The 225509-nt window shown below is 66.0% G+C and carries 206 protein-coding genes, 2 pseudogenes and 1 other annotated feature (2 of these 209 only partly in view); of the genes and pseudogenes, 108 read left to right on the top strand and 100 right to left on the bottom strand.

Annotation, left to right across the window (positions count from 1 at the left end):
• From AB4099_RS12370 to AB4099_RS12360, 3 genes are all read right to left on the bottom strand, one after another.
• Positions 1-414: the start of a dihydrodipicolinate synthase family protein gene (locus AB4099_RS12370; protein WP_441478301.1), read on the bottom strand. Its footprint begins 549 nt before the window's first position; 414 of the gene's 963 nt are visible here — the first part of the coding sequence; it begins with the start codon at positions 412-414; the stop codon falls past the left edge of the window.
• A gap of 123 nt (positions 415-537) precedes the next feature.
• A complete protein-coding gene (locus tag AB4099_RS12365) occupies positions 538-1245 on the bottom strand; it encodes a GntR family transcriptional regulator (RefSeq protein WP_441478300.1) in 708 nt (235 codons plus the stop codon).
• A gap of 193 nt (positions 1246-1438) precedes the next feature.
• Positions 1439-2209, bottom strand: coding sequence for an alpha/beta hydrolase (locus AB4099_RS12360; RefSeq protein ID WP_441478299.1), 771 nt, complete (start codon positions 2207-2209; stop codon positions 1439-1441).
• Positions 2210-2356: 147 nt separating this feature from the next.
• Here AB4099_RS12360 and AB4099_RS12355 point away from each other — a divergent pair, with 147 nt between their 5' ends.
• Positions 2357-2833 carry a MarR family winged helix-turn-helix transcriptional regulator gene (locus AB4099_RS12355; RefSeq protein WP_441478298.1) on the top strand — a complete coding sequence of 159 codons (477 nt, stop codon included), beginning with the start codon at positions 2357-2359 and terminating at the stop codon, positions 2831-2833.
• Positions 2834-3025: 192 nt separating this feature from the next.
• On the opposite strand, the gene AB4099_RS12350 is transcribed toward AB4099_RS12355, so the two are convergent.
• Positions 3026-3448: a MarR family winged helix-turn-helix transcriptional regulator gene (locus AB4099_RS12350; protein ID WP_441478462.1), complete on the bottom strand. Its 423-nt coding sequence runs from the start codon at positions 3446-3448 to the stop codon at positions 3026-3028.
• Between the two features lie 57 nt (positions 3449-3505).
• Here AB4099_RS12350 and AB4099_RS12345 point away from each other — a divergent pair.
• The 3 genes and pseudogenes from AB4099_RS12345 to AB4099_RS12335 form a co-directional block, all read left to right on the top strand.
• Positions 3506-3970 (top strand): annotated as a pseudogene (locus tag AB4099_RS12345) (FAD-dependent monooxygenase); the annotation flags it as partial.
• A 253-nt stretch (positions 3971-4223) separates the two neighbouring features.
• A complete protein-coding gene (locus AB4099_RS12340) occupies positions 4224-4640 on the top strand; it encodes an FAD-dependent oxidoreductase (protein ID WP_441478297.1) in 417 nt (138 codons plus the stop codon).
• Positions 4641-4770: 130 nt separating this feature from the next.
• Complete coding sequence (locus tag AB4099_RS12335) at positions 4771-5409, top strand: alpha/beta hydrolase family protein (RefSeq protein ID WP_441478296.1); 639 nt, start codon at positions 4771-4773, stop codon at positions 5407-5409.
• 54 nt (positions 5410-5463) lie between these two features.
• Here the strand turns inward: AB4099_RS12335 and AB4099_RS12330 are convergent, their stop codons facing one another.
• The 4 genes from AB4099_RS12330 to AB4099_RS12315 all read right to left on the bottom strand — a co-directional run bounded on the left by AB4099_RS12330 (position 5464) and on the right by AB4099_RS12315 (position 8193).
• Entirely contained in the window at positions 5464-5685 is a 222-nt protein-coding gene (locus tag AB4099_RS12330; protein WP_113516437.1) for a hypothetical protein, read from the bottom strand.
• 420 nt (positions 5686-6105) lie between these two features.
• Entirely contained in the window at positions 6106-6636 is a 531-nt protein-coding gene (locus AB4099_RS12325; protein WP_441478295.1) for a hypothetical protein, read from the bottom strand.
• 163 nt (positions 6637-6799) lie between these two features.
• Positions 6800-7471 carry a LuxR C-terminal-related transcriptional regulator gene (locus AB4099_RS12320; RefSeq protein ID WP_113516435.1) on the bottom strand — a complete coding sequence of 224 codons (672 nt, stop codon included), beginning with the start codon at positions 7469-7471 and terminating at the stop codon, positions 6800-6802.
• Positions 7472-7869: 398 nt separating this feature from the next.
• Complete coding sequence (locus AB4099_RS12315; RefSeq protein WP_162768226.1) at positions 7870-8193, bottom strand: hypothetical protein; 324 nt, start codon at positions 8191-8193, stop codon at positions 7870-7872.
• A 1-nt stretch (position 8194) separates the two neighbouring features.
• On the opposite strand from AB4099_RS12315, the gene AB4099_RS12310 reads away from it, so the two are divergent.
• The 8 genes and pseudogenes from AB4099_RS12310 to AB4099_RS12275 all read left to right on the top strand — a co-directional run bounded on the left by AB4099_RS12310 (position 8195) and on the right by AB4099_RS12275 (position 17006).
• Positions 8195-9376 (top strand): ABC transporter substrate-binding protein, encoded by a 1182-nt coding sequence (locus AB4099_RS12310; protein WP_162768225.1) that lies wholly within the window; start codon positions 8195-8197, stop codon positions 9374-9376.
• Between the two features lie 11 nt (positions 9377-9387).
• The gene (locus tag AB4099_RS12305) at positions 9388-10461 is read left to right on the top strand and encodes a FecCD family ABC transporter permease (protein WP_441478461.1); all 1074 of its coding nucleotides are present in this window, start codon (positions 9388-9390) and stop codon (positions 10459-10461) included.
• Entirely contained in the window at positions 10458-11252 is a 795-nt protein-coding gene (locus tag AB4099_RS12300; protein ID WP_113516431.1) for an ABC transporter ATP-binding protein, read from the top strand. The genes AB4099_RS12305 and AB4099_RS12300 overlap by 4 nt, the downstream gene beginning before the upstream one ends.
• 840 nt (positions 11253-12092) lie before the next feature.
• Positions 12093-12506 (top strand): annotated as a pseudogene (locus tag AB4099_RS12295) (cell wall hydrolase); the annotation flags it as partial.
• A gap of 88 nt (positions 12507-12594) precedes the next feature.
• A complete protein-coding gene (gene panB / locus AB4099_RS12290) occupies positions 12595-13410 on the top strand; it encodes a 3-methyl-2-oxobutanoate hydroxymethyltransferase (protein WP_113516429.1) in 816 nt (271 codons plus the stop codon).
• A 349-nt stretch (positions 13411-13759) separates the two neighbouring features.
• Positions 13760-14734, top strand: coding sequence for a GAF domain-containing protein (locus tag AB4099_RS12285; RefSeq protein WP_113516428.1), 975 nt, complete (start codon positions 13760-13762; stop codon positions 14732-14734).
• A 157-nt stretch (positions 14735-14891) separates the two neighbouring features.
• Positions 14892-16409, top strand: coding sequence for an aldehyde dehydrogenase (gene adh / locus AB4099_RS12280; RefSeq protein WP_441478294.1), 1518 nt, complete (start codon positions 14892-14894; stop codon positions 16407-16409).
• 189 nt (positions 16410-16598) lie between these two features.
• A complete protein-coding gene (locus AB4099_RS12275) occupies positions 16599-17006 on the top strand; it encodes a DUF779 domain-containing protein (RefSeq protein ID WP_113516426.1) in 408 nt (135 codons plus the stop codon).
• A 19-nt stretch (positions 17007-17025) separates the two neighbouring features.
• Here the strand turns inward: AB4099_RS12275 and AB4099_RS12270 are convergent, their stop codons facing one another.
• Positions 17026-17817 (bottom strand): class I SAM-dependent methyltransferase, encoded by a 792-nt coding sequence (locus AB4099_RS12270; protein ID WP_441478293.1) that lies wholly within the window; start codon positions 17815-17817, stop codon positions 17026-17028.
• Positions 17818-18048: 231 nt separating this feature from the next.
• Here AB4099_RS12270 and AB4099_RS12265 point away from each other — a divergent pair, with 231 nt between their 5' ends.
• Complete coding sequence (locus AB4099_RS12265) at positions 18049-18939, top strand: LysR substrate-binding domain-containing protein (RefSeq protein ID WP_441478292.1); 891 nt, start codon at positions 18049-18051, stop codon at positions 18937-18939.
• Positions 18940-18976: 37 nt separating this feature from the next.
• On the opposite strand, the gene AB4099_RS12260 is transcribed toward AB4099_RS12265, so the two are convergent.
• Genes AB4099_RS12260 through msrB form a run of 4 tightly spaced genes read right to left on the bottom strand, consistent with a single transcriptional unit; the run spans position 18977 to position 22520 of the window.
• Complete coding sequence (locus tag AB4099_RS12260) at positions 18977-19390, bottom strand: NUDIX hydrolase (protein ID WP_441478291.1); 414 nt, start codon at positions 19388-19390, stop codon at positions 18977-18979.
• Between the two features lie 35 nt (positions 19391-19425).
• Positions 19426-20178, bottom strand: a complete 753-nt coding sequence (gene msrA / locus AB4099_RS12255) for a peptide-methionine (S)-S-oxide reductase MsrA (protein WP_441478290.1) — start codon at positions 20176-20178, stop codon at positions 19426-19428.
• 15 nt (positions 20179-20193) lie between these two features.
• On the bottom strand, positions 20194-22026 hold the full coding sequence (locus AB4099_RS12250; RefSeq protein ID WP_441478289.1) for a cytochrome c biogenesis protein DipZ: 1833 nt from the start codon (positions 22024-22026) through the stop codon (positions 20194-20196).
• Positions 22027-22037: 11 nt separating this feature from the next.
• Positions 22038-22520, bottom strand: coding sequence for a peptide-methionine (R)-S-oxide reductase MsrB (gene msrB / locus AB4099_RS12245; protein ID WP_441478460.1), 483 nt, complete (start codon positions 22518-22520; stop codon positions 22038-22040).
• 297 nt (positions 22521-22817) lie between these two features.
• On the opposite strand from msrB, the gene AB4099_RS12240 reads away from it, so the two are divergent.
• Entirely contained in the window at positions 22818-23240 is a 423-nt protein-coding gene (locus tag AB4099_RS12240) for a type II toxin-antitoxin system RelE/ParE family toxin (protein WP_441478288.1), read from the top strand.
• Positions 23240-23542: a HigA family addiction module antitoxin gene (locus tag AB4099_RS12235; RefSeq protein WP_113516420.1), complete on the top strand. Its 303-nt coding sequence runs from the start codon at positions 23240-23242 to the stop codon at positions 23540-23542. The genes AB4099_RS12240 and AB4099_RS12235 overlap by 1 nt, the downstream gene beginning before the upstream one ends.
• On the opposite strand, the gene AB4099_RS12230 is transcribed toward AB4099_RS12235, so the two are convergent.
• Positions 23511-24449 carry a LysR family transcriptional regulator gene (locus AB4099_RS12230; protein WP_113516419.1) on the bottom strand — a complete coding sequence of 313 codons (939 nt, stop codon included), beginning with the start codon at positions 24447-24449 and terminating at the stop codon, positions 23511-23513. The genes AB4099_RS12235 and AB4099_RS12230 overlap by 32 nt on opposite strands.
• 103 nt (positions 24450-24552) lie before the next feature.
• Between AB4099_RS12230 and AB4099_RS12225 the strand changes: the two genes are divergently transcribed.
• A complete protein-coding gene (locus AB4099_RS12225) occupies positions 24553-25968 on the top strand; it encodes an aldehyde dehydrogenase family protein (protein WP_441478287.1) in 1416 nt (471 codons plus the stop codon).
• A gap of 63 nt (positions 25969-26031) precedes the next feature.
• Here AB4099_RS12225 and AB4099_RS12220 read toward each other — a convergent pair whose 3' ends face one another.
• Together AB4099_RS12220 and AB4099_RS12215 are read right to left on the bottom strand one after the other, a co-directional pair.
• Complete coding sequence (locus AB4099_RS12220; protein ID WP_441478286.1) at positions 26032-26934, bottom strand: SDR family oxidoreductase; 903 nt, start codon at positions 26932-26934, stop codon at positions 26032-26034.
• Positions 26935-27000: 66 nt separating this feature from the next.
• Positions 27001-27741 (bottom strand): SDR family oxidoreductase, encoded by a 741-nt coding sequence (locus tag AB4099_RS12215; protein WP_441478285.1) that lies wholly within the window; start codon positions 27739-27741, stop codon positions 27001-27003.
• A 113-nt stretch (positions 27742-27854) separates the two neighbouring features.
• Here AB4099_RS12215 and AB4099_RS12210 point away from each other — a divergent pair, with 113 nt between their 5' ends.
• Positions 27855-28748, top strand: coding sequence for a LysR family transcriptional regulator (locus AB4099_RS12210; protein ID WP_441478284.1), 894 nt, complete (start codon positions 27855-27857; stop codon positions 28746-28748).
• Between the two features lie 184 nt (positions 28749-28932).
• Here the strand turns inward: AB4099_RS12210 and AB4099_RS12205 are convergent, their stop codons facing one another.
• A complete protein-coding gene (locus AB4099_RS12205) occupies positions 28933-29130 on the bottom strand; it encodes a hypothetical protein (protein WP_162768224.1) in 198 nt (65 codons plus the stop codon).
• A 242-nt stretch (positions 29131-29372) separates the two neighbouring features.
• Between AB4099_RS12205 and AB4099_RS12200 the strand changes: the two genes are divergently transcribed.
• Both AB4099_RS12200 and AB4099_RS12195 read left to right on the top strand, forming a co-directional pair.
• A complete protein-coding gene (locus AB4099_RS12200; protein ID WP_441478283.1) occupies positions 29373-29897 on the top strand; it encodes a hypothetical protein in 525 nt (174 codons plus the stop codon).
• Positions 29898-30016: 119 nt separating this feature from the next.
• Positions 30017-30820, top strand: a complete 804-nt coding sequence (locus tag AB4099_RS12195) for a lipid II flippase Amj family protein (RefSeq protein ID WP_441478282.1) — start codon at positions 30017-30019, stop codon at positions 30818-30820.
• A 170-nt stretch (positions 30821-30990) separates the two neighbouring features.
• On the opposite strand, the gene AB4099_RS12190 is transcribed toward AB4099_RS12195, so the two are convergent.
• The 4 genes from AB4099_RS12190 to AB4099_RS12175 form a co-directional block, all read right to left on the bottom strand.
• Positions 30991-32613, bottom strand: coding sequence for an ABC-F family ATP-binding cassette domain-containing protein (locus AB4099_RS12190; RefSeq protein WP_441478281.1), 1623 nt, complete (start codon positions 32611-32613; stop codon positions 30991-30993).
• A 150-nt stretch (positions 32614-32763) separates the two neighbouring features.
• Positions 32764-32967 (bottom strand): hypothetical protein, encoded by a 204-nt coding sequence (locus AB4099_RS12185; RefSeq protein WP_441478280.1) that lies wholly within the window; start codon positions 32965-32967, stop codon positions 32764-32766.
• A 317-nt stretch (positions 32968-33284) separates the two neighbouring features.
• Positions 33285-34484 carry a mandelate racemase/muconate lactonizing enzyme family protein gene (locus tag AB4099_RS12180; RefSeq protein ID WP_441478279.1) on the bottom strand — a complete coding sequence of 400 codons (1200 nt, stop codon included), beginning with the start codon at positions 34482-34484 and terminating at the stop codon, positions 33285-33287.
• Complete coding sequence (locus AB4099_RS12175) at positions 34481-35227, bottom strand: GntR family transcriptional regulator (protein ID WP_113516408.1); 747 nt, start codon at positions 35225-35227, stop codon at positions 34481-34483. Before AB4099_RS12175 ends, AB4099_RS12180 begins: the two co-directional genes overlap by 4 nt.
• An 84-nt stretch (positions 35228-35311) precedes the next feature.
• On the opposite strand from AB4099_RS12175, the gene AB4099_RS12170 reads away from it, so the two are divergent.
• The 6 genes from AB4099_RS12170 (at position 35312) to AB4099_RS12145 (ending at position 42562) form a co-directional block, all read left to right on the top strand.
• Positions 35312-36349 (top strand): succinylglutamate desuccinylase/aspartoacylase family protein, encoded by a 1038-nt coding sequence (locus AB4099_RS12170; RefSeq protein WP_113516407.1) that lies wholly within the window; start codon positions 35312-35314, stop codon positions 36347-36349.
• A 32-nt stretch (positions 36350-36381) separates the two neighbouring features.
• Complete coding sequence (locus AB4099_RS12165) at positions 36382-37920, top strand: ABC transporter substrate-binding protein (RefSeq protein ID WP_113516406.1); 1539 nt, start codon at positions 36382-36384, stop codon at positions 37918-37920.
• A 91-nt stretch (positions 37921-38011) separates the two neighbouring features.
• Positions 38012-38956 carry an ABC transporter permease gene (locus tag AB4099_RS12160; protein ID WP_441478278.1) on the top strand — a complete coding sequence of 315 codons (945 nt, stop codon included), beginning with the start codon at positions 38012-38014 and terminating at the stop codon, positions 38954-38956.
• A gap of 2 nt (positions 38957-38958) precedes the next feature.
• Positions 38959-39822 (top strand): ABC transporter permease, encoded by an 864-nt coding sequence (locus AB4099_RS12155; RefSeq protein ID WP_441478277.1) that lies wholly within the window; start codon positions 38959-38961, stop codon positions 39820-39822.
• A 62-nt stretch (positions 39823-39884) separates the two neighbouring features.
• The gene (locus AB4099_RS12150; protein ID WP_441478276.1) at positions 39885-41372 is read left to right on the top strand and encodes a M81 family metallopeptidase; all 1488 of its coding nucleotides are present in this window, start codon (positions 39885-39887) and stop codon (positions 41370-41372) included.
• Between the two features lie 11 nt (positions 41373-41383).
• The gene (locus AB4099_RS12145) at positions 41384-42562 is read left to right on the top strand and encodes a mandelate racemase/muconate lactonizing enzyme family protein (protein ID WP_441478275.1); all 1179 of its coding nucleotides are present in this window, start codon (positions 41384-41386) and stop codon (positions 42560-42562) included.
• 216 nt (positions 42563-42778) lie between these two features.
• On the opposite strand, the gene AB4099_RS12140 is transcribed toward AB4099_RS12145, so the two are convergent.
• The gene (locus AB4099_RS12140; protein WP_113516402.1) at positions 42779-43321 is read right to left on the bottom strand and encodes a GNAT family N-acetyltransferase; all 543 of its coding nucleotides are present in this window, start codon (positions 43319-43321) and stop codon (positions 42779-42781) included.
• A gap of 509 nt (positions 43322-43830) precedes the next feature.
• Here AB4099_RS12140 and AB4099_RS12135 point away from each other — a divergent pair.
• The 9 genes from AB4099_RS12135 (at position 43831) to hpaR (ending at position 52399) form a co-directional block, all read left to right on the top strand.
• Positions 43831-44700 (top strand): fumarylacetoacetate hydrolase family protein, encoded by an 870-nt coding sequence (locus tag AB4099_RS12135; protein WP_113516401.1) that lies wholly within the window; start codon positions 43831-43833, stop codon positions 44698-44700.
• 3 nt (positions 44701-44703) lie between these two features.
• Entirely contained in the window at positions 44704-45507 is an 804-nt protein-coding gene (gene hpaH, locus AB4099_RS12130) for a 2-oxo-hept-4-ene-1,7-dioate hydratase (protein WP_441478274.1), read from the top strand.
• Positions 45508-45886: 379 nt separating this feature from the next.
• Positions 45887-46924, top strand: coding sequence for an amino acid ABC transporter substrate-binding protein (locus tag AB4099_RS12125; protein ID WP_113516399.1), 1038 nt, complete (start codon positions 45887-45889; stop codon positions 46922-46924).
• A 68-nt stretch (positions 46925-46992) separates the two neighbouring features.
• Positions 46993-48177, top strand: coding sequence for an amino acid ABC transporter permease (locus AB4099_RS12120; RefSeq protein WP_441478273.1), 1185 nt, complete (start codon positions 46993-46995; stop codon positions 48175-48177).
• Complete coding sequence (locus tag AB4099_RS12115; RefSeq protein WP_441478272.1) at positions 48174-49286, top strand: amino acid ABC transporter permease; 1113 nt, start codon at positions 48174-48176, stop codon at positions 49284-49286. The genes AB4099_RS12120 and AB4099_RS12115 overlap by 4 nt, the downstream gene beginning before the upstream one ends.
• A gap of 20 nt (positions 49287-49306) precedes the next feature.
• Positions 49307-50044 (top strand): amino acid ABC transporter ATP-binding protein, encoded by a 738-nt coding sequence (locus tag AB4099_RS12110; protein ID WP_441478271.1) that lies wholly within the window; start codon positions 49307-49309, stop codon positions 50042-50044.
• A 47-nt stretch (positions 50045-50091) separates the two neighbouring features.
• Positions 50092-51252 (top strand): pyridoxal-phosphate-dependent aminotransferase family protein, encoded by a 1161-nt coding sequence (locus AB4099_RS12105; protein WP_441478270.1) that lies wholly within the window; start codon positions 50092-50094, stop codon positions 51250-51252.
• 20 nt (positions 51253-51272) lie between these two features.
• Positions 51273-51686: a 5-carboxymethyl-2-hydroxymuconate Delta-isomerase gene (locus AB4099_RS12100; protein WP_113516395.1), complete on the top strand. Its 414-nt coding sequence runs from the start codon at positions 51273-51275 to the stop codon at positions 51684-51686.
• A 173-nt stretch (positions 51687-51859) separates the two neighbouring features.
• The gene (hpaR, locus tag AB4099_RS12095) at positions 51860-52399 is read left to right on the top strand and encodes a homoprotocatechuate degradation operon regulator HpaR (protein ID WP_113516481.1); all 540 of its coding nucleotides are present in this window, start codon (positions 51860-51862) and stop codon (positions 52397-52399) included.
• A gap of 30 nt (positions 52400-52429) precedes the next feature.
• Here the strand turns inward: hpaR and AB4099_RS12090 are convergent, their stop codons facing one another.
• From AB4099_RS12090 to pdxR, 3 genes are all read right to left on the bottom strand, one after another.
• A complete protein-coding gene (locus AB4099_RS12090; protein ID WP_441478269.1) occupies positions 52430-53401 on the bottom strand; it encodes an aminoglycoside phosphotransferase family protein in 972 nt (323 codons plus the stop codon).
• A gap of 91 nt (positions 53402-53492) precedes the next feature.
• A complete protein-coding gene (locus AB4099_RS12085; protein ID WP_441478268.1) occupies positions 53493-54287 on the bottom strand; it encodes a 2-keto-4-pentenoate hydratase in 795 nt (264 codons plus the stop codon).
• 184 nt (positions 54288-54471) lie between these two features.
• Positions 54472-56034, bottom strand: coding sequence for a MocR-like pyridoxine biosynthesis transcription factor PdxR (gene pdxR, locus AB4099_RS12080; protein WP_441478267.1), 1563 nt, complete (start codon positions 56032-56034; stop codon positions 54472-54474).
• 142 nt (positions 56035-56176) lie between these two features.
• Between pdxR and AB4099_RS12075 the strand changes: the two genes are divergently transcribed.
• From AB4099_RS12075 to AB4099_RS12050, 6 genes are all read left to right on the top strand, one after another.
• A complete protein-coding gene (locus tag AB4099_RS12075; protein WP_113516391.1) occupies positions 56177-56953 on the top strand; it encodes an ABC transporter ATP-binding protein in 777 nt (258 codons plus the stop codon).
• 11 nt (positions 56954-56964) lie between these two features.
• Positions 56965-57762, top strand: coding sequence for a transporter substrate-binding domain-containing protein (locus AB4099_RS12070; RefSeq protein ID WP_113516390.1), 798 nt, complete (start codon positions 56965-56967; stop codon positions 57760-57762).
• A gap of 88 nt (positions 57763-57850) precedes the next feature.
• The gene (locus AB4099_RS12065) at positions 57851-58549 is read left to right on the top strand and encodes an ABC transporter permease (RefSeq protein ID WP_113516389.1); all 699 of its coding nucleotides are present in this window, start codon (positions 57851-57853) and stop codon (positions 58547-58549) included.
• Positions 58550-58551: 2 nt separating this feature from the next.
• Complete coding sequence (locus AB4099_RS12060; RefSeq protein WP_113516388.1) at positions 58552-59280, top strand: ABC transporter permease; 729 nt, start codon at positions 58552-58554, stop codon at positions 59278-59280.
• Positions 59270-60073, top strand: a complete 804-nt coding sequence (locus tag AB4099_RS12055; protein WP_441478266.1) for an inositol monophosphatase family protein — start codon at positions 59270-59272, stop codon at positions 60071-60073. Before AB4099_RS12060 ends, AB4099_RS12055 begins: the two co-directional genes overlap by 11 nt.
• A 96-nt stretch (positions 60074-60169) precedes the next feature.
• The gene (locus tag AB4099_RS12050) at positions 60170-61015 is read left to right on the top strand and encodes an inositol monophosphatase family protein (RefSeq protein ID WP_441478265.1); all 846 of its coding nucleotides are present in this window, start codon (positions 60170-60172) and stop codon (positions 61013-61015) included.
• 25 nt (positions 61016-61040) lie between these two features.
• Here the strand turns inward: AB4099_RS12050 and AB4099_RS12045 are convergent, their stop codons facing one another.
• The 3 genes from AB4099_RS12045 to AB4099_RS12035 all read right to left on the bottom strand — a co-directional run bounded on the left by AB4099_RS12045 (position 61041) and on the right by AB4099_RS12035 (position 65823).
• A complete protein-coding gene (locus tag AB4099_RS12045; protein WP_441478264.1) occupies positions 61041-61880 on the bottom strand; it encodes a porin family protein in 840 nt (279 codons plus the stop codon).
• Between the two features lie 119 nt (positions 61881-61999).
• A complete protein-coding gene (locus tag AB4099_RS12040) occupies positions 62000-63130 on the bottom strand; it encodes a linear amide C-N hydrolase (protein ID WP_441478263.1) in 1131 nt (376 codons plus the stop codon).
• 38 nt (positions 63131-63168) lie between these two features.
• Positions 63169-65823, bottom strand: a complete 2655-nt coding sequence (locus tag AB4099_RS12035; RefSeq protein WP_441478262.1) for an autotransporter family protein — start codon at positions 65821-65823, stop codon at positions 63169-63171.
• A gap of 425 nt (positions 65824-66248) precedes the next feature.
• Here AB4099_RS12035 and AB4099_RS12030 point away from each other — a divergent pair, with 425 nt between their 5' ends.
• Entirely contained in the window at positions 66249-67319 is a 1071-nt protein-coding gene (locus AB4099_RS12030) for a helix-turn-helix domain-containing protein (protein WP_441478261.1), read from the top strand.
• A 4-nt stretch (positions 67320-67323) separates the two neighbouring features.
• On the opposite strand, the gene AB4099_RS12025 is transcribed toward AB4099_RS12030, so the two are convergent.
• Together AB4099_RS12025 and AB4099_RS12020 are read right to left on the bottom strand one after the other, a co-directional pair.
• Complete coding sequence (locus AB4099_RS12025) at positions 67324-69675, bottom strand: xanthine dehydrogenase family protein molybdopterin-binding subunit (RefSeq protein WP_441478260.1); 2352 nt, start codon at positions 69673-69675, stop codon at positions 67324-67326.
• Between the two features lie 568 nt (positions 69676-70243).
• The gene (locus AB4099_RS12020) at positions 70244-70432 is read right to left on the bottom strand and encodes a hypothetical protein (protein WP_113516372.1); all 189 of its coding nucleotides are present in this window, start codon (positions 70430-70432) and stop codon (positions 70244-70246) included.
• A gap of 1183 nt (positions 70433-71615) precedes the next feature.
• Between AB4099_RS12020 and AB4099_RS12015 the strand changes: the two genes are divergently transcribed.
• On the top strand, positions 71616-72278 hold the full coding sequence (locus tag AB4099_RS12015) for a phosphoribosyltransferase (protein WP_441478259.1): 663 nt from the start codon (positions 71616-71618) through the stop codon (positions 72276-72278).
• A 144-nt stretch (positions 72279-72422) separates the two neighbouring features.
• Here AB4099_RS12015 and AB4099_RS12010 read toward each other — a convergent pair whose 3' ends face one another.
• Positions 72423-72749: a hypothetical protein gene (locus tag AB4099_RS12010; RefSeq protein ID WP_441478258.1), complete on the bottom strand. Its 327-nt coding sequence runs from the start codon at positions 72747-72749 to the stop codon at positions 72423-72425.
• 162 nt (positions 72750-72911) lie between these two features.
• Here AB4099_RS12010 and AB4099_RS12005 point away from each other — a divergent pair, with 162 nt between their 5' ends.
• Positions 72912-74927: a heavy metal translocating P-type ATPase gene (locus tag AB4099_RS12005; protein WP_441478257.1), complete on the top strand. Its 2016-nt coding sequence runs from the start codon at positions 72912-72914 to the stop codon at positions 74925-74927.
• Between the two features lie 42 nt (positions 74928-74969).
• Here the strand turns inward: AB4099_RS12005 and AB4099_RS12000 are convergent, their stop codons facing one another.
• The 3 genes from AB4099_RS12000 to AB4099_RS11990 are packed head-to-tail and all read right to left on the bottom strand — an operon-like array spanning position 74970 to position 76575.
• Positions 74970-75665 (bottom strand): VIT1/CCC1 transporter family protein, encoded by a 696-nt coding sequence (locus AB4099_RS12000; RefSeq protein ID WP_113516367.1) that lies wholly within the window; start codon positions 75663-75665, stop codon positions 74970-74972.
• A 30-nt stretch (positions 75666-75695) separates the two neighbouring features.
• Complete coding sequence (locus AB4099_RS11995; RefSeq protein WP_162768219.1) at positions 75696-76247, bottom strand: cytochrome b; 552 nt, start codon at positions 76245-76247, stop codon at positions 75696-75698.
• 52 nt (positions 76248-76299) lie between these two features.
• Positions 76300-76575 (bottom strand): PepSY domain-containing protein, encoded by a 276-nt coding sequence (locus tag AB4099_RS11990; RefSeq protein WP_113516479.1) that lies wholly within the window; start codon positions 76573-76575, stop codon positions 76300-76302.
• Between the two features lie 149 nt (positions 76576-76724).
• On the opposite strand from AB4099_RS11990, the gene AB4099_RS11985 reads away from it, so the two are divergent.
• Together AB4099_RS11985 and AB4099_RS11980 are read left to right on the top strand one after the other, a co-directional pair.
• The gene (locus AB4099_RS11985) at positions 76725-77414 is read left to right on the top strand and encodes a response regulator (protein WP_113516365.1); all 690 of its coding nucleotides are present in this window, start codon (positions 76725-76727) and stop codon (positions 77412-77414) included.
• Positions 77411-78769 carry a sensor histidine kinase gene (locus tag AB4099_RS11980; protein WP_113516364.1) on the top strand — a complete coding sequence of 453 codons (1359 nt, stop codon included), beginning with the start codon at positions 77411-77413 and terminating at the stop codon, positions 78767-78769. Before AB4099_RS11985 ends, AB4099_RS11980 begins: the two co-directional genes overlap by 4 nt.
• A 143-nt stretch (positions 78770-78912) precedes the next feature.
• On the opposite strand, the gene soxR is transcribed toward AB4099_RS11980, so the two are convergent.
• Complete coding sequence (gene soxR / locus AB4099_RS11975) at positions 78913-79380, bottom strand: redox-sensitive transcriptional activator SoxR (RefSeq protein WP_441478256.1); 468 nt, start codon at positions 79378-79380, stop codon at positions 78913-78915.
• Positions 79381-79447: 67 nt separating this feature from the next.
• Here soxR and AB4099_RS11970 point away from each other — a divergent pair, with 67 nt between their 5' ends.
• Both AB4099_RS11970 and AB4099_RS11965 read left to right on the top strand, forming a co-directional pair.
• Complete coding sequence (locus AB4099_RS11970; protein WP_113516362.1) at positions 79448-80980, top strand: MFS transporter; 1533 nt, start codon at positions 79448-79450, stop codon at positions 80978-80980.
• A gap of 378 nt (positions 80981-81358) precedes the next feature.
• On the top strand, positions 81359-81721 hold the full coding sequence (locus tag AB4099_RS11965) for a hypothetical protein (protein WP_113516361.1): 363 nt from the start codon (positions 81359-81361) through the stop codon (positions 81719-81721).
• 201 nt (positions 81722-81922) lie between these two features.
• Here AB4099_RS11965 and AB4099_RS11960 read toward each other — a convergent pair whose 3' ends face one another.
• Genes AB4099_RS11960 through AB4099_RS11950 form a run of 3 tightly spaced genes read right to left on the bottom strand, consistent with a single transcriptional unit; the run spans position 81923 to position 85453 of the window.
• A complete protein-coding gene (locus AB4099_RS11960; RefSeq protein WP_441478255.1) occupies positions 81923-83029 on the bottom strand; it encodes an aldo/keto reductase in 1107 nt (368 codons plus the stop codon).
• A complete protein-coding gene (locus AB4099_RS11955; protein WP_113516359.1) occupies positions 83026-84432 on the bottom strand; it encodes an amidase in 1407 nt (468 codons plus the stop codon). Before AB4099_RS11955 ends, AB4099_RS11960 begins: the two co-directional genes overlap by 4 nt.
• Positions 84422-85453 carry a LacI family DNA-binding transcriptional regulator gene (locus AB4099_RS11950; RefSeq protein WP_113516358.1) on the bottom strand — a complete coding sequence of 344 codons (1032 nt, stop codon included), beginning with the start codon at positions 85451-85453 and terminating at the stop codon, positions 84422-84424. Before AB4099_RS11950 ends, AB4099_RS11955 begins: the two co-directional genes overlap by 11 nt.
• 208 nt (positions 85454-85661) lie before the next feature.
• Between AB4099_RS11950 and AB4099_RS11945 the strand changes: the two genes are divergently transcribed.
• The 4 genes from AB4099_RS11945 to AB4099_RS11930 all read left to right on the top strand — a co-directional run bounded on the left by AB4099_RS11945 (position 85662) and on the right by AB4099_RS11930 (position 93216).
• Positions 85662-86603 (top strand): ABC transporter permease, encoded by a 942-nt coding sequence (locus AB4099_RS11945; RefSeq protein WP_441478254.1) that lies wholly within the window; start codon positions 85662-85664, stop codon positions 86601-86603.
• Positions 86604-86616: 13 nt separating this feature from the next.
• Positions 86617-87507, top strand: coding sequence for an ABC transporter permease (locus AB4099_RS11940; protein WP_441478253.1), 891 nt, complete (start codon positions 86617-86619; stop codon positions 87505-87507).
• Between the two features lie 108 nt (positions 87508-87615).
• The gene (locus tag AB4099_RS11935) at positions 87616-89178 is read left to right on the top strand and encodes an ABC transporter substrate-binding protein (protein ID WP_441478252.1); all 1563 of its coding nucleotides are present in this window, start codon (positions 87616-87618) and stop codon (positions 89176-89178) included.
• 249 nt (positions 89179-89427) lie between these two features.
• On the top strand, positions 89428-93216 hold the full coding sequence (locus AB4099_RS11930; protein ID WP_441478251.1) for a DUF2339 domain-containing protein: 3789 nt from the start codon (positions 89428-89430) through the stop codon (positions 93214-93216).
• Positions 93217-93300: 84 nt separating this feature from the next.
• On the opposite strand, the gene AB4099_RS11925 is transcribed toward AB4099_RS11930, so the two are convergent.
• From AB4099_RS11925 to AB4099_RS11915, 3 genes are read right to left on the bottom strand one after another with little or no spacing between them, the layout of a single operon-like run.
• Positions 93301-94809 (bottom strand): tripartite tricarboxylate transporter permease, encoded by a 1509-nt coding sequence (locus AB4099_RS11925; protein ID WP_113516354.1) that lies wholly within the window; start codon positions 94807-94809, stop codon positions 93301-93303.
• A complete protein-coding gene (locus AB4099_RS11920) occupies positions 94809-95315 on the bottom strand; it encodes a tripartite tricarboxylate transporter TctB family protein (RefSeq protein ID WP_441478250.1) in 507 nt (168 codons plus the stop codon). The genes AB4099_RS11925 and AB4099_RS11920 overlap by 1 nt, the downstream gene beginning before the upstream one ends.
• Positions 95312-96262, bottom strand: a complete 951-nt coding sequence (locus AB4099_RS11915; protein ID WP_441478249.1) for a Bug family tripartite tricarboxylate transporter substrate binding protein — start codon at positions 96260-96262, stop codon at positions 95312-95314. The genes AB4099_RS11920 and AB4099_RS11915 overlap by 4 nt, the downstream gene beginning before the upstream one ends.
• A gap of 103 nt (positions 96263-96365) precedes the next feature.
• Between AB4099_RS11915 and acnA the strand changes: the two genes are divergently transcribed.
• From acnA to AB4099_RS11895, 4 genes are read left to right on the top strand one after another with little or no spacing between them, the layout of a single operon-like run.
• Positions 96366-99038 carry an aconitate hydratase AcnA gene (acnA, locus tag AB4099_RS11910; RefSeq protein ID WP_441478248.1) on the top strand — a complete coding sequence of 891 codons (2673 nt, stop codon included), beginning with the start codon at positions 96366-96368 and terminating at the stop codon, positions 99036-99038.
• Entirely contained in the window at positions 99035-100183 is a 1149-nt protein-coding gene (locus AB4099_RS11905; RefSeq protein WP_441478247.1) for a 2-methylaconitate cis-trans isomerase PrpF family protein, read from the top strand. The genes acnA and AB4099_RS11905 overlap by 4 nt, the downstream gene beginning before the upstream one ends.
• Positions 100184-100211: 28 nt before the next feature.
• On the top strand, positions 100212-101129 hold the full coding sequence (locus tag AB4099_RS11900; protein WP_441478246.1) for a GntR family transcriptional regulator: 918 nt from the start codon (positions 100212-100214) through the stop codon (positions 101127-101129).
• Positions 101126-101821: a transporter substrate-binding domain-containing protein gene (locus AB4099_RS11895; protein ID WP_441478245.1), complete on the top strand. Its 696-nt coding sequence runs from the start codon at positions 101126-101128 to the stop codon at positions 101819-101821. The genes AB4099_RS11900 and AB4099_RS11895 overlap by 4 nt, the downstream gene beginning before the upstream one ends.
• 44 nt (positions 101822-101865) lie before the next feature.
• Here the strand turns inward: AB4099_RS11895 and AB4099_RS11890 are convergent, their stop codons facing one another.
• The 5 genes from AB4099_RS11890 to AB4099_RS11870 are packed head-to-tail and all read right to left on the bottom strand — an operon-like array spanning position 101866 to position 107025.
• Entirely contained in the window at positions 101866-102783 is a 918-nt protein-coding gene (locus AB4099_RS11890; protein WP_441478244.1) for a dihydrodipicolinate synthase family protein, read from the bottom strand.
• A 24-nt stretch (positions 102784-102807) separates the two neighbouring features.
• Positions 102808-103710, bottom strand: coding sequence for an ABC transporter permease (locus AB4099_RS11885; RefSeq protein WP_441478243.1), 903 nt, complete (start codon positions 103708-103710; stop codon positions 102808-102810).
• Complete coding sequence (locus AB4099_RS11880; protein WP_441478242.1) at positions 103710-104669, bottom strand: ABC transporter permease; 960 nt, start codon at positions 104667-104669, stop codon at positions 103710-103712. The genes AB4099_RS11885 and AB4099_RS11880 overlap by 1 nt, the downstream gene beginning before the upstream one ends.
• Before the next feature lie 55 nt (positions 104670-104724).
• Complete coding sequence (locus AB4099_RS11875; protein WP_441478459.1) at positions 104725-106299, bottom strand: ABC transporter substrate-binding protein; 1575 nt, start codon at positions 106297-106299, stop codon at positions 104725-104727.
• A 15-nt stretch (positions 106300-106314) separates the two neighbouring features.
• Positions 106315-107025: a FadR/GntR family transcriptional regulator gene (locus AB4099_RS11870; protein WP_441478241.1), complete on the bottom strand. Its 711-nt coding sequence runs from the start codon at positions 107023-107025 to the stop codon at positions 106315-106317.
• A gap of 134 nt (positions 107026-107159) precedes the next feature.
• Here AB4099_RS11870 and AB4099_RS11865 point away from each other — a divergent pair, with 134 nt between their 5' ends.
• Both AB4099_RS11865 and AB4099_RS11860 read left to right on the top strand, forming a co-directional pair.
• On the top strand, positions 107160-108113 hold the full coding sequence (locus AB4099_RS11865) for a dihydrodipicolinate synthase family protein (RefSeq protein ID WP_441478240.1): 954 nt from the start codon (positions 107160-107162) through the stop codon (positions 108111-108113).
• Positions 108114-108154: 41 nt separating this feature from the next.
• Complete coding sequence (locus AB4099_RS11860; RefSeq protein WP_441478239.1) at positions 108155-109354, top strand: mandelate racemase/muconate lactonizing enzyme family protein; 1200 nt, start codon at positions 108155-108157, stop codon at positions 109352-109354.
• A gap of 128 nt (positions 109355-109482) precedes the next feature.
• Here AB4099_RS11860 and AB4099_RS11855 read toward each other — a convergent pair whose 3' ends face one another.
• From AB4099_RS11855 to AB4099_RS11830, 6 genes are all read right to left on the bottom strand, one after another.
• Positions 109483-110214: an amino acid ABC transporter ATP-binding protein gene (locus AB4099_RS11855; RefSeq protein WP_441478238.1), complete on the bottom strand. Its 732-nt coding sequence runs from the start codon at positions 110212-110214 to the stop codon at positions 109483-109485.
• Entirely contained in the window at positions 110195-110848 is a 654-nt protein-coding gene (locus AB4099_RS11850) for an amino acid ABC transporter permease (protein ID WP_441478237.1), read from the bottom strand. The genes AB4099_RS11855 and AB4099_RS11850 overlap by 20 nt, the downstream gene beginning before the upstream one ends.
• The gene (locus tag AB4099_RS11845; RefSeq protein ID WP_441478236.1) at positions 110848-111543 is read right to left on the bottom strand and encodes an amino acid ABC transporter permease; all 696 of its coding nucleotides are present in this window, start codon (positions 111541-111543) and stop codon (positions 110848-110850) included. The genes AB4099_RS11850 and AB4099_RS11845 overlap by 1 nt, the downstream gene beginning before the upstream one ends.
• A gap of 69 nt (positions 111544-111612) precedes the next feature.
• Positions 111613-112416 carry a transporter substrate-binding domain-containing protein gene (locus AB4099_RS11840; RefSeq protein ID WP_441478235.1) on the bottom strand — a complete coding sequence of 268 codons (804 nt, stop codon included), beginning with the start codon at positions 112414-112416 and terminating at the stop codon, positions 111613-111615.
• Between the two features lie 84 nt (positions 112417-112500).
• Complete coding sequence (locus tag AB4099_RS11835; RefSeq protein ID WP_441478234.1) at positions 112501-113487, bottom strand: 2-hydroxyacid dehydrogenase; 987 nt, start codon at positions 113485-113487, stop codon at positions 112501-112503.
• 23 nt (positions 113488-113510) lie between these two features.
• Positions 113511-114272 carry a GntR family transcriptional regulator gene (locus tag AB4099_RS11830; protein WP_441478233.1) on the bottom strand — a complete coding sequence of 254 codons (762 nt, stop codon included), beginning with the start codon at positions 114270-114272 and terminating at the stop codon, positions 113511-113513.
• A 205-nt stretch (positions 114273-114477) separates the two neighbouring features.
• On the opposite strand from AB4099_RS11830, the gene AB4099_RS11825 reads away from it, so the two are divergent.
• A complete protein-coding gene (locus tag AB4099_RS11825) occupies positions 114478-115677 on the top strand; it encodes a mandelate racemase/muconate lactonizing enzyme family protein (RefSeq protein WP_441478232.1) in 1200 nt (399 codons plus the stop codon).
• 11 nt (positions 115678-115688) lie between these two features.
• Complete coding sequence (locus tag AB4099_RS11820; RefSeq protein WP_441478231.1) at positions 115689-116456, top strand: SDR family oxidoreductase; 768 nt, start codon at positions 115689-115691, stop codon at positions 116454-116456.
• 27 nt (positions 116457-116483) lie between these two features.
• On the opposite strand, the gene AB4099_RS11815 is transcribed toward AB4099_RS11820, so the two are convergent.
• From AB4099_RS11815 to pcaD, 7 genes are all read right to left on the bottom strand, one after another.
• On the bottom strand, positions 116484-117320 hold the full coding sequence (locus AB4099_RS11815; RefSeq protein ID WP_441478230.1) for a 3-oxoadipate:acetyl-CoA acetyltransferase: 837 nt from the start codon (positions 117318-117320) through the stop codon (positions 116484-116486).
• Between the two features lie 8 nt (positions 117321-117328).
• On the bottom strand, positions 117329-118132 hold the full coding sequence (gene benD / locus AB4099_RS11810) for a benzoate diol dehydrogenase BenD (protein WP_441478229.1): 804 nt from the start codon (positions 118130-118132) through the stop codon (positions 117329-117331).
• 163 nt (positions 118133-118295) lie between these two features.
• On the bottom strand, positions 118296-119225 hold the full coding sequence (locus AB4099_RS11805; RefSeq protein ID WP_113516330.1) for a dioxygenase family protein: 930 nt from the start codon (positions 119223-119225) through the stop codon (positions 118296-118298).
• Positions 119226-119279: 54 nt separating this feature from the next.
• Positions 119280-119570: a muconolactone Delta-isomerase gene (gene catC / locus AB4099_RS11800; RefSeq protein ID WP_113516329.1), complete on the bottom strand. Its 291-nt coding sequence runs from the start codon at positions 119568-119570 to the stop codon at positions 119280-119282.
• Between the two features lie 4 nt (positions 119571-119574).
• Complete coding sequence (locus AB4099_RS11795; protein ID WP_441478228.1) at positions 119575-120747, bottom strand: muconate/chloromuconate family cycloisomerase; 1173 nt, start codon at positions 120745-120747, stop codon at positions 119575-119577.
• Positions 120748-120970: 223 nt separating this feature from the next.
• Positions 120971-122338 (bottom strand): MFS transporter, encoded by a 1368-nt coding sequence (locus AB4099_RS11790; RefSeq protein WP_441478227.1) that lies wholly within the window; start codon positions 122336-122338, stop codon positions 120971-120973.
• Between the two features lie 9 nt (positions 122339-122347).
• On the bottom strand, positions 122348-123187 hold the full coding sequence (pcaD, locus tag AB4099_RS11785) for a 3-oxoadipate enol-lactonase (protein ID WP_441478226.1): 840 nt from the start codon (positions 123185-123187) through the stop codon (positions 122348-122350).
• Between the two features lie 284 nt (positions 123188-123471).
• Between pcaD and AB4099_RS11780 the strand changes: the two genes are divergently transcribed.
• Positions 123472-124443 (top strand): LysR family transcriptional regulator, encoded by a 972-nt coding sequence (locus tag AB4099_RS11780; protein WP_441478225.1) that lies wholly within the window; start codon positions 123472-123474, stop codon positions 124441-124443.
• A gap of 165 nt (positions 124444-124608) precedes the next feature.
• Here the strand turns inward: AB4099_RS11780 and AB4099_RS11775 are convergent, their stop codons facing one another.
• Together AB4099_RS11775 and AB4099_RS11770 are read right to left on the bottom strand one after the other, a co-directional pair.
• Complete coding sequence (locus tag AB4099_RS11775) at positions 124609-125271, bottom strand: hydrolase (RefSeq protein WP_441478224.1); 663 nt, start codon at positions 125269-125271, stop codon at positions 124609-124611.
• Between the two features lie 278 nt (positions 125272-125549).
• Positions 125550-125906, bottom strand: a complete 357-nt coding sequence (locus tag AB4099_RS11770) for a hypothetical protein (RefSeq protein WP_441478223.1) — start codon at positions 125904-125906, stop codon at positions 125550-125552.
• 354 nt (positions 125907-126260) lie between these two features.
• On the opposite strand from AB4099_RS11770, the gene AB4099_RS11765 reads away from it, so the two are divergent.
• Together AB4099_RS11765 and AB4099_RS11760 are read left to right on the top strand one after the other, a co-directional pair.
• Positions 126261-126749: an MgtC/SapB family protein gene (locus tag AB4099_RS11765; protein WP_441478222.1), complete on the top strand. Its 489-nt coding sequence runs from the start codon at positions 126261-126263 to the stop codon at positions 126747-126749.
• A gap of 90 nt (positions 126750-126839) precedes the next feature.
• Positions 126840-127772, top strand: coding sequence for a LysR family transcriptional regulator (locus AB4099_RS11760; protein ID WP_441478221.1), 933 nt, complete (start codon positions 126840-126842; stop codon positions 127770-127772).
• A 15-nt stretch (positions 127773-127787) separates the two neighbouring features.
• On the opposite strand, the gene AB4099_RS11755 is transcribed toward AB4099_RS11760, so the two are convergent.
• The 10 genes from AB4099_RS11755 to AB4099_RS11710 form a co-directional block, all read right to left on the bottom strand.
• Entirely contained in the window at positions 127788-128192 is a 405-nt protein-coding gene (locus AB4099_RS11755; protein WP_441478220.1) for an OsmC family protein, read from the bottom strand.
• A 79-nt stretch (positions 128193-128271) separates the two neighbouring features.
• Entirely contained in the window at positions 128272-129225 is a 954-nt protein-coding gene (locus tag AB4099_RS11750) for a quinone oxidoreductase family protein (RefSeq protein ID WP_441478219.1), read from the bottom strand.
• Positions 129226-129435: 210 nt separating this feature from the next.
• Positions 129436-129906, bottom strand: coding sequence for an ester cyclase (locus AB4099_RS11745; RefSeq protein ID WP_441478218.1), 471 nt, complete (start codon positions 129904-129906; stop codon positions 129436-129438).
• A gap of 259 nt (positions 129907-130165) precedes the next feature.
• A complete protein-coding gene (locus tag AB4099_RS11740; protein WP_441478217.1) occupies positions 130166-130936 on the bottom strand; it encodes an SDR family oxidoreductase in 771 nt (256 codons plus the stop codon).
• 58 nt (positions 130937-130994) lie between these two features.
• Positions 130995-131432, bottom strand: coding sequence for an ester cyclase (locus tag AB4099_RS11735; protein WP_113516321.1), 438 nt, complete (start codon positions 131430-131432; stop codon positions 130995-130997).
• A 146-nt stretch (positions 131433-131578) separates the two neighbouring features.
• Positions 131579-132352 (bottom strand): SDR family NAD(P)-dependent oxidoreductase, encoded by a 774-nt coding sequence (locus AB4099_RS11730; RefSeq protein WP_441478216.1) that lies wholly within the window; start codon positions 132350-132352, stop codon positions 131579-131581.
• Positions 132353-132483: 131 nt separating this feature from the next.
• Positions 132484-133083, bottom strand: a complete 600-nt coding sequence (wrbA, locus tag AB4099_RS11725; protein ID WP_441478215.1) for an NAD(P)H:quinone oxidoreductase — start codon at positions 133081-133083, stop codon at positions 132484-132486.
• Between the two features lie 218 nt (positions 133084-133301).
• Complete coding sequence (locus AB4099_RS11720; protein ID WP_113516318.1) at positions 133302-134063, bottom strand: SDR family NAD(P)-dependent oxidoreductase; 762 nt, start codon at positions 134061-134063, stop codon at positions 133302-133304.
• A 273-nt stretch (positions 134064-134336) separates the two neighbouring features.
• Positions 134337-135233: a helix-turn-helix domain-containing protein gene (locus tag AB4099_RS11715; RefSeq protein ID WP_441478214.1), complete on the bottom strand. Its 897-nt coding sequence runs from the start codon at positions 135231-135233 to the stop codon at positions 134337-134339.
• A 119-nt stretch (positions 135234-135352) separates the two neighbouring features.
• Entirely contained in the window at positions 135353-135955 is a 603-nt protein-coding gene (locus AB4099_RS11710) for a TetR/AcrR family transcriptional regulator (RefSeq protein WP_441478213.1), read from the bottom strand.
• Between the two features lie 316 nt (positions 135956-136271).
• On the opposite strand from AB4099_RS11710, the gene AB4099_RS11705 reads away from it, so the two are divergent.
• The 7 genes from AB4099_RS11705 (at position 136272) to AB4099_RS11675 (ending at position 143980) form a co-directional block, all read left to right on the top strand.
• A complete protein-coding gene (locus AB4099_RS11705) occupies positions 136272-137342 on the top strand; it encodes a LacI family DNA-binding transcriptional regulator (protein ID WP_441478212.1) in 1071 nt (356 codons plus the stop codon).
• A 69-nt stretch (positions 137343-137411) separates the two neighbouring features.
• Positions 137412-138707 (top strand): ABC transporter substrate-binding protein, encoded by a 1296-nt coding sequence (locus AB4099_RS11700; protein WP_441478211.1) that lies wholly within the window; start codon positions 137412-137414, stop codon positions 138705-138707.
• 38 nt (positions 138708-138745) lie between these two features.
• A complete protein-coding gene (locus AB4099_RS11695) occupies positions 138746-139678 on the top strand; it encodes a carbohydrate ABC transporter permease (RefSeq protein ID WP_441478210.1) in 933 nt (310 codons plus the stop codon).
• On the top strand, positions 139675-140532 hold the full coding sequence (locus AB4099_RS11690; RefSeq protein WP_441478209.1) for a carbohydrate ABC transporter permease: 858 nt from the start codon (positions 139675-139677) through the stop codon (positions 140530-140532). Before AB4099_RS11695 ends, AB4099_RS11690 begins: the two co-directional genes overlap by 4 nt.
• A 35-nt stretch (positions 140533-140567) precedes the next feature.
• Positions 140568-141878 (top strand): alpha-glucosidase/alpha-galactosidase, encoded by a 1311-nt coding sequence (gene melA / locus AB4099_RS11685; protein ID WP_441478208.1) that lies wholly within the window; start codon positions 140568-140570, stop codon positions 141876-141878.
• A gap of 71 nt (positions 141879-141949) precedes the next feature.
• Positions 141950-143044, top strand: coding sequence for an ABC transporter ATP-binding protein (locus tag AB4099_RS11680; RefSeq protein ID WP_441478207.1), 1095 nt, complete (start codon positions 141950-141952; stop codon positions 143042-143044).
• A 9-nt stretch (positions 143045-143053) separates the two neighbouring features.
• Complete coding sequence (locus tag AB4099_RS11675; RefSeq protein WP_441478206.1) at positions 143054-143980, top strand: Gfo/Idh/MocA family protein; 927 nt, start codon at positions 143054-143056, stop codon at positions 143978-143980.
• A gap of 33 nt (positions 143981-144013) precedes the next feature.
• Here the strand turns inward: AB4099_RS11675 and AB4099_RS11670 are convergent, their stop codons facing one another.
• Both AB4099_RS11670 and AB4099_RS11665 read right to left on the bottom strand, forming a co-directional pair.
• Positions 144014-144883, bottom strand: coding sequence for a sugar phosphate isomerase/epimerase family protein (locus AB4099_RS11670; RefSeq protein ID WP_441478205.1), 870 nt, complete (start codon positions 144881-144883; stop codon positions 144014-144016).
• A 16-nt stretch (positions 144884-144899) separates the two neighbouring features.
• The gene (locus AB4099_RS11665) at positions 144900-145625 is read right to left on the bottom strand and encodes a GntR family transcriptional regulator (protein ID WP_441478204.1); all 726 of its coding nucleotides are present in this window, start codon (positions 145623-145625) and stop codon (positions 144900-144902) included.
• Positions 145626-145906: 281 nt separating this feature from the next.
• Between AB4099_RS11665 and AB4099_RS11660 the strand changes: the two genes are divergently transcribed.
• From AB4099_RS11660 to AB4099_RS11645, 4 genes are read left to right on the top strand one after another with little or no spacing between them, the layout of a single operon-like run.
• Positions 145907-146800, top strand: a complete 894-nt coding sequence (locus tag AB4099_RS11660) for a dioxygenase family protein (protein ID WP_441478203.1) — start codon at positions 145907-145909, stop codon at positions 146798-146800.
• A gap of 37 nt (positions 146801-146837) precedes the next feature.
• Positions 146838-147620 carry a 2-oxo-hept-4-ene-1,7-dioate hydratase gene (gene hpaH / locus AB4099_RS11655; RefSeq protein WP_441478202.1) on the top strand — a complete coding sequence of 261 codons (783 nt, stop codon included), beginning with the start codon at positions 146838-146840 and terminating at the stop codon, positions 147618-147620.
• A gap of 7 nt (positions 147621-147627) precedes the next feature.
• Positions 147628-148392 (top strand): 4-hydroxy-2-oxoheptanedioate aldolase, encoded by a 765-nt coding sequence (gene hpaI / locus AB4099_RS11650; protein WP_441478201.1) that lies wholly within the window; start codon positions 147628-147630, stop codon positions 148390-148392.
• A gap of 38 nt (positions 148393-148430) precedes the next feature.
• Positions 148431-149186, top strand: a complete 756-nt coding sequence (locus AB4099_RS11645; RefSeq protein ID WP_441478200.1) for a transporter substrate-binding domain-containing protein — start codon at positions 148431-148433, stop codon at positions 149184-149186.
• A gap of 176 nt (positions 149187-149362) precedes the next feature.
• Here AB4099_RS11645 and AB4099_RS11640 read toward each other — a convergent pair whose 3' ends face one another.
• Positions 149363-149893, bottom strand: a complete 531-nt coding sequence (locus AB4099_RS11640; RefSeq protein WP_441478199.1) for a hypothetical protein — start codon at positions 149891-149893, stop codon at positions 149363-149365.
• A 438-nt stretch (positions 149894-150331) separates the two neighbouring features.
• On the opposite strand from AB4099_RS11640, the gene metG reads away from it, so the two are divergent.
• A complete protein-coding gene (gene metG / locus AB4099_RS11635; RefSeq protein WP_441478198.1) occupies positions 150332-152014 on the top strand; it encodes a methionine--tRNA ligase in 1683 nt (560 codons plus the stop codon).
• A 209-nt stretch (positions 152015-152223) separates the two neighbouring features.
• On the opposite strand, the gene AB4099_RS11630 is transcribed toward metG, so the two are convergent.
• Positions 152224-153564, bottom strand: a complete 1341-nt coding sequence (locus tag AB4099_RS11630) for a hemolysin family protein (RefSeq protein WP_441478197.1) — start codon at positions 153562-153564, stop codon at positions 152224-152226.
• Between the two features lie 212 nt (positions 153565-153776).
• Here AB4099_RS11630 and AB4099_RS11625 point away from each other — a divergent pair, with 212 nt between their 5' ends.
• Positions 153777-155093: a 2OG-Fe(II) oxygenase gene (locus AB4099_RS11625; protein WP_441478196.1), complete on the top strand. Its 1317-nt coding sequence runs from the start codon at positions 153777-153779 to the stop codon at positions 155091-155093.
• Between the two features lie 80 nt (positions 155094-155173).
• Positions 155174-156499 carry an O-antigen ligase family protein gene (locus AB4099_RS11620; RefSeq protein WP_441478195.1) on the top strand — a complete coding sequence of 442 codons (1326 nt, stop codon included), beginning with the start codon at positions 155174-155176 and terminating at the stop codon, positions 156497-156499.
• 18 nt (positions 156500-156517) lie between these two features.
• Here the strand turns inward: AB4099_RS11620 and AB4099_RS11615 are convergent, their stop codons facing one another.
• Positions 156518-157690 (bottom strand): acyltransferase family protein, encoded by a 1173-nt coding sequence (locus AB4099_RS11615; RefSeq protein ID WP_441478194.1) that lies wholly within the window; start codon positions 157688-157690, stop codon positions 156518-156520.
• Positions 157691-157904: 214 nt separating this feature from the next.
• Positions 157905-157960: a sequence feature (sul1 is cis-regulatory element that is thought to sense ions involved in sulfur or methionine metabolism; They are found in Alphaproteobacteria), on the top strand.
• 105 nt (positions 157961-158065) lie between these two features.
• On the opposite strand from AB4099_RS11615, the gene AB4099_RS11610 reads away from it, so the two are divergent.
• The gene (locus tag AB4099_RS11610) at positions 158066-159541 is read left to right on the top strand and encodes a SulP family inorganic anion transporter (protein ID WP_441478193.1); all 1476 of its coding nucleotides are present in this window, start codon (positions 158066-158068) and stop codon (positions 159539-159541) included.
• Positions 159542-159639: 98 nt separating this feature from the next.
• Here the strand turns inward: AB4099_RS11610 and arsH are convergent, their stop codons facing one another.
• From arsH to AB4099_RS11580, 6 genes are all read right to left on the bottom strand, one after another.
• Positions 159640-160338, bottom strand: a complete 699-nt coding sequence (gene arsH, locus AB4099_RS11605) for an arsenical resistance protein ArsH (protein ID WP_441478192.1) — start codon at positions 160336-160338, stop codon at positions 159640-159642.
• Positions 160335-161387, bottom strand: coding sequence for an ACR3 family arsenite efflux transporter (gene arsB, locus AB4099_RS11600; RefSeq protein ID WP_441478191.1), 1053 nt, complete (start codon positions 161385-161387; stop codon positions 160335-160337). Before arsB ends, arsH begins: the two co-directional genes overlap by 4 nt.
• A gap of 188 nt (positions 161388-161575) precedes the next feature.
• A complete protein-coding gene (gene arsC, locus AB4099_RS11595; RefSeq protein WP_441478190.1) occupies positions 161576-162031 on the bottom strand; it encodes an arsenate reductase (glutaredoxin) in 456 nt (151 codons plus the stop codon).
• A complete protein-coding gene (locus tag AB4099_RS11590; RefSeq protein WP_441478189.1) occupies positions 162009-162380 on the bottom strand; it encodes an ArsR/SmtB family transcription factor in 372 nt (123 codons plus the stop codon). The genes arsC and AB4099_RS11590 overlap by 23 nt, the downstream gene beginning before the upstream one ends.
• A gap of 187 nt (positions 162381-162567) precedes the next feature.
• On the bottom strand, positions 162568-163017 hold the full coding sequence (locus AB4099_RS11585; RefSeq protein WP_441478188.1) for a helix-turn-helix domain-containing protein: 450 nt from the start codon (positions 163015-163017) through the stop codon (positions 162568-162570).
• A gap of 322 nt (positions 163018-163339) precedes the next feature.
• Positions 163340-164281, bottom strand: a complete 942-nt coding sequence (locus AB4099_RS11580) for an N-carbamoyl-D-amino-acid hydrolase (RefSeq protein ID WP_441478187.1) — start codon at positions 164279-164281, stop codon at positions 163340-163342.
• 116 nt (positions 164282-164397) lie between these two features.
• Here AB4099_RS11580 and AB4099_RS11575 point away from each other — a divergent pair, with 116 nt between their 5' ends.
• From AB4099_RS11575 to AB4099_RS11555, 5 genes are all read left to right on the top strand, one after another.
• Positions 164398-165309 carry a LysR family transcriptional regulator gene (locus AB4099_RS11575; protein WP_441478186.1) on the top strand — a complete coding sequence of 304 codons (912 nt, stop codon included), beginning with the start codon at positions 164398-164400 and terminating at the stop codon, positions 165307-165309.
• Positions 165310-165445: 136 nt separating this feature from the next.
• Positions 165446-166450 (top strand): ABC transporter substrate-binding protein, encoded by a 1005-nt coding sequence (locus AB4099_RS11570; RefSeq protein ID WP_441478185.1) that lies wholly within the window; start codon positions 165446-165448, stop codon positions 166448-166450.
• Between the two features lie 37 nt (positions 166451-166487).
• Positions 166488-167267, top strand: coding sequence for an ABC transporter ATP-binding protein (locus tag AB4099_RS11565; protein ID WP_113516288.1), 780 nt, complete (start codon positions 166488-166490; stop codon positions 167265-167267).
• Positions 167254-168042, top strand: a complete 789-nt coding sequence (locus tag AB4099_RS11560; RefSeq protein ID WP_441478184.1) for an ABC transporter permease — start codon at positions 167254-167256, stop codon at positions 168040-168042. The genes AB4099_RS11565 and AB4099_RS11560 overlap by 14 nt, the downstream gene beginning before the upstream one ends.
• Before the next feature lie 28 nt (positions 168043-168070).
• A complete protein-coding gene (locus AB4099_RS11555) occupies positions 168071-169579 on the top strand; it encodes an amidohydrolase family protein (RefSeq protein WP_441478183.1) in 1509 nt (502 codons plus the stop codon).
• A gap of 100 nt (positions 169580-169679) precedes the next feature.
• Here AB4099_RS11555 and AB4099_RS11550 read toward each other — a convergent pair whose 3' ends face one another.
• The gene (locus AB4099_RS11550; protein ID WP_441478182.1) at positions 169680-170087 is read right to left on the bottom strand and encodes a hypothetical protein; all 408 of its coding nucleotides are present in this window, start codon (positions 170085-170087) and stop codon (positions 169680-169682) included.
• 390 nt (positions 170088-170477) lie between these two features.
• Here AB4099_RS11550 and AB4099_RS11545 point away from each other — a divergent pair, with 390 nt between their 5' ends.
• Complete coding sequence (locus AB4099_RS11545; RefSeq protein WP_441478181.1) at positions 170478-171101, top strand: class I SAM-dependent methyltransferase; 624 nt, start codon at positions 170478-170480, stop codon at positions 171099-171101.
• 315 nt (positions 171102-171416) lie between these two features.
• Positions 171417-172421, top strand: a complete 1005-nt coding sequence (locus AB4099_RS11540; protein WP_441478180.1) for a SphA family protein — start codon at positions 171417-171419, stop codon at positions 172419-172421.
• 139 nt (positions 172422-172560) lie between these two features.
• On the opposite strand, the gene AB4099_RS11535 is transcribed toward AB4099_RS11540, so the two are convergent.
• From AB4099_RS11535 to AB4099_RS11520, 4 genes are all read right to left on the bottom strand, one after another.
• Positions 172561-174075, bottom strand: coding sequence for an arylsulfatase (locus tag AB4099_RS11535; RefSeq protein WP_441478179.1), 1515 nt, complete (start codon positions 174073-174075; stop codon positions 172561-172563).
• Positions 174076-174145: 70 nt separating this feature from the next.
• Entirely contained in the window at positions 174146-175660 is a 1515-nt protein-coding gene (locus AB4099_RS11530) for a DUF1254 domain-containing protein (protein WP_441478178.1), read from the bottom strand.
• A 15-nt stretch (positions 175661-175675) separates the two neighbouring features.
• Entirely contained in the window at positions 175676-177100 is a 1425-nt protein-coding gene (locus tag AB4099_RS11525) for a DUF1254 domain-containing protein (protein WP_441478177.1), read from the bottom strand.
• Positions 177101-177659: 559 nt separating this feature from the next.
• On the bottom strand, positions 177660-178553 hold the full coding sequence (locus AB4099_RS11520; protein WP_441478176.1) for a LysR family transcriptional regulator: 894 nt from the start codon (positions 178551-178553) through the stop codon (positions 177660-177662).
• A 125-nt stretch (positions 178554-178678) separates the two neighbouring features.
• Here AB4099_RS11520 and AB4099_RS11515 point away from each other — a divergent pair, with 125 nt between their 5' ends.
• From AB4099_RS11515 to AB4099_RS11495, 5 genes are all read left to right on the top strand, one after another.
• Complete coding sequence (locus AB4099_RS11515; protein ID WP_441478175.1) at positions 178679-179095, top strand: (R)-mandelonitrile lyase; 417 nt, start codon at positions 178679-178681, stop codon at positions 179093-179095.
• A gap of 67 nt (positions 179096-179162) precedes the next feature.
• Positions 179163-180230 (top strand): NAD(P)-dependent alcohol dehydrogenase, encoded by a 1068-nt coding sequence (locus AB4099_RS11510; protein WP_441478174.1) that lies wholly within the window; start codon positions 179163-179165, stop codon positions 180228-180230.
• A gap of 100 nt (positions 180231-180330) precedes the next feature.
• Complete coding sequence (locus AB4099_RS11505; protein ID WP_441478173.1) at positions 180331-181029, top strand: RibD family protein; 699 nt, start codon at positions 180331-180333, stop codon at positions 181027-181029.
• A gap of 408 nt (positions 181030-181437) precedes the next feature.
• Positions 181438-182682 (top strand): DUF4344 domain-containing metallopeptidase, encoded by a 1245-nt coding sequence (locus AB4099_RS11500; protein WP_441478172.1) that lies wholly within the window; start codon positions 181438-181440, stop codon positions 182680-182682.
• A 574-nt stretch (positions 182683-183256) separates the two neighbouring features.
• Positions 183257-184015, top strand: a complete 759-nt coding sequence (locus tag AB4099_RS11495; RefSeq protein ID WP_441478171.1) for a LuxR C-terminal-related transcriptional regulator — start codon at positions 183257-183259, stop codon at positions 184013-184015.
• 75 nt (positions 184016-184090) lie between these two features.
• Here AB4099_RS11495 and AB4099_RS11490 read toward each other — a convergent pair whose 3' ends face one another.
• Both AB4099_RS11490 and AB4099_RS11485 read right to left on the bottom strand, forming a co-directional pair.
• A complete protein-coding gene (locus AB4099_RS11490) occupies positions 184091-185359 on the bottom strand; it encodes a multidrug effflux MFS transporter (protein WP_441478170.1) in 1269 nt (422 codons plus the stop codon).
• 32 nt (positions 185360-185391) lie between these two features.
• Positions 185392-186381, bottom strand: a complete 990-nt coding sequence (locus AB4099_RS11485) for an aldo/keto reductase (protein ID WP_441478169.1) — start codon at positions 186379-186381, stop codon at positions 185392-185394.
• A 334-nt stretch (positions 186382-186715) separates the two neighbouring features.
• Between AB4099_RS11485 and AB4099_RS11480 the strand changes: the two genes are divergently transcribed.
• The gene (locus AB4099_RS11480) at positions 186716-187048 is read left to right on the top strand and encodes a hypothetical protein (RefSeq protein WP_441478168.1); all 333 of its coding nucleotides are present in this window, start codon (positions 186716-186718) and stop codon (positions 187046-187048) included.
• 149 nt (positions 187049-187197) lie between these two features.
• On the opposite strand, the gene AB4099_RS11475 is transcribed toward AB4099_RS11480, so the two are convergent.
• The gene (locus AB4099_RS11475; RefSeq protein WP_441478167.1) at positions 187198-187674 is read right to left on the bottom strand and encodes a CYTH domain-containing protein; all 477 of its coding nucleotides are present in this window, start codon (positions 187672-187674) and stop codon (positions 187198-187200) included.
• A 546-nt stretch (positions 187675-188220) separates the two neighbouring features.
• On the opposite strand from AB4099_RS11475, the gene AB4099_RS11470 reads away from it, so the two are divergent.
• The 8 genes from AB4099_RS11470 (at position 188221) to AB4099_RS11435 (ending at position 196869) form a co-directional block, all read left to right on the top strand.
• Positions 188221-189264, top strand: a complete 1044-nt coding sequence (locus tag AB4099_RS11470; RefSeq protein ID WP_441478166.1) for a PhnD/SsuA/transferrin family substrate-binding protein — start codon at positions 188221-188223, stop codon at positions 189262-189264.
• An 8-nt stretch (positions 189265-189272) separates the two neighbouring features.
• Complete coding sequence (locus AB4099_RS11465) at positions 189273-190157, top strand: ABC transporter permease (RefSeq protein ID WP_441478165.1); 885 nt, start codon at positions 189273-189275, stop codon at positions 190155-190157.
• Positions 190154-190897: an ABC transporter ATP-binding protein gene (locus tag AB4099_RS11460; protein WP_113516268.1), complete on the top strand. Its 744-nt coding sequence runs from the start codon at positions 190154-190156 to the stop codon at positions 190895-190897. Before AB4099_RS11465 ends, AB4099_RS11460 begins: the two co-directional genes overlap by 4 nt.
• A 24-nt stretch (positions 190898-190921) precedes the next feature.
• A complete protein-coding gene (locus tag AB4099_RS11455; RefSeq protein ID WP_441478164.1) occupies positions 190922-192271 on the top strand; it encodes an LLM class flavin-dependent oxidoreductase in 1350 nt (449 codons plus the stop codon).
• 278 nt (positions 192272-192549) lie between these two features.
• Positions 192550-193824 (top strand): M20/M25/M40 family metallo-hydrolase, encoded by a 1275-nt coding sequence (locus tag AB4099_RS11450; RefSeq protein ID WP_441478163.1) that lies wholly within the window; start codon positions 192550-192552, stop codon positions 193822-193824.
• A 214-nt stretch (positions 193825-194038) separates the two neighbouring features.
• Positions 194039-194920 carry an amino acid ABC transporter permease gene (locus AB4099_RS11445; protein WP_441478162.1) on the top strand — a complete coding sequence of 294 codons (882 nt, stop codon included), beginning with the start codon at positions 194039-194041 and terminating at the stop codon, positions 194918-194920.
• A complete protein-coding gene (locus tag AB4099_RS11440; protein ID WP_441478161.1) occupies positions 194917-195696 on the top strand; it encodes an amino acid ABC transporter ATP-binding protein in 780 nt (259 codons plus the stop codon). Before AB4099_RS11445 ends, AB4099_RS11440 begins: the two co-directional genes overlap by 4 nt.
• Before the next feature lie 342 nt (positions 195697-196038).
• Positions 196039-196869: an ABC transporter substrate-binding protein gene (locus tag AB4099_RS11435; protein WP_113516264.1), complete on the top strand. Its 831-nt coding sequence runs from the start codon at positions 196039-196041 to the stop codon at positions 196867-196869.
• A gap of 35 nt (positions 196870-196904) precedes the next feature.
• On the opposite strand, the gene AB4099_RS11430 is transcribed toward AB4099_RS11435, so the two are convergent.
• Together AB4099_RS11430 and AB4099_RS11425 are read right to left on the bottom strand one after the other, a co-directional pair.
• Positions 196905-197870, bottom strand: coding sequence for a LysR family transcriptional regulator (locus tag AB4099_RS11430; protein WP_113516263.1), 966 nt, complete (start codon positions 197868-197870; stop codon positions 196905-196907).
• 148 nt (positions 197871-198018) lie between these two features.
• On the bottom strand, positions 198019-198735 hold the full coding sequence (locus AB4099_RS11425; RefSeq protein WP_441478160.1) for a carbonic anhydrase: 717 nt from the start codon (positions 198733-198735) through the stop codon (positions 198019-198021).
• Between the two features lie 420 nt (positions 198736-199155).
• Between AB4099_RS11425 and AB4099_RS11420 the strand changes: the two genes are divergently transcribed.
• The 3 genes from AB4099_RS11420 (at position 199156) to AB4099_RS11410 (ending at position 202679) form a co-directional block, all read left to right on the top strand.
• Positions 199156-200943, top strand: coding sequence for a peptide ABC transporter substrate-binding protein (locus AB4099_RS11420; RefSeq protein ID WP_441478159.1), 1788 nt, complete (start codon positions 199156-199158; stop codon positions 200941-200943).
• A 294-nt stretch (positions 200944-201237) separates the two neighbouring features.
• Positions 201238-201855 carry a GyrI-like domain-containing protein gene (locus tag AB4099_RS11415; protein ID WP_441478158.1) on the top strand — a complete coding sequence of 206 codons (618 nt, stop codon included), beginning with the start codon at positions 201238-201240 and terminating at the stop codon, positions 201853-201855.
• Positions 201856-202004: 149 nt separating this feature from the next.
• A complete protein-coding gene (locus tag AB4099_RS11410; RefSeq protein ID WP_441478157.1) occupies positions 202005-202679 on the top strand; it encodes a phosphoribosylanthranilate isomerase in 675 nt (224 codons plus the stop codon).
• A 46-nt stretch (positions 202680-202725) separates the two neighbouring features.
• Here the strand turns inward: AB4099_RS11410 and AB4099_RS11405 are convergent, their stop codons facing one another.
• On the bottom strand, positions 202726-206286 hold the full coding sequence (locus AB4099_RS11405; protein ID WP_441478156.1) for an autotransporter domain-containing protein: 3561 nt from the start codon (positions 206284-206286) through the stop codon (positions 202726-202728).
• 189 nt (positions 206287-206475) lie between these two features.
• On the opposite strand from AB4099_RS11405, the gene AB4099_RS11400 reads away from it, so the two are divergent.
• The gene (locus tag AB4099_RS11400) at positions 206476-210459 is read left to right on the top strand and encodes an AAA family ATPase (protein WP_441478155.1); all 3984 of its coding nucleotides are present in this window, start codon (positions 206476-206478) and stop codon (positions 210457-210459) included.
• A gap of 101 nt (positions 210460-210560) precedes the next feature.
• Here the strand turns inward: AB4099_RS11400 and AB4099_RS11395 are convergent, their stop codons facing one another.
• The 4 genes from AB4099_RS11395 to AB4099_RS11380 all read right to left on the bottom strand — a co-directional run bounded on the left by AB4099_RS11395 (position 210561) and on the right by AB4099_RS11380 (position 216673).
• Positions 210561-211844: an NAD(P)/FAD-dependent oxidoreductase gene (locus AB4099_RS11395; RefSeq protein WP_441478154.1), complete on the bottom strand. Its 1284-nt coding sequence runs from the start codon at positions 211842-211844 to the stop codon at positions 210561-210563.
• A gap of 83 nt (positions 211845-211927) precedes the next feature.
• Positions 211928-212743, bottom strand: coding sequence for an NAD-dependent epimerase/dehydratase family protein (locus tag AB4099_RS11390; RefSeq protein WP_441478153.1), 816 nt, complete (start codon positions 212741-212743; stop codon positions 211928-211930).
• A 91-nt stretch (positions 212744-212834) separates the two neighbouring features.
• On the bottom strand, positions 212835-214556 hold the full coding sequence (locus AB4099_RS11385) for a hydantoinase B/oxoprolinase family protein (protein ID WP_441478458.1): 1722 nt from the start codon (positions 214554-214556) through the stop codon (positions 212835-212837).
• Positions 214553-216673: a hydantoinase/oxoprolinase family protein gene (locus AB4099_RS11380; RefSeq protein WP_441478152.1), complete on the bottom strand. Its 2121-nt coding sequence runs from the start codon at positions 216671-216673 to the stop codon at positions 214553-214555. Before AB4099_RS11380 ends, AB4099_RS11385 begins: the two co-directional genes overlap by 4 nt.
• A gap of 165 nt (positions 216674-216838) precedes the next feature.
• Here AB4099_RS11380 and AB4099_RS11375 point away from each other — a divergent pair, with 165 nt between their 5' ends.
• The gene (locus AB4099_RS11375; protein ID WP_441478151.1) at positions 216839-217738 is read left to right on the top strand and encodes a LysR family transcriptional regulator; all 900 of its coding nucleotides are present in this window, start codon (positions 216839-216841) and stop codon (positions 217736-217738) included.
• A 34-nt stretch (positions 217739-217772) separates the two neighbouring features.
• Here the strand turns inward: AB4099_RS11375 and AB4099_RS11370 are convergent, their stop codons facing one another.
• A complete protein-coding gene (locus AB4099_RS11370) occupies positions 217773-218411 on the bottom strand; it encodes a LysE/ArgO family amino acid transporter (RefSeq protein WP_441478150.1) in 639 nt (212 codons plus the stop codon).
• 68 nt (positions 218412-218479) lie between these two features.
• On the opposite strand from AB4099_RS11370, the gene AB4099_RS11365 reads away from it, so the two are divergent.
• A complete protein-coding gene (locus AB4099_RS11365) occupies positions 218480-219421 on the top strand; it encodes a LysR family transcriptional regulator ArgP (RefSeq protein WP_441478149.1) in 942 nt (313 codons plus the stop codon).
• 22 nt (positions 219422-219443) lie between these two features.
• Here AB4099_RS11365 and AB4099_RS11360 read toward each other — a convergent pair whose 3' ends face one another.
• Positions 219444-220082, bottom strand: a complete 639-nt coding sequence (locus AB4099_RS11360) for a TetR/AcrR family transcriptional regulator (protein WP_113517914.1) — start codon at positions 220080-220082, stop codon at positions 219444-219446.
• 55 nt (positions 220083-220137) lie between these two features.
• Entirely contained in the window at positions 220138-221628 is a 1491-nt protein-coding gene (locus tag AB4099_RS11355; protein WP_441478148.1) for an AMP-binding protein, read from the bottom strand.
• Positions 221629-221830: 202 nt separating this feature from the next.
• On the opposite strand from AB4099_RS11355, the gene AB4099_RS11350 reads away from it, so the two are divergent.
• From AB4099_RS11350 to AB4099_RS11335, 4 genes are all read left to right on the top strand, one after another.
• Entirely contained in the window at positions 221831-223090 is a 1260-nt protein-coding gene (locus tag AB4099_RS11350) for an ABC transporter substrate-binding protein (protein WP_441478147.1), read from the top strand.
• 102 nt (positions 223091-223192) lie between these two features.
• The gene (locus tag AB4099_RS11345; protein WP_113517917.1) at positions 223193-224095 is read left to right on the top strand and encodes a branched-chain amino acid ABC transporter permease; all 903 of its coding nucleotides are present in this window, start codon (positions 223193-223195) and stop codon (positions 224093-224095) included.
• A 1-nt stretch (position 224096) separates the two neighbouring features.
• Entirely contained in the window at positions 224097-225095 is a 999-nt protein-coding gene (locus AB4099_RS11340) for a branched-chain amino acid ABC transporter permease (RefSeq protein WP_113517918.1), read from the top strand.
• Positions 225092-225509 carry the 5' portion of an SDR family NAD(P)-dependent oxidoreductase gene (locus AB4099_RS11335; RefSeq protein ID WP_441478146.1) on the top strand. It continues 371 nt past the right edge of the window, so only the first 418 of its 789 coding nucleotides appear in the window; the start codon lies at positions 225092-225094; the stop codon falls past the right edge of the window. Before AB4099_RS11340 ends, AB4099_RS11335 begins: the two co-directional genes overlap by 4 nt.

Genomic DNA, 225509 nt, shown 5'->3' with positions numbered 1-225509 from the left:
GCTGTTATAGATCACTGCCGGCAGATCCGGAGCAGCCGAGAGGATCGCCTTGAAATGCGCCTTCTGGGCGAGAAGGACGGTGCCGCGGGAGAGGACGCGCGGGATCACCATCAGGCCCTGGGCGCCGACCTTCTGCGCATGGGCCGCGTGAGCCACCGCTGAGGCGGTGTTGACCGCACCGGTGCCGACGATCACCGGAATGCCCGCCTTCACCAGGCGCTCGACGCCTTCCATGCGCTGGGCGTCGGTGAGCAGCGGCCAGTCGCCCATCGAGCCGCAATAGACCACCGCCGACATGCCTTCAGCGATCAGCTCCTTGCCCTTGCGGACCAGGGCATCGAAGTCGGGGGTCCGATCCGCCTTGCATGGGGTCATCAGCGCGGGGATCACACCGGAGAAAATCTTGGCCTTCATGTCGATCTCCTTCTGGCTTGCCGAATGGTGGAGTTCGCAGCGCCGCAAGGGCGACGACGCTCGTCTCTGCGTCCTGATATATCTGTTTGCATATTATTTGTCGACAAGAATTAGGCGAGCTTCCTAAAGGGCAATCTCCAGGCGCTCGTCGCCGACCATAAGCTTCTGGATCTGCTGGACGATCTGATCGGCATGGGCCTTGCCGAGGCGCTCGGCAGCGACGACGTCCCGGGCGACGATGGCGGCGATCATCGCTTCATGCTCCTCGACGAAACGCTGCGGCAGCCGGTCCTCGTAGGACTGGTAATAGAGCCTGAGGAAGCGCCGCCCTTCATCGAGCAGGCGGCTGAACAGGCTGTTGAAATACGGGTTGCGGCCGGCCTCGGCGATCGCGGAATGAAACGCCGCATTCGTCGCGATCATGGCGAGCGCGTCCTGCGCCTGCACGGCGGCGGCGAATTCCTTCTGCCGGGCGCGGATCGTGACCAGATCCTGCGGGCGATGATGCTGGGCCGCGAGCTGCGTCGTCACCCGGTACATCAGCACGAGGGCGTCGAAGAAGGGCGACATGTTGAGGAAATCGAGGTTCGACACCATCGTCGAGCGGTTGGGCAGCGTATCGATCAGCCCTTCGCCCGCGAGCCGCACCAGGGCCTCGCGAATGGGCGTGCGCGACATCTTGAACCGCTCGGCGAGCTGGACTTCGTCGATCGGGCTGCCCGGCGGCAGCACCAGGTCGAGGATCTCGTCCCGCAGCAGATCATAGACGACCTTGACGCCCGAGCCGCGCTTGCGCTCGGGAGCGGCGGCAGATTGCTTCGTCGTCTTCATCGGCAGATCCTCTTGTCGACAAGAAGGATACTGGCGGCGCCATGGCGGATCAATCGCTTCGAAGGGCCGTTGTCGCACGCGACGGAGCGCATCTCCCTGCGCAGGGCCAAAGCGCGATGGGCGGGCCCGCTCTGGGCCCGCCCTGCGTGTCGTTGGCGATGGGGACGGATCCGCGCGACCGTCCAGCCCCCCGTCACTGCGCCGCAGCGGCCTTTTCGATGATCTCGGCGACGGCAGCGGGCTTCGAGACATAGACGGCATGGCTGCCCTTGGTCTCGACGACGGTGGATCCGGCGCGCGTGGCCATCTGGCGCTGGGCGGGCGGCGGGATCATGTGGTCGTCGCTGGCGACGAGGTAGAAGCTCGGCTTGACCTTCCAGGCCGGATGGGTGACCGCGCCGGCGAGCGCCGCGACGCCCCAGGGCACCTGCGAGTCCGCCATCAGGGCGGCGGTGTCGGCATCGACATCGGCGGCGAAGGAGGCCGCGAACTTGGCCTTGTCGAGAGCGAGGAAGCCGTCGACGGGCGGCAGGATCGGCGGGACGGCAGCGCCGGGAGGCGGGTTGGCGATCAGCGAAGAGACCGACTCGCCCTGATCCGGCGCGAAGGCGGCGATGTAGACCACGGCCTTGACCTTCGGATCGGTGCCGGCTTCGCTGACGACGACACCGCCATAGGAATGGCCGACCAGGATGACCGGGCCATCCTGCTGGGCGATCGCCCGCTTGGTGAAGGCAACATCATCGGCCAGCGAGGTTGTAGGGTTCTGGACGATAGTGACGCTGTAACCCTTCTTCCGAAGGAGGTTGTAGACGCCCTGCCAGCCCGAGCCGTCGACGAAGCCACCATGGACGAGGACGACGTTCTTCACGGCAGGGGCGGCCTCGGCATTGGTGCCGGCGACGATGGCGGAGAGGGCAACAGTAGCGGAGAGGGCGGCGGCAGCGATCAGGGACTTGGTCATGATGGTGGCTCCTTCCTGTTTCTGCGATAATCATTATCGCGATATGTAATTCAATACAAAGGTCGCCCGACCTTGTAAAGCGATTTCTTTATCGCGATATTGTTTTTCGAGATGCGGGCCTGGAAGGCCTGCCGCTGGAGGATACCGATGACCGATGCCCCGACGCTGCCGCTCGACGGCCAGCTCTGCTTTTCGATCTATTCCGCCTCGCTGGCGATCCAGCGCGTCTACAAGCCGATGCTGGACGCGCTCGGCGTGACCTATACGCAATATCTCGTGCTCAGCGCGCTCTGGGAGCGGGACGGGCTGACGATCGGGGCGATCGGCGAGCGCCTCGCGCTCGAGCCGAGCACGATCACGCCGGCGGTCAAGCGGCTCGAGGCGGCCGGCTTTCTCGCCCGTCGCCGCAGCACCATCGACGAGCGCCTGGTCGAGGTCCATCTCACGGAGAAGGGCAGGAGCCTGCATCCGAAGACGGGCTGCCTGACCGATGCGCTCCTGCGCCATTCCGGTTTTGCCGTGCCCGAGATGATCGAGCTCAACAGCCGCGTCCAGGCCCTGCGCCAGGGCATGCGCGACGCGACCGGGGGCGGCCAGGCAGACGGGGCGGGCGGCGCGGAATGACCGTGCGACCGCGGGGCGGTTTCCCGAACGATCTGCTGAGGCCGAAGCCGTGATCGATGGCGGATGAGATCAGCGATTCACGAGCAGGGTGGAGATGAAATTCGCCGCAATCCGGGTGAGGCCGTCCGCGGTTGGCTGACCCGAGCAGGCTGACGGGCCGGGGCACCACTGGCGCAGGCTCGTGGACTGGCGCTATCGCTCCATCGCCTCGAGATTCCCGAGCACGCGCCGGAGCAAGGTCACGAGCGTCTCTACGTCTTCCGCAGAGAGGCCGCGCGTCATCTCTTCATTGCTCTGCTGGAGGATCGCCCGTCCCGCCGGCAGGCGCTCCCGTGCCTCCCGCGTCAGGGAGATCAGGCTGCTGCGGCGATCGGCCGGATCGGGCTCCCGGCGGATGATGCCGTCGCGCTCCATGCGGGCGAGAAGCTGCGCCATCGTCGGCTGTTCGACCTTTGCCCAGCGCGCGAGCTCCGTTTGCGATCGGCCGTCTCCGTCCTTCAGGGCGGCCAGCACCGGAAGCTGCGCGGTGGCGAACCCGATCTTACCCAGGCGAACATCACCGATCCGGGCCAGACTGCGCGCGATCCGGCTGAAATAGTGGCCGGGATAGGCCATCGGGTCCCAGTCCTTGGATGTCATTGCATAGGTTCCTATGTTATTGTATAGGTTCCTATGTATATCGAGGATCATGTCATGACAACCAACCCGAAAATCGCGATCATCGGCGGCGGGCCCGGCGGGTTGATGCTCGCCCGGCTCCTCCTGTTGCGGGGGCTCGAGCCAGCGGTCTTTGAACGGGATCGCCATGCCACTGACCGGCCGCAAGGTGGTTCGCTCGATCTCCATGCCGAGACCGGGCAGCAGGCTATCTCCCTGGCTGGGCTCGAAGCCGAGTTCCGCGCCGTGGCGCGGCCCGAGGATCAGGGCGACCGGCTCTATGACCCGAACGGCGTGTTGTTGTTCGACCGCGACGGCGCCGGCGACAATCGGCCGGAGGTCGACCGCACCGCCTTGCGCCAGATCCTGCTCGGCTCGCTTGCGCCCAGGACGGTGCGTTGGGCGAGCAAGGTCGAGGCGGTGACACCGACCGCGGCGGGTGGGTTTGATGTCGCCGTCGACGGAAGCTCCGAACGCTTCGATATCGTCATCGGTGCGGACGGCGCATGGTCGCGCGTCCGCCCTCTGCTCTCGGACGCCCGGCCGCTTTACGAGGGGGTAACGCTGGTCGAGTTCGGTTTCGATGCCGAACGCCATTCGGGCGTCGATGGGGTGGTCGGCAGCGGTAAGATGTTCGCGGTCGGCGACAATCGGGTGTTGATCGCGCAGCGCAACGGGCATCGCCAAATTCGCTGCGGGCTTGCGTCTTCCCGAAGCGGAGGCGCACGATTGGATGTCGCTCGGCGACGATCGCATCCGGGCAATGCTGCGCGATCGTTTCGCAGGTTGGGCGCCGTCTCTCGTCCATCTCATCGACAGTGGCGACCTTATCGCCGTCCGCCCGCTCTATGCGTTGCCGATCGATCATTCCTGGCAAGGTCGGGTGGGTCTGACCTTGCTTGGTGACGCAGCCCATCTGATGTCGCCCTTCGGCGGCGAGGGCGTGAATCTGGCGCTCGCCGATGCCGTCGACGTCGCAGACGCGCTGACGAGTGGGGATGGATGGGGCGCGGTTACCACTTACGAAGCCGCGATGATGCGGCGGGCAAAACCTGCCGCCGAAGGTGCGGCCGAAGGACTGGCTGGTGCGGTGTCGGCCGAGGGCGTCGCGACCGTTCTGGAGCACTATCGCCAGCGGGTCGAAGCCTGACATGCTCCTGGCGGACTTGACGCCGCGAGTAGGCGACGCTGTTGATAGCGGCAGCTTCCGCCTAATCTTAGTCGACCTGAAGGTTGGCCAGCGGCGAGAAGCCGGCAATTCCGGCAAGGCGAAGGCGGCGATGGTGGCATTTCTGATGGATGGCCCGGAAGAGGCGAGGGCAACGATCCTCCTGGCACATGGTGCCGGGGCGCCCATGGATTCCGCTTCGATGACGGCCAATGCCGGCGCTCTGGCTGCGGCCGGTCTTCGCGTGGCCCGGTTCGAGTTCGGCTACATGGCGGATCGCCGGACATCGGCCAGTCGAAAGCCACCGCCACGCGCCGAGACCCTGATCTCGGAATATGCCGCCGCCATCGGCGCGCTCGACTGCACGGGGCCTCTCATCATCGGCGGCAAATCGATGGGTGGACGTGTCGCCAGCATGATGGCTGACGAGTGGCACGCATTGGGCCGGATCGCCGGCCTGCTCTGCCTTGGCTATCCCTTCCACCCGATCGGTAAGCCCGAGCAGCTGCGGACGGCGCATCTCGCGACCATGAAGACGCCGACGCTGATCGCGCAGGGGACGAGGGACCTGTTCGGCACGCGCGAGGAGGTCTCGGCTTACACACTCTCCAGCGCCATCGAGATTCTCTGGCTCGAAGATGGCGACCACGACCTGAAGCCGCGCAAGGCGGTCTCGGGCTTTTCCGTCGACGACCATCTGAAGACCCTGTCGAGCAGGGTCGCCGCCTGGGCGGATCGTCTCACGGCCTAGAGGCGCAGCCGGCGCCGCATGGGGAGGAGAGGGGCGCGGCGATGGGGGGCGGCCTCACGTGCCGTCCGGCCCGCCGCATTTGAGTTCCCAGGTCAGAATCGCGAGAGCCAGGTTCTCAAGCTCGACCTCGGCCATCGGGTGACGGGCGGCGGCGTGGAGATCGCGCGCCCTGGCGCAGGCGCGGATATAGTCCGCCTCCGAGCTCAGTACCACGCTGCGCCGGGCCGGGTAGCCTGGCGCGCGGTTGCGCCGGCGGTCGGGTCGCTCTTCACGCATGCATGACCATGCTGATTCGTGAGACGATACTGCTCATGCCTTAGAGTGAGGCCCGTTCACGCCAATCGCAACCCCGAGACCGCGATTGAGAACGAGAGGGTCGGAAGAAGCGGGTAGCCCTTAGATCATCTGACCGGATATCGTATCCGGTCAGATGATCTAACCATTTGTACTTGCATCGCTTTCCGGAAAAGCCGCAATCCACTTTTCGGGCCGATGCTTTAGTCCAACGGCACTCCGATTCGAGGGCGCAGGTCAGCCAGGGCGCGCGTCCCCGCCAGGCATCATCTCTCCGGAGCGAGCAAAGGTTCTGTCCATCGGCCGGCCCGTGGGCTGATGCGCGCATCATTCGCAATCGGGCCGGAACTGCCCCCTTACGCCCGCGCTCATCCCATGATGCCGGTTCCGATCAGCCTCCACCTATTGACGCAGGAGGATGATCTCGGAGGTCTGCAGGATCGGGCCGCCGGGCGTGAGGTTGTCCGCGACGGTAATCCGCAGGATGCCGCGGCCGTCATTCTGGATGACCATCGCGGCCTGCGTGTCGCCATTGACCGGTCGCGGCCATTCGATCCTGAGGTTCAAGGCGTCGCCGCTGCGCGTGCCGCTGAGCCGGGCGGGGCCGATCCGGGCGCCGGTATAGGTGCCGCGATAGATGCCGGAGCGCGGATCATAGGTGACATCAATCGCGACCGGCCGCACGAAGATCAGATAGGCGCGACAACTGCCTTGCGCGCTGATCCGGTTCTCGGTGAGGCGCCCGATGACCGAGCAGGTCACGTGCCGCGGCTGGCTGCCGCCGTCGCGCTGGACCTTGCCGGAACCGGACCAGTCGCCCCGGAAGCGTTCGAGAAAGTCGGACTCGGCAGCGCGGGCGGAAGTGCAGGCGAGCGCGGCAAGGATACAGCACAGGCAGGCCGCTGCGATCCGGCACTGCATGGACCTGCCCATGTCCCGATGCCGCGGGAGTATCCAGGAAACCTGCTGGACCGGAGTGCCCGGCCTAAGAGTGTCCACGGCCGCCAGCCTCCCGGGCTCCCGCTGCCTTAAGCCCGGCTACTGTCTTGAGCCCAGCAACTGCGGCTCTCTCAAGGGGGCCGGCAGGACCGGTCGTTCACGGGCGCCTGATCACGGCAGGGGTGTTCGTCCCAGCAGCCAGCTTTTGTGCAGCAAGCACCACCTCCAGGCGATTGCGCGCGTTCAGCTTGGCCATCAGGTTGGTCATGTAGCCCTTGACGGTCTTGGCGCTGAGCGAAAGCTCGCGAGCGATTTCGTTGTTCATCTTCCCGAGCAGCAGCAGATTGACGATCTGCTGCTCGCGGACGCTGAGCCTGTTGTTGATCGCCTTCTGCCTTTCGAGGGTCTTTTCCTTCAACGCACAGATCAGCTTGGTCGCGAAGGCGGGCGTGACATAGACATCGCCCCGCTGTGCCGCCTGAAGAGCCTGGAAGAGGTCTTCTCCGGGGCTGCCTTTCAGGACATAGCCCTTGGCCCCGGCATCCAGGGCCCTGATCGCATCCTCCGTGCTGGCCGAGGCCGTGAACACCACGATCTTCGTCTCGGGAGCGATCTTCAAGGCGTCCGCAATCGCCTGGAAGACATCTCCGGTCATGCTGAGATCGACGATCATTTCATCAGGGCGATGCGTCCTGGCGATCGACACGATGTGATCTGCGACATTTCCCGTCGCAGCGAGCATGAAACCGCCCCAGCGTTTCAGCAGAGCGGCGATCCCCTCCATCAGCATCGGGTGATCATCGACGATCGCAATCGAAAGGTCCGGCATAGCTGACCTCTGTATTTTACCTCCCCAGGCCGAGTCCGATGGTTGCGTAGTCAACGCTTTTTGTAAATCCTCTCAAAATGAGAACAATCTCGATCCAATCTGGTCGACAAACCTGTCTTACTAAACCTTAGGTGGATGAATTCCGTTTTCTGCGCCTCCGGTTGTGGTTGGCGACAGGCGGGAGGGCATTCTGGCGCCTTCGCGGCGGTCGTCCGGACCGGCTGAGACCATCGGTAGCAATCTCGTTCAGCGCAGTCGTCAGGACTGTCCATCCCCGTCAGGTCTGGCGCCGGCCCATCTCGCCAGGCGCCTAGTTTGTAAATCTACTAATTATAGATTTGAGTATTTCTAAATTATTGAAGTATCGTGACAAATCGCCGCGCGGTCTGTACTGGTCGCTATTCTGCACGAGGACAGAAGCGGTGGATCTTCTGAACGCGCGATCGATCAATGATAATATCCGGCGTGACTGGATGCGCCCGCCGGCCAAGTCCGATGTATTGCGGAATCACGAGATCTTCTTGGCCATCGGGGCTGCGCATCTCGGCGCGCGCGATAGCCAGCGATTGCTTGAACCGATCCGCACGAGAGCCGTCTTCCTGGAGCGTGAGCAGATGAAGGGCGGTCAGGCGGGGGGAGGCCGCCGGTTGAACACTGGCGGCTGGGCCAGGACCGCTGCGCCATCCCCATGCGCAAACGCCAATCGATAGAGCGAGGATCATGATGGACAGGCATTCACAATCCGTGCCGGGCTGGTTTGCCCGGCTGACCCGGCGCGTGGCGCTCATGGCCGCCCTGGCCCTGCTTGCCGCACCGGGCATCCGCAGCGCACAGGCTGCCGACACCATGATCGAGGTGACGGACCTTGCCGGCCGCACCGTCAAGGTCAAGAAGGGCGTGCAACGGGCCATCCTCGGCGAGGGCCGGCTATTCTCTGCGACGGTCGTGCTGATGGGCAAGGACAAGCCCTTCGCGCAGCTCGCCGCCATCGGCGACGACCTGCCGAAATTCGACCCCGATACCTGGAACCGCTATCTGGCGGATGTTCCTGCCGCCAAGTCGATGACTTTGGTAAGCGCGCTCGCCTCGAGCGATTTCAGCGTGGAGAAGGCGATCACGCTCGATGCGGACCTCGTCATCCTGTCGCTCGGCTTCCTGGACAAGGCGATGCAGTCCGGCGTCGTCGACAACCTGGCCAAGGCCGGCATCCCGACGATCTTCATCGATTTCCGCGAGCGCCCGACGCAGAACACCGTGCCGAGCATGCTCCTGCTCGGCCGGGTCTTCGACCGCATGGACGCGGCCAATAGCTTCATCGACTATTACTCGCAGCAGTTGCGGCGGGTTTACAACGTCACGACGCGGCTGAAGCAGGATCAGCGGCCGCTGGTCTTCGCCGAGCAGGCTGCCGGCCTCAACCCGTCCGCCTGCTGCCAGTCCTTCGGCAATTTCAACTTCGGTGAGTTCGTCTCCGAAGCCGGCGGCATGAACTGGGGATCGAAATATTTTTCCGGTGCCGGCGGCATGGTCAATCCGGAGAAGATCATCGTCGATGATCCGCAATTCCTGCTGATGACCGGCGCCAACTGGTCGAACAGCAACCCCGGCAATATCGCCGTCTGGCTCGGCTACGAAACCCGGCCTGAACGCGCCGCCGCACAGCTCAAGGGCCTCGTCGCCCGGACCGGATTTCCGGGGCTGACGGCCGTGAAGAACAGGAAGGTGATGGCGATCTATCACCAGTTCTACCAGAGCCCCTATCATTTCGTGGCCATCCAGGCGCTCGCCAGGTGGCTGCACCCCAACGAGTTCAAGGATCTCGACGCCTGGGCGACCTTCCAGGAGCTGCATGACCGCTTTCTGCCGATCAAGCTGACCGGCAAGTTCTGGATCGAGATGAACTGACCGCCATGGCCCTGTCCGATACACCGGCTTTCGAGCCGCCTGCCGATACGGCCAGCGAGCGCTATCGGCGGCGGGTGCTGCGCAAGCTCCTGCTCGCTGTCGGGGCGCTTGCGCTGCTCACGCTGGCGCTCGTGGTCGATGTCTCGGTGGGTCCCGGCAATTTCCCCTTGATGGATGTGGCGCGCGTCATCCTCGAACCGGGATCGATGGGCCCGAAGCTCGACGTGATCGTCTGGGATGTGCGCCTGCCCGTCGCGGTGATGGCCATTCTCATCGGTGCCATGCTGGGCACTGCCGGGGCGCAGATGCAGACCATCCTCGGCAATCCTCTCGCCGATCCGTTCACGCTCGGCATCTCGTCGGCGGCGAGCTTCGGCGCGGCGCTTGCGATTGCGACCGGCGTCTCGCTCGTGCCCTTCGCGGGGGCCTTTCTGGTGACGGCGAACGCCTTCCTGTTCGCGCTCGCGACCTCGGCGATCCTGTTCCTGTTCACGCGGCTGCGCGGCGTCACCGTCGAGACCTTCGTGCTCGTCGGCATCGCGTTGTTCTTCACCTTCAACGCGCTTCTCGCCTTCATCCAGTTCCACTCCTCCGAAACGCAGCTGCAGCAGATCATCTTCTGGATGATGGGCAGCCTGTCGCGCGCCACCTGGACGAAGCTCGGGATCTGCGCCGGCCTGCTTGGGGTCATCCTGCCGTTCTGCCTGCATCGCAGCTGGATGCTGACCGCGCTCACCATGGGCGACGAGCGCGCGGCCGCACTTGGCGTGCGCGTCGCGCGGCTGCGCCTGGAAATGCTGGTCTGCATCTCGCTGCTGGCCTCGACCGCCGTCGCCTTCGTCGGCGCGATCGGCTTCATCGGCCTGGTGGGGCCGCATATCGCACGGCTGCTGGTCGGCGAGGATCAGCGCTATTTCGTACCGGTCGCGGCGATTGCCGGCGGCCTCATCCTGTCCGTCGCGTCCACGCTGTCGAAGGGCATTACCCCGGGGATCATCTATCCCATCGGCATCATCACCGCCCTCGTCGGCGTGCCGTTCTTCCTCAGCCTCGTGATGTCGATCCGCCGGGAGCGCTGGCAATGAGCCTCTCGATCGAGTCGATCGGTTTCGCTTATCGCGGCCGCGGCGACGTCTTCGACGGGCTCAGCGCTCTTGGGCTCGAACGTGGCACCGTCACCGCCGTGGTCGGCCCCAACGGGGTCGGGAAGTCCACGCTGTTTCGCCTCGTCGCCGGGCTGCTGCGCCCGCGCGCCGGCACCATGCGGCTCGACGGGGCCGACCTTGCCGGAATGTCATCGCGACAGCGGCATGATGCGATCTTCTTCCTGTCGCAGCATGTCGCGATGCGCGCCGCGCTCTGCGTCTTCGATTATGTGCTGCTCGCCCGGAAAGCCCATGGTGGTCGCGCCACGCGCGAGGATCTGCGGGCGGTGGAGGAGGCGCTCGGGACGCTGCATATCGACCATCTCTCGGAGGTTCCGGTATCGGACCTTTCGGGCGGCCAGCAGCAGCTCGTCTCCGTGGCCCAGGCCCTGGTGCGCGCGCCCAGCGTGCTCCTGCTCGACGAGCCGACAAGCGCGCTCGACCTGCGCCGGCAGTTGCAGGTGACCAATGTCATCCGCGAGACGACGCGGCGGCGCGGCCAGGTCACGCTCGTCGCATTGCACGACCTGGCGCTGGCCAGCCGCTGCGCGGATCGCTTCCTGCTGATCGACCGCAAGACCGTCGTCGCCGATGGCCGCCCCAGGGATGTCCTCTCGCATCCGGCGGCGTCGGATGTGTATGGCGTCGACATCACGCTGGAACAGGGCGCGACCGGCAATCTCCTGGTCGACACCATGCTGCGCGCCGGCACCGAGCGGATCACGGCCTGAGAGGCCAGGGGGTCCGCTGCGACCGGCCAACGCCCGCTCGAATGGGCGTTTGGGGCCGTGGTGGGGCGCCAACAAGGCACGGGCTGCCGAATCAGGCCACAAAGATGCCGAACTCCGTGTCCATATGGCGCGCTGAATGATGGTTAATGCAATCTTAATTTCGGAGCGAATAGATCTTTGGTTGAAAGTAATGAGAGGCTGACGTCACGGCAACAAATGTCGGAGATATCCGATCTGCGTCGTCGAGGGCGATCGGTCACGAACGTAAAACTTCGCATGGCTGCGGACTATGTGCGTGCGAGCGCAGCCTCTTCTTTGTTGCATCCGATGCAGGCTTGCGAGGGTGCGGCGCATATTGCCGATCGCGATGTGCTCATCCTGTCCGGCGTCACGCTGCGGCACTGCGCCCAGCCGCCCTCATCATCGCAAAGTCCGTAGCGCCAGCTCACCCCCGATAGTCAAACCGCCTTGTCGCCTTCGGCGCGTGGAGACACTGCACTGCGCAGAGCCTTCGCGATGCTTCAGGCCGGGCGCAATCAAAACGAGTTCCCTTCCGCCGCCGCCCCCGTGACAGCCATGATGTGCTCGTCCCCGGTCAGGCCGGCGCGCCCAATCCCAGCAAACACAACAAGCCACAAGGGCCGCTGATCCTGCCGACGATGGATCCGGGCCGCGAACGCACGGCTTGACCCTTACCCCCGGAGTATATCCATGAAGCGCATCGCCCCACTGGCGTTGCTTTCGCTTGCGGCCTTTGTCGAGCCGCCCGCCACGACCATGGCGACCACGCAGCTCATCCTCACCGGCGTGCCCGTCGTCATCGACGGCGACACGCTGGCGAGCGAGCAGCGCTGCCTCGCCGAGGCGATCTATTTCGAGGCACGCTCCGAAGCGGAAGACGGGCGCGTCGCCGTCGCCCAGGTGGTGCTCAACCGGGTCAAGAGTGGGTATTATCCGGGTTCCGTCTGTGGCGTCGTCTATCAGAACCGCCACCGCAGGCTCGCCTGCCAGTTCACCTTCGCCTGCGAGGGCAAGTCGCTGCGCATCAAGGAGCCCGAGCAATGGCAGGTGGCCCTGCGCATCGCGCGGGAGGTTTACGAGGGCCGGACCTATCTGGTGGAGGTCGGCGATTCCACGCATTATCACGCCGATTATGTCCAGCCCTCCTGGGCGAAGAGGCTGAAGAAGATGGATGTGATCGGCCGCCACATCTTCTACAGCCGAGGCACGACCGGACTGGCCCATTCCGGGTGACCCGGGGCTGAGGCGGGCGACCGCTTCGCAATTGCGAGCGCGGCCCGTATAGCTTGCGCGGCGATCAGTCTCGCCGGGAGTCATGCCTATGGCCTATCTGTCCGATGCCCGCGCCCTCACGCTGGCCGATTTCGCCCGGATGAAAGCGGCGGGTGAGAAGGTCGCGATGATGACCTGCTACGATTCGAGCTTCGCCAGCCTGCTCGAGAACTGCGGGGTCGAGATCCTGCTCATCGGCGATTCCATGGGGAATGTGCTGCAGGGGCACTCCACGACGCTGCCGGTGACCATGGAGCAAATGGCCTATCACACGGCTTGCGTGGCGCGCGGCGCCAGGCGTGCCTTCATCATGGCTGACATGCCGTTCGGGTCGTATCAGGAAGGTCCTGCGCAAGCCATGCACAATGCAGCCAAGCTGATGGCTGCCGGCGCTCATATGGTGAAGCTCGAAGGCTCGGACTATGTCGTCGAGACCGTTCGCTATCTCGTCGAGCGCGGCGTCCCGGTCTGTGGCCATCTCGGGCTGACGCCGCAATCCGTGCATCAGCTCGGCGGTTACAGGGTCCAGGGCAAAACGGCGGATGCGGCGAGCAAGCTGAAAGCGGATTCTGCCGCGCTGGAGCAGGCGGGCGCGCGCTTCCTCGTGCTGGAAATGGTGCCGTCGACACTGGCCGAAGAGATTGGCGCAGCCAGCCACGACATGCTGACGATCGGGATCGGCGCCGGTGTCCATTGCGATGGCCAGGTGCTCGTCCTCCACGACGCGATCGGCGTCTATCCCGGCAAGAGGCCACGCTTCTCCAAGGACTTCATGGTCGGCGCGGGCTCGATCCAGGAGGCGGTCCAGGCCTATGTCGCCGCGGTGAAGAGCCAGGAATTTCCAGGTCCGGAGCACAGTTACTGAACGCCGCCACGGGCAGGTGCGATCTGTCGGAGGTGGCTCGCGGCCACAGGGCCGGGTTACGTCAAAGCGGCTCTGATCAGATTTTTCATTATATCAATTGGAATATAGCGATGGCCATCCTCAAGGGATGCGCGCCGATGACAATTCGGGCGCATCTCGGCAGGGCGCTCTCTTGCATCGTCCGATGCCGATTCCATCGGAAGGCCCCGCTTTCCCGGCAATCGCCGATCTGACTGTTGACACCGGCGCCTGAACGGCTGGAACATGCCGAAAATCGCACGGATGCCGATGGCGAAATTGCCCTCGGCTCGGACTGAATATGCGAAACGGGTGGAAATGGATGCCGAGCATGGTCGAGACTGCGCGAGGCCTGCACGCTGATCGGATATATTCGACATTGAATAACGCGGCGGCCGTGGCGCAATCCGCCGTGGCGGCGTCCTGGTCGCGGTCCGTCGTCAAATACGGCCTTGATCCCAATCACGCCCGGCCGCCCTGGCGGCTCAGCCAGCATGAATTCGATGCTGCCTTCGAGCGCCTGGATCCTCTGATCCGAGTGGCACAATCGACCCTGGATCGGCTCTTTCAGTCCGTCGGCGATGCCGGCTGCTGCGTGCTGTTCACCGATCGCGAGGGCGTGCCTCTCGATCGACGAGGCGTGCCCGGCGACGACGTCGATTTCCGCAATATCGGGCTCTGGACCGGAATGGTCTGGAGCGAGGCCAGCGAAGGCACCAACGGCGTCGGGACCTGCCTTGCCGAAGGGCGCCCGCTGACGATCCACCGCGACCAGCATTTCCTGACGCGCAATATCGGCCTGAGCTGCAGCGTCGCCCCGATCTGGGACGCGCAGGGGCGGCTGATCGCGACGCTGGATGTCTCGACCTGTCGCGCCGACCTGACGCCGGCCATGCTGAAGCTTGTCGCCAGCGCGACGGTCGAGGCGGCACACCGGATCGAGGCTCATCATTTCCGGATGGCCTTTCCCAGGGCGCGTATCGTCGTCGCCCAGGACCGCTTCGGTGGCGGCGGAGGTCTGCTGGCCGTCGACAAGGAGGATCTCGTCATCGGGGCGAGCCGGGCCGCGCGGCTGGCCTATGGACTGACGGACGAGCGCTTGGCGCACCCGTTTCCCGCCGATGATCTGCTGGCCGGAGACGAGGCGAGGCCCGCAGAGGAACTGAGCGCCGCCGAACGCGGCGTCGTGCAGCGGGCTCTGGCGCGGGCCAATGGCAATGTCTCGGCGGCGGCGCGCATGCTCGGTGTCAGCCGCGCGACGATGCACCGGAAGCTGACACGGCTCGGCCTCGAACGCGGCCGCTGACGGCGGCGTGGCCGAGCATGCAATCTCTTCCGAAACCTGTCGCAAAGCTGAGACAGTCGGGCGCCTGAAAGCGTCGCACGCCTCCTGACAACGCCAAGCATTGCGGTCGATCCTGCCCTTCAGGGCGCGGCCTCACAGCGCTGCGATGGAGGAAGAGATGAACAAGCCCGAATTCAACCGTACATCCGCGACGCCGTTCAAGGCGCGCTATGGCAATTTCATCAACGGCAAATGGGCCGAGCCCAAGTCAGGGCGCTATTTCGAGAACACCTCTCCGGTGAATGGCCGGCTGCTCTGCGAGGTCGCGCGCTCCGACGCTGAGGACGTCGAGGCGGCGCTCGACGCCGCCCATGCCGCCAAGGACGCCTGGGGCCGCACCAGCGCCGCCGAGCGGGCGCTGCTCCTGAACAAGATCGCCGACGTGATGGAGGACAATCTCGCGCTCCTCGCGCTGGCCGAGACCTGGGACAACGGCAAGCCGATCCGGGAGACGACCGCTGCCGACATGCCGCTGGCGATCGACCATTTCCGTTATTTCGCCGGCGCGGTACGCGCGCAGGAAGGCGGCATCTCCGAAATCGACCATGATACGGTCGCCTATCACTTCCACGAGCCGCTCGGCGTCGTCGGCCAGATCATTCCCTGGAACTTCCCGATCCTGATGGCCGTCTGGAAGCTGGCACCGGCGCTCGCCGCCGGCAATTGCGTCGTGCTGAAGCCGGCCGAACAGACGCCCGCCTCGATCCTCGTCCTCGCCGAGCTGATCGCCGACATCCTGCCGCCGGGCGTCCTGAACATCGTCAACGGCTTCGGCCTGGAGGCCGGCAAGCCGCTCGCCTCGAGCAACCGCATCGCCAAGATCGCCTTCACCGGCGAGACCACGACCGGCCGGCTGATCATGCAATATGCCAGCCATAACCTGATCCCGGTGACGCTGGAGCTCGGCGGCAAGTCGCCGAACATCTTCTTCAAGGATGTGACGCTCGAGGATGACGATTTCTTCGACAAGGCGATCGAAGGCTTCGTCATGTTCGCGCTCAATCAGGGCGAAGTCTGCACCTGTCCGAGCCGCGCCCTGATCCATGAGAGCATCTATGACCGCTTCATGGAAAAGGCGCTGAAGCGCGTCGCGGCGATCAAGCAGGGCGACCCGCTGGATGCCGCGACGATGATCGGTGCGCAGGCCTCCTCCGAGCAGCTCGAGAAGATCCTGAGCTATTTCGACATCGGCCGGCAGGAGGGCGCCGAGGTGCTGATCGGCGGGGCGCGAAACGAGCTGCCGGGCGATCTGGCGGGCGGCTATTACGTCAAGCCGACCGTCCTCAAGGGACACAACAAGATGCGGGTCTTCCAGGAGGAGATCTTTGGGCCGGTCGTCTCCGTCACGACATTCAAGGACGACGAAGAGGCGCTCTCGATCGCCAATGATACACTCTATGGCCTCGGTGCCGGCATCTGGACCCGTGACGGCAACCGCGCCTACCGCTTCGGCCGCGCGATCCAGGCGGGCCGGGTCTGGACCAATTGCTACCACGCCTATCCCGCGCATGCGGCCTTCGGCGGCTACAAGCAGTCCGGCATCGGTCGCGAGAACCACAAGATGATGCTCGACCATTACCAGCAGACCAAGAACATGCTGGTGAGCTATTCCCCGAAGAAGCTCGGTTTCTTCTGAAGAAGCTGACTTCTCCCTGAAGACGCTGGCTTCTTCAGGCGCTTGCCCGCCCCTCCACGGGCATAGGCCCGGCACGCCCGCAGCTAAGACGTTGTTGGCGTGCCGGGATATCCCGTAGGCCGCATTGCCCGGTGTTGAGCATCGGGGAGCGGCACATCTTTGTCGTCCCACGCCACGGGGAGTTCCGGCATGAGCGAGCAAGTCATCGAGCAGGTCGATATTGTCGAGCAGGTCATGGCCACGCCGGCCGCCCTCAGCCTGATCGCGCGGCTGCAGGCCGAGCACGGAGCCATTCTGTTTCACCAGTCGGGAGGCTGCTGCGATGGCTCCTCGCCGATGTGCTATCCGCAGGGCGACTTCATGGTCTCGGACCACGACGTGAAGCTGGGCGAGGTTGGCGGCGCTCCGGTCTATATCAGCGGCGCGCAATTCGCCCTCTGGCGCCATACCCAGCTGATCATCGACGTCGTCCCCGGGCGGGGCGGGATGTTCTCGCTGGAGAACGGCACGGAGCAGCGCTTCCTCACGCGCTCGCGCGCCTTTTCCGGCGAGGAGATGTGCCGGCTCGACGGCGGAAAAATCAGCTCCGCCGGCTGAGCTACAGGTCCGTCCGGTCTCAAGGCGCGGCGGTGATCAGCCGCAAGGAGCCATCGAAAGCCGCTTGCCGGCGCAATGCCCCGTGACGCCTGTCCCAGCTGCCGTCTTCGAGCGCGCGCTGGAGATGCGCGACATAGTCCGCGCGGACCGGCTCGCCGACGAAGCTCCAGGCCGAATTCGCAGCGCGGGCGCCGGCTTCGAGCAGGCGTTCCGGGCGCCCATAATAGGCCTCGTTGAAGCCGTCCCGGCAGTCGAAGGGAATGGCGACCGGGTCGACATGCGTCTGGCCGCCGAGCACTGTGCGGATGCGGCCAAGTGCGGGGTAGCGGCGGGCCTCGGTGGCGAGAACCTCGGGCGCGTAATCGTTCAGCCAGAAGCGTTGCACCAGATCGGGATCGCAGCTCAGGATGATGACCCGTCCGCGCGTCACGCGCCGCATCTCGGCAAGCCCGGCCTCCAGGTTCTTCCATTGATGGATGGAGAAGGTCGTCATGCTGGCGTCGAAATGCCCGTCGGGGAAGGGCAGCGCCTCGGCGACCGCATCGACGGCAAGGGCGAGATCGGAGGGGCGCTGGGCGCGCATCGAGGCCGAGGGCTCGACGGCCGTGACGTCGCGATCCCGCGGTTCGTAGGAGCCCGCGCCGGCCCCGACATTCAGCACGGACCGCGCGGTGCCGAGGGCCTGCTCGATCTGGGCGGCAATTGCCGGCTCGGGCTGCCGATAGGCGGTATAGCCGGCGCCGATGACGCCGTAATTCGCGTCCCCGGCGCTCCCATCCGCTTGTCGTGGATTCACTGAACCGATCGTCATCAGGATCTCCCTGTTGCGTCAAAAGGGCTGGCCGACGCGTGCAGGTTTGCATCACGCGGCGCGCGCTCCGTTCGTTTAATGCACGGCCGGAGGCCGTTCTCGGCTGGCCGGCAAAAGGGCCGGATCAGCTCAGAATTGGCCAACTATCAAGGCTTTCCTAGAGATGATCGGCTCACCATGCTATCGAGTTAAAATCCGATCATGGTGAGCTGAACTCACGGATGGCCTGTCATGCCGCGCAAGCTTCCGCCGCTTTCCGCCCTCAGGGCCTTTGAGGCGACGGCGCGTCTCGGCTCGGTGACGCGTGCGGGCGAGGAGCTCGGCCGGACCCATGGCGCGGTCAGCCGCCAGCTTCGCAGCCTGCAGGATCATGCGGGTATGGAGCTTTTCGAGAAGGCCGGGACCGGCCTGCGGCTGAACGAGCGCGGCGAGGCCTTGCGGCAGGTCGTCGCCGGATCGCTCGATGCGCTCGAGCAGGGCTGGCTGCGCGTGCTGGAGGAGGCGCGTGGGCCGAGCGTGCATGTGGCCTGCAGCGCCACCTTCGCCATGCGCTGGCTCGTGCCGCATCTGCAGGGCTTCTATCGTCGCCATCCCGAGATCCGGCTCCGTCTCTCGATGACCTCCGCCCAGGAGATCAGGCACCAGGGTGCCGATCTGGTGCTGGTCTGGGATCGCCGCTCCTATCCCGCGCGCGACCGGGAGCGCGCGATCCGCCTGACCGATATCGCCTTCGGCCCCGTCTGCGCTCCCGGGCATGCGATCACGCGGGATGGCGAGCGCCTGGTCTGCTCGACCCGGATTGCCCATGAGCATAGCGCCAGCGCCTGGGAGACCTGGCAGGTCAATACGGGCCTGACGGCGACCCACGAGGCGGAGATCTTCTTTCCGCACACGCATCTCTGCATCGAGGCCGCGCTGGCGGGCCTGGGCGTGGCGCTGGTCGAGCAGCGCATGGTCAGGGACGACCTTGCGGCCGGCAGGCTGGTCGCGCCTTGCGGGTTCGTTCCGTTCGCCGATGGCCTGGCCGCCATCCCCGCCAGGGATCATGGCGTTTCACCGGCTACACGCGCCTTCCTCGCCTGGATCGTCGAAGAATTCGCCGCCGAAGCTGCCGCTCCCTGAGCCTTCGCCTGTCGCCGAGATCGCGGGAGACGGCGCGTCAGGAACCGGCGCGTGCCCGATGGAGCGGGAGGATGGCATCGCGCGTCAGCGGGGCGAGTTCGGGATGGGGCGCGCGAGCCGGATCGAACCGGATCAGTTCTGCGATCTCCGCGGCGGGGGCGAGCGTCCGCTCGGTCGACAGGCTGAACAGCTCCGCTTCCACCGTGAAGCCCTGCTCATGTGCTGCGGGTGCCGCGAAACGGCCGAGATAACGCGGCGACGAGGGCGCGACGACCAGACCGAGTTCCTCGTGCAGCTCCCGGACCAGCGCCGCCAGCGGCGTCTCGTCGGGCTGGATCTTGCCTCCGGGCTGCATGAAGGCGCTGGTGCCGCGCTTGCGCACGAGGATCAGCCGGACCTGTTGGTCGGTGAGCAGGGCGGCCGCGATCCTGATCGTCGGCGGGGCGCTCAAAGGCATCTGTCCGGCAGGTCGATTGGTCAGTTCCTTCAGTTGGAGAGACCGGTCCTGGCGACGAGCGCCGGGTCGGGGCGATAGAGCGCGGGATACAGGCGCTTCAGGCTTTCGATCTTCGGCAGGTCGTTGATCACGATATAGGGGTGGCTCGGGTTCTTCGTCAGGAAATCCTGGTGATAGGCCTCGGCTGGGTAGAAGGGCCGGTCCGGCTCGATCTTGGTCACGATCGCCGCGTTAAAGGCCTTCGCCTGGTTGAGCTGCGCAATATAGGCCTTGGCGATCCTGGCCTGGTCTGCATTGGCCGGGAAGATCGCCGAGCGGTACTGGGTGCCGATATCGGGGCCCTGGCGGTTGAGCTCGGTCGGATCATGCGCCGCCGAGAAATAGATCTGCAGAATGCGCGCATAGCTGATCTTGCGCGGATCATAGGTGATCTGGACCGCTTCGGCATGGCCCGTGCGCCCCGAGCCGACCTGCTCGTAGCGGGCGGTCGCCTTCTCGCCGCCGGCATAGCCGGAGACCGCGTTGCTGACGCCGTCGACATGTTGAAAGACGCCCTGTACGCCCCAGAAGCAGCCGCCGGCCAGGACTGCGACTTCGGACGTGGCCTGCGGGGCCGGTTCAGCAGCCGACAGGGCAGGGATCGCGCGGGGTGCGTTCTCGGCGGCCGATGGCGAAATCCTCAAGCCGAGACCGACGAGCCCGATCAGCGCGAGCGCGGCGAGGGCCGGCCGGCCATAGCGCGCGACGGGCGATCCGGCGGTCTTGTCGAGTGGGTGTTTCATGTCCGATCTCCCTGTTCAGCCGAAGGTGAAGGCATAGGCCTGTACGCCCGGGTCGAGAAAGCGGATCTCGAACAGGCGATCGCCGACCTCGCCCTTCTGGCGTATGAGCTGGTAGAGCCGCTGCTCGTTCACAATCCCCTGGCCGTCGGCATCGCTGTCCATACCGTGATCGCCGCCGGGCGGGGCGCCGTCGATGGTGACGCGAAAGCGCACCGGCTTGCCATCCGCTCCCGGACCGAGAACGAGATGCAGATCGCGCGCATGGAAGCGGAAGGCGATGCTGCCATCCTTGTCGTCCAACGCGGCGTGTTCGGCACCGATCGTCCAATTGCCTGAGAGCCCCCATTCATTGAGCCGGGGCTGGCCCAATGCGTAGGCTTGGCGCTTGTCCTGGACGATGCCGCCCGGCGAGACGAAATTCTCTGCGCGTTCATAGCCCAGATAGGTTTCCGGCGAGCGCACATTGCCGAGATCGGAGGCAGCTTCCGCGCCCATGGCCTTGACCGTGACGAGTTCTGTCGGCGCCCCCTTCTGGCCCGCCTCGGCCAGAAGCGTCTGGATCACCCGTTCGGAGGCGTCATAGTCGCCCTCGCCGAACTGATGGTGGCGGACCCGGCCCTGCGCGTCGATGAAGTAATGGGCGGGCCAATAGCGGTTCTTGAAGGCGCGCCAGATCGCAAAATCATTGTCAATCGCGACGGGGTAGCCGATCTGAAGATCGTTCACCGCCTTCTTGACGTTGCCGATGGCCTTCTCGAAGGCGAATTCCGGCGTATGCACGCCGATTACGACGAGACCCTGATCCTTGTACTTCTCGGCCCAGGCGCGGATATAGGGGATTGTCCGCAGGCAGTTGATGCAGGAATAGGTCCAGAAATCGATCAGGACGACCTTGCCCTGGAGCTGCTCAGCGGTCAGTGGCGGCGAGTTCAACCATTCGACCGCCCCCGCCAGCGTCGGCATGGTGCCCTCGACGGGCAGTTCGTCGCTCGCCTGCGCAGGCTTGCCCTGCATCATCATGGCGTTGCCGCCCGTCATGGCCGGGTTTGCGGCCATCATGGCTGGATTGGCTCCCGTCATCGCCGGAGCGGCCTGCATGGCCACCGGGGACTGCCCGGGCGCCTCCGTTTCCGGCCGGAGCCGGTCGATCAATCCCTGCTCGAGCGTCGCCGTGCTCGCCAGCGAGACGCGTGTGAGGAAGCCGGTGTCGAGCCCGAGCGCGATCGCCGCGACCGCAACCAGAACGGCAACACCCATGCCCCGGCGGAGCCACTCGCCGGCGCCGAGCGAGCGCTTCATGGCGGAAAAGACCCGGCCGCCGACCAGAAGCGCCAGCGCGAGCGAGGTTGCAGCTCCGGCGGCATAGGAGAGCAGCAAAAGCGAAGTACCGGCATTCGCCCCTTGCAGGGCTGCGCCCGTCAGGATCAGTCCGAGAACCGGCCCGGCGCAGGGCGCCCAGAGCAGGCCGGTGGCGACACCAAGCAGCAGTGAAGCCCCGACCGCGCCCTTGCCCTGTTCCGCCTGTTCCGAGAGGCGGCCGCCGAGCGCGACCAGCGGGCGCGTCGCCCAGTCCGAGAGGGAGGGGAACAGCAGCGCGAGCCCGAACAGGGCGAGCAGGCCGATCGCGATCAGCCGGCCATATTGGTTGGCCTCGACGGCCCAGCTGCCGCCGACGGCCGCCAGCGTCGCGATGCCGGCGAAGCTCGCTGCCATGCCGACGAGCATCGGCAGCCCGCTGCGCAGGAAGGGCTGGCCCGCACGGGCGAAGACGAAGGGCAGGACCGGCAGGATGCACGGGCTGACGATCGTCAGCACACCGCCGAGATAGGCGAGCAGGAACAGGGTCATCGCTGCCGCTTTCAGGCCGCCGCAGGCTTGAAGGTCATGGAAACGCCGTTCATGCAGTAGCGCAGGCCGGTCGGCCTCGGACCATCGTTGAAGACATGGCCCTGGTGGCCGCCGCAGCGGCTGCAATGCACGCTCGTGCGCTGCATCCCGAGCGTGTTGTCCGTCTCGGTGCCGACCGCCTTGTCCAGAGGCGCCCAGAAGCTCGGCCAGCCGGTGCCGCTGTCATATTTCGTGGTCGAGGAAAACAGCGGCTGGTCGCAGCCGGCGCAGGCGAAGTCGCCCCGGCGCTTCTCGTTCAGCAGCGGGCTCGTATAGGGGCGCTCCGTGCCGCTCTGCCGCAGGACGGCATATTGCTCGGGCTTGAGCAGGCGGCGCCATTCGGCGTCGGTATGGGTGACCGGGAAGGTCACTTCGGAGCGCGCGATGAGCGCCAGCAAGGGCGATGATGCCGCCGCAAGGCCTGCGCTTCTCAGCAGGATATGTCGTCTCGTCATCATGGCGCCGGTCTCCCGCTCCGGGATGATTCCAGATTCCCGGAACAAGCTAGCGACGAGGTCGCTATTCTTCCATGGGCATAGCGCTCACCGCGCGACCATGTGATCGATCCGTGATGTCGCAATCCCATTCAGGCTCGTTGTGAGGAAGGGGCGATGACGGGGTCCGTGACCGGGCTGGCGTTGTATCCACGAGGGCGCAACGCGGTGGCCGCCACACGCATTGCGAGAGGCGTCGCGCCGCCAGACACCACGGTAGACAGTCCCGGCCCGCGGCTGCCAACGGGACGGACGCGGTTGGACCAGATCGGCGCCACGTCAATCGCACCCGGGCGAAGCTTCCGGCGCAGGGCAATGCAAGCCAGCCGCGGCTTGTGCTTTGGATGTAAAGCGACACTTGACGCGCGACGGCTGCGGGCCTACATCGTCGATGTGGACATCGAGAGCATCAGGCATAAGGCGCTCTGGACGTTCGCGGAGACAGGCAGAGCCAAGGGCTTGCCTGGCAATCTCGTCGGGCGACTCCGGAATATGCTGGCCTATCTGGCCGTGATCGAGTCAGTCGAAGAGCTGAACATCCCGCCCAATTTCGGCGCTCACCTTCTGACTGGCGATCGCTCTGGCGTTTGGTCGCTCACGGTCACGAAGAACTGGCGCATGACCTTTCGTGTCAACGAGGCCGGCGCAATCGAGGATATCGATCTGGAGGATTATCACTGATGGTCATCAAGCTTCACCCGAGCTTCGCCGTCCATCCTGGGGCGTGGCTCAAGACCGAGTTCGTCCTGCCGCATGGGCTGAGCGTAACCGTCACCGCGGAGAAGTTGGGCGTGACCCGTCAGGCCATGAGCAATCTTCTGAACGGCAAGGCCGGCTTGTCGGCCGAGATGGCGATCCGCTTCGAGAAGGCGTTCGGCGTCCGCGCCGATACGATGCTGCGGATGCAGGCGGCGCATGATCTCGCCGAGGCCAGGGCCCATGAAGACGACATCAAGGTGCAACGGATCGCTGTGGCTGCCTGAGACCGGAGGGGCGGCTCCTTTCATTCGTTTCACGGATCAGAGCGATCAGCGCGCGCAGGCCGGCCGGGACGTGCCGGCGGCCGGGATAGTAGAGACAGAGGCCGGGAAAGGGCGGGCTCCAGTCCTCCAGCACCGGGATCAACGCCCCTGAGGCGATATGCGGTGCGACCGACCATTCGCTGAGATAGGCAAGACCGGTCCCGGCGAGCGTCGCCTCCAGCATCAGGGTCATTTCGTCGAGGGTGAGTGATCCCGGCACATCGATCTCGACCTGCTCGCCGCGCTGCTCGAATTCCCAGTGATAGATCGCGCCGCTCGCCATCCGCGCGCGAATGCATCGGTGCTGGAGCAGGTCGCCCGGCACGGCAGGCCTGGTGCGCCCCTGGAAATAGCCGGGCGATCCCACCACGACCTGTCGCAAGGCGGGGCCGATCGGAACCGCGATCATGTCCTGCGGGACGGTCTCCGCCAGCCGGATACCGGCGTCGAAACCCTGTCCGACGATGTCGACCAGGCGTCCTTCGGTGACGAGAACGACGTTCATGTCCGGGTAGCGCCTGAGATATTCGAGGATCAGCGGCGTCAGGATCATTCGTGCCGCGCCGGCCGATGTGTTGATCCTCAGCGTGCCGGCCGGGGTTTGCCGATGGCTGTTGATGCCCTCGATCGCGCCGCTGATCTCGGCGAGCGCCGGAGCGATCCGGGCGATGAACTGCTCGCCGGCATCGGTCATCGCAACGCTTCGCGTCGTTCGGTTGAACAGCCTTACGCCCAGTCGCGCCTCCAGCGCAGCCACAGCATGGCTCAGCGCCGAGGAGGACATGCCGAGTTCGGTTGCGGCTGCCCGGAAGCTGCCGAGCCGCGCAACGGCGGCGATCGCGTCGTATTCGCCGAGGCCTGTCTTCATTGTCCCGAATTCTGCATCACTTCATGCCGCTTTATCCTGATTATCCAATCGATCCTAGCGGCCTATCTCGGCTTCATCAAACCCGAGGCACCGGAGGCCAGCCATGAAGACCATCGACAAAATCTATATCGACGGGGCGTTCGTCACACCGCACGGAACCGAACTCTTCGACCTCCACAACCCGGCGACCGGCCGCGTGATCGGCCAGGTCCGCCTCGGCGACGAGATCGACACCCGCACCGCGGTCGCAGCCGCCAAGCGCGCCTTTCCCGCGTTTTCACGGAGCTCGAGGCAGGAGCGCATCGCCTTGCTCAATCGGTTGGCCGACGCGATGCAAGCGCGCAGTGCCGAGCTGACCGAGGCCGTGATCGAGGAATATGGGGCGCCCATATCCCGGGCGGAGTGGATGTCGGACTATGCGGTCGGCGGCTTCCGGCTCGCGGCGCAGACGCTGGAAACTTATGAGTTCACCCGCCGGATCGGCTCGGCGAAGGTGACGATGGAGCCGCTCGGCGTCGTCGGGCTGATCACGCCCTGGAACGCCAATGCCGGCTTCATCTGCAACAAGCTCGCCATGGTGATCGCCTCGGGCTCGACCGCCGTGATCAAGCCGAGCGAGATGAGTGCGATCCAGACCCAGATCGTGACCGAGGCCCTGCACGAGGCCGGTGTTCCCGCCGGTGTGTTCAACATCGTCACCGGTCGCGGCGAGGTCGTTGGGGCCGAGATCAGCGCACATCGCGATATCGCCAAGGTCTCCTTCACGGGATCGACCGCGACCGGCCGCGCAATCCTGCGTGCCGGAGCCGAAACGATGAAGCGCGTGACGCTCGAACTCGGCGGGAAGTCCCCGATGGTCATTCTCGACGATGCCGATTTCGCTGAAGCCGTGCCCTTCGCGTTGATGGCCGGCTTCATGAACAGCGGCCAGGCCTGCATCGCCGGCACCCGCATCCTGGTGCCACGGGCGAGGCTCGCGGAGTTCGAGGCGGCGATCAAGGCGGCCGTCGGCGCTGTCAGGTCGGGCGCCCCGCGCGATCCGGAGACGACGATCGGTCCGATGGTCAGCCAACGGCAATGGGACCGCGTCCAGTCCTATATTCGCAAGGGAAGCGAGGAAGGGGCAACGCTCCTGATCGGAGGCGAAGGACGGCCCGAAGGGACGAACGATGGCTGGTTCGTGCGGCCGACGGTCTTCACCGATGTCCATAACGACATGACCATCGCGCGCGACGAGATTTTTGGGCCGGTCCTGTCGATCATCCCCTATGAAACAGAGGCTGACGCGATCGCGATCGCAAACGACACCGACTATGGCCTCCATGCCTATGTCGCCGGCTCCGATCCCGCTCGCGCGCAGGCCGTGGCAGACCAATTGGTCGCCGGGCGCGTCGTCATCAACGGCGCTCCGATGGAGCCGCTGGCACCGTTCGGCGGCTTCAAGCAATCCGGTATCGGGCGTGAGAACGGCGTGTTCGGGCTCGAGGCCTATCTCGAACCCAAGGCGGTGATGGGCTGATCGGGGCAGATCACGAGCCGGGGCCCGGCTGAACGGCGGGCCCCGGCCTACACCCGAACCGGTTCAGGCGTTGATCGCGGGATGGAGCAGGTTTTCCAGGCCGATATTGCGGTAGATCTCGCGGCGCATGCGGTCGGCGACGCCGTTGACGATCTCCGCGCCGTCTTGCAACGGGTCGACATGGACGCGGAACGGGCGTTTTCCGAAAGGCGCATCGACGACACGGACGATCGCGCGGGCCACCTCGGCGGGATCGGCATCGGCTGGTTCGAGACTGGCGAGGCCCTGGAGCGCCTTGTCTGCGATGCCCGCATAGGGGCCGGCCGCATATTCCGCCGCGCGCGCCTCGTCCGCGGGTCTGCCGGAATGGGCGAAATGGTTGGTGCCCCGGGTGAAGGCGCCCGGCACCATGATAGTGGTCTCGATGCCAAAGAGCGCGAGTTCGGTGGAATAGGAGACGGCCAGCGCATCCATCGCCGCCTTGGCGGCGAAATAGGGCGCCAGGAATGGTGGCGTGCCGCCACGTGTCGAGCTCGAGCCGACCCAGACCAGCAGGCCCTTGCCCTGGGCTCTCAGCCGGGGAAGCGCCGCACGGTTGACGCGCTGGGCGCCAAGCACGTTGACGTCATATTGCTGGATGAACTGGTCGGGGGGGAAGGCCTCTGCCGGTCCGAAAACCATGTGGCCGGCATTGTGGACGATGACGTCGAGCCGGCCGGCCTCACTGATGATGCGGGCGACGCCCGCCTCAGCGGAATTGTCCGACTGAACGTCGAGTTCGACCGTGCGCAGATCGGCTCCTTCCGCGCTCGCCCATTGCGCCGCAGCCGCGACCTGCGGCGCGTTTCGTCCTTCCGTCTCGCGCATCGAGGCGTAGACGCTGTGGCCGGCCTGGGCCAGGGCCTTGGCGGTCATCAGGCCAAAGCCCGAGGAGGCGCCGGTGACGAGGATGGTTTGCCTGGACATGACGATGGTCCCTTGCTGGGCGTGAGATGAGGCAGAGTGGTTTCGGACTCTCCCTGGCGGGCGGGATCAGATGATCCCGCCATTGGCTCGCAGCGTCTGGCCGTTGATCCAGGCGCCGTCCGGCCCCACGAGGAAGGCGACGGCATCCGCGATGTCCCTGGGCTGACCGAGGCGTTCGAGCGGGGCGAGCTTCGCGAGGCGCTCGATGACCTCCGGCGGCTTGCCATCGAGGAAGAGTTTCGTCGCGGTCGGGCCGGGCGCGATCGCGTTGACGGTGATGTTGCGGCCGCGCAGCTCCTTGGCGAGGATGCTGGTCATCGCCTCGACTGCGGCCTTGGTTGCGGCATAGACGCCGTAGCCCGGTTGCAGCAGGCCAACGACGCTGGACGAGAAATTCACGATCCGGCCGCCATCGCGCAGCCGCCGTGCCGCTTCGCGCAGGGTGTTGAAGGTGCCCTTCAGATTGACCGCGATCTGGCGCTCGAACAGGGCGTCGTCGCTGTCGGCGATGTTCGCCAGGCTCATGATGCCGGCATTGTTGATCAGCACATCGACGCCGCCGAAGGCGGTCTCGGTGCTGTCGAACATGCGCCGGACCGCCTCGACATTGGCGATATCGGCCTGGGCGGTGACGGCGCGGCCCCCCGCGGCCTCGACCCGGGCGACGAGCGCCTCGGCTGAGGCGGCATTGCCGGCATAGTTCACCACCACGGTGAAGCCGTCCTTGGCGAGACGCTTGGCAACCGCGGCGCCGATGCCGCCTGAGGCGCCCGTCACGATCGCGACCTTGCTGCTCGTATTCGTCATGATCTCTCTCCTTGGTTCTCCGCTGATGCGCGGCGGCTGTGAGGAGAGAATGGACGTTCCATTGCGCGAGATAATCGGCCATTATTCGGCATCACTGTTCGAGTAGGCGAATAATGGACCGCTTCGATGCCATGCGGGTCTTCACCCGGATCGTGGAGCGTCGAAGCTTCACGCAGGCCGCCGCGGATCTCGGCCTGCCGCGCTCATCGGTCACCGATGCGGTCAAGGGGCTGGAGGCGAGGCTGGGCGTGCGCCTGCTGCAGCGGACGACGCGGCAGGTCAGCCCGACGCTCGACGGTGAGGCCTATTACCGGCGCTGCCTGGCGCTGATCGCCGATCTCGAGGATGCGGAAGGCGCCTTTGCCGGTGCCAAGCCGAGCGGCCTGGTGCGCATCGATGTCCACGGCACCCAGGCCCGCCATTTTCTGCTGCCGGGGCTCGGCCGTTTCCTCGAGGCCTATCCCGGCATCCGACTGCATATCGGCGAGGCGCACCAGGCTCTCGACCTCGTCCGGGAAGGGTTCGACTGCATCCTGCGGGCGGGACCGCTTGCCGACAGCCCCCTGATCCGGCGCAAGCTCGCGGAGCTCGGCCGCGGCACCTTCGCAAGCCCCTCCTATCTCGAACGCTTCGGCGAGCCGCGGACGCCGGACGATCTGCAGAGCCATCGCATCATCGGCTTGTTTGCTCCCGACGCGGCGAGCATCAGTCCGCTTGTTTTCACCGAGCGCGGCCGGGAACGGCAGGTCACGCCGCCTTCCGTGGTGACCGTGACCGGCCCCGAGACGAATGTCGCCTGCGCCTGCCTCGGACTCGGGATCATCCAGGTCCCGCGCTACCGCGTCGCGCCCGAACTGGCCAGCGGCGCGCTCGTCGAGATCCTGGCGGACTATCCTCCGACCCCGCTGCCCGTCCATGTCCTCTATCCGCACACGCGCCAGCTTTCGCCGCGCGTGCGCGTCGTCATCGACTGGATGGCGGAACAGTTCCGAGCCCGCACCGTCTAGGGCGGGGAGGCCGCTTGTCGGTATGGTGACAAGGACGTGGCGCGCCCGAATGGGAGCCTATGACACTCAAACAGCGGCATCGGCTGCCACCGCCGAAACGCAGGCACCTGGCGCTGCCCCGTTCATGGCGGTGGGGCGCTCCTGTGCGTTGGGCCCGGCGGCCGCAGTGGGGCTCAGAAGCGTTTCAGGCCCTGTGCCGAAGCGTGCGCAACTGGCGCTCGAGAAGCATCAGCCGGATGCCGTGCTGCTTCTGAATGCGGCACATGTCTTCGAGGATGGCCAGCAATTGTGCCATATTGACACTGGCTGGAGCTGGCTCGGGCTCAAGGCCAAGCCGCTGAAACAGGGAGGGATTTTCGACCAGGCGAGGCATGTCCGGCATGGTGTGATCCTCATTTCTGGTGCCCATGGGGCTGTCTTCACGGCATTGAACTGTTCCATTCCGGGAACACCTCACGCCCGCACCACATACCCAGCAAGAACGCCGCCAGACATGGCTGGGCCCGTCGCGCGAACCTTCGGCTCAGGACGGCGTTTCGATTGCACGGGGCGAAGGCGCCTGCCGGGAACCGGCCGGGCGCAATCCTGGTTCAGCCCAGGGCGCATCAAGCGAGGACGGATCTGATGACACGCACGATCATCCGCTCATTCGACGACCAAGCCGATGCCGAGACTGCCATCACGAGACTTGAGGCAGCAGGCCTGCCGCCAGATGACATCAGCATCATTCGCTCCCCCGGCGCGACCATCGGGAATGATGCCTCCCGGGGAGCCGAGCTCGGCGGCGCGGTCGGCGCGGGCGCGGGCCTTCTGGCCGGGGTGGCAGCGCTCCCCCTGCCTGGCGTCGGGCCGGTTCTGGCGGCCGGGTGGCTGCTCGGCACCTTGGCCGTCGGCACCACGGCCGGCGCCGCAGCCGGAAGCCTGATCGGGGCGCTGACCGGCGCCGGACTGAGCGAGGACGAGGCCCATTTCTACGCAGAGACGCTCCGGCGCGGCAGCACGGTGGTCTCTGTCCGCAGCTCCGATTCCCATGCCGCGGTCATCGAGAAGATCCTGGATGGAGCCGGTCCGATCGATGCGAAGGCGCGCCGCGGCGACTATGAGCGGGCAGGCTGGAGCCGCTTCGACGAAACGACCTCGCCTCCGTGACGCTGCCTGGAGGCGGTCACCTCTGAAGAGAGGAGGCAACGCTCAGGGCCATGGCTGAGCCTCGGCCGCCATGATAGCGCTGGGCCCGGGGGGACCACGGGCGCGCTGGGGAGGGAACCATGGATTTTCAGTTGGCGCTCATCATTGGGCTGACCTTCGTGATCCACCTGGTCGGCACGCTGGCTTATGCCTTCAGGATTGCGGGCATCCGCACCGGCCACATCGCCATTGCGTTCTCCCTCTTCAACGTTCTCGTCCTGATATCGCGGACTTCAAACTCATTTCAGGGGCCATTCCTGGCCAAACGCGTCGAGAACGCCATCAACAGTCCTGTACTCCACGATCTTCATTTCGATTTCGCGCTGATCATCGCCAGTGCCTCGGCCGCCACCTTGATCGGTGGCCTGCTGATCCCGACCTTTCAACGCTACTCGACGATCGCGGTGTCGAGCTTCAAACGAAATCGTTCGATGCCGCGCCTGTTGGCCCGTTCACTGACGCTGCGCGGCGTTTCCCTCATCGGGGCATCGGCCAAGATCCCCAGCTACCGGAATCTCTATCTTCTCAAGCTCCCGACCGATGTCCCCGTGTCGGTCATCCTGATGAATTTCGCAGCCAGTGCGCTTTGGACCGTTGGCGTGCTTGCGGCGATCTATGCCGGAACGATCGACCCGGACTTGCGCGTGACTGCGAGCACGCTGTCCTCGGTGATCAACGGCGTCGCGACGATCATGATGTTCATCCTGATCGATCCCTATCTTGCGGCCCTTACGGACGACACCGTCAGCGGAGCCTCGGATGATGGCTTCTTCCGAAAGGTCGTGGTCTGGATGATTGCCGGGCGTTTGGCGGGAACCATCGCGGCTCAGGCCATTCTGGTCCCTGCAGCGCAGTTGATCGTCTGGGTCGCCAAGGCAATCTAGCGCCCGTTGCGTGAGCTCCAACAGTGGGGTGCCAAGCTGACTGATCGAGCGCCGCCCGCCGACCCTCGCCAGCAGCGGCGGCCTGACGGCTGCATCGTCGATCATGCGAGACAGGCTTCGCTGCCCGCGGCGACGATCGCCTCCTCGCTCATGCTCCGATGCGGCGCCGGTCACCTTGCTTCCAATCGATACGACAGGGCGGTCGCGCGCCCCAACGGCAGTTCCAGCCGCCGGGAGATCTGCGACGCCTCCAGGAAAGCCTCATCGTGGCTGACGACGACGAGCGCGCCGTCATAGGCGCGCAGTCCGGCCTCGACGGCTTCGATGGAGCCGATATCGAGATGGTTCGTCGGCTCGTCGAGCAGGAGCAGCGGAGGAGGGGTCTTTCCACCGAGAACGCAGGCGAGGCCGGCACGCAGCAACTGTCCACCGCTGAGGGACGAGACGCGCTGAAGCGCGGCATCGGCCCTGAACATGAAGCGGGCGAGCGCGGCCCGGCAGGCATTCTCGTCGGCCTGCGGATTGATCCGTCGGAAATTATCCCTGATCGAGACTGCCGGATCGAGCAGGCTGACGCGCTGGTCCAGCATGGCGAAACCGGCCAGGACGCGCACGCTTCCCGCGAAGGGCCGCAGGTCTCCGGCGATCAGCGCAAGCAGAGTCGTCTTTCCCGAACCATTGGGGCCGGTGACGGCCAGGCGCTCCGGGCCGGTCACCATCAGGGAGAGATCGCGGAGAATCGGCCGCTCCCGCTGATGGCCCGCGGTGACGCGATCGATCGTCAGCACAGTCCTGTTGGGCGGCAGCCCAGTCGAGGGAAGCACCACGGAGAGCGGCTGCAGGATCTCGATCTGCTCGCGCGCGGTCGCGGCCGCCTCCAGGGCCTGCGCGCGCCTCGCCTCGGTGAGGCGGGCCCTCTCCCCGCCGCTGTCTTCGCTGCGATCCTTCAGCAGGCCCAGAGCGATCCGTGGCATGCCGCCCTTCGCCCCCGTTCTGCGGCCGGCCCCGTCCTTGCGGGCCTTGCGCTCGGCTGTCGCCTGAGCCTTGCGGGCCAGTTCGGCAACATGTTTGTCGGCGTCTGCTAGATCGTGCCGTGCGGCTGCGAGCTCGAGCGCCTTGCGCTCGCGATAGGCGCTCCAATTCCCGCCATAGCGCGTCGCGCCGAGCGAGGTCAGCTCGACGATGGCGTCCATCGTCTCCAGCAGTTCGCGATCATGGCTCACGACGATGGCACCAGAGCGCCAGTTGGCGAGGAGATCGATCACGGCGCTGCGGCCTTCCCGGTCGAGATTGTTCGTGGGTTCGTCCAGCAGGAGGACATCGGGTTCCGCGAAGATGAGCGCAGCGAGGCTGGCCCGCGTGCGCTGCCCGCCGGAAAGCGCGGTCAGGCGCGTGTCCGGTTGCGCATCGAGCCCGACCTGAGCAAGAGCCGCAGACAGGCGCGCTTCAAGCGTCCAGTCTGCCTCGCCCAGTTCGTCGATGCCAGCGTCCCCGGCCGCGGCACGGTGCAAGAGCGCCAGCGCCTCAGTCGCTCCAAACAGCTCTGCGACCGTTTCGTCCGGGGCGATCTGGACGGCCTGGCGCAGAACGCCGAGCGTCCCGCTCACCGAAACGCGCCCGGACTGGGGGGAGAGTTCGCCGGAGATCAACCGGAGAAGCGAGGTCTTTCCGATGCCGTTGCGGCCGACAAGACCAACGCGTTCCGGGCCGAAACTCAGGTCGAGGTCAGGGAGGAGGAAGCGGCCGTCAGGCGCCGACAGCGTCAGATGGGACAGGATGATGGAGGCAGGCATGAATACGGATCTCCCCAGGGGCAAGGCGGACTGGCTTTGCGGTCGGGGTGAAATCCATTGCTGAGACATCCTGTGGGAACTGATAACCAGCGTCATCTAGCTCCGTGATCCTTCCGGATCAAGCTTCGCGCCTTCTGACAAAGCGGCCGCTCAGCCATTGAAGACCAGCTGACGCGCGAGCCAGATGATCACCGCCGCAACATAGAGCCGGGTGAACAGCTCTATGGCCCCGCCGAGATAGGGTGTTGTCTGCAGAGCGGACTTGAAGTCGGGGAAGAGCAGGTAGAGCGCCCAAAGGCCGCAATAGGCGAGGTGGCGAGGAGTACGGTCTGCCCGGTTCGCGACTTCGGCCACATGGCGAATCTCTCAAGGGTCGCATCCAGACTAGCGCGCCATGAAGCGGGAGGCGCGAACTCCGAGTGGCTACCTGGAATCTCCATTGCGAACGCAGGGGGAGGCCGCATGAGCCGCGCTTTTGGCGCAGGTCGCCGCGTTGCAGGAGCGGGCCGGGGGGGGGGCTGTCAGCTAAATGTCAGCTTGCTGGGCGTAAGCTGATCTGAGCGCGGCACATCTTCAGCCCCCCAGCTCTTGTGTCGCGCTCGCATCGGCCCCGCCGTTTCACATGATCCGGCGGGGCTTCGCATGTTGAGGGCCTTGCCCCAAGGCCTGGCTCAGGCGAAGAGCAGCTCCGGGTTCGGCGTGTAGCGGGCGAGCTTGTCCTGGTCGATCGTGACGCCGAGGCCCGGCCGGTCGGGGATCGTCAGCCAGCCTTCGCCGTCGAGCACGAAGGGCTCGGCGAGGATGCCGTCGACATAGGGGCTGCCGCCGATGAACTCGACCAGATCCGCGCTCGGGAAAGCCGCCGCCATCTGCAGGTCCGCTGCGAGGCCGAGCGCCGTATTCCAGCCGTGGCCGATATATTTCACGCCGAAATCATCGGCCATCCAGGCGATGCGGCGCTGCTCCGAGAGGCCGCCGACTTTGGTGACGTCGGGCTGCACGATATCGACGGCGCCGCGCGCCAGCCAGGGCAGGAAGGCCTGCCGCCGCGTCAGCACCTCGCAGCCGGCGATCGGCACCGGCGAACACAGCCGCAGTTCGCGATATTCCTCGATCGCGTCGGGGCGCACCGGCTCCTCGAACCAGCCGACATCGAAATCCGCCAGCATTTCCGCAGTGCGCTTGGCCCATTTGAAGCCATGCGGCCAGAGCGCATCGCTCGCGCCGGCATCGACGAAGAGTTTTGCCTTGTCGCCGGCGGCCTCCCGCGCCGCCCGCACGATCGCTTCGTCGAGCCTAGTGTCCAGCGCCCGGCCGAACGGACCCCAGCCGATCTTGAAGGCGGTGAAGCCCTTGTCGCGATAGGTCGCGATCACCTCGCGCATCAGCGCCGGCTCCTCCATCAGCAGCGAGCAATAGGGCTGGACGCGGCGACGGTAACTGCCGCCGAGCAGCCGCCCCACGCTGAGCCCGGTCGCCTGGCCGAGAATGTCCCAGAGCGCGATGTCGATGCCGCTGATCGTATGGGTGAGCGTGCCGCCGCGGCCCATCCAGAACGTGTTCTGGTGCAGCCGCTCGCTGAGATGATCGGGGGAGAGCGCATCCTCGCCAAGGAAGAGCGGCTCCAGCACCTTGAGCCCGGCCTGCACCAGGCGCCCATCCGTGAACGAGCTGCCATAGCCGATCAGCCCCTGGTCGGTATGGACCGCGATCAGCGCATGGATCGAGTCGTCCGGCCGAATCTCCGCCGACCAGCCGCCCTTGGGGCTCTCGCCGAAGAGCGGCGCGGCCTCGATCCGAGTGATCTTGAAGGGGGGCAGGCTGGCGGGGCGCGGGGTCGTCCTGGCTGGGCTCATCTCGGAAACAGTCACGCTTCGTCCCTTTCTGCGCGGCGGCGGGCAATGATGGCTTCGTAGTCCATGGCCTGGTTCATCACGGTGATGTGCTCGTCCAGCGCGGCGCGGATCGCCGCGATGTCGCCGGCCTCGAACACCACGAGGAGATCCTGGTGCTCCTCGACGACGCCGAGCATCGGCTTGCCGAAGGTCGCCAGTCCGAAAATGATGGTGAATTGCCGCGACAGCGTCTCCCAGAGATCAAGCGTCACGCTGTTGCCGCCGAGTTCGCAGAGCGCCCGGTGGAACAGCGTGTCGGCTGCGGCGACGCCATAGGCATCGTGGCGGGCCGCCATCAGCTCCATTTCCGCAACCGCCTTGCGCAGCGGGTCGAGATGATGGCCGCGATTGCGTCCGGCCGCGGTCGCCCGCCCCATGGCGCTGGCTTCGAGCGCGATGCGGGTTTCGATGAGATCGGCAACGCGGTCATTCGTCACCGGACGCAGCCGGATGCCCTTGTAGGGCTCGTTGACGACGACGCCCTGGCTCTCGAGCAGCCGCAGCGCCTCGCGCACGGGCACGCGGCTGACACCGAGCTTGCGGGCGAGTTCGGCCTCGACGATCCGGTCCCCGGGCAGGATCAGGCCGGCGGCTGCGCCGGCGATGATGGCCTCGATCGCCTGGTCGACCAGGGTCTGCGGCTGCAGCGGCAGCCAGCCCGTGCCGCGCGATACCGGCTTCGGTGGCTCCGCCTTCGCATTGGTTTTCGTCTGCTGCATCCTGCCTCGCCCGGTGGCGGCCTCACTTGACTAATCGTAGAATCGTATACGATCATACGATCACAAGAGCAAGGAGGGGTAGGGATGGTCACCGTTGCCGAGAGCCGCATTCGCTGCGAAATCGATCTCGATGCGCCAGGCCGCCAGGCCGGCTACCTGAAGGCGCCGCTCTCGCGAAACACCTCCGGCTGGGGCACGGTCGAGATCCCGATCATCTCCGTGCGCAACGGCACTGGGCCGACCGTGCTGTTTACAGGCGGCGTCCATGGCGACGAGTATGAGGGTCCGATCGCCATCTCCCGGCTCGCGCGCAGCCTGGATGCGGCCTCGATCCAGGGACGCGTCATCATGATACCGGCGTTGAACATCCCGGCGGTAATGAACGACACGCGGCTGTCGCCGGTCGATAACCGCGACATGAACCGCTGCTTTCCCGGCAATCCGCGCGGGACCTTCTCGGAGATGCTGGCGCATTTCGTCGATGCGGTGCTGCTGCCCCATGTCGACATCTCCGTCGACCTTCACACGGCCGGCCATTCCGGCGATTCAGCCTTGTCGACCAACATGCATTACGTCGCCGATGCCGGGCTCCGGGAGCGCACCATGGCGGCGGCCGCGGCCTTCGGCGCGCCCTATAATGTCGTGTTCTGGGGCGTCGACGAGGGCGCGACGCTGACATCCTCGGTCGAACGCCGGGGCATTCTCTCGCTTGGAACCGAGCTCGGCGGTTGGGGGCGCGTCAATGTCGAGGGCGTGCGCATCGCCGACCGTGCGCTGCTCAACATTCTCAAGCATTTCAAACTGATGGAGGGCAGCCCGGATACGCGCCAGCGCGATGGTGCGGCGGGCACCCGCCACATGATGGTCCGCAACTCCGCCGGATACAGCTTTGCGCCGTCGGGCGGCCTGTTCGAGCCGAAGAATGTCGTCGGCGATATCTGCCGGGCCGGCGAACTCGCCGGGCTGCTGCATTTCGTCGAGGATGTCGACCGGCCACCGATCGAAATTCGCTACCAACTCGACGGCGTCCTGTGGATGTCGGCCGGTCCGGGCCGCGTCCAGCGCGGCGACGCCGTGGCCGTGGTGATGGAGGATTACGACGAGACCCGCGCTGCCCAGTGACGTCCTGAATAATCAAAGAGGGGAGATCAGGCATGAAAAAGCACAGCATTCTCGGCCAGGCGCTTGCAGCAACCATGCTCCTGTCGATGCAGGCCGGAGCCTCCGCCCAGCAGAAGGGCGGGGACGTCGTCATCGGCATCAGCCAGGCGCCGCCTTCGCTCGATGCGCAGATCACCTCGGCGCAGGCCTCGCGCAATGTCACCCTGCATATCTTCGAGACGCTCTATGCCCGCGACGAGAACGCCAAGCCGGTGCCGGAACTGGCCGAAGGCGTCACCATCTCGCCCGACGGCAAGACCTATGTCTTCCCGATCCGCAAGGGCGTGAAGTTCCATAACGGCAAGGAGCTCGACGCCAATGACGTCGTCGCCTCGCTCGAGCGCTACCGCAAGATCGGCGCCTCGCTGGCGCTGGTCTCGGCGATCGACAGCATCAAGGCGACAGGCCCGCATGAAGTCACCATCACGCTGAAACAGGTGCAGGCGACATTCCTCGACAACCTGTCCTCGCCGCGGGCGCCGCTGGCGATCTATCCGGCGAGCGAAGCGGCGAAAGAGGCCGGCAAGATCGAGATCATCGGCACCGGCCCCTATAAATTCGTCGAGTACAAGCCCGACAGCCACGTGAAGCTCGCCCGCTTCGACGGCTATGTGCCCAATCCCAACGGTACGGGCCGCGATGGTTTTGCCGGCAAGAAGGAGGCCTTTCTCGACACCGTGACCTTCCGCTTCATGCCGGAGGGCGGCGCCCGCACCGCTGCGCTCGAATCCGGTCAGATCCAGTTCAACGAGACGGCGGATGGGCCGACCGCCAAGCGCCTGGGCAGCGATCCGCGCTTCGCGATCCACAAGGTGGTGCCCTTCGGCCTGCAGGTGATCAAGTTCAACCATGCCGAGGCGCCGGGCAACGACAAGAATTTCCGGCTCGCCGTCCAGGCTGCGTTGAACATGGACGACATCATGAGCATCGCCTATTCCGACATCAACCAGATCGATCCGAGCTGGCTCTATCCCGGCGCGCCTTTCTACAGCACGGCCGGCAGCGCCAAGTACAACAAGGCCGATCTGGCGGAGGCCAAGGCGCTCCTGGCGAAGTCGTCCTACAAGGGCGGCAAGACCACCTTCATCGTCGATAACCTGCGGGCCAATGTCGACACCGCCACCGTGCTGCAGGAACGGCTGAAGGAGATCGGCATCAATGTCGATATCTCGATCGCTGACTGGCCGACGGTCTCGAAGATCGGCTTCACCCCGCAGGGCTGGACCTTCTGGACCCATGGCTTTGGCATCGAGCCCTTCGAGGGGCCGGCTTCCGTCATGGCGCCCTGGGTCAACGGCCTCTCGCAGCAGGCCAAGGACCCCGTCATCGACGAGCTGGCGGCAGCGCTCGGCAGCGAGATGGACGAGGCGAAGCGCAAGGCGCTGTTCGACCGCTTCCAGACCCATATGTATGACAATGCGGTGGCCATGAAGGCCGGCAATTACGGCGTCTTCCAGATCAGCACCGCCAAGCTGAAGAACTTCAAGCCCTACCGCATCCCGCGCATGTGGGGCGTCTGGCTCGAGCGCTGAGGCCGCCTGCGGGCGCGTCAGGCAGCGCGCCCGATCGGCCGCCCGCCGCTGGCGGGCTGCGCGACTGCGCTTTCTCCTAGCGGAACAACTGATGGCAAGCTTTATGATCCGGCGGATCGCCAGCGCGATCCTGGTGCTCGCGCTGGTCTCGCTGATGTCCTTCGCCCTGATCTGGCTGGTTCCGGGCGATACCGCCGCGGCCTTCCTCGACGCCTCGGCGACGCCCGAGCAGGTCGCGGCGCTGCGCACGGCGCTCGGGCTGGACAAGGCGCTGCCGCTGCAGATGGCGGAATGGTACGGGCGCGTCCTCAGCGGTGATCTCGGGCAATCCGTGCTGCTGAACCGCTCGGTCGCCGGCGCCTTGCTGGAGCGGCTGCCCGTGACGCTCTCGCTTGCCAGTTTTGCGCTCGCCATCGCCATCGCGCTCGGCGTGCCCGCCGGTGTCGCGGCCGCCGTCTTCCATAATCGCTGGCCGGACCAACTCTTCATGACGACGGCGCTGCTCGGCCTTTCCGTCCCCGATTTCTGGCTCGGACTGGTGATGGTGCTGGTCTTCGCCGTCTCGCTCGGCTGGCTGCCAAGCGGCGGCTTCACCGCCTTCGGCAGCGACCCGCTGGGCTGGCTCAAGACGGTGATCCTGCCGGCCTTCACACTGGGGCTTGTGCAGGTCGGCTTCATCGCCCGCATGGCGCGCGCCTCGATGCTGGAAACGCTGAACCAGGATTTCGTCCGCACGGCCAACGCCAAGGGCCTGTCGCGCGTCTACATCGTGCTGCGCCACGGCCTGCCCAACGCCATGATCCCGATCCTGACCGTGATCGGCATCGTCGCCGGCGCGCTGCTCGGCGGCACCGTCATCATCGAGCAGGTCTTCTCGATTCCCGGCATCGGCCGGCTGATCGTCGGCGCCATCGCCTCCCGCGACTTTCCCGTGCTCCAGGGCGGCCTGCTCTTCCTGGCGGTGGTCTATCTCCTGATCAATCTGATCGTCGATCTCCTCTACGCAGTCGTCGACCCGCGGGTGAGGCTGTCCTGACCATGACGATCGCCTTTCACAAACCGGCCCTGAGCCCGCGGCAGGCAAGCCTTCGCCGGCTCGCCCGCAGCCGCTCCTTCCAGATCGGGGCCGCGATCGTGCTCGCCATCGTCCTGGTCGCGCTGCTGGCCGATCTGCTCGCGCCCTTCGATCCGTTGCGCAGCAACGCCCGCATGCGCCTGACGCCGCCCAACGCCACCCACTGGTTCGGCACCGACCATTTCGGCCGCGACATCCTCTCCCGCGTCATAGTCGGGGCCCGCATCTCGCTCAGCATCGGTGCGGCGACCGTCATTCTCACCGGCCTCTTCGGCACTGTCATCGGCGCGATCGCGGGTTTCTTCCCGCGCTTCGACAACCCGATCATGCGGCTGATGGATGCGCTGATGGCGTTCCCCTCGATCGTGCTCGCCATGGTGGTCAGTGCCGTGCTAGGCGCGTCGCTGACCAATGTCGTGATCGCCCTGTCGATCGCCACGATGCCACACACCGCCCGCATCGTCCGCGCTTCGGTGCTGGTTGCGCGCGAGCTCGACTATGTCGAGGCCGCCCGCTCGCTGGGAGCGGGCGAATTGTCGATCCTGTTCCGGCATGTGCTGGTCAACGCCATGGGGCCGCTGATCGTCCGGCTGACCTATGTCTTCGCCGTCGCCATTCTCGCCGAGGCCGCGCTTTCCTTCGTCGGCGCCGGGCCGCCGCCGCCCGCGCCTTCCTTCGGCGCGATCATCGCCCAGGGCCGCGATTTCATGCGCGAGGCGCCGTGGATCACGATCTTCCCGGGGCTTGCGATCGTCCTGTCCGTGCTCGGCCTCAACCTGCTCGGCGACGGCCTGCGCGACGCGCTCGATCCCCGCTCCACCATGTAGCCGCCGCCATCCCGAAGGCGGGCGCGGAGAGCCGCGCCCGAGCGATAAACCGGAGACCAGACGTGAAACGCATCCTCATCGCCGAATGCAAGCAGGAGATCTCGTCGTTCAATCCGCTTCCGTCGGGCTACGGCAATTTCCACATCAGGCGGGGTGACACCCTCTATGAGCAGCGCGGCACCAACCAGGAGATCGGTGGCGCGCTCGCCGTGTTCGAAGGGCGCGGTGATATCAGTGTGGTGCCGACGATCAGCGCGCGGGCCGGCAGCGCCGGTCTGCTCTCCGCCGACGGCTGGAAGCGCCTGTCACAGGAATTCCTCGACGCCGTCTTCGCGCGCCTCGACGGGATCGACGGCATCTATGTCTGCCTGCACGGCGCAATGGCGGCCGAGGGCGAGCTCGATCCTGAGGGCTACCTGCTCGAGGCGCTGCGCAAGCGCGTCGGGCCGGACATGCCGATCGTCATCTCGCTCGACCTGCATGGCATCCTGACCGATCGCATGCTGCGGCAGGTCAATGGGTTCGCGATCTATTGGACCTATCCGCATGTCGATTTCGCCGATACCGGACGCCGCGCCGCCGCCTTGCTGCTGCGCCTGATGGAAGGTGGAATTCGTCCGGTCGCCGCACGCGTCGTCATGCCGACACTGGTCCGGGGCGACGAACTCATCACCAAGACCGGTTGCTATGGCGATCTCCTGCGCGACTGCCGTCGCCTCGAGGAGGAGGGCCGGGCGTTGGCTGCCGGCATCATGATCGGCAACCCCTTCACCGATGTGCCGGAGCTGTGCTCGCAGGTCCTCGTCCTGACCGATGGCGACCAAGCCACGGCCGAACGCGAAGCGCTGCGCCTCGCCGAGGAATTCTGGCCGCAGCGCTTCCGGATGCAGGGCAAGCTCATCGGGCTCGAGCGCGCCATCGCCCAGTCCCTGACGATGGCCGGGCCGCTGATCTTCACCGACGCGGCCGACGCCACCTCCTCGGGCGCGTCCGGCGACAGCAACGCCATCTTCGCGGCTTTGCATGCTGCCGGTTATGGCGGCAGGGTTCTGGCCCCGCTGGTCGATGCCGCTGCGGCTGCAGCCGCGCACAAGGCCGGCGTCGGCGCGACGATCAAAGTCGCGCTCGGCGGCAGCATCGACCCGGCCCGCTTCACGCCGATGCAGGTCGAAGCCAAGGTCAAGCTGCTCTCGGATGGCGAGGCGCTGCTCGAAACCATGAAGGCGCCGCTTGCGGCCGGTCCGACCGCGGTGCTGACCTTCGGCCCGTTCACGATCGTGGTCATGACCCATTCGGTCAGCCTGTTCGACCGGGCGATGTATTACGCCAATGGCCTGAACCCGCAGGATTTCAACCTGGTCGTGGTTAAGTCGCCCCATACCGAGCACCACATGTTCGAGCAATGGTGCGAGCATAATTTCAACATCGATGCGCCCGGCGCGACCTCGGCCAATCTCAAGAGTCTCGGGCACACCATTTGCGCCCGGCCGATGTATCCGCTCGAGGCCGATGCGGCCTTCGCGCCGAACCCCGTCATCTACACGCTGTGAAGGACAAACCCGTGCCGACGATCGATGCAGTCGATTTCTTCTACCTGTCCATGCCCGTGGTGACGGACGAGGCCGATGGCAGCCAGGACGCCCTGCTGGTGCGGGTGGCTGCCGGCGGGCAGATCGGATGGGGCGAATGCGAGGCAGCCCCGCTGCCCTCGATCGCAGCCTTCATCTGCCCGATGTCGCATGGCGTCTGCCGCCCCGTCGCCGATTCCGTGCTCGGCAAGCCGCTCGAAAGCCCGGCCGATATCGCGCAGATCTCGGCCGACGTCGCCTATAACTCCATGGACCTGCTGCAGGCGCCCCATACCCTTTCCGGTGTCGAAATGGCGTTGTGGGATGTGCTCGGCAAGCTGCGCGGCGAGCCGGTCTGGCGCCTGCTCGGCTATGAGCGCAGCCATGCCAAGACGCCTTATGCCTCGGTGCTGTTCGGCGAAACCCCGCAGGAGACGCTGGCGCGCGCCCGCGATGCGAGGGCGCGCAACTTCCGCGCCGCCAAGTTCGGCTGGGGGCCGATCGGGCGGGGCAGCGTTGCCGCGGATGCCGAGCACTTCGTCGCCGCGCGCGAAGGGCTTGGCTCGGACGGCATCCTGCTCGTCGATACCGGCCAGATCTTCATTGAGGATGTCGAGCGCGCCGCCGCACGGCTGCCCGCGCTGGAGAAGGCAGGCGCGCTCTGGTTCGAGGAACCGTTCCAGGCGAGCGCCGTCGACGCCTATGCGGCCCTGGCGAAGCGCAGTTCGACCGTGCGCCTGGCGGGCGGGGAGGGCGCGCATAACGTCCATATGGCGAAGCAACTGATCGATCATGGCGGCGTCGGCTATATCCAGATCGATTGCGGCCGGATCGGCGGCGTCGGCCCCTCCAAGGAGGTGGCGGATTACGCGGTCGCCAAGGGCGTGACCTTCGTCAATCACAGCTTCACCTCGCATCTGGCGCTCTCGGCCTCGATCCAGCCCTATGCCGGCCTGAAGGACCACGTCATCTGCGAATATCCGGCCATGCCGAAACCCGTTGCGCTCGCCTTCACCCGCAACCACCTGGAAAGGGACGGGAACGGCGATATCAGCGTGCCCGACGCGCCCGGATTGGGCCTGGAGATCGACGAGGACGGCATCCGCCAGTACCTGCAGGATGTCGAGATCAAGGTGAACGGCAAAGTGCTCTACGCGACGCCGCAGATCTGAGGCGGTGTGGGGAACAATCGGGCAGTTCCCCCTCTGCCGTGTGGCCGGTCTCGCGCAGGTCCGTGGCGCCCGGTCCGCATCGAGGCAGTCATGGGATTTCCCGACCCTATGGCTGTCGTCCAGTGTTCTCGTTTTCAACGGCAGCGTATCGGAGCAAGGCTGACCGGGGCAGTGCAGAGCCCCGGCAGCCAAGATGGGCAGAGAGCGGTCCTTCGCTCACTCAGGCGCCACGGAGGCGGGCAGGACGTAGCGGCGCTGCAGGATTGTCTCGCCTCTTGAGCGGGAGGTTCGCTGAACGATGTCCAACGGGCGAAAGCCGAGTTTGAGAAGCACCTGCCCGGACGCTGCGTTGTCGACGGCATGTCCGGAGAGGAGCTGTGACAGGCCAACTGTTCGAAATGCGAAATTCACGACGGCTTGCGCCGCTTCCGATGCATAGCCTCGCCCCCAACTGGCCTGCTCGAACCAATAGCCAAGTTCGCCCTCGCCTTGAGATATCTCGTCGACGTCGATGACTCCGATGGCTCTGCCCTGGAACTCGACTGCAAAACGATACGCTTCGCCTGCTGCCCATTCGCGCGGATGGTCGGCGAACCAGAGCGCGATGTCTGCTCGATCGGGCGGAAAGGACGCCATTCGCAACATGCGCGTCACCTCCCAGTCCGACTGTATTTCAAAGGCGCGATTAGCATCCGCTGCGCTCGTTGGGCGCAGAACCAGGCGATCCGTTGTCAAATGATGCGGAGGGATGCGAGCCATGTTCGACCGCCAGCTGATGATTGTGGGCACGACTAGGGCTTGAGGATAAGCCAGCCGCGATTGGCCGCAATGGGGCGACGATGGGCACTGCCCACCGCCCCGCCGACGCCCCCATGTGGGAAAGAGGCCGATTTCCGGGGCCGGCCCCACGTAATGCCGACCTGATCGCTGCAACCTCGTGTGGGGCAGGGCGGAGGGAGGGGGACAAGGCCAGATCGCCTCTTGATCCGTCATGCTTATCTAATTAACATGATAATCAATGATCTCTCCACGCTCCTGGGCTCCGATGGTGGCAATCGTTCCTATTCCCTCGCAGGCCTCGCCCGCCGGCAGCCTCCCGCACATCGCTCCACGGCGCGCGTCGCGACCATAAACCCCCGCATCCTGCCTGGCGGTGTGGTCCTGCGCCGTTGCTGAAGCCAGCCCGCCGCGTCGCCATCCCCCTGGCAATCAACTCTCGAAGACGTCGATCTCGGCCAAAGGCACGAGGCGACAGAAGGACCGGATTCATGCTTGCCCCCAGATTCGTCAGCTTCTCCGCTGAAAACCGCGCCGGATACGGCCTGGCCGTGGAAGGGGGCGTCATTGACCTCTCCAGCCGCTTCTCGGGGCAGTGGCCGAGCCTGAAGGAAGTGGTTGCTGAGGGCGCCTTCGCGCGGCTCGTCGAGGCGGCGGCCGGGCTTTCTCCGGATCTGCCGTTCCAGGCGATCCGTTATGAGCTTCCGATTGCCGCGCCCGAAAAGATCATCTGCGTCGGCGTCAATTTTCCCGACCGCAACGCCGAATACAAGGATGGCCAGGCCGCTCCGGCCAATCCCTCCCTGTTCCCGCGCTTTCCCCGCTCCTTCACCGGTCATGACCAGCCGCTGATCCGCCCGCCTGAAAGCATGCAGCTCGATTATGAGGGCGAGATCGTCATTGTCATCGGCAAGGCGGGGCGCCGGATTGCCGAACGTGACGCGCTGAATCACGTTGCGGCCCTGTCGCTTTGCAATGAAGGCACCATCCGGGATTGGGTTCGGCACGCCAAGTTCAACGTCACGCAGGGCAAGAATTTCGACCGCTCGGGCTCGATCGGGCCATGGCTGGTTCCCTTCAGCGATGAGGCCCAGATCGCCGATATCGCGCTGACGACCCGCGTCAACGGCGAGCTGCGCCAGGAGGACCGGACCAGTCGGATGGTCTTCTCCTTCCGCCGGATCATCAGCTACATCTCGACCTTTACCACGCTCGTGCCGGGCGACATCCTCGTCACCGGCACCCCGACCGGGGCAGGGGCTCGCCTGGAGCCGCCGGTCTGGCTGAAGCCCGGTGACGTCGTCGAGGTCGAGGCCGAGGGGATCGGCCTGCTCCGCAACACCATCGCCGACGAGGCCTGACCGATGCTGACCGCCAATGAAATCGCCGCTGCGGCGTTGAGCCTCGACGAGGCCGAACGGACGCGCCGCCAGACCGGACTGATGTCGCTCCGGCACCCCCAGATGACGATGGACGACGCCTATTCCATCCAGGGAGCCTGGGTGAAGCACAAGATCGCCGCTGGCCGAAAGGTGATTGGCTGGAAGATCGGCCTGACCTCGAAGGCGATGCAATACGCGCTGAATATCGACATCCCGGATTCCGGTGTGCTGTTCGACGACATGATGTTCGCCGATGGCGACAGCGTGCCGAAGGACCGCTTCATCCAGCCGCGGATCGAGGCCGAGATCGCGTTCGTGATGAAGGCGCCGTTGAAGGGCCCCAATATCGGGATCTTCGACGTGCTCAACGCCACTGACTACATCACTCCGGCGCTCGAGATCCTCGACACCCGCATTCTGCGCGTCGACCCGCAGAGCGGGAAGGCCCGTACCATCGTCGACACGATCGCCGATAATGCCGCGAATGCCGGCATCGTCGTCGGCGGCCGCGCCATGCGGCCGGATCAGGTCGATCTGCGCTGGGTCGGCGCGATCGTCTCGCGCAACGGCCAGGTCGAGGAGACCGGTCTCGGAGCCGGCGTGCTGAACCATCCTGCCCGAGGCGTCGCCTGGCTTGCGAACCGGCTCGCCGCCTATGGCGACCATATCGAGGCCGGCCAGATCGTCCTGGCGGGCTCCTTCATCCGCCCGGTGGAAGCACGGCACGGCGACACCATCACCGGCGATTACGGCCCTCTCGGCAGCGTCAGCTGCTTCTTCGAATAGGCGCCCCCGGCGGCAGCCGGCTGGCATCGAGGCAGGGCAGGCGACGCCGGCCAGGGCCTGCCGCGGCGCGGTGTCGCGCCGGCACTGGGTTGCCGCCTTCGGTTCTAGCGGTGGAATATCGAAGGGTGCGCTGTGCCGCATGCGTTCGGCAGGGGAGCGGTCGGCTCCCCATGCAGTTCCCGTCATCGCGGAAGCTGCGCTGAACCTCCCTCAAGTCGCTGGCATGAAAGATGAAATCGAGTCGGTGATGCGGGTTCTCCGATCAGTCGACTCGATATGATTAACTTGATAATTAACTTGTTATGTGACATCGGGGCCGGGTTTGCGGAGTGGCCCTGATCGCGATGACCGCTCCGTAGGAATTGCTGGGAGAATTGGAATGCTCGGATATCTGCGTAACAAATGGACCTTGGCTGCAGGCTGCGTGCTGGCTGCCGTGACGGTGGCTTCTGCCGAGAATGGCGACACGCAGAAGTCGATCAAGGCACGCGGGCTGCTCAATTGCGGCGTGTCCAGCGGCGTGCAGACCGGCATGAGCACGCTCGACAGCGCCGCGAAATGGAACGGTTTCGAGGTCGATTTCTGCCGTGCCGTCGCCGCCGCCGTGCTCGGCGATGCCGAGAAGATCAAGTTCGTGCCGCTCGAGATCAAGACGGCTTTCGCGACGCTCCAGTCCGGCGGCATCGATCTGCTGGCGCGCACCGCCACGCACACCTTTGTCCGCGATATCGAGCTGAACGTCGCCTGGCCCGGCGCCTATCTCTATGACAGCCAGGGCTTCCTGGCGAAGAAGTCGCTTGGCGTCAAAAGCGCCAAGGAATTGGATGGCGCCTCGATCTGCGTCTCCGCCGGCTCCAATTACGAGCTGAACCTCGCCGATTATTTCCGCAAGAACGGCCTGAAATTCACCCCGGTCGCCGCCAATTCGCGCGACCAGAACGAGAAGAACCTCGAGACCGGGCGCTGCGACGTCTATGCGAATGTTCTGAGCGCCCTGGCCGGAGCCGTGTCGAAGCTCGGAAAGCCGGATGACTGGGTCGTCCTGCCCGAACTGATCTCGATGGAGCCGATCGGTCCCGTCGTGCGCAAGGACGACAGCCGCTTCCGCGATATCGTCGGCTGGACGCTCAACGCGCTCATCGCCGCCGAGGAGCTGGAGATCACCCAGGCCAATGTCGAGAAGCTGAAGGCGAGCTCGACCTCGCCGGAGGTCCAGCGTCTGCTCGGCGTGACCGGTGATTTCGGCGTCAAGCTCGGGCTGGGCAATGACTGGGCGCTCAACGCGATCAAGGCCGTCGGCAATTACGGCGAGATGTTCGAGCGCAATCTCGGTAACAAGAGCCCGATCAAGCTTGAGCGCGGCCTCAACAACCTTTGGAACAACAAGGGCCTGATGTCGTCGCCGCTGCTCCGCTGAGCGAAAGGCACGAGGCCGGCGCCAGCCGCCGGCCTCGATCCCCCGTCCACAAGCAGGCTAGCCGGATAATGACCACCATTCCTGCCGTCCGATCATCTCAGCGTATTGCGTTGCCGGGACGCCGCCGCGTCATGGGCTGGGTCTTCCAGGCGCTGCTCGTGGTCGCGCTGGCCTGGGTGGCCCATGTCGCCATCGGAAACCTCTACGACAATCTCGCGGCCCGCGGGCTCAAGCTCGGCTTCGACTTCCTCTGGCAGGAAGCGGGCTTCGAGATCGCGTTCCACCTGGTCCCCTATACGTCGAGCGACAATTACTGGCGGGTCTTCCTGGTCGGCATCACCAACACGCTGCTGGTGACGGCGGTTGCCATCGTGTTCTCGACGATCCTGGGCTTCACGATCGGCATTGCGCAGCTCTCGGGCAACTGGGCCGTGTCGCGCGCCGCGCGCATCTATGTCGAGATCGTCCGCAACCTGCCGCAGCTGCTGCATATCCTGATCTGGTACAATGTCGCGCTCCGCGCCTTGCCGGCCCCGCGTGTCGCCGTCGGTATCGGCGACATGGTCTATCTCTCGAACCGCGGCGTTTTCCTGCCGGCACTGACGAGCGATCGCCCGGGACTCCTGGTCATCGCCATCCTCATCGCTGTTATTGCCGCGCTCGCCCTGTTCCGCAGCCTGACCTCCTATGCCGAGCGCACGGGGCGCGCGGTGAACGCCTGGCTGCCGTCGCTGGCCGTCCTCGTGCTCCTGCCGGTCCTCGCTGTTGTGCTGACAGGCACGCAGGTCTCGGTTTCCCTGCCGCAGCTGAAAGGATTCAACTTCATCGGTGGCTGGGCCCTGGTGCCGGAGCTGACGGCACTCGTCTTCGCCATGGCGATCTACAATGCCGCCTTCATCGGCGAGCTGGTGCGCGCCAGCATCGAGGCCGTGAGCAAGGGCCAGCGCGAAGCAGCGGCTGCGCTTGGCTTCGGCTGGTGGTGGACGCTGCGCCTCATCGTGATCCCGCAGGCGGTGCGCGTCCTGCTGCCGCCCCTGTCGAACCAGTATCTCAACATCCTCAAGGGCTCCTCGCTCGCGGTTGCGATCGGCTATCCCGACCTGGTCGGCGTCTTCACCGGCATCAGCATCAACCAGACCGGCCGCGCCATCGAGATCGTCGGCATGACCATGGCCGTCTATCTCGCGATCAGCCTGCTGATCGGCGCGCTGATCAACCTGTTCAACCACATGACCAGGATCGTCGAACGGTGACCGAAGCCGCCCTCATCTCCGATACACCGCGCCGCCCGACCGCCATGGCCAGCGCGCCTGCCCGGATCGCGCTCTGGCTTCGCCGGCGCATCTTCGCCTCCTGGCGCGACGCGTTGCTGTCGCTCGTGGTCGTCCTCATCCTCGGGGCGATCGCCTGGACCATCCTGCCCTGGGCGCTGTTCAAGGCGACCTGGAGCGCTGCGAGCCGGGCCGATTGCGCGCCGGGCGGTGCCTGCTGGGGCTTCGTTGCCGCCAAGGCCTCGCAGTTGATCTACGGCTTCTATCCGCCGGCGGAACGCTGGCGCCCGGATACCGTCTTTGCCCTGCTGATCGCCGGCCTGACCTGGCTGATGGTGCCCCGCATTCCCGGCAAGGGCTATGCCGGCCTGTTCATGATGGTGGTCCTGCCGGTCGTCACCTTCGTCCTGCTGCATGGCGGGGTCGCCGGCTTGCCAGTGGTGCCCAGCGACAAATGGGGCGGGCTCCTGCTCACGCTGATCCTTGCCGTCTCGGGCATCAGCTTCTCTTTGCCCTTCGGCGCGCTCTTCGCGCTCGGGCGGCGCAGCCGGATGCCGCTGGTCCGCTGGCTCTGCATCGGCTTCATCGAATTCTGCCGCGGCGTTCCCTTCATCACGGTGCTGTTCATGGCCATCGTGATGCTGCCCTTCTTCCTGCCTTCGGGCATGAAGCCCGATCCGCTCGCGCTCGCCGTGGTCGGCATCATCTTCTACGAGGCCGCCTACATGGCCGAGGTGGTGCGCGGGGGCCTGCAGGCGCTGCCCAAGGGGCAGTACGAGGCGGCCATGGCGCTCGGCTTCGGCTACTGGCGCACGATGCTCTACATCATCCTGCCCCAGGCGATCCGGAAGGTCGTGCCCGGCATCGTCAATACCACCATCTCGCTGCTCAAGAACACGACGCTCGTGATGGTCGTCGGACTGTTCGACCTGCTCAACATCGTCTCCGCCGGCGTTGCGGACCCGCTCTGGGTCGGCTCGCAGGCCGAGGGTTACTTCGTCGTCGGGCTGGTCTTCTGGCTCATGAGCTTCGGGCTGTCCTGCTACAGCCGCGCCATCGAGGGCGGCTTCGCACGGGCCGACCGGGCCTGATCGCATCGGATATCGCAATCATGGAAAATCCCATCATCCGGCTCGAGAACGTCGATAAATGGTTCTCGCAGTTCCATGTCCTGCGCGGCATCGATTTTGCGGTGAAGCAGGGCGAACGCATCGTGGTCTGCGGCCCGTCGGGCTCGGGCAAGTCGACGATGATCCGCTGCATCAATGGCCTCGAACACTATGAAGGCGGCAGGATCACCGTCGGCGGCGAGCTCGTGTCTCAGGGCGACGACAATATCGAGAAGATCCGGCAGCGCGTCGGCATGGTCTTCCAGTCGTTCAACCTGTTCCCGCATCTGTCGATCCTCGACAACCTGACGCTCGGCCCGATCAAGCTCAGGCGCCTGCCACGCGCGGCGGCAGAGGCCCAGGCCATGGAGCTGCTCGAACGCGTCCATATCGGCCATCAGGCCCGCAAGTTCCCGAACCAGCTCTCGGGCGGCCAGCAGCAGCGCGTCGCCATCGCCAGGGCGCTCGCCATGGAGCCGGACGTCATGCTCTTCGACGAGCCGACCTCGGCGCTCGACCCCGAGATGGTCAAGGAGGTTCTGGATGTGATGATCGAGCTCGCCGGCACCGGCATGACGATGATCTGCGTCACCCATGAAATGGGTTTCGCGCGCGCCGTCGCCGATCGCGTCGTCTTCATGGACAACGGCGCTATCGCCGAGGTCGGGACGCCGGACGCCTTCTTCTCCGCGCCGCGAACCGAGCGCGCCCGCCAGTTCATCCAGCAGGTCATTCACTAACCGGCCGGCCCAGCCGCAGCCATCATTCCAGTCCGGAGCCTGATCCCGTGAGCACGACGCCTTCTGCCGCCTATCCCTATCGCCTCCGCATTCCCGGGCCGATCTCGATCCCCGAGCGCGTGCGCAGTGCCACCGCGCTGCCGATCGTCAACCATCGCGGCGCTCAGATGCGCGTCGTGCTGGGCGAGATCCAGAGCCTGATCAAGCCGCTCTTCGGCACGCAGGCGCCGGTCCTGGTCTTCGGCAGCTCCGGAACCGGCGTGATGGAGGCGAGCCTCGTCAATATTCTCGCTCCCGGCGAGAAAGTGCTGGCTCTGGTCCACGGCCAGTTCAGCGAGCGCTATGCGCAGATCGCGCGGGCGCTTGGTGCAGAGGTCGACGTGATCGAGAGTGAATGGGGGCATGCGCCGACCCCGGCGCGGGTCGCAGCCGAGCTCGACAAAGCCGATTATCGTGCCGTGATCGCAGTCCATAACGAGAGCTCGACCGGCGCGGTGACCGATCTTGCCGGCATCGGCGCGCTCCTGCGCGAGCGCGAGACGCTGTTCCTGGTCGACTCGATCAGCGGGCTCGGCGGCATGGAACTGCGGCAGGACGAGTGGGGCGTCGACATCGTCGTCACCGGCTCGCAGAAGGCGTTGATGTGCCCGCCCGGCCTCGGTCTCGCCAGCGTCAGCGACAAGGCCCGCAAGGTCATCGAGCGGGCCGATCGCTGCCCGCGCTTCTACTGGGACATGCGCAAGGCGCTCGCCGTCGTCGACAACCAGGAGACCGCCTTCACCTGTCCGGTCTCGCTGCTCTTCGGCCTGCACGAGGCGCTGAAGATGATTCACGAGGAGGGACTGCCGGAGGTCTTCGCGCGGCACGCGCGGCTGTCGAGCGCGCTCCGCGCCGGCTGCGTCGCGCTCGGTCTGCCGGCTTTCGGCGATCCTGCCGTGGCCTCCCAGACCGTTGTCGTCGCGTCGGTGCCCGAGCCCCTGACGGGCGGGGCGATCGTCAAGCATCTCAACGAGACCTACAACACGATGATCGCCGGCGCGCGCAACAGGCTGAGCGGCAAGGTCATCCGCATCGGCACGATGGGCCAGATCAGCGAAGCCGACATCCTGACCGACCTGCATTATCTCGAACGCACGCTTGTTGCGCTCGGTCACCCCGTCCCCTCAGTCGGTGCCGGCATCACTGCCGCCGCTGCCGCCCTCCGCTAATCCAGCAACGGATCGTCCCCATGCCTCATATCTGGGTCGAGTATTCGACCAATCTCGAAGCCAGCGTCGACGTGCCCGTGCTGCTGAAGACCGTGCAGGATGCCCTGATCGGCGACGGTAGCATCTTCCCCTTCGCCGGGGCACGCACCCGCGGCGTGCCCGTCGCGAACCATCTCATCGTGGACGGTCACCCCGACAATGCCTTCGTGCATGTGCTGCTGCGGATCGCTGCCGGGCGCTCCGAGGCCGACCGGAAGACGGCGGGCAGCCGGGTGTTCGAGGCGGTCAAAGCGCTGCTCGCCCCGGTCAGCGCATCGCGGCCCCTCGGCATTTCCGTGCAGATGGAAGAGGCCGACGAGACGGTCAATTTCAAGACGAGCAATTACCGCGAGTATTTGAAGCAGCGCGGTATTCCAGAGAAGATCTCGGCCTGAAACAGGCGACGAGAGCATGCTGCGAAAAAGTGGCAACGGTTTCTCGCACCAAGCATGCTCCAAACTATGAGAGTCGATCACGCTGCGTTTGGACGATTTCGTCCAAACGCAGCGTGATCTAGGCCGGTCTGCCGATGGGGTTGACCGGGCCATTCCTGGCAGTGGGAGGATTGATGAGCGACGCGACGCCCGCCGAGGGCCTGGACCTGCCTGCCGAGACCGGGCAGCCGGCAGCGCGCGTGCGCCTGCGCCATTTCTCGAAATCCCTGCCGATGTCCCTTCTGCGGGCACGGGAAGCGGTGATGCGCCATTTCCGTGCCAGCCTTCGGCATTTCGGCATGACGGAGCAACAGTGGCGCGTTCTGCGCGCCCTGACGGCCGTGAACACGATCGAGGTCACGGCGCTAGCGGAGGACACGTTCCTGCTGCCCCCCAGTCTTTCGCGCATCCTGAAGGACCTCGACGAGCGCGGGCTCATCCTGCGCCGTACCTCGCAGGCCGATCTGCGCCGTGGGCTCGTCTCGATTTCGCCGCTGGGTCTTGAGTTGATCGAGCGGGCCGGCGTCGAGTCCGAGGCGATCTATCGCGAGATCACGGGACGTTACGGCAGCGAGCGTCTTGCCGAATTGCAAAGCCTGCTTCGGCAGCTCGAAGATTGCCTGGACGGCCTGGACAGCGGCGGATCCCACGGCGCAACCCGCCGACCGGGATAAGGCCGGGGACTCCCGATCCCCGCAGCGGCGTCAGCCTCCGAGCGGCGGACCGGAATGCGGCCGACGGGGACGCTCGTTTGAGGGGTTCGTCCCTTTGCCGTTGAACTGTCGGTGGTCCGCCAATACGCGCTCGATCACCTGCCATGATTTCCCCGCATCGCGTTGGTTCCGATTATGGCCGGCAACCGTGATCAGCGCTTTCCACAGGGCCCAGCCTCGGGCGCGGGCCCAGGTGTCGTCGTCGAGAGAAAGCGCGGCGCGGAACATGTCGCGGCTCGCTCCGGAGAACTCCGTCCACGCAATCGCGAGGTCGCAGGCCGGGTCGCCGACGGCAGAGCTCCCGAAATCGATCACGGCAGCGAGCGTGCCGTTCCTGATGAGCAGGTTGCCAAGGGCGATATCGCCATGGACCCAGACAGGCGGGCCGCGCCACTGCGAACTGAGTGCGGTTGCCCAGACGCTCTCAGCCGCAGCGATATCGCGGGTGCACCCAAGCGCTGAAAGCGCGGCCCGGGTCTCGGCATCGTAGACCGCCAGGCTGCCGCCGCGATGAAAATTATGCTGCCCTGCCACCGGCCCGCCAGTGGCGTCGATGCGCTGAAGGGCGACGAGAAAGCCGGCAAGCGCATGGGCGAACTGGGGCAGATCGGCAATCCGGTTGGTCGCGGCTGGCTCGCCGCCAAGCCAGCGATAGACGGACCACGACCACGGATAGGCCTCCGCCGGTGCGCCCAGGGCAAGCGGCACGGGGATCGGCAATGGCAGGTGAGGCGCCAGCTTTGGCAACCAGCGGTGCTCCTTCTCGACCTGAGGCGCATAGGCAGCCCCACTCGGCAGGCGAACCGACATCTCATCACCCAGGCGAAAGGTCCGATTGTCCCAGCCGCCCGGCTCGATCGGCTCAATGGGGAGGTCAGCCCATGCGGGGAATTGCGCGGCGATCAATCGTCGAACAAGTCCCGCATCGATGGGGATACAGAGCTTATGGTCCTGCTGCGCCATGGCTCTTGCTTACCGTCTGCACCAGGGGCTTTCCAGTCCGCCGCGACGGTACAAATGCCTGCAAGGAGAGGGGGGCGGGAGCAAACCTGTTTCAGCCGGGCTTGCCGGCTTCGACGGTGAGTTCGACGGCTCCGATGCCTTCCAGTTCGAAACTGTAGGTTTCCGTCTCGGTCGGGAAGCGGGTGGTGACCAGGCTGCCGGTCATGACGACATCGCCGGCACGCAGGCTCCGGCCCTTCGCTGCGAGCGCGTTGGCAAGCCAGGCCAGCGGCGAGAAGGGGTGGCCGAGCACGTCCCGTCCGTGGCCGCGGTCGATCTCGACGCCATTGCGGTGAACCACGCCGCTGACCGCATCCAGCGCGGGCCATGCACTGCGGAACTCGGAGAGGACGATGCCGCCGTTCCAGGAATTGTCGGCGACGAGCGAGAGCACGTCGAGCTCGGCATAGTCGGCGGCGCGGTCATCGACGATCTCGATTGCGGCTGAGACGCCGCCGACATGGGCCGCGATCGTTTCGGGCGTGAAAGCGGGACTGCCGACGGGAAGATCGTTTGCCAGGCGCACGGCGATCTCGAATTCGAGACCGATCCGCCCATAGCCGGAGATTGCGACCTTCGCGCCGGAGTGGTGCAGCCGGTCGGCGAGGACGACCCCGGCGATCGGCTGGTCGATGCCGCACATCCTCTGCATGCGCTGCGAGGTCAGGCCGATCTTGTAGCCGATGCCTTCGCCGAAGCGGGTCTGCAGCAGCGAGACATAGCGATCCTGCACCCTGTAGGCGTCGTCCAGCGAAGCGATGCCGTTCGCCGCGGCGAAGGGGCGGAAGCGCACCTGTTCCTCGTGCTCGCGCATCAAGCGCTGCGCCAATCCATTCTCATCGATCATCTCGTTCTCCCCCCAGGCCGGTGGTTCTTCGAGCCCCGGCGTCAGATTCCCAGTTCTTCGCCACGGCCCTGCTAGATCACGCTGCGTTTGGACGAATTCGTCCAAACGCAGAAAACGTGATCGACTCTAATAGCTTAGAGCATGCTTGGTGCGAAAAACCGTTGCCACTTTTTCGCAGCATGCTCTAGGCCGCAGCCACGATCTCGGCAAAGCGCCGCACCGCCGGTGATATGCGCTCGGGCGCGGTATTGCCGAAGCCGAAGATGAAGCCCGTCGCATCCTGGCTCTGCAGCCGGTAGCGGGAGAGGGCCGGCACATCGATGCCGCGCTGCCGGGCCGCATCGGTGATCGCGCGATCGTCAAGCGGGCCGCGCGCATGCGCGGTCAGATGCAGCCCCGCCGTCACCTCGGGAATGACCAGCCGATCGCCAAGCGTCTCGCGCAGGGCTCCGACGAGGATGGCGGCCCGCTCGCGATACAGAAGCCGCATCCGCCTGACATGCCGGGCCAGCACGCCCCGGCCCATGATATCGGCCACCATCTGCTGCAGCGGCGGCGGCAGATAGCAGGAGAAGACCAGCTTGGCCCGGTAGAACAGCTCGACCAGATCGGGGGGCAGGACCAGATAGGTCAGGCCAAGCGACGGGGAGAAGATCCGGTTGATGTTGCCGATGAAGATGACGCGCTGATCGGTATCGAGCGACAGCAGGGAAGCCAGGGGCTGGCGGTTGATGCCGATCGGGCTGCTGTAATCATATTCGATCACCCAGGCATCTCTGGCGCGGGCCCAGGCCAGCAGCGAAAGCCGGCGTGCCATCGGCATCGTCGAGCCATAGGGAAACTGATTGGTCGGCGAGGCGATCACCATCCGGGCGGTCTCAGTCTCCGCGCTGAATCGATCGACGCAGAGCCCGTCATGATCCACCGGATGCGGCAGGACGCGGGCACCATTCGCCACAAGCGCCGCAACGCGGGTGGGATAGCCGGGATCCTCGACGATGACGCCGTCGCCGGGGTCGAGCAGAAGCTGCGCGAGAAGGATGAAGGCCTGCGTCGTGCTGGCGACGACGGCAATCTGCTCGGCCGCGCAGGGCACGCCCTCGTATTCGCCGAGATATTTCGCGATCTGCTGGCGCAGGGCCGGCAGGCCGAGGCGCTCGCTGAAGCTGAACTGGGGCCAGGGCTCCGAACCCCAGTATTCGGCGGTGCTGCGCCTGATGTCGCTGAACGGCAATTCGTCGAGCGCCGGGAGCAGGGGGCTGAGATCGTAGCCGAGTTCACGTTCGCTCGGGAGCGGCAGGCCCATCAGTGCGCTGCCGCGCCGGGCCAGGATGCGCGGCAGCCGCGGCGGCCCGGCCGGGGTTGGGGCGTCCAGGCGGCGGTGCAGATCCTCCGGCAGGTCGGTCTCGATATAGGTGCCCGCGCCGGTGCGGCCATGCGCATAGCCCTCGTTCTTCAGGCGCGCATAGGCGAGCACGATCGTCGAGCGGGAGACATCGAGCTCGTCCGAGAGTTTTCGCTGCGGCGGTAGGCGTGCGCCGCGGGGGATTGCGCCAGCCACGACCATCGCGCGCAGCTGTCCCGCAATCTGGTCGTAGAGCGGTTCCGGCCCGTCCCGTTCCAGCGCGATGGCATTCCAGAAGGGATAGTTGAAGGCCGAATTCATGTCCTGCTGCACCCTTCGCGAGGCCGAAAGCGTGCGCGTCGCCACCTCACCCTTCACCGGATCGAATTGAGCCGCCCGCATGCGGCAGGGTCAAGCGCCTCCTCGCAATTGGTCTGCGCCATTTGGAAAAATTGGTACTTGAGACGGCCAGGAGCGGCCGATACCGTCCCTGTCAATCGAGGTCGGACAGAGCCGATCCAGCAGTGAAACAGGGGAGGATCACGTGTCTCGACCGGAGGCGAAGACCGTCCTCACCGCGGACGTCATCCACAAGAGCTATGGCGACTTTCCCGTTCTCAAGGGCGTCAGCCTCGCGGCCCGCGAACGGGACGTGATCTGCATGATCGGCGCCAGCGGTTCGGGCAAGAGCACCTTCCTGCGCTGCATCAACCTGCTGGAAACGCCGGAATCCGGCACGATTTCCTTCGAGGGCGAGGAGATCAAGCTCCAGCGCAGCGGAGACCGCCCGCCGGTCCTGAACGCCAGGCAGATCAGCCGGATCCGCAGCCGGATGGGCATGGTGTTCCAGAGCTTCAACCTGTGGAGCCACCTGACCGTGCTTGAGAATGTCACCATCGCGCCGATCAAGGTTCTGGGCGTTGCGAAGGCCGAGGCGATCGAACGTGCCGAGGCCCTGCTGGCGAAGGTCGGGCTGTTCGACAAGCGCTATCACTACCCCGCCCATATTTCCGGCGGCCAGCAGCAGCGCTGCGCCATCGCCCGCGCCCTGGCGATGGAGCCCAAGCTGCTGCTCTTCGACGAGCCGACCTCGGCGCTCGACCCCGAGCTCGTCGGCGAGGTGCTGCGCGTCATGCGCGTTCTCGCGGAAGAGGGGCGGACCATGATCGTCGTGACCCATGAAATGGCGTTCGCCCGCGAGGTCTCGAACGAGGTGCTCTTCCTTCACGAGGGCAAGATCGAAGAGCGCAACAGCCCGGATCAGATCTTCGGCAACCCGACGTCGGAACGGTGCAGGCGCTTTCTGCAGCGCGTTCTTTGAGGAGAAGAACCATGAGAAAGACCGCTCTCGCCCTCCTGTCGGGCGCAGCGCTGCTGCTGGCCGGGTCCGCCTTCGCCCGCGAGGTGAAGATCGGCACCGACTGCACCAATCCACCCTTCAACTACCGCACCGCCAGCGGCGAACTGGCAGGTTTTGACGTCGATATCGCCCGTGAGATCGGCAAGCGCGAAGGTTTCGACCTCAAATTCGTCTGCCAGTCGCTCGATGGCGCGCTCCCGGCGCTGACAGCGCGCAAGTTCGATCTCATCCTGGCGAGCCTTTCGATCACCGAGGCGCGCCAGAAGAGCATCGATTTCAGCATTCCCTACCGCTCGTCGACCGGCCGGTTCGTCGGCCCGAAATCGTCCACGCTGGCGCCGGTCACCGCCGAGGGGCAGCCCAATCCCAAAGCCCTCGACGGCAAGGTCGTGGGTCTGATCCGCTCGAGCACCTATGACCGCTATTTCACCGAACTGTTCCCCGGCGTGCAGATCTCGCGCTACGAGAACTACGAGACCCTGCTCCTAGATCTAGTCTCCGGCCGCGTCGACCTGATCATGGCCGGGCCGATCAAGATGGAGGGCTTCTTCGAGGACGCCCAGGGCAAAAATTTCAAGTATATCGGCCCCGAACTCGAGAACATCAAGTATTTCGGGCCCGGTGTCGGCGTCGGCCTGCGCAAGAACGAGCCTGAATTGCTCGACAAGGTCAACAATGCGCTGAAGGGCATGTTCGCCGACGGCACCTTCAAGGCGATCAACCAGAAATACTGGAAGTTCACGGTGCTCCCCAGCGTCTGGACCCAATGACCTCCTCCGGGCGGCGCCCGCCGTCGCCCGGCACCGCCCGCGCGGCTGATAGGGCCCCGCGCGACCTCAGCCCCGACAGGACCGATCCATGACGGCAGACCTCTTCCAGGGCTGGGGAACGCAGCTCTTCTGGGGCACGATGGTTACGCTCCAGGTTGCGTTCCTGTCGCTGCTGGCGGGCCTCGCGATCGGCTTGGCGGTTGCGCTCGCCAAGCTCTCCTCGTCGCGGTTCCTGCGCGCGGCGGGTGATTTCTACACGACCTGCGTGCGCGGGACGCCCGAACTGCTCATCATCCTGCTGGTCTATTTCGGCAGCACGGTTGCGCTCTCGGCGATGCTGCGCTGGATCGCGGGACCGGAAGTCTATGTCGAGATCCCGGCGATGGCAGCCGGCGTGTTCGCGCTCAGCCTCGTCTTCGGTGCTTACGCGGCCGAGATCTTCCGGGGCGCCTTTCTCGCCATCCCGCCGGGGCAGATCGAAGCGGCGAAGGCCTTCGGAATGTCGCCGCTGACGCTGTTCGTCCATATCCGGATGCCGCTGATGTGGCGCTATGCCCTGCCGAGCCTCGGCAATATCTGGATCTCGCTGATCAAGAACACCTCGCTGATCTCGGTCGTCGGCCTCGAGGAGCTGATGCGTGTCAGCTATCTCGCCACCTCGGTGACGCGCAGCCCGTTCCATTTCTACCTGCTCGCGGCGGTCATCTATCTCACGCTGACCATCATCAATTCCCTCATCATCGAATGGCTCGAGACCCGCGCGAACCGCGGCGTGCGGAGGGTTTGATCGTGGATATCTCGCTCATGATCGAGAGCATCCCGCGCCTGCTCGAAGGCGCGGTCGTCACCCTGCAGCTCCTGCTGCTGACCGAGATCATCGGCTTCGTCTTCGCCCTGCCGCTCGGCATTCTCTACGCGAATGGCAGCAGGGGCGTGCGGGCGCCGATCTACTGCTTCGTCTATTTCTTTCGCGGCACGCCGCTGCTCGTCCAGATCTTCATCGTCTACTACGGGCTCGCGCAGTTCGAGTTCGTGCGTGAAAGCTTTCTCTGGCCGTATCTGCGCAAGCCCTTCATCTGCGCCCTGCTGGCCTGTGCCCTGCATTCCGCCGCCTATACCGCCAATATCCTGCGCGGGGCGATCCAGGCCGTGCCGGCCGGCGAGATCGAGGCGGCGCGCGCCTGCGGCATGTCGGCCTTCCAGGTCCAGCGGCTGATCGTGCTGCCGATTGCGCTGCGGCTGATGCTGCCGGCCTATAGCAACCAGGCCATTGGCATGCTCAAGGGCACGTCGCTCGCCAGCACGATCACGCTGATGGAACTGACCGGCGTGGCCAATACCATCGTGGCCGATACGTTCTCGCCCTATGAGATCTTCATCATGGCTGCGCTGATCTATCTCTCGATCACGCTCGTCATCACGCGTTGCTTCAAATTCGCCGAATACAGCCTCAGCAAACACCAACGCCCGCTCAAGAGCAGCGCAGCGATCCCCGGACAGGTCAGACATGCCGACTAGCGACATCAGGAATTTCATCGCCTTCGCCCAGGACCTGGTCGAGGCGAGCGGCGAGATCATCCGAGAGGCGGCAAGGCACAACAACGCCTTCATCTCCAAGGGCGACGACAGCCCGGTCACCGAGATCGACCGGCGCGCCGAGACCGAGATCCGCCGCCGCATCGAAGCGGCCTATCCCGGCCACGGCATCCTGGGCGAGGAGTTCGGTTCGCAGGGAATGGACGAGGACTATGTCTGGGTCATCGACCCGATCGACGGGACCAAGGCCTTCGTTGCCGGTATCCCGGTCTTCGGCACGCTCATCGCGCTGACCCATCGTGGCGTCCCGATCCTCGGCGTCATCGACCAGCCGATGACGCGGGAGCGCTGGATCGGAGCGGAGGGCTTTCCGACGACGCTCAACGGTGCGCGCGTCACGACCTCGGGTCGACGCGTTCTGTCGGAAGCGGTGATGTCGACGAGCAATATCGAGCTCTATGACGAGGGCAGCCTGCCGACATTCAAGGCCCTGCGCTCCTCCGTCCATTGGTGCGTCTATGGCGGCAGTTGCTATTCCTACGGGCGGCTGGCCTCCGGGGCGATCGACATCGCCATCGACCGCTTCGAGAACCCGCATGACTATCTCGCGCATGTCGCCGTCATCACCCATGCCGGCGGCGTCATGACGGATTGGCACGGCGCGCCGCTGACGATCCGCTCAGGCGGGCATTGCCTGGCCGCGGCAAACCCCACTCTCCACGCTGCCGCGCTGGGCAGGATCGCGCCCTCGCACCGAACCCTGCCGGCCGCCTGACGCGGCGAGCGATGCCGCATTCCAAACCGGTGTTCGGCCAGGCCTCACGCAGCCGCGCCGGGCGCAGCACTCACAATCCCCAGTCGAGACTTCGCCATGCATGACCGCACGTGTTCCAGGAGCCATATTGTCGCGTGCATGAAGGAGGCTGCCCGGATCGGCGGCGCTTCGCTGGCCGGGAATTTTGCCCGCCTCGCTGCCCTGCCGATCTTGGAGAAGGGGCCCTCGGATTTCGTCTCCGCCGCGGATATCGAATCCGAGCGGCTCATCATCGCGCATCTCGGGGACACGCTGCCCGATATCGCGGTGCTCGGCGAAGAGAGCGGCGCATCCCCAGGCGCCAGCGACGGTCGCAGGATCGTCATCGACCCCCTCGACGGCACCAATAATTTCCTGCACGGCATCCCGCAGTTTTCCGTGTCGCTCGCCCTGATGGAGGGCGACGAGGTGACGGCGGGGGTTACCTATCATCCGCTCAGCCACGACATGTTCTGGGCCGCGAAAGGCGAGGGCGCCTTTCTCGGCGACCAGCGCCTCACGGGCTCGAAGCGAAGCTCGCTCGCTCATGCCGTCGTCGGCACCTGTTTCCCCTATCATGGCAAGGGCGACACGGAGAAAGCCGCCCGTGAGATGGCGGCCATCATGCCGCAGGTTTCAGGGATCAGGAGCCCGGGCTCCGCTGCCCTCGAGATCGCCTATGTCGCGGAAGGGCGCTTCGACGGGTTCTGGACCTCGGGAGCCAAGCTCGATCTCTGGGACCTCGCTGCCGGCGTGATCATCGCCCGCGAAGCCGGCTGCATCGCAACCGAAATCGATGGCGAGGGCGACCCGCTGCATTGCCGAAGCCTCGTCGTCGCCCCACGCCAGTTTCACAGCCTGTTCATCGATATCTTCCGGACCGCTTCTGCCTCGAACGCTGCATGCCAGGCCCGCTCGCGATAGCGCGCTTGGTGCGCTCCTTGCGGGCTCAGAACTCGATCGACGCGCCAATGATCGGCCCGTGCTGGGTGACCTTCCACTGGAAGCCGCCGTCCCGGTAGTCCTGGTGCAGGACGCGATAGCCGGCGCGAACCATCGTCTTGTAACCCACGAGCGTGGTGCGGTAGCCGAGAAGCGCCTGGCCGTTGAGGCTTAGCCGCGAGCCGGCGCCGAAGCCGCCGACATCGCCTTCCATGAAGAGATTCCAGCGGTCGGTCAGATCGAGATTCACTCGCGCGCCCACGAACGGGTCGAGCCAGCTCTCGCTGTCGGAGACATGCAGCCCGGCGACCCGGATCCGGCCCGTCAGGCGCGTCCAGCGGGCGCCTGCCGTCGGCTCAAGGGCAAAGACGCGGGGTGTGCCGAACACCGTGTTGCCGCCAAGCTCGGACTGATAGACGCGATAGAAGACGCCGGCGCTGACCAGATAGGACTTCATGCCGGTGCCGATACTGAACGAGGCGATCTTCTCGTCGCTGGAGACATCGACATACTCGCCATTGACATAGGCGCCGAAGGCGCCGCGGCGGATTTCGAGATTGCCCATCAGCCCGAGGTCGAGATTCGTCAGGGTGTCGCGGAACGGAACGTCGACATGCCGGTGAATGCCGAGCACGGCAGCGTCGCCGTTCAGCGAGGCCGCCCAGAGATAGGGGCTGAGGGTGACCGACCAGTCGCTCTGGGCGAGGGGGGCGCCTGCCTGCGCAGTGTGGACGGGGGTGAGATCGGCTGCCGCAGCAGGCGCCGCTGCCGCGAACAGGGCCGCCGCGCCGATCATGGCTCTGGCCCGGCGGGAGCGATGCCGCTTGCCGAATGTCGTTGACGTCATGGTGCTATGGCCCCCCGGCCGTGGCGATATCGATGAGATGCGGATGAAGGCTGTATGCCCCGGCAACGCCGCCGGGCGACCATGGCCGCCGGCGCCTGCCCGGGCGCGATCAGCCCTGATCAGGGTTTGGCGAAGGGCAGGGCCGGAGGCGTCATTGCCGGCTCCAGCGCCGCACTGACGATCGTCTTCGCGTCGAGGTCGAAGCTCTTCAGGTCGATGCCGCGCAGGACCGGGTCCTCATAGGTCTTGACGTAGTAGACCCGGTTCACGAGGTCGGCCACCGTTGACCACTGCGTGTATTCCAGCGGCTCCTTGGGCTTGTCTCCCTGGCCCTGGTCTTCCAGTCTGATCCAGCCCTTCGGGATATCGAAATTATTGACGATATGCTCCGCCAGCCGGACGCTTTCCGGGCCGCTCGGCTTGCGTTCGACGGACAGCGTATAGCCGAGCGCCCGCAGGAAGCGCGATGGCGGCGTCGGATCTCCGGGAATGCCGAGCATGCCCGAGCCCTGGCCGAGCGGTGCGAAAGACTGCCCGCCGACCTTGAGCGGCGGCGCGTTGACCGGCGACAGCTTCACATAATTCCTGAGATTGGTGAGGTGCCAGTCGAAGGATGGCGCGTTGGTCATCACGCCGAGCGGGTTGTCATAGACCTTGAGCACGCCGTCGACCGGCTCGACCACCAGCGAGGCGCCGGATGCGTCATGTAAGGTGTAATGCACCGGCGGCGCTATCTTCATCGCGTCCTGCACGACATGGATGACGGCGATGTCCTTGATCGCCGCCTTGACCTCGGCAACGGTGGCGAAATTGGTCAGCGCCCAGGTCAGCACGTCCCAGGGAGCAAGCGACTTTGCGGGATCCGTCTTGGCGGGGTCGGCATAGCCGGCAAAATCCGGGAAATAGAGAATGCCGCCGGAAAGGCCTTTCTCGTTCATGCCGTCGACCAGGGCGGAGACGCCGAGCGCATTGAGCCCGACGGCCGCATATTTGCCGGTCCAGCTGATGGCCGGTTTTCCACCCGGGCCGGTCGAGGCCAGCTTGTAGTTGCGCGGGATCACCATCGCGCGCGACTCGAGCTGGAAGGCGAACTCCATGGTGCGGCCATAGACGGCGCCGTCATCGGTCGTCCGGATCAGGAAACTCGTGCAGGCGAGCACGGATTGGGGTGTCGCCAGCATCGCAGCGACCAGCGAGGCGATAGCGGCGCGCTTGACGTGGCGCCATGGGGACGATGCTCGAAGACGCATGGGTCCTCCTCTCGGGTTCGTTGGGTTCAGGAGAGGGCTCACCAGCTCATGCGGAAGCCGGCGCGTCCGCTGAGCTCGTAGCTGTCGGCGAACTGGGCGAGGCTCGTCCTGACCGAGGCCTCGCCATAGAGCGAGTAGCGGCCCCAATCGTATTTGGCGCCGAGGCCGAGCCCGCCCCAGAGCCGCTCCTCGGCGCTGCTGAAGCGCGCGCCGGAGACGCTGGCCGTGGTGCCGTCGAGGAATTCGTAGGAGAGATTGGCGATGCCGTAGAGCGTGGTGCTGACGAGCTGGCCGGCGCTGTCGCGCCAGCTGTTGCGGTAGTCCGCGGCGAGCCCGAGACGGCCCTTCAGGCTGTCGCCGTCACCCAGCGAGACGCGGGCGCCGAACGGGTCGGTGAAACTGTCGGCAGTGACCCTGGAATAGGTCAGCTGGGCCTGCGGGATCAGCGACCAGGCGCCGTTCAGCGCGATCCGCTGGCCGAGCTCCAGGCCGAAGGCATAGCCGAACCCGCCGGTGCCGTCGGCGAGCCGGCGCCCGAGCGTCGTCGAGCTGAGGTCGCTGTCGAACCAGCTCGCCTGGGCCTGGGCGTCGGCATAGAGCCCGCTCTGGCCATACCAGGTCAGCGTGCCGCCAAAGCCGGTGCCGCTGGTCGCGATCTTGCCGCGGCCGAAGACCGAGGCGATATCGGCCGTGGCCCCGCCGTGATGCGCGGTCAGGCCGCCGACCAGCGTGCCGGCGCCGTTGGCCAGAAGCTGTCCTTCGAGCCCGGCCTGGAGCCGCCAGCTGTCGATCTCGTAGGAGGTGCCGCTGGTCGAGAGCCTGGGCGTGATCCGGCTATGGGCGCCCTCGATCCGGGCCCAGATCGCCTGGCTCTCGGGCGTGCCTGCCGGGGCTGTACCGTCGCTGTGCATGCGGTCGCCGACGCGCTGGCGCAGCGTCGGCAGGCTGTTCAGGCTTTGCAGCACCTGGCCATAGGACTCGTAGACCGGCACGCCGGGCTGCAGGATCGGCACGGTGCGCGCCGGGCTGCCAACTGGCGCCGCCGCGGCTGCCGGCGGGACATAGGCCGAGCGCAGATACCAATCGCCGTCATTCGGCGTGCTGACGCCGTTCTGCTGCAGCGTATAGGCATAGGCGCCGGCGATCAGGGCCGGCTGACCCTGGAAGGCATAATCGCCATTGGCCAGGGTGAAGCTGCCATTCGAGGCGCCGCCGACATCGACGATTCTGATGCCCTCGACGGTCGGGGCGCCGCTGCCGCCCTGGTTCAGCACGGTGACCCGCGTCGTGCCCGCGCTGCTGCCGGTGATGACCAGCCTGTCGGCGGGCGAGGCATCGCCGCCGAGCACCGTCTCGATCTCGAGCCGGCCGCCATTGCCGACATAGTTGCCGTTGATCGTCAGCGTGCCGATCGAGTTGCCCGGCGCGATGGTCCCACCGGCCGCGTTGGTCGTGGAGCCGACCGTGCCGATGCCCTGCAGCCGGCCGCCCTGCGCCGCGAGCGTGCCGCCGAGGACACCATTCACCGAGAGCGCGCCGGCCTGGACCGTCGTCACGCCGCTGAAGGTCGAGTTGTCGCCATTCAGGCGCGTCGTGCCCGGGCCGCTCTGGTTGATGGTGCCATTGCCGGTGAATGGCAGCTCGAAGACGTAGTTGCTGTTGTTGTGGTTGAAGTTCAGAGCGCCCGTGCCGCCGGCGAAGGCGATGGAGGCGACATCGAGCGTGCCGGCGGCCACAGCCGGTCCGCCGACCGCACCGCCGATATTGATCGTCCCACCCTTGTTGATGGTTAGGACGCGTGAAGGCGCGACTGCGACAAAGCCAAAGGTGCCGCCCTCGGCAACGGTGATGATGCCGGTTCCGTTGGTGCCGAAGGTCAGCGCGTTGACGCGATGCTCCGAACCGGCGCCCGAGATCAGGATATTGGCGGTCTTTCCGCTGAGATGGCCGATCGACATGTTGCCGTTCTGCATCACGCCGCCATCGAGGATCGTGAGCGAGACATCCCCGAAATAACCGACTGTGCTTTGCCAGCGTGACCCGGCGCCGGAGATCAGGATCGTGGCGCTTCCCGAGCCGGGGCCGGAAATGCCGGCGCCCATGGCAATCTGCCCGCCATGGATGATCGCGCCGCCGTCGAGGATATTGTAGGTGGCGTTGCCATGGAGCGAGCTGATGGCGGATTGGGTTCTGAACTCCGACCCCGCGCCGATGATGTTCACCGTCGCCTGTGTGCCCGCCACGTTCGCGACGCCGATGTTTCCGGTGGTGTTCTGGAATATGCCACCCTTTTTAACCGTCATCGTGACGCCGGCCACCGAACCGATGACGCCGGCGGTGTTCGCCGTCGTGAGCCTCGATCCGGGCCCGCTGATGGTCAGGCCGGCATTGGCGCCGGTCAGGGACAGCGCGCCGCTGTTCGTGACCGTGCCGCCGTCACGGATGTGCAGCGTGCCTCCGGAAATTGTCGTGCCCGCATAGCTGCTCGTGCCCGTCAGGGTCAGCGTGCCGTCGCCCGCCTTGACGACGCCGCCGCCCCCGGTGATGGCGCCCGCCTGCGTTGCGCTTGCTCCCGCGCCCACGGTCAGTGTCGAGGGAGCCGTGACGCCAGTGCCGCGCACCTCTCCATCGGCATAGGTGTAGCTCTGGGCCTGCACCTGCGCCGACGCCAGGCAGGCGATCGCGAGCGACAACGCCGAGACGCCTGTGCTGAGCGTACGAGACCTGGATGAAGGCGGGCGTCTCGTCGAAAGACGGGTCGAATCGATAGGCATAGGCCACTCCAGAACCGGAGGCCTCATCCCCCGGAGCGCGCTGCGATATGAGAGGCCATGCCGTAAGGTGCCGAAGGCGGCGCACGCAGCCGAAAAGGCTGCGCAACATGCCCCCCAGCAGTGCCGCCGCGCTGCCAGGATCGCATATTCGCGAGCACCCGCCTGTAGCGCCGTGTCTCATTTGTGATGACGCTGCGTCTCAATCGTCCCGCCGTCGCCCGTCCTGGGACGGCCTATGTCCCTGCGTCGGCGGCATTGGTCCCACCAGGCAAATCACCCTAGGAGTGATGGGCAGGTTCCGAACGTGCGGGGCAAGTTCCGATCTTGGCGGGGGAGAGCGAGCGATGCGGCAGGCCCGGGGGGCGACTGCTCCGGTGGCGGCGGAAGAGCTCGTCCTGTCGACCGACATGGTCGAGCCTGACCTGCGCAGCGATCTCTGGCGCGAGATCTCCCGCCCGTTCTTCGAGACGACGGCGCATCCAGACGATCGCGGAGCTGTGCTCGAGGGCTCGATCCGCTCGCGGGCGCTTGGCGCGCTGCTGATCGGTCCGACCAGCTTCAACCAGCAGCAATATAGCCGGGACCGGCGCAGCATCCTGCAAGGCGGACTGGATCAGTATTTCGTCCAGCTCTTCGTCGCCGGCACGCTCGATGCCGATTGCGAGGGGGAGGCGATATCGGTCGGCCCCGGCGATATCTGCGTGTTTGACCTCGCCCGGACCTTCAGGAGCAGAGTCCGGACCGGCTCCACGCTGTCGCTGGTCCTGCCGCGGGAGCGGGTCGACCGGGTGGCGGGCGGCCGCAACCTGCATGGCCTGGTGCTCAGGACCGGAGATCCGATCACGCGCCTCCTGAGCGACTTCATCGTCAGCCTGTCCCATGTCTCGCCCGCGATGAGCGACGACGACCTGCGGGCGATCGAGGAGTCGGCGATCTTCCTCATCGCCTCGGGCCTCGCGCGTCACGCGCCGGGGATCGCTCTACAGGATCCCGCGCTCGGAAACGTCCTGCGTCAGCGCATGCTGGCCTTCATCGATGCCAATCTCTCGGACCCCGGCCTCAGCCCGGCCGTGCTGACCTCTCGCTTCCGGGTTTCGCGCGCTCATCTCTACCGGATGTTCTCCGGCGATGGCGGTGTCGCCACGGTTATCCGCGAGAGGCGGCTGGACGCGTCGTTTCGGGAGCTGGCCAGCCCCGCCGGACCATCACGCTCGATCACGCAGATCGCGCATGAGCAGGGCTTCTCCAACAGCGCCCAGTTTCACCGTGCCTTTCGGGCGCGCTTCGGAATGGCCCCGGGTGAAGCCCGTGACGCAGCAGCTGCACGCCCCTTCGCCGATCAGCGCCTCCAGCATGTGCAGGTTCATTTCGATAAATATGCGCAGCAGCTCGGGGCGGGCCTCCTGCCGAAATAATCTCTCACTTCCCCTGGTGAATCATCCGCCAGATCGCCTGTGGGGTTGCCGGCATGTCGACATGCCGCACGCCATAGGGCGAGAGCGCATCGACGAGCGCGTTCATCACCGAGGGCAGCGAGCCCGCGCATCCGGCCTCGCCGCAGCCCTTCGCGCCGACGGGATTGGTCGCGGTCGGGCTGCCCTGGCTGGCGAATGAGAAGAAGGGCAGGTCGGCTGCGCGCGGCATCGCGTAGTCCATATAGGACCCTGTCATGAGCTGGCCGGCCTCGTCATAGGCCGTCATCTCGTAGAGCGCCTGGCCGATGCCCTGCGCGACGCCGCCATGCAGCTGCCCGGCCACGATCAACGGGTTCACGATCGTGCCGAAATCATTGACCATGACATAGCTGACCACCGCGACCTCTCCGGTCTCAGGATCGATCTCGACCTCGGCGACGTGACAGCCATTGGGATAGGCCGATGGCGCCGCCTTGAAGACATGGTCGACATCCAGGCTCTGGGGCAGATCCTTGGGCAGGCCGGCTGTTGTCCGCACCCGTTCCGCGAGCTCCATGACGCCGATCGCGCGGTCGGTCCCGGCGATCGTGAACTGGCCACGGCCGAATTCGATATCGGCGACGCCGGCTTCCAGAAAATGGGCGGCCAGGAGCTTGCCCTTCTCGATGACGCGATCGCCCGCCTCCATGATGGCCGAGCCGCTCGCCATGATCGACTTGGAGCCGCCGGTGCCGCCGCCCGCGATCAGCCGATCGCTGTCGCCCTGGACGAGGCGGATCTTGTCGAAGGGCACGCCGAGCTTGCTCGTCAGCACCTGGGCGAAGGGTGTCCAGTGGCCCTGTCCGTAATCGAGCGTGCCGGTGACGATGGTCACGCTGCCGTCCGCCTCGAAATGCAGACCGCCCATTTCGTTGGTCGGAGGCGCGGTGACTTCGAGGTAACAGCCGATGCCGCGGCCGCGGAGCTTGCCGGCCTTGCGGCTCTGGCGCTGCCGCGCCCTATACCCCTTCCAGTCGGCCGCCTTGAGCGCCTCCGCGAATAGGGCGGGGAAATCGCCGCTGTCATAGAGCGTCCCGACCGGCGTCGCCCAGGGCAGCTGCTGCGGAGCGACCAGGTTGCGCCGCCGCAGGACGGTCTTGTCGATCCCCATTTCCACGGCGGCAGCATCGATCAACCGCTCCATGAAGTAATTGCCTTCGGGCCGGCCGGCGCCGCGATAGGCGCCGATCGGCGCCGTGTTGGTGACGACGCATTTGGTCTGCACCTCGACGAGCGGCGTGCGGTACATGCCGATGCTGTTCTTGCCGATATTCGTCGTCGCCATCATCGGCCCGACAGGCGAGAGATAGCCACCCATGTTGCCGATGCCGCTGAAGCGCGTCGCCAGGAACCGGCCGCGCGCATCGAGCGCCAGCTCGGCCTCGAAGACCATGTCGCGGCCATGATAGTCCGAGACGAAACTCTCGGAGCGCTGATCGGTCCATTTGACCGGCTTCTTCAGGAGGCGGGCCGCATGCAGCAGCACGACATATTCGGGGAAGACCGAGGATTTCATCCCGAAGGAGCCGCCGACATGCCCCGTGATCAGCCGCATCCGCTCCGCCGGCACGCCCATCGCCGCGGCCAGGTTGTTGCGCATCCCGAACGCGCCCTGGCTCGGCGCATGCAGCGTGTAGCGCTTGGTCTTGCGGTCAAAAGTTCCGACCGCCGCACGCGGCTCGATCGGGTTCACGACGATGCGGCTGTTGACGATGCGCAGCTTCGTGACATGGGCGGCGCTGGCAAAGGCCGCGGCGACCTTGTCGGCATCGCCGAAATGATAGTCGAGCACCACATTGCCGGGCACGTCGTCATAGAGCTGCGGGGCATCCGGCTTGAGCGCATCCTCGCCGGCCGTGACCGCGGGCAGGATCTCGATATCGAGCAGCACGGCCTCGGCGGCATCGCGCGCCTGAACGGCGGTGCGGGCCACGACCATCGCGATGGGGTCGCCGACGAAGCGGACCTTGTCGGCCGCCAAGGCGTTGCGGGCGGGCTTCCTGATCGGGCTGCCGTCCCGATTGGGATGCTCGACAACGCATTTCAGCAAGCCGTAGCCTTGGCCCGCGAGATCCTCACCCCGATAGATCGCGACGACGCCCTTCATCGCTTCGGCCTGCGAGACATCGATGCCGCGGATGACGCCATGCGCGTGCGGGCTGCGGACGAAGGCGGCGTAGAGCTGCCCCTCCAGCGAGACATCATCGGTATAGCGCCCCTCGCCACGCACGAGGGCGGGATCCTCGTTGCGCGGGACGGGCTGGCCGACCTCGAATTGCATCGTCGAAAGCTCCGCTGAGGGCGTGTGCATATTCATCAGGAGATACCATGAGTGACGTGCGAGCCAACCGGCAGGCGACGCCTGTAGACTGACCGAAAACGGCCGCGCCCGCCCTGCAGATGTCGCATAGGCGCTATCCCCAGGCGGCGCAGGCCGCAACGTCAGCCGGTCGGAGGCAGGTTCCGGTTCTGGGCGCGGTCCGGATGATGCGGTTGGCTCGGCGAAGGCAGGCGCCCGGATCAGTTCACAGCGATGCCTGCGGCCGTGGAAACGTCCGAGCCATTCCTGCCGCTCAATGATGGTCGTCGTGCCTGTTGGCGACTTCTGATGAAGGCTCAGCCAAATATATACCAAACTGCGAAGATCATCCCCGCGACATAGCCCGCGAAGTACAGAACTCCTTCGACGAGTCGGCGTCGCCAAGGCGGCATTGTCGCGCGCCGCTCTCGGTTGCGGATGTTGGCTTGTTTCATCCGCTCCCACTGTCCCATCGTTCCCCCGCTCAGATCTCCTCGTCAGGTGCGGTTGGGTCCAGGTTGCACCTTGATGCGAAGAGAGACCTCGACAGACCCGCGTTTCCGGGTTTTCGGTCTGGAATACTGCGCTACCCCATCGCCTCGCGCCGCTTCAACAGTGCGTTGAGCCGGTCCTGTTGTTCGTTGATCCGGTTCGCGATGGCCTCTTCCGCGCCCGATCCCGAGGTCGCGGTGGCTTGCTCCATCAGATCCGCGATATTCCGTCGGGCGATCGCAATCTGGTCGTCGAGATCCTGCTTGGACGCGTTCTCAGGCATTGGCTGAACCTCCGGCCCTCTGCATGCCTCGCTGTCGGGTCCCGGGCCGCTGGAACCCTGCTCGCGGCGCCGACGTTAGCTGATTGTGGTCCTCCGTGTGAGGCGAAATCGCGCTGGAGGAATCCGATGAGTGCAAACCCCATGCGAGCGTTCCTTTTCGGGACGGCACTATTCGCCTTGCTGTGCGCCGCCGCCCAGGCCCAGCCGGCACCATCTCCTTCGATGACCGGGCCGGAACACAAGGAGGGAACCGGGACCGGCTCGGGATCCTCCGGGATGGCGCCGCAGCAGGGCACCGGCAGCGGCGCGACACAGCATGCGCCGGGTGCCAATCGCCCCGAGCCGAACGGGCCGCCCTCTGCTGCCGACAGCCAGCAGAACCGCGATTATGGACGGGATACGAGCCCGGCCGGCCAGCCGATGCACCAAAGCAACCCCACCGGGGGGACCACGAAGCCCAACTGATGACCGCGCAATCCAGGCGGATGAGCGATCGGACGAGGCTACACACGAGCCGGGGCCAGGTCATTGCCCGCTCCGCCTCGCTCATCCCCAGCAACTGAGCTTGCCGACGGCCCCGCGGGAAAACGCCTTGTCATGCGCAAAGAGCATCGGCCTTCATCACGGCCAAGAGGGCGATCCGAGCCGCCCGCAACCTAACGTCGCTTCTTGCCGTTGGAGATCAGCGACCCGAGGCTGTTGCAGACCTTCCGGACCTGCGAGCAATCTCGATAGCTGACGGGGTATGGCGATCTGACGGGTCGATTTGTGCAGTAAGTGCGGGGCACAAACATGCGCCCCTCATATCGTCGCACAGTCTCGCAGCTTCTTTGGTATTGCGTTCTGTATTCGATCCGCTGATTCAGCACACATTGCCGCTACATTGTGCAAGATGCCTGCGCGGAATCCGCGAAAAGCAACGGAAATACAACCGTCAGGCTAAATATTGCTGCAGTGCAAATATAAAATCGTCTAAGCATCACGGTCCCCCCAGACGCGGAATTATTTATAGCCAGAGCCATCGCATAGGCAAGCTCAGAGAAAGATCGTTTTCTTGAATGGGGCGACGAAGATATTCGAGATTTCAAAGGCAAGGGGGGAGCCAAGAATACTCGATTGCCCCTTGGGTCCACCATATCGACTGGACTGATGCGCGACGCGTTCGATTGAAGGGAGAGTTCCGATGCGCTTCTCGAGCCGAACCGATGCCGGGCGCAGGCTGGCTTCGCCGCTCCTGCATTATCGCGGACAGCATCCTGTCGTACTGGCGCTGCCCCGCGGGGGCGTGCCGGTCGCAGCCGAGATCGCGCAGGCCCTGGCAGCGCCGCTCGACCTCATTCTCGTTCGCAAGATCGGCCTTCCCTGGCAGCCGGAGCTCGCCCTTGGTGCCGTGGTGGAGGGCGGGGAGCCGATCATGGTGCGCAACGAGGCGATCATCAGGCGTGCGGCCATCGGGGCGGACGAGCTCCAGCGCATCTGCGGTCGCGAACTCGCCGAGATCGACCGCAGGAGGGCTCGCTATCTCGGCGCGCGCGCCCGTGCGCTGCTCACCGGCCGGACCGTGATCGTCGTCGACGACGGCATCGCGACCGGAGCAACAATGAGGGCCGCGCTGAGGGCCATACGCCAGCGCGGGCCTGGAAGGCTCGTTCTGGCCGTTCCCGTCGCCCCTGCGGACGTCGTCGCGGAGCTGCGCTCCGAGGTCGACGATCTCGTTTGTCTCGACAGTCCGGAGCCTTTCGTCGCGATCAGCAGCTTCTACCGGGAGTTCGGGCAAGTCTCCGATGAAGAGGTCGTTTCGATCCTGGCGCGCTTTCCGGCCGGCGAACGGCACGCTGGCCGCTGATCCGCCATCTCGGTCCGTTTGCTTGATCAAGGCTGCGTGCTGCTGGTTGATCCAGCGATGAAGCCGCAGCAGGTGTTTCAATGAACCAATCGTTCAATCGGAGTCGTCCCGATCGATCGGCTGCGCAATCACGGCCACCTTGGGTCAACTGATGCCTGGCGGACACCGGCGCCATATCTGGGGGCTGGCCGAACCGATCGTCACCCGCACCTGGGTCTCGTCCTGAAGCACCATATCGACGGGCGCGCCGGCATCCGCCTCTCCGGCAGGCATGGTGAAGCTGAACCTGTGCCGCGTGTAGGCCCCCGACAGGGTCAGGCCCTTGGTGGTCGTCACGGAGGGGCCTTCGATGGCGAAGCGTAGCCCATGTCCGGAACACCAGGCGCCATCGATCGCATCGGCGAGGGCGGGGTTCATCGCCCCAACCGTCACGGCCGCGGCGGCTGCCAAAGCCAAGCAAACCCGATGCATGGGCGCTTCCTCCGTGATGACCGGGCGCTGAAGAGGATCGGTGCGCCCCAGGCGGCGCCACAATGAGGGAAGGTCGGGTCAAAGTGAAGGCAGATTGTAGTTGGAATAATTCTAAACTAGACGGGGCATTCCTCACATCGACCCGATCGGGATGATTCCGCCATGACGACCATCACCGGTTCCGCGCCGCTCTGTCCTGCCAGCGCGCAGCCCTGCACCTGCTTCCGCCCGTTCGAGCGCTCCTGCCCGGCGAGCGCGGCCGAGCAGGCCAGGCGCATTCCGGGCTGGTTTGGCGGCCGCGTGCCGCGCGCGCTGACCCTGTTCGGTCACGACCTCGAGACCATCGAAGTTCTGCGGATCGCCGTTGTCGCCCTCTCGGCGGTGCTGGTCTGGTTTCAGGTCGTTCGTCCCGTGGCAGGCTGGGATCTCGTCGGCGTCGGCGGCTTGCTGTTCGGAGCCTGGCCGATCGTCCGCGAGGCGATCGAGAACATCAAAGAGCGGCGAATGACCATGGAACTCTCCATGTCGATCGCCATTGTGGCGGCCGCCGCGATCTCTGAATTCTTCACCGCGCTGGTCGTCACCTTCTTCGTGCTCGTGGCCGAGGAGCTGGAGCATCTGACGGTCGACCGTGGGCGGGCTGCGATCGCCGACCTGATCGACGTGATGCCGCATGAGGCGACCGTGCGCCGCGACGGCGTGATCTCGGTCATTCCCATCGACAGCATCGTGATCGGCGACCGCGTCCTGGTTGCGCCCGGCGAGAATATTCCCGTCGACGGGGTCGTCAGGTCGGGCCTGTCCTATGTCGATCAGGCGCGGATCACCGGCGAGTCGATGCCGATCAAGCGCGGGGAAGGCGATGCCGTCTTCGCGGGCTCGATCAACCAGTTCGGCGCGCTCGACATCCAGGTCGACCGTGTCGGACGCGATACCAGCTTCGGGCGCATCATCGACGCGATCGAGAATGCGGAACAGTCCCGCGCGCCGGTCCAGCGCCTCGCCGACCAGCTCGCCGGCTATCTCGTCTACTTCTCCTTCGCAGCGGCGATCGTCACCTACCTGCTCACCGGAAATATCCGCGACACGATCTCGGTCATCATCGTCGCCGGCGCCTGCGGCGTCGCAGCCGGCACGCCCCTGGCGGTGCTGGGCGGCATCGGCCGCGCCGCGCGCAACGGCGCGATCATCAAGGGCGGCATGCACCTTGAGACGCTTGGGCGCATCGACACGATCGTGCTCGACAAGACGGGGACGCTGACCTTCGGCGAGCCGCGGGTTCTGGAGATCCATCCGGCGCGCGGCCGCAACGAACAGGAGCTGCTGAGGCTGGCGGCGTCTGCCGAACTGCGCTCCGAACATCCGCTGGCCAAGGCGATCGTCGCGGAGGCACGGGCGCGCGAGATCGCGGTGCCGGAGCCCGATCGCTTCGACTATACGCTCGGGCGCGGCGTCACGGCGCAGCTCGGCGAGGATCGTATCCTGATCGGCAGCGTCAAGCTGCTGCAGGCTGATGGGATCGAGCTTCCCCCGGACCGGGCCGGCAACGCCGTCTCGTCCGAAATCTGCGTCGCGGTCAACGGCCTCTATGCGGGTTCCTTCGCAGTCGCCGACGAGGTCAGGCCGGAGGCGGCCGCTGCCATTCGCGCCCTGCATGCCTTGAAGATCCGCACCATCCTGCTGACCGGCGACAATGCCCGGGTTGCCAACAGCGTTGGCGCCAGTCTGGGCATCGACACGGTCGAGGCCGGCATGCTGCCCGAGCAGAAGCTGGAGCGCGTGCGGGCCCTGGTCGCCTCCGGTGCCAAGGTCGCCATGCTGGGCGACGGCATCAACGACGCGCCGGCGCTGACGGCTGCAAGCGTGGGCATCGCGATGGGGTCCGGGACCGACGTCGCCAAGGAGAGCGCGGATATCGTGCTGCTGGCCAACGACCTGGAGCGCCTGGTCGAGACGGTTCGCATCGCCCAGCGCACGCGCGGCGTCATCTGGCAGAACTTTTCAGGCACGATCGCGGTGGATGCCCTCGGCATCGCCATGGCGGCCTTCGGCTTCCTGAATCCGTTGCTGGCCGCGTTCATCCACGTCTCGTCCGAGCTGATCTTCATCTCGAACTCCGCGCGGCTGCTGCCGGCCGGCGAAAAGCGGGTGAAGGCAGCAGCCGGGAGAGAGTCATAGGTAACAGACCGGCGCCAGCCGCGGATCCTGTGGGGCAGGAGCCTAGACCTGATGTCCGACGAGCGCGCCGATCGCCCAGGTCGCGGCCATCGCGATGGCGCCCCAGAATGTCACGCGCAGGGTCGGCTTGACGATGCCGGCTCCGCCGACAACGGCGCCGATCGAGCCGAGCAGGGCAAGGCAGACGAGCGAACCGCCCGAGACCGCCCAGCCGATCGATCCCGCGGGCACGACGAGGGCGAGCAGCAAGGGGACGGCCGCGCCAGCCGCAAAGGTGACGGCCGAGGTCAGGGCCGCCTGGACAGGCCGCGCGATCATGTGCCCGGCGAGGCCAAGCTCGTCGCGTGAATGCGCTTCGAAGGCATCTTTCGCGGTCATCTGCTCCGCGACCCGGCGGGCAAGCGTCGGTTCGACGCCGCGCTCCACGTAGATCTGCGTCAGTTCGGCCAGTTCCGCCTCGGGCTGTTCGGCGAGTTCGCGGCTCTCGCGCGCCATGTCCGCCTTCTCGGTGTCGGACTGGGAGCTGACGGAAACATATTCACCGGCCGCCATCGACATGGCGCCGGCGACGAGCCCGGCCACGCCCGCGACCAGCACCTCGTCGGCGCTCTTGGCCGCCGCCGCGACGCCCACGACGAGGCTTGCCGTCGAGATGATGCCGTCATTGGCACCGAGCACGGCGGCGCGAAGCCAGCCGATCCGCTCGACAAGATGATTTTCGCGGTGGCGCGGATACATGGCGTCGATCCCTGCGGTTGGCCGGGCCGCTCAGTCGAAGCGCGAACCGCGGGGCGTGACCAGGGGCAGCATACGCGAGAGCGTTGCATCCTTCAGGACGAGGTGATGGGCAATCGCGGCCAGCGCATGGACGCCGGCCAGCACCATGAAGAGATGGGCGGCCACGACATGCGCGTCCTTGACGGTCTTTGCCAGAGCGGTGTCGAGCGCGACCGGCGAAGGAATGGTGGCGAGCCAGAAGAAGTCGACGGGACGGCCCCTGATCCAGGCCGCGAAGAGTCCGATCAGGGGAATCGCCAGCATCGCCGCGTAGAGGCCGAGATGCGCGATCTTCGCAGCCAGCTCCACCATCGGCGCGGCCGGTAGCGCCTCGGGCGCGGGCGTCATGCTGCGCCAGCCGATGCGCACGACCGTCAATGCGATCACGAGAAGACCAAGCGACATATGCAGCGTGAGCAGCCAGGCGCGGTCGCCCTTCGGGAATTCGTCGCGTACGAGCCCTATCCCATAGGCGGCGATGACGGCGAGCGCGATGGCCCAGTGAAGGCTGATGGTGAACCTGTCATATCGGCGTGTCGGCATGATGAAGTCCTCATGGCGGGAGCTGAGAGCTGGGGCGGGGCCTGACGGCTGGTCAGTCGTCGTCGTCATCCCGCGCGAGACGTTCGAGCGTTGCGGGGTCGAATTTCGCCTTGACGCGGTGCCCGGCGTCATCGGCCGCACGGACCTTGTAACAGCCATGGTCTGTCTTGATCCGCATGATGGTCCAGCCTTCGGCACGGAGCTTTTCGACCAGTGCCTCGCGCGGCTTCCACTCCGTCATCGGAGCAAGGCAGCGCTGGCCGGCGAATGCGGGGGGCGCCACGCCTACAAGGAGTGCAAGTGCGGCGGCTGGCAGGGTGCGGTTCATGAAACCTGTCCTCCACAGGGTGCGGCGATGGCCCCTTCCATCACGCCAAGCTGACACCCACCTGAACGGCGGATGCGATTGCGTTCAGCCCGCTGTCAGCTTTGTGCCATAGACGGGCGAATGGTCCCCCGGAGGCTGCGGAACCCGGCATGCGTGTGCTTCTCGTCGAGGACGATCCGATCCTGGGTCCAGCGGTGCGCGACCAGGTTGCCGCCGACGGACATGGCGTGGATTGGGCAAGCCGGATTGCGGATGCCAGGGAGTTCATCCGGCTTGCGAGCTACGACCTGATCCTGCTCGACCTGATGCTGCCGGATGGCCGAGGGCTCGACCTGCTGCGCGCCAGACGGCAGGCCGGCGATGCGACCCCGGTGATCGTCCTGACCGCACGCGACCAGGTCTCGGACCGGATCGCGGGGTTGAACGCCGGGGCCGACGATTATCTCGTCAAGCCGTTCGATCTGGCGGAGCTTTCCGCACGCCTGAGCGCCGTGGCGCGCCGCTACGGCGGCAATCCCAATCCCCTGCTGCGGGTCGGAGATCTGACGCTCGATCTTGCGGCGCGCACCATCACCAGGGATGGCCGCAGCATCGCCCTGACCGCGCGCGAATGGGCCCTGTTCGACGCCTTCATCCAGCGCCCGGCCATGCTTTGCTCCAAGGCGCTGCTCGAAGAGCGGCTCTACGCCTTCGATTCCGAGGTCGAGAGCAACACGATCGAGGTCTATGTCGGGCGCCTGCGCAAGAAGCTCGGCGCCCATGTGATCGAGACCGTGCGCGGCATGGGCTATCGTCTTGGTGCCACACCCGCGGCGGGATCGGGCAAGGCGAGGCCATGACGATATTCGCGCTGCCGCCCAGGGGCAGCCTGCAGCGCCGGCTAGCCTTGTCCCTGACCGGCGGCGTCATGGCGCTGTGGCTGCTGGCAACGCTGGGCGCGGGCTTGCTCCTGCGCCATGAGATCGACGAGGTCTTCGACAGTGCCTTGCAGGAGGTGGTCCAGCGCGTGCTGCCGCTGGCCTATACCGAGGTTCTCAATCGCGATGCGGATGCAGAACCCGGGCCCCAGCAGATCGCATCGGTCGGCGCACATCGCGAATACATCACCTATGTCGTGCGCGATGCGGCTGGGCGCAGCCTGCTCCAGTCGCATGACGCAGACCCGGCGCAATTTCCCCCAAACCCCGCGCATGGCTTCAGCGACGGGCCGAGTTCGCGGCTCTACACGGAGGTCGCCGTCAGCGGCACATTGATCGTCACGGCCGCCGAGCGACCGGGCCATCGCCAGAATGCGGTGCGCGACGCCATCAAGGTGCTCGCCTGGCCGCTGCTGCTGCTCTTGCCGCTCGGCATCGCCGGAACCTGGGCGCTGGTCGCCTTCACCCTACGGCCGGTCGTGGCCTTCAGGCACGAGATCGAGGCGCGCGGCGATGCTCATCTGGCGCCGGTCGCCATTGCGGCGCTGCCCTCTGAAATCGCGCCGGTGGCAGAGGCTGTGAATGCGCTGATGGTGCGGATGCGGCGGGCGCTGGATGCCGAGCGCAGCTTCACCGCCAACAGCGCGCATGAATTGCGCACGCCGGTCGCTGCCGCCCTCGCGCAGACCCAGCGCCTCAGGGCCGAGCTTCCCGAGGGGCCGGCCCGCGCCCGTACCAGGGAAATCGAGACGGCGCTGCAACGGCTGGCGCGCCTGACCGAGAAGCTGCTTCAGCTCGCCAAGGCGGAAGGCGCCGGTTTGCTGTCCGGCGCGCCGGAGGACCTCGTGCCGGTTCTCGCCATCGTCCTGCATGATCTCGAGGCCCAGGGCAGGATCGAGCTCTCGCTGCCGGCTGGGGAGCGGTTCGTCTCGACGCTGGACATCGACGCCTTTGCGATCCTCGCGCGCAACCTGATCGAGAATGCACTGAAACATGGCGCTCGCACCGGGCCGGTACGGGTGACCTTGACGCAGGACGGGCGCTTCAGCGTGACCAGCCACGGGCCGGTGCTGTCGCAGGAAGTCCTCGCCGGCATGACGCACCGCTTCGCGCGCGGCACGACCATGGCCGATGGCTCCGGGCTCGGCCTCTCGATCGTGCAGACGATCATGCGGGGTGTCGGCGGCGAGGTCATCTTCTGCTCGCCCGCCCCGGGGCAGGCGGATGGCCTCGAGGTCCGGGTGCAGCTCCCCGGTCTGAAGCCGACCGCCGGGTGAGTGCCATTCGTTCCCGTCGCCAGGGCGCGGCCCGGGCGGTGCGGAGCGGCAACCTCGGTTGCGGTCTCTTGGGGGCAAGCCGTCTTGGGCGCTTTCTGCCGGGGAGAAGCATCCGTGGAGGCGTCGCCTCGCTTCCGGGAGCTTCAACGACCGCCCGCCTGTCCTACCCAGTAGCGCGGACCGGGGCCTAGCCGCGAGGCCCGGTCCGCGGGGTTCGTCATGCGGCAGCTCTCGAGCGAGAGGCAGCCGCAGGAGATGCAGCTGGACAGCCCCTGTTTCAGCCGTTCGAGCTCGGCAATGCGCGCATCGATGCGCCGCTGCCAGCTTTCGGAAAGGCGCGACCAATCCGCTCCGCCTGGAACATGGTCGGTCGGCAGTTTGGCGAGTTCCTCGCCGATCTCGTCGAGGGACAGCCCGACGCGTTGCGCAAACACGATGAAGGCGACGCGGCGCAGCACCGAACGGTGAAAGCGCCTGTGGCCTGATCCCGCCCGCTCCGAGACGATCAGCTTGCGCTCCTCGTAATAGCGCAGGGCGGAGGAGGCGACGCCGCTGCGTCGCGACACCTGGTTGATCGTCAGCATCGCGGCAGGTGGGCGAAGGGCTTGCATTTCGGGCCTTTACTTCAAGCTCACTTGAACTTTTACAAGCATGGCGACACAGCCGCAAGGAGCCCTGATGAGCACTGTCGCAAACGCCGCCCCATCGCGGGACCTGCCCGAACGCGCGCGTCTGCGCGACTGGCTCGGCCTCGCCGTCCTTTCCCTTCCCACCCTCCTGCTTTCCGTCGACATGACCGTGCTGCATCTGGCGGTGCCGCATCTGACGCGCGAGCTGCTGCCCGGCGCGACCGCGCTTTTATGGATCATCGATATCTACGGCTTCATGATCGCAGGCGGGCTCGTGGTGATGGGCACGCTCGGCGACCGGATCGGCCGGCGCCGGCTGTTGCTGCTGGGCGCAGCCGCATTCGGGGCCGCCTCCGTCCTGGCCGCTTTTGCGCAAAGCCCGGCCATGCTGATCGGCGCCCGCGCCATGCTGGGGCTTTCCGCGGCCGCGCTGATGCCCTCGACGCTCGCGCTTCTCACCACCATGTTCCGCGTGGAGGCGCAGCGCGCCTTCGCCATTGCGGTCTGGAGCGCGATGTTCGTCGGCGGAACCGCGATCGGCCCCTTGCTCGGTGGAGCCCTGCTCGAGCATTTCTGGTGGGGAGCGGTCTTCCTGATCAATCTCCCGGTGATGCTGCTCCTCCTGATCGCCGGGCCATTCCTGCTGCCGGAAAGCCGCAACGACGCGGCCGGGCGGCTTGAGATCGTCAGCGCGGCCCTGTTCCTGCCCGCGATCCTGGCGGGGATTCTTGCGATCAAGCAGTTCGCAGCAGCGGGGCCTGACGCAACGGCCCTGATCGCAGTCGCCATCTCGGCAGGGTTGGGGTTGCTCTTCATCCGCCGCCAGCGCCGGCTGCCGGATCCGATGCTGGATCTCAGGCTGTTCGCCAGTCGTCGGGTCGGAATCGGGCTCCTGACCCAGTTTGGCGCGATCTTCGCCGTCGCCGCGCCGTTCTTTCTCGCCACGCAATATCTGCAGATCATCGCCGGCCTGTCGCCGCTCGCGGCGGGGCTCGCCCTGCTGCCGCCGAGCCTGGCGGGGATCGCAGCGTCGCTCCTTGCCCCTGCCATCGCGCGCCGGGCAAGGCCGGACCGGACCATCGCCGGCCAGATGCTGGTCGCCGCGACCGGCTTCCTCATCCTGGCTATGGTGACGCCGGAGACGAATCCTGCGCTGCTGCTTGCCGGGCTCGGGCTGACCTCGGTCGGGGTCGGCGGGGCGATGCCCTTGCTCGTCACCCTGATCCTGAGTGCGGCGCCTGATTCCCGCTCGGGAGAAGCCTCCGCCTTGTCGGGAATGAGTGGCGAACTCGGCATGGCGATGGGGCTTGCCGTGATCGGAAGCCTCGCCGCAGGTCTCTATCGCCTGGAAATGGCCGGGCTTGTTCCAGTCGGTGCGCCGCCTGGAACGGCGCAGTCCTTCGGCCTGACCGCAGCCTATGCTTTGACGCTTGAACAGGGCCTTGCCGGCCGGTTCATGGACGCTGCCCGCAGTGCCTTTGTCGCGGGGCTGAACGGCGCTGGCGCCTTCGGTGTGGGGCTGGCCCTGCTGCTTTGTGCAGGCGCAGCATGGGCGTTTCGGCCCTCGCAGGCGGCAGGCTAAGCCAATGGCCGCCCGCCGCCGATCTCTCTGTAACGTCCTTGTTTCGGTCTAGCTCCAGAAACCTTCCTGATAGGCGCGGGGCGAGAAAACCGTCTCGTCCTGCTGCTCCTCGTGGTCCTCTTGGGGCTCGCGTTCTGTCTCGACTACGCAGTCGGAACCGTGCCTGTCCAGCATCGAATCTCTCCTTTCAGATTGTGAGGGAGGGTGCTTAGGCAGTCCCTATATGACTATTTATGCTGCAACGCACAAGACGAAGGCGATGCGCCCCGCATGCGCCCAGCGCGGGAACAAATCAGTTACAACCGTGTTGCTATGATTCCCCCGCAACGCGGAGTTGTTGTGTTTTGCCGCGACGCGGCCTTGAAGATTGGATCCGAGATGAACCGAAAGACCTTCCTTGCGAGCGTGCTGGGTGCGATCGCGATCGCAGGTGCAGCCGTTGCTTCTCCTACGCCCGCCAGTGCCGAAGCTTTACCCGCTGGCCTGGCCGCCGGCCTCGACCGGCAGCCAGCCGAATACAGCATGACCGCCGCCAAGGAGCGCCGGCTGATGATGATGCAGGAAGCCAACCGCCAGCAGCGCTATGGTCGCGGCGGCTATGGCCACCGTCCTGGCTACGGCCCACGTCCCGGTTACGGACCGCGTCCTGGCTATGGACCTCGCCCTGGGTATGGCCCGCGCCCCGGCTACGGCCCGCGCCCTGGTTACGGCCCGCGTCCCGGATATTACGAACGCTGGTGATCCAAAGCCTGTCCGGACACGCCCGTCCCGGGCAGGCCTGATCATTCTCCAGGGGGAATATCCCTGTCCGCCTTGCCGATCGTGGCCCGCCGTTTCGAAGGGAATGGCGGGCCTTTTGTATTTGGAACCGCTTCGTCGTGTTCACGCTCTGCCTGCTCGAATGGTGGAGCGCGGCCGCCGCGTCTGAGGATCGTGATCGCCTCACTCCCGACGGGAGTTCACCAAGGGAGCGGCGATTGCGCTGGCGGAAGGCGCTGGGCCCGAGCGTTCCGGGGTCGGTGCCCCGGCGGGCAGCAGGCCCTGGGCCTTGAGGTCGCGCCAGAGCGCCGATGGCACGGGCGCAAGCAGCGAGGCGACGTTCCGGCTGATCTCGCCCGGCGTCACTGCGCCCAGCACGATGCTGGCGACCGCCGGGTGGGCGGCGCAGAAGGCGAGAGCGGCCTGCGGCAGGGCGACGTCATGCGCCCGGCAGATCTCCTCGATGCGGGCGACCCGCGCCAGGATGTCCGGCGGCGCGGCGCGGTAATCGTAATAGGCGCCGGGGCGGGCGCCGGTGGCGAGAATGCCGGAATTGAAGACGCCGGCGAGCAGGACGGCGATATTCCTGCGCAGGGCGAGCGGCAGAAAGCTGTCGAGCGCGCCCTGTTCGAGCAGCGTGTAGCGCCCGGCCAGCATCATCACGTCGAAATCGCCAGCATGGGCAAAGCGTTCGCACATCTGCGCCTCATTGACGCCGATGCCGATGGCCTTGACCGCGCCCGAGCTCCGCAAGCGGTCGAGTGCACGATAGGCGCCGTTCATCGCCTCGGAAAAGCGCTGCTCGGCCTCTGCGCCATGGGTCCAGACATCGATATCGTGGATCAGCAGGATGTCGATCCGGTCGGTGCCGAGGCGCAGGAGCGACTGCTCGAAGGAGCGCATGGCGCCATCATAGGAATAGTCGATCACTGCCCGGTGCGGCAGTCCGCCCAGATAGCCGGAACCGTCTTGCGGCGGCAGCGTCGGATCCATCCAGCGCCCGACCTTGCTCGACAGGATGACGCTGTCGCGCGGGACGTCGCGCAGGGCGGCGCCGATGCGGTGCTCCGAGAGGCCGCGACCGTAGAGCGGCGCCGTATCGATGAGATCGATCCCGGCAGCGAGGGCCGCGTGCACGGTCGCCCGGGCCGTGCTCTCGTCGAGGCGCTGGTAGAGATCGCCCAAGGGCGCTCCACCAAAGCCGAGCAGGCTCGGCGCGAGAGTGCCGACGGCGCGCCGGGGCAGGGCGGCGGGCAAGGGCGCGGGTACTTGGCCCTCCGTCGCGCTCATCGCGGATCGATCGGCGCCCGGGGCAAGGCGAGCTCGCGCTCGATCCAGGCGCCGAGGCGAAACAGCTCGGCCTCGCGTCCGCCATGCGCCAGAATCTGGACGCCGATCGGCAGGCCGTCCTTGGAGAAGCCAATCGGGATCGACAACGCGGGCAAACCGGTCAGCGACCAGATCGCGGTGATCGAGATCCAGTCGAGATAGTCCTGCATTGGCTGGCCCTCGATCTCGCTGAGGAACAGCGTCTCGATCGGGAAGGGCATGGCCTGGGTGGCCGGGCAGATCAGAAAATCATGCTGATCGAGGAAGGCCACGGCCTTGCGGTAGAGGTCGGAGCGGCTGCGGTTGGCGGCTGCGATCGCGCGGCCGGACTGGTCGCGCCCGCGCAGGATATCCTCCATCACCGGCGCGGGGAATCTGGCGCGGTGTGCGTCGACCAGCGGCTCCCAGGTCGCAAAGAAGCTCTCGCCGCGCAGCACCCGAAAGGTTTCCATGGCACCCGTCACGTCGGGGGCGCCATGATGGACGGCGATACCGGCCCGCACCAGCACCTGAGCCAGGCTCGCGATCGCCTGCCGGATCGGCGCCGCGACCGGAAGCGCGCCGAGATCGGCGGAGATGGCGAGGCGCTGCGGCCGGGTCGGCTTCCGCGCGGCCTCGAGGAAGGGCGGCTGCTGCGAGGGGGCGGTCAGGAAATCCCCGGGGTCGAAGCCGGTCATCGCATCGAAGAAGAGGGCGAGGTCGGCGACGTTGCGGGCCATCGGTCCTTCGACGAAGATCGTGTCGAACGGGTCTGCCAGATGTTTTCGGGGCACGCGGCCAGGCGTCGGCCGCAATCCCGCGACATTGCAGAAGGCGGCCGGGATGCGCAGGCTGCCGCCATAATCATTGCCATGGGCGAGCCAGGCCTCGCCCGTCGCGAGCGCGACGGCCGCACCCCCCGAGGAGCCGCCGCAGGTGAGGCGGGTGTCGTAGGGATTGCGGGTGGAGCCGTGCACGCTGTTGGTCGTCTGGGCGCCGCCAAGCTCCGACAGGTTGGATTTGCCGAGCACGATCGCGCCGTTGCGCTCCATCAGCGCGACCGTGCGGTCGGAGCTTGCCGAGATACGGTCCTTGAAGATCGCGGTGCCGCCGGTGTTACGGATGCCTGCGACGTCGTTGTTGTCCTTGACGACGATCGGGATGCCGCCGAGCACCGACACATGCCCGGCGCGCCGGGCGTCGTCGGCGGCCTGCGCCTGTTCCAAAGCGCGATCGAGACAGAGCGTCGGCACCGCATTGACGGCAGGCTCGACCGCCGCGAGCCGCGCGGCGGCGGCGTGCACGAGATCGACGGAGGTCACCATGCCATCGGCCAGCAGGTCGCGGACGGCAAGCGCGTCGAGATGGATCAGATCAGTCGACATGGAGGGTCCTGGATGAGGCGGGGCTGCTGCAGGAACGGCGAACGACCAGGCGTGGTGCCATCACCGTCATGGTTCCGGGGCCGAGGCGGGTTCCGGCGATGCGCTCGGCAAGCAGCGCCAGCGCCGCTTCGCCCATGGCGCGGACGGGCTGCGCGATCGCGGTCAGGCGCGGCGAGACGGCATCCGCCCAGGGCAGGTCGTCGATGCCGACGAGCGAGATGTCCTCGGGGCAGGCAAGGCCGCGATCGGCCAGCGCCCTGACGGCGCCGATCGTCATCAGATTGTTGGTGGCGAAGATCGCGGTCGGCGGCTCCGGCAGGGCCAGCAGCGCGAGCGCGGCGTCATAGGCCGGCTGCTCCTGGAAATCGGCTTCGCGCACCAGCGTCGGGTCGAAGCGCAGGCCGGCCGAGAGCAGGGCTTCGCGATAGCCCTGCATGCGATCTGACGCGGTGCGCAGCGCGTCCGGGCCGTTGATCAGGCCGATGCGCCGGTGGCCGCAGGCGATGAGATGGCCCGTGGCCTCGAACGCGGCGCGATGGTTGTCGAGGACGACGCAATCATAGCCGAGACCGTCCATGGCGCGGTCGACCAGCACGACCGGAACCTCGAGCTGGGCGAGCAGGGAGGCCCGGTTCATCGAGGCTGTGCCGGTCGGCGCCAGGATCAAGCCGTCGATCCGCTGCGACCGCAGCATCTTGAGATGCGCTTCCTCGCGCTCGCTGCGTTCGCTCGAATTGCACAGCAGCACGAGATAGCCGCTGGCGGCCGCGGCATCCTCGACCGCCTCGAACAGATCCGAGAAGAACGGGTTGGTGATGTCGCCGACGACGAGGCCGAGCAGGCCGCTCGATCGCTTGCGCAGCGAACGGGCTCCCGCATGCGGGGCATAACTCAGTTTCTCGACTGCGGCGCGCACCCGGGTCAGCAATTCGGGGCTGACGCGGTCCGCGCTGTTCAGCGCGTTGGAGACGGTCGCAACCGAGACATTCGCCAGTCGCGCCACGTCCCGTATCGTCGCCATGCAGCCTCCTGTAAAACGGTTCAATTCATGATTCAGTCTTGCGAAGGGTCTAGCGATTAGCAAGAAATAATGTCGGGATATAGGAACTTGATGGATATAAAAATCTGTGAGAGCCTTGTTTGAAACGTTTTACAAAAGAACGTGATGGAGGGAGCGAGATCGTGACGATGCCCTGTCCCGCTGCGGCGCTGCGCGCGGTGTCCCGCGCATGATTCCCTACATTCTGCGCCGGCTGGTCTCGACGATTCCGGTCCTCGCCTTCGTGGCGCTGTTCGTCTTCCTGCTGCTGCGGCTCACGCCGGGCGATCCTGCCGTCCTGATCGCCGGCGATCAGGCGACGACGGCGCAGATCGAGACGATTCGCGAGCAGCTCGGCCTGAATCGCCCGCTGGTCGAGCAGCTCGTGAGCTGGGTCGGCCAGCTGGCGCGCGGCGATCTCGGGCGCTCGGTCTTCTCCGACATGGAGGTGACGCGGCTGATCGGGCTCCGCGTCGAGCCGACGGCGATGCTGGCGCTGGTCGCGCTGGTGATGGCGCTGGCGATCGCGCTGCCGCTCGGCACGATCGCGGCGGTCAAGGCGGGCAGCGCCGTCGACAGGGCGGTGATGGCCTTCGCCATGCTCGGCTTTTCCTCGCCGGTCTTCGTCGTCGCCTTCCTGCTCGTCTATGTCTTCGCGCTGACGCTCGGCTGGTTTCCGACCCAGGGCTATGTTCCGCTCTCCCAGGGGCTGCTGCCCTGCCTCAACAGCCTTGTCCTGCCAGGCCTGGCGCTCGCCATGCTCTATGCGTCGCTGCTGGCCCGCATCACGCGCGCGAGCCTGCTGGAGGTGCTGTCCGAGGACTATGTCCGTACCGCGCATGCCAAGGGCGTCCGTCCCCAGCGCGTCGTCCTGCGCCATGCGTTGAAGAATGCCGCGATCCCGATCGTGACGGTGGTCGGCGTCGGCATTGCCGCCCTGCTCGGCGGGGTCGTGGTCACCGAGACCGTGTTCAACATCCCCGGCCTCGGCCGGCTCACGACCGACGCGATCCTGCGCCGCGACTATCCGGTCGTGCAGGGCCTGATCCTCGTGTTCTCGGTCATCTACGTCGTCGTCAATCTCCTGGTCGATCTCAGCTACGTGCTGTTCGACCCGCGCATTCGCTACTGAGGGTCGCATGGCAATGACCGAGACCCGAGCGGGCGTCGTCGAAGCGAGGATGGGCGTTTCGTCCCACGCGGGGGCGACATGGCGCTTCCTGCGCGCCAATCCCGTGATTCTCGGCGGGCTCGCCGTGATCCTGCTGTTCACGGCGGTCGCGCTGATCGCGCCGCTCGTCCTCGTCGATCCCGCGAGACTCAATCCGATCCAGCGGCTCAGGCCGCCGGGGCTCGATCATCTGTTCGGCACCGATCAGGTCGGCCGTTCGACCTTCTCCCGCACGCTGAACGGCACGGCGATCTCCTTGACGGTCGGCGCGCTCGTCACCGCGGTGACCGTCATCTTCGGCCTGCTGATCGGGCTCGTCGCCGGTTTCATGCGCCGGCTCGACGGCGTCGTCATGCGCATCATGGACGGCATCATGGCGATTCCTGGCATCCTGCTCGCCATCGCGCTGATGTCGCTGTTCGGTTCCAGCGTGAAGAACGTGGTCATCGCGATCAGCGTCGCGGAGATCCCGCGGATGGCGCGGATCGTGCGCTCCTCGGTACTGGTGATCCGTGAGCAGACCTATGTCGAGGCGGCGATCACCAACGGAGCGCCCGTGCCGCGCATCCTCTTGCTGCATGTCCTGCCGAATGCCGCGGCTCCCGTGATCATCCAGGCGACCTATGTCTTCGCCTCGGCGATGATCGTCGAATCCATCCTCTCGTTCCTGGGCGCCGGCACGCCGCCGACGATCCCGAGCTGGGGCAACATGCTGGCCGAGGCCCGGCCCTTCATGCAGCGCGCGCCCTGGATGATCGCCTTTCCCGGCGTCGCGCTGGCGCTCCTGGTGCTGACCGTCAACGTGCTGGGTGATGCGCTGCGCGACGCGATCGACCCGCGCCTGGTGCGCAAGCTGAAGGCCTGACCGCAAGGGCTGCGAAGGGCTGCCGAAACACCGCCGCGCTCACGCGGCCAAGGAGACACCGCCGGGTCAAGGCGGGCCGAACGGACCGAGGATTTCAGGGAGGGATTGATGACGCGTTTGACGAGACGGATGACGATGGCGGCCGCAGCCATGGCGATGACCATGGCCAGCCTGCCGGCGCTGGCGCAGAGCGTGCTGAAGGTGCGGCCCTTCGGCGATCTGCGCACGCTCGATCCGATGACGACCTCGGACTACATGGTCCGCAACCATGGCTACATGGTCTACGACATGCTGTTCGCGCAGGATTCGAGCGGGGCGATCAAGCCCCAGATGGTCGCGAGCTACAGCACCGCGCCGGACGGCCTGACCTGGACTTTTGTGTTGCGCGACGGGTTGACGTTCCACGACAACCAGCCGGTGACCGCGGCCGATGTCGTCGCCTCACTGAAGCGCTGGGGCGAGAAGGACGGTCTCGGCCAGCAGCTCATGGCCCATACCGCCTCGCTGACGGCAACCGACCCGAAAACCGTGACGCTGGTCTTGAAGGACCGCTGGGGCCTGGTGCTCGACGCGCTCGGCAAGCCGAGCTCGATGCTGCCGGTCATCATGCCGGCCCGCATCGCCGCGACGCCGTCGAACCAGAACATCACCGATGCGGTCGGTTCCGGCCCCTTCATGCTGGTCAAGGAGGAATGGTCGCCCGGCGCCAAGATCGTCTACGCCAAGGCGCCGATGTACCAGCCGCGCCAGGAGGCCGCGGACGGGCTCGCCGGCGGCAAGCAGGCCAAGGTCGACCGCGTGGAATGGCTGATCATGCCGGACGCGCAGACGGCGCTGAACGCGCTGCAGGCCGGAGAGATCGATATCTTCGAGGAGCTGCCGCCGGACATGATCGGCATTGCCAGGAAGAACCCGAAGATCGCGATCGCGAAGCTTTCGGCGCTTCAGGGCGTGTTTCGCATGAACCAGTCGCAGCCTCCCTTCAACAACCAGAAGCTGCGCCAGGCGATATTGCGCTTGGTCGATCAGGAGCAGACCCTGCGGGCCTATGTCGACGACAAGGCGCTCTTCACCAATTGCCCGTCCTTCTACATGTGCGACTCGCCCTATTTCACCAAATCCGGCTGGCCTTCGCCCGATGCCGCCGCAGCCAAGAAGCTGGTGAGCGAGAGCGGCTACAAGGGCGAGAAGATCGTCCTGCTCGATGCGACCGAGACCGCGCTCAGCCCGCACACGCTGGTCGTGGCGCAAATGATGCGCGATATCGGCCTCAACGTCGATTATCAGGCGATGGACTGGGGCACGCTGTCGAGCCGGCGCACCAGCAAGAACCCGGTCGAGCAGGGGGGGTGGTCGGCCTTCCTCTCCGGCCCGGCCGCACCCGACATGTCCGAGCCGCTCGGCCATCTCGCGCTGCGCTCGAACTGCGACAAGGCCTGGTTCGGCTGGCCCTGCGACGACGAGATCGAAAAGCTGCGCGCCAGCTTCACCACGGCGCCCGATATCGAGGGCCGCAAGACGATCGCGCGGCAAGTACAGGAACGCGCGCTCGAAACCGTGCCCTACGTCTCTGTCGGCCAGTTCTGGCTGGTGCGCGGGCATCAGGCCAACTTGGCGGGCCTCCTGACCCCGGGCGTGCCGGTCTATTGGAATGTCGCCAAATCGCGCTGATGTTGCGCTTAAGCCCCGCGGGGCGTCTGAAACCGAGCGAGCGTCCGGCACGTCCGGGCGCTCGTTGCGCGAGGAGGCCACCGCCCGGATATTGAGACCCTGCATATGCGGCTCGGATCGGGCGCGACGCGTGTGGGCTCTCTTGCCCATCTTTCCAGCCGGATCTGGGCACTGTCCCACGCGATTAGACAATTCCCGGCCCGGTGCCCTAAGTGTCGGGGGCGAACGACTTTAGGTTGAGGGCCTGCCTTGGAAGCTTTGGTGATACTCGGCTTTGCCGTCATTGGCTTCCTCATCGCCATTCCCTGGGCCGCCTTCTCCTCCCTCTCGCGCGCCAATCGCGCGCTGGCCCTGGTTGCGAAGCAGCAGGAGGAGATCGACCAGCTCCGGCTTGCCCTCTCCACGCTCCGCGAAGCCCGCGGCGAACCCGGTCAGGCGGAGGCTGAAGCAGAGGCCGAGGACGGAGGCGTCGCGGCGGAATGGCTGCATCGCGAGCTTGCCCCGGCGGAAGATCCAGCCCTCGCGGCCGAGGCCGCGCTGCAGACGACACTGCAGACCCCGGCGGAACCCATCGCCGCCGCCCCGCTTCCTGCCGACGCACGCGCAGCCGAAGCGGTGGCGCTGGAGCAGGCTGTCGCGACAATGGAGCTGGCGCGGGGCGCGGAGGCCGAGGCCCCGCCATCGCTCGATAGCGTTGCAACGCCTGAACCTGTGCCAGCCGCGCCCCGCCGCGATCTCGAGGAGGCCATCGGCTCGCGCTGGGCCGTCTGGGTCGGCGGCATCGCACTCGCCTTCGGCGGGCTCTTCCTCGTCCGCTATTCCATCGAGGCCGGCGTTTTCGGCCCCGGCATGCGGCTGCTGATGGGCGCAGCCTTCTCCCTCATGGCAGCCGTGGCCAGCGAATATCTCAGGCGGAGCGATCGGCTCGCCGATCTCGGCGAGCGGCCGGGCGCGCTCGGTCGGCTCGGCGGGGCCAATATTCCCGCGGTTCTCGCCGGCGTCAGCGTGCTTAGCGGCTTCGGCGTCGTCTACGCCGCCCATGCGATCCACGGCTTCATCGGGCCGGGCCTGGCTTTCACGCTGATGGGGCTGATCGGGCTCGCAGCACTCGCCGCATCCCTGCTGCATGGCCCGGTGCTTGGCCTGTTCGGCCTGGTCGGCTCCTATGCGACGCCGCTGCTGGTCGCGAGCACCGCGCCGAGTTTTCCGGCGCTCTCCGTGTTCCTCGCCCTCGTCACGGCTGTCGCCTTTCTCCTGCACGCCAGGCAGCCGAGCCGCGTGGTGACGCTCGGCGCCATCGCCGGCCATGGCATCTGGACTGCCCTGATCGGGCTGTCTGGGGAGAGCCCGACATGGTCATCCCTTCTGCTTATCGTCGGAGCGGTGCTGGCGCTTGTCTTGCTGAAGGAATGGCCGAAGCTGAGGGGCGGAACAGCCAGAAGCGCCTGGCCGGTCGCCGGCTTCGACGGCATCGGCCTTGCCGCGATCGCGACGCCGCTGGTCCTGTCCGGGGTGCTGTGGACGGCCCAAGGCGGGCCCGGCATGCTGCATCTCGCCATCCTGACGACCGTGCTGGTCGCCATCCTTTCTGCTGTCCGGCACGGCGATCTTGCCCCGCTGGCGCCGCTCGCCGCGGCCGCCGCCGCCGGCATGGTGCTGCTCTGGCCGAGCGTGCAGGGTGCCTTCGGGCTCTCGCCGGATCTCGTCTTCGACATCGTCCGCCTGAGCATCACCGGCAATGCCGGGCCGGGCATTCGGTGGAGCGCGGCGCTGCTTGCCCTGATCATCGGCGGCTTGCCCCTCTCGGCCTTGCTCCTGCGCAAGGGCGCCGGGGCCGGCGGCTTCATTATCCGCGGCTGCCTCGGCTTCGCCTCCGCGCTCGGGCCGCTCTGCCTGCTGCTGGCGACGGCGCTCCGCAGCAACGGTTTCGAGCGCTCGACCGGCTTTGCGGCGCTCTCGCTTCTGCTCGCTGCCGCCCTGTTTGCCGCGTCCGAAATGCTGCTGCCGGTCGAGCGCCGCAGCACGCGCTCGCGGACAAACCCGCTGGCGTTGATCGGCTCGGCCGCCTACGCCGCCGGCGGCGCGATCGCGCTTGGCCTCGCCGTCGCCTTTGCCCTGCGCGAGACCTGGCTCGTCGTCGGGCTTGCCGTCGCGGCGGCCGGCGTCGCGATCATCGCCAGCCTGCGGCCGATCCCGCTTCTGCGCAGCATGTCCGCCGCCCTGGCGACGGCCGCGCTCGCGCGCCTGGTCTGGCAGCCGATCGTCTCCGACATGGGTTCCTGGCCGCTCGTCAACTGGGTCATCCCGGCCTATGCGGGGCCAGCCCTGTGCTTTGCCATCGGCGCGCTGGCGCTGCGCGGCAAGCTGGACCGGCCGCGCAGCGTTCATGAGGCCCTGGCGGCCTTCTTCGGCGCGGCCTTCATCCTGCTCGAGATCCGGCAGTTCTTTGCCGGCCCCCAGCTTGTCCCGGATATCAGGCTGATCGCCGGCCATTATTCCGGCCTGCCGCGAAACCGCCTGTTCGAGGAGGCTGTCGCCCATGTCGTGGCGCTCGGCCTGATCGGCGCTGGCCTGCAAACCCTGGCGCGCCGCCTGGGCGGACGCGTCTTCGGGCCGGCGGCTGATATCACGGCGGCCCTCCTGCTTCTGCTCAGCCTCGCCGGGCTCTGCGGCCTGCTCAACCCGCTCTTCGATGGCACGGCGGTGCTCGGGCCACCGATCTTCAACCGGCTTCTGTTCTATGTGCTCGCCGGGGGCGCGCTCGGCCTGCTCGGCTTCCGGCTCGATCGCGGAGAGGCGCGCTCGCGCATCGGCGAATGCCTGACCGCCTGCGCGGCGGTGCTGGTCTCGCTTGGCGCCGTCCTGATCGTCCGGCAGGGTTTTGCCGGCCCGGAGCTGGCGCCGCGCTCGGTCGAGACGGTCGGCTTCATCGAGGCGGTCATCGTGACGATCACGCTGCTCGCCCTGGCAGCAGCCGCGCGCATCTGGCACGAGGTGGCGCAGAACCGCGTCACCCGTTGGGTCCTGCGCGTGCTCGCTTTCGCTGCGATCGGCTGGGCTGCTCTGGCGCTCGGCATCGTCCGCAATCCGCTGCTCGATCAGAGCGGGGTCTCCGGTCCCGTCATCTTCAACCGCATCCTCTGGGGCTATGGCGCGGTTGTGCTCGCCTTTGCCGGCGCAGCCTTCTGGTTGCGCGATGCGCGGCCCGCGATCAGCCGGGCCTTCGCCAGGACGGCATGGGCGGGCACGGCGCTTGGCGCCTTCCTGCTGCTGCGGCACGGCTTCCATGGTCCGCTGCTGGTCTCGGACGAGCCGGTCACGCTGGCCGAGGCCGGATGCTACGCCGCAATCGGTTTCATCATGGCCATTGCGGCAATGATCGCCGGCACGGTCACGATCCAGGGGCGCGCTGTGCCCTTGCGCCCGGAGAGCGCGGCGATCGCCTCCTGCGCCGTCTTCGCGGTTCTTTCGGGCGTCGTCGCCAATCCGCTGCTGAGCGAGGTCCCGCTGGCGGGCCTGTTCATCCTCGACAATGCGCTGGTCGGCTATCTCATGCCCGCGCTGCTGGCTTTCGCTGCGGCGCGCTGGACGCGCGAATTCGTTCCAGCCGCGCTGCCGCGGCGGATTTTTGGCGGCACCGCGATCATCGGTGCGCTCGCCTATGTGCTGATCGAGGTCCGGCGCTGGTTCGTCGGCCCCGATCTCCTGGCCGATGGCGTCGGCGCGACCGAGCTCTACGCCTATTCGGCCGCGATCCTGCTCTATGGCGTCGCGCTGCTGGCGCTCGGCTTCCGCCTGCAATCGAAGGATCTGCGCCTGGCCTCGCTCGCGGTCGTCACCATTGCGATCTGCAAGGCCTTCCTGGTCGACATGTCCGGGCTGGAAGGGCTGTTGCGGGCGCTCTCCTTCATCGGCCTTGGCGCGAGCCTCGTCGGCATCGGGCTGGCCTATCAGCGCCTGCTGCAGCGGGAAAATGCGCAGCAGGGCGCGGCAATCCGGGAGAGCGCGGCTGCGACCGAAGCATCGGCGAGCGGCTGATCCTGTCGTCGCTCACAAGAAAGGGAGCCGTGATCTCGTCACGGCTCCCTTGAAGCCTCCGGATGGGAGTGCCTGATCGGGGGATCAGGCGACCTTGACGAGATCAGCTTGCGAACGCTGCCGCCAGAACCGCAGGAGCGGGAAGAGAAGCAGCGCTAGCGCCAGGCTGAGAAGGATTGCGGCAACCGGCGACGAAACCAGGACCAGCGGGTCACCTTGTCCAATCGCCAGAGCGCGGCGCAACTGGAGTTCCGCCATCGGTCCCAGGATCAGGCCGATCAGCGCCGGTGCGATCGGCACGGAGCAGCAGCGGAAGCCGTAGCCGACAAGGCCGAGCAGGCCGAGGATCAGGAGATCGACCCAGGACTGCGACAACCCCCAGACCCCGACCAGCGAGAAGATCAGGATCCCCGCATAGAGATGGGGTTTGGGGATGGCGAGCAGCTTCACCCAAACCCGCGCCATCGGCAGGTTGAGAACCAGCAGCATGATATTGCCGATATAGAGCGAGGCGATCACGCCCCAGACCAGCTCCGGATTGCTGGTGAACAGGGTCGGGCCCGGCGTCAGGCCGTAGTTCTGAAAGGCGGCGAGCATGACGGCTGCGGTCGCCGACGTTGGCAGGCCGAGCGTGAGCAGCGGCACCATGACACCGGCGACGGCCGCGTTATTGGCCGCTTCCGGCCCGGCGACACCTTCGATGGCGCCATGTCCGAACTCTTCGGGATTCTCGGAAAGACGCCGCTCCAGTGTGTAGGAGAGAAGCGTCGGGATTTCCGATCCTCCCGCCGGCATGACGCCGATCGGAAAGCCGATGGCCGCCCCGCGCAGCCAGGGTTTCCAGGATCGTCTCCAGTCCTCTCGGGTCATCGCGATCCGGCCCTTGACCTCGATCAGCTTCTGGGGCTCCCGGCTGAGACGGCTTGCGACGAAGAGGATCTCGCCGACGGCAAACATCGCGACGAGCACGATGGTGATGCCGACGCCATCGGCCAGTTCGGGAACACTGAGTGTCAGGCGGGGCAGGCCCGACTGGAAATCGGTGCCGATGACCGCGAGGAAAAGCCCGAAGAAGAGCGAGACCAGCCCGCGCAGGATCGAGGTGCCGAGCACGACCGAGACGGAGGTGAAGGCGAGCACGGCGAGGGCAAAATACTCCGCAGGCCCGAAGACGAAGGCAATCTCGGAGATCGCCGGTGCAGCGACCGTCAGCAGCATCGTGCCGATGGTTCCGGCCACGAAGGAACCGATCGCGGCGGTTGCCAGCGCGGCCGCGCCGCGGCCGTTCTTGGCCATCTTGTTGCCTTCCAGCGCCGTGATCATCGAGCCGGATTCGCCGGGCGTGTTGATCAGGATCGACGTGGTCGAGCCGCCATACATGGCGCCATAGAACACGCCTGCGAAAATGATGAAGGCGGCTGTCGGCGACAGCGTCACCGTCACGGGCAGCAGAAGCGTGATGGTCAAGGCCGGGCCGATGCCGGGCAGGACCCCGATCGCGGTTCCGAGCGCGCAGCCGACAAGCGCCCAAAGCAGGTTCATCGGCTGCGCGGCGACGGCAAAGCCATGGATCAGCGCATCGAGAACGGACATCACAGCCCTCCGAGCGGAAGGAAGCCGCCGAGCTGAACGCCGAGCTTGGTGAAGGCGAACCAGGTGACGCTTGATACGGCGAGACCGATCGCCAGGTCTGGGAGCGGCCGTCGCGAGCCATAGGCTCGGGTGATGAAGGCGTAGGCGATGGCGCCGGCGAGCGGGAACCCCACATAGCCTATGAGGCCAACGGGGAGAAAGACCCCGGCAGCGGCGGTCAGGAAACCGGCCCACGACATCGGTCGCGTCAGGTCTGCGCCCTCGGTTTCCTCGGCTTCGAACCGGGCGCCCCGCGCCACCTGATACCCCATTGCGCCCCCCAGTGCCGTCAGCACGAGTCCAACCGCGAGGACGAAGAAGCCAGGACCGATGCCGGCATAGGCCTGGGTCAGGGGCAGGCGCGCGGCGTCAGCGAGCACCGCGAGGCCAAGACCTGCCACGGCGAGGGGAAGGCCCCAGCGCAGCAATCGCTGCGCTGGGGCCGTCGAACCCGTCGACGTCTTCACTTCGCCACTCCCAGCTCTTCGAGGATCGGCCTGATGCGGGCGTTTTCCTCCGCGATGAAGGCGCCAAACCCGCTGCCCCCGAGGAAGGCGCTCTGTAGGCCGCTCTTGGCGAGTTCCGCCTTCCATTCCGCCTGGGCGGTCATGCGCTCCAGCCGTTCGACCCAGTTCTGCCGCGCCGTCGCCGACATGCCGGGAGCGCCGACGATGCCGCGCCAGTTGCCCATGGCGACATCGACGCCCGATTCCTTCAGGGTGGGTGCCTCGACCTCCGGCAGGCGTTCCGGCGAAGTGACGGCGATGATCCGGACGCGGCCGGCATCGGCAAGGCCCTTCAGCTCGGACGCTCCCGAAACCAGGACGGCGATCTTGCCGCCGGCGAGCTGGGTGACGGCCTCCGCGCCTCCGCCATAGGCGATATAGTTGATCCGTGCGGGAGCAACCCCGGCGCTCCTGGCGATCATGCCCGCAATGATATGGTCGACCCCGCCGGCAGAGCCACCGCCGAACGAGACGGCTCCCGGATTGGCCTTCAGAGCATCCGTCAGGTCCTTGACGGTCTTGAATGGCGAACTCGTCGGGACGGCGAGCCCGTTATATTCAAAGGTCAGTCGCGCGATCGGCGTCGTGTCGGTGATCGGCAGGGATCCCTTGGTCGCCATGATCGAGCCGAGCAGGATCACGCCCATGCCCATCAGGGCATTGTCCTGTCCCTTGCTCGTCCGGATGAACTCACCCAGCCCCAGGGTGCCGCCGGCGCCGGGCTTGTTGGTGAAGACCGCCCCATCCTTGAACAGCCCCGCCTTGTCGAGCATGCCGAGCGCGAGACGGGTCGTGGTGTCATAGCCGCCGCCGGCCCCTGCCGGGACCATGACCTTGGCCGGCTCGGCGAGCGCCGCCCCGGAAACGCTAACCGCCATAGCGATCGAGATGAATGTTCTGCGCAGCATGGTGTCCTCCCCGTGGTGATCAAGATTGTATTTTGGATATCCGTAACTCTTGTTTTTTAGATAATCAAGATATAATCAAAGCCGACATGCAAGGGAGGATCGTATGCCCGTGGACGCCAGGATCGTTGCGCTGAGCAGCGGCTCGCAGAGGCTGAATTATGTTCCGATCGCCGGGGCGGAAGGCATCGATCGCTTGCCGTTCTCGCTGCGGATCGTGCTGGAAAACCTGCTGCGGCAGCAGGTCGTCGAGGGACGCGACACCAGCGCCCAGGTCGACGCTTTGCTGAGGCGTGAGACCGGGGCTGCGCTGAACTTCAAGCCGACCCGGATCTTCGGTCAGGACATCCTGGCCAAGGTCATGCTGGTCGACATGGCCGCATTGCGCGATGCCCTGGCCGCGGCCGGGCGTGATCCCCGTCGCGTCAATCCGGCCGTTCCGGTCGACATCGTCGTCGACCACTCGCTTCAGGTCGATTATTTCGGCACGCGCGACGCCCCGCGGCTGAATCTCGACATGGAGTACCGCCGCAACGCGGAACGCTTCGCCTTCCTGCGCTGGTGCTCGGAGAGCTTCGACCGTGTCCGCGTGGTGCCGCCCGGCAAGGGCATCATGCACCAGCTCCATCTCGAGAAAATCGGTCAGGTCGTCTGGACGGAGGCGTTCGAGGGGGGCGTACTGGCCTCACCGGACACCTGCGTCGGCACCGATAGCCATACCCCGATGATCAACGGCCTCGGCATTCTCGGCTGGGGCGTCGGCGGGATCGAGGCCGAGGCCGTGATGCTGGGCAAGGGGGTCGTGATCGCCTTGCCGCGCGTGATCGGCGTTGAGGTCACGGGGCGCCTGCGCGACGGTGTCATGCCGACCGATCTCGTCCTGACGATCACCGAGCGCCTGCGCCAGGTCGGCGTCGTCGGAGAATTCGTGGAGTTCTTCGGCCCGGGCGTGGCGGCACTGTCGGTCGCCGACCGCGGAACCATCGCCAACATGGCGCCCGAATATGGCGCGACCGCCGTCTATTTCCCGATCGATCGGCGTTCGATCGAGTATCTCGCGATGACGGCCCGCCCGGCCGAGCATATCGCTTTGATCGAAGCCTATGCGCGCGCCCAAAAACTCTGGCGCGACGAGGCGACGCCCGCCCCGAGCTACGACCTCGTCGTCGATATCGATCTGGCCGAGATCGAGCCCTCCATGGCGGGACCGAAGAATCCGGAGGATCGCTTCGACCTCTCGGCGGCCGCGACCGCCTTCGCCGGACATTGCCGGGAGATCGCGGGGCACAGTCCCTCCGCCGAGCGCTTTCCGGTGTCGGGGACGGAGTTTGGGATCAGGGATGGCGACGTCGCCATTGCCGCGATCACCAGCTGCACGAACACCTCGAACCCCGTCGGCATGATCGCGGCCGGCCTCGTCGCCCGCAATGCCGTGCGCAGGGGGCTGACGTCAAAACCCTGGGTCAAGACCTCGCTTGCTCCCGGCAGCCATGTCGTCGCCGAAATCCTCGAACGCTGCGGTCTTCAGCGTGATTTCGACGCTCTCGGCTTCCAGGTCGTCGGCTTCGGCTGCACCACCTGCAATGGCGGTTCGGGCCCGCTTTCCCCTGCCATTGCCGATGCGATCGAGAAGGGCGGGGTGCTGGCGACCGCGGTCCTCTCCGGCAACCGCAACTTCCAGGGCCGGATCCACCCCAATGTCCGGGCGGCCTATCTCGCTTCACCGGCGCTCGTCGTCGCCTATGCGATCGCGGGATCGCTGACCATCGATCTCACCAGTGAGCCTCTCGGCACCGGTTCAAACGGCGAACCGGTCTTCCTTGCCGATATCTGGCCGAGCTCCGCCGAGATCGCTGCGCTGGTCGAGCGCGGCTATACGCCTGATGTGTTCGCGGAAAAATATCTCGACCTGTTCGATGGCGGCGAGCCCTGGGCCCGTCTGGCGACACGGCCATCGGCGCTGTTCGACTGGCAGGCCGACAGCACCTATGTGCGCCGGCCACCCTATTTCGAGGGGCTGAGTGCGGAGCCGTCGCGGCAGTTCGACATTTCCGGTGCGCGCCCGCTTGCGATCCTCGGTGACTCCATCACGACCGACGACATCTCGCCGTCCGGCGCCATCAGCCTTGGCACGCCGTCTGCGGATTTTCTGATCGCGCATGGCGTGAAGAAGGCCGATTTCAACAATTACACGACCAGGCGCGCGAACCATGACGTCGCGGTGCGGGCGACCTTCGCCAATATCCGCCTGCGCAACCGTATCGTTCCCGGAGTGGAGGGCGGCTTCACCCGGCTGATGCCCGAGGGCGAGCAGATGCGGATATTCGAGGCCGCACAGGACTATCTCAGGCGCGGCACGCCGCTCGTCGTCATCGCCGGGAAGAACTATGGCTGCGGCTCCTCGCGCGACTGGGCGGCGAAGGGCGTGGCCCTGCTTGGCGTCAAGGCGGTGATCGCCGAGGGGTTCGAACGCATCCACCGGACCAATCTCGTCGGCATGGGCGTGCTGCCGCTGCAGTTCCAGAACGGGATATCCGCGGAAACGCTTGGGCTCGACGGCACCGAGACTTTCGATATCGCAGGGCTCAACGGCGATTTCGCCGTCCGCGCTACCGTCACCTGCCGCATCACGCGCCAAACCGGCGAAACGCTCGATTGTCCCCTGACGATCCGGCTCGATACGCCGGAGGATATCGCCTATTGGCGCCATGGCGGCATTCTGCCCTTCGTCTGGCGTGACTATATGGGCGCCGACCTGCCGATCGCGAGGACCGCATGAGCCAGCATTTCATTCCCGCCGTGTTCTATCGGGGCGGAACCAGCAAGGGCGTCTTCTTCCGCGCGAGCGAGCTCCCCGCCGATCGAGACCAGTGCAGCGCGATCCTGCTCGCGGCGCTCGGCAGCCCGGACCCTTACGGCCGCCAGCTCGACGGGATGGGCGGCGGGATCTCCTCACTGTCGAAAGCGGTGATCATCGGCCCGTCCACGCATCCCGATGCCGATGTCGACTACACCTTCATTCAGATCGCGGTCGACGAACCGGTTGCCGACTGGAGCAATAATTGCGGCAACCTCTCCTCTGCCGTCGGGCATTTCGCGGTCGACGAGGGCCTTGTGCCGGCCTCCGACGGCGAGGTGCTGGTCCGCATCCACCAGACCAACACGAAAAAGCTGATCCACTCCCGCTTCCAGGTTCGCAGCGGGAAGGCCGAAACCGTGGGAGATTATGTCATTGCCGGCGTTGCCAGCGGGGCCTCGCGGATAAGGCTCGACTTCCTGGAGCCGGCCGGTGCGGTCACGGGAAAGCTCCTGCCGAGCGGGCGCGTTCTTGATCATGCCGACCTTGGCAGCGAGGGCCGTTTCGAGCTGTCGATCGTCGATGCCACCTCGCTGATCGTCTATGTCGACGCCGCGGCTCTTGGGTTCGACGGATCGGAGACGCCCGAGGAGATCGAGGCGCAGCCGGGCGTCATGGCCATTCTCGAAAAGCTGCGCCGCTATGCTGGCGTCATGATCGGACTGGGACCGACGCCTGATAGCATAGGGCTCCAGACGCCCCGCATCGCGATGGTGGCCGCGCCCAAGCCCTTCACCGGACTTGATGGCCAGCGTCATGGCGAGAATGCCTTTGACATCGCCACGCGCATGATCTCGATGCAGCGGGCGCACCGGGCCATTCCCGGAACCGGCGGCCTCAACCTCGGCGTGGCGACGCAGATTGAAGGAACCCTGCCCAACCGCTTGTCGCGCCCGGCCAACGCGGCAGGCGAGGTGAGGGTTGCCAATCCGTCCGGGCTGGTGTCGGTAGGTGCGGTTGTCCGGCATGCCGGCGATGGCTGGATGGCAGAGAGCGCTGTCCTGTTCCGCACGGCGCGCCGGCTGATGCAGGGCGAAATCGCGGTGCCCTTGTCGCTTGCCAGGTGAACGGCCAAGTGAATCGCAGGGGAATTGAATGACGGCTGCGCCGACGTCCCTCCAGATCAAGCTCGCCAACCAGATCCTGTCGCATGCGCGGCTGTCGGGCTGGCAGAGCGGCCATCACCTGACCGAGGATTCGCTGCTGCCGGTGCTGGGCGCCTCGCGTACGCCGATCCGCGCCGCGATGGCGCATCTGGCCGAGGCCGGCGTGCTGGAGAAGCGCCCGAACAAGGGGTTCTTTCTCAAGGACACGTCGGCAACGGCGGAGACCCAGCCGGCGACGGAGGGCGAGGATGACGACGCCGGCGTCTACCTCGCCATCGCCATGGACCGCTTGAACCAGGTTCTTCCCGACACGGTGAGCGAGAACGAGCTGATCCGCCGCTACGATCTCTCGCGGGCACGGTTGCGCAACGTGCTGGCGCGGATCGCGTCCGAGGGCTGGATCGAGCGCCGGCAAGGCCGGGGCTGGGCCTTCCAGCCCCTGATCGACACGATCGACGCCTATCGCGAGAACTACCGTTTCCGGCAGATGATGGAACCGACCGCCATGCGCTCCGAGGAGTTCGCGCCGGATCTGCCCCGCCTCGTCGCGCTGGCCGAGCAGCAGCGTTTCGTGCGCGACAGCGGCTATGGCAGCCTGAGCCAGGTCGAGCTGTTCGAGATCAATTCCACCTTCCACGAAACGCTGGCGGCGATGTCCGGCAATCGCTTCTTCGTGCAGACGCTGACGCGCCTCAACCATCTGCGCCGCCTGATCGAATATGGTCGCCCGCTCGATCGCGAGCGCGTGCGCCGTGTCTGCGACGAACATCTCGCGATCATTGCCCCACTGATGTCGGGCGACAAGGCGGCCGCTGCGACCGAGCTTGAACGACATCTCTCCGGAGCCGCGGAGGAAAAGGCGGTCGTCGGCGATCCCCCTTCGTCTGCGAATGGTCGTGCGAGATGAACCTGGCCAATACTCTCGCGCCGGGTGGCAAGCTGCGCGCCGCGATCAATCTCGGCAATCCCGTGCTGGCGCAGCGTTCGCCCGGCAGCGGCGAACTCGGTGGCATCAGCGTTACCTTGGCGCGGGAACTGGCCGGAACGCTCGGTATCGAACTCGCACTCCAGCCCTACGACTCGGCCGCTCGTGTCGTCGAAGCCTGCCAGGGCGGAGCCTGGGATATCGCCTTTCTGGCGATCGATCCGCAGCGCGCAACGCAGATTGCCTTCAGCGATCCCTATATCGTCATCGAGGGCGTTTTCGTCGTAAAGCGGGACGCTCCCTGGCAGCGCCCGAGCGAGCTCGATCGGCCCGGACATCGCATCGCGGTCGGCCGCGGCGCAGCCTACGATCTCCATCTCAGCCGGATGCTGCGCCACGCGGAGTTGATCGGCGTCCCGACCTCTGCCGAGGCCCTGCCGCATTTCGTGGAAGCAGGGCTGGACGCCGGCGCTGGCATCCGCCAGCCATCGCAGGTTTTCGTCGCGTCCCATCCGGGGCTTCGCCTCATCGATGAGCCCTTCATGGAGATCCGCCAGGCGATGGCGGTTCCGATCGCGCGGGCGAGCGTTGTGCCGGCGTTGTCGCGGTTCCTGCGCGTTGCGATCGAGCGCCCCGCGATCAAGGACGCGCTCGCGAGCCTTGCGACATCATAAGGCAGGCGCAGGCTCGCGATCGGAATAGCCCGGTCATCCCCGGCTCAACCGAGAAGCCCGGTCTCGCGGAGGATGGCCTTGATCGCTGCCGCTTCCTCGGCGTTGAGGGAGCGTTGCGGGCGGGCCATCGTGTTGGTGTCGATGATGCCGAGAAGCTGCATCGCCGTCTTGAACGCGCCGACGCCGGCCGAGCCGGCGCTGGTCCGGCCGAGCGAGATCCAGACCATCTCGAACAGCCGGCAGAGCCGTTCCTGCTCCTTGCGGGCCTCGTTCCATTTGCCTTCTCGAGCCAGCCGCCAGAGTTTGACGTAGCCCTTGGGGTCGACATTGGCGAGGCCGGGGACCACGCCCTGCGCGCCCATCAGCGCGGCGTTGTCGACAACGATTTCGGAGCCCGTCATCGCGAAGAAATCCGGCATGTCGGCGAGGTCCTGCCGGACGAAACGGAAATTGCCGTCGTCGCCGCTGGAATCCTTCAGGCCGGCCACGGTGCCTTCGCGGGCGAGCGTGACGGTCGTCTGGCGCTCCAGCTTGATATGGACGCAGACGGGGATGTCATAGGCGATCACCGGGCAGTCGACCGCCTCGCGCACATAGCGGAAATGGTCGATCGTCTCGGCCTGGTTGGTGCGGGTGTAGAACGGGGCGGTCACGACCAGCGCATCGGCGCCGGCCGATTGCGCCGCCTTTGCGTGCTGGATGACGCGGTCGGTCGTCGGGTCGATCACTCCGGCAAAGATCGGCACGCGGCCGTTATTGATCTTGACGGCATGCTCGATGATCCTGCGGCGTTCGTCATCGCCGTGGAAGACGACCTCGCTGGTCGATCCGAGCACGAAGAGCCCGTCGACGCCACCTTCGAGCAGATGCTCGATGACCCTGGTGAAGGAGGGGTAATCGACCCGAAAATCCTGTGTCAGCGGGGTGACGACCGGGGGAACCACACCGTGGAAACGTGCCATGGACCGAAGCTTTCTCTGCGTTGATCAGGTGATGTCGGCGCGCGGATCGAAGGCGTCGCGAAGTCCGTCTCCGATGAAATTGATGGCGAGCACGGTGGCGACCAGCGCGGCGCCCGCGGGCATCCATTGCCAGGGGTGCAGCTCCAGCACGACGGTCGAGCGGGCGGCCCTGAGCATGTTGCCCCAGCTCGCTTCGGGCGGGACGATGCCCATGCCGAGAAAGGAGAGGCCCGCTTCGAGCAGGATCGCGTTGGCCACCTGCACGGTGGCGTAGACCACGAGGATATCGAGCGAGTTCGGCAGGGCATGGCGCCATAGCAGGTGCCCGAGACCGGCGCCGAAGCCGCGGGAGGCGACGACGAAATCGCGTTCGCGCAGCTCGAGCAGGCGCGCCCGCACCATGCGCGACAGCACCGGCCAGGAGAGGAGCGAGATCACGAAGATCGTCGGCAGAATTCCCGTGCCGGTGATCGAGGCGAGCACCAGCAGCAGGATGACCGGCGGCAGCGTCATCGCGAGATCGACAAGGCGCATGATCATGCCGTCGAGGGCCCGCCCGCCAAAAGCGGCGACCGCGCCGACGACAAAACCGACGCAAAGCGAGATCGCGACCGAGACCGAGGCGATCAGCAGCGAGATCCGCCCACCCTGCAGCAGCCGGGCCAGCGTATCGCGGCCGACGCCGTCGGTGCCGAGCCAATGAGCCGCCGTCGGCCCGGAATTCAGCGCCCGCAGATCGATGCTGTTGGGCGCATGGCGCCACCAGAGCGGGTAGGTCAGCACGGCAAGCAGGACGGGCGCCAGGATGAGCAGTCCCGCGATCGCCGCGCGATTGCGAAGGAAGCGCCCGAGCGCGCGTCGCAGCGGGCTCCGGCTCCGGCTTCGCAGGGCGGCCGCACGCGCGGCGATCGGCGCATCCGCGTTCATCATCTCACCTGGATGCGCGGATCGACCACCGCATAGGCGAGGTCGGTCAGAAGGTTGACCAGGATGACGCCGGCGCCGATCAGCAGCGTCGCGCCCATGATCACGGGGTAGTCGCGGGTCTCGACGGCCTTGACCATCAGGAGCCCCATGCCCGGCCAGTCGAAGACGCTTTCGATGAATATCGCGCCGCCGATGGCGATGCCGATGGTCGAGCCGATCAGGGTGATGACGGGCAGGATGGCGTTGCGCAAGGCATGCCGGACGATGACCGCAAATTCGCCGACGCCCTTGGCCCGGGCCGTGCGCAGATAATCCTGGTTCAGCACCTCGATCATCGAGGAGCGCATGTAGCGCATGAACAGCGCGGAATAGACGACCGCCAGCAGCGAGGCGGGCAGGATGAGATGGGCCAGCAGGTCGGAAAGCGAGAAGGGCGCGCCCGGCGTCAGCATCCCGCCCGAGGGAGCCCAGCGCAGCACCACCGCAAAGGCATAGAGGCCGAGCAGGGCGTTGAGGAAGGCCGGCGTCGAGATCGTGACGAAGGCGACCAGGGCGAGCCCGATATCGATGGCGGAGTTGCGCTTGACCGCCCCAATGACGCCGGCCGCGATGCCCAGCACGATCGCCATGGCAAGGCCGGTCAGCATCAGCAGCAGGGTCGGCCCGGTGCGCTCGACCAGCAGCGGCAGCACACGCACGCCCGCCCTGTCGATGGAGTAGCCGAGATCGCCGGCGAGCGCCGCACTGAGCCAGGCGAGATATTGTACGGGCCAGGACCGGTCGAGGCCCAGCCGCTGGCGCAGCGCGTCCATCTCGGTCTGGCTCAGCGGCGCCAGCGGATTGAGATAGGCGTCGACCGGGTCGCCGGGGGCCAGGCGCAGCAGCACGAAGACCAGGATGCTGAGCGCGATCAGCATCATCAGGCCGGCGGCGAGCCGTTTCAGATAGAAGCCAAGCATGGGTCTGTCCGTCGTCGAAGGGACGAGGGAGGGCCTTTTCGGCCCTCCCGCCGGCTCAGGGCGCGATCGACCATTTCTCCGGCGTGGCCGCGAACGGCCCGCCTCCCGGCGCCGGCGTCCAGACGAAATCCTTGAGCTTGACCGAGGCGACGCCATAGCGATTGGCGACCCACATCGTGCCCCAGGGCAGGGTCTTGTTCATCACGGCGCAGACGTCCTGGTATTTCGTCGTCGCCTTGGCCTGGTCGGTCTCGGCGACGGCTGCGTTCAGCGCGGCATTGAGCTCGGGGATCTTGATCTGCAGGAAGTTCTGGCCGACGGGCGGGATCTGGCTCTCGTTCAGCCCGAGATTAAGCGTTCCGGGATCGGGGCCATTCTGCAAGCCGGCATAGACCAGCGGGAAATCGGCCGGGTTCGAAGTCCGGGACATGGCGATGGCGTTATAGCCGGCGGGATCCAGGGCGCGCGGCACGACATTGATGCCGACCTGGGCGAGCATGGACTGGACGGCGGCCATGACGTTGGCGGTCAGCGGGTTGTTGTAATAGGTCAGCCAGGTGATCGGCTTCGTGCCGTTGATCTTGTCCCAGCCCGCCTCCTTGAGCAGCTGGGTCGCCTTGGCCGGGTCGTAGGCATAGGCGTCGAGCCCCTTGGGGATCAGGCTGCCTTCGACATAGCCGCAATCAGCCTTCTTGGCGGCGCCCTTGTAGAGGCTGTCGATGATTGCGTTGCGGTCGATCGCGTGCATCACCGCCTGGCGCACGCGGATGTCGTTCCAGAGCGGCACCTGGTTGTTGAAGCCGATATAGTTGGCGACATAGGAGGCGCCTTCGATGACCGTGAAATCCTTGCTGCCCTTGAAGGTCGGGACGTCGTCGGACTCGATATAGGTGAACTGGATCTCGCCGGCCCGCAGCGCCGAGATCGCCGCGGCCGCATTGGCGAAGTAGCGGTTGATCAGGCGGTCGACCTTGGGCTTGCCGCCACGATAGCTCTCATGGGCGGCGAGCTCGACGAAGCGGTCGGTCTCGTAGCGCACGAATTTGAACGGGCCGGTGCCGATCGGCTTCGTCGACCAGAGCGCGTTCTTCGCCATGTCCTCCGGGGCGATCGCCGAAAGCGCATGCGCCGGCAGGATCATCATCTTGGTCAGGCTGACGATCAGCGCGTTGTCGGGCCTGGAGAGCCTGACGACGACGGTGCGCGGGTCCTTGACCTCGACGCTGTCGATGGCCGCCAGGCGCGCAGACAGCAGGCTCGCGGTCTTCGGGTTCTTGTTGAGCGCGATGGTGAACTTGACGTCGTCGGCGGTGAAGGCCTGGCCGTCATGCCAGGTCTCCTGCGCCAGCTTGAACGTGTAGCTCAGCTTGTCGTCGCTGATCTCCCAGCTCGTCGCCAAGGCCGGCACCAGCTTGGTCAGGCCGGCATCATAGGTCACCAGCGGCTCGAAATAGGTGCTCAGCCAAGTGTAGCCGGCCGGCGCCGTCATCGGGTTGAAATTGCCCTGCAGGCCACCGGGGCCGACATCGAAGCCGCCGGTGATCGTCTTCATCTGGGCGAAAGCCGGCGTCATCATCGTGCCGGCCAGCAACGCGGCGCCGATTAGCGCCCTACGATACGTCCTCATGATCATCGTAACCTCCCATCAGCTCGCCGCCTTGTTGGCTGCGATTATTTTTGAGATGCCGTGATAGTGGTGGTCGAGGCGCTCGCGCGCCGTCTCGGCGTCGCGTGTCGCGACGGCCTCGACGATCTCGTGGTGATCGCGCCAGGTTGCGACCGGATCGCGATTTTCGAGATTGATGAAATCCGAGGCTTTGACGAAGGCCTGCCAGAAAATGTCGAGCAGCTTCAGCAGCAGCTGGTTGTTCTGGCAACGGAACAAGGTGCGGTGGAAGCGCCGGTCCTCCTCGAGGAAGCTCTCGCCGGCATCGACCCTGGCCTTCATCTGCGCGGTGAGGGCGCGCAGCTCGGCGATGTCGTCGGCGCCGATCACCTGCACCGTCCTGCCGATCAGCGCGCCTTCCAGCGCGCGACGAATGGTCAGGAGCTCCTCGAAATCATCGAGCCTGCCGCGCAGGCCGAAGGCGAGGTTGTCGAGCAGCGGGGCGAAGGAGAAGTCGCTGACGAAGATGCCGATGCCGCGCCTGGTCTCGACGATGCCGACCGATTCCAGGGCCTTGACCGCCTCGCGCACCGAGTTGCGGCTGACGCCGAGCTGCTGGGCGAGGTCATTCTCCGGCGGAAGCTGGCTGCCCGGCGGCAGGCCGCTCTCGTCGATATAGGTCTTGACGCTTTCCAGCACGCAGACGTGCAGCGATTGCGGCTTTACCAGCGGCCTGATCGTCCGGGTCACGGCCTTCGACCTCATCCTGTGGCACCGGCCGTGCGCCACGCCCGAGAGCGCCGGCGGCTTCCGTCCGATTGTTGAACGATATCTACTTGTAGGATATCCGTGAAGTCAACAAGGCGGCGTGAGGGGAAACGACGATGGCCGGAAAGCTCGACCGGGCGGGCAGGTGGGGCGCGCTGCGCGGCAATTGGGCGACCTTGCTGCTGCCGATCGAGCCCGACGGGCGGATCGATCTGTCGCGGCTGGCCGACGAGATCGACGTGCTGATCGCCGCCCGGGTCGACGGCATCTATTCGAATGGCACGGCCGGGGAATGCCACAACCAGACCGAGGCCGAATTCGACGCGATCCAGCGCGTCCTGGCCGAGCGCTGCAGCCGCGCGAAAATGCCCTTCGTGATTGGCGCCTGCCAGCCCGATCCGAGCGTGGCGCTTGACCGGCTGAGCCGCGCCGTCGCGCATGCGCCGGACGGCATTCAGGTGATCCTGCCGGATTGGTGGCCGGTCAGCGATGCCGAAGCCGTGGACTTCCTGCAGATGGCGGCCGAGATGGCCAGCGACATCCCGCTCGTGCTCTACAACCCGCCGCATGCGAAGCGGGTCCTGTCGCCGGCCACGCTTGCGGCCGTGCTGAAGCAGGTGCCGCAGGTCGTCGGCATCAAGCTCGCCGATGGCAACGCGGACTGGTACGCCGAGGCGCAGGCGCATCTGGAGGATTGGGCGCTTTACCTGCCCGGCCACCATCTTGCGACCGGTGTCCAGGCCGGCGTCGCCGCCGGGGCCTTCTCCAATGTCGCCTGCCTCAGCCCGCGCGGTGCGCAAGATTGGACCGAGATGATGCTGAGCGATATCGGCGCGGCCTGCGAGATCGAGCAGCGCATCTGCGCCTTCATGGACGAGCATATCCTGCCGTTCCGGCGCGACCATGGCTATTCCAACGCCGCGCTCGACAAGCTGCTCGCCGCCATCGGCAATTGGGCGCCCGTCGGCCCGCGCCTGCGCCGGCCCTATCGCTGGATCGATGCGGCCGAGGCGGAGCGGCTGAGGCAGATCGCCCGGCACATGATGCCCGAGATCATGGACGCGTCCTGAACCCAACCATGCCCTGACCGGCAACGAAGCGAGGGAGTGCCATGCCTAGGATTACCGGGGTTCGCTGCGTCCTGCTGAGTTCGCCCTATGCCGATGCCGATGAGCGCGAGATCAGGGTCTGTTTCCCGAACGGGCCGAAGCGCACGATCGGCATGGTCGAGGTGACGCTGGACAATGGCGTGACCGGCCTCGGCGAAGGCTATATCGCCGTGTTCGCGCCGCTGGTCTTCCAGGCGATCGTCGATCTCTGCACGCCGCTGATGCTGGGCAAGGATGGCTTCGACATTCCGCGCCGGGTCAGGGACCTGCGCTCGCTCTGCGATTACTGGTCGCTCCAGGGCGCGGCGCGCCATGTCATCAGCGCGTTCGAGACCGCCTTGCAGGACGCGAGGGGCAAGAGCCTCGGCCTGCCCGTCCATGAACTGCTCGGCGGCGCCCAATGCGATGCCATCCCAATCTATGGCAGCGGCGGCTGCTGTGACGCGAGGCCCCAGTTCATCCGAGAGCTTGACGCCCTCGGTACTAAGGGCATCCGGATCTACAAGATCCGCTCGCTCAAGGCCGACATCTGGCGGACCATCTGGGTGCTGAAGGAGGCGGCCAGGCGGGGCATCCGGGTCGGCGTCGACATGTGCCAGAACCTGGCCGATCCGCCGCAGCCGGTGGACGATGTCGTTGCCTTCGTCGAGGCGGTGCATGCCGGGACGGCTGAGCGCATGCTGTTCCTCGAAGAGGCCGTCGGCCCCGACAGCCCCGAGGCCTTTCGCGAGCTGCGCCGGCGCATCGACGTTCCCGTCTGCGGCGGCGAGATCATCACGACGCCGAAGGAGATGATCGAGCGCATGCGCGCCGGCTCCTATGCCTTCGTCCAGCCCGATGCCTCGGTGATCGGCGGTATCAGCGCGGTGATGGAGATTTTTGCCGCCGCAGATGAACTCCCGATCGATGTGGTCGTGCACGCCTGGGGCGGAGCAGCTGCGATCATGGCGAATTACCACGCGGCCTTTGCCGGCGGCGGCAAGCTGGTGGAATTCCCCATGCTCGATTTCCCGCTCGGCCGGGAGATGATCGGCGATCAGGGCCGGATCAAGGATGGTCGGCTCCTGCTCCCCACCGCGCCCGGCCTCGGCCTGACGCTGACGCCGGAGATCGAGGCGCGCTATCCCTTCGACGAGAACGCCGTCTATAGCTGCGTCCTGAAGGAGTGGGGCCCACCACCGGACGAGGACTGGAAAGACTGAGGCGCGGCGGGTGGGTTCGCTTGATGCTAGGCGTCATCTCCCAGGCCCATCTGCGGCAAGCAGGCTTTTCCTCCGGCAGCGACCAGGTCCGGCCATGGCCCCTTCCGCAAGCTGTGGGGCCAAGGCCGTCAATGCGCGCCCGCGCTGACGAAGTTGCGCAGCTCCGGCGTCTGCGGGTTGGAGAAGAGCTCCCGTGACGGCCCGCTCTCCCAGATCTTGCCCTGATGCATGAAGATCGTCGTGCTGGCGACGTTGCGGGCGAAGTTCATCTCGTGGGTGACGAGCAGCATGGTCATGCCGCCCTTGGCGAGCTTTTCCATCACCAGCAGAACCTCGCCGGTCAGTTCCGGATCGAGCGCGGAGGTCACCTCGTCGAACAGCATCACCTTCGGCCGCATCGCAAGCGAACGGGCGATGGCGACACGCTGCTGCTGCCCCCCGGAGAGATTGTCGGGATAGCTGTCGAATTTCTCGGACAGGCCGACTTGCGTGAGCACCTCGCGCGCCAGCGTCTCGGCCTGGGCCTGGGGCACATTCTGCGTGATCCGCGGCGAGAGCATGATGTTCTGGGAGACGGTCAGGTGCGGGAACAGGTTGTAGCTCTGGAAGACGATGCCGACATCCTTGCGCAATTCGCGCAAGTGTTTTGGATCCTGGTCGACGACATGTCCGGCGACCTCGATGCGGCCGGACTGGATCGCCTCCAGCCCGTTGATACAGCGCAGCAGCGTGCTCTTGCCCGAGCCGGAGCGGCCGATCAGGGCGACGACCTGCCCGGATTCGACGTTGAGGGAGACGCCCCTGAGAACCTCGAGGTTGCCGAAGCGCTTATGGACGTCGTCAATGAGAACGGCTGGCATTCATCACCTGTTCGAGATGGCGGCTGAGCCGGGACAAGGGGAAGCAGATCGCGAAATAGATCAGCGCGACCAGCGTGAAGATCTGGAAAGGCTGGAAGGTCGCGTTGTTGACGAGCTGGCCGGCGCGCGAGAGTTCGACGAAGCCGACGACCGAGACGATCGAGGTGTTCTTCACGAGCTGGACGAGAAAGCCGACGGTGGGCGGCAGCGAGATGCGGATCGCCTGCGGCAGGATGATGTAGCGGAATTGCTGGCCGCGCGTCAGCGCCAGCGAGGCCGAGGCCTCCCATTGCTGGAAGGGGACGGACTGGATCGAGCCGCGCCAGATCTCGGCCAGATAGGCCGAGACATAGATCGAGAGCGAGGCAGCAGCCGCCAGGAAGGGCGGCAGTTCCACGCCCATCGCCGAGAGCCCGTAATAGCTCATGAACAGAACCATCAGCACCGGGATCGACTGGATGACCAGGATGTAGCCGGCGGCGAAGCGGCGCAGCGCGGCGACCTGCGAGAGCCGCATGATCGCGAAGACGCCGCCGATCAGCCCGCCGAGGATGAAGGCGACGCTGGTCAGCACCAGCGTCCAGCCGGCGGCGCGCAGGATGAAAAGCGCTTCGGGGAGGCCGAATGTTGTCATCAGGCTGCCTCCGCCTTGGCATCGACGCGGGCGAGCCCGGAGACCGGCGCGAAGAGCCGCTGGCCGAGCCAGAGCAGGAAGACCTTCAGGCTCAGCGCCAGGAGCAGGTAGATCACGGTGACGATGATGTAGGTCTCGAAACTGCGGAAGGTCCGCTGCTCGATGATGGCCGCGGCGCCCGAGAGTTCCTGCACCGAGATGAAGGAGCAGATGCTCGATGCCAGCATCATCAGCACGAACTGGCTCGACAGCGCCGGCCAGACCCGGGCGAAGGCCGGTTGCAGCACGACGTACTGGAAGACCTGGCGCTTGCTGAGCGCGAGCGAAAGGCCGGCCTCGAGCTGCGATTTGTGAATGGAGTCGACGCCGGCGCGGATGATCTCCGTCGCATAGGCGGCAAGGTTGAGTGTCATGGCCAAGAGGGCGGCCTGGGTGCCCGACATGCGGATGCCGACCAGCGGCAGGCCGAAGAAGATCATGAAGAGCTGCACCAGGAACGGTGTGTTGCGCATCAGCTCGACATAGCAATCGACGGCAATGCCGGCCCAGCGGCCCGCCAGTGTGCGCAGCGCGACAAGCAGCACCGCGAAGATCAGGCCCAGCACGATCGCGCTGGCAGACAGGCCGATCGTCAGCATGATCCCGTCAAGGATGATGTCGGTTTCGGCGAGGACGGATTCGAACTGGAGCGACATGATCCCTCGTCAGTCTGGCGCGAGGCCCCGCCGCGCAGGATCTGCGCAGCGGGAACGATGCGAAACGGATCAGAAGGTTGGCAACTGCGGCAGAGGACCGCCGACCCACTTCTCGGAGATCGCGTTCAGTTCGCCGTTCTGCTTGATGTAGTAGATCATGTTGTTGAGCCACTGCTTCAACTCATAAGCGTCCTTACGGACGGTCATCGAGTTCGGTTGCATGCCGAAGACGAACTTGAGCTCGGTGTCGGTTTCGCCACGCGCCTTGATCGCGGCGTTCGCCTGGGCGTCGGGGCCGGCGATGGCCTCGACCTGTCCGGAGAACAGCGCCTGCATCGTGGTCGCGTCATCCTCGAAGCGCAGAATCGTGAGGTTGAGTTCCTTCTCGCGATTGGTGAATTCCCGCTCGACGCTGGAGCCGCGGTTGACGCCGACCTTGCGGCCCTTGAGATCGGCCCAGTCTTTGATGGGCGTGCCCTTCTTGGCGTAGATCCCTGTCTGGAAGGCGCTGTAGGGGATGGTGAACATCACCGCTTTGGCGCGTTCCGGTGTCGGCGCCAGCGTCGCGACGAGGAAGTCGACCTTGCCGGCCTCGAGCGCGGGAATGCGGGCCGGCGGCGTCAGCTGGACGATCTCGACGGGCAGTCCCAGATATTTGCCGATCAGGGCGGTGACATCGGCATCATAGCCGATCGCGTTGCCTTGCGAGTCGACGGAGCCATAGGGCGGCGCGCCGATCAGCACGCCGACGCGGACCTTGCCGCGCTTGATGATATCCGTGACCGACTGGGCCGACGCATGACCGGCCGCGAGCGTGCCGGCGCCGAGCGCGAGCAGCATCCCGATCATTCTGAGATTCTTGAACAGGCTCATGGTGCGTTTCCTTGTTGCGATCTGCTTCGTTGGCGACCGGCTTCGATGCGTCCGGTTCGTTGAGAGGTGAGCAGGCGTGGTCGTTCAGGCAGTCTGGCGCGCCTCCCGTACGAGATTGACGAGGGGTTCCCCGGCGAAGCTGCGCTTGATGTTATCGGCGATGGTCTGCTGGCGGCGCCGGATCGTCCCGCTCGTCCAGCCCGACATATGCGGGGTCATCACGATATTCGGCAGCTCGTGAAAAGGCAGCTCGGAGGGCAGCGGATTGGCAGAGGCCGGGCCCGGGTACCGATACCAGGTGTCGATCACCGCCCCGCCGATGCGCTTGCCCTTCAGGGCCTCGAACAGCGCCGTCTCGTCGATCGTCGGGCCGCGCCCGACATTGAAGATCAGCGCGTCGCGGCGCATCGCCGCGAAGGCGGCGGTGCCGACGAGGCCATTCGTTTCCGGCGTCAGCGGCACGGAGACCACGATGGCGTCCGCCGAGCCCCAGAATTCCTCCAGCCGATCGAGCGTGAAGGCGCGATCGACGAGATCGGAGACCGGGACAGCGCTGCGATTGGCGACATGGACCTTCATCTCGAAGGCCTTGGCGCGCCGCGCGATCGCCTTGCCGATATGGCCGAAGCCGAGCAGGCCGATCGTCTTGCCGGCGATCTCGCCATGGATGCGCGCAGGCGAGCCCGCCCAATACGCCCAATCGCCGCGGCGCAGCTTCGCGTCGGCATCCGCCAGAGGGATATGCCGGGCCAGCAGCGCGCTCATGACATATTCCGCGATCGCCTGCTCGTGGCCGAAGCAGTTGCAGACATTGGCGGGAGCCGGCAGCAAGGCCAGATCGACCGCGTCATAGCCGGCGCCAGGCACGTGGAAGAGCTTGAGCCCTGACGGGATCGGCAGGCTGGCATCGAACTTCACGCCGATGATGACATCCGCCTGCGCATAGGCCTGCTGGTCGGCGCCGATGCCGAGCCCGTCCGGCAGGATGCGAATATCGGCTCCCGGGCTGACGAGTTCGGCAAAGCCGGAGCTGAAGGAGGCGGCGTTCTCGCCATGAAAGATGATGCGCATGGGGTCCACTGGCCTGTTGCGTTTCAGGCGCCGAGCAGGGGCTCGACGCTGCAATCGAGTAAAGAAGGGTCGATGCGGGCCTCCATCTCGTCGAACATGCTGTCGACGAACTCGATCAGCGCGTCGGAAGCCGCGACCGCGCGTTCGGCATGGCGGGTCGCGATCGCATTCAGCACGGCGAGATGGTGGTCGATCGTGCCGTCGAGCGTGGTCTTCTCGGCCATGTAGCTGTGGTAGATGAAGCCGATGCGCCGGAAGATGGTGTGCAGCGGGCGCAGCGTATGTTCGAGGAACGGCTCGCCGGCGGCGGCCAGCACCATCTGGTCGATCCTGCGATCGAGCGCATTGAACTCGGCGAGCGTCAGCCCGTCGCGCTTCTCTCGGAGCAGGCGTTCCATGTGCAGCATCTGGTTGCGATGCGAGGGGCCGGCGCGTTCTGCCGCGAGCCGGATAACGAAGCGCTCGATGTCGCGGCGCAGATGCAGCAGCACGCGTTCACGAGCGAGGTCGATCGGCGCGATCTGCAGGCCATGGCGCGGGCGGATGATGATCAGCGTGTCGGCGGCGAGACGGTTGACGGCATGATGCACCGGGGTGCGGCCGAAACCGGTCAGGTCCTGCAGGTCCTGCATGGCGAGGAATCGGCCGGGCGCCAGCTCGCATTTGACGAGCAATTCCTCGATCCGGTGATAGGCGAGTTCGAAGAGATTGATGCGATTGCGCCGCGGCGGCGCGCTCGTCTCACCCTCTGCGACCAGCCGCGGGCGGCTTGGGCGCTTGGCCATGTCCCGTCTCCTCAGTCGTGGAACTCGTTGAACGGATCCATCTTGGCGTCGACCATAAACATGTTGTGATATTTTACAAGCGCTCCTATGGTCGCCTCGTTTCGAGGGGGCGAGGCCGTCATCGGGCTCGTCTGTTTCGCACTCAACCAAGGCGTTCCCCGGCTGCAAACCCGGTGAAGAACGCCAGCCGCCAGGGAGGCAGGCCGTGAAGATCACCGCCATCGAGACATTGCGGACCGAGGAATTCGCCAATGTCCTGTGGGTTCGCGTGCATACCGATGCGGGCATCATCGGTCTCGGCGAGACCTTCTATGGGGCAGGGGCCGTCGAGGCGCATCTGCACGACACGCTCGCCATGCGGCTGCTCGGAAAGAACCCGCTGCATATCGAGGCGCTGCACAGGGAGATGACGAACCTGCCGATGGCGCAGGCCTCGACCGGCGTCGAGTCGCGCGCGACCTCGGCGGTCGATATCGCGTTGTGGGATGTCTTCGGAAAGGTTTGCGGCCAGCCGGTGCACCAGATGCTCGGCGGCCTCTGCCGTGACAAGCAGCGCATCTACAATACCTGCGCGGGCTACAAATATGTCCGCTCGCAGAACATCAAGCCGGTCTCGACCTGGAATCTGGGGGATGCATCAGGTCCCTATGAGGACCTCGACGGCTTCATGAACCGTGCCGATGCCGTCGCCGAGAGCCTGCTCGAAAGCGGCATCACGGCCATGAAGATCTGGCCCTTCGACCCGCCAGCGATCGAAAATCAGGGGCTTTTCATCAGCCCCGACCAGATGCGGAAGGCGATCGAGCCGTTTGAGAAGATCCGCAAGGCGGTCGGCGACAAGATCGAGATCATGGTCGAGTTCCATTCGCTCTGGAACCTGCCGACCGCGATCAAGATCGCCCGTGCGCTCGAACCCTACAGCCCGACCTGGTACGAGGATCCGATCCGGATGAACTCGCCGCAGGCGCTGGCCGAATTCGCCCGTTCGACCACGGTTTCGGTCTGCGCCAGCGAGACGCTGGGCTCGCGTTTCCCCTACAAGGACATGCTCGACCACGACGCCATGCACATTGTCATGGCCGACCTGTGCTGGACCGGGGGGCTGACCGAAGGGCGCAAGATCGCCGCCATGGCGGAGACCTATCACCGCCCCTTCGCCCCGCATGACTGCATCGGCCCGGTCGGCTTCATCGCCGCGATCCATGCCTCCTTCAGCCAGCCCAACACGCTGATCCAGGAATCGGTGCGGGCTTTCTATACCGGCTGGTACAAGGAACTCGTCGACACCATGCCGGTGATCAAGGACGGTTATGTCCTGCCGATGGAAGGGCCGGGGCTCGGCGTCGAACTCCTGCCCGCCGTCTTCGAGCGCGCGGACCTCACCGTTCGCCGTTCCAGCCTGTAAGGTCGCTGCCCATGACCAACCCTCTTTTCGACCTCACCGGCAAGACCGCGCTGGTGACAGGCTCTTCGCGTGGGCTTGGCCGCGCCATGGCGGAAGGGCTGGCCGTTGCAGGTGCCCGCATCCTGATCAACGGCACGGACCCCGAGCGCGTCGCACAGGCCGTTGCGGAGTTCCGGGCGGCGGGCCACCAGGCGGATGCGGCGCCATTCGACGTGACCAATGAGCCCGAGATCCTGCGGGCCTTCGAGGGCTTCGATGCCGCAGGCATCGCAGTCGATATCCTCGTCAACAATGCCGGCATCCAGTTCCGCAAGCCGATGGTCGAGCTGGCCACTGCGGACTGGCAGCGCGTCATCGACACCAACCTGACCTCGGCCTTCATGATCGGGCGCGAGGCGGCCAAGCGCATGATCGCGCGCGGTCATGGCAAGGTCGTCAATATCGGGTCTCTGACGAGCGAACTCGCCCGCGCGACGGTCGCGCCCTATACGGTTGCCAAGGGCGGCATCAAGATGCTGACGCGGGCCATGGCGGCCGAATGGGCCGAGCATGGCATCCAGGCTAATGCGATCGGCCCAGGCTACATGATCACCGACATGAACCAGGCCCTGATCGAGAACCCGAGCTTTGACGCCTGGGTCAAGGGCCGCACGCCGGCCAGGCGTTGGGGCAAGCCGGAGGAGCTTGTCGGGGCTGCCGTGTTTCTGTCCTCATCGGCATCGGACTACGTCAACGGCCAGATCATCTATGTCGATGGTGGGATGTCCTCGGTTCTGTGATTGACTCCAAGCGTCTGCCCCGCCGCTTCAATCCGGTGCCAGGTTCAGCGCAGCGCGCGCCTCGGCGGGCGTGGCCGGTCGGCGGCCGTGGCGGCCGATCAGTTCGACAGCCAGTGTGACCAGCTCGGCATTGCCGCTCGCGAGCCGGTCCTTGCTGATGCGGATATTGTCCTCCAGCCCGGTGCGGACCGCGTCCGCGCCGCGGGCGAGCGCCCAGTCCATTACGCGCATCTGGTCGCGCCCGATGCCGGCGGCCGTCCAGGTCGCGCCGGGAATGAGCCGCCTGGTCTCGGTGAGCAGGATGTCGAGCAACACCTCGTCGGCCGGCATCGCATTCCTGACGCCCATCACGAACTGGATATGCGGGCGCGGTCCGATCCGCCCCTCCGCGATCAGGCGGCGCGCGGCGTGGATATGCGAGAGGTCGAAGATCTCGATCTCGGGCGCGATCCGATGCTCCTGCATCCGCGCCGCGAGATCGTTCACCAGGCTCGTCGGGTTCTCGTAGACGATCGTCGGAAAGTTCACCGAGCCGGTCGAAAGCGAGGCCATGTCCGGGCGATGCACGAGGCTCAGGCCGCGCGCCGCCGGGTCGCGTCCGCGGCCGCCGGTCGAGAACTGAATGATCATGCCCGGGCAGGCCTGGCGAATGCCCTGCTGCACCTCAGCGAAGCGCTTCGGATCGGAGGAGGGGCTCTCGTCGTCATGGCGGACATGGATATGGACGAGACTGGCGCCCGCCTCGAAGGCGGCGCGGGTCGAGGCGATCTGCTCGGCCGGCAGCACGGGCAGGTTCGGGTTGTCCTTCTTGCGCGACACGGAGCCGGTGATGGCGACCGCCACCACGACGGGGCGCGTGGTCATGGCGTCTGTCATCCCTGGTCACCGCCGCCGGCCGGGAGCACGGTTCCGTTGATATAGGACGCATCGTCCGAGGCCAGGAACAGGATGGCGGCGGCGATCTCGCCGAGCTGCCCGTAACGGCCGAGATGCGAGGCGCTGAGCGTCTGGTCGACGACCTGCTGCATCCACTGCTTGTCCGCCTCGGTCGGCACGTCGGTTCCCCGCGGAATCCGGCGGGGCGGCGCATCGACGCCACCTGACGCCACGGCGTTGACGCGGATATTCGTGCCCGCGAGTTCGAAGGCGAGCGAGGCGGTCAGCGCGTTCACGCCGCCCTTGGCCGCGGAATAGGGAATGCGGTTGATGCCCTTGGTCGCGACCGAGGAGACATTGACGATCGTGCCGCGGCCCTGTTCCAGCATGTAAGGCAGCACGGTGCGGCAGCCCCACAGCGTCGGAAACAGCGAACGGCTGATCTCCGCGGCGATCTGGCGTTCGTCGAATTCCTGAAAGGGCCGCATCCAGATCGCGCCGCCGACATTGGTCACCAGCACGTCGATGGCGCCAAAACTCTCCTTCGCCCGCGCCATCACCCGCTCATTCCCGGCGAAGGTCTCGAGATCCTCCTCCAGCGCGATGACGCGCCCTGGCCCGTAGGCCGAGGCGATCTCGTGGGCGACCTCCTGGACGATGGCCGAGCGGTCGACGATCGTCAGTTTCGCCCCTTCGGCGGCCGCATCCAGCGCTACCTGCTTGCCGACGCCCTGCGCCGCGCCGGTGACGACGAGGCTGCGGCCTTCGAACCGGCGGCCGCGCGTGGATGGCTGGGACATGGTCGATCTCCGGGGACAATGCTGCCGTGAAGGCGAAGGGCTTGGCGGTGACGGGCCGCTTCCGGCGAGGCGGGCGGAGAGAGCCCGCCGCGCCGCTTGGCGGTCCCCGTCGCGCTCGGCGACGGGGCGTAGTGGGCGGGAGCGAGCCCGCGAGCGGAAGGCCTCAGCCGGCCGTGACGTGGGCGCGGCTGACCTGCGTCTGCGGCACGCCCTCGCGCTCCTTCGTCAGCACGATGTCGAAGGTCGTGCGGGCGAACGGGCGGTTCAGCCCGGCATTGCGGATCGCGTCTGCGTCGACGACGCGGTCCAGCGTGACGACGAGCTCGTCGCGGGTGCCGAAGGCGAAGTCCGTGTAGAGGTATTTGTCGCCGGCGAAGTTGAACTGCGTCGTCAGCTGGCGGTGGCCCGGCGCCGAAATGAAGTAGTGGACATGGGCCGGGCGTTCTGCATGCCGGCCGAGCGCAGTCATCAGCTGGCGCGTTGCGCTTTCCGGCGGGCAGCCATAGCCGTTCGGCACGATCGTGCGGGCGCGATAGCGGCCCTGCTCATCGGTTTCGATGCGACGGCGCAGGTTGTAGGGCGCCTGCTCGCCATCGATGAAGGAATATCCGCCCTTCGAATTGGCGTGCCAGAGGTCGACGATCGCACCGGCGATCGGCTTGCCGTCCTCGTCCGTGACCTGGCCTTCGATGATGAAGATCTCGCCCGGGTCGGTGCCGTCATCCATGCGGGCTTCGCCCTTGGAGAGCGGCGCGCCGGGCACATAGAGCGGTCCTTCGATGGTCCGCATCGTGCCGCCCGTCAGGCCCGCAAGCCGTTCGGCCTCGTCGAGCCGCAGGTCGAGGAAATGCTCGAGAACGGTGCCGGGGACGAGCAGGCCGAGTTCGTCATTCTTTGCGGCCCGGCCGATGAAGGCGACGGCCGCCCAGAACTCGTCCATCGAGACGTCGCACTCGTCGATCACCTGCATGATCCGGTAGAGCAGCTGGGCCGTGACGGCCTTGGTGCGCGGATCGCCCTTGTCATTGTCCATTCCGGCCGCGCGCGCGGCGAGATCCTTCTTGTCCTCGTCGGAGATCAGGTTGGTGGGCATGGCGGTTCCTCGTGTTTTGGTGATTGGCGGCCATTCCAGGGCCGCAGCCGACTTTCAGCGGTCGTCGTCATGCACGGACGACGGGTGGCGGCACAGCGCCGTGACCTTCACGTCCATGTAGGGGAAAAGGGGCAGCTCCGAGAGAATGTCGTGCAGCGCCTGCGGGCTCTCGACATCGAAGATGCTGGTGTTGGCATAGCGCCCGGCATGACGCCAGAGATGGCGCCAGAGCCCGGCCCGCTGCAATTCCTGCGCGCGTGCGCGCTCGCTCGCCTTCAGCGCGGTCGCCGTCTCGACCGGCAGGTCGGGCGGAATCCTGACATCCATTTCAACCTGGAACAGCATGATATCAGACTCCCATCTGGGCCTGTGGCAGCACATGGACCGAGCGCTCGGCGCGGTCGCGCCGGAAGCGTGCCAATTGTGCTTCGGACACCGTTACGCCGAGCCCCGGCGCCGTCGGCACGGTGAGGCCGAAATCGGCATAATCGAGTGGTGTTTCCAGGATTTCCTCGGTCAACAGCAACGGGCCGAACAGCTCCGTGCCCCATTCCAGCTTGCCGATGGTCGAGAAGAGATGAGCCGATGCCGCGGTGCCGATGCCGCCTTCGAGCATCGTTCCGCCATAGAGCCCGATGCCGGCTGCCTCCGCGATCGCGGCCACCTTGGCCGCGGCAAAGAGCCCGCCGGATTGTTCGATCTTCAGCGCGAACACGTCGGCGCCTGCCTGAGCGGCAATGGCGAAGGCGGTTTCCGGGCCGTTCAGGGCCTCGTCCGCCATGATCGCGACCGGGGTCTCGCGGGCCAGCCGGGCGAGCGCGCCGAGATTGCGGAAGGCGACGGGTTGTTCGATGAGCTCGACGCCGGCAGCCTCCAGCGCCGGCAGCATGGCCGACGCCGTCGCCTCCGACCAGGCCTGGTTGATGTCGACCCGCACCGAGGCGCGGTCGCCGAGCGCGCGCTTGATCGCGGCGACATGGGAAACATTGGCGGCGGGGTCGCCCTTGCCGATCTTCAGCTTGAAGATGTTGTGGCGGCGGCGCGCCAGCATCTCCTCGGCTTCCGCGATATCGCGGCCGGTGTCGCCGCTGGCCAGGGTCCAGGCGACGGGCAGGCGGTCATGCTGACGGCCGCCGAGCAGTTCGGAGATCGGCAGGCCGACACGCTGGCCGAGCGCATCGAGCAGGGCCGTCTCGACCGCGCATTTGGCGAAATGATTGCCCTGGACCGACATGGCGATGGTCGCCATCGTCCGGGCGATGCGGTTCGGGTCGCTGGCGAGCAGGATCGGCGCGAGATAGGTGTCGATCGCGAGCTTCATGCCCTCCGGGCTCTCGGGACCATAGGCCAGCCCGCCGATCGTGGTGCCTTCGCCGATCCCGACCAGGCCGTCGGACATGTGCAGCCGCACGATCATCAGGGTCTGGCGATGCATCGTCGTCATCGCCAGCTGGTGCGGGCGGATGGTCGGCAGATCGACCAGAATCGTCTCGACCTGTTTAATCCGCGGACCTTCAGACACGTTTCGCTCCCTTATTCAGTGAGGCAAAGGCTAGGACGCGCATTCCCGGGGGAACAGGATCGATTGGGTGTATTTTGATACCCGAAGGGTATGGAGCCCGGTGTGGGCATGATCAGTGGGGCGGCTCGCATCAGCCACGAAAAAGGGACGCGGCCAGCCTCTCGGCGGTCGCGTCCCTGGTTGTTCTCGCGGCTTGCCTAGGCCTTGCGTAGCCGCATGAGGCTCACCGGGGCGCCGGGACGGCGGACACCGGCGGGCTCGAGGCTGCGACGCCGGCTGCGGGCCGAACCGTCAGCGTCGCCAGGGCCGCGATCACCAGCGGAATCGCAAGCGTCATGAAGTAGCCGGACGGACCCACACCGGTCAGGAGCGTGCCGCCGATCGCAGAGCCGATGATCGCCCCCGAACGACCGACGCCGATACCCCAGCCCGTGGCCGTTGCGCGCAGCTGCGTCGGGTAGGTGTTCGAGATCAGGTAGTTCAGCACGAGCTGCTGGCCGCCGATGCCGAAGCCGGCAAGGGCGATGAGGGAGAAGACCAGCGGCCAGCGATCGCCCGCGAAGCCGAGCCCGAGCGCAACCGCGATCCCGACGGCGAACATGCCGATCAGAAGCTTTCGCGGATCGACCTTCGGCAGGAAGGAGGACAGCGGCAGGGCCATGAGGATGAAGGCGGCGTTGACCACGACGGTGCCATAGGCGGCCTGGGCCTTTTCCAGGCCGAGCGTGGTGAGCGCGGTCGGCAGCCAGAGCAGCAGCAGGAACCAGGCGATCCAGTTGAACAGGTAGATGGCGGAGATCGCGATGGTGACGCCGCGATAGCCCGGCTCGAACAGGCCGGCGATGGAGCCGCCATGCACGACCTTGCCGGCGCTGACGAGGCGGACCTGGTCGGGGATCGGCTGGCCGGTCATCTGCCGGAGCAGGCGGCGGGCCTCGTCCTGCTTGTCGTTCTGCTTGCGCGAGACGAGATAGGCGGGCGATTCCGGCAGGAGGAAATAGGTGATGACCATGAGGCCAAGCGGCAGGAGGCCGCCGACCAGGAAGATCCCGCGCCAACCCAGGATCGGCAGCCAGCTCGCTGCGATCAGGCCGCCGAGCATAGCGCCGGCCGGCAGGCCGAGCAGCACCCCGGTGATCATCGTGCCGCGCCGCGAGGCGGGGCTGTATTCACCCGCCAGGGCCAGAAGCGAGGGCGTCGCTCCGCCCATGCCGAGGCCGATCAGGAAGCGCAGCACGATGATCTGCGTCGGCGAGGTGGCATAGGCGCCCATCAGGGAGAACACCCCGAACAGGAAGATGGCGATCAGGATCGCCTTGCGCCGGCCATAGCGGTCTCCGAAGCTGCCGAGGCCGATTGCGCCGAGCGTCATGCCGATGGTGCTGGCAGTGATGACCCAGGTCAGGTCGGCGGCCTTCATGCCGAAATCCTGCGCGATCGCAGGACCGATGAAGGCGATCGACTGGGTGTCGAAGCCGTCGAGCAGGGCGATGACGAAGCAGAGCGCAACGACGGCCCATCGGCGGCCGGTCATCGCGCCTGCGTCGATGATGTCCTTGATGTCTTGTGTCGCGGTGGGTGGACTGGACATGGGCGCTCCTCAGATTTGTGATTCTTGTGGGTATGAACGGGAGAGATCGCGCCGCAGCTCGGCTGCGACGCGTTCGGCCTGCTCGATGGCGAGCAGATGAGCTGCGGGCGAGAGCAGGACGAGGCGCGAGCCGGCGATGCCCGTGTGCAGGGCCTCGGCCATCTCGACCGGCGTCGCGGGATCCTCGCGGCCGGCGATCACGGTCGTCGGAGCATTCACATGGTGCAGCAGCGGGCGCAGATCCATCCGGCCGATCGCCTCACAGCAGGCTGCGTAGCCGTCCCGGTCGATGGTGGCGAACTCCTCCGCGACAGCATCGGTGGCGCTGCCATGGGCGTCGCGAAAGCCCGGCGTGAACCATCGCTGCATCGTGGCCGTGAGGATCGCCCGCGTGCCGTCGCGCCGCACCAGCCCGGCACGCTCCTCCCAGGCCTCGCGCGTCGGCATATAGGCCGTCGTCGCCATCAGGGTGAGACCGGCAAGACGTGTCGGGTGCCGCGCGGCAAAAGCCTGGCCGATCATCCCGCCAAGCGAGAGGCCGGCGACATGGGCGCGGGGCAGGTCGAGATGGTCGAGCAGGGCGGCGAGATCATCGGCAAGATCGGCGATCTCGAAGGGGGAGCGTCCGTGGCTCGAGCCGCCATGGCCGCGCGTGTCGTAGCGCACGCAGCGATAATCGGCGGAGAGTTCGCCAGCGATGGCGTCCCACATCCGGTGCGTGGTGCCGAGCGAATTGGAGAAGACGAGCGCCGGCGCAGAGCCGGGTCCGGTGACGGTATAGAACAGGCGCACGCCCGGCGTGGTTTCGAGATAGGGCATGATCAGGCTCGCGCGCTGTGGTCGCGACACCGGAACAGGTCCGGCGGCGCGCTTCTCGGACGCCGCACTGGCGCGGGCCGCAACGGTTCGATCTCAGACATGGCTCTCCGGCGGCTCTGACGGCCAGCTCAGGTCCGCGGCGGAGTCATTCTTCCGCGCGAACGCTTCTTCCCTGCTTGTCAGGCTAGGCAGGCAGGGTGCAGGTGGACAGGATCGTTTTGGTGTAAATTAATACCCGTACGGTATGGAAGCCCGCTTCCGTGCCGATGCGACGTGGAAGCGGGGCACCTGCCCAGGAGCGTGGGACAACCGTCATGACGGCGGTCTCCGGGATGCAGCCGCTTGCATCGATCGGAGAGCGGGAGGAGCGGGCAGCGATGGATCTGCGTCATCTGCGCTATTTCACGACCGTGGCAGCGGAGGGGTCGTTCAGCCGCGCCGCCGAGAAGCTCCATATCGCCCAGCCGCCGCTGAGCCGGCAGATCCAGCAGCTGGAGGAGGAGCTTGGCGTGCGCCTGCTCGATCGCGGCCGGCCGATCACGATGACCGAGGCCGGGCGCTATCTCTTCGAGCAGGGACTGCAGGTTCTGCAGCGCGTCGAGGAGATGAGCGCCATGACGACGCGCATCGGCAAGCGCCTGGTGCTGCAGTTCAATATCGGCTTCGTCGCCTCCACGCTCTACGACACGCTACCCCAGCTGATCCGCGACTTTCGCATCCTGGCGCCGGATGTGGAGGTCCAGCTCCTCGAGATGACGACGCTGGAGCAGATTTCCGCGTTGAAGGATGGCCGCATCGATGTCGGCTTCGGGCGCCTGCGCTTCGATGACGACATGTTGGTGCGCAAGGTGCTGCGCGAGGAGGGATTATGCGTGGCGCTCGGCGGAGCCCATGCGCTGCTGGCCCGCGGCGGGACGCCGACATTGGCCGATCTCGAGGCGGAGCCGCTGATCCTGTATCCGAAGGCACCGCGGCCGAGCTATGCCGATCAGGTCTTGTCCTTCTACCGCGAAGCCGGAATCAGGCCGCGCATCGGCATGGAGGTCCGGGACGTTCAGACCGCGCTCGGCCTGGTCGCCTCGGGCGTTGGGATTTGCGTCGTTCCGGCCTCGGTCCGGCGCTTCGGCCGCGACGATGTCCAGTTCCTCGATCTCGACGAGAAATTCACCAGCCCCATCATCGTCAGCTATCGCCGGAACGACACCTCCGTCCTGCTGCAGCAGATCATCGGCCTGGCGGGGCGAGGCGCGCCAGGATGGCAGGTCGACGGTCTCCATGATCCGTGACGGCCGCTTCGGCCAGCAGCATGGCGGCGGTTTCAGCGAGTCGGCAGGATCAACTCCGTTTTTCCTTGACCCGACCGGTTCGTGCGACGAGCGGCACGTGGGGCGCTCGTCGCTGACTATCGCCGAGGCGGTGCAGCCGGACCCTGTCGGCTCCGCTTGTCGCGTCTAGACGCCGGCGCCGGCCCTTCCGGCAAGCAGCTGCAACTCCCAGGCCAGGTTTGTCGCCGTGGCGCCACCGTGCTCGAGCATGATCTCCTGCATGCCCGCAACCGTAGCCTCCCGGGCCCAGTCGCGCTGCAACTCCGCGGCGAAGACGCCTGACGTCAATGGGATCGCGCCGGCCTGAATCATGCGTTGGACGCCCATTTCATGGGCCTCGACAGTGGTGCCGCCTGACGCGTCGGTAACGAAGTACACGTCATAACCGTCGCCAAGCGCGTGAATCACGGGGAAGGCGAGGCAGATCTCGGTCCAGAGCGCGGCCATCACGATCTTCTTGCGCCCGGAGCGCTTGACCCAATCGACGCAACGCTGGTCTTCCCAGGTGTTGATCGTGGTGCGATCGATCGGCTTCTGCTCGGGGAATACGTCCTGAAGCGGCTTGATCAGATATCCACCCCGATCCTGCACGACCGTGCTCAGCAGTGTCGGGACCTGGAACAGTTTCGCGGCTTTCGCGAGCGACACGACGTTGTTGATCATCAAGGCGGGGTCGATGCTCTTGACGCCGCTGACCTGGAAGGGCTGGTGATCGATCAGGACCAGAACACAGTTGTCAGGCGTGATCATCGCCTCCAACCCAACCTTGCCCGGCTTGGAATTCGTCATTCTCTCAATCCTCATGAGTCGGTGAGGCGCGAAATTCGCGCGACGATATACTTGAGTGAATTGTGATTTCCGGCGTTTGTATTTTTGATTTTACCGTCTATCGATGCGGATACTTGTTTATATATTCGTTTCGAGAAAGTCGGATAATATCGAAGCTTGTGTTCGATGAGATCGGCAAGCGTGGCGTGGTAAGCCAAGCCAACTGCCCCTGGACAGCGCTGGGATTGCCCGTATTCGCGCTGGCGGCGCGCATACAGCCACAAGGTGAGCGCGCAGGCTCAACCTCGTCGTTGCCACCGTGCCCGCAGCCTGGCCCACAGGTTCATGGTAGCGTGGACAAAGCGCGCCATGGGTTTGCGCAAGGGCGCAATATCCGCCGCGATCAGCAGCAGGCCGAGCGGCAGCATCCAGAGCCCAAGCACGGGCAAGATCGAGAAGATGCCGCCGACGATGAGGAGGAGGCCCGCGGGGAGCCGGGCCCAGCGCGAGGCGGGATGCCGCAACCAGCGCAGCAGGGAGGCAAAACCCTGCGGAACCTCCCGCTCGATGCGTCTGAAGGCCAGTCGAAGCTCATGCTTTCCGTCGTTCATCATTTCCCCGGTCCAAAGGCGGTCGGATAACGCATGGCGGAACAACATGTTCGCCGCAGGGCCGAGCCCGGTTTGCAGCCCGGCATTCCCCGCGGATCGTCTCCCGTTGGTCTTCGTCGCGCCGACACGGGAACAGGCTGTCCGGGGAGGCGTTGCGGAAGGGGTGGGCAACGATGGAGGCTGCCATGCGAGACGGTTTTGGAAATCCCCTGAGTCCCGAGCAAGAAGCGGACATCAGGGCACGCAATTCGGGTCAGGCGGATGGCGACGGCCCTTTCTCGCCTTCTCCAGTGCCGCCGAATTCGGGTGGGCGGACAGGTGCTGATGCGGTCGCCGATACGCGCGACGTGACGCCCGTGTGTTATCGCGACCTTGATCCGGCTGGCCGGGAATAGCCCCTTGGAGCTGTTTTCGTGGACTGAGGTCGACCTGATCTTCAGGTTGTTGGCCGGGACCGCCGCAGGCATAGCCGTCGGCTGGGAGCGCACGCTCAAGCAGAGCAGTGCGGGCATTCGCACATTCGGTCTGGTCGGACTTGGAACGGCGGCGGCCGCTGGAATCTTCGGGGAACCGGATCAGGCCGATGCGGCAAGTCGGGTCGTCCAGGGTGTTCTGACCGGAATCGGATTTCTGGGCGCCGGGGTGATTGTCCTTCGCGATCGGGAAATGACCCCAAGGGGGCTCACCACGGCAGCGGCCATCTGGGTGACGGCCGCTCTCGGCTGCGCTGCCGGCCTCGGCGACTGGAAGATCGTCGTGACCGCAACCGGCCTCGCGCTGCTGCTGCTTGCGATCAATCATTCGATCGAGCGTTGGGCCGGGCGGCGGGCCGGGGGAAACGCGGCGAGAGCTGCGCAAATGGAGGCACGGGCGCGCGACGAGGACTAGGAGGCGCCCTCATGGACGGTTTCGGCCGGCCGCCACTGGCCCTGCGGCAGGTGTCGCCTATCATGGGCGGGATCGCTCATGGGATTCGGCATGATTGGACCTGGTACGCCGACGCTGGACCAGTTGAAGGTGTTCCTGACGGTTGTCGATGTCGGCAGCTTCGTCGGGGCGGCGCGCACGCTCGGACGTGCAACCTCGGTCATCAGCTACACCATCTCCAATCTCGAGGCGCAGCTGGGTTTTCCGCTGTTCGACCGGGATTCGACCCGCAAACCGATGCTGACGGAAGCGGGGCGGACGGTTCTGGCGGAAGCGCGTGCCGTGACCAATGGCGTGAACCGGCTGCGGGCCAAGGCCCAGGGCCTGCTGCAGGGCATCGAGGCGGGGGTGACCATGGCCCTCGACATGATGTTGCCCGCCTCGCGTGTCCTGGACGCGCTCAAGAGTTTTCGCGATGCCTATCCCACGGTGCCGCTGCATATCCGCTTCGAAGGGCTCGGGGCGGTCACGCAGCTCGTCCTCGACGGTACGGTGGCGATCGGGGTGCGCGGTCCTCCCGATATCGAGATCGACGGGCTGGAGCGGCTGGGAATAGGGAGTGTGCCGCTCGTGCCTGTCGCAGCGCCGGACCACCCCCTGGCGCTCGCCAGTCGCAATCACGTCGGCGCCAGCCGTGAGCATGTCCAGATCGTGCTCACCGATCGTTCGGAGCGGAGCCAGGGGCAGGAACTCGGCGTCATGGCGACGCATACCTGGCGGGTGACGGATCTCTCCGCCAAATACATGCTGCTGCTGGAAGGCATTGGATGGGGCGCGATGCCGGTGCCGATGGTCCGTGACGATCTGAAGGCCGGCCGCCTCGTGAAGCTGGACCTGCCCGACTTCAAGGGCGGCGCCTATCGGTTCTTCGCCATTCACCGCTCGAATACGCCGCCGGGGCCTGCTGGTTCGTTCCTGATCCAGCGCTTCGCCAGCCAGGTGCCTAACTGGAAGCCGGGCGACGCGGATGTCGAAGCCCTGTGAGGCGGGGCCCCGGTCTCAGGTAAATACAGTCTTGATCGCGGCGCCGGAGCGCAGGGTCAGGGTGACCGGTGTCTGCTCGGCAATGATCGCCAGTTGCGCCTTCTGGCGACCATCCAGGCCCTCGATCGAGACCGTCCTCTCGATCTGCAGCCCCTTGTCGCTGCCTGTCATGCGCAGGACGATCTGCATGGTATCGATGGGCCATCGCCGACGGGCCGCATGCATCTGAAGGGTGATGAAGGTGCAGGCGCCGAGGCCGGCGAGCACAAGGTCATAAGGGGCCGGGCCGGCTCCGCTCTCGCCGGGAGACCACCTCTCCCCGGCAGGGATCAGATGGCCTCCGGCATGGACGAGGACGCCGTGGCTCGTGCCCTTCGGCGGAGCGGTGACCTTGACGATACCGACTGTGAGAAGATCCATCGCGGATGCGCCGGGTGATGGCGGCCGCGGAGGCCGCCAGGGCGGGCAGGATCACGCTCGTGAGCCTGCGCGGTCGCGTTCACGGAACCAGGATCGGAAAGCCCTCGCGGCGGCGGGCCGCAATGTCCTCATGGGCCCGGGCCGCCTCGGCCAGCGGATAGCGCGCGATCTCGATCGCTCCGAAGACGTGCTTGCGCACCAAATCGAAAAGCTCGGCGCTGGCGTCGGCCAGGACCGTGCCGGTGACGGATTGGGCTGCGCTGCCGCCGGCGACCCGGACGCCGCGCGCTGCGAGCTCGGCCTGGTTGATGTCCGGCGGACCGGAGGCTGCGCCGATCGTGATGATCGTGCCGCCGTCGCGCACCGATGCGGTGGAGGCCTCGAATGTCGCGCGCCCGACGAATTCGTAGACGACATCGACGCCGTTGGGGGCGATCGCCCCGATTTTCGCAGCGAGCTCCGGATCGTCGGACGCGAGCGCATGATCGACGGCGCCGCTGATCCCGGCGAGTTTCGTGGCTGAGCCCGTGCCGATCACGGTTGCGCCGATGTGCCGTGCCCAATGCCCAAGCAGCGAGCCGACGCCGCTGGTGGCTCCCTGGATCAGGACGGTCTCCCCGGGCTTGAGCGAGTGGAGCGCGTGCACGCCCATCCAGGCGGTGAGACCCTTGGTCATGATCGCGGCGGCCGTTTCGCTCGAAATATCGTCGGGCAGGCGCACGAGCACGCCCGCATCGACCAGCCGGAGCTCGGCATAGCTGCCGGGCGCGAAGAGATAGCCGACGCGATCCCCCGGCGACAGGCCCGCCACGCCGGGGCCGACGGCCTCGACGATGCCGGCACCCTGGACGCCTGCGACGGCCGGAACCGGCATCGGGAAGCTGCCGCTCCGAAATGCGGTATCGATGAAGTTGACGCCGATCGCCTCGTGGCGAAGGCGAACCTGGCCGGGGCCGGGGGCGCCGACCGGTTCGTCCTCCACCTGAAGGACGGAGGGCGGGCCATGGCGATGGAATTTGACCACTTTGGTCATGGGAGTTCTCCAGTTCGATGCGAGTGGGATTGCCGGGATCAAGGGGCCGAAGCATCGGCCCGAAGAGTGGATTGCGGATTTAGGGAAGGCCCATGCAAACGCGGAAGGTCTAAAGCATCGGCCCGAAAAGTGGATTGCAGTTTTCGGGAAAGCCGATGCAATCACAGATGGTTAGATCATCGGGCTGGATACGATATCCGGTCCGATGATCTAGCGTTCGAACGCGCCCAGTTCGCGCAGGCCCGTCATCCAGTCTTCGGTATGCCAGGTGCGGACGATCTTGCCGTCCTCGAACTCATGGATGTCGACGACCTGGATGCTCATGCGCCTGTCACGCGCCGCAATGCCGGCAAAGTCGCGCTTCTGCGTGCCGCTCATCGTGGCGCGCACGACGACCTTGTTGCCTTCCTGGATGACGTCGTGGACCACGAGATTCAGGTCGGGGAATGCGCCCGTGAGCTGAGTGAGCAGCATCTTGGCCGCCGCCGGACCCGGGGGCAGGCCGGGCGGGGAGGGAATGTCGACCCAGCTCGGGGCCAGGATCTTGTCGAGAAGCGCCGGGTCCTTCTGCGTGAACGCATCATACCAGGCATGGACATCCGTGCGGTACGTGCCTGGGTCACTCGCGCCCGCTGGCGACGCGAGGAGCGCGGCTATCGTCAAGGCCAGAAAACGTTTCATGGTATTGGCCAATCATCGCTTGTTGGTGGGAGTTTGTAGCTTATAATTCTTTCGGTCTGTCGAAGTGTGCTTCGATATTGTTCTTAAGGGGCATCGCCTTACGCAAGGGGACAATCTCACCGAAACCCGATTGAGGCTAGACGAATACTTTCGACGAGTACGTTCGAAGCGCTCGAACGCTCCGGGCCACAGCTGCCTGAAGAACACCAGTCGGCCCGGGTGAAATCGTTGGTCGCCCGGCCGGCAGGGCTGCGGAGGGTCAGATGACGGCCAGCAGGCCGCCATCGACCAGAAGCGTGTGGCCCGTCACGTAGCTCGACAGGTCAGACCCGAGATAGGCAACGGCGTCACCGATTTCCGAGGGCTTGCCCAGGCGTCGCAACGGCGTGCGCTGGCGAAACCCCTCGGAGGCTTCGGCGATTCCCGGGCTGGTGCGCAGGAGTTCGGTATCGATGGTTCCCGGCGCGACCGCATTCACCCGTATCCCATCGGGTCCGAGAGCATCGGCCAGCGCCTTGGCCATCAGGACGACACCGCCCTTGCTGGTGGAATAGGCCACCGTGATGCCGGCGCCGGCGACGCCGCCCATGCTTGCCATCAGGACGATGCTGCCTGACTTCCGCTTCGCCTTCATCTGGCGCGCGGCCGCCTGGGCGCCGAAGAGAACGCCGTCGAGATTGACCGACATCAGCCGGCGATAATCGTCTTCCGGCACATTCGCGCCATCGGTCTTCAGCGTGATGCCGGCATTGGCGACCATGATGTCGACGCCACCGAACGCCTCGGCCGCCTCGATCAGGGCGTCGTTCTCGGCGCGCTTGCTGACATCGGTGCGCACGAAGCGGGAGGCGACGCCCAGAGACGCGATCACGCTGGCCGTGGGCTCTCCGCCTTCGCGTGGCGTCTCGGTGACGTCCGAGACGATCACCGCTCGCGCCCCGTGTTCGGCGGCCCGGATCGCGATCGCGCGCCCGATGCCGCTGGAGGCGCCGGTGACGACGACGACCTTGTCGTTGAGGATCGTGCTCATGAATTCTCTCCTCAGGGAGATTGGGGGGCACGGCGGAGCCGGCCCCGGAGGGCGGGCATCAGGCTGTCGGAGCGGGCAGGGCGCCCAGTTGTTCGAGGACCTTGTAGAGATTGGCGACGCCCCAATGCTCGACGATCTGGCCGTTGCGGACGCGCATCGCATCGACCGTTTCGAACGAGATCCTGCGGCCCGTCGGCGCCACGCCGAGGAACGGGCCCTGATGGGTGCCGTGATAGGTCTTGTAGGTGGTGACGAGGTCGCCGGAGGCGGTCTGCCAGTGGATTTCGGCATGAAAATCCGGGAAGGCTGCGCGCAGCACATGGTAGAGCCGCCTGGCGCCGGCACGGTCGGGCGTGCCGCCCGGCTGCGGGGTATGGTCGACGAAATCCTGGGCAAAGAGCTGCTCGAACAGCTCGAAATTGCCACCGCCCTGCACCTCCTCGGTGTTGCGGCGGACGACGGCGATGGCGGCTTGGCTGATAGCGTTATCGGACATTGGAAGTCTCCAGGTCGGAAGGGGGTGAGAGCGCGCTCGGAGCGACTAAAGCATCGGCCCGAAAAGTGGATTGCGGTTTTCGGGAAAGCCTATGCAATAACAAAGGGTTAGATCATCGGACTGGATACGATTTCCTGTCTGATGATCTAGGGCTCGAAGCCGCCAATGGTCATGCCGCCGTCGACAACGATCATCTGGCCGAAGACGTAACTCGCCTGCGACGAGCTCAGCCAAACCGCCGCCGCGGCGATTTCCTTGGGGTGGGCCCCGCGTTTGGCGGGAATGGCCTTCCTGGCCAGTTCTGCGAAGGCCGGGTTCTGGGCGCTGTTGGCGGCGACCATCGGCGTCTCCGTCCATCCCGGCGCCAGGGCGTTGATCCGGATATTATGGGAGGCGTTCTCCATGGCGGCGACACGGGTCAGGCCGTGAACGCCATGTTTGGAGGCCGCATAGGCGCTCATGCCGCCAGGGCCGGTCAGCGCCGCGACCGAGGCCGTATTGACGATCGTGCCGCTCCCGGCCGGCTTCATCAGCCTCAGCTCGTATTTCATGGCGAGGAAGATGCTGCGCAGGTTGACGCGCAGCACCCGGTCGAAATCCTCTGTCGGATAATCCTCCAGAAGATGGGTGCTGCCGGTGATGCCGGCATTGTTGAAGGCGGCGTCGAGGCGCCCTGCCTCCGTCGCAATGCGGGCAAGGAGGTCCGCGACCGCGGTCTCGTCGGCGACATCCAGATGGGCGCTCCGGACCGCGCCGCCGGTGCTGGCGACAAGATCGGCGGTTGCGGCCAGGCCCTTGGCGTTCAGGTCGGCGGCATAGACAAGCGCACCGCGTTCGGCGAAGGACCGCACCGCTTCCTGGCCAATCCCAGAGCCCGCACCGGTGACGAGCACGATCTTTCCATCGAATTCATCGGACATGACAGGGCCCTCGATCACGCGGTTCGCGTGCCGTTGAAAAAGGCGTTGGATTGGGGAGGAGAGGCGCGGCCGGCCCGTGGAGCCCGCCGCGCCGGCGGATCAGCCGAAGATCTTGTCAGCCCAAGAACTTGTTACCCAAAGATCTTGGCGGCGGTCCGGGCGACGAGTTCGCCCTGGTGGCGCGCGCCGGCGAGATCGATCTCGCATGGTGTGCGCGAGCCGTCGCCGCCGGCCACGGTCGTGGCGCCATAGGGCGCGCCGCCGACGATCTCGGCCATGCTCATCTGGCCCTGATGGCTATAGGGCAGGCCGACGATGATCATGCCCAAATGCAGCAGGTTGGTGATGATCGAGAAGAGCGTCGTCTCCTGGCCGCCATGCTGCGTCGCCGACGAACTGAAGGCGCCACCGACCTTGCCGTTCAGCGCGCCGCGCATCCAGAGGCCGCCAGTCTGGTCGAGAAAGGCCGCCATCTGCGAGGTCATCCGGCCATAGCGGGTCCCGGTGCCGACGATGATCGCGTCGTAATGCTCGAGTTCGGCGACGGTCGCCACCGGCGCGGCCTGGTCGAGCTTGAAATGCGCGCTCTTGGCGACCGCTTCGGGAACCGTCTCCGGGACGCGCTTGACGTCCACCTGGGCACCGGCGGCGCGTGCGCCTTCGGCGACGGCATAGGCCAAGGCTTCCACATGGCCGTAAGAGGAATAATACAGGACTAGAACTTTGGGCACGAGATGAACTCCTTTGCGTCGGCACCGTCGTTCTCGGCGTCACGACCCTAATCTGGTGCAGCTCTCGCCCTGGAAACAGCCGAATAAAATGGACGATTAGGTTCGATGTTTTCGAACGTTGCCTGACTTCGCCGAGCGGGCGGCATGTCGGCTCGGTGGTTGGCTTGCCAGAGGCGGGCAGCCGGGGTGCCCGGCTGCCCGCGTGAGACGCGCAGCGATCAGCCGATCGGCACGCTCATTCCGCCATCGGCCATCACCACGGAGCCGACGATGAAGCTCGCGCGCTCGGAGGCCAGGAAGGCGACGATCTCGGCGATTTCCACCGGATCGGCCGCACGTCCGATCGGAGCCTTCCTGCCGTGCTCGGCGAGGAATTCGCGTCCATCATCCCTGAAATGGTTCAGCAGGTTGGTGACGACGTCGCCGACACCGATCGCATTCACCCGGATGCCGTGCTCGATCGCTTCGAGCGCCTGAGTCCGGGTCAGCTGCGCCAGGGCCCCCTTGGAGGCGGTGTAGGCGGCAATGCCGGGAAACGCGAAATAGGAGGCATAGGAGGCGATGTTCACGATCGAACCCGACCGGTTCGGCATCATCGCCTTGGCTGCTTCCCTGGAATGCAGGAAGGCGCCGGTGACGTTCGTCTCCATCTGCCAGTTCCAGTCTTCGCGGCTCATGTCGACGAGGTTCTTGTAGAGGATGCGGCCGGCATTGTTGACCAGGATGTCGAGCCTGCCGAAGCTGCCGAGCGCGAGGGCGACCGCCTTCTCGGCCGTGCCTTCGGCGGTGATGTCGGCGACCAGGGTGACGAGCCCGTCACGCGCCAGTTCCGTCACGGCGGGATCGATATCCTCGGCCACCACCTTCGCGCCACGTGCATGGAGCAGTTCGGCAATGGCGCGGCCGATGCCGCTTGCTGCACCCGTCACCAGGGCGACCTTGCCCTCAACCTCGTTCACCTCAGTTGCGATGGTGGTCATGAGACCTCTCCTTGCGGGATCGGGGTGAAATCGACCAATTCGCTGGTCCCGCTGCGCGTTTGGTCGCCGTCGTTCCGACGTGGGACCGGTATGTCACCGGCCGGACGCATCATCTCTCGGGCCCTTGCCCGGCCTGTCGGAGTCTTGCGCAAATCATCCGGGCGGCGGCTGGCGGCCTGAGGCGTCGGCCCGAGAATTGGATTGCGGTTTTCGGGAAGGCCGATCCAAACGCAGAAAGCTTGCCGGGCCGGATAGGAGATCCGATCCGGTGATTTAAGCTCCGCGATATGCGCCTGGAGAGACGCCCGTTTCCTTGCGGAAAACCTGCGAGAAATGGCTCGGGCTGGAATAGCCGATGTCCATGCCGATGGAGATGATCGACCGGCGCGTCTCGCGCAGCAGCTGCCGTGCCAGCGCGATGCGCAGCCGGATGAAATACTGGGATGGCGCGAAACCGGTCGAGCGCTTGAACTGCCTGCTGAAATGCGCCTCGCTCATCTCGGCTGCCTGCGCATAGCGCGCAAGGCTGAACTCCTCCGCGAGGCTCGCCTGCATCAGCCCGGTGACCCGCCGCAGGCGAAGGGCCGGGATGGCGCCGCGGCGATGGGCCGACTGGCGCGAGGCCTCGCGATAGCTGCGGACGAGATGCAGGGCGAGTGCCTGTGCCAGGCTCCCGATCAGCAGGGGGCTGGCCTCGTGCGAGCCTGTCAGCTCGCGCTGCAACGCCCTGATCAGGGCCTCCAGGCCTGGATCGCGCGCGCCCGAGGTCTCGCGAAGGAGAGGGCGCTCCGGCATGCCGAACAGGTCCTGCGCCGCACGCTCGAGCAAGGGCAGGCCCAGATAGAGATGCATGACGAGGAAGGGCGTCTCGGACCGGGACCGCCAGCGCAGCTCGTAGGGTTCGTCGGAATCGGTCAGGAAGAAATCGTCTTCGCTCACGTCGCTGGCCGTCCACTCGCCGCCGATGCTCCGCTCCTCGACCGTCGCCGCGCCCGAAAGAACCCAGACGATCAGTGGTTCGGCCACTGCGGGAACGATGAAGCCGTCCTGGACGGTTTCGCGCGCGAAAATCTGAACGATGACATCCCGGGGAGCGCGGGCGGATCGGCCGGCGATCAACTGGCCCCGGATATGTGTCTCCAGCATCTCCGCCGAAGTTTTCTCGGACACCCCAGCAGAAGGTCCCTGGGGCTGTTCCGGCGAGCGTTGTCCCTGCATGTGCCGGGGCCTGAGGCTGCCTGCCGCCCGATCGCCATCGGGAGGGGATCGGGCGGCCCCGTTCACAGCCTTCATGCGCTAAGACCGTCAAACACGGTCTCGAGCAGCGCATCGATGAAGTCGTCGGTGATGTCGGAGCCGATATAGGGAATGAGCAGGCGGTGATAGATCGGCCCGTAGAGCAGATCGAGTACGATGTCCGGATTCAGGCCGGGCCTCAATTCGCCCTGGGCGATTGCCTCGCGGACGATGTCGCGGGCGATCTCCCGGCGTGGCTCGACCCAGCGTAGCCTCATCGCTTCGAGCAGGCGTGAATCGACCTGCGCCCGCCCGAGCAGCGAACGCACGATCCTGCCTTGCTGGCCGTTATAGGCGCGCACGAGCAGTTTCATCGACAGGCCGAAGCTCTCGCGCGCGGTCGCGCGCTTCTGGATCGGCGCCGCCCTGGTCACCTCGCTGAGAAATGCATCCATGACGATGGCGGCGACGTTCGGCCAGCGGCGGTAGATCGTGGTCTTGGCGACGCCTGTGCGCGCGGCGATGCCTTCGATCGTCAGCGCGTCGAACCCGAGTTCCTCGCCGAGTTCGAGCGCGACCTGAAGGAGGGTCGCGGTGGCGTCCCCGCGGCGGGATCCGGTGGGTTTGGCGGCCGCCGCCGCGGATCTGGTGTCCATCATCTCGGTCCGGTTGTGTCTGCGCCGCAGCGCTGCGTGCAGTCGGGATCGCCCAAGCTTGACGACAATACGCTACGTAGCGTAGCGTTGCAATCAGAAAGCCGGCGTCACCGGCAATGCCGCCAAGTTGGGCCGCCCTCGCACTGGCGGCGAAGTCCTTTGGAAACACGGATGCATCTGCTCTCCGCGATGCGGGGCCTTCGGAGAGGGGAGCCTGGCCTTCGTTACGCCCCGAGCTGCCTCCGGACTTCGTTGACACGCATTTCGTGAAACGCTAATTCTCAACCTAATACGTATTAGATTCCAGGAGAGAGCGTTGCCGCGCGAGCCGCATCTATCGAAGCGTCCGGGAGTCGCGACCAGCACGGATGTCGCGAAACGTGCGGGGGTTTCGCAGGCGACGGTTTCCCTGGTGCTCAATGGCGCAAGTGGGCGCGTCGGTCTCTCCGAGGCCACGCAGCAGCGTGTGCGCGAGGCGGCTGCCGATCTCGGCTACACCCCGAACTCCGTCGCGCGGAACCTGCGGCAGCGGCGCACCAACACGCTCACCTTCATCACCCCCGATATCGGCAACCCCTATTCGGCCGAGGTGATCGGCGCCGTGCAGCAGGTGGCGCAGGAGCGCGGCTATCTGCTCGACGTGCTTGTTGCGGAAGACGAGGCCGCCAAGCTCAGGGCCATCGCACGCCTGCGCGGGGGCGTCTCGGACGGCGTCATCACCTCGGCGCCCACACGGGCGATCTGGGATGCGTTGAAGGAACTGGCACGACACGGCGTCCCCTGCGTCGCGCTGCAGGATCAGGGCGATGGTATGGAAATCACCTCCGTCGGCGTCGACCTCGAGGGCGGGGGCTACATGGCAACGCGCCATCTGCTCGCCTGCGGCTATCGGCGGATCGGCCATATTTCGGGCCAGCAGCGGCATCCCTTGCGCGAGCGGGAGCGCGTGCATGGCTATCGTCGGGCGCTTCTTGAGGCCGGTCTGCCGCTGCGTCCGGATTGGGAAATCGAAGTCGCGAACTCTCCGGAAGGCGGCGTGAAGGCGGTGGAGCTTTTGCTCGCCTTGCCGCAGCCGCGGCCAGAGGCGCTTTTCGTGTTCAACGACCAGATGGCGATCGGCGTGCTGCACGGCTTGCGCCGTCACGGCCTGCGCGTGCCCGAAGACATAGCGGTGGTCGGCTTCGACGGCATCGCGCTCGCGGCTTTCACCGTTCCGGCGCTGACGACGGTGGAGCACCGCCGGCTCGAGCTTGGCCAGCAGGCGGCGACAAGCCTGATCGATCAGCTCGAGGGCGGGGAAAGCCCCGTTCGGTACACGCAGCTTCCGGTCCAGCTCGTGATCCGGGAATCCTGCGGCGGCCTGAAGGGTGGTGGCCTGCCAGCCTAGAGCCCGCGACCAGCAACACCAAAAAACCAAGCCGCGAAAAGCGGTGATGATCCAGGGAAGGAAACAGGGATGACGAACGTCAACGGAACAGGCACGGCCTTCTCCCGGCGGCACATTCTGGGCGCCGGGCTCGCTCTCTCGGCCGCGTCGGTGAAGCCGCTGCGGGCTCAGGCACCGGTGAGCCTGAATTTCGCGGTCTGGGGCAACCGGGCAGAGGAGGACGCCTTTCGGCGGCTGATCGCCGGCTACACCGCGCAGAACCCGCATGTCTCGATCCGGCTGGAACTCAGCGGATCCTCCGGGCAATTGTACCAGCAGGTCGATACGCGCCTGGCTGGCCGACAGGCGCCGGACCTGGTCCGCATCCAGTACCAGCAGGTCGGCCGCTATGCGAAGGCTGGCGCCATCGTCGATCTGAGCGGGCATCTCGACGGCGGCCTGGCCGCGCAATTCGCCCCCGCGTTGTGGAAGGCGGTCACCTATCGTGACAAGGCCTTCGCCATTCCCCACCACACCGACACGCTCGCGGTCTATTGCAACATGGAGATGTTCCGGCGGGCCGGGATCGAGCTGCCGCGGCGGCTCGAGGACAGCTGGCGCTGGGAGGAGTTCATCCGGATCGCGCGGACGTTGAAGGACAAGGCCGGAGCGCCCTTCGGCTTCGCCTGCGCCTGGCAGAACACCGCCGCCTATCGCTTTCTGCCCTTCCTCTATCAGAACGGCGGCAAACTGCTCGACGAGCAACTGCTCCAGCCGCAGCTCTCGTCGAAGGAGGGCCTCGAGGCGATTGCATGGGCCCAGTCCTGGTTCACCGAAAAGCTCGTCCCGCCCACGACCTCGATCAAGACCAACGAGCAGACGCAGAACCTCTTCGCCAACCGAACGATCGGCATGCTGGTGCATGGCGACTGGCAGATTCCGTTCCTGCAGGACGCGATGAAGCAGGCGGAATGGCAGGTGACCTATATGCCGCGCAGCGTCAGCATGGCCTCCGATCTCGGCGGCAATTGCCTCGCGGTGACGCGCGACAGCAAGAACCGTGACGTCGCCATCGACTTCCTGCGCTATGCCACCAACGAGGCCAATATGCGCGATTTCTGCGTCGCCGCGGGCTTCCTGCCGGTTCGGCGCAGCCTCATGGATACGAAGCTGGAATACCCGCTCCGTCCCGACGCGATGCAGGTCTTCGTCGAGCAGTCCCGGACGATCCCGGACCATCTGGCCGCGACGGTGACGCTGCCGGATTTCAGCCGCATCAATACGAAGCTCGGCGAGCAGCTCGACCTCGCCTTCACCTCGGGCCAGTCGCCAAAGGACACCGCCGAGAACATCGAGGGCACCATCCGCAGCGTCCTCAAGGGGTGACGTCCGTGTCGCCTTCCCTCCCGTCTGCGAGGTGATCCATGTCCGACAGCGCAGTCATGGCCAGCTCCGTGCGCCCCGCCACCGCGGCGCGTACGCGCCGCTCCTTCCGGCGACCCTGGATGCTGCCCTATCTCCTGATCACGCCCAATCTGCTTCTGTTCAGCGCCTTCAGTTTCTTCCCGCTGCTCTACGCCTTCTACATCAGCTTCCATGACTGGAGCCTGATCGGCGAGGTCACCTATGCCGGCCTGGCCAATTATCGCAGGCTCGTGGCCGACACGCAGTTCTGGCACGCGCTGTTGAATACCGCGGTCTATGCCGTGGCGTCGGTGCCCACCACCATGGCAGGCGGGCTGCTGCTCGCGGTTGCGCTGAACCGACGGATGCCGGGGCGGGTCTTCCTGCGCAGCGTCTATTTTCTTCCGGTCGTGGTGTCGGCCGTCGCCACCGGCATCATCGCCGCCTGGATGTTCAACGAGCATTACGGCGTCATCAACTCCCTGATCGTGCGCCTCGGCGGCGACCGGATCCCCTGGCTGTCCTCGCCGGCCTGGGCGCTGCCGTCACTGGTGATTGCGACGTTCTGGGTGAGGGTCGGCTTCTGCATGGTGGTCTATCTCGCCGCGCTGCAATCGATCCCGACGCTCTATTACGAAGCGGCGACCATGGACGGCGCCTCCCCCTCTCGCCAGTTCTGGAAGATCACGCTGCCCCTGCTGCGACCAGCCACCTTCCTGTTGCTGATCCTCAACGTGATCCACTCCTTCCAGGTCTTCGACCTGATCTATGTGATGACCGGTGGTGGCCCGGGTTTCTCGACGACGATGCTGGTCCAATACATCTATCAGTCCGCCTTCATGACGTCGGAGATGGGCTATGCCAGCGCGATCGGCGTCGTGCTCTACGCCATCGTCCTGGGCTTCACGATCATTCAGTGGCGGGTCAGCCGCCAATCGGAGAACGTGCTATGAGCGGCGTCACCTTCGAGGCGGGCGCCAGGCGCCCCGGCGCTCGCCGAACCGGCAACGTGCTGATCTGGATCGCTGTCGTGCTCGGCGCGCTGGCGATGATCTTTCCGCTCTACTGGATGTTCGCGACCGCGATCCGGCCCCGTTCCGAGGTCTTCCAGCCTGTGGTCAGCCTGATTCCCCAGGTGCTGACGCTGGAGAATTTCAGGAATATCGCGCAGCGCCATCCATTCCTGACCTGGGTGATGAATTCGACCTTCATCGCCGTGATCGCCGTGGTGATCACCGTGTCCGCGAATCTGCTCTGCGGCTATGTCTTCGCCAAGTTCCGCTTCCCCGGACGCGACATCCTGTTCTTCGCGATCCTGGGCGCGCTGATGATCCCGATCCAGGTGATCCTGGTGCCGGAATTCCTCGTGACCTCCTGGCTGGGGCTGCTGAATTCGCCCTGGGGCGTCATCCTGCCACGTGCGGCCGAAGCCTTCGGTGTCTTCATGGTGCGCCAGTTCATGGTCAGCATTCCCGACGAGCTGATCGAGGCCGCCCGACTCGACGGTGCCAGCGAGATGCGGATCTTCCTGCGCATCGTGCTGCCGCTCTCCAAGCCGATCATCGCCGTGCTGGTGATCTTCACCTTCATGTGGCGCTGGAACGACTTCGCCTGGCCACTCGTCGTCCTGACCGACCAGGAACTCTTCACCCTGCCGCTCGGCCTGAACCTGCTGCGCGGCGAGGCCAATCCGGACTGGGGCGGCGTCATGGCGCTGGCCCTGATCTCCCTTCTGCCGATGCTGCTCATCTTCCTGATCTTCCAGCGCTATCTGGTTCAGGGGATCGCCAGCACAGGCCTCAAGTGAGCCCTTTCCCGCCCTCTACCCAAGAGAGATATGACATGACCAAGATCGCCATGATCGGTGCCGGCAGCGTCGTCTTCGTCAAGAATCTGCTCACCGACATCCTCAGCCTTCCCGCGCTGAAGCAATGCGAGATCGCATTGTACGACATCGATGCCGAGCGCCTCGAAACGGCGGGAATGATGGCGCGCTGGACGTCCAGCCAGTTCGATGCCGGGGCGACCGTGACCGAGCACGCCAACCGCCGGCGCTGCCTGGAGGGCGCGGATTTCGTGATCAACATGGTGCAGATCGGTATGCACGAGGCGACGCTGCTCGATTTCGAGATTCCGAGCCGCTACGGCCTGAAGCAGACCATCGCTGATACCGTCGGCATTGGCGGCATCTTCCGCGGGTTGCGGACCATTCCCTTCATGGTGGACCTGGTCGGGGACATGCGGGCGGTCTGCCCCGACGCCCTGCTGATGAACTATACCAACCCGATGAGCATCCTGACCTGGGCGGTCTACAGGGCCTTCCCCGAGCAGCAGGTGGTGGGGTTGTGCCACAACGTCCAGCACACGGCGCGCGATCTTGCTTCCTATCTCGGGGTCGATCGCTCCCGCTTGAGCTATGACTGCGCCGGCATCAACCACATGACCTGGTTCCTGCGGCTCGAAATCGACGGCAAGGATGCCTATCCGCAGCTGCGGCGCGCCGCCCGCAATCCGGAGATTTTTGCGCAGGACAAGATCCGTTTCGCGCTGCTGGAGCATCTCGGGCGCTTTGTCAGCGAATCCAGCGAGCATACGGCGGAGTACACGCCCTATTTCCTGCGCCGTGAGGACCAGATCGCGGAATTCGATGTGCCGGTCGACGAGTATATTCGCCGCAGCGAGCGCAACCTGCGGCGCTATGCCGAAACGCGGCAAAAGCTGCTGGCCGGCGAGAGCTTCCCGCTCGAGCGCAGTGACGAATACGGCGCCTCGATCATCAACGGCATGGTGACGAACGAGCCGCAGCTCATCTACGGCAATGTCCGCAACACCGGGCTGATCGAGAACCTTCCGCAGGATTGCTGCGTCGAGGTGCCGGTGATCGTCGACCGCAACGGCCTGCGCGCCTGCCATGCCGGCACGCTGCCGCCGGAACTCGCCGCCCATTGCGCGCCGCATGTCTTCGTCCAGGACCTCACCGTGCGCGCTGCCCTGGAAGGCGACCGGGACGCGGTCTACCGCGCCGCGGTGCTGGACCGCCATGCCGCGAGCGTCCTCTCGCTGCGCGAGATCCGCGCCATGGTGGACGATCTGATCGCGGCACATGGGCCCGCCATGCCGGCTGGCATCCGTTCGGCGGCGCTGGCCGCCTGAGCGGCCCCAGGCAGGGCAGGCGGCCTGCCTGCCCGCAACCACAAGAACGATAAGGCGGCAAGGAGGGAACGATGAGTTGGCTGACCTTGGAGCATGTCCATAAGCGCTTCGGCGATCACCCGGTGATCCAGGATGTGAACCTCTCCGTGACCAACGGCGAATTCGTGGTCTTCGTCGGTCCGTCCGGCTGCGGGAAATCCACCTTGCTGCGGATGATCGCCGGGCTCGAGGACATCAGCGACGGCACCTTGCGCATCGACGACGAGGTGATGAACGAGGTGCCGGCGGCACAACGGGGCATCGCCATGGTGTTCCAATCCTATGCGCTCTACCCGCATATGAATGTCTACAAGAACATGGCCTTCGCGCTCGAGACGGCGCGGATGACCAAGGCCGAGATCGATATGCGCGTCGCCCGCGCGGCGGCGATCCTGCAGCTGGATCATTTGCTCGATCGCAAGCCCAAGGAGCTCTCGGGCGGGCAGCGCCAGCGCGTCGCCATCGGCCGCGCCATCGTGCGCGAACCCAAGATCTTCCTGTTCGACGAGCCGCTCTCCAATCTCGACGCGGAGCTGCGCGTGCAGATGCGGGTGGAAATCGCCAAGCTGCACCAGCAGCTCGGCAACACGATGATCTATGTCACGCATGACCAGGTCGAAGCCATGACGATGGCCGACAAGATCGTGGTGCTGCGCGCAGGAAAGGTCGAGCAGATCGGATCGCCGCTGGAGCTCTACAACAACCCCGTCAATCGCTTTGTCGCCGGTTTCATCGGCAGCCCGAAGATGAATCTCCTGCAAGCCAGGATGTTGCCGGCGACCGGAGGAGAAGCACGCGTGGCCCTGGCCGAGACGGTGTTGCCCCTGCCGCATCTGTCCGGCCAGGACGGCGCCGATTGCAGCCTCGGCGTACGGCCCGAGCACCTGCGGCTCGGCGGTTCCGGCACGCGGATCGGTGAGGCGCAGGTCCAGCTCGTGGAACAGCTCGGCGGCTCCTCGCTGATCTACGGCGTCCTCTCCGACGGCCAGCCGATCACCGTCCAGGTCGAGGGGCAGCAGAAGCCGAAGCCCGGCGAGCGGGTGCCGCTGCATGTCGATATTGCCCTGGCGCATCTGTTCCGGCCCGACGGTGCGCGCGTGACCGCGCAAACCGTCGCGCACAGCTGAGGCGGCCGCATGTCGAAAATTCGCCTCGGACTTGTCGGGCTCGGTACGATCGCGCGCAGCCAACATCTCGGCGCGATCGCGGCAGCACCCGGTTTCGAGCTGGTCGCGGCGGCGAGCCGGCAGGGCACGCTGCCCGGCTTGCCCGTCTTCACCTCGCTCGGCGCCATGCTCGCATCCGGTGTGGCGCTTGATGCCATTGCCCTCTGCACGCCGCCTCAGGGCCGGCATGCACTGGCGGAGGAGGCGCTCGAAGCCGGCATGCATGTCCTGCTTGAGAAGCCGCCGGGTGCGAGCGTCAGCGAACTTCGCCCTCTCGTCGCCAAGGCGGAACGGAGCAGCCGGACGCTGTTCGCCACCTGGCATTCGCGTTTCGCGCCCGCTGTCGCGCCGGCGCGCGCCTTTCTCGCGCGACACCGGCCGCGCTCGGTCGAGATCATCTGGAAGGAGGACGTGCGGGTCTGGCATCCCGGGCAGGACTGGATCTTCGAGCCGGGCGGGCTTGGCGTCTTCGACCCCGGCATCAATGCGCTGTCGATCCTGACCGCGATCATGCCCGAGCCGGTCTTCGTGACCCGCGCCTCGCTATCCGTCCCGGCGAACCGCCAGGCGCCGATCGCCGCCGAACTCGATCTCGCGGATGCTTCGGGGTTGCCGATCCACGCAGAATTCGACTTCCGCCAGGCGGGCGAGCAGAGCTGGGACATCCATGTCGAGACCGAGGCCGGCCGTCTGACGCTCGCCTCGGGCGGCCGGACGCTGAGCCATGATGGCCGCATCCTCGTCGACGAGCCGGAGCGGGAATATGCCGAAATCTACCGGCGTTTCGCAGCGCTGATCGCGGAAGGCCGCAGCGATGTCGATCTCGCGCCGCTGACCCTGGTCGGCGACGCATTCATGCTGGGGCGGCGTTTGACCGTCGAGCCCTTCGAGGGATGACCTTCCCCAGGGCGCGATCTGATCATACGCAACTCACTCGCGTCGAGCTTGGCGCGCTGAAGGCGCCCGCGGGGGAGTCGGCTTGGCGAGCGCATGCGCAGCCAGCACCTGCATTGCAGCCTCGAACACCGCCTTCGCGTGATCCGGAGGCGGCAGCCCTTGGTTGGGCACCTCGACAGAGAGCGTCACGTCGGCGGGCAGTTCCGCCAGGAGGTCCTGCAAGGGCAGGGAGGCCTCGCCTGGAAGCCTGCGTCCCGCTCGCGCCTCCCTGATGATCTCGTCGAATGTCGTCGGGCGTTCGGCGACCGCGTCGCAGAGCTGCGCACTCCTGATGAAATGCGACGGGATCGTTCTCAGGTCGATCGGGAGACCGCCGCCTCGCGAAAGATGAAGGGCATCGACCAGGATCCCGCCATTTGGCCTGTCGGCCTCGCCCACGATCGCCGCGGCGTCCTGAATTCTGGCGACACGACGCCATGGCATGTTCTCGATGTCGACGCCCATGCCGAGGCCTGCCGCCACGTCGCACAGAGAGGCGAAGCTGGCGACGAGCCGCCTATGGTCGGGATCGTCGCCGCAGACGCTCAGGCGCCTGGCGCCGAGTTCCGCCGCGCTTTCCAGCATCGGGATCAGCGCGTCCGCTGCGAAATTCGCGTCGATGACGACGAATTCGATATCGTAGACGCGCAGGCCGGTCTGGGTCAGCAGGGACCGTATCGACCGCATCTGGGCACTGCCGGGGCGGATCTCGTAGAAGGGCGCGCCAGGAAAGGCCGGATGCAGACGAAGCCCGACCGCGGAGAAACCGACTTTCGCCGCGAGTGCAACGAAGTCGAGCGGCGGCACATCGATCGTCGTGAAATGCGCGATTCCAAGGGGCGGCTGACCTGATGGCGATGTCACGGGGCGTTCCATCGGTTCAAGGCTGCAACTGGCCGGCAAGGCTGTTGTGGAGGTTGGACCCGGTGCGCTGGATATGCTCGCGCAGCTTGGCGCAGGCATAGTCGGCGTCGCGGGCGACTGCGCCCTGGGCGATCTCGCTGTGCTCGGCGGCGACGTTGCGATCCCCGCCCTGGGCCATCAGGAAGATCCGGCGATAGCGGTCGTTCAGGTTGTGCAGCATGATGCAGGCGTTCAGCAGCAGCGGCATCCCGCAACCCGCGAGGAGCATCATGTGGAAGTCGCGATGCGCGTGCTCCCAGGCTTCCAGCGTTGCCGGCTCACTGGCGATCCGCTCTGTCCGGTTGAGGCGGTGAAGGGCGCGCATCACGTCGCTTTCCCAGGCCAGGTCGCCTCTCACGATGGCTGAGGAGAGCGCCAGGCTCTCGAATTCGACGCGCAGTTTCGTGATTTCGGCCAGGTTGGACAGCGAGACCGGCGCGACAGTGTATCCGCGGTTGTCGTGCAGTTCGACGAGCCCCACCGCGATCAGGCGGGCAAGCGCTTCGCGAAGGGGACTGAGCGAGACGTCGAGCTGCCGACGGACTGTATCGAGATTGATCTTGGCGCCGGGCGCCAGTTCCCCGGACAGGATCGCCTCGCGGAGGCGATTCACCAGAAGCGACGCCTTGGTGTTCTTTGCCGTCGCTGCGGCGCCCTTCGACGAGAACTCGGCGGGGGGCAGGTCGTCGACAGTGATGTTCATCGTCCCCTCCCTTGAGCCCGTCGGCGCGAGAGCCGAGGTGGTATGATAATCGATTATATCTGTCAACGGAGCGGTGGTCGTACGCCGCGAATAGATGGGCTGTTTCTTCAGGTGTGGTGCGCATTATCTCATAGGTGACCTTGTTTCTATCGATTTATGGGTATTACTGCGCGTGGAGGGCCTCGCTCAGCGCGGGTGAAGCCGGTGCATCGCGCTCTTCATGGGGTTCCTGATTGACAGATAATCGATTTTACCGGAATGGAGATCGCAGGGAGGACGCCATGATCATCGAGAGCCACCAGGATGTGACCCGCGATGCGCTGGCCGTGATGCAGCGCACGAAAGACCCGCGCCAGCGCGAGATCCTGACCTCGCTGGTCAGCCATCTCCACGCCTTTGTCCGTGATGTGCGGCTGAGCGAAGCGGAGTTCCGCGAGGCGACCGCGATCCTCAACGAGATCGGCAAGCTGGCCAGCGACAGCCATAACGAGATGGTGCTCATGGCGGGCTCGCTGGGTGTCTCGTCGCTCGTCTGCCTGCTCAACAACGGCGATGGCGGCAATACCGAAACGTCGCAGTCGCTGTTGGGGCCATTCTGGCGCTTGAATGCTCCCCAGGTCGAAAATGGCGGTACGATCATCCGCTCTGACACACCGGGCGATCCGCTGCTCGTCACCGCACGTGTCCTGGACCAGCGCGGTGCTCCGATAGTCGGCGCCGAGGTCGATGTCTGGCATGCGTCGCCCGTCGGGCTCTACGAGAACCAGGATCCCGAGCAGGCCGAGATGAACCTGCGCGGCAAATTCACCACCGACAGCGAAGGGCGCTTCTGGTTCTCGACGGTGAAGATGGTGGGCTACCCCATCCCCACCGACGGCGTGGTCGGCCGGCTGCTCGCCGTGCAGGACCGGCATCCCTATCGTCCGGCGCATCTGCATGCGCTGATCGTCAAACCCGGCTTCAAGGTGCTGATCTCGCAGGTCTACGATCCACGCGACCCGCATATCGATTCAGATGTGCAGTTTGGCGTCACCAGGGCTCTTGTCGGCGACTTCATCCGCCATGACGAACCCCACCCATCCGACGCCACGGTGCCGGTGCCCTGGTATTCGCTCGACTACACCTACGTCATGGAGCCCGGCGAGACCGTGCTGCCGCGCCCGCCGATCAAGTGACCCGTTCGCGCGGCCGGCGCCGCCAAGGAGTGTTCCGATGCTGACCGATACCGAACGCCAACAGGCGGCCGACGCCTTGCTCCAGGCGGAGCGCACGCTGAAGCCGATCCCGCAGCTCAGCAGGACCTATCCCGCGATCGAACTCGAGGACGCCTATCGCATCCAGGGTCTCTGGGCCGACGCGCGGATCGCCGGCGGCGCGAGAATGGTCGGCCACAAGATCGGCCTGACCTCGCGCGCCATGCAGATGGCCTCGAAGATCAGCGAGCCGGACTATGGCTGCATCCTTGACGATGCGCTCTTCAACGATGGCGCCCAGATCAAGGCGAACCTCTTCATCAAACCGAGGCTGGAAGTCGAACTCGCCTTCATCATGGGCGAGGATCTCGAAGGACCGGGAAAGCGCATCTATGACGTGATGCGCGCGACGGAAATGGTCGTGCCGGCGCTCGAAATCATCGATTACCGCACGGACGTTCCGCGCGCGATCACCGATACGATTGCCGATAACGCCGCCTTCGGCGCGATCGTGGTCGGCGGCCGGCCGGTCCGCCCGATGGATGTCGACATCCGCTGGGTCGGCGCGACGCTGTCGAAGAACGGCATCATCGAGGAATCCGGGGTCTCGGCGGCCATCATGGGCCATCCGGCTGCCGGCATCGCCTGGCTGGTCAACAAGCTCCATGTCGTCGGCGCGGGGCTGAAGAAAGGGCAGATCGTCCTCGCCGGTTCCTTCACGCGGCCAGTCGACATCGCAGCCGGAGACGTCATACAGGTCGATTACGGCCCGCTCGGCGCCATCGGCGTCTCTTTCACCTAAGGTTGCCATGGAATTGCCGCCCAACACTTTCAAGCGCGCCCTGAACGAGGGCCGCCATCAGCTCGGCCTCTGGTGCAGCCTGCCTGGCGCTTATGCGGCCGAGGCGGTCGCCGGCTCCGGCTTCGACTGGCTGCTGTTCGACACCGAGCACTCGCCCGGCGACCCGCTGACCGTACTGGCCCAGTTGCAGGCGGTGGCTCCCTATCCGGTCTCGGCAGTGGTCCGACCCGCGAGCAACGATGCAGTGCTGATCAAGCGGTTCCTCGACTTCGGCGCCCAGACCTTGCTGATCCCCTATGTCCAGAATGCGGAGGAGGCGAAGGCGGCGGTCGCGGCGATGCGTTATCCGCCAGCCGGCATCCGCGGCGTCTCCGGAGTGACCAGGGCAACACGGTTCGGGCGTGTCGCGAACTACGGCAAGCGGGCAGAGGAGGAACTCTGCCTCCTGGTCCAGATCGAAACCCAGGAGGCACTCGACAATCTCGAGGCGATCGCGTCCGTCGATGGCGTCGATGGCGTGTTCATCGGCCCCGCCGATCTCGCCGCCAGCCTCGGCCATGTCGGCGAGCCCGGACATCCAAGCGTCACTGCGCTCATCGAGAAGGCGATCGGTCGCATCCGCGCCTGCGGCAAGCCCGCCGGCATCCTGACGCCCGACACCGCATTCGCCGCGCGCTGCATCGAGCTCGGCACGCTGTTCACGGCGGTCGGCGTCGATGCGGCCATGCTGGTCAAGGCGACGGACGCCCTGGCAAGGCAGTTCAGTTCGTGACGGCTGGTCAGGGTGCGGTGGAGAGTTCGGAGGCGAAGATGCGACTGCTGGACCGTGTCGGCCCACCTCCGGAGGGCCTGATCGAGCTTCTCGCGCCGAGCGGGACCCTGCGGGCAGCAATCAATCTGTCGAACTTCCTGCTGGTCTCCGGCCGGACGCCCGAGGGCGGGCCGGTTGGGGTGGCACCAGACATGGCGCGTGCCCTTGCCGATCTCCTGGGCGTGGGGCTGTGCTACGTCACCTATGAATCGCCAGGCCTGATTGCCGATGCCGCCGATCGCGATGAATGGGACATCGCCCTGATCGGGGTTGAGCCGCAGCGCGCCGAATTCATCAGTTTCACTCCCGCCTATACCGAGATCGAGGCGAGCTACCTCGTTCCCGAAGGTTCGCCACTGCAGCATATCGGCGATGTGGATGCGCCGGGCCGGCGCATCGCCGTCACCGACCGGACGGCCTACGGGCTCTGGCTCGACCGCAACATCGCGCAGGCAACGCTGGTGCGCACGAAGACCATCGCCGATGCGGCCTCGGTCTTCCGCGAGGGCAAACTCGATGCCCTTGCTGGCCTCCTCCCGAGGCTCGTGACGGACCAGAAGGCGATCCCGGGCTCACGCATCCTGCCAGGCCGCTACATGGCCGTGCAGCAGGCCGTGGGAACACCGACCAAAAACGCCGTTGCGATCGACTATATCAAGCGCTTCGTGGCGATCGCGATCTCGTCCGGCTTCGTTGCCGGCTTGATCGACAAGCACGGGGTCGAGGGTCTCACGGTCGCCCGGGATCAGGGCTGATCCGCGAGGGGAGCGCTCCGTGACGGCTGAGCCCGTTGCATCGGTCCGCACGGCGCCCGACAGGCTGCCGCCCCCTGGATCATAGGACCGGATATGTATCCGGTCCTATGATCTAACCATCTGTGATTGCATTGGCTTTGCGCCGAAAACCGCAATCCACTTTTCGGGCCGATGCTTTAGCGCAAGGCGAAGTGCCGCATGATCTGTTCGGCTGCGCTTTCCGGCACGGTCGTCTCCGTATCGATCGCGAGGCAGTTCTCCCGTGGGACCGGGGCTATGGCGTAGCGCGACAGGAAATCGGAGCGGCCCTGGACGGAAGTCGTCTTGCGTCGTTGCACCCTGTCGGCATTGCCGACACGCTGTGCGGCCTCTCGTTCCGAGCAATGCAGGAACACGGGAAAGACGGAGCCGCCATTCCGGACCACATCGTCTTCCAGCTGATCGAAGAACGGACGGTCCTCCAGCTCGGAATAGCAGAGGGTGACGATCAGACAGGAAATGTCGTTCTCGATCGCGGCCCGCAGGATCGATCCGCGGACCGTGTCCACCAGCTCCCAGAAGCCGGGAGCGTCAAAGTCGAAAATGGTTCGCGCGGCGTCGATGGCGGCATGATTATCCAGCAGTCGCGCCGGCATCGCCGCAAGCAAGGCCTTGGCGACCGTCAGCTTGCCGCTTGCCGGTGCCCCGTGAAGAAAGATCAGCTTCATGGCGGCCATGCTATGGCGGATCGGGGCGACAGCACATTGGCAATTCGGCTCGCCGCCCAATCCCGTCATCGACATGGCGCGGTGTCCTATCGAAGAATGGCCGACCTGCTTGCTGTCCCGGCGGCAATTCCATGAAGCCGACGAAGACCGGCTGCGTCCGCATGGTGCTATGCGGCCTCGGGCTGGACTGCGGCCTTGATTTTCCCGCCGATTGCTGGCACCCGTCAGGCAGTTCAGACGCGGATTCACAGATGTTCCTTCCCGCCCACGCCACGCGAATGCGCAGGCCCGACCAGCAGGAGATTGGCCGGAGGGGGTGAGCGCGTGCGTATCGCCGCGCGAGTGAGCGTCGGACCCAAGCCCTCCGGATCTGCGGAGGGCTTTTTTGTTTCATCAGGTCTCGGCGCGTCACCCGTGGAATGACCCCAGGAGGGCATCATGGCGAACGCACTCATCACAAGCGCACTTCCCTATATCAACGGCATCAAGCATCTCGGCAATCTGGCGGGCTCGCTGCTCCCGGCCGACATCCACGCCCGTTACAGACGGCAGATCGGCGATCAGGTTCTCTTCATCTGCGCGACCGACGAGCATGGAACCCCGGCGGAGCTGGCGGCGGCCGAAGCCAAAACCGACGTCGCAGCCTATTGCCGCGCACAACATGAGATCCAGGCCGGGATCTATCGTCAGCTCGACCTGTCGTTCGATCATTTCGGCCGCTCGTCCTCGCCACGCAACCACGCGCTGACCCAGCATTTCTTCCGGTGTCTGGAGCAGAACGGCTTCATCGAGGAGCGGGTGCTCGAGCAGGTCTATTCGCCCGCGGACAGGCGTTTCCTCCCAGACCGCTACATCGTCGGAACCTGCCCGCATTGCCACTTCGAAGCCGCGCGCGGCGACCAATGCGAAAGCTGCACCCGTCCGCTCGACCCCATCGATCTGATCGCCCCGCGCTCGGCCCTCTCGGGGAGCACCGCTCTCGAGGTCAGGCCGAGCCGGCACCTCTTCCTGCGCCAGTCGGCCCTGGTCGGAGAGCTGGAGGCGTGGATCGCAAGCCGTTCCGGATGGCCGCCCCTTGTCACCTCGATCGCGCGCAAATGGCTTAGCGAAGGCATCCAGGACAGGTGCATCACCAGGGACCTGTCCTGGGGCGTTCCGGTGCCGAAACCCGGCTTCGAGAGCAAGGTCTCCTATGTCTGGTTCGATGCGCCCATCGCCTATATCGCGGCGACGCAGGAATGGTCCGATCTCGACCCGGACCGGCGCGACTGGCGGCGCTGGTGGTGGAATGCCGGAGATGTCGACGCCATCCAGTTCCTCGGCAAGGACAATGTGCCCTTCCACGCCGTCAGCTTCCCCTGCACGCTGCTCGGCTCCGGCGAGCCGTGGAAGGCCGTCGACGTGATCAAGGGCGTCGACTGGCTCACCTATGAAGGCGGCAAGTTCTCGACCAGCCAGCGCAGGGGCGTGTTCCTCGACCAGGCGCTGGCCCTGCTGCCGGCCGATTACTGGCGCTGGTGGCTGGCCGCGAACGCGCCCGAGAGCAATGACACCGACTTCAGTTTTGCGCGCTTCGCTGCCGATGTGAATTCTGACCTGGCCGACAATTTCGGCAATCTCGTCAATCGCGTGCTGAAACTCGTCGCCGTCCGCCATCAGGGGATCGTCCCGGCGAACGGCGCTCCCGGCTCCGCCGAGCTGGCGCTGTCAGATGAGCTTGCGGGCCATCTGCATGGGCTTCGCGCGCATCATGACCGGCGTGCGCTGCGCAAGGCGGCCGAACAGGTTCGCGCGGTCTGGCGGCTTGCCAACGGCTATCTCGCGCGGGAGGCGCCCTGGTCGGCCGGCGCGGCCGACCAGGGCCGCAGCGCCGTGGTGATCAGGACGAGCGTCAACCTCCTTGCGATCGCGGCCGACATCGCCTGGCCATTCATCCCCCAAAGCGCCAGCCGCGTGCTGGCTGCGCTGGGGCGCGCCGACCAGCCCACAACCTGGCCCGATGCCGGCGATATCCTGGCCGACCACCATGCCGGGCGGCAACTCGGGCCGCTTCCGCCCCTCTTCGCCAAACTCTCGCAGGACTGGGTTGCGCATAGCCGGGCACTGTTCGCCGGCCGTTGACCCCATCGAGAAGGGCGCCCGATCGACGGAGACGCAAGCGCGGCATGGTCGCAAATCGGCTGTGAGCGTCTCCGCTGGTTCGTCGCTGAACTCGTGCAGCGTGTTGATCTCGCCGGCCTCATCGCGATGAGGTGGGCGAGATCAAGCCAGGCGCCGACGGTCCCAGCCCCGACGAGCGAAGGGCAGGGGCGGTCTGTCGCTGTGGCGGTTCAGCCCCCTTCTGACTCCTCGCTTGTGATGCGCTGCGCCAGGAGCTTGTCGATCCGCCTGCCGTCCATGTCGACGATTTCGAAACGCCAGCCTGCATAGTCGAAATGCTCGCCGATCTCGGGGAGATGTTCGAGCCGGGCCAGGGCGAAGCCGGCAATCGTGTGGAAATCCCCTTCCGCCGAACGCAGCCGGAAACCGAGCCGATTGAAGGCATCATGCGCGGGCATCATGCCGTCTATCAGCAGCGACCCGTCCTCGCGTACCACGATATCGGGCTCCTCGCCCTCGACATCGGGCAGGTCGCCGGCAATGGCTTCGAGGAGATCGGTCTGGGTGACGATGCCGTCGAGGCCGCCATATTCGTCGATGACGATTGCCAGGCGGACGGGAGCCTTCTTGAAGCGCTCGAGCACGCGGAAGATCGGCGTGGTCTCGTGCACGATGACGGGGTCGCGGATCACGGCCATGGGATCGAGCGCCTTGCCGTCCAGGACTTGGTCCAGGAGGTCCCGCTTCAGGATCATGCCCAGGGGCTCGTCGATGCCACCGCGCCCGACCAGCAGCTGCTCATGGCGGCATTCGCGTATGGTCCGCAGCATCTCGTCATGGGTGTCGTCGGCGTCGATCCAGGCGACGTCCCGGCGCGGTGTCATGATGTCGGCGATACGCCGGTCGCCGATGCTGAGCACGCGCTCGACCAGCTCCTGCTGCGCCGGCTGGAGGATGCCGGCCTCCTGGCTTGCCTGGACAAGGAGTTTCAATTCTTCCGGCGAATGCAGGGATTCCTCTCCCGTTCCCGGTCTCAGGCCGCATAGGCGCAGCACCATATTGCCGAGGCCATTCAGCGAGATGATCGCGGGCCGCAGCAGGAACAGGAAGAGCCCGAGCGGCCGCACGACCCAGAGCGCCGTCCCTTCGCTGCGCTGAAGGGCAAGGCTCTTGGGGGCGAGTTCGCCGAGAACGATGTGCAGGGCCGTGATGATGATGAAGGAGATGGCGACAGCGATGGCATGGGAGCTGGCCGTTGCCAGCGAGCCCGGCAGGCTGTTCAGGAGCGGCTCGATCAGATGCGCCAGCGCAGGCTCTCCGATCCAGCCGAGCGCCAGCGAGGAGATGGTGATGCCAAGCTGTGTCGCGGCCAGATTCGCGTCGAGATTGTCGACGGCGTGCTTGAGCGCGGCGGCATTCATGCGCCCAGCAGTGACAAGCTCGGAAACGCGGCTTCGGCGCACTGCGACCAGTGAAAACTCCGCCGCAACGAAGAAGCCGTTTGCGGCAACGAGAAGCAATACGGCAAGCACTCCGACCAGGTCGAACATGCTGCCATCGGTACTGGACATGGACTCCGTTCCGGCTGCAGAAGCAGCCATGCGTTGTTGATGGTGAATCCAGCCATAGCATGGCGGGGCGTGGGCTGTATGCGGGCTCTAGTCGCTTGGGAGGAGTTCAAAGCCGCGTCGACCGATCGTCGAAGCGAAGGTGTCGCGCCTGTCATCCTTGCCAATAGTGGGCAATATGCCATCCTTATCCGATAACATCTGGGGAACTGGCCGTGAAATACAGGTCGATGGGCGTCGGCGATCCTGCGCCGTGGTTCCAGCAGCGATCCACAAGCAACCCGACCTATAAGTTCTCCAGCGCCGCCGGGCGTTATATTGTCCTGTGCTTCTTCGGTTCCGCTGCCCGTGCAAGCACGGTCTCCGCGCTCAAGATCCTGTCCGAGCAGCGGGACCTCTTCGATGACAACAAGATCGCCTTCTTCGGCGTCAGCAACGACCCCGATGACGAGATCAAGCAGCGCGTCAGGCAGCGCATGCCCGGCATCCGTTACTTCTGGGACTTCGATCTGTTGATCAGCAAGGAATTTGGCGTCGCGCCCATCGAGGCCGAGCCAGGTACGGATACGCCCCTGCGTCGCGCCTGGTATGTGCTCGACCCGACGCTGCGCGTCATGGCGGTCTTTCCGTTCACCCGCGAGGGAGGCGAGCGAAACGAGGTTGCAGCGTTTCTCGCCGCGCTTCCACCGGTCGACGCTTTCCCGGGCTTCCAGGTGCATGCGCCTGTCCTCGTATTGCCCAATGTCTTCGAGCCCGATTTCTGCCGGCAGCTGATCGCTCTGCACGAGGCCGATGGCGGCAATGAATCCGGCTTCATGCGCGAGAAGGACGGGAAGACCGTGCTGATCTCCGATCATGCCCACAAGCGACGCTCCGACGTCCTCATCGACGACGTGGAGCTGATCAAGGTCATTCAGGGCAAGATCGGCAAGCGCATCATTCCCGAGATCAGGAAGGTCCACCAGTTCACGGTGACCCGCATGGAGCGTTATCTCGTGGGCTGCTACGACGCGGAGACGGGCGGGCATTTCGGCGCCCATCGGGACAATACGACCCAGGGCACGGCGCATCGTCGCTTTGCCGTCTCCATCAACCTGAACGCCGATTTCGAGGGCGGCGAGGTCAGCTTTCCCGAATATGGCGCGCGGAGCTTCAAGCCGCCGCCCGGTGGCGCGGTCGTCTTCTCCTGTTCGCTGCTTCATGCCGTCTCGCAGGTGACGCGGGGCAAGCGCTTCGCCTTCCTGCCATTCCTCTATGATGATGCCGCAGCCAGGCTACGGGAGGACAATCAGGTCTTCATGGAGGCCGGGGGCAGTTATCTCGCCAGGACGAGCAAGGCATCGGCTACGAAAACTGGATTGCGGTTGGGAAAGCCGATGCAAACACGGAAGCTTAGATCATCGGGCCGGATACGATATCCGGCCGATGATCTAAGGCGTAGCGCGCGGGCGCGGCCGGGGAATTCGGCCGGCCATCAGGCCGGCAGCAGCCCTGGACGGCGGCTCAGTTTGTCTGCGGCTACAGGCTCTTAAGGTTGCATGGCATATGATGCGTCATCGTGCGGCGGCGTCGCGGGCGGCCTGCAGAACGGGGCGAGTGTGTCAGGGACAGCATGACGGTCGGCATCGCAGAGACAGGAACCGGCGCGGCCGCTGCCACATCAGGCGCCCCGGCCGACGATGCGCGGCTCGTTGCCGCGCTGCTCAGCGGCTTCGGCCTGTTCATCATGATCCTGACCTTGCAGCCCTTCGCCGGTGCGCCCGACGGCACGGAGGCCGGAGCCTCGACCGGCAATGTCGTCAACCAGATCGGTTATGTCAGCCTCGCCATCGTCTATCTCGGGGCGATGCTGCGGCTGAGCGAGCGGGCCGCGCTGGCGCAACTGCGCTGGAGCAGCTGGATCATCGTCCTGCTGGTTGCCGCCTTGTCCACCACGCGTGCGCCGGACCCGGAAGCCGCGTTGCGCGGACTGCTGCTGACCGCCTTCGCCATGGTCGTCGTGGTCGGTGTCCTGCTCCTGCCCAGGACCGAACGGGACTTCGCCAGCGCTGCGGCCAATGCCACGCTCGCCGTGCTCCTGTTGGTCTATGCCGTCATCCTGCTTGCACCGCACCTGGCGATCCATGGTTCAGAGGGCGTCGAGGGCGGCCATGCCGGCGACTGGCGCGGCCATCTCTCGCACAAGAATTTTGCCGCGCCGGTGTTCTCGATCCTCATCATGTTCGGCATCTATTGCTGGCGCATGGGGTTCAAACTGCGCGGCCTGCTGATCATCGGCCTCGGTGCGATCTTCGTGCTGAACAGCGGTTCGAAGACGACGATGGGCTTCCTGCCGGTGGCGGTCGGCCTCGTCCTGCTCGGCCGCGCCATGGCCGGGCCTCGCCTGATGCTGTTTGCCCATGCCGTGCTGGTGCTGCTCGTCGCCGCGCTCACGGTCGGCACTGTGCTGTCGCCGACATTGCTCAGGATCTCGTCTTCCCTGATCTCCGACCCCACCTTCACCGGCCGCGACGAGATCTGGCGCTTTGCCAGCGCCCATATCGGCGAGAAGCCCTGGTTCGGCTATGGTTATTTCGGCTTCTGGCAGACAACCGTGGTCTCGACGCTGGAGGAGAATTTCGAGGCGAGCTGGGACGTCCGCGGCATCGGCTCAGCCCATAACAGCTATCTCGACGCGATGGTGATGTTCGGAATTCCCGGCGCGATCGTGATGACCTGGTGCCTGATGGTCCTGCCTCTCAGGAACTATCTCCGCGCCGACCGGATCGCGGCGAGCCGGAACCTGGCCGACCTCTTCTTGATGATCGTCATCTTCATGACCTATGTCGGCATGCTGGAATCGTTCTTCCTCAATCGTGCCGACCCGCTCTGGATGCTGTTCGCCCTGGCCGTGTCCGGGCTCGAATTTGCCAGCCGCATGTCGACCAGGCGCCCCTGACCGCGGCATCTCGGGTCTTTAGCGGACCGCCGGCGCCAGGCTTGCCGCGTTGCCGTCGGCCGCCGTATCCGCTGGGCTTGGCGACCGCGGCCGGTTGCCGAGGACATAGCGCTTCACCCTCAGGAACGGCTTCTCGATGAACAGCCAAGAGAGCAGGGCGAAGCCGATCACCAGCGGGGTCGAGACCAGAAACAGCAGCAGCCCATTGCCGTGCAGGACGTCGAGCTTGGCGACCAGCGCCTGCTGGATCGGGAAACCGTAGAGATAGATGCCATAGGAGACGTCGAGCTTGCGGATCGCCTCCGGCAGCTTCAGCGGCAGCAGCCCGATATAGACGACGCAATAGGTCAGGAAGGGTGTGACGAGGAAGGCGAGCTCGCGATCGCCGGACATCAGGACGAGCGAAGCTGCGAGCGAGCCAAGGAACAGCAGCCAGTGCATCTTCAGATGCTCGCGCCACTGGAAACAGATGCAGCCGGCGAAGAAATAGAAGACCACCACCGTCCAGTGATAATTGCCCGGCGTGACGCCGAAGCCGAGCCGGTAGGCCGCGACCGTTGCGGCCAGCGTCAGGGCGGCGACCAGCGCGGCGAACAGCAGCCTGTTCCTGACGATGCCGAAGAAGATCATCAGGGCCATCAGGATATAGCAGTAGAATTCCGGCTTCAGGGTCCAGAGGTTCTGGTTGACCGTGTTCGGCAGCGGGTTGGTTTCGAACACACCGGGCAATTCGAAGCGGATGCGCCCGACGACATTGCCGAAATACTCGAAGAAGCGGATGTCGTGGAAATAGTCGGAGAGCAGATAGGTCGTGAAGATCGGGCCGAGTACCAGGGCCGACAGCGTCACCTCGACGAGCAGCGCCGGGACGATCCGGATGAAGCGCAAGGTGATGAAGGGCCTGACGGCGCCGGTCCTGAGTGCGCTGCCGGTGACGAGGAAGCCGCTCAGCGCGAAGAAGGCCGGCACAAGGCTGAGCCGGAACAGGCCCTGCAGGCCGACCCAGTCATGGCTGCTGTCCATGCCGGCGACCCAGCCGGAATGAGCGCCGAGGATCAGCAGGGACAGGGCGAGCCGCAGGGCGTTGAAGCCGGGTCCCTCGCCATTGTTGGCGCGCATGATGTCGCCGGCGGTCGGCACGCTGCGCAGGCGCCGGAGCAGATCGTCGCGGAGCGATGAGGGAGCAGGCATGGCGAGAATCCTTCTGCCATAGCCTGATGATGCCCAGCTGCCCTTCCGGCAATTTCTATTCAAATTCATCCTTAACTTTACGAGGATGGAGCCCTCGAAAACGGGAGGCGCGCCTGGCCCCGATCCGGGTATGGGCGCCGATGCCGCCAGGCGCGTGATCCCGGCCAACCGGGTTGCATCGCAGCGGAAACTGAGACAGAGCTGGTTGCACTAGTCAGGACCCGGTGAAATCCCGGGTGGCTCTTCCGGCCGCCGATCCGCCGGACAACGCAACGACGGAATGATGAACGCCCCGGCCTGGTCCGGCGCTGTCCGTACGTGCGCGCCTCGCCTGCCTAGTGCTCGCGGCGAGGCCATGAAGGCTCCACCGTCCCCATGGCAATCTCTCATCTGCGCCGCGAATGGGCGCCCAACGTCACGCGCGAACTCCTGGCCGGCACGGTCGTCGCACTGGCCCTGATCCCAGAGGCGATCGCATTCTCGATGATTGCCGGGGTCGATCCCAAGGTCGGGCTCTACGCCTCCTTCTGCATCGCCGTCGTCACCGCCATCGCGGGCGGCCGGCCGGCGATGATTTCGGCGGCGACAGGCGCCATGGCGCTCGTGATGATCACGCTCGTCAGGGAACACGGGCTTGGCTATCTGTTCGCCGCGACGGTCTTGACGGGCATCTTTCAGATCGTGGCCGGCATCCTCAGGCTCGGCAACCTGATGCGGTTCGTCTCGCGCTCCGTCGTCACCGGCTTCGTCAATGCGCTCGCGATCCTGATCTTCATGGCGCAGATGCCGGAACTGCTCGGCCGCGGACCCGTCGTCTACGCCATGACCGCCGCCGGGCTCGCCATCATCTATCTGCTGCCACGGCTGACCAAGGCGGTGCCGTCGCCGCTGGTCGCCATCATCCTGCTGACCGCGGTTTCGCTCTATTTCGGTCTCGGTATCCGCACGGTCGGCGACATGGGGGCGCTGCCCGGTGAATTGCCGGTCTTCGCGATTCCTCAGGTGCCGTTCACCCTCGAGACGCTTTGGATCATCACGCCCTATGCCCTGACGCTTGCCATGGTCGGTCTGCTGGAAAGCCTGATGACGGCGGCGATTCTCGACGAGATGACCGACACGACGTCCGACAAGAACCGGGAATGCGGCGGCCAGGGCGCAGCCAACATCGTCGCCGGGTTCTTCGGCGGCATGGCTGGCTGCGCCATGATCGGCCAATCCGTGATCAACGTCTCGTCGGGCGGCCGCGGCCGCCTCTCGAGCCTGTGGGCCGGCAGCTTCCTGCTGCTCCTGATCGTGGTGCTCGGCCCTTCTGTCGCGCAGATCCCGATGGCGGCGCTGGTCGCCGTCATGATCATGGTCTCGATCAACACCTTCCAGTGGCGCTCGCTGCAGACCCTGCTGATCCACCCGAAGAGCTCCAGCGTCGTCATGCTGGGCACTGTCGCGGTGGTGGTCGCAACGCATGATCTGGCGAAGGGCGTGCTGTTCGGCGTCATCCTCAGCGGGCTGTTCTTCGCCCATAAGGTCACGCGCTTCTTCGCAGTCGAATCCGAGCGCGAGGGCGACACACGTGTCTACCGCGTCACCGGGCAGATCTTCTTCGCGACCGCCGAAGCCTTCCATGCGGCCTTCGATTTCCGCGAGGAGGAGGTGAAGCAGGTCGTGATCAATCTTGGCGCAGCCCATTTCTGGGACATCACCGCGATCAACGCACTGGACCGCGTCGTGCTCAAGTTCCGGCACCAGGGCATCAATATCGAGATCGTTGGCGTCAACCAGGCGACGGCCGCGATGATCGAGCGCCTTGCCGTCCACGACAAGGCTGACGGACCGCTCGCATCAGGGCATTGAAACGGGGCCGCAACGGGCCGCGGCGATGTTGGGCGCAGGCCGGCCCAGCACCAGTGTCATGCCGCTGTTCGGCTTCCCTTCGACGCCCGCCCATGTGGCTAGATCGCGTTGACTGGAACCGCCTCGGCGGCCGTCTTCCGCTCGCTGTAGCGCGTGGTGAGATAGGCTGCTCGGTCGCGCGTCAGCAGCGTGAAGCGGACAAGTTCCTCCATCACGTCGACGACGCGGTCGTAATAGGCTGATGGTTTCATGCGGCCGGCCTCATCGAACTCCTGAAAAGCCTTTGCGACGGAGGACTGGTTCGGAATGGTCACCATTCGCATCCAGCGCCCGAGCACGCGCAATGTGTTGACGGCGTTGAACGACTGCGAGCCACCCGAGACCTGCATCACCGCCAGCGTCCGGCCCTGGGTCGGGCGCATCGAGCCAAGCTCCAGCGGTATCCAGTCGATCTGGTTCTTGAAAACGCCGGTGATCGTGCCGTGACGCTCCGGGCTGCACCAGACCTGCGCCTCCGACCATAGCGCCAGATCCCGCAACTCCTGAACCTTCGGATGGTCCGGCGGGACGCTGTCCGGCATTGGCAGGCCGGCAGGGTCGAAGACCCGCGTTTCGGCCCCGAGATGCTTGAGAATGCGTTCCGCTTCGAGTGTCAGCAGCCGGCTGTAGGAGCGCGTCCGAAGCGAGCCGTAGAGCAGAAGGATTCGCGGAGGATGAGTGGCGCGCCGGGCGGGCTCCAGCTGGCTGAGGTCGGGAGCGACCAGGTGGTCGAGGTCGACATTCGGAAGATCGGTCATGGCAGCGCCTTTGCAGGATTGCGCGGGCTTCCCCGCTCGTACCAGCCCCGGGAACGGTTCACGATCCAGACGACCGACAGCATGACCGGGACTTCGATCAGCACGCCAACCACCGTCGCGAGGGCGGCGCCGGAGTTGAACCCGAACAGGCTGATGGCCGCGGCCACCGCGAGCTCGAAGAAGTTCGAGGCTCCGATCAGGGCGGAGGGGCCAGCGACGCAATGCTTCTCGCCGGCCGCACGGTTGAGGAGATAGGCCAGTCCCGCATTGAAATAGACCTGGATCAGGATCGGGATGGCGAGGATGGCGATGATCGATGGCTGGGCCAGGATCTGCGCGCCCTGGAACCCGAACAGCATCACCAGGGTCGCAAGCAGGGCGACCAGCGCCACAGGCGATAGGGCGGCGAGAAGCCGTTGCAGCGCGTCGTCACCGCCGGAGGCGAGCACGCTCCTGCGGATGATCTGCGCGACGATCACGGGAACGAGGATGTAGAGCGCGACGGACAGTGTCAGCGTGCCCCAGGGAACGGTGATGGCGGACAGGCCAAGCAACAGGCCGACGATCGGGGCGAAGGCGACGATCATGATCGCGTCGTTCAACGCGACCTGGCTCAGGGTGAAATGCGGCTCGCCCTTGATCAGGTTCGACCAGACGAAGACCATTGCCGTGCAAGGCGCCGCCGCCAGGATGATCAGCCCGGCGATATAGGAATCGATCTGATCGGCGGGGAGGTGAGGGCGAAACAGCCAGCCGATGAAGAGCCAACCCAGCAGCGCCATCGAGAACGGCTTCACGGCCCAGTTCACGAAGAGCGTGACGCCGATCCCGCGCCAATGCTGGCCGACCTGGCGCAAGGCGGCGAAGTCGATCTTCAGCAGCATCGGGATGACCATCAGCCAGATCAGGACTGCCATCGGCAGGTTGACCCTGGCGATCTCGGCGCTGCCGATCGTTTGAAAGGCGCTCGGGAACAGCTGGCCGAGCGCGACGCCGGCAAGAATGCACAGCGCCACCCACAGCGTCAGGTAGCGTTCGAAGCTGGACATCGGATTTTCCTAAGGCATCGGCTCGAAAAGTGGATTGCGGTTTTCGGGAAAGCCGATGCGAACACAGAAGGCATCGGCCCGAAAAGTGGATTGCGGTTTTCGGGAAAGCCGATGCGAGCACAGAAGGCATCGGCCCGAAAAGTGGATTGCGGTTGGGAAAGCCGATGCAAACACAAAGGGTTAGATCATCAGCCGGATACGATGCCCGGTCCGATGATCTGGCCGCTCGCGACGCGGCGGCCGGCCTCATCGACGATGCGCTGGCCGTCCTCCTTGACGAACGGACCGCGCTGCGGCGGCAGCAGGTCGATGACCTCTTCCGAGGGGCGGCACAGCCTCACGCCGTTCGGCGTCACGACGATTGGGCGGTTGAGCAGGATCGGGTGCTTCTCGATTGCGTCGAGCAAGGCGTCGTCGCCCAGCGACGGATCTGCGAGGCCGAGTTCGGGGAATGGCGTCCCCTTCTCACGCAGGGCCTGCCGGAGCGTGAGACCCATGCGCGCAACCAGTTCCACGATCATCGCCCGGGATGGTGGCATCTTCAGATAGTCGATGACGTGAGGTTCGACGCCGGCGTTCCTGATCAGGGCAAGCGTGTTCCGCGAGGTTCCGCAGTCGGGATTATGGTAGATGATGACGTCCATCGGCGGGGACCTTCGGTGGGCAGCAGGGAACGAGCTCGTCGATGAGCGGCTGGCACAGGTCAGCCCGCCCGCCGCAGCAATCCTTCAGCAGGAAGGCGATCACCACGCGGAAGCCGTCGAGATCGGCGCGATAGATGACCGAGCGGCTCTGCCGCTCGCCCGCAATCAGTCCTGCGCGCGACAGGATGGCGAGATGAGCCGACATCGTGTTCTGCGGCACGTCCAGCAGCCGTGCGAGCTCGCCGGCGGGAACGCCTTCGGGCTCGCGATTCACCAGCAGCTTGAAGGTGTCGAGGCGCGTAGGCTGCGCCAGCGCCGACAAGGCCAGGATGGCTTTTAAATTATCCATATATCCAGACTAGTGGATGTAATAGACCTTGGCAAGCGCCTCCGCTTCCTTGAACGTCACCCTCGGAATTCCCGGCCGTGCCGAATGAGGCCCTACATGCGCGAAGGGGTGAGTTGACGCTGCAATCCGTCTCCCAGCGGCGGAGCCTGGCCGGTTCCGTCCCCTCGGCGTCGCGGCGATCGCTGGCTCAGTCGCAGCCCGGCCCTGCACCGGTAGGGTGGCGCTGTTCGGCCTCGCTCGCCTCTTCGGAATCTCCCATCGCTTCGGTGAGGGCGACGATCCGGCGGCGCGTCTTGACGTTCCTGATCGAGGCGAAGGCCTTGGCCAGGCGGATGCCGTCGCGGGTGGCGAGCAGGTCCGCGACCTCCGGAGGCGGGGCGTCCGGCGCCGAATCTGCCGCCGGAGTGGACATCGCGGGCGCCCCATCGAAGAAATGGGCAACGGGAACCTGAAAGATATTGGCGATATGCTGGAGCCGGCTGGCACTGATCCGGTTCACGCCCTTTTCGTATTTCTGGATCTGCTGAAACGTGATCCCCAGCAACTCGGCGAGCTTCGTCTGGCTGTAGCCCGTCAGGCGGCGCAGTCTTCGCAGGCGAATGCCGACATACTCATCGACCCGGTTTGGTTCCTTCACTGGTGTCGCCCCTGACTTTCAGCCCATCGAAAAGGGACTATAGGCCCTTCAATTCGATCTTGCCGATCCTGTTTGAAAAGTCAGCCGACCAATGTCGCCTCAAATGATGCGAGCACGACATGGTGCGCTTGCGGTGAGAAGCCGGCTTCTGGCGGCCTCGCAAGCGGTAGGGCCCTGCCGAGGCCAGGACTGCGGCAGTCGCGGCTTCGGCGAAGGCGCCATGATGAGCGGCGGGACGGCAGGCCTCGGGCTCATCCCCGCAATCGCCCGAACAGGCCGGTCCGGCTTGGCGGGGAAGCCGGATTGTCCGGGTGGAAAGGGTCTAGTCGGTGGTGCCCAGCGGCGCGCCGACGCCGATCCGCGAGGTGATCAGGTCGTAATGTTCGACGCGCCGATGGGCGGCGAAGTTGAACATCGTCTCCTTGCCGAAGCGCGTGGCATCGAGATCGCAGGCATGGATCAGCAGCCCGTCCTCGTCATGGTCGAGTTCGCCGACGATCTTGCCGCTGGGATCGGCGATCAGCGTGCCGCCGAACAGCGGGAAACCATCCTCGACGCCGGCCTTGGCGACCGCCACGACCCAGGTCGAGTTATGATAGGCGCCGGCTTGCACCGACAGGCGATGATGGAACAGGCGGTCGGCCAGCGTCTCGGTCTTGGAATGGCCGTTGGTGGTCGGCGTGTTATAGCCGAGCACGACCATCTCGACACCCTGCAAACCCATGACGCGATAGGTCTCGGGCCAGCGCCGGTCGTTGCAGATCGCCATGCCGACCAGCCCGTCCTCGAAGCGCCAGACCGGGAAGCCGCGATCGCCCGGCTCGAAATAGCGCTTCTCGAGATGCTGATGCGCGCGGGTCGGGTCGCGTTCGGCATGGCCGGGCAAATGCACCTTCCGGTATTTGCCGATGATCTGGCCGGTCCTGTCGACCAGGATCGAGCTGTTGAAATGCCGTCCTTCCGGTGTCAGCTCGGCATAACCGAAGCTCATGGCGATGCCGAGCGCCCGCGCCGTGTCGAAGAGCGGCTGCGTGTCCGGGCCGGGCATCGCGGTCTCGAACCACTGGTCGGCCTCGACACGGTCCTCGCAATACCAGCGCGGGAAGAAGGTCGTCAGGGCGAGTTCCGGATAGATGACGAAATCGGCGCCGCGGGCCTTTGCCTGATGCATCAGCGCGATCATCCGGCGCACGACCGATGCGCGATCATCGGCGCGGTGGATGGGACCGAGCTGAGCCGCTGCAACGGTAAGAAGGCGGGACATCGAAAGAGACTCCTTGGGCTGTGAAGGCCAGTTCAAACTGGCTGCAATCTAGCCGGGCGCCACCAAAACAAGTATATACCAATTCTCTACTGACCTATAATGGGGGGTTATGTACCATGGCGATGAATCTTCGGCAGATCGAGATGTTCCGCGCGGTCATGGTGACAGGCTCGATCAGCGGCGCGGCGCGCCTGCTCTCGGTCTCCCAGCCGGCGATCAGCCGGCTCCTGTCCTATACCGAGGATCGGCTCGGCCTGACGCTATTCGAACGCGTCAAGGGCCGCGTCCAGCCGACGCCCGAGGCGCGGCAGCTCTTCGCCGAGGCCGAGCTGGTCCATCAGGGCGTGACGCGGGTCAACGACATGGCGGAGGAGCTGCGCCGCGGCAGCGCGGGGTCGATCCGGCTGCTCGCCAGCCCCAGCGTCGGCCACATGCTGGTGCCGAAGGCGATCGGCCGCTTCCGCCAGTCCCACCCCGATGTGCGCGTCGATTTCGAGATCCTGACGCTGGCCGAACTGATCGCGCGCATCGCCAGTCATCGCGCTGATCTCGCCGTCACCTCCATGGCTGTCGAGGATCCGAGCGTGAAAGCGACGCAGATCGCCGAGGGGCGCCTGCGCGTGATCTTTCCCGAAGGGCATCCGCTCGGCAGCAAGCGCGTGCTGAAACCGGCGGACCTCGTGCCCTATCCGATGATCGGCTACGGCTCGCAGACGCCCTATGGCATGGTCGTCAACCGCGCCCTTGGCACCACGCCAAAGCCCATCCGCTTCAACGCGCAGGTGCGCTTCACGCCGAATGCCTGCTCGCTGGTCCAGGCCGGCGGCGGCATCGCGATCGTCGACGACTTCGTGCTGGTCGACAACGCCTGGCCGAATATCCGCTCCCGCCCGCTGGTGCCGAAGACGACGACGCGGCCGCATCTGCTGTCGTCGCGCGTCGAGCCGCTGTCGCGGATCGCGCGCAGTTTCGTGCAGGGGCTGATGGAGCTGCTGCCGCTCGCGACAGACCCCGCCATGCCGGATTGAGCGGGGGTGGATGCCGTCGTTGCACGATGTGCGGCGCAGCATAACCATATATTATGTACCGCAGCGAAATTGGTATTTGATTTGATCGGCGTCCCCACTGTTTCTGTCCAAAGGGGAACCAGGAAGGGCGACCACAATGTCGAAGTTCACGTCGAGCACTCTCACAGCCGTCTTCAGCGCAGCCGTCGCGCTGTCCATGCCGTCCGCAGGCCATGCGGCGGACAATGTCCATCTCATGCTCGACTGGATTCCGACAGGCGATTACGCGCCCTATTATGCCGGCATCGCCTCGGGCATCTATCAGCGCAATGGCATCGAGCTGCGGATCAGCAAGGGCAACGGCTCCGGCGACACGCTGAGCAAGGTGGCGGGCGGCGCGGCCGATATCGGCATGGCGGATATCTCTGCCCTGTTCACCGCGCGTCAGCGCAGCTCCGTGCCGCTGAAGATGATCGGCGCGGTCTATGCCCATTCCCCGCACTCGCTCTTCGTGCGCAAGGATTCCGGGATCACCACATTCACCGGGCTCGAAGGCAAGAAGATCGGCATCACGCCGGGCAACAGCCATCGGCTCTACTTCCCGGCGGTCGCCGCCGCGGCGAAGACCGATCCGAACAAGATCGAATGGGTGACGGTCGACGGCTCGGCCATGGGCCCGCTGCTGATCAGCGGCAAGGTCGATGCCATTCCGTCCTACGCGACCAATTTCTACTATCAGAACAAGCAGGCCCAGCGCGCCGGCAAGGAGCTCGCCTTCCTGCCCTTCGTCGAAGCCGGTTTCGCGATCTACTCGCTCGCCTTCCACACCACCGAGGCGAGCGTCAAGAACCGCCCGGAGATGCTGAAGAACTTCATGAAGGCGACCACGGAATCGTGGGAGGCGGCGCGCGACAACCCCCAGGCCACCTGCGAGGCGCATGTGAAGGCGATCCCGCAGGTCGATCTCGATGATTGCCTCGGCAGCCTGAAGGCGACGCTGGGCTTCATCTTCACCGATCACGCCAAGCAGGCCGGGGTCGGCGGCATCACCACCGAGCGCCTGAACAAGACCTATGAGGTCGTCGCCCAATCGCAGGATCTCGACCCCAAGCTCGATCCGGCGACCGCGGTCGACATGTCCTTCCTGCCGCCGAAGAAGTGATGAGAGCGGACAGGGCAGGGGACGCCGGAGAACAGACATGATTGAAATCAGCGGGGCCGGCCAGGTCTTCGGATCGGTCGGCAATGGCGGCGTGCGCGCGCTCGACGGGATCGATCTCACGATCCGCGACCGGGAGATCGTCACGCTCGTCGGCCCTTCCGGCTGCGGCAAGTCCACCTTGCTGCGGCTCGTCTCCGGCCTGGTGCCGCCGACGGAGGGCAGCATCGCCATCAATGGGGAGCGCGTCAGCGCGCCACGGCAGGACACCGGCATCGTCTTCCAGGCGCCGACCCTGCTGCCCTGGGCGACGATCATGGAAAACGTGATGTTCCCCTCGACGATCATGGGGCGCGCCGATGATACGGCGCGCCGCAGGGCGAAGGACCTGCTGGCCGTCGCCGGCATTGCGGATTTCGCCGATCACCGGCCGCGCCAGCTCTCCGGCGGCATGCAGCAGCGCGCTGCGATCTGCCGGGCGCTGGTGCATGATCCCGACATCCTGCTGATGGACGAGCCCTTCGGCGCGCTCGATGCGTTGACCCGCGAGATCATGACGATCGAGCTGCTGCGGATTTGGGCGAACGCGCCCAAGACCATCATCTTCGTCACCCATTCCATTCCCGAAGCGGTGATCCTGGCGGACAGGGTCGTCGTGATGTCGCCGCGGCCCGGCCGGATCGCGGAAATCATCGATGTCGATCTGCCGCGCCCGCGCGATTTCGCCATGTCGGGCCACCCGGAATTCCAGCGCTGCGCCGGACGCATCCGCGAACTGATCTTCGGCGAGCAGGGGACGCATTTCGATGTCGAACACTAAAACCCTGCGCCTGCTCGGCGCGAGCCGCGAATTCCTGATTCCGCTTGTCGCGCTGGTGGTGCTGATGGCGATCTGGGAGGTGACCGTCCGGGTCTTCGCCATTCCCGAATACCTGCTGCCGGCGCCCTCGCGGATCTTCCACGACACGGCGGCGATGGGCCCGGCCCTGGGCGAGCACACGCTGGCGACGCTCAGGACCGTTCTGTTCGGCTTCCTGCTCTCGATCGCGGTCAGCTTCCCGCTCGCCGTGCTGATCTCCTCCTCGCGGCTGGCGGCGGACGCGATCTACCCGCTGCTCGTGCTGACCCAGTCGGTGCCCAAGGTCGCGATCGCGCCGATCCTGGTCGTGGTGCTCGGCCCCAACGAGCTGCCGCGCGTCATCGTGACCTTCCTGGTCGCCTTCTTCCCGCTGGTGATCTCGATGACCACCGGCCTGCTCGCGGTGCCCCCGGAACTGGTCGAGCTTGCCCGGTCCTGCCGCGCGAGCAAGCTGCAGGAGCTGCTGCGGGTGCGTCTGCCCTATTCGATCCCGTTCGTGTTCTCCGGCCTGAAATCGGCGATCGCGCTCTCCGTCGTCGGCGCCGTGGTCGGCGAGTTCGTCGCGGCGGAACGGGGCCTGGGCTATCTCATCACCTCGGCGACCGCGTTCTTCAAGGTTCCCGTCGCCTTCGGCGCCATGCTGATCCTGGCCCTGCTCGGCATTGTCCTGTTCCAGCTGATCGTCGTCGCCGAGCGGGTGTTCTTCCCCTGGGCTGCGGCCGAGCAGCGGCGCTGATCCCCCGGCGTCGAGAAGGAGACCCGCCATGACCGCAAGCCCGCTCTACACCATCATCCGCAACGCCCTCGTCCTGCTGCCGGAGCGTGTTCAGGCTGAACCGCTCGACCTGCTGCTGGAAGGCGACACGATCCGCGAGATCGGTCCGCACCGCATGTCCGCCCCCGAGGGAGCGGCCGAGATCGACGCCGCCGGCAAGCTCGTCCATCCCGGCCTCGTCAACGCCCATACCCATGGCCATGGTGCGCTCGCCAAGGCCATGGGGGACCGCTGGTCGCTCGAACTGCTTCTGGCTGCCGGCCCCTGGATCAGCGGCAACCGCAGCCTCGAGGACAAATATCTCAGCGCGGCGCTGAACGGCGCCGAGATGGTGCTGAAGGGTACGACCGCCTGCTACGACCTGTTCTTCGAGGTGCCCGCGCCTTCGGTCGAGGGCATGTCGGCCGTCGCACGGGCCTATCAGGATGTCGGCATGCGCGCGACGATCGCGCCGATGGTCGCCGATACCACCCTCTATGAAGCCATTCCCGGCCTCTACGACGCCTTGCCCGAGCCGCTACGCGCTGAGGTCGACCGCTTCCGGATGCAGCCCTATGCCGAGACGCTCAAGGGCTTCGAGGCGTTCGTCACGCAGGCGCGCTTCGACACCGAGCGGCTGAAGATCGCGCTCGCGCCGACGATCCCGCTGCATTGCTCGGACGGCTTCCTCGGCGCCTGCCGCGACTGCGCCCGCCGCTTCGGGCTTGGCCTGCATAGCCATGTCGCGGAATCGAAGATCCAGGCGCTCTCCGGCATGAAGCGCTATGGCCGCACATTGACCGCCCATCTCGACCAGCTCGGTCTGCTCGGCCCCGACTTCACGGTCGCCCATGGCGTCTGGCTCGATCCCGAGGACATGCGCATCCTCGCCGGACATGGTGCCTCGGTCGCGCATAACCCGGCGAGTAATATGCGGCTGGGCAGCGGGCTTGCCGATGTGCGGGCGATGCTCGCGGCCGGCGTCAATGTGGCGATCGGCACGGACGGCTCGAATAGCGGCGACAACCAGAACATGTACGAGGCGACGCGCCTGGCCTCCTTCGTCTCGAAGGTGCGCGGGCCCGATGTCCGGGAATGGCTGACCACACCGGAGGTGCTGCACGCGGCGACCGAAGGGGGCGCCCGCGCGCTCGGCTTCCAGGGCCGCATCGGCCGGATCGAAGGCGGCTACAAGGCCGATCTCGTCTTCGTCGATCTCGGTCATATCAACTGGCTGCCGCATAACCGCACGGTCAACCAGATCGTCCATGTCGAGGATGGCACGGCGGTGCGCGACGTGATGATCGGCGGCCGCTTCGTCGTGAAGGAGGGGCGCCTGCTGACGCTCGACCTGGCGAAGCTGGCGCGCGAGGCGGAAGCGGCGCGCGAGCGGCTGGAAGCGGCCAACGCGCCCATGAAGCTGCTGGCCGAGAAGCTGCAGGATGCGGTCGCGAGCTTCTGCGTCGGCCTCGCCCGGCAGCCCTACCAGGTCGAGCGCTACGGCGCGCCGCTGCGCTGAGGCACGGCTCCGTTCGGCATTCGGCCGTCGAACGGAGACCCCCCTTCGCGGACGCGACCGACCGGCCGGCTTCGCTGATGGCCGGTCGTCGGCGCCGGCCTCACCAATATGCCCGGTAAACCGTACGGGGATAATAGTGCGGGCCGTAATAAGCCCGGTTCCAGCCGTAATAGCGCGGGGCATAATAGACCGGCCGCGCATAGTAATAGCCCGGGCGATAATAAGCCCGCGGTCCATAATAGGAATAGGCGGGATAGCCATATCCGTAGCCATAGGCCGGATAACCGTATCCATAGGCATAGGCGGGCGTCGTTGCTGCGGCGACCAGACCTCCGAGCAGCGCCCCGCCGACGAGGCCGGCCGCGACAGCCCCGCCGCCCCAGCCATAGTTGCGATAATACCCGCCGTGATAGCCCCAGCCGCCCCCGCGCCAATATTGCGCGTCGGCGGCTCCGACACTGCCGGTCATGATCAAAGCGGCAGTGGCGAGCGTTGCGAGTTTCCTCATGACACCCTCCCACCTCTTGCTGTGACGCAAGCGAGGCCAACCGACGCGATGTCGCTTCCGCTATCCCCGGCAGAAGTGCCGTCGTGGTCCGGTGCTTTCGCGCCAACCGTCTCCGATAATGACGAATTTACACGCGTTTCCGGCGCGATGCAGCAGCCTTGATGCCGCGCGCCGGCGCGGCGGGGCGGGCGCTCGCGGCAATGGAGCCCTGGACATCGGCGAAGGACGCCCAGATGCTCGGCATATGCCGCTGCCGGAGTTCCGAGCGCCGGTGCTCGCACCTGCCTGGGCAAGGCAGCGCTTGAGGATCGGCTGAAGTCTGCCAGGGAGCATTGGGACTTGCGGAAACCGCGGCTCGACGCGCGTCCGCCCGTCTGCAAATCTTCCACGATGACAAGCAAGCCAGAACATCTTGTTGCCGCGGGCTATGACGAGGTTGCAGACGCCTATCTCGAACGGTTCGGGGTATCTGCTGTTCGTCAGAAATGGGTAGGCCGTCTTGTCGACAGCCTGCCAGCCGGAGGCGGCCGGGTCCTCGATCTGGGCTGCGGTGCGGGCATCCCCGTGGCGCGCGACCTTGCGGCATTGGGACATGCCGTCATGGGTGTCGACGGATCGACACAACAAATCCTCAGGGCTGGAAGGAACGTGCCGCTGGCGACATTCATCCAGGCGGATATGTGCGACGTGCAGTTTGAAGCTGGCTCTTTCCATGCCGTCGCTGCCTTCTACTCAATCACCCATGTTCCGGCTGTCCAACAAGGCCCGCTGATCCTGAAGATCGCGCGATGGCTGAAGCCGGGCGGCGTCTTTGTTGGAAGCTTTGGAACAGGCGCCCCGGGCGAGTGGATCGGTGAATGGCTGGGAACCACCATGTTCTTCGGTCACAACGGCGAAGCGGAAACACTGAAATATCTATCCGATGCTGGATTGATCGTCCGCAATTCGTCGATCGAAAGGCAGGACAACGAAGAGGCCTCCTTTCTGTGGATCGAGGTAACGAAGGAGGCCTGAGCGCTCTTGCTCAATCGGCTATTTGCGTCCGCGGCCCGGGAAGGACCGCAGGAGCCCATGCACGTCCGTTAACATCGGTTGCAGAGGAATCCGGCGATTGGCCGGCTGGCCCCGCGTCGCGGCCGCCCCTGGCATCGGGGCGCACCGGCTAAGTCGGCGTCTCCCTCATTGGCTGCAAGATCCTGACTGCGAGGTCGCGGCCGCGTTCGAAGCAGCCAGGGCGACTTCACCGGGACGCAGCGGAGTGCTGCGTCTTGACGCCCCGGCACGGCAAGTTCAGCCTCACCCAACAGCAAGATGAGATGGGGCGAGTCCATGCGGGGGCAGGTTTCGAAGGCGCTTGTTGCAGCCTGCCTTCTTGCCGGTCTCCCGGTCGGATCGGCGCAAGCCACCGAGGGGGGCGCGAGCCTCTATGTCCCCGGCATTCACGGGCCCCTGGCGGGCGTCGTGCCGCCGCCGGGCTTCTATTTCGAGACCGATTTCTACAGCTATTCCGGACGTCTCTCGGCATCCAAGCAAATCCAGATCGGCGGCGCCGTCCTCGCCAATGTCCAGGTCGAGGCCCGCGCTGCATTCCTGACGCCGACCTGGGTGACACCCGTCGAGATCCTGGGCGGCAACCTGGCTTTCGCGATGTCGCTGCCGCTCGGCGTGCCACGCGTGAGCGCAGGCGCGGTCATCGCCGCGCCACGGCTGGGGCGAGCCTTTGCTCTCTCCGAGCGGGACGCCACCTTCAATGTCGGCGATCCGATCGTCTCCAGCCTCATCGGCTGGCATGCCGGCAAATTCCACTGGCAGACCGGCGTCTCGGTCAACATACCGTCCGGCTCCTACCAGGACGGCGAATTGTCGAATCTCTCGTTCAACCGCTGGATCGGCGACGTCTACGGGGCGCTGACCTATCTCGACCCTGCCATCGGGCTCGATATCTCGACGACGATCGGCCTTGAGATCAACGGTGCCAACACCGCCACCGACTACCGGAGCGGCAACGCCTTTCACGCCGATCTCGCCATCACCAAGAACCTGACCAAGGAGTTCTCCGTTGGCGTCATGGTTGGCCATTACCAGCAGGTGAGCGGAGATGGCGGCAGCGGCGCGAGCCTTGGCGCCTACAAGGGCAGGGTTACGGCGGTCGGCGGCACCGTCGGCTATAATTTCGAGGTGGCCGGCACGCCGGTTTCAGCGCTCCTGAAGGTCATGCGCGAGGTCGAGGTCGAGAACCGCTCCCGCGGCACCATCGGGCTCCTCAGCATCGCTTTCCCGCTCGGCGGGCAGGCGGCACCTGCCGCGCCCACGCCGGCCGTGGTCAAGCGCTGACGGGACCCTGCGCCGGCATCGACGGCCGCGATCATGGCCTCGATCTGGCCGGCCGGCCGGGCAGCGGCTTCCCGTACCCGCTTATGCGCAGTTGGGCGGGGCCTCGCTCTCGTGGCGCCCCTGCCTTGCCCTGGAGAGCCTATATGGGCGGGACATAGGGGTCTGGCGTCCCCATCGCGATCAGGGGATGCTTCTTCACACTGGCTTCGAACGTTCCGACCATCTTCAGCACGGGTCCGAAGATCCAGCTATCCGTGATGACCTTGTCCTCGTCCTCGCGTGGGTTCGTGTAGAGATTGAAGAGAAGTGGGATCCCGAGCTTGATCGGCGGTGAAACCATCGTGTCCTGCCGGTAGAAGTGCACCTTGAAGTTGCGCCACTTCACTGACTGGAGGCGATCGGCGCACCAGATCAAGATCCCTTCGCGGCCGGATTTCTCGGTCCGGCCCGTGAAGAAGCCGGATTGGTCGACGCCATCGATCGGGCGGTCCGTCGGCACCGGGGCGCCGACAATGCCGGCGAGTGTCGGGAACAGGTCGACGCCGTGAACGATTTCGTCGCTGACGCGGCCGGCGGGAATCCGGCCCGGCCAGCGGATCATGAAGGGCACGCGGATCCCGCCCTCCCAGGCCGTGAAATACTGGCCGCGCCATGGCCCGGCCCAGCCGTCCCACGGCTTGATGAACTCGGGCCCGTTGTCGCTGGCGAAGATCACGATGGTGTTGTCGCCAATGCCCAGCCGTTCCACGGCATCGAGCATATGTCCGACGTTGTGATCCATCTCGGCCAGCATATCGGCCCAGTCGCCGTTGCCGGTCTTGCCTGCGAACGCCGGGTTCGGGAGGGTCGGCAAATGGGGCTGCGTCAGCGCCGCAAAGGCGAAGAAGGGTTTGCGCGCCTGCGCCTGACGCTCCATGAACGCCACCGAGCGCTGGGTGATCTCCGCGTCGATCGCACGGCGCTGCTCGGTGTCATAGACGGCGATCTCACGGCTCTTCTCGCCCTTGCGCCCCTCCATGATCTGTTCCGGCGGCATGATGCCAGGCGAGTACCCGCTCGAACCCGGCCACATCGCCTCGTCGGTGGTGCGCGGGATGCCGTACCACTCGTCGAAACCCTGGTCGTTCGGCAGCCGGCCGTCCTGGCTGCCAAGATGCCATTTCCCGTAGAGCGCAGTCGCATAGCCGACGCCCGACAGCGCCTCGGCCAGCGTCACCTCCCATTGCGTGAGGCCGTCCGCCACGCCGCCGAAGGGCACCGAATGGGTGCCGGAGCGGATCGCGTAGCGCCCGGTCAGGATGCTGGACCGGGTCGGCGTGCACTGCGTCTCCATATTCATGTTCGTGAGCCGCAAGCCCTCGCTCGCGAGCCTGTCGATGCGCAGTGTCGGCGCTCCCCGCGTCGCCCCGCCGCCATAGACGCCCAGTTCGCCATAGCCGAGATTGTCGACGAGGATGAACAGGATGTTCGGCCTGGCCTGCGGCGCGGGGGCCTGAGCCTGCACAAGCTGCGCCGGCAGGCCCGCGCCCAGCGCGACCGCCGCCGCACCGAGGGAGGTGCCGCCCAGCAGCAGGCCGCGGCGGCTCAGGGCGCTGGCGCCCGGCGCTGCCGCCGGTCCTGCAATCTTCGCTCCCCGGCTTGCTGTGGTCTGCATCTGTCACCTTTCCAGGCCGACGACGCGGGCCGGCCATGCCGCAGCGGCGCTTCCGCGTACCCGATGCGCTCTAGACCCGCTCAAAGTCCGGCAGGGGCCAGGATCGATCGAAATACGCCTCGGTGGGCTGATAGAAGCGAAAATACGCGAACCAGTTCTTGCCTGGCACCGTGGGAATCCAGTTCTTCTCGAAGCCGGCCGGCGCCTTCGGCCCGCAATGGATGTCGACCGAACCGTCGGCATTTTGGCGCAGGTCCATGCGTGACGAGCGATCGGGGGTCTTCTGCTGGTTCAGGATCAGCGCGCGCGTGTCGACATCATAGAGCGTCACCGACCAGAACAGCTTGATCGGTGGCTTGGGCGGAACACGCAGGCGATAGGCCTTGCCGCCGTCCAGCCAGTTGCCGGCGCTGTCCCTGTAGGCGCTGAGATAGGCCGATGAGGGCCCTGGCCGCTTGGGGGCCATGCTCGGCCCGGCACCGACGGCCTCATAGAACCAGGACGCGCGTTCATCGAGCAGGTTCCAGAAAACATCGGGGTCATCGGCGTCGAGCTGGAGCGCAAAATCCCAATGCGCATCGGGGCGATAGCGCGCTCCCGCAAAGCGGCGGTCCGTGGAATTGGCCTTGGCCATCGCCTCGCCGACCAGTGCGGCGTCGGCGAGGATCTTCGCCTGCCTGGCATCCGGCTTGAACGGCTTGCCCTTTTCCAGGCCAAGCGGGCGCAGCATCGCGTGAAAGAAGATGTCGCGCGGCGCAACCGGCTCGTGCTGGATCACCTCGTCGAGCCGTCGCCAATATGCGAGCCCGCGCGGCGGCAGCCCGCTCCATGCCGTGGTGCCGGCGTCCCGGATATCCATCCTGGGCGGGTTGTCGCGTTGGGCATAGGGATACATCCGCAGATGCGACAGGGCCTCCTTCGCCTTCTCCGGATCGGTATCGGTCAGCCGCGCGCCAAGGAAGATGTTGAAGGTCGGCGAGTGGCGAACGGTGAGGCCGGCGACATCGCCCGGCGCTTCCTGGCCCGGAGCCAGAACGAGATATCGGCCGGGGGTTTCGGTCCCCGGAATGGTCATCTGCCAGGCGTCGCTGGCCCCGCCCTGGACGCCCTGTTCAGGCATCTCCAGCACCAGCGGCCCGGAGGTGAGATCGGCAAAACCGAGATAGTAGGGGGTCGTGGCGTTGGCGGTCAGGATGCCGCGCCGCGCCTCATAGGACAGGATCGCGACGATCTGCCCGTTTCTGGCGCCAAGCTGATCGGTGACGCCGCGCTGCCAGGCCGCGAACGAGACGGCCGGCAGCGCCCAGAGATAGGCCTGGCAGGCGCGCTGGAAATCGCGCTCGTCGTAGAGCTTCTCGATCGTTGCATCCGTCGGGTAGCCGCTGGCGAAGCCGTGGGTGAACTCGAGGGGACCGATGCGCGTCTCGATCGTCTGCAGCGGGGACTGGCCCGTTCCCGCGCTCCGTCCCTTCGGCCTGGGCTGGGCCAGGCCGGGGCTTGCGATCCCCGCAACGGAAAACGTGCCGAGCGCGGCAGGGGCCGCGCCGGCCAGCAACGACAGCGTTTCCCGGCGATTGCGTCTCATCCTGCTCTCCTGCAGTCAGCGGGGCGCGACCTTCGCGATGTCCGGCAGCGCCCAGCTCTTGTCGAAGACCGGCTTGTCGGGCCCGTAGAAGCGGAACAGCACTTCGAATCGTCGGCCGGGCCTTGTCGGAATCCAGTTCGCCTCCTTGCCGGCCGGGGCCTTGGGGCCGAAATGGATGTCGACGGAACCGTCCGCATTCGTTTGCAGCCCGGGACTTTGCGAGGAGCGTCCGGAGCGCGGCATGTCGCGGATCAGGGCGTGGGTGGCCCGATCATAGACCGTCGCTGACCAGTACTGCCTGACCGGTGCGTTCGCGGGCACGGTCAGGCGATAGCTGCTGGTTCCGTCGAGATCCCTGCCGTCCCTGTCCTTGATCGTCATCAGATAGAACTGTCCGACCCCGGAACGCTTGGTGCTGAAGAACGCCATCGTATAGGTGACGCCCCGGCCATCGACGGGGTAGCTGTCGGGGTCGGCGAACTGGCTCTGCAGGCCTTCGATCACCTCAGGCAGGATGGGAAAGGCCCAGTGGCGCCCCTCGTAATAGGGCGCGAACATGGTAGCGTATTTCATCTCGAGCCAGGCATGAGCCTCGGCTGCGGCCGCACCGAGCAGGCGCTGCGTCGCCTGGTCCGGCCGAAACGGCTTGCCCTTCTCGATGCCGATCGACCTCAACTGGTCGATCATGGCCTTGTCGCGCGTGAGCCAGGGTTCCTGCTGCACAAACCGGTCGAGTGATTGGAAGAACCGCAGGTCGTAGGGGATCGTGGAATCGTAGACGCTGCCGCGCGCGTCGAGGAAGACCGTTTCGGGCGGGTTGGCCGCCTGGCCGAGGGGGTAGAGCCTGATCCGCTTGCCATAGGCGACGGCGGCCTTGATGTCGGCCTCGCTGCCGCTCTTCAGGAGCGAGCGGAGCAGAGCATAACCCTGGCGGTTTGCGGAAGGCAGCGTGATATAGCCCTCCGGCACGGGCTCGCTGTAGCCAGGGGGCAGGATCAGATATTTGCCGCCCGCGCCCTTGTCGGCGCCTGCCGGGCCGACATCTTCCAGCGCCGCCTGCCAGGGGTCCATGATGCTGCCATTGATGACGCCGTCGCCTTCAGGCGGGATCTCGATCACCATCGGGCCGTCCTTCGTATCGAAGAAGGCCATGAGGTAGATCACGTCAGGGTTGGGAGTCAGCGTCTGGTTGCGCCAGTCCAGCAGGCCCGACCAGTACACGATCTGGTTGGGCTTGCCGCCGAGCTTCAGCATCGCCTGGAACATCAGTTCGGTATTGACCGCGGGCATGGCCCAGATCACCGCCTCGACCGCGCGGCGCTCGATCATGCGGCGGCTCAGATCGGCGGCGGAAGCAGGCTGGGCCTGCGCCTGCGCGGCTGAGCCAAGGACCGCAGCCGCCAGCAGCAGGGTGGCCCGTATCGCGCTCGCCTTCACCATTTCAGCTCCCCGGAGACGCGGCGATGCCCGCTTGGAGCGGGAGGGCGGCAGGGCTGACGGCCACCGGCAAGCCCGTGCCCGCGCCCCCGGAGCGAAAGTCCGGTCCGGGAAGGGATTGAAACTTGGCGTTGGGCGGCGCGGTCGGGTTCTGGGCGCGTGCCGTCGAGGCAAGGGCGCGATGGCTGCGGCTCCTCGGCACTGTGGCTGCGCGCCGAAGCGCATTCAGGGCGTGCGAAGTGCAGCATGATGGTCCGGGCTGCGGTTTCCGCCGCATCTTCGTCGTCATCGTCGCTGCGACCGGAAACCGCCCTGTTGAAGCGCCCCGTCCCGCCCTTGCATGGAGGCGCTCGAGCCTTGGTGCAAGCCGTGAAGGGAGACCCGATGCCATGACCGAAACTCCGGCATGATGACCCGTCTGTTCAGACCGAATTGATCTGCCTCCAGGGCAGTTTTGTCCAGTCCAGCTGAGCCTCGCTACATCCGCCCGCACGCTGTCGACGCTGCGCCAGTCGTTCCGTGTGCGACCGTACGCCCTGAGCGGAGCAGTGCCGGCCCGCCATCACCCGCGGTACTTCAAGGCGTCGACAAGCAGCGCAAAGGCCGCCGATGGCTGGCGCCGGCTGGGGTAGTACAGGTGGTAGCCGGAGAAGGGCGGGCACCAGTCCTCCAGCACGCGGACCAGGCTGCCCCGGGCCAGCTGTTCCGCCACATGGTCGTCCATCACGAAGCCGAGCCCGAAGCCGGCCTCGGCGGCGCGCGCGATCATGCTGACATTGTTGAAGGCGAGCCGACCCTCCACCCGGACGCGGACTTCGCGTCCGTCCCGCTCCAGCTCCCAGGCATAGAAGCCACCGCCGCTGAGCAGGCGCAGGTTGATGCAGTCATGCTCGGCGAGGTCATGCGGCGTTTGGGGAATGGAGCGCGTCGCGAGATAGCCGGGCGATCCGACCACCGCCATGCGCAGATCCGGCCCGATCCGGACCGCCACCATGTCCTTGGCGAGGGCTTCGCCGAGCCGGACGCCGGCGTCGAAGCGCTCGGTGACGATGTCGGTCAGGCTGGAATCGATGCCGAGCTCGACATGGATGTCGGGGTAATGCGGCAGGAACCGCTCCAGGGCCGGCCAGAGCACGGTCGTCGCCGCGTGCTCCGAGGTGGTGATGCGGATCGTCCCGGCCGGTTTCTCCCGCAGCTCGTTGAGGGAGGCCAGTTCCGAGCCGATGCTTTCCAGCGCCGGGCGCAACGTGCCCAGCAGCCGTTCCCCGGCCGCAGTGGGGGCGACGCTGCGGGTGGTGCGGGTCAGCAGGCGCACGCCCAGCCTGGTCTCGAGCCGGCGGATCGTATGGCTCAGCGAGGATTGCGAGGTGCCGAGCTTGGCGGCGGCGCGCGTGAAGCTCTGCTCCTCGGCGACCGTCAGGAAAGCATTGAGATCGACCAGTTCCTCGCGTCGCATTCATGAATCCCCGATATGGCTTCATGCGGTTTCTATCGCCTAATCCAATGAATGTCGCGCGGCTACAGTGCGGGGAGGATCGGCACACTGTCCGGCTCCAGGCACGAGGACGTGAGGATACGTGGATGGACATCAAGCGAAGCGGGGCGCAGCCTTCTGCAAAGGGGCCGGCCGAGTATTTCACGGGCACGGTGAGGATCGATGCGCCCTTCGCCGGCGGCGGCGCCTTGAGCGGTGCGACCGTCACCTTCGAACCCGGGGCGCGGACGGCCTGGCACACCCATCCGCTCGGCCAGACCCTTCTGGTGCTCTCGGGTCTGGGCCGGGTGCAGCGCGAGGGTGGCCCGGTCGAGGAGATCCGACCCGGCGACATCGTCTGGTTCGAACCGGGCGAGAAACACTGGCACGGCGCCGCGCCGGATTGCGCCATGGCGCATGTCGCTATCGCCGCGATGAAGGATGGTTCGGTGGTGACCTGGATGGAGAAGGTCGCGGACGGCGACTATCTCGGACAGGGGCATGGCGAGGGGAGGCGGGGATGAAATCCTCTGCTGTGCCAAGCCCTCACCGAGGCCGGTGCCTCCACATTCACCAGGACGGGAGACCGGAATGAAGACCATTGGCTATGCCGCCCGGGCGGCGACGTCCCGGCTGGCGCCCTTTGATTTCACCCGCCGGGAGCTTCGGCCGAACGATGTCGCGATGGAGGTGCTCTATTGCGGCGTCTGCCACACCGATCTGCACCAGGCCCGCAATGACTGGGGCTGGAGCCAGTATCCCATGGTACCGGGCCATGAGATCGTCGGCCGGGTGACCGCGGTCGGCCGCGATGTCCGCCGCTACAAGGCCGGCGATCATGTCGCCGTCGGCTGCATGGTCGATTCCTGCCAGGCCTGCGACCAGTGCCGCAAGGGGCTGGAACAGCTCTGCCGCAAGGGCAATGTCCAGACCTATAACGACAAGGAACGCTTCTCCTGCGAGCCGGCCGAGCCGACCTATGGCGGCTATTCCAAGCATCTCGTGGTGCGCGAGGAGTTCGCGCTGCGCGTGCCTGACGGGCTCGATCTCGCCAAGGTCGCGCCGCTGCTCTGCGCCGGCATCACCACCTATTCGCCGCTGCGCACCTGGAATGTCGGACCGGGCAGCCGCGTCGGCGTGGTTGGTCTCGGCGGCCTCGGCCATATGGCGGTGAAGCTCGCGGCTGCGCTCGGCGCCGATGTCACGGTGATGAGCCGTACGGCAGACAAGCTGGCCGATGCGCTGGCGCTCGGCGCCGACCGGTTGCTGGTCTCCAGCGATGCCGAGGCCATGGCCGGGGCCGCGAACGGTTTTGACCTGATCATCGATACCGTGCCGGTCAAGCACGATATCAATCCCTATCTGTCGCTGCTCGATGTCGATGCGACGCTTGTCCTGGTCGGCCAGGTCGGGCCGCTCGCGGAGCCCTCGACCGTGCCGCTCCTGCTCGGCCGCCGGCGCATCGCCGGCTCGCCGATCGGCGGCATCGCCGAGACGCAGGAGATGCTCGATTTCTGCGCCAAGAAGGGGGTTCATCCCGATGTGGAGATGATCCGCATGGACGAGATCAACGACGCCTTCGTGCGGCTCGAGCGCGCCGATGTGCGCTACCGCTTCGTCATCGACATGGCCTCGCTGGTTCCAGCGCAGGCGGGGTAGGGCGCGCAGGTCGGATCAAGATCATGGCCGCGCCATCGCGCATGGCGGTGCCATTCCGAATGGCGGTGCCATTCCGTGCGAGCGCCTGGGGGAGCAAGCCATGAGACCCATCGTCATCTGCCACATGCTCTCGTCGCTGGACGGCAGCCTCCATCCGAGCCGCTTCACCTGGAGCCCCGATGGCAGCAAGGCCGAATGGTCCAGGCTCTATGAAGAGGTCCATGAGGGGCTCGAGCCCGACGCCTGGCTGGTCGGCCGGGTGACGATGGCCGAGATCAGCAGGGTCGGTCCGCATGCACCGGGCCAGGCCGGCCCGGTCGGGCGGCCCTGCCATTTCGCCGTCCGTGAGGCCGACTGCTTTGCGATCGCGCTCGATCCATCCGGCAAGCTCCACTTCGCCGGGCCGAAGATCGGCGGCGATCCCGTCGTGGTGCTGCTCGGCCGCGGGGTTGCAGACAGTCATCTCGCCGAACTCGCCGCGGACGGGGTCTCCTATATCGTCTCCGAAACCGCCAGGATCGATCTGGCCGCCATGCTGGATGTCCTCGGCCACGAACTCGGCATCCATCGGTTGCTGCTAGAGGGTGGCGCGGGCATCAACGGTTCCTTCTTCGCCGCCGGCCTGGTCAATGAGCTGAGCCTGCTCCTCGTGCCCGCCATCGACGGACAGGCCGGACATCAGGCTTTCATCGACGCAGGGGAAGACGGTCTCGACGGCGATGTGCAGCTCTCCTTCAAGAGCTGCGAACCGCTGGCGCATGGCGTCCTGCATCTGCGCTACGTCGTGGCGCCGCGCTGAGCCCCGGACGCTGCGCCAAGAAGGCGGTTCACCCGGATGTCGAGATGATCCACATGGACGAGATCAACGACGCCTTCGAGCGGTTCGAACGTAGCGATGTGCGCTATCGCATCGTCATCGACATGGCCTCGCCGGTCCCGCCGCAGGAGGCGTCGGCACGCGCGTTCAGGATCGTGGCCGCGTCATCCCACATGGCGCCGCCAGTCCTGGCGATGCAACCATTTAAGCCGCTCCGCCGTTGCCTTGCCGGCGTCAGCGCCCGACTGAGGGCAGCCGCGGCCTCGCGACCGGTGCCGATCTGGGAGGCGAGGACGCGACGATCCGGTCCGATGCCTCGAGCGCAGCGATCACGCTGGGTTGAATGTAGCTCCGCAAGTCCTGTCGCCAGGTTTCGGTCATCTTGTCCCAATGGAACTGATGATGATTTCGCACGGATTCATGCAGTGCCCGGGCGGCCGCCTCGACGGCGGCTGCGACGCGTCTATGGTCCATCTCGTACCCCCTGCAACCCACCCCATGAGTATGGGCAGATCATCGCGGGGGCGGGAAGGTCCGGTCTATGGGGCGCAAGACACATTACGGTTATTCCGATTCTCGTATCTTCCAGTGCCAACGCGCAGCGATGCCGGGCAGGGCCGAGGTGCCGCTCCGATCGAAGCCCGATCAGCCGACCCGAAAGCAGTCTCAGGCGACCTGACGACGGCGCAGACGCTCTCCCGCAAGCATGCCCTCTGGGTTAGGTTGGCATCTGCTTGGTCGGTCGCATCAGGAAGGGGACCCGCCATGAGGCCAGCCTCCAGACGGTCATTCGACCTGTGCGCTTTCGGCTTGGCTTTGAGCCTGACCGGAGCGGTGTCCGCGCAGCCGGCCGTGCCGGCATCTGTCGTCGCCACCATCTACGAGGCGCCGAAGAACCCGGCGCATCAGCCGGTCCTCGATCTCCTGCGTGAGAAGCGGGCACTCGAGAAGGCGGCCGAATTCTACCGGCTTTTCCGGCTGCCGAGGCCATTGACGCTGAAGGCGAAGGGCTGCGATGGCGAGATCGATGCCTGGTTCGAAAATGACGAGATCACGATCTGCTACGAGTATGTCGCGTATGTCCTCGACATCGCGCGCGATCCCAAGCGGCCCGATTGGGTGAGTGAGAACGATGCTCTTGTCGGGCCGGTCATCGACCTGTTTCTTCACGAAGGCGGGCACGCGATCTTCGACTATCTGAAGATTCCGGTGCTCGGGAATGAGGAGGACGCCGCCGATTTCGTCGCGTCCTACGTGGAACTCAACCTTTACAAGGCTGATGCCTACGGCCTGATTGCCGGCATCGTCTATTGCTACCTCAACGAGGCGGGCGTCCACAGCTTCAAGAAGCTCAAGCGGATGCCGGGCGGCCCGGTCGACGGGCAGACATTCGCCGATGCTCACAGCACTCCGCTGCAGCGCATGTACAACGTGCTTTGCCTCGCCTACGGCTCCGACCCCGTCCGCTACAAGGCGCTGATCGACAAGGGCGTGCTGCCGGCCGAACGCGCCAGTGGCTGCAAGGTCGAGTATGAACAGGTCGACCACGCGTTCAAGACGCTGCTCGTCCCGCATATCGACCAGGCGGCGCTGGCCCGACTGTTTCCGCAGGTGAGTTCCGCCGCGCCGAAATAGAGCATCTGTCTGGAGACGGTGGAGCCCGGCTTGGCGCTCGGGACCCTATCAGCGGGCGCCCCGGGCTCGCGGCCTCGCGCACCAGTCCCCGCGCCATCGCCCGCTACAAGTAACGAGAGCCGGGCAGGCAAGGAGAGCAGGGCTGGCAAGTCTTGTGAGAAGAGAACGGCCAGTTGATCCGGCCGTTCTCGAACATATTGGCGCAGGCGTCAGCCCTTGGTGACAATTGGCGTTGCCGCTGGCGCGGGCGGGGGTGCCTTTCCCTTGCCGTAATACGCGCACCCGCCGACGCCAGACAGCGCCACTGAAACAGCCAGGATCAGGAGTGTCTTCATTGCGCAGCCCTCGTTGAGTAGGTCCCCACGCCATCACCATAGTACAGATTGGCGAGAAAATCCCGACGATTCCTCGCTTCCAAGTTAACGCGGGCGCAGATTGACGGCGTAATCGTTCCCGGGCTCATGGAGGAAGCTGGCGCAGCGGAGCGATAACCCGCACAGCCACGCTCGACGCTGGCCAAAGGCGATTTGCTGCTTCGCTTCCGTCGAAAGATAATTCGAGATTATTTCCAATTTTGGAGGATTTACAAAGAGCGTTGACTACGCAACCATCGGCGTCGGCCTGGGGAGGTAAAGTACAGAGTAGGGGTTCTGCGGCCATGCCGGACCGTTCGATTGCTATTGTCGACGATCACCCCCTGCTGATGGAAGGGATCGGCGCGCTCCTGAAACGATGGGGCGGGTTCACGCTGGCCGCGACCGGGACCGTCGCGGATGACATCGTGCCGATCATGAACGCGCATCACCCCGATGCGATGATCGTCGATCTCAACATGGCGGGGGATGTCTTTCAGGCGATCTCGGGTGCGCTGAAGATCGCCCCCGAGACGACAATCATCGTGTTCACGGCCTCGACAAGCCCGGATGATGCGATCAGGGCCCTGGATGCAGGAGCCAAGGGCTATATCCTGAAGGGCAGCCCCGGAGAGGACCTGTTTCAGGCTCTGCAGGCGGCGCAGCGGGGAGATGTCTATGTCACACCTGCTTTTGCGCCCAAGGTGATCGGCGCCCTCCGGGACAAGGCTCTGCAAAAACAGAAGGCAATCAGCAACAGGCTCAGCATTCGGGAGGAGCAGATCGTCAAACTCCTGCTGCAAGGAAAGAAGAACAGCGAGATCGCCGATGCGCTCTCGCTCAGCGACAAGACCGTCAAGGGCTACATGACCAACCTGATGGCCAAGTTGAACGCCCGCAATCGCCTGGAGGTGGTGCTTGCCGCGCAAAGGTTGAATCCGGCTGTGAGTATCGGGCCCGTCATCAAGCTGCGCTCCTGATCCAAGCCGCTCCCGGCGGCTTGTCCGAGAGGCTGGCGCTACGCTGTCACGGCTTCGCGCCGCCATGAGCCTTCGTCATCGGGCGGCTTCACAAATTGCCTCTTCATGGCTGGGCCTGCTCGGTATCAGAAGAGTGCAGGCGAAGCTGCCCAGGCCCATGAGCCCGACGACCCAGCCGAGCGGCCATGCGGTGCCGTCGGCAAAGCTGCCGGCCAGCGCCGAGCCGAGGATGCCGCTGCCGTAATGTAGCGCCCCTGCCAGGGCAGACACGGTGCCGGCGCGTTGGGGCTCCCCGGCCATGGCACCCGCGATCGAATTGGCGACGATGAAGCCGGTCGCGGAAATGAACAGGAAGAGCGGCAGCACCAGCCCCCAGAGGCCGCCGAGATCGCTTCTCGCCGCGATGGCGAGAAGCGCGCCCGCACCTGCCGCCAGTCCTGCGCCGAAGCGCAGCAGCCGGTCGCTGCCGAAGCGCGGCACCAGGCGGGCATTGAGCAGATTGGTCGCCATGATGCCGAGGATGCCGACGCCGAAAAGCGCGCCATAGAGCGTGGGCGGGACATGATGATAGCCGATATAGGCGAAGGGCGTGCCGGCGATATAGGCGTAGATGCCGCCATAGAAGAAGCCGCCGGCCCCGGCATAGCCGAGCAGCCGGCGCTGGCGCAGCAGCGCGCCGTAGCCCAGGAAGGCGCGCGCCAGCGGTTCATGGCTGCGCTGCTCCGGCGGCAGGGTCTCCGGCAGCATGAGGACCGCGGCCAGGGCGGCGAGGCCCAGGGCGACGAGCACGAGGAAGATCGCGCGCCAGCCGGCAAGGGTGAGGATCTGGCCGCCGAGGAGCGGGCCGAGCAGCGGGGCAATCGCCATGACGGTCATCAGCGTCGAGAGCATCTGCGCGGTGCGCGCGCCGTCATAGAGGTCGCGGACCATGGCGCGGCCCAGCACCACCCCGGCGCAGGCGCCGACGGCCTGGACGATGCGCCAGCCGATCATCGCTTCGGCACTGCCCGCGAATGCGCAGCCGGCCGAGCCGATGACGAAGAGCACGAGGCCGATCGCCACCGGGCGGCACCGGCCATAGCGGTCGCTGATCGGGCCCCAGAACAGCTGGCCGAGGCTGAAGCCGATCAGGAAGCCCGAGACCGTGAGCTCGATCAGCCCGGTATCGGCGTGAAGCGCGCGCGCCATCTCCGGCATGGCAGGCAGATAGAGGTCGGTCGAGATCGACGCGAACCCCATCAGCGCGCTGAGCACGCCGAGCACCCGCCAGGGCTGGCCGGCCGCATCGGGGCGCGACTGCTCAGCGGCGCAGGCCAGCGCCTTGGCTTCGATGTCGTTGCTCATGGGCCAAGTCCGTGCGGGTACCTTGCCGGCGCTCAGAGGCCGGTGGTGGCGAGCAATTGCTCGGGATAGCGCTCACCCTCGATCGCGATCGCCGCCGCAGCCTGCTCGATCTCGGCGAGGTCGGCGGCAGTGAGTTCGACCGCGACGGCGCCAAGATTCTCCTCGAGGCGATGAAGCTTGGTCGTGCCGGGGATCGGCACGATCCAGGGCTTCTGGGCGAGCAGCCAGGCGAGCGCGATCTGCGCCGGGGTGGCGCTCTTCTCGGTGGCGATACGCTGGAGGAGATCGACCAGGGCCTGGTTCTTCGCCATGGCTTCGGGGGTGAAGCGCGGCAGGATGCTGCGGAAATCGCCCTCGCCGAGCTTGGTGTCCTTGCTCATCGCGCCGGTGAGAAAACCCTTGCCGAGCGGGCTGTAGGGCACGAGGCCGATGCCCAGCTCCCCGCAGGTTTCCAGGATGCCGTTCGTCTCGACGCCGCGCGTCCACAGCGAGTACTCGTTCTGCAGGGCGGTGATCGGCTGCACGGCATGGGCGCGGCGTGCCGTCTTCGCGCCGGGTTCGGAGAGCCCGAAATGCCTGACCTTGCCGGCCGCGATCAGGTCTTTGACGGCGCCGGCGACATCCTCGATCGGCACGCCGGGGTCGACACGGTGCTGGTAGAACAGGTCGATGATATCGACGCCGAGCCGCTTGAGGGAGGCATCCGCGACCGCCTTGATCTGCGCGGGCCGGCTGTTCAGGCCGGACTGCTTGCCCTCGACGAAGTTGAAGCCGAATTTGGTGGCGATCACCACCTGGTTGCGGACCGGTCGTAGCGCTTCGCCGACCATCTCCTCATTGGTGTAGGGGCCATAGACCTCGGCCGTATCGAAGAAGGTGACGCCGCGCTCCACCGCCTGGCGGATCAGCGTGACGCCCTCCTGCCTGCTGAGCGTGTTGGCATAGCCGAAATCCAGACCCATGCAGCCATAGCCAAGGGCCGAGACTGCAAGGCCATCCTGTCCAAGAAGACGTGTCTTCATCGCCTGTTCTCCAGCGTGCAAAGGGCGTTCTCTCGCCGTGGTGCCGAAGATAGGGGAAGCGCCGTCGATCAATTAGACGGCATAAACCGCATGAAGTCATATCCGTGGTTCATGAGTAGGTTTCAGCCGTGGCCGTGCTGAACTGGCGCGTTCGCCACGGCCGTGCGTGCCGAGTGATACCTCTCGGGAGTGGCGAGTGCCCCCGCTGATGAAGGTCCGTTCCGGGGCAAAACTCAAACCTGAGATGGTCGATCGGGCGCTCAGCTGGGAGCGTTGCCTGGATTCGACACGGCGTCTCGCTCGGTGCGATCATTGCCCGCAACCGGGAGGAACCATGCGCGGCGGTCCCCATGGCCAAGAGGCCTTCATCAACACGCTGGCAGCGTCGCTGGCCGGTGCCGCGAGCCTCGCCAGGAACGCCCTGGTCGAGATCGCCATTCTGGGCGGGCCGGAGCGTCTCGATGCCCTCGAGCAGCAGTTTCTGAACGACGCCAAGAACGCCACGATCGAAGGCGTCTCGATCGAAGAGGATGCTCGTCTGCTCAACGATATCGTCGCGACGGTCGGGATGATCTTTGCGCAGGCTCGGGAGGCCGTGGCGGAGCGCCTTGGCGATCAGCAGCGACGAGACAGCGAGGGGCCGGACCCCGCCGGCCGGGAGCCCTGAGGCGTCGGCCCGAAAGGCGGATTGCGGCTTTTGCGGGCGCCGATGCAGATGCAGAAGGCCGTCGCCAGCCACCGAGCCTCGATATCTCCGTCGGGTCATAAGGCGGCTAAACCAGAAAGGCCCGTGGCGCCCTGGGAGAGGGGCCGAACTTATGGCGACGCTGGAGGCGGAACGTCCCCCTCGGCGAGCGCGGCATTCCGGTAGCGAGGATCGTTCGTGACTTCGAGGCCGATCCAGGACGGACAATCGACATGCTGCGTTGCCTCTGTCAGTTCGACCTCGGCGAGGACGAGCCCCGCATAGCGGCCTGCGAACACATCCACTTCCCAGGTCAACGCGCCATGATCAACCCTGTATCGCGTCTTTTCGAGGGGTGGACCTATGCACAGCGTCCGCAGCATTTCCTCGGCCTCCGCGACGGGGATTTCGTATTCGAGTTCCGGGCGGGAAAGACCATGGGTCTCCCCCTTGATGGTGAGGAACGCCTCATTGGCAGCACAGCGGATGCGGACGCTGGTCGTGCCCTTCGGCGTAAGATAGCCCTGGCGCAGGGGCTGCCCCGGTCCGGCCCTCTCACGCCAATCGTCGGCGATGACGAGGAATTTGCGTTCAATCTCTGTGCCCATGTCCGGTTCAGTGCTGGGTCTCGTGAGGGTCACCAGCCATAACCTGCTTGGCATTCCCGGGGAACATGACCCGCGAAGGGACATCGCGGTTTCGCACCAGACCGAAAGCCGTATCGTGGATTGGGGTTCGGCCGCGAAGGTGGAGGCCGGCCTGATCCGTGCCCTTTGCGACGACGCAGATCTTGGCGGCCGGGCAGGGGGCTTCCCCGCCGCGAGGATGCTCCCTCTGGTGGCGTGCCTCGCGCCCGGGCAGCGCTGTCCAGGCCGTCCTCGTGGCCGGGCGCTTTTGAGGTAGGCGCTGCGTACTCGCTGCCCCCCTCGCAGCTGCGGCGAACAATTTGCTCTGTAATCGCGCTTCCGGAGACATAATCTTTCGCAGGGCAGCAGCGTTCTCGCATCTGCAGCTTAAGGAGAATGCTGTTCGTCATTCCAGCGTATTTCAGAAAGAACATTCCGTTTGACTAAAAGAACAATTCTTCGTCAGTATTTCGACGGCCGGTCACGACATTCGTCCCTGGTCGGCGACGAAACGAGCGAGGAAAAACCATGTCGAGCGATGCGCTTTCCGTAGGGGCACGAGGGCCGAGGCGCCGCACGATCCTGACCCTGTCGATCCTGCTCTCCATCGTCGCGCCCGGCTTGGCGGCGGCCCAGGGGTTGCCGGCGCCACTCGCGAAGGCTCCGGTCGGCACGAAGCTCGTCGTCGCGGACCAGAACGAGGCACTGCAGACTCTGATGCGGGCGTCCGGCGCCCATGACAGGCTGTCGAGCCAGGTGACCTATGCCAATTTCCTCGGCGGTCCCGCCATTCTCGAGGCCTTCCGGGCGGGGGCTCTGGATCTCGCGACCGTCGGCAACACGCCGCCGATCCAGGCCCATGCGGCCGGCGAGCAGATACCGATCGTGGCGGCGCGAACCTCCTCGGAGACCGACTATTCGCTGGCCGTGCGGCCCGGCTTGACAATCGCCTCGCTGGAGGAACTGCGCGGCAAGAGCATCGCCTATGGCGAGGGGACGGGCCGTCAGCCCTTCGTTCTCAATGCGCTGAAACTCGCGGGGCTGACGAAGAAGGATGTGCGGCTCGTGCCCTTGCGGGCCGCCGATTTCCCGGATGCGGTGCGGACGGGGCAGGTCGATGTGGCGGCGCTGAACGAGCCGCATTTCTCGCGCTATCTCGCCGATTTCGCCGATCGCGGCGCGAGCGCCCTGCCGAAGGAACAGAACGACCGCCTGCCGAAGAGCCTGACCTATCTCTATGCGAGCAAGCGGGCCCTGGACGATCCGGCCAAGCTCACAGCCATTCGCGAGTTCGTGGCGGCCTGGATCGATGCCAACCGCTGGTCGCATGCGAATGCCGAGAGCTGGGTCGAGGCCTATTACGTCAAGCGCCAGAACCTCAAGCCGGCGGATGGGCGCAAGATCGTCGAAGCCGAGGGGCGCTTTGAATTTCCCCTGCTCGCCAGCCTGATCCCGAAGCAGCAGGCCTTGATCGACGTTATCCATGAGGCAGGCGACCTGCCGAAACGTCTCGATGCGCGCGAGGAGTTCGATCTGCGCTTCGACGACATCATCGCCGCCAAATCCAATTGAGGCTGTCCATGTCCGATCAAAGCCACGCGCTCATTGCGACGGCCTATTCGGTGCCCTTCGCCGCGATTGCGGGCGTTCCGGCGCAGGCTCACCCGGCTCCCCCTGCGCAGGGCAAGCTGCCGAAGCTGGCGCCGGGCCGCCTGCCCACGGGCGCCATCCTGTTCGGGCCGGTCGCGCTGGTCGTTCTCTGGGAGCTCGCCTCGCTGACGGGGTGGCTCTCGCCGAAATTCCTCGCGGCGCCGTCGACCGCCCTGTTCACCGGCTTCGAGCTGCTGCAATCGGGCACGCTTGCCGACCATTTCCTGGCATCGGCGGGGCGCGCCTATCTGGGGCTCGGCATCGGCGTCGCGATCGGCCTGCTGCTGGCGCTCGCATCCGGTCTCAGCCGGATCGGCGAGGCCTCGATCGACGGCCTCGTCCAGATCAAGCGGGCGATCCCGACGCTTGCGCTGATTCCGCTCGCGATCCTCTGGCTCGGGATCGGCGAGGGGATGAAGGTCGCCCTGATCGCCTCCAGCGTCTTCGTACCGATCTATATCAACACCCATGCGGCCCTGAGGGGCATCGATATCCGCCATGTCGAGCTCGCCCGCAGCGTCGGGCTGACGCGCAGCGCCTTCCTGCGCGAGGTGGCGCTGCCTGGTGCGTTGCCCGGCTTCTTCACCGGCCTGCGGCTCGCCGTGACCACCTGCTGGACGGCGCTCGTCGTGCTCGAACAGATCAATACCAGCCAGGGCATCGGCTATCTGATGAACCGCGCCCGTGACTATGGCCAGACCGACATCATCGTGGTCGGCCTCGCGATCTATGCGGTGCTGGGCCTTGGCTCCGATTTCGCCGTTCGGTTCTGGGAGCGCAAGACGCTGTCCTACCGCAAGGCGCTGGCGTCATGAACGCCTCGGCCCATCCGCTTCACCTGCCCAAGGCGGATGCTCCCGCGGTCAGCCTGCGCGACGTCACGCGCCGCTTCTCCGGCCGTAGTGTGCTCGGGCCCGTCTCGCTGGATTTCGCCGCGGGCGAGTTCGTCGCGCTCATCGGCAAGAGCGGTTCGGGCAAAAGCACGTTGCTGCGCGCCATCGCCGGGCTCGACGATGGTGTCGAGGGCGACGGCACGCTCACGGTGCCAGCCGACCGCTCCGTCCTCTTCCAGGATTCGCGGCTGCTGCCTTGGAAGAGCGTGCTGCAGAATGTCGTCTTCGGCCTGCATGCGGCCGACAGTAACGCTCGCGGGCGGCAGGCGCTGGCCGATGTCGGCCTCTCCGGGCGGGAGGACGCATGGCCGAACGCGCTCTCCGGCGGCGAACAGCAACGGGTGGCGCTCGCCCGCTCCCTGGTGCGCCAGCCGCGCCTGCTGCTGGCCGACGAGCCTTTTGGGGCGCTCGACGCACTGACGCGGATCCGGATGCACGATCTGCTCTTCCGATTGATCCGGCAGCATCGCCCGACCGTCCTGCTCGTCACCCATGACGTCGACGAAGCGATCAAGCTCGCCGATCGCGTGCTCGTCATCGACGAGGGGCGCATCACCCTCGACCAGCCGGTTTCCTTGGCCCACCCGCGCGCCAGGCACCCGGGCTTTGCTGCGCTGCGTGGCGAACTCCTCGCCGCGCTCGGCGTCACCGACCCGATTTGACCCGCCACCCGAGAGAGCGAACCCATGACCCGTGAACTTCACCTCAATCTGTTCATCAACGGTCGCGGCCATCACGAAGCGGCCTGGCGCCATGACGGCTCGGCACAGCAGGCGCTGACCGACATCGCCTATTACCGCGATCTGGCGCTGGCGGCCGAGGCAGCAAAACTCGATTCCGTCTTCTTCGCCGATCATGTCGCGCTGGGCGACGAGCTGGAACATGCGGCGCGCGGCGAACTTGAACCGCTGACCCTGCTCGGCGCGCTCTCGGCGCTGACTGAGCGCATCGGGCTGATCGCGACGGCCTCGACGGCCTATAGCGAGCCCTATAATCTCGCCCGCCAGCTCGCCTCGCTCGACCATCTCAGCGGCGGCCGCATCGGCTGGAACATCGTGACCTCCTGGGCGCCGGCGGCCGCGGGGAATTTCGGTCAGGAGCGGCAGGCCGGAATCGACCAGCGCTATGAGCGGGCGCATGAGTTCGTCGAGGTCGCCTCGAAACTCTGGGACAGCTGGGCGCAGGACGCGATCCTGGACGATCGCGAGACCGGGCAGTTCGCCAGGCCCGACCGGATCCGCCGCGCCGACCATCGCGGCACGCATTTCGGCGTTGCCGGCGCCCTGAACATCCCGCGCTCGCCGCAAGGCCGGCCCGTCTTCGTCCAGGCCGGCGCCTCGACCGATGGCCGTGCTTTCGCCGCCCGCTATGCCGAGGCGATCTTCACCGCGCATCTGACGAAAGAGAGCGCCATCGGCTTCTATTCCGACATCAAGACGCAAGCCCGCGCGCTCGGACGCCGCGGCGACCAGATCGTCATTCTACCCGGCATCAGCGCCGCGATCGGCTCGACCGAGGCGGAGGCGAGGCGGGTCTGGGAGGAGCTGAACGAACTGTCTCACCCGACTGTCGGCTTGTCGCGCCTCTCGAACCGCTTCGGCGGCTACGACTTCTCGCATCTGAAGCTCGACCAGGTTCTGTCGGTCGAAGATTTTCCCGATCCCGCGCAGGTGCAGGCCTCGCGCAGCCGGGCGCAGGCGATCACCGCCCTGGTCGGGCGCGAGCGGCCGACGCTACGCGGGTTGCTGCACAGCCTCGCCGGAGCGCGCGGGCATTTCACCGCGACCGGCACGCCCGAGCAGATCGCCGGTGTGATCGAGGATTGGTTCGTCTCGGGCGCGGCCGACGGCTTCAACGTCATGCCGCCGATCCTGCCGAGCCAGTTTGCGCTCTTCACCAGCGAGATCGTGCCATTGTTGCAGAAGCGTGGGCTCTTCAGGACGGACTATGGCGAGGGTACTTTGCGCCAGCGCCTGGGGCTCGATCCGGTGCCGAGCCAATTCGATCGGCAGGAGCCTCTGCAAAGGACGGCGTGATCGGCTGACCCTGGGCGCCGCTTCCCGGCGAGCGAGGGGAAGGGCGCACATGGCCAGCGACCTTCATGCAACTCCAGCGGAATAATCGCCGACTGGGGGGCCAAGGAGAGCTGCCCGCTCGGGCCGGGCCTGCGAATCCAGGCCGCCCCGGACAAAAGCAGGAGGGCTAATCTTATTCATTAATTTGGCTAATAGTCATATCGCTTCGTGCTGTGACTGGCATTCATCCCTCGGACGAAATCGCAATGCCTCGGGCTTGCACCACCGCCGAGAAACGCATGCCATCCAGCACCGAAAGCCTTAAGGCCGAACTCTGCCAGGTCATTGACGACCGGCGGGACGAATTTCTCGCTCTTCTCCAGGATTTCCTGCGCATCCGGAGCGTCAATCCGCCGGGCGACATGCGCGAGGCGGCCGATTTCGTGCGCGGCATTCTCGCCCGCTTCGGGCTTCCCCACCGCACGGTCTCCTGCCGCTACGACATGCCCAATATCCTGGCGCGATGGGATGCCCCCCGGCCCGGGCGCCATCTCGTCCTCAACGGCCACATGGATGTCTTTCCGGTAACGGACGACGCCTTGTGGGCGGCGGAGATCGTGGAGGACCGCATCGTCGCCCGCGGGGCGTCCGACATGAAGACCGGAACGCTCGCCTCCATCCTGACCTATTGCCTGCTTCACCCCTACCGGGATCGTCTGAACGGCGCCCTGACGCTGACCGTCGTATCGGATGAGCAATCGGGCGGCCGCTACGGTACCAAGTTCCTGTTCGACGAGCATGCGGACGCGATCACCGGCGATTGCTGCCTGAACGGCGAACCGAGCGGGCTCTCCAATGTCCGCTTCATGGAAAAGGGCACGCTGCGCTTCTCGCTGTCGGCTAAGGGGCCGGGAGGCCATGGCGGCTATCCGCACCGGGCCAACAATCCGATCGAGCAGGTCACCAACGCGGTTCACGCGATCTATCAGCGCTACCACCGGCAGCTTGCGACGCTGCCTCCCGAGATCGACGCGATCCTGATCTCTCCCGAAACCATCGCGGCGGCCGATGCCAATCTCGGGAAGGGGGCGGCGGACAACGCGCGGCGCATCACGGTCAATGCCGGCATCATCGAGGGCGGCCAGAAGGCGACGCAGATCCCGACGCAATGCTCCGTCCACCTGGACATGCGCTTCCCGATCGGTCCGGATCGCGACCGGATCCGGGGCGAGCTCGAGAGCCTCGCCTCCGAGTTCGGCTGCGCGCTGCTCGTCAACGAGGACCACAGCTATCCTGCAAGCAGCACCGACCCGTTCGGTGAGATGGCGACGATCCTGCGCGACAACATGAAGGGCCTGCTCGGCCACGACGCGCCGCCCGTCTGCAGCCTGGGCGGAACCGACACGCGCTATTGGCGCTGGCGCGGCATCCCCGCGCTGATCTGCGGGCCGTCCCCGATCAGCATGGGCACCGATGAGGAACATGTCACGCTGGACGAGGCGATCGCCGTCCTCAAGCTGCACGTGATGTGCGCGGTCGACTATCTCGGTCGCCCCACGAGCCCGGCCACCTAGGGTATCGGCCCGAAAAGTGGAATCCGGTTTTCGGAGAGATCCGATGCCCAAACAAAGAACTGGATCGCCGCTCCTGCGTACGACCGGACGCAGGGCGATCTAGGCCGGCCTGCACGCGCCCTGGCGCTCCGGGGCCGCCAACACTCAAGGGGGATCAGTGAATGAGATGCATCGCATGCGCGTTGCTGGCTGGCTGCTGCGATCGGAGCCCGCCATGACACAGACAGCCACGATGGCAGCGACCGGCCCCGGTGAACTGCCTGCCGATGAATTTCGCATCGCTCACTACACCATCATGCCGCAGCGGCACTACGGGCGCTTCCTTGCCGCTGCCGCGATCCTCGCCATTCTCGCCGCGATCGCGCGGGCCTTCGCGATGGGCGACATCGAGTGGCGCTATGTCGGGATGTTCCTGACGGCTCCCGCCATTCTGCACGGATTGGCCAATACGATCGTGCTGGCGGTCTTCGCGATGGTCCTGGGGATCGTGCTCGGGGTCGTGTTCGCAGTCATGCGGCTGTCCAAGAATCCGGTCCTGCGCATCGTCGCCATTGGCTATGTCTGGCTCTTCCGGGCGGCGCCTGCGCTCCTTCAACTGCTGATCTGGTTCAACCTCGCGCTGATCTTCCCGCGCATCGCCTTTCCCGGGCTGTTCGATGTCCGGACGGTGGACGTCATGACGCCGTTCGTGGCCGGCCTGCTCGGGCTTGGCATCCAGCAGGGCGCCTACACCTCCGAAGTCGTTCGCGCCGGCCTCCAGTCGGTCGATCAGGGCCAATATGAAGCCGCCCAGGCGATCGGCATGACGCGCATGCGGATGTTGCGCAGGATCGTCATGCCCCAGGCCATGCGTGTCATCGTTCCACCGGTCGGCAATGAATTCATCGGAATGATCAAGCTCACGTCTCTGGCGAGCGTGATCCAGTACTCCGAGATGCTTCATGCGGCGCAGACAGTATACTACGCCAATTCCCGTGTCCTTGAACTCTTGTTCGTCGCTAGCATCTGGTATCTCGGGATCGTCAGCCTGCTGAGCTTCGGCCAGAGCTTCGTCGAGCGGTATTTCGGGCGTGGTGACAGGGGAGGTCGTCGATGACGATCATCAACGCTGCGCCGCTGGTGCGGGCCATCGATATCCGCAAGACCTTCGGTGACTTCGAGGCCCTGAAAAACGTCACGCTCGATATCAGGCGGGGTGAGGTCGTCTGCGTCATCGGCCCGTCGGGCTCGGGAAAGAGCACGTTCCTGCGCTGCATCAACCAACTCGAGCAGATCGATGGTGGAGCGATCTGGGTCAATTCCGAGCTCGTCGGATACAGGCGGGACGGGCAGAAGCTCTACCACCTCAAGGATCACGAGATCGCCCGCCAGCGCCGCTCGATCGGCATGGTGTTCCAGCGCTTCAATCTCTTCCCGCATTTCACGGCGCTGGAAAACATCGTCGAAGGGCCGGTGCAGGTACTGGGCGAGGAGCCTGGCCAGGCGCGCGAGCGGGCCCGGGCACTGCTGGCCCAGGTCGGCCTTGCCGACAAGGAGAACGCCTATCCGAGCCAGCTCTCGGGCGGCCAGCAGCAGCGGGTGGCGATCGCACGCGGCCTGGCCATGAGGCCCGACCTGATGCTGTTCGATGAGCCGACCTCCGCACTCGATCCGGAACTTGTCGGCGACGTGCTGCAGGTCATGCGGGATCTCGCCAGGAGCGGCATGACGATGATCGTCGTCACCCATGAGCTCGCCTTCGCCCGCGAAGTCGCCGATCGCGTCGTCTTCATGGACAGGGGCGAGATCGTCGAAGTGGACCGGCCGGAGCAGCTGCTGTCCACGCCGAAGCACAGGCGCACCCAGGAATTCATCTCGGCCGTCCGCGTCTAGAGCATCGGATCGAAAAGTGGAATCCGGTTTTCGAAAAATCCGATGCCCAACAAAGAGTTAGATCGCCTAGCCTGCGTCCGAACGGACGCATGGCGATCTAGAGCATCGGATCGAAAAGTGGTATCCGGTTTTCGAAAAATCCGATGCCCAACAAAGAGTTAGATCGCCTAGCCTGCGTCCGAACGGACGCATGGCGATCTAGAGCATCGGATCGAAAAGTGGAATCCGGTTTTCGAAAAATCCGATGCCCAACAGGGATCTAGATCGCCTGGCCTGCGTCCGAACGGACGCATGGCGATCTAGCGCCGGCCGTTCGCTTTCAACACAGAAGAGGAGTGGGAAATGAAGATCCATGCATGTGCCGTCGCGGCTTTACTCGCCAGTTTGTCCTGCGCTCACGCGCAGGCCGTGCCGGAAAAATTCAAAACGGCCGGAAAGATCGTTATTGCCACCGTGGCGAACTATCCGCCCGTCACCTTCAAGGATCCGGCCACGAACACGCTGAGCGGATACGACATCGATGTCGGGAACGCGATTGGCCAGCGGCTCGGCGTCAAGGTGGAGTGGCAGGAAACCAGTTTCGAGCAGATGATCAGTGCGGTCACGACCGAGCGGGTCGACCTGATCCTGGCCGGCATGAACGATCTGCCCGAGCGGCGCGAACTCATCGATTTCGTCGATTACATGCAGTCAGGCGTGCAGTACTTCGTCCAGCAGAAGCGGACGGATGAATTCAAATCCGTGGCCGACCTCTGTGGCAAGACGGTTGGAGCCAGCCGCCGAACCAATTTCCCCAAGGAGATCGAGAGCTGGAGCCAGGAGAACTGCGTCAAGTCGGGTAAGCCGGCGGTCAAGATCCTGGGTACCGAAGGCTCGGCCGATGCGCGGGCTCAACTGCGCCAGGGGCGTATCGACGCCGGCGCGCAGGGGAATGAAACCCTGCCTTACCTGATGGGTCTCGAAGCCAATACCTACAAGCTCCTGGGAGAGCCGTTCGCGATGACCTATCAGGGCATCGGCGTCTCCAAGAAGAATCCCGGGCTGCGGGACGCGGTGGCTGCAGCGTTGAAGGCGATGATTGCCGACGGCAGCTACCAGGCGATCGTCGACAAATACGGCGTTCAGCCGAGTGGGCTCAAGAGCATCGCGATCAACGGCAAGCCGCTGGACTGATCCGGAGGACGGCAAGCAGGAGGAAAGGCAGGAGTTCAGCCTTTCTCCTGCTCGAACAGGTGGAACTGATCCCCCATCCACGGCGCCATGTCGCGGAGGAGGGGGAGGGCCTGGGTCCGCAGGAGTTTGCAGAGAAGCTGAGCCACCTCCTGCGGGATCGTTCCGAGCTCGGACTTCCGGGCATAGAGGTCAACACGCCGCCTCAGTTTCATGGCCGGCAAGGCGACGAGACGCGTTCCGCGCAGCCGCTCCCGCGTCTGCAGGGCAATCAGCGGCGTCGTGATCGTCCAGCCCAATCCGGCGGACACCATCGTCGCGATCGTGTCCGCCGTGTCGCTTTCGAATTCACGGGGAAAATCGAGCCTGCGCTGGCGGATCGCCTGCTCGATCTGCCTGCCTGCGCTGGTCCGCTGGGTGTGACGGATGAAGCTGAGACCCTGGAGATCCGCCAGGCTCGCGACGGGCTTGTCCCAGGCCTCCGGCAGTAGCAGGGCAAAGGGCTCGATCAGCAGGGGAATGGTGAGCGCCACGTCGGTTTCGCGCAACAGGTCGACGCCGATCAGGATGTCGATCTCCCGGCTGCGGAACTGCTGTTCGCTGACCCCGCGCAGGTTTGCGAAGAGCGAACAGCGCTTGAAGGAATGGCCGAGTTCGCGCACGAATTGCGGACCAACGACCGTGGTCAGCGAAGCGACCATCGAAATCCTGAGGGTCGGCGTCGCGTTTCGGCTCATCCGACGCAGATTGATGTCGAGCTCGGTGGCCTCGGTGAGCAGCGCTTCCGCACGTTCCAGCAGCATTCGGCCTGCCGTGGTGACCTGAACCGGACGAATACTGCGGTCGATCAGCGAAACCTCGAACTCCTTCTCCAATGACGCTATGACCTGGGACACGGCGGATTGAGTGAGTCCGAGCATGCGTCCTGCTTCCGTAAGCGTTCCGGCGGAAACAGCGGCCCGGAAGATCTCCAGCTGACGCAGGTCAAAGCCAAGTTTGCGCACGCCAGTTCCCTGTTCGATCGACTTGCGGGGAGTGTTCCCCTCACTTTCCCCGCGTGCCTAACGGAGAGGGCATGAAAGCGGAAGTCGAGAGAAGGGCAGATCGCGCGGCTCACTCCCGAGGGGGGCGACCGGCGCCTCCCTCCAAGCGTCATACCAGCGTGATCTTGCCGCTCGCCAGCTCGTAATGCGCCCCGACCACCTTGATCTTCCTGCTTGCGACGAACTCCGCGAGGATCGGCTTGGCGGTCTCGAGCCGGCGTCTGCCGCGGCGGACATTTTCCGTGATCGCTGCGGCGAGGAGGTCGTCCGGCTTGCCGGCCTTGGCGGCCTCGACCGCCGGCCTGATCTCGCGCACCATCTCCTGCAGGTGGCCCGGCAGGGTCGCCTTGTCCCGCACGACCTTGATCGTGGCGTCGACCGCGCCGCAGCCCGAATGTCCAAGGGCCATGACGAGCGGCGTGTTGAGGTATTTCACGGCATATTCGAGGCTGGCCAGGCCATCGTCATTGACGAAATTGCCGGCGAGGCGGACCACGAAGAGGTCGCCGGGGCCCTGGTCGAAGGCGAGTTCCGGCGAGACCCGCGAATCCGCGCAGCTCAGGATCGCGGCGACCGGATATTGGGCGCTGGCGCGGGCGGCCCGGCCGGCCGAATAATCCTGGTTGGCAGGAGTATTGGCCGCATAGCGCGCATTGCCCTCCATCAGCCGCTTCAGCACCTCGTCCGGCGAGATCGCATTCTGCGGGGGCGCAGCCTGGGCGAAGGCCTGCCGGGGCAGGGCGGCGGCGCCGGCAAGGGCCGCCATGCCGGCAAAGAGGCCCCGGCGGGACAGGCCTGACACGGGCGAGCAGCAGAGATCACACATGACGAAGGACTCCTCCATAACGGCCTGCATGGCGTGCAGCCCGGCCGCTGTCACCCTTGCGGCCAAGTTCGCCTGCGAAGCAGGCGCCGTCATTACTGCTACAGGACAGCGATGCTGCGAAGCCCAAATTGCGCACGGGGTGAAGCGTTGCTGCACGCCCACCGACAGCCTCGGCATTGCCAATTGGGTCGCATCCGGTGTCCGGCGCGATCGTACTGCGCGGCATCCGCATATCCGACTTGTGCCGGGCGCGGACCTTAAGCGCCACCTTAGCCGATTGCCTTAAGCCGGGCTTAATTCTGTAGCTCTTACCACGAGCATTGGGTCCAAAGCATCGTCTCGTTTTAGACTCAATAAAAGAAGGCTGGATCTGGCCAGTATAGTGGCTGGTATCTTGTCATGTGAATCCGAGGGTAAGTCATGAATAGTCAAGATATCCAGGGGATGGTGAACAATCTGAAGGAAGGGCGCCTTTCGCGGCGGTCCTTTATTCAGAGAATGGCGGCTGTGGGTATCACGGCGCCGATCGCGAGTCAGATCCTTGCCTGGAACGGCGTCGCGATGGCGAACGCAACGATCGAATACAAGCCGACGAAGGCTGGCGGCGGTGGACCGTTGAAGATCCTGCTCTGGCAGGCTCCGACCCTGCTGAACCCGCATTTCGCCTCCGGCACCAAGGACCAGGTCGCCTCGCGCGTCTTCTACGAGCCGCTCGCCGGCTGGGACAAGGAGGGCAATCTCTTCCCGCAGCTCGCGGCCGAAGCTCCCACAAAGGCCAATGGCGGCCTCTCCGAGGACGGCAAGAGCGTCACCTGGAAGCTGAAGCAGGGCGTGACCTGGCATGACGGCAAGCCGTTCACGGCCGATGACGTCGTCTTCACCTGGGAATATGCCGCCGATCCGGCGACCGCCGCCTACACGACCGGCGCCTACAAGGACATCAAGGTCGAGAAGATCGACTCCCACACCGTCAAGGTGATCTTCAAGGAAGCGACGCCGTTCTGGGCCGATGCTTTCGTCGGCGTCGCCGGCATGATCATCCCGAAGCACCATTTCGGCGAGTACAAGGGCGCCAAGTCGCGCGAGGCTCCGGCCAACCTGAAGCCCGTCGGCACCGGCCCCTACAAGTTCGTCGACTTCAAGCCGGGCGACGTCCTCACCGGCACGCGCAACGAGAATTACCACGTTCAGAACAAGCCGCATTTCGACACGCTCGAGGTCAAGGGCGGTGGTGACGCGATCTCGGCGGCGCGCGCCGTGCTGCAGACCGGCGAATACGACTATGCCTGGGATACGCTGGTCGAGGACGAAGTTCTCAAGCGCATGGAGACGGGTGGCCGCGGCAGGATCAGTGCAGCGCAGGCCGGCGACGTGGAGTTCATCACCCTGAACACCACCGATCCGTGGACCGAGGTCGACGGCGAGCGTTCGAGCGTCAAGACCAAGCACCCGACGCTCAGCGACCCGGCCGTGCGCCAGGCGATCAACCTGCTGATCGACCGCGACTCGATCCAGAAGTTCATCTATGGCCGCGGCGGCATCGCGACGGCGAGCTTCGTGAACCAGCCGAAGCAGTTCAAGTCGGAGAAGCTGAAATACGAGTTCAGCCTCGAGAAGGCCAACAAGATCCTCGACGACGCCGGCTGGAAGAAGGGCGCCGACGGCATCCGCGAGAAGGATGGCAAGAAGCTGAAATTCGTCTTCCAGACCTCGATCAACGCGCCGCGTCAGAAGGTCCAGGCGATCGTCAAGCAGGCCTGCCAGCGCGCCGGCATCGATCTCGAGCTGAAGTCGGTGACCGCGTCCGTGTTCTTCTCCTCGGACGTCGCCAACCCCGACACCTATACCAAGCTCTATGTCGACATGGAGATGTACACCACGACGCAGCCGCAGCCCGATCCGGAGCGCTTCCTGAACCAGTTCGTGTCCTGGGAGATCGCCAACAAGGAGAACAAGTGGCTCGGCCGCAACGTCTCGCGCTACTCCGACCCGGCGGCTGACGAGGCCTATAAGGCCGCGCAGAAGGAACTCGACCCGGCCAAGCGCGCTGCGCTGCTGATCAAGGTCAACGAGATCTTCTGCGAGGCCAACGTGATCCTGCCGGTCCTGTCGCGGACCAAGGTCGTCGCTGCGGCGCTGACCCTCGCGCATGATCACAGCGGCTGGGACGTCGACACCTGGAACCTCGCTTCCTGGTATCGCAACTAAGCACGAAGCGGCCCTTCACCGGGACATCTCGGTAAGGGGCCGCAACCGATATCTGCGGCGCCGGCATCCGCCCGGCGTCGCGACCTCGTCGTGGCAGGGCCCGGCGGGATTCATCGACCGGGCGTTCTGTGAGACCTGGCCGATGCCTGACTTGGTTTGCCAACCGACCTGGCCTGCGCTGAAATTCAAAGTTTGGTGGCGGGCATCGGGCCTGTTCCGTGAGCGATCGCTGCCATTCATCGTCAAAGAACGATCGTTTCGGTGGCAGTGACGCCAATGAGGACGGCTCCGAAGATGGCGAAGATCGATTTCAAGAATGCCCTTAGACCACTCTATGACCCGCCCACCGGGCACTTCGCCTTGGTCGACGTGCGGCAGATGCCGTTCGTGAAGGTGAACGGCGAAGGCGATCCCAACACCGCACCGGCTTACCGTTCGGCGATCGAATGGCTCTACGGCGTCAGCTACGCCATGAAATTCGCCGCAAAGGCTGAGCTCGGCACGGATTATGTGGTGCCGCCGCTGGAAGGATTGTGGTGGGCCGACGATCCCCGGAGCTTCATCACCCGTCAAAAGAACCAGTGGCGCTGGACGATGATGATCATGGTCCCTGATTTCGTCACCCATGACATGTTCGAGAAGGCGGTGATGAAAATGGGCGGCAAGTTTGGCCAGCCCCCGCAGAGCCTGCGCCACGAATCCTATGCTGAAGGGCTCTCGCTCCAGACCTTGCATGTGGGCAGCTATGATGAGGAGGGGCCGGCCCTGGCCCGGCTCCATGATGAGGTGATGCCGGGCAAGGGGATGACCTTCAACGGCCCGCACCACGAAATCTATCTGAGCGATCCGCGCAGGACTGAAGCGGGGAGGCTCAAGACGGTCCTTCGCCAGCCGGTGAAATTCTTGGCGTAGGGCGGGGCGGAAGTCGGCTCCTGCCCCCTCGGCAATGTCTGCTTGCTGGCAATGTCTGTGTCCACGAGCACGAAGGCTATCCGCTGTCGGTTCAACTGGGGCGAGGAGGGGAGATTGCGTCATGAACCGATTTGGCGGATTGCTGGCGCATGAGAACCCGGATCAAGGTTTGCGGGATCGCGTCAGCCGATGAAGCCCGCCTGGCGGTAGCGGCTGGCGTCGATGCTCTCGGCTTCAATTGCGTGGGGCCTTCCAGTCCTCGCCATGTCGCGGACCCGACAGTCGCCGCGATCACGACACTCACGCCGCCTCCCGTCGCGACATTCCTGCTGACCGTCGAGCGGACAGCCGACGCGATCGCCGCCCATGTGCGCCGGACGCGTCCGAGCACGGTCCAGATTCTCTGGAACATCGATCCGGCCGAGTCCGCCCGTCTGGCCGTGATCGAGCCTGATCTGCGCCGCGTTCAGGTCGTCCATGTCGAGAGCCGCGCAGCGCTGGAGCTGATCCCGGCCTACAGCCCCCATGTTCACGCCTTCCTGCTCGACTCAGGGAGTCCGAACGCAGCGACGCCGGAGCTGGGCGGCACTGGACGCCCGCATGACTGGGCGATCAGCGCCGAATTCGTCCAAGCCAGCCCTCTGCCGGTGTTCCTCGCGGGCGGGCTTACCCCGGCCAATGTCGGCGACGCGATCCGGCAGGTCAGGCCGTTCGGCGTGGACCTGTCTTCAGGTGTCCGGACGGCAGGCCAGCTCGACCCGGTCAAGTTGGCGGATTTCGCCTTGGCCGTGCGTAAGGCGGATGACGCTCTGAACCCGGCCTAGAGGCGGGCGCGCGATCCACGGCTCCGGAATCGGCCTGTGCTCGCCTTCAGAACCGGATGTCGATGCGTCCCTTGAGGGCGTGATCGCGGGTTCGTTCGCCTATGACAGCGGAATAGCTGATCCCGACCGTGGTCGAGGCGATGGCGCGCCAGTCGAGCCCGGCTTCGGCGACCAGCGCATTGCGATCGATGGCCGTCGCGTAAACCGAGGCCGGGGTCGTGCCGGCAAGGAAAGCGGTGGTAGCCTGCGGCGTCAGCTCGCCAAAGCCATAACGCCAGCCAAGCAGGCCGCGGGCGAAGAGCGGCATCGTGCCGATCTGCGCCTCAGCGCGCAGGCCGAGCGTCGCGAAGCCGAGATTTTGGTCGCCGGAGAAGACCCGCAGCGCGGCCGCGCCTCCCTGCTCAAGGCCGGAGCCGGAGGAGACCCTGAGCAGGACGAGCTGGGCGATGGGCTCAAGGGCAAAGTGCTCGAAGCGAAAGGCATAGCCGAGCTCGGTGAAAGCCTGCACCACGTCGGTGTCGCGCTGCGAGGACAGCCTGTCACTAAAGCTGCGGAGCTGGACCTGGCGGGTCAGGTTGGTCTCGCCGAAGGAATAGCCGAGGCCGCCATCGAGCCGCCAGGCGCCGAGACGGGCGCCAGCGTAGAGCGCGGCATGGCCGCTCTCGAGCCGGCCGGAGGACAGCCTGGCATCGACATCGAAATTCGAGCGGGTGTAGCCGCCGGCGACGCCGAGCCTGAGCGAGCCCGCAGCCGTATCGTAGAGCTTGAGGTCGGCGCCGAGGATGGCGCCGCCGGTGCGCTGCGAGAGGCTCGCCGCATTGCCGTCGCCATTGCTGTTGGCTTGGGCTCCCACCGCCTCGCCCCAGATTGCGAAGCGCTCCTCGAAGCGCGGCGCCGGCAGCAGGGCCGCGCCCTTGGTGCGCGGCAGGTCGGCCGTGAACTCGGCCGCGACGTTCTGGCCCGGCGCCACCAGAAGCGGCCCGCGCAGGCGCCCGAGGATGGCCTCGCGCAGCAGCCGGCTTTCGCCGATCGCAACCGCGACGCCCTGGGCATGGGCCTCGCCCGAGAGCTGGTCGAATCCGGCGCGCGCCTCATCGGCTGTGGCCGAGAGCAACGCATCATAGACGCGGTTTCCCGCTCCCAGCCCCTCCGCCGCGACCGCGATCCCGCTCTGGTTGCGCGTTCGGGCGATGAAGGATCCGCCGCCGCCCGGCCCGAACGACGTGCCGTTGCGGCTCATCGTCAGAGTGACGTTCTGCGGGTCGTAAGCCAGCGAGGGCGTCAGGAAGGCGAGGTTCGAGCTGACGCCGGCGAACTGCCCGCTGACGCCGCCGCCCGCCGTCAGGATGGTATAGGTCGTCGAGGCCGCGTAAGTGCCGTTCTCTGCCAGGACCTGGACGGCGCCGCCCGACAGCGTCGCCGCACCCGAGGCATTGATCCTATCGCTCTGTCCGGCCGCATTGATCTCGACCTGATAGGTCGAGCCGGCGGCGAAGGCGACATTGCCGGCAATGGTCAGCGTGCCGATCGAGTTGCCCGGCGCGACCGTACCGCCGCTCGTCACGGCAAGGCCGCCGAGCGTGCCCGAGCCCGCGAGCGTGCCGCCGCTGTTCACCGTCGCCGCGCTCGCGATCGAGCCGTTGACGACGAGCGTGCCGGCATTGACCGTGGTTGTGCCGCTAAAGCTGCTGGCGCCCGAGAGCACGAGCGTGCCAGCGCCGGCCTTGGTCAGGGACCTGCCGTCCCAGCCGGTTGCGGCATTGGGCGCCCTGTCTGTCAGCGCCGCGCCGACATCGAACCTGTCGGCGGCATTGGTCAACGTGAAGGTGCCATGCGCGAGCGAGTTGCCCGCAGTCCAGCTCAAGCCATAGCTGGCGAGAAATTGCTTGCTGTCGGCCGATTTGCCGGTCGCCAGCGTCAGATAGTCCACCGTCCCGTTGAAGCCGCCGACCGTGACCGTGCCGAAGTCGCCGCTGATTCCCGAGCGCGTATCGATCAGGACCTTCTCCAGGCCGTTCGCGTCGCCGATGCCGCTGAGGTCGAAGGTGACATTGCTGCCGAGCGTGACGCGTTCGGCCTGGAGGAGGGGACCGCCCGTAGAGGCCATGACCGACAGTGCCGTATTGTTGGCGAAGCCGACATCCTGGGCGACCTTCACCGTCGCCAGGCTCTGGATCGCCAGGCTGCCGCCGGTCACATTGATGCCGCCCGCCAGAGTGTAGGTTCCGGCTGCTGCGCCGGTCCCGAATTGCAGCGCGCCGCCAGATACCGTCGCGTTGCCGCCGGAGCCGAGGCCGGCCGCGTTCGCGACGACTAGCGTTCCGGCCTTGACCTGGGTCGTGCCGCTGCGCGTCACGGCCTTGTCCAGTGTCCAGGTGCCGCTGCCCTGCTTGACGAGCGCGCCGGTGCTGAAACTGGTCGTGCCGCTGACGGCCGCCGAATAGAGCTGAGCGCCCGCGCCATCGAGCGTCAGCGTGGAGGCAGCGTTGGTGCCGATGCCCAGATTGCCCGTGATGCTGGAGCCGGTGAACAGCGTGACGGTGTTGGTGCCCGCGGAGCGCAGCGCCACATTGCCTTTCAGCGCGCCGGAATTGCTGAGCGCGGTGTTTCCGCCGATCGCCTGCACCGATGCCGTGCCCTCGATGGTGGCGCCGGCGCCGTTGGTCACCGTGCCGCCATTGATCAGGCGCACGCCGGCCGAGGGGCCCTTGATGAGGCTGCCCGACCCGGTATTGGTGACCGTGCCCGCCGCGCCGCTGATGCCCACGCCCGCGGCAAGGGCGTCTGTGCCGTCGGCGATGATCGAGCTTGCCGTGTTGGTCACCGTGCCGCCATCGGCAAAGCTCACCCCGTAGAGCTTGCCCGTGATCGTGCCGCCGCCTTGGTTGGTGACAATGCCCAGGCCGGCGACGATCTCCACGCCATGTCCCTGGTTGTCAGCGGTCACGCTGATGCTGCCGCCGGTGTTGGTCACCGTGCCCGCACCCCAGATGCGGACGCCGCCCAACCCGCCGGCAATGCTGGCGCCGGTTCCGTTGGTCACCGTTCCGTCGGTATTGATGAACACGCCGAGGCCATCAGTGCCGGTGGCGCGGATGGCGCTCCCGGCGCCGAGATTGCTCACGTCACCCCCCTTGTCGAGCAGCACGCCGTGGCCGACGGCTGTGATGGTGCCGCCCCGGTTGGTCACCGAGCCGCCATCGCCGAGTTGCGCGCCGGCGGAATCCCCCTCGATCCGCCCGGTGGCTGCGTTCTCCACCGTGGCGAGGCCGGTCGTGGACAGCACGCCAGCCTGCCCTGCAGCCGTTCGCGAAAGCGTGCCCGCATTGCTCAGCGTGCCCCCGTTATTGAGGGTGATTTCGTTGCCGATGCTGACGCCGGCATTGATCGCCAGGGTGGCGCCAAGATCGGCGCTGTTGTCCACAGTGACGGTATCGCCGCCGAGCTGCGCGTCGGAGCTCACGACCAGAGTACCATTCGTCACGAGGGTCTGGGCGTAGCTGCCCGCGCCCGGAAGCGTCAGGACCAATCCCGCCAATGCGGTGGTGGACAAGAGCCACCCGCGACGCAAACCGCGCGTTGCGCTGGTCAACAAGGTCGATGTCATCAGTCCATCTCACGCATGCAAAACACCGCTGTCCGGCGCAGCGATCTCTGGCTATTGTTTAAGTTCGGCCACCGTCGTCGGGGCGTTACTGCGCCGTGACACGAACGTTAATTCTGCCTGCCTCTGCGTTCGCGCCGGGCAGAACCTGTGCTTTTCGAGAAGGATTGACGTGTTCGTGTTGCCGGCAGAATGAAGGACGGTGTCGCTCTTCCCAAATTCCGTCTCTCGCTGCTCGGACGATTCGAGCTGGCAACGCGCGATGGCATCGTCCGGCTGCCGAGCCGGAAATTGTCGGGGTTGTTGGCCTATCTGGCCTGCACGGCGCCTCAACCCCAGCCGCGTGAAAAGCTGGCCCATCTGCTTTGGGGCTCGCATTTCGAGACGCAGGCCCGGCAGAACCTGCGGCAGGCGATCTTTCGGCTGCGCCGGATTTTAGGCCAGGAAACGCTCGTCAGTACCGACGACGAGGTCTGGCTTGCGCCCGGTGCGATCGATTGCGATGCTGTTCGCTTCGAGGCGTTGATCACCGAGGGTGGGGCTGCGTCGCTCGCGGCGGCCGCCGATCTCCACCGGGGTTCGTTCCTGGCCGACCTGAATATCGAAGAAGACGCGTGGCTGAGTTGGCGCGCCTCGCTGCGAGGACGCCTCGAAGGCCTGGCGCTCGACGCGATGGTCAGCGCGAGCCAGGGCGCGATGCGGGCGGGGAACGAGGAGGCTGCGCTCAAGGCGGCTCATCGGGCCATCCAGGTCAATGCCCTGCGCGAGGATGCGCATCGGGTCGCCCTCCACGCGCTCGTCGCCATGGGACGCAAAGCCGAGGCGCTCAGGCATTATCAGGATCTGGCTGCGTTGCTGAGGCGCGAGCTCGGCGCAGCGCCCGATGCGGTCACGCAAGCGCTGGCGGCGGAGCTGCGCAGCGCAACGCCAGAGGCTGCGCCGCGGACGAGCGGCGAACGGCATCCTGCACTCTCCGGGACAGTCGAACCGCCTGTCGCGGCAAGGATCGTCGCGGCGCGAGACGGCGAGGCTCCTGCGAAGGGGCTTCGTCCGGATGCTCGCGAGCAACGCCAGCTGACCATTCTTGTTTGCGATCTGGTCGGCGCGATCAGCCCCTCGGTGAGCTCTGATCCCGAAGATATCCACGATCTGATCGCCGCCTTCCACGCGACCGTCGCCGATGTCGCGGCGCGATTTGGCGGCTTCGTCGCCCATTACCAGGGCCATGGCGTTGTCGTGTATTTCGGCTATCCGGCCGCCCATGAGCATGATGCCGAACGCGCCGTGCGCGCCGGCCTTGCTCTCCTTGCCGCCACCATCGGCGGCCTGGCCGCGCCGTTGGCCGGGGCGCTGCAGGCGAGTGTCGGCATCGCCACCGGGCTCGTTGTCGTCGGGGAGAAATCGACAGCGGACAAGAACCGGCAGCATGTCGCGACGGGGGAGGCCCCGGCCCTGGCAGCGCGTCTGCAGGGCAGTGCGGCAGGGGGCGAAGTCGTCATTGCCGCGAGCACGCAGCAGCTTGTGGGTCGACAGTTCGCCTGCCGGGCGCTCGCGGCCCGCAGCGGCTCGCAACAGCCGGAAGCATGGCAGGTGCTTGAAGCATGGCAGGTGCTTGGCGAGATCGCCGGGGTGAGCCGCTTCGATGCCCGGCGCGGTGCGGTTCTGAGCCCGCTCATGGGCCGTGAGGAGGAGATCGCGCTGCTTCTGCGCCGCTGGGATCAGGCCGGTGCGGGGGAAGGGCGTGTCGTTCTGATCTCGGGCGAGCCTGGCATCGGCAAGTCGCGCCTGGCCGAGAGCGTGCCGGCCCGGACCGGCTCCGGGCCCGATTCCCTCCTGCGCTATTCCTGTGCTCCGCATCATGCCCAGAGCCCGCTGCACCCGTTCATTGCCCGCATCCAGCAGGATGCCGGCTTCGGCCCCGGCGACAGTGCCGGCGCGAAGCTCGACAGGCTGGAGGCGTTGCTTGCGCCGACATCGCTCGATCTGCCGCGCGATATGGCGCTCTTCGCCGAGCTGACCGGAGTGCCGCTGGAGGACCGCTACCCCGCGCTGGCGGCCAGTCCGCAACAGAAGCGCGAGATGACGCTTGGCCTGCTCCTCGACCAGATCGAGCGCGCCGCAGCCCGGAAACCGGTCCTGATCCTGTTCGAGGACGCGCACTGGATCGATCCGTCGTCGCTCGACCTGCTCGAGCGCTTGGTGACCCGCGCCGCCCGGCTGCCCCTGCTGCTGCTGGTCACCTGCCGGCCGCAGTTCCAGCCCGGCTGGCTCGACCAGCCACATGTCACCGCGCTGTCGCTCAGCCGCCTTGGCCCGGGCGACAGCGCGGGCATCATGCGCGGCGTGGCCGGGGAGAGGGCGCTCCCCGATGCGGTCGTCGGCCAGATCATGTCGCGCACGGATGGCGTGCCGCTGTTCATCGAGGAGTTGACACGCTCGCTTCTCGAAGGCGGGCTGTTGCGTCAGACCGGGGACGGCTGGGTCCTCGACGGGCCGCTGCCGTCAGTGGCTATCCCGACGACGCTGCAGGCCGCGCTGGCGGCCCGACTCGACCTGCTCGGCCCGGCAAGGGACGCAGCCATGATCGGCGCTGCGATCGGTCGCGAGTTCTCACACGAGCTGATCGCTGCGGTGTCGGGCCTTGCCGCCGCGGAGCTCGAGACGGCGCTCGCGCGGCTCGTGGAATCCGGCCTCGTCTCACGCCGCGGTGCATCTTCAGGGCAAGGCTACGTCTTCAAGCACGCGCTCGTTCAGGACGCTGCCTATGCCACGATGCTGAGGAGCCGGCGACGCGACCTGCATGCGAAGATCGCCCGGACGCTGATCGATCAGTTCCAGGCCTGGGCCGAAGACCAACCCGAGCTCGTCGCGCACCATTTCACGGAAGCCGCGCTCGGCGGCGAGGCGGTCGGCTACTGGCTCAAGGCAGCCCGGCTGGCGCAGGCGCGCTGGGCCAATCGCGAGGCCGCGGGGTTTTTCGAGCAGGCCTTGCGCGTTCTGGCCACACTCCCTGAGACCCGGGAGACGCACGAGCAGGCCATCGATCTCCGGTTCGAATTGAAGGCGTCGCTTCTCCCGCTCGGACAATTCGACCGCATCATCGGCCATCTTCGCGAGGCCGAGAGCCTGGCCACGCGCCTGGATGATCAACACAGGCTGGCGCGGTTCGCCTTCCATATGTGCCAGACCCTGGCGCTGGGCGGCGATCCGGCGGAAGCCGCGGGTTTTGGCCAGCAGGCGCTGGCGCTGGCGGATTCGCTCGGCGACGTTCCGCTCCAGATGGCGGCGACCCTGATTCTCGGGACGGCCTGCTTCTCGACGATGGCATTCCAGCAGGTCGAGCCGCTTTTCGTGCGAGCGCTGGAATTGCTCGATCGTCAGCCCCGCTTCGAGCGATTTGGTCTCGCTGGATATCCAGCCGTGACGGTCCGCGCTTTCCTGGCGCGCATCCATGCCGAGCAGGGCAGGTTCGAGCAGGGCATCCTGCATGGCGAGGAGAGCATTCGCATCGCGCTGGCGGTCGATGACCCCCTCGGCCTGACGATCGCCTATTGGTGTCTCGCCGACCTCCTGGTCATCCGCGGCGAGTTCGCCGAAGCCATAACGCGGTTGGAGCGCGCTTGCGTCGTGGCTCGCGAGTTCGACCTGCCCTTCATGGCCGCGGGCAGTACCGGCACGCTCGGCTATGCCTATGCCCTGCTGGGGCAGACCGAACGAGGCCTGCCTCTGCTGGAGCAGGCGTTGAGCGCTCTCGAGGCCATGGGGCATCGCTTTGGCCAGGCCCTGTTCCTGGTACCCCTCGGGGACGCGCATTTGCTCGCCGGCCAGCATGCGGACGCTCTGAGATATGCCGGACGGGCTCTGGCCACGGCGCGGGAGAATGGTCAACGTCGTGGCGAGGCAGGGGCCCTCCATCTGCTTGGAGAGGTTATGGTTCGCACCGGATCCGCCGCACAGGCCGAAATTCACTACCGCGAGGCGCTCGTGCTCGCGGCGGAGCTTGGACTGGGCTCGCTTGTCGCGCGCTGCCATCATGGCCTCGGACATCTGCACCTGCGTGCAGGCCGGCTGGCCGAGGCCCGCGAGCAGCTCGAGATCGCCACGACGATGTACCGCGATATGGGAATGCGTTTCTGGCTGGATCAGGCCACTAAAGCGGCGGATCAGTTACAATAGCCGGCGGCCTGCGGGCCGGCTCACGGCTGGCGGCGTGCCGCCCCCCCGGGAAGGCACTGCATCGCGACCGCGCGATCTCGCCGATGGTGCGACTGCGTGGTTCAGGCCGGCGCGATCGGAAGATGCGCCACTTGCGCGCCGACCTCGTAATACGCCTCCCTGAGGCCCCGGAATGCCGGGATGGCGATCTCCGAGACCGGCAACGGCATGCTGGCGAGATCGATCTCGCCCAGGATGAGCCGGGCAAGTTCGCGCCCGAAGACGGTGCCCGGCGCGATGCCGCGTCCGTTATAGCCGCTGAAGCCGAGGGCGTTCGGGCCGTAGCTATGCAGCCGCGGCAGATGATCCGGCGTCATGCCGATCTTGCCATACCATTCCGTTTCGAGCTCGAATTCGCCGAGTTGCGGAAACAGCTTCCGGATATGCCGCTTCGCCCAGGCGCGGTGAACGCTCAGGCCCGTTCCGCGTAGCGCGCCGACGCTGCCGACGATCAGCCGCCCCTCTGCATCGAGCCGGAAACCGCTCAGGATGGTCTTGGTGTCCCAGCCCGCGCCGCCATGCGGCAGGATGGTCTTGCGGATATTGTGGCCGAGCGGCGCGGTCGAGACATGGAAATAGGGCAGATGCACCTGCTCCTCGCGGATGCTCGTGGTGACCCCGGTCGAATAGGCGTCCGTCGCCAGGATGAGCCAGTTCGCACTGACGCTGCCGCTGGCTGTCCTGACCAGCCAGGCGCTGCCATTGCGCTCCAAGCCGGTCACCGCGCTGCCGGTGTGGATGGTCGCGCCTTCGGTCATCGCGGCGCCCGCCAGGCCGCGGGCATAGGCGAGCGGCTGGATCGTGCCGGCGCGCGGGTCGAACAGCGAGCCGGTATAGCCGGTAGTCCCGGTCCTCGCCTGCGTATCGCCGGCGCTCAGCAACTCGACCTTGGCGCCGAGCTTGCTCCACTGCGCCTGGCGGGCCTGAAGCTGCTTCAGGCCGCTTGCGCCGACGGCGCAATGATAGGTGCCGCGATGGTCGGCCTGACATTCCATGCCATAGCGTTCCGTGAGCGCAAAAACCTCGCGCGGCGCCTCGCCGAGCAGCCCGATCAGGCGGTTGCCATAGGTTTGGCCGAGCGTCGCGATCAGGTCGTCGGGCATCACCCAGAGACCGGCATTGACGAAGCCCGAGTTGCGGCCGGATGCGCCGAAGCCGATCTCGATCGCCTCCAGGACCACGACCTTCTTGCCGCCCCTGGCGAGATGCAGCGCCGCCGAGAGCCCGGTATAGCCGCCGCCGACGATGACGACGTCGGCGGAGATCTGCTCGCGCAGGACCGTGGTCGGCGGGGCGGGAGGGGCTGAGAGCTCCCAGAGCCCGTGCGAACGCTTGTCCTCCAGCATTGAATCGGCTCCGCTCAGTCAGGTCCGTGAAAGGCTTGGTGCAGGCGCAACATTGTGCAGGCGCATGAGGGCGCCCGCAGATGTCAGGCCTTCACTTCGTCGTCGGGATGGCCCATCTCGCAGAACTTGCCGCCGAGATAGCGGCCCGTCGGAGTTTTGGGGTCGAGGGTCGGCGCATTCGCCTCGACTTTGGCGCGAAACGGCTCCGAGCTGTCCTGCGGGTGATAGCCGAGATGGTTGGCGCCGCTATTGTCGACCGCCTTCACCGTGTTGTCCGAGGTGCCGAAGGAGATGGTGTGGCCGACGAAGGGCGCCGTCAGCGAGGCTTCGACGAGGCGCACGCAATCGGCGAAGGAGAGATAGGACCACAGCATCCGCCGGTCGACGGGCTCGGGGAAGGACGAAAAGATGCGCAGGCACGCCGTCTCGATGCCGAACTTGTCCCAGTAGAGCCGGCTCAGGCTTTCCACGAAGGTCTTGCCGACGCCGTAGAGGCAGTCCGGCCGAATCGGCGCATCGACCGAAATCTGCGCGCCGATCTCATGGAAGCCGATCGCATGGACGGATGAGGCATAGACGACGCGTTTGATCCCGTGTTTCCGGGCGCCCTCATAGATGTGGTAGGAGGCGCGAATACTGGAATCGAGGATGGTCTGCCAGTCCCGCTCGGTCGGCGCGCCGCCGAAATGGACGATGGCATCGCAGCCCTCGGTCGCCGCGATCGTCGCCTCCATGTCGGCGAGATCGAAGATCGCCTGTTCCTCATGGGCAGCGAGCGGGCCGAGCGGTTCGCGATCGGCGACACGGATCGTCCCGGCGAGATGCGCGAGCCCGGTGCGCAGATGCGAACCGAGACGGCCGGCCGCGCCGGTGATCAGGATGCGGTCATAAGGTGGCATGCGGTCCTCGCGTCGTCACAGGCTGACCGCCGCACCGGGCCGGCGCGGCGGGGATCGGGATGATCGGCGTTACGGATCTGGTGGCACGGCGTCATCCGGGGGAGGGCAGTTCGCCGCGCTTCAGTCCGGCTTCGACCGCCGCGATCTCGGCGTCGCTGACGTCATATGCGGCCTTGGCCGCCTCGGCCGAGACATAGCCGAGCGCGAGATCGCGCAGCACGGCGGCGCGGCTGCGCTCCGAGGCCGGGCCGTAGCCGGCGCCCCCGGGAAGCGACAGCATCACCTTGCGCCCCTCGGGAACGGCCTGGCGCCCCTTGCCGGCCATGGCGGTGCCGTCGTCGAGGCGGATTTCGGTCGCGCCGCCATCGGCCCCGCCCAGACGCCCGCGCGGCGGATGTTTCAGGCGGTCGAACATCGCGGACATGTCGAAGACATGACCCTCGACGGCGCCGACCTCCATGAACTGGCCGAGCCCGCCGCGGAAGCGGCCGGCGCCGCCGGAATCGGGCCGCAATTCCTTGCGCCAGATGATGATCGGGCCGGCATGCTCCGTCGCCTCGATCGGCATGGTCATGACGCCTGAGGGGAAAGCGGTGGTGTTCATGCCATCGAGCGTCGGGCGCGCGCCCGAGCCACCGCAATTGAACATCAAGACCTCGGCGCGCCTCGCTCCGGAAAGACGCGCGGCCTCCGAGGCTGGGCGCAGCGAGACCTGGAAATTGCAGAGCGGCCCTGCGCCCTCGGCCGGAACAGTCCTGGGCAGGAGCTTGTCGAGCGCATCATAGACCGTGTCGGGGATGAGATGACCGATGACATGGCGCAGCGCGACGGGCGCCGGATGCAGCGCGTTGACGATCGTGTTCTCCGGAGCCGTGATGCGGAAGGGCTCGAGCGAGGCCGCATTATTGGGAATCTCAGGCGCGATCGCGCATTTCAAGGCATAGCAGGCATAGGCCTTGGAATAGACCATCGGGCAGTTGATGCCCTTGGGGTCGACGCCGGACGAGCCCGCGAAATCGACGCAAACCTCGTCCGCGCCGATGGTGACCTTGACCTTGAGCAGGATTGGCGTGGCGAAGCCGTCGCTCAGCATGGCGCCCTCGGCTGCGCCGGGTGTGAGCGCCGCGATCTTCTCCAGTGTCGCGCGGCGCGAGTTTTCGAGGATGAAATCGCCGACCTGCTCCAGCCCGTCGAGGGCGAATTCGTCGAGCATGCCGGTCAGGCGGCGATGGCCGACATCGTTGCAGGTCGCCAACGCGAAGATGTCGCCGACGACCTGGTCGGGCTCGCGGATATTGCCGCGCACCAGCCTGACGAAGGGCTGGTCGACCTTGCCCCGGTCGGCGAATTTCATGATCGGGATATAGAGGCCTTCCTCATAGACGGAGTTGGCATCCGCGCCGAAGCCGCGGCCGCCGATATCGACGACATGGGCCGTGCAGGCGAAGAAGCCGACATGCCGCCCCCGGTAGAAGGAGGGCGTCACGACGGTGATGTCGTGCAGGTGCCCGGTCCCCATCCAGGGGTCGTTGGTGATGTAGATATCGCCTTCGAGAATGTTGCCAGGCCCGATCTCGCGGATGAAATGCGCGACCGCATCGGCCATCGCATTGACATGGCCAGGCGTGCCGGTCACGGCCTGGGCCAGCATCAACCCGGCCCGGTTATAGACGCCGGCCGAGAGGTCGCCGGCCTCGCGCACCGAGGTCGAGAAGGCCGTGCGGATCAGGGCCTGAGCCTGCTCCTCGACGATCGAGATCAGGCGGTTCCACATCACCTGCAGCGATACGGTGGAAAGCTTGCTCATGGTCAGGCCTCGATCATGGCGGCGAGACGGGCTTCCGCCGCGTCGGTGCTCGGCTTGAAAACTTCGATGCAGCCATCCGAACGGCAGGTCGCTGCGCAGCCGGCGGGCACGATGATCGTGGTTTCGTCCTCGACGATGACGCAGGGGCCCGCCACGAGCCGGCCGATCGCGACCTCCGAGCGCGCGAACACGCCGGCCGTCACCCGAACGCCGAGCGCGGGATCGAAGACTTCGCGCTGCGAACTCGCCGTCAGCGCCGCCAGGGCGCCCAGCCCCTCGGCCTGCGCCGGCACCGTCTTCGCCGTGCTCGCATTCACGGCCCAGACGGTGATCTCGATGTCGAGCCCCTGGACTGTCCTGGAGAACAGCTTGGCATATTCGACCTCGAACAGTGCGCGATAGGCATCGATCGTAGGCTCCGCCCGGCTGACATCGATCGGGATTTCCCAGCCCTGGCCGACATAGCGCATGTAGACCTTGGCCTCGACGCTGAGCGGCGCCTGCGCGTCGCAGGAGCGGACGAAGCTCGTGGCTTCGCTTTCGAGTTCTGAGAGCAGGTCGCGCACCAGCGAGGCGTCGAAATCCGCGAGGCGCATATAGACGCTGCGCGTCGCCTCGAAGCTGAACGGCGCCCGCAGGAAGCCGATGGCCGAGCCGACGCCGGCCCCGGGCGGCACCAGCAGGCGCGCGATGCCGAGCTTTTCGCAGAGCCGCCCGGCATGGAGCGGTGCCGCACCGCCAAAGGCGATCATCGTGTAACCGGAAAGATCCTCGCCATTCTCGACCGCATGGACGCGGGCGGCATTGGCCATGTTCTCGTCGACGACCTCGACGATGCCGAAGGCGGCCGTCTCGCCGCTCATCCCGAGCCGGTCGGCAATCGCAGCCGTCACGGCTGTGCGCGCGGCGGCGACGTCCAGCAGCATGCTGCCGCCGGCGAAATGGGCAGGGTCGATCTTGCCGAGCAGGAGGTCGGCATCGGTGACGGCCGGCCTCATGCCGCCGCGGCCATAGCAGGCGGGGCCGGGCTCCGAGCCGGCGCTCTCCGGCCCGACGCGGATCTGGCGCATCGAATCGACCTGGGCGAGCGAGCCGCCGCCGGCGCCGATCTCGACCATGTCGATCACCGGGATCGAGATCGGCATGCCCGAGCCCTTCTTGAAGCGGTAGCTCCGCGCCACCTCGAAGACGCGGCTCGTCTTCGGCGTCTGGTTCTTGATCAGGCAGATCTTGGCGGTCGTCCCGCCCATGTCGAAGGAGAGAACCCGGTCGAGGCCGAAGCGCGCGGCGACATCGGCTGCATAGATTGCCCCGCCGGCCGGCCCGGATTCGACGAGGCGAACCGGGAACTCCGCTGCCCCTTCGAGCGACATGATGCCGCCGCCGGAATGCATCAGGAAGATCGGGCAGTCCGCGCCTTCCCCCGCCAGCTTCGCGGCGAGGCTGGCGAGATAGCGCTTCATCATCGGTTTGACATAGGCATTGGCCACCACCGTGTTGAAGCGCTCGTATTCGCGCATCTGCGGCGAGACCTCCGACGAGATCGAGACCGCGAGACCCGGCATCCGCTCCAGCAGCACCTCGCGCACCAGCCGCTCGTGGCTGGGGTCGAGATAGGAATGGATCAACCCGACCGCGACGCTCTCATAGCCCGCTTCTGCGATCTGCTCGGCCAGCGCCGCGACATCCGCGCGGCGGAGAGGGATGAGCGTCTTGCCGCTGGCAGCGACGCGCTCGCGCAGCGTGTAGCGCCGGTTGCGCGGCAGCAGGGGCAGGGGCAGCGTCAGGTTGAGGTCGTATTGCTCGAACCGGCTTTCGGTCCGCATCTCGATTACGTCGCGAAAACCTTCGGTCGTGATCAGCGTCGTCTTCGCGCCGCGGCGTTCGATCAGGGCGTTGGTCGCAAGCGTCGTGCCGTGGATGATCCGGCCGATGGCGGCGGCCGTCACGCCCGCCTTGGCGCAGACGCGGTGCATGCCCTCGATGATGGCGCGTTCGGGCGCGTCATAGGTGGTCAGCACCTTGGCGGAGTAGCTTTCGCCCCCGATCTCCAGCACGACATCCGTGAAAGTGCCGCCGATATCGGCGCCGAGATTGCCCTGGAGGGATGCAGTGCCGCTCACGGAAACCACCTTTCAGTGCATCACGGGGGTGACCGATGCTGTGCGCCTATCCCCTGCAAAAACATGGCTGCGATCGATGATCAGGTCTAATTATTTGATTGTCTCACGAGCATAGAAAATATTGATCCTGTGGTTCGCCCGGCGCGGAGCAGACCGGGGCCTTCGATGCAGATCACGCTCAAGCAGATCGAAACCTTCGTTCGCCTGGCCTCGCTCAGGAATTTCCGCCGCGTCGCCGAGCAGATGCACACGACGCAGCCGAATATTTCGGCGCGGATTGCAGCGCTCGAGGCAGTGCTGAACCTGCGCCTGTTCGAACGCGATGCCGGATCGGTCGTGCTGACCGATCAGGGCAAGAGCGTGCTCCCGCTCGCGGCCCGGGCGCTCGAGGCAACCGAGGCGCTGCTTCAGGCGGGGGACACGACGAGCCGGCAATCCATCCTGAAACTCGGCGTCGCGGAAACCGTCGCCCAGACCTGGCTGCATCGCTTCCTGCGCGAGATGGCCGTGCGCTTTCCCGAGGTCGTGGTCGAGCTGAGCGTCGACCTGACCTTCAATCTCCAGCGCAATCTCATCGACGGCTCGCTCGACATCGCGTTCCTCAACGGGCCGATCTCGGACCTCTCTGTCACCAATCTGCCGCTGGGGACGGTGGCGCTGCCCTGGGTCGCCGCACCCCGGTTTGCCGCAGCCTTGCCCGATCCTGCCGGGGCCGACGACCTCGCCCGGTTTCCGATCCTGACCCATGCCAAGAACACGCGGCCCTATGCGGAGGTCGTCGACTACTTCAAGCGCAACAGCAGCCGGCTCAGCCGCCCGGTCTCGTCGAGCAATCTGGGGGCCTGCCTGAACATGACGCTGGACGGCCTCGGCATCGCGACCTTGCCGTCGCCGCTGGTCGAGCGCTTCGTCGAATCCGGCGAGCTCGTCGCCCTCAACTGCGATTGGGTTCCGACCCCGATGAGTTTCACCGCATCCTATGTGACGATGCCGGCGCGGCCGATCGTCGAGGCTGCGGCGACACTCGCCGTCGCGGTCGCCGACTGGAAGCCGAACGCGGCCTGACGCGGGCGAGGGGGGCAGCTTGCGGTGGCGATGGTCAGGGGATCAGCGCGTCGCGCAGCAGGCTTGCAGCGAGCGCCAGCATCATCGCGCCAATGCCGAGGTCGAGAACGCGCCAGGACGCCGGGCGGGACAGGAGCGGGGCGAGGAAGCGCGCGCCGAAGCCGAGCGAAGCGAACCAGGCGAAGCTGGCAATCGCCGCGCCGGCCATGAACGGAGGCCGCTCGATCGGCGGAAGGCTCGTCCCGACGGCTCCCATGAGCATGACCGTGTCGATATAGACGTGAGGGTTGAGGAAGGTGAAGGCGGCGGTGCCGGCCAGCGCTGCGCTAAGCGTCATGCCCGCCTGCTGCTCGACGATGAGGACGGAAGGGTTGGCGGCCCGCCTGAGCGCCGAAACGCCGTACCAGCTGAGGAAGGCCGCGCCCCCCAGGCTGAGCCCAAGCGACAGGCCCGGAACGAGAGCAAGCGCGCTGCCGAGGCCGCTGACGCCGGCCACGATCAGCGCGGCGTCGGCCGCGGCACAGAACAGCACGATGGGCCAGACATGCTCCCGTTTGAGCCCCTGGCGCAGCACGAACATGTTCTGGGCGCCGATGGCCATGATCAGGCCGGCGGACAGGGCAAAACCCTTGGTGAAGGCGGGCAAGAGAGATGGCAGGAGAGAGCTGGTCATGTCGCCTTGATGTGCTCGGCGAGCGATGTAGTCTAGCTAAAGAAGCTAATCATGAATTAGGCGGGCTAATGCTGGACTATGCGTCCCTGGCGGCCGTTGCCGCCGTCGCCCGCGAGGGCAGCTTCGAGAGAGCCGCGCTGGCGCTCGGCGTCACGCCATCGGCGGTGTCCCAGCGGGTGAAGGGGCTCGAGGAGCGGCTCGGCGCGATCCTGCTGACGCGGGGCGTTCCCTGTCGCCCGACCGAGATCGGCGCCAAGCTCTGCGCCCATGTCGAGCAGGTTCGGCTGCTCGAAAGCGAAGTCGTCCATGATCTGCCGGGACTGGCGGTTCAGGAAACTGGCGCGACCACGGTCAGGGTCGCGGTCAATGCCGACAGCGTCAGCACCTGGTTTCCCCGGGCGGCGGCACAGTTCGCGGCCGAAACCGGTGCGATGCTCGACCTCGTCATGGATGACGAGGCCCATACGGCCGAGCGGCTGCGCACGGGAGAGGTCCTGGCGGCCGTGACGGCCGATCCCGCCCTGGTTCCCGGCTGCAAGATCTATCCGCTCGGCGCCATCGAGTATGTGGCGACGGCCAGCCCCGGCTTCATCAGCCGGTCCTTCCCCGACGGTGTCCATGCTGCGAGCCTTCAGGAAGCACCGATGCTGCGCTTCGACCGCCGCGACGAATTGCAGGCGCGCTGGGCGCGGCAGGCCTGGGGGACGCCGGTTTCCCCACCCGTCCATTGGACACCCTCGACCCAGGGCATGCTGGACATGACGTTGGCGGGATTGGGCTGGTCGATGACGCCGCTGCCGCTGGCGACGCCGCATCTCGATGCCGGCCGCCTGGTGGAGCTGCCGCCACATCGGCCGATCTCCGTCACGCTGTACTGGCAGCGCACGCGGCTGGCCGCGCGACTGCTCGACCGGCTGACGCATTGCGTCCGGTCGATCAGCGCGCTCGAACTGGCCAGGGCCGGAAACGAAGCACGCGGGCCGGGCAGCGGCCCATCCGAACAGCGGTAGCCGGGCCGGGAGCGTTCCCGGTCTACCCCGCGATCAGGCCTGAGCGCATCAGCTTCTCATAGGCCGTGATGACATGCTCGGGGACGGGGTTCACGCCGTCCTCGCCATAGGCATAGCGCCGGCTGAGATAGCCGCGTGCACCCATCAGGATATGGACGATGACCTCCAGCTCTTCGTCGCTGTAGTCGCCGATCTTGCCGGGGCCGCGTGCGCGCTTGAGCAGCCGCACATAGGCGGCGGAGATATTGTCGAGATGCTGCTGGTAGCCGAGCGGCGCGAAAACCTCGGCCTCGTTCAGGATGCGCAGGAATTCAGGTGTATCCTGCAGGAATTCGAAGAAGGCGCGAAAGCGGGCGACCTCCTTCTCGAGCTCGGAGGCTGACGCCTCGATCTTCTCGCGGATGAAGTCGACCATGTGCTGGCCGATGACCGGCAGCAATTGCTCGAGCAGTTCCTGCCGGTTCTCGAAGTGATTGTAGAAGGTTCCCTGCGCCACGCCCGCCAGGTCCGTGATGCGGGCCACCGAGGCCTCGGCATAGCCGTATTTGCCGACGACCTTCGCCGCGGCGCCGAACAGGCGGCGTTTGACGTCGTCGTTCTTCTCGCTGCGGGTCAGCTTCGGGCGTTTTGCACTGCTGCTCGCACGGGCTTGTGTCGTCATGCGGTCTCGTATCCGGGGCTCTTGGGCTGACGTGTGATCAAACTCGCAGATCGGGCTAGGATCGCAACTCGTCGCGGAGAACCCGCTTCAGGATCTTGCCCGATGGATTGCGCGGCAGGCTTTCCCGCAGGATCAACTGGCGCGGGGCCTTGAAGGCGGCGAGCCGGCTGCGGCAATGGGCGGCGAGCGCATCGAGGGTGAGGGCGCTGCCGGGCTCGAGAACGACGAAGGCAACCGGCCTTTCGCCCCAGCGTTCGTCGGGCGCGCCGATCACCGCGACCTCGCGCACCTGCGGCAGCTCGAAGATGGCGCGCTCGACCTCCGAAGAGGCGATATTCTCGCCGCCGGAGATGATCATGTCCTTCATGCGGTCAGTCAGGTAGAGGAAGCCGTCCGGGTCGAGATAGCCCATGTCGCCGCTGCGGAACCAGTCGCCGTAGAATGCGGCTTCGGTCTTGGCCGCATCGTTCCAGTAGCCGCTGGTGATCTTGGGGCCGCGCAGGCAGATCTCTCCGGTCGCGCCCGGCGGCAGGACCCTGCCGGCCTCGTCCCTGATCTGGATTTCGACATGGGCAAGCGCCCGGCCGACCGAGCCGATCTTCTCGATCTCGCGGCCAGCCTCCATCAGCGTGTCGCCGCTGCAGGTCTCCGTCAGGCCGTAGGCGTCGATATAGCGGGCATTGGGGAAGGCGGCGCTGAAGCTGCGGATGCGCGCCTCGGGCGTGCGCTCGCCACCGCCGATGACCCAGCGCAGGCTGGACAGATCCTGACCTGCCTCTTCGGTGGCTGCGAGCATCGCGCTCATCATCACGGGGGCGAGCCAGGCGCAGTTCAGCCGTTCCCTGGCAATCGCCTGGAGCGCGGCAACCGGCGAGAACTCGCGCTGGATGCACAGCATGCCGCCGACCCAGAGCACCGCCAGGCCTGGCAGGTCGAAGGCTCCAACATGGTAGAGCGGACCGACGACGAGAAGCCGGTCCTCATGGGTGAGGCCGAGCGCCACGATATGGTCGCTGCATTTCCAGTAGAAATTCTCGTAGCTGTGCATCACGCCCTTGGGGCGGTCCGTGGTGCCCGACGTGTACATCAGCCGAAACAGATCGGACGGCTTGCGCGGCACGAGATCGGCAGGCGCAGCGCCGGGACCGAGCCGCGTGCTGTCGGCGCGTGCTGCCGCATCGACCAGGACGACCGGGCCGGCCTCGCGGGCCGAGGCCGCAAGCTCCTCATCCGCGATCAGCAGCCTGGCGCCGGAATCCTCGACGATGTAGCGCACCTCGTCGGCTGAGAGGCGAAAATTGATCGGCAGGAAGACGGCGCCGAGATGCCCGACCGCGATCGCCAGCTCGACGAAGGCGGCGCTGTTCTTCATCAGCACGGCGACGACATCGCCCGCCACGATGCCGCGCGCGGCAAGCCAGCCGGCACTCCCTGCGACCCGCCCGGCGAGCGCGCCATAGGAGATGCGGGCCTCGTCGAAGATGATGGCGGTACGGTCCGGCGTCCGGCTCGCGTGGTAGCGGACGAAGCTCGAGAGATTGATCATTCCACCCTCTTGGCAAAGCTCGCGAGGCCTCGCCATCTCCTTTTTCTGATTTATGACTCGTAATTCATTTTTCTCTTGACGTCACCCCGGCGGCTGCCGAATATCGCTGCAAGAAGCGCGTGCCGCACAGCGGCGCCGACAAGATGCCGCCTTCCGGATCACCCCGGAAAGGAAACGGCCAAAGGCCCCAGGGAGAAGCGTGATGACCAAGACACCGTCCTCGCAAATGAATCGGCGCGCCGTTCTGGCGCTGACGGCCGGAGCCGCCGGCGTGATGGCCGCGCCCTGGGTTGCCCGCGCCCAGGCCAAGGCCGTCAAGGTGGGCATGCCGACCATTTTGTCGGGGCGCGTCGCCCAGCTCGGCACATCCTCGCGCAATGCCGCGCAGATGGAGGTCGAGAAGGCCAATGCCGCCGGCGGGCTTGCCGGCCGGCCGATCGAGCTCGTGGTGCGCGACACCAAGGGGCAGCCGCAGGAGGCGGCCCGCGTCGCCCGCGAGCTGGTCAATTCCGACGGTTGCGAGATCCTGATCGACGCGGAAGCCTCGACCGGCGCCTTCGCCGTCCATGAGGTGGCGCGCGATCTCGGCGTCCTCTGCATTCACAGCAATTCCGAAACCTCGTCCCTGACGGCCGATCCCAAGCTCAAATTGCCGAACGCCTTCCGTTGCGCGCGCCAGGGCATCCACGATTCCGTCGCGGGCGGAACCTATGCGGCCGAGATCGTCAATGCCAAGGGGCTGACGCGTTGGGCGACCTGCTCGCCGGACTACGCCTACGGCCGCGACACGACCGCCGAATTCGTGATGTATCTCAAGCGTTTCGCGCCCAAGGTCGAGGTCGTCGCGGAATCCTGGCCAAAGATCTTCCAGCCCGACTACACCGAGTCGATCACCAAGCTGCTGCAGGCCAAGCCGCAGGCGCTCTATTCCTGCCTCTGGGGCGGTGACCTGACCTCCTTCATCGACCAGGCCGGCATCTATGCGCTCTTCGCGCAGATGCAGTTCTTCGCGGTCAACATGGCCGATTACACGGCGCTGACCACGGTCAAGAACCTGCCGCCCGGCATCCATTCCGGCAATCGCTACATCAAGACCTTCCCGGCGACGCCCCAGAACGCCGCCTGGGGCGACGCCTATCGCGCGAAATATGGCGAGTACCCGACCAACTGGGCCTGGCAGAACGCCTTGGCGGTCAATTTCCTCGCCGCTGCCGCGAAGAAGGCGAATTCGGCCGACGGCAAGAAGCTGGCCGAGGTCCTGCGCGGCCTGACGATCGAGTCGCCCTTCGGCACTGATGGCAAGGTCACGATGCGTGCCGACGACCAGACGCTCGTCGACTATGCGGTCGGCTGGGGCACGACGATCGCCAAGGAGCCCTATGTTCCCGAGATGAAGAGCGTGGCCTGGCAGCGCATCTTCGAGCTCGAGGCCGAGTGGAAGAAGGACAAGGGCTTCGTCTGAAACCCGTCCTGATCCGTCGGGGTCGCCCCGACGCCTGCGTCCCATCAGATCCGGCCGCGCTCTGGCGCGCGGCCCGGCCCATTTCCTCCCGGCGAGCGCGCGATGGATCTCAACGCCCTGACGGACTGCCTGTCCTCGTCATCCTGCCTCGTGACGCAGGCGACGAGCGGCTTCATTATCGGGATGCTGCTCTTCCTCGTCGCGGTCGGGCTGACGCTGATCTTCGGCGTGATGAAGATCGTGAACTTCAGCCACGGCGCCTTCTACATGATCGGCGCCTATCTCGCGATGACGGTGTTCCAGGCGACGCAGAGCTACGCGCTCGCGCTGCTCGGCGCCGCGGTCGGGACCTGCCTGATCGGGATCGTCATCGAGCGCTTCTTCATGCAGCGCATCTATGGCGGCAACGTCCTGATGCAACTGCTCGTCTGCTATGCGCTGGTGCTGATCCTCGACGATCTCGTGCGGATCGTCTGGGGGCCGGAATTCCGCGCCATGGGCATGCCGCCGGCCTTCCAGGTGCCGCCGCTCTTCATCATGGGCGGGGTCGTCCCGCCCTTCTATCTCTTCCTGATCGCCGCTGCCCTGCTGATGGCGGGCGTGCTCGGCCTGGCCATCGCGAAGACGCGGATCGGCAAGACGATCCGCGCGGCTGCTCACAACCCGGCCATGGTCTCCGTGCTGGGCATCAATACCGGGCTGCTCTTCACGGCCCTGTTTGCGCTCGGCTGCCTGCTCGCAGGCCTCGCCGGCGGGCTTGCCGCGCCTGTCCGTTCGCTGACGCCCGGCATGGGCTTCTCGATCCTGATCGAGTCCTTCATCGTCACGGTGATCGGCGGCATGGGCTCGATCATGGGCGCGCTGGTCGGCGCGATCCTGATCGGGCTGATCAGGGCCTTTGGCGCGCTCGGCTTTCCGCTCTTCACCGAGGCTCTGATGTATCTTTGCATGGCGCTCGTCCTCATCGTGAAGCCGACCGGCCTGTTCGGACGCGAGGCGGCCTGAGATGACCCGTCCAGCCCTCCGCGACGCCGCGCTCGCCCTTGCCGGTTTCCTCGTCCTGGCCATCCTGCCGCTCATCACCAGCAGCAGCGCGCTGATCGATTTCGTCATCCGCTGCGCCGCGCTCGGCCTGTTTGCGACCTCGCTCAACCTGCTCGTCGGCTATGGCGGCATGGTGTCCTTCGGCCATGGCCTGTTCTTCGGCATGGGCGCCTACAGCTTCGGCATCCTGATGCAGCGCACCGGCATGCCGATCCCGCTCGCCGTGCTGCTGACGCTTTGCATCTCGGCGCTGGTCGCGCTCGTCGTCGGCGCGATCTGCGTGCGGCTGAAGGAGATCTATTTCGCCTTCGTGACGCTGGCCTTCCAGATGCTGGTCCACAGCATGATCATCGCCTGGGTGCCGGTCACCGGAGGCGACCAGGGCCTGCGCGGCGGCATCCCGCGCCCGGCCTTCCTCGGCATCAACCTCTCCGACCAGAAGCAGCTCTATCTGTTCAGCGCCGCGCTGCTGGTGCTCGGGCTCCTGGCGATGCGGCACATCGTGTCCTCGCCCTTCGGCTATGCGCTGCGCATGGTCCGCGACAACGCCACCCGCGCCGGCTTTCTCGGCATCAATGTCTACCGCACGAGGCTGACCGCCTTCGTTCTCGCCGGCGCCTTCGCCAGCCTCGGCGGCGTGATCATGAGCCTGTTCGTCTCGGGCGCCTATCCCGAGTTCGCCTTCTGGACGATGTCGGGCGAGGCCGTCTTCATCGTCATGCTCGGCGGCACGGCAAACTTCCTCGGGCCGCTGGTCGGAACCGGAATCCTGCTGCTGCTGAACGATTTCGTCACGCGCACGGCCGAGCATCACGGGCTCGTGCTCGGCTCGGTGATCCTGCTCTTCGCGCTCGGCCTGCGCAAAGGCCTGCTGGATTTCGTGATGGAATGGCTGGCGGCGCGGCGCACGCGCGATGCCGCCACGCCTGCGCCCGTCGCAGTCAAGGGGACGTCGACATGACCGAGAAGACCATCGCCGTCGTCACCGGGGGCGCCAGCGGCATCGGCGCCGCCTGCTGCCGCGAACTGGCCAGGCGCGGTGCCCGGATCGTGGTCCTCGACCGCGACCTGGCGCTGGCGGAAAGCGTTGCCGCCGAACTCGGCGGGCACGCCGTCCAGGGCGATGTCGGCGACGAGGAGGGGCTGCGGCGCGTCGCGGCGCGGATCGAGGCCGAGATCGGCCCGGTCGGCATCCTCGTCAACAGCGCCGGTGTGCTGCAGCCGCCGCTGCGGCCGACCGAGCTGCCGATGGCGGTCTGGGACCATGTCATCCATATCGACCAGCGCGGGACCTATCTGGCCTGCGTCGTCTTCGGCGCCGCGATGCTGTCGCGTCGCGCCGGCAGCATCGTCAATATCGCCTCGATCACCGGCT

This window comes from Allobosea sp. 2KB_26 (assembly GCF_052115715.1).
Taxonomy (GTDB): domain Bacteria; phylum Pseudomonadota; class Alphaproteobacteria; order Rhizobiales; family Beijerinckiaceae; genus Allobosea.
Note: the sequence above shows the minus strand (reverse complement) of the source record. Positions and strands in the feature narration are given on the sequence as shown.

Bases quoted from the DNA above. Each gene is read 5' to 3' on its own strand.
- AB4099_RS12365 (WP_441478300.1), bottom strand. From the start codon at position 1,245: ATGAAGACGACGAAGCAATCTGCCGCCGCTCCCGAGCGCAAGCGCGGC.
- AB4099_RS12360 (WP_441478299.1), bottom strand. From the start codon at position 2,209: ATGACCAAGTCCCTGATCGCTGCCGCCGCCCTCTCCGCTACTGTTGCC.
- AB4099_RS12355 (WP_441478298.1), top strand. From the start codon at position 2,357: ATGACCGATGCCCCGACGCTGCCGCTCGACGGCCAGCTCTGCTTTTCG.
- AB4099_RS12350 (WP_441478462.1), bottom strand. From the start codon at position 3,448: ATGGCCTATCCCGGCCACTATTTCAGCCGGATCGCGCGCAGTCTGGCC.
- AB4099_RS12340 (WP_441478297.1), top strand. From the start codon at position 4,224: ATGTCGCTCGGCGACGATCGCATCCGGGCAATGCTGCGCGATCGTTTC.
- AB4099_RS12335 (WP_441478296.1), top strand. From the start codon at position 4,771: ATGGTGGCATTTCTGATGGATGGCCCGGAAGAGGCGAGGGCAACGATC.
- AB4099_RS12330 (WP_113516437.1), bottom strand. From the start codon at position 5,685: ATGCGTGAAGAGCGACCCGACCGCCGGCGCAACCGCGCGCCAGGCTAC.
- AB4099_RS12325 (WP_441478295.1), bottom strand. From the start codon at position 6,636: ATGGGCAGGTCCATGCAGTGCCGGATCGCAGCGGCCTGCCTGTGCTGT.
- AB4099_RS12320 (WP_113516435.1), bottom strand. From the start codon at position 7,471: ATGCCGGACCTTTCGATTGCGATCGTCGATGATCACCCGATGCTGATG.
- AB4099_RS12315 (WP_162768226.1), bottom strand. From the start codon at position 8,193: ATGATCCTCGCTCTATCGATTGGCGTTTGCGCATGGGGATGGCGCAGC.
- AB4099_RS12310 (WP_162768225.1), top strand. From the start codon at position 8,195: ATGGACAGGCATTCACAATCCGTGCCGGGCTGGTTTGCCCGGCTGACC.
- AB4099_RS12300 (WP_113516431.1), top strand. From the start codon at position 10,458: ATGAGCCTCTCGATCGAGTCGATCGGTTTCGCTTATCGCGGCCGCGGC.
- panB (WP_113516429.1), top strand. From the start codon at position 12,595: ATGGCCTATCTGTCCGATGCCCGCGCCCTCACGCTGGCCGATTTCGCC.
- AB4099_RS12285 (WP_113516428.1), top strand. From the start codon at position 13,760: ATGGTCGAGACTGCGCGAGGCCTGCACGCTGATCGGATATATTCGACA.
- adh (WP_441478294.1), top strand. From the start codon at position 14,892: ATGAACAAGCCCGAATTCAACCGTACATCCGCGACGCCGTTCAAGGCG.
- AB4099_RS12275 (WP_113516426.1), top strand. From the start codon at position 16,599: ATGAGCGAGCAAGTCATCGAGCAGGTCGATATTGTCGAGCAGGTCATG.
- AB4099_RS12270 (WP_441478293.1), bottom strand. From the start codon at position 17,817: ATGACGATCGGTTCAGTGAATCCACGACAAGCGGATGGGAGCGCCGGG.
- AB4099_RS12265 (WP_441478292.1), top strand. From the start codon at position 18,049: ATGCCGCGCAAGCTTCCGCCGCTTTCCGCCCTCAGGGCCTTTGAGGCG.
- msrA (WP_441478290.1), bottom strand. From the start codon at position 20,178: ATGAAACACCCACTCGACAAGACCGCCGGATCGCCCGTCGCGCGCTAT.
- AB4099_RS12250 (WP_441478289.1), bottom strand. From the start codon at position 22,026: ATGACCCTGTTCCTGCTCGCCTATCTCGGCGGTGTGCTGACGATCGTC.
- msrB (WP_441478460.1), bottom strand. From the start codon at position 22,520: ATGACGAGACGACATATCCTGCTGAGAAGCGCAGGCCTTGCGGCGGCA.
- AB4099_RS12235 (WP_113516420.1), top strand. From the start codon at position 23,240: ATGGTCATCAAGCTTCACCCGAGCTTCGCCGTCCATCCTGGGGCGTGG.
- AB4099_RS12230 (WP_113516419.1), bottom strand. From the start codon at position 24,449: ATGAAGACAGGCCTCGGCGAATACGACGCGATCGCCGCCGTTGCGCGG.
- AB4099_RS12225 (WP_441478287.1), top strand. From the start codon at position 24,553: ATGAAGACCATCGACAAAATCTATATCGACGGGGCGTTCGTCACACCG.
- AB4099_RS12220 (WP_441478286.1), bottom strand. From the start codon at position 26,934: ATGTCCAGGCAAACCATCCTCGTCACCGGCGCCTCCTCGGGCTTTGGC.
- AB4099_RS12215 (WP_441478285.1), bottom strand. From the start codon at position 27,741: ATGACGAATACGAGCAGCAAGGTCGCGATCGTGACGGGCGCCTCAGGC.
- AB4099_RS12210 (WP_441478284.1), top strand. From the start codon at position 27,855: ATGGACCGCTTCGATGCCATGCGGGTCTTCACCCGGATCGTGGAGCGT.
- AB4099_RS12205 (WP_162768224.1), bottom strand. From the start codon at position 29,130: ATGCCGGACATGCCTCGCCTGGTCGAAAATCCCTCCCTGTTTCAGCGG.
- AB4099_RS12200 (WP_441478283.1), top strand. From the start codon at position 29,373: ATGACACGCACGATCATCCGCTCATTCGACGACCAAGCCGATGCCGAG.
- AB4099_RS12195 (WP_441478282.1), top strand. From the start codon at position 30,017: ATGGATTTTCAGTTGGCGCTCATCATTGGGCTGACCTTCGTGATCCAC.
- AB4099_RS12190 (WP_441478281.1), bottom strand. From the start codon at position 32,613: ATGCCTGCCTCCATCATCCTGTCCCATCTGACGCTGTCGGCGCCTGAC.
- AB4099_RS12175 (WP_113516408.1), bottom strand. From the start codon at position 35,227: ATGCAGCAGACGAAAACCAATGCGAAGGCGGAGCCACCGAAGCCGGTA.
- AB4099_RS12170 (WP_113516407.1), top strand. From the start codon at position 35,312: ATGGTCACCGTTGCCGAGAGCCGCATTCGCTGCGAAATCGATCTCGAT.
- AB4099_RS12165 (WP_113516406.1), top strand. From the start codon at position 36,382: ATGAAAAAGCACAGCATTCTCGGCCAGGCGCTTGCAGCAACCATGCTC.
- AB4099_RS12160 (WP_441478278.1), top strand. From the start codon at position 38,012: ATGGCAAGCTTTATGATCCGGCGGATCGCCAGCGCGATCCTGGTGCTC.
- AB4099_RS12155 (WP_441478277.1), top strand. From the start codon at position 38,959: ATGACGATCGCCTTTCACAAACCGGCCCTGAGCCCGCGGCAGGCAAGC.
- AB4099_RS12140 (WP_113516402.1), bottom strand. From the start codon at position 43,321: ATGGCTCGCATCCCTCCGCATCATTTGACAACGGATCGCCTGGTTCTG.
- AB4099_RS12135 (WP_113516401.1), top strand. From the start codon at position 43,831: ATGCTTGCCCCCAGATTCGTCAGCTTCTCCGCTGAAAACCGCGCCGGA.
- hpaH (WP_441478274.1), top strand. From the start codon at position 44,704: ATGCTGACCGCCAATGAAATCGCCGCTGCGGCGTTGAGCCTCGACGAG.
- AB4099_RS12125 (WP_113516399.1), top strand. From the start codon at position 45,887: ATGCTCGGATATCTGCGTAACAAATGGACCTTGGCTGCAGGCTGCGTG.
- AB4099_RS12120 (WP_441478273.1), top strand. From the start codon at position 46,993: ATGACCACCATTCCTGCCGTCCGATCATCTCAGCGTATTGCGTTGCCG.
- AB4099_RS12110 (WP_441478271.1), top strand. From the start codon at position 49,307: ATGGAAAATCCCATCATCCGGCTCGAGAACGTCGATAAATGGTTCTCG.
- AB4099_RS12100 (WP_113516395.1), top strand. From the start codon at position 51,273: ATGCCTCATATCTGGGTCGAGTATTCGACCAATCTCGAAGCCAGCGTC.
- hpaR (WP_113516481.1), top strand. From the start codon at position 51,860: ATGAGCGACGCGACGCCCGCCGAGGGCCTGGACCTGCCTGCCGAGACC.
- AB4099_RS12090 (WP_441478269.1), bottom strand. From the start codon at position 53,401: ATGGCGCAGCAGGACCATAAGCTCTGTATCCCCATCGATGCGGGACTT.
- AB4099_RS12085 (WP_441478268.1), bottom strand. From the start codon at position 54,287: ATGATCGATGAGAATGGATTGGCGCAGCGCTTGATGCGCGAGCACGAG.
- pdxR (WP_441478267.1), bottom strand. From the start codon at position 56,034: ATGCGGGCGGCTCAATTCGATCCGGTGAAGGGTGAGGTGGCGACGCGC.
- AB4099_RS12070 (WP_113516390.1), top strand. From the start codon at position 56,965: ATGAGAAAGACCGCTCTCGCCCTCCTGTCGGGCGCAGCGCTGCTGCTG.
- AB4099_RS12065 (WP_113516389.1), top strand. From the start codon at position 57,851: ATGACGGCAGACCTCTTCCAGGGCTGGGGAACGCAGCTCTTCTGGGGC.
- AB4099_RS12055 (WP_441478266.1), top strand. From the start codon at position 59,270: ATGCCGACTAGCGACATCAGGAATTTCATCGCCTTCGCCCAGGACCTG.
- AB4099_RS12050 (WP_441478265.1), top strand. From the start codon at position 60,170: ATGCATGACCGCACGTGTTCCAGGAGCCATATTGTCGCGTGCATGAAG.
- AB4099_RS12045 (WP_441478264.1), bottom strand. From the start codon at position 61,880: ATGACGTCAACGACATTCGGCAAGCGGCATCGCTCCCGCCGGGCCAGA.
- AB4099_RS12040 (WP_441478263.1), bottom strand. From the start codon at position 63,130: ATGCGTCTTCGAGCATCGTCCCCATGGCGCCACGTCAAGCGCGCCGCT.
- AB4099_RS12030 (WP_441478261.1), top strand. From the start codon at position 66,249: ATGCGGCAGGCCCGGGGGGCGACTGCTCCGGTGGCGGCGGAAGAGCTC.
- AB4099_RS12025 (WP_441478260.1), bottom strand. From the start codon at position 69,675: ATGAATATGCACACGCCCTCAGCGGAGCTTTCGACGATGCAATTCGAG.
- AB4099_RS12020 (WP_113516372.1), bottom strand. From the start codon at position 70,432: ATGCCTGAGAACGCGTCCAAGCAGGATCTCGACGACCAGATTGCGATC.
- AB4099_RS12015 (WP_441478259.1), top strand. From the start codon at position 71,616: ATGCGCTTCTCGAGCCGAACCGATGCCGGGCGCAGGCTGGCTTCGCCG.
- AB4099_RS12010 (WP_441478258.1), bottom strand. From the start codon at position 72,749: ATGCATCGGGTTTGCTTGGCTTTGGCAGCCGCCGCGGCCGTGACGGTT.
- AB4099_RS12005 (WP_441478257.1), top strand. From the start codon at position 72,912: ATGACGACCATCACCGGTTCCGCGCCGCTCTGTCCTGCCAGCGCGCAG.
- AB4099_RS12000 (WP_113516367.1), bottom strand. From the start codon at position 75,665: ATGTATCCGCGCCACCGCGAAAATCATCTTGTCGAGCGGATCGGCTGG.
- AB4099_RS11995 (WP_162768219.1), bottom strand. From the start codon at position 76,247: ATGCCGACACGCCGATATGACAGGTTCACCATCAGCCTTCACTGGGCC.
- AB4099_RS11990 (WP_113516479.1), bottom strand. From the start codon at position 76,575: ATGAACCGCACCCTGCCAGCCGCCGCACTTGCACTCCTTGTAGGCGTG.
- AB4099_RS11985 (WP_113516365.1), top strand. From the start codon at position 76,725: ATGCGTGTGCTTCTCGTCGAGGACGATCCGATCCTGGGTCCAGCGGTG.
- AB4099_RS11980 (WP_113516364.1), top strand. From the start codon at position 77,411: ATGACGATATTCGCGCTGCCGCCCAGGGGCAGCCTGCAGCGCCGGCTA.
- soxR (WP_441478256.1), bottom strand. From the start codon at position 79,380: ATGCAAGCCCTTCGCCCACCTGCCGCGATGCTGACGATCAACCAGGTG.
- AB4099_RS11970 (WP_113516362.1), top strand. From the start codon at position 79,448: ATGAGCACTGTCGCAAACGCCGCCCCATCGCGGGACCTGCCCGAACGC.
- AB4099_RS11965 (WP_113516361.1), top strand. From the start codon at position 81,359: ATGAACCGAAAGACCTTCCTTGCGAGCGTGCTGGGTGCGATCGCGATC.
- AB4099_RS11960 (WP_441478255.1), bottom strand. From the start codon at position 83,029: ATGAGCGCGACGGAGGGCCAAGTACCCGCGCCCTTGCCCGCCGCCCTG.
- AB4099_RS11955 (WP_113516359.1), bottom strand. From the start codon at position 84,432: ATGTCGACTGATCTGATCCATCTCGACGCGCTTGCCGTCCGCGACCTG.
- AB4099_RS11950 (WP_113516358.1), bottom strand. From the start codon at position 85,453: ATGGCGACGATACGGGACGTGGCGCGACTGGCGAATGTCTCGGTTGCG.
- AB4099_RS11945 (WP_441478254.1), top strand. From the start codon at position 85,662: ATGATTCCCTACATTCTGCGCCGGCTGGTCTCGACGATTCCGGTCCTC.
- AB4099_RS11940 (WP_441478253.1), top strand. From the start codon at position 86,617: ATGACCGAGACCCGAGCGGGCGTCGTCGAAGCGAGGATGGGCGTTTCG.
- AB4099_RS11935 (WP_441478252.1), top strand. From the start codon at position 87,616: ATGACGCGTTTGACGAGACGGATGACGATGGCGGCCGCAGCCATGGCG.
- AB4099_RS11925 (WP_113516354.1), bottom strand. From the start codon at position 94,809: ATGTCCGTTCTCGATGCGCTGATCCATGGCTTTGCCGTCGCCGCGCAG.
- AB4099_RS11915 (WP_441478249.1), bottom strand. From the start codon at position 96,262: ATGCTGCGCAGAACATTCATCTCGATCGCTATGGCGGTTAGCGTTTCC.
- acnA (WP_441478248.1), top strand. From the start codon at position 96,366: ATGCCCGTGGACGCCAGGATCGTTGCGCTGAGCAGCGGCTCGCAGAGG.
- AB4099_RS11905 (WP_441478247.1), top strand. From the start codon at position 99,035: ATGAGCCAGCATTTCATTCCCGCCGTGTTCTATCGGGGCGGAACCAGC.
- AB4099_RS11900 (WP_441478246.1), top strand. From the start codon at position 100,212: ATGACGGCTGCGCCGACGTCCCTCCAGATCAAGCTCGCCAACCAGATC.
- AB4099_RS11895 (WP_441478245.1), top strand. From the start codon at position 101,126: ATGAACCTGGCCAATACTCTCGCGCCGGGTGGCAAGCTGCGCGCCGCG.
- AB4099_RS11890 (WP_441478244.1), bottom strand. From the start codon at position 102,783: ATGGCACGTTTCCACGGTGTGGTTCCCCCGGTCGTCACCCCGCTGACA.
- AB4099_RS11885 (WP_441478243.1), bottom strand. From the start codon at position 103,710: ATGAACGCGGATGCGCCGATCGCCGCGCGTGCGGCCGCCCTGCGAAGC.
- AB4099_RS11880 (WP_441478242.1), bottom strand. From the start codon at position 104,669: ATGCTTGGCTTCTATCTGAAACGGCTCGCCGCCGGCCTGATGATGCTG.
- AB4099_RS11865 (WP_441478240.1), top strand. From the start codon at position 107,160: ATGGCCGGAAAGCTCGACCGGGCGGGCAGGTGGGGCGCGCTGCGCGGC.
- AB4099_RS11860 (WP_441478239.1), top strand. From the start codon at position 108,155: ATGCCTAGGATTACCGGGGTTCGCTGCGTCCTGCTGAGTTCGCCCTAT.
- AB4099_RS11855 (WP_441478238.1), bottom strand. From the start codon at position 110,214: ATGCCAGCCGTTCTCATTGACGACGTCCATAAGCGCTTCGGCAACCTC.
- AB4099_RS11850 (WP_441478237.1), bottom strand. From the start codon at position 110,848: ATGACAACATTCGGCCTCCCCGAAGCGCTTTTCATCCTGCGCGCCGCC.
- AB4099_RS11845 (WP_441478236.1), bottom strand. From the start codon at position 111,543: ATGTCGCTCCAGTTCGAATCCGTCCTCGCCGAAACCGACATCATCCTT.
- AB4099_RS11840 (WP_441478235.1), bottom strand. From the start codon at position 112,416: ATGAGCCTGTTCAAGAATCTCAGAATGATCGGGATGCTGCTCGCGCTC.
- AB4099_RS11835 (WP_441478234.1), bottom strand. From the start codon at position 113,487: ATGCGCATCATCTTTCATGGCGAGAACGCCGCCTCCTTCAGCTCCGGC.
- AB4099_RS11830 (WP_441478233.1), bottom strand. From the start codon at position 114,272: ATGGCCAAGCGCCCAAGCCGCCCGCGGCTGGTCGCAGAGGGTGAGACG.
- AB4099_RS11820 (WP_441478231.1), top strand. From the start codon at position 115,689: ATGACCAACCCTCTTTTCGACCTCACCGGCAAGACCGCGCTGGTGACA.
- AB4099_RS11815 (WP_441478230.1), bottom strand. From the start codon at position 117,320: ATGACCACGCGCCCCGTCGTGGTGGCGGTCGCCATCACCGGCTCCGTG.
- benD (WP_441478229.1), bottom strand. From the start codon at position 118,132: ATGTCCCAGCCATCCACGCGCGGCCGCCGGTTCGAAGGCCGCAGCCTC.
- AB4099_RS11805 (WP_113516330.1), bottom strand. From the start codon at position 119,225: ATGCCCACCAACCTGATCTCCGACGAGGACAAGAAGGATCTCGCCGCG.
- catC (WP_113516329.1), bottom strand. From the start codon at position 119,570: ATGCTGTTCCAGGTTGAAATGGATGTCAGGATTCCGCCCGACCTGCCG.
- AB4099_RS11790 (WP_441478227.1), bottom strand. From the start codon at position 122,338: ATGTCCAGTCCACCCACCGCGACACAAGACATCAAGGACATCATCGAC.
- AB4099_RS11780 (WP_441478225.1), top strand. From the start codon at position 123,472: ATGACGGCGGTCTCCGGGATGCAGCCGCTTGCATCGATCGGAGAGCGG.
- AB4099_RS11775 (WP_441478224.1), bottom strand. From the start codon at position 125,271: ATGACGAATTCCAAGCCGGGCAAGGTTGGGTTGGAGGCGATGATCACG.
- AB4099_RS11760 (WP_441478221.1), top strand. From the start codon at position 126,840: ATGATTGGACCTGGTACGCCGACGCTGGACCAGTTGAAGGTGTTCCTG.
- AB4099_RS11755 (WP_441478220.1), bottom strand. From the start codon at position 128,192: ATGGATCTTCTCACAGTCGGTATCGTCAAGGTCACCGCTCCGCCGAAG.
- AB4099_RS11750 (WP_441478219.1), bottom strand. From the start codon at position 129,225: ATGACCAAAGTGGTCAAATTCCATCGCCATGGCCCGCCCTCCGTCCTT.
- AB4099_RS11745 (WP_441478218.1), bottom strand. From the start codon at position 129,906: ATGAAACGTTTTCTGGCCTTGACGATAGCCGCGCTCCTCGCGTCGCCA.
- AB4099_RS11740 (WP_441478217.1), bottom strand. From the start codon at position 130,936: ATGAGCACGATCCTCAACGACAAGGTCGTCGTCGTCACCGGCGCCTCC.
- AB4099_RS11735 (WP_113516321.1), bottom strand. From the start codon at position 131,432: ATGTCCGATAACGCTATCAGCCAAGCCGCCATCGCCGTCGTCCGCCGC.
- AB4099_RS11730 (WP_441478216.1), bottom strand. From the start codon at position 132,352: ATGTCCGATGAATTCGATGGAAAGATCGTGCTCGTCACCGGTGCGGGC.
- AB4099_RS11720 (WP_113516318.1), bottom strand. From the start codon at position 134,063: ATGACCACCATCGCAACTGAGGTGAACGAGGTTGAGGGCAAGGTCGCC.
- AB4099_RS11710 (WP_441478213.1), bottom strand. From the start codon at position 135,955: ATGGACACCAGATCCGCGGCGGCGGCCGCCAAACCCACCGGATCCCGC.
- AB4099_RS11700 (WP_441478211.1), top strand. From the start codon at position 137,412: ATGACGAACGTCAACGGAACAGGCACGGCCTTCTCCCGGCGGCACATT.
- AB4099_RS11695 (WP_441478210.1), top strand. From the start codon at position 138,746: ATGTCCGACAGCGCAGTCATGGCCAGCTCCGTGCGCCCCGCCACCGCG.
- AB4099_RS11690 (WP_441478209.1), top strand. From the start codon at position 139,675: ATGAGCGGCGTCACCTTCGAGGCGGGCGCCAGGCGCCCCGGCGCTCGC.
- melA (WP_441478208.1), top strand. From the start codon at position 140,568: ATGACCAAGATCGCCATGATCGGTGCCGGCAGCGTCGTCTTCGTCAAG.
- AB4099_RS11680 (WP_441478207.1), top strand. From the start codon at position 141,950: ATGAGTTGGCTGACCTTGGAGCATGTCCATAAGCGCTTCGGCGATCAC.
- AB4099_RS11675 (WP_441478206.1), top strand. From the start codon at position 143,054: ATGTCGAAAATTCGCCTCGGACTTGTCGGGCTCGGTACGATCGCGCGC.
- AB4099_RS11665 (WP_441478204.1), bottom strand. From the start codon at position 145,625: ATGAACATCACTGTCGACGACCTGCCCCCCGCCGAGTTCTCGTCGAAG.
- AB4099_RS11660 (WP_441478203.1), top strand. From the start codon at position 145,907: ATGATCATCGAGAGCCACCAGGATGTGACCCGCGATGCGCTGGCCGTG.
- hpaH (WP_441478202.1), top strand. From the start codon at position 146,838: ATGCTGACCGATACCGAACGCCAACAGGCGGCCGACGCCTTGCTCCAG.
- hpaI (WP_441478201.1), top strand. From the start codon at position 147,628: ATGGAATTGCCGCCCAACACTTTCAAGCGCGCCCTGAACGAGGGCCGC.
- AB4099_RS11645 (WP_441478200.1), top strand. From the start codon at position 148,431: ATGCGACTGCTGGACCGTGTCGGCCCACCTCCGGAGGGCCTGATCGAG.
- AB4099_RS11640 (WP_441478199.1), bottom strand. From the start codon at position 149,893: ATGAAGCTGATCTTTCTTCACGGGGCACCGGCAAGCGGCAAGCTGACG.
- metG (WP_441478198.1), top strand. From the start codon at position 150,332: ATGGCGAACGCACTCATCACAAGCGCACTTCCCTATATCAACGGCATC.
- AB4099_RS11630 (WP_441478197.1), bottom strand. From the start codon at position 153,564: ATGTCCAGTACCGATGGCAGCATGTTCGACCTGGTCGGAGTGCTTGCC.
- AB4099_RS11620 (WP_441478195.1), top strand. From the start codon at position 155,174: ATGACGGTCGGCATCGCAGAGACAGGAACCGGCGCGGCCGCTGCCACA.
- AB4099_RS11615 (WP_441478194.1), bottom strand. From the start codon at position 157,690: ATGCCTGCTCCCTCATCGCTCCGCGACGATCTGCTCCGGCGCCTGCGC.
- AB4099_RS11610 (WP_441478193.1), top strand. From the start codon at position 158,066: ATGGCAATCTCTCATCTGCGCCGCGAATGGGCGCCCAACGTCACGCGC.
- arsH (WP_441478192.1), bottom strand. From the start codon at position 160,338: ATGACCGATCTTCCGAATGTCGACCTCGACCACCTGGTCGCTCCCGAC.
- arsB (WP_441478191.1), bottom strand. From the start codon at position 161,387: ATGTCCAGCTTCGAACGCTACCTGACGCTGTGGGTGGCGCTGTGCATT.
- arsC (WP_441478190.1), bottom strand. From the start codon at position 162,031: ATGGACGTCATCATCTACCATAATCCCGACTGCGGAACCTCGCGGAAC.
- AB4099_RS11590 (WP_441478189.1), bottom strand. From the start codon at position 162,380: ATGGATAATTTAAAAGCCATCCTGGCCTTGTCGGCGCTGGCGCAGCCT.
- AB4099_RS11580 (WP_441478187.1), bottom strand. From the start codon at position 164,281: ATGTCCCGCCTTCTTACCGTTGCAGCGGCTCAGCTCGGTCCCATCCAC.
- AB4099_RS11575 (WP_441478186.1), top strand. From the start codon at position 164,398: ATGGCGATGAATCTTCGGCAGATCGAGATGTTCCGCGCGGTCATGGTG.
- AB4099_RS11570 (WP_441478185.1), top strand. From the start codon at position 165,446: ATGTCGAAGTTCACGTCGAGCACTCTCACAGCCGTCTTCAGCGCAGCC.
- AB4099_RS11565 (WP_113516288.1), top strand. From the start codon at position 166,488: ATGATTGAAATCAGCGGGGCCGGCCAGGTCTTCGGATCGGTCGGCAAT.
- AB4099_RS11560 (WP_441478184.1), top strand. From the start codon at position 167,254: ATGTCGAACACTAAAACCCTGCGCCTGCTCGGCGCGAGCCGCGAATTC.
- AB4099_RS11555 (WP_441478183.1), top strand. From the start codon at position 168,071: ATGACCGCAAGCCCGCTCTACACCATCATCCGCAACGCCCTCGTCCTG.
- AB4099_RS11550 (WP_441478182.1), bottom strand. From the start codon at position 170,087: ATGAGGAAACTCGCAACGCTCGCCACTGCCGCTTTGATCATGACCGGC.
- AB4099_RS11545 (WP_441478181.1), top strand. From the start codon at position 170,478: ATGACAAGCAAGCCAGAACATCTTGTTGCCGCGGGCTATGACGAGGTT.
- AB4099_RS11540 (WP_441478180.1), top strand. From the start codon at position 171,417: ATGCGGGGGCAGGTTTCGAAGGCGCTTGTTGCAGCCTGCCTTCTTGCC.
- AB4099_RS11535 (WP_441478179.1), bottom strand. From the start codon at position 174,075: ATGCAGACCACAGCAAGCCGGGGAGCGAAGATTGCAGGACCGGCGGCA.
- AB4099_RS11530 (WP_441478178.1), bottom strand. From the start codon at position 175,660: ATGAGACGCAATCGCCGGGAAACGCTGTCGTTGCTGGCCGGCGCGGCC.
- AB4099_RS11525 (WP_441478177.1), bottom strand. From the start codon at position 177,100: ATGGTGAAGGCGAGCGCGATACGGGCCACCCTGCTGCTGGCGGCTGCG.
- AB4099_RS11520 (WP_441478176.1), bottom strand. From the start codon at position 178,553: ATGCGACGCGAGGAACTGGTCGATCTCAATGCTTTCCTGACGGTCGCC.
- AB4099_RS11515 (WP_441478175.1), top strand. From the start codon at position 178,679: ATGGACATCAAGCGAAGCGGGGCGCAGCCTTCTGCAAAGGGGCCGGCC.
- AB4099_RS11510 (WP_441478174.1), top strand. From the start codon at position 179,163: ATGAAGACCATTGGCTATGCCGCCCGGGCGGCGACGTCCCGGCTGGCG.
- AB4099_RS11505 (WP_441478173.1), top strand. From the start codon at position 180,331: ATGAGACCCATCGTCATCTGCCACATGCTCTCGTCGCTGGACGGCAGC.
- AB4099_RS11500 (WP_441478172.1), top strand. From the start codon at position 181,438: ATGGAACTGATGATGATTTCGCACGGATTCATGCAGTGCCCGGGCGGC.
- AB4099_RS11490 (WP_441478170.1), bottom strand. From the start codon at position 185,359: ATGAGCAACGACATCGAAGCCAAGGCGCTGGCCTGCGCCGCTGAGCAG.
- AB4099_RS11485 (WP_441478169.1), bottom strand. From the start codon at position 186,381: ATGAAGACACGTCTTCTTGGACAGGATGGCCTTGCAGTCTCGGCCCTT.
- AB4099_RS11480 (WP_441478168.1), top strand. From the start codon at position 186,716: ATGCGCGGCGGTCCCCATGGCCAAGAGGCCTTCATCAACACGCTGGCA.
- AB4099_RS11475 (WP_441478167.1), bottom strand. From the start codon at position 187,674: ATGGGCACAGAGATTGAACGCAAATTCCTCGTCATCGCCGACGATTGG.
- AB4099_RS11470 (WP_441478166.1), top strand. From the start codon at position 188,221: ATGTCGAGCGATGCGCTTTCCGTAGGGGCACGAGGGCCGAGGCGCCGC.
- AB4099_RS11465 (WP_441478165.1), top strand. From the start codon at position 189,273: ATGTCCGATCAAAGCCACGCGCTCATTGCGACGGCCTATTCGGTGCCC.
- AB4099_RS11460 (WP_113516268.1), top strand. From the start codon at position 190,154: ATGAACGCCTCGGCCCATCCGCTTCACCTGCCCAAGGCGGATGCTCCC.
- AB4099_RS11455 (WP_441478164.1), top strand. From the start codon at position 190,922: ATGACCCGTGAACTTCACCTCAATCTGTTCATCAACGGTCGCGGCCAT.
- AB4099_RS11450 (WP_441478163.1), top strand. From the start codon at position 192,550: ATGCCATCCAGCACCGAAAGCCTTAAGGCCGAACTCTGCCAGGTCATT.
- AB4099_RS11445 (WP_441478162.1), top strand. From the start codon at position 194,039: ATGACACAGACAGCCACGATGGCAGCGACCGGCCCCGGTGAACTGCCT.
- AB4099_RS11440 (WP_441478161.1), top strand. From the start codon at position 194,917: ATGACGATCATCAACGCTGCGCCGCTGGTGCGGGCCATCGATATCCGC.
- AB4099_RS11435 (WP_113516264.1), top strand. From the start codon at position 196,039: ATGAAGATCCATGCATGTGCCGTCGCGGCTTTACTCGCCAGTTTGTCC.
- AB4099_RS11425 (WP_441478160.1), bottom strand. From the start codon at position 198,735: ATGTGTGATCTCTGCTGCTCGCCCGTGTCAGGCCTGTCCCGCCGGGGC.
- AB4099_RS11420 (WP_441478159.1), top strand. From the start codon at position 199,156: ATGAATAGTCAAGATATCCAGGGGATGGTGAACAATCTGAAGGAAGGG.
- AB4099_RS11415 (WP_441478158.1), top strand. From the start codon at position 201,238: ATGGCGAAGATCGATTTCAAGAATGCCCTTAGACCACTCTATGACCCG.
- AB4099_RS11410 (WP_441478157.1), top strand. From the start codon at position 202,005: ATGAGAACCCGGATCAAGGTTTGCGGGATCGCGTCAGCCGATGAAGCC.
- AB4099_RS11405 (WP_441478156.1), bottom strand. From the start codon at position 206,286: ATGACATCGACCTTGTTGACCAGCGCAACGCGCGGTTTGCGTCGCGGG.
- AB4099_RS11400 (WP_441478155.1), top strand. From the start codon at position 206,476: ATGAAGGACGGTGTCGCTCTTCCCAAATTCCGTCTCTCGCTGCTCGGA.
- AB4099_RS11395 (WP_441478154.1), bottom strand. From the start codon at position 211,844: ATGCTGGAGGACAAGCGTTCGCACGGGCTCTGGGAGCTCTCAGCCCCT.
- AB4099_RS11390 (WP_441478153.1), bottom strand. From the start codon at position 212,743: ATGCCACCTTATGACCGCATCCTGATCACCGGCGCGGCCGGCCGTCTC.
- AB4099_RS11375 (WP_441478151.1), top strand. From the start codon at position 216,839: ATGCAGATCACGCTCAAGCAGATCGAAACCTTCGTTCGCCTGGCCTCG.
- AB4099_RS11370 (WP_441478150.1), bottom strand. From the start codon at position 218,411: ATGACCAGCTCTCTCCTGCCATCTCTCTTGCCCGCCTTCACCAAGGGT.
- AB4099_RS11365 (WP_441478149.1), top strand. From the start codon at position 218,480: ATGCTGGACTATGCGTCCCTGGCGGCCGTTGCCGCCGTCGCCCGCGAG.
- AB4099_RS11360 (WP_113517914.1), bottom strand. From the start codon at position 220,082: ATGACGACACAAGCCCGTGCGAGCAGCAGTGCAAAACGCCCGAAGCTG.
- AB4099_RS11355 (WP_441478148.1), bottom strand. From the start codon at position 221,628: ATGATCAATCTCTCGAGCTTCGTCCGCTACCACGCGAGCCGGACGCCG.
- AB4099_RS11350 (WP_441478147.1), top strand. From the start codon at position 221,831: ATGACCAAGACACCGTCCTCGCAAATGAATCGGCGCGCCGTTCTGGCG.
- AB4099_RS11345 (WP_113517917.1), top strand. From the start codon at position 223,193: ATGGATCTCAACGCCCTGACGGACTGCCTGTCCTCGTCATCCTGCCTC.
- AB4099_RS11340 (WP_113517918.1), top strand. From the start codon at position 224,097: ATGACCCGTCCAGCCCTCCGCGACGCCGCGCTCGCCCTTGCCGGTTTC.